Origin of the sequence: Alkalihalobacillus sp. CinArs1 (assembly GCF_947387515.1) — a bacterium.
Classification (GTDB): domain Bacteria; phylum Bacillota; class Bacilli; order Bacillales; family Guptibacillaceae; genus Guptibacillus.
On the sequence record NZ_CANDOB010000001.1, the window covers coordinates 228921 to 458814 of the forward strand.

At 40.6% G+C, this 229894-nt stretch carries 252 protein-coding genes, 8 tRNA genes, 1 other RNA gene, 1 pseudogene, 2 riboswitches and 3 other annotated features (2 of these 267 only partly in view); of the genes and pseudogenes, 43 read left to right on the forward strand and 219 right to left on the reverse strand.

The window, feature by feature from the left end:
• The 12 genes from spoIIIAE to PFZ69_RS01330 all read right to left on the reverse strand — a co-directional run.
• Nucleotides 1–651: the 5' portion of a stage III sporulation protein AE gene (gene spoIIIAE, locus PFZ69_RS01275; RefSeq protein WP_270179231.1), read on the reverse strand. It extends 534 nt beyond the left edge of the window; 651 of the gene's 1185 nt are visible here — the first part of the coding sequence; its start codon is at nucleotides 649–651; its stop codon lies beyond the left edge, outside the window.
• A gap of 19 nt (nucleotides 652–670) precedes the next feature.
• The gene (spoIIIAD, locus tag PFZ69_RS01280; RefSeq protein ID WP_270180586.1) at nucleotides 671–1060 is read right to left on the reverse strand and encodes a stage III sporulation protein AD; all 390 of its coding nucleotides are present in this window, start codon (nucleotides 1058–1060) and stop codon (nucleotides 671–673) included.
• A 12-nt stretch (nucleotides 1061–1072) separates the two neighbouring features.
• The gene (spoIIIAC, locus tag PFZ69_RS01285; protein ID WP_224878330.1) at nucleotides 1073–1279 is read right to left on the reverse strand and encodes a stage III sporulation protein AC; all 207 of its coding nucleotides are present in this window, start codon (nucleotides 1277–1279) and stop codon (nucleotides 1073–1075) included.
• A 19-nt stretch (nucleotides 1280–1298) separates the two neighbouring features.
• On the reverse strand, nucleotides 1299–1811 hold the full coding sequence (gene spoIIIAB, locus PFZ69_RS01290) for a stage III sporulation protein SpoIIIAB (RefSeq protein WP_270179232.1): 513 nt from the start codon (nucleotides 1809–1811) through the stop codon (nucleotides 1299–1301).
• Nucleotide 1812: 1 nt separating this feature from the next.
• Nucleotides 1813–2748 carry a stage III sporulation protein AA gene (gene spoIIIAA / locus PFZ69_RS01295; protein WP_270179233.1) on the reverse strand — a complete coding sequence of 312 codons (936 nt, stop codon included), beginning with the start codon at nucleotides 2746–2748 and terminating at the stop codon, nucleotides 1813–1815.
• Nucleotides 2749–2899: 151 nt separating this feature from the next.
• A complete protein-coding gene (locus tag PFZ69_RS01300; RefSeq protein WP_270179234.1) occupies nucleotides 2900–3562 on the reverse strand; it encodes a TetR/AcrR family transcriptional regulator in 663 nt (220 codons plus the stop codon).
• A 12-nt stretch (nucleotides 3563–3574) separates the two neighbouring features.
• A complete protein-coding gene (locus PFZ69_RS01305; RefSeq protein WP_270179235.1) occupies nucleotides 3575–4594 on the reverse strand; it encodes an ABC transporter permease in 1020 nt (339 codons plus the stop codon).
• A gap of 5 nt (nucleotides 4595–4599) precedes the next feature.
• On the reverse strand, nucleotides 4600–5313 hold the full coding sequence (locus tag PFZ69_RS01310) for an ABC transporter ATP-binding protein (protein ID WP_270179236.1): 714 nt from the start codon (nucleotides 5311–5313) through the stop codon (nucleotides 4600–4602).
• 117 nt (nucleotides 5314–5430) lie between these two features.
• The gene (gene efp, locus PFZ69_RS01315) at nucleotides 5431–5988 is read right to left on the reverse strand and encodes an elongation factor P (RefSeq protein ID WP_270179237.1); all 558 of its coding nucleotides are present in this window, start codon (nucleotides 5986–5988) and stop codon (nucleotides 5431–5433) included.
• Between the two features lie 21 nt (nucleotides 5989–6009).
• A complete protein-coding gene (locus tag PFZ69_RS01320; protein WP_270179238.1) occupies nucleotides 6010–7077 on the reverse strand; it encodes a M24 family metallopeptidase in 1068 nt (355 codons plus the stop codon).
• Nucleotides 7078–7099: 22 nt separating this feature from the next.
• Nucleotides 7100–7519, reverse strand: a complete 420-nt coding sequence (gene aroQ / locus PFZ69_RS01325) for a type II 3-dehydroquinate dehydratase (protein ID WP_270179239.1) — start codon at nucleotides 7517–7519, stop codon at nucleotides 7100–7102.
• A gap of 102 nt (nucleotides 7520–7621) precedes the next feature.
• The gene (locus PFZ69_RS01330) at nucleotides 7622–8143 is read right to left on the reverse strand and encodes a YqhR family membrane protein (RefSeq protein WP_270179240.1); all 522 of its coding nucleotides are present in this window, start codon (nucleotides 8141–8143) and stop codon (nucleotides 7622–7624) included.
• 222 nt (nucleotides 8144–8365) lie between these two features.
• Here PFZ69_RS01330 and PFZ69_RS01335 point away from each other — a divergent pair, with 222 nt between their 5' ends.
• Nucleotides 8366–9313 (forward strand): DUF1385 domain-containing protein, encoded by a 948-nt coding sequence (locus tag PFZ69_RS01335; protein WP_270179241.1) that lies wholly within the window; start codon nucleotides 8366–8368, stop codon nucleotides 9311–9313.
• A 22-nt stretch (nucleotides 9314–9335) separates the two neighbouring features.
• A complete protein-coding gene (locus tag PFZ69_RS01340) occupies nucleotides 9336–9725 on the forward strand; it encodes an SA1362 family protein (RefSeq protein ID WP_270179242.1) in 390 nt (129 codons plus the stop codon).
• Between the two features lie 44 nt (nucleotides 9726–9769).
• On the opposite strand, the gene PFZ69_RS01345 is transcribed toward PFZ69_RS01340, so the two are convergent.
• From PFZ69_RS01345 to PFZ69_RS01360, 4 genes are all read right to left on the reverse strand, one after another.
• Nucleotides 9770–10678, reverse strand: coding sequence for a patatin-like phospholipase family protein (locus PFZ69_RS01345; RefSeq protein ID WP_270179243.1), 909 nt, complete (start codon nucleotides 10676–10678; stop codon nucleotides 9770–9772).
• 75 nt (nucleotides 10679–10753) lie between these two features.
• Nucleotides 10754–11194, reverse strand: coding sequence for a transcriptional regulator MntR (gene mntR / locus PFZ69_RS01350; protein ID WP_270179244.1), 441 nt, complete (start codon nucleotides 11192–11194; stop codon nucleotides 10754–10756).
• Between the two features lie 186 nt (nucleotides 11195–11380).
• Nucleotides 11381–13879, reverse strand: a complete 2499-nt coding sequence (locus tag PFZ69_RS01355; RefSeq protein ID WP_442865118.1) for a vitamin B12-dependent ribonucleotide reductase — start codon at nucleotides 13877–13879, stop codon at nucleotides 11381–11383.
• Nucleotides 13880–14322: 443 nt separating this feature from the next.
• Nucleotides 14323–15153 carry a lipoate--protein ligase family protein gene (locus PFZ69_RS01360; protein WP_270179246.1) on the reverse strand — a complete coding sequence of 277 codons (831 nt, stop codon included), beginning with the start codon at nucleotides 15151–15153 and terminating at the stop codon, nucleotides 14323–14325.
• 171 nt (nucleotides 15154–15324) lie between these two features.
• Between PFZ69_RS01360 and PFZ69_RS01365 the strand changes: the two genes are divergently transcribed.
• Nucleotides 15325–15699: a rhodanese-like domain-containing protein gene (locus PFZ69_RS01365; RefSeq protein ID WP_270179247.1), complete on the forward strand. Its 375-nt coding sequence runs from the start codon at nucleotides 15325–15327 to the stop codon at nucleotides 15697–15699.
• A gap of 31 nt (nucleotides 15700–15730) precedes the next feature.
• On the opposite strand, the gene gcvPB is transcribed toward PFZ69_RS01365, so the two are convergent.
• From gcvPB to gcvT, 3 genes are read right to left on the reverse strand one after another with little or no spacing between them, the layout of a single operon-like run.
• Nucleotides 15731–17194: an aminomethyl-transferring glycine dehydrogenase subunit GcvPB gene (gene gcvPB / locus PFZ69_RS01370; protein WP_270179248.1), complete on the reverse strand. Its 1464-nt coding sequence runs from the start codon at nucleotides 17192–17194 to the stop codon at nucleotides 15731–15733.
• A complete protein-coding gene (gcvPA, locus tag PFZ69_RS01375) occupies nucleotides 17191–18534 on the reverse strand; it encodes an aminomethyl-transferring glycine dehydrogenase subunit GcvPA (protein ID WP_270179249.1) in 1344 nt (447 codons plus the stop codon). Before gcvPA ends, gcvPB begins: the two co-directional genes overlap by 4 nt.
• Nucleotides 18535–18560: 26 nt before the next feature.
• Entirely contained in the window at nucleotides 18561–19661 is a 1101-nt protein-coding gene (gene gcvT, locus PFZ69_RS01380; protein WP_270180587.1) for a glycine cleavage system aminomethyltransferase GcvT, read from the reverse strand.
• Between the two features lie 199 nt (nucleotides 19662–19860).
• Nucleotides 19861–19950, reverse strand: a riboswitch (glycine riboswitch).
• Nucleotides 19951–20159: 209 nt separating this feature from the next.
• Between gcvT and PFZ69_RS01385 the strand changes: the two genes are divergently transcribed.
• A complete protein-coding gene (locus PFZ69_RS01385) occupies nucleotides 20160–21830 on the forward strand; it encodes a DEAD/DEAH box helicase (protein ID WP_270179250.1) in 1671 nt (556 codons plus the stop codon).
• On the forward strand, nucleotides 21808–22584 hold the full coding sequence (locus tag PFZ69_RS01390; RefSeq protein ID WP_270179251.1) for a YqhG family protein: 777 nt from the start codon (nucleotides 21808–21810) through the stop codon (nucleotides 22582–22584). Before PFZ69_RS01385 ends, PFZ69_RS01390 begins: the two co-directional genes overlap by 23 nt.
• Nucleotides 22585–22614: 30 nt before the next feature.
• Here PFZ69_RS01390 and PFZ69_RS01395 read toward each other — a convergent pair whose 3' ends face one another.
• The 9 genes from PFZ69_RS01395 to PFZ69_RS01435 all read right to left on the reverse strand — a co-directional run bounded on the left by PFZ69_RS01395 (nucleotide 22615) and on the right by PFZ69_RS01435 (nucleotide 28225).
• Entirely contained in the window at nucleotides 22615–22794 is a 180-nt protein-coding gene (locus tag PFZ69_RS01395; protein WP_270179252.1) for a YqzE family protein, read from the reverse strand.
• A gap of 55 nt (nucleotides 22795–22849) precedes the next feature.
• Nucleotides 22850–23347, reverse strand: coding sequence for a shikimate kinase (locus PFZ69_RS01400; RefSeq protein WP_270179253.1), 498 nt, complete (start codon nucleotides 23345–23347; stop codon nucleotides 22850–22852).
• Nucleotides 23344–23706, reverse strand: a complete 363-nt coding sequence (gene comGG, locus PFZ69_RS01405) for a competence type IV pilus minor pilin ComGG (protein WP_270179254.1) — start codon at nucleotides 23704–23706, stop codon at nucleotides 23344–23346. Before comGG ends, PFZ69_RS01400 begins: the two co-directional genes overlap by 4 nt.
• Before the next feature lie 13 nt (nucleotides 23707–23719).
• A complete protein-coding gene (gene comGF, locus PFZ69_RS01410; RefSeq protein ID WP_270179255.1) occupies nucleotides 23720–24145 on the reverse strand; it encodes a competence type IV pilus minor pilin ComGF in 426 nt (141 codons plus the stop codon).
• Nucleotides 24146–24429: 284 nt separating this feature from the next.
• Nucleotides 24430–24882 (reverse strand): competence type IV pilus minor pilin ComGD, encoded by a 453-nt coding sequence (gene comGD, locus PFZ69_RS01415; RefSeq protein WP_270179256.1) that lies wholly within the window; start codon nucleotides 24880–24882, stop codon nucleotides 24430–24432.
• Nucleotides 24866–25189 (reverse strand): competence type IV pilus major pilin ComGC, encoded by a 324-nt coding sequence (gene comGC / locus PFZ69_RS01420; protein ID WP_270180588.1) that lies wholly within the window; start codon nucleotides 25187–25189, stop codon nucleotides 24866–24868. The genes comGD and comGC overlap by 17 nt, the downstream gene beginning before the upstream one ends.
• Before the next feature lie 17 nt (nucleotides 25190–25206).
• Nucleotides 25207–26235: a competence type IV pilus assembly protein ComGB gene (gene comGB, locus PFZ69_RS01425; RefSeq protein ID WP_270179257.1), complete on the reverse strand. Its 1029-nt coding sequence runs from the start codon at nucleotides 26233–26235 to the stop codon at nucleotides 25207–25209.
• Nucleotides 26210–27343 carry a competence type IV pilus ATPase ComGA gene (gene comGA / locus PFZ69_RS01430; RefSeq protein ID WP_270179258.1) on the reverse strand — a complete coding sequence of 378 codons (1134 nt, stop codon included), beginning with the start codon at nucleotides 27341–27343 and terminating at the stop codon, nucleotides 26210–26212. The genes comGB and comGA overlap by 26 nt, the downstream gene beginning before the upstream one ends.
• A 42-nt stretch (nucleotides 27344–27385) precedes the next feature.
• A complete protein-coding gene (locus tag PFZ69_RS01435; protein WP_270179259.1) occupies nucleotides 27386–28225 on the reverse strand; it encodes an alpha/beta fold hydrolase in 840 nt (279 codons plus the stop codon).
• Nucleotides 28226–28489: 264 nt separating this feature from the next.
• Here PFZ69_RS01435 and PFZ69_RS01440 point away from each other — a divergent pair.
• Nucleotides 28490–28564 (forward strand) — tRNA-Gln (locus PFZ69_RS01440).
• A gap of 3 nt (nucleotides 28565–28567) precedes the next feature.
• Here PFZ69_RS01440 and PFZ69_RS01445 read toward each other — a convergent pair.
• Entirely contained in the window at nucleotides 28568–28951 is a 384-nt protein-coding gene (locus tag PFZ69_RS01445) for a Spx/MgsR family RNA polymerase-binding regulatory protein (RefSeq protein ID WP_270179260.1), read from the reverse strand.
• 247 nt (nucleotides 28952–29198) lie between these two features.
• On the opposite strand from PFZ69_RS01445, the gene PFZ69_RS01450 reads away from it, so the two are divergent.
• A complete protein-coding gene (locus tag PFZ69_RS01450; RefSeq protein ID WP_270179261.1) occupies nucleotides 29199–29444 on the forward strand; it encodes a DUF2626 family protein in 246 nt (81 codons plus the stop codon).
• A gap of 47 nt (nucleotides 29445–29491) precedes the next feature.
• Here the strand turns inward: PFZ69_RS01450 and PFZ69_RS01455 are convergent, their stop codons facing one another.
• Both PFZ69_RS01455 and PFZ69_RS01460 read right to left on the reverse strand, forming a co-directional pair.
• Nucleotides 29492–30565, reverse strand: coding sequence for an SAM-dependent methyltransferase (locus tag PFZ69_RS01455; protein ID WP_270179262.1), 1074 nt, complete (start codon nucleotides 30563–30565; stop codon nucleotides 29492–29494).
• Nucleotides 30566–30568: 3 nt separating this feature from the next.
• Nucleotides 30569–31210 carry an MBL fold metallo-hydrolase gene (locus PFZ69_RS01460; protein ID WP_270179263.1) on the reverse strand — a complete coding sequence of 214 codons (642 nt, stop codon included), beginning with the start codon at nucleotides 31208–31210 and terminating at the stop codon, nucleotides 30569–30571.
• 76 nt (nucleotides 31211–31286) lie between these two features.
• On the opposite strand from PFZ69_RS01460, the gene PFZ69_RS01465 reads away from it, so the two are divergent.
• On the forward strand, nucleotides 31287–31763 hold the full coding sequence (locus PFZ69_RS01465; RefSeq protein WP_270179264.1) for a hypothetical protein: 477 nt from the start codon (nucleotides 31287–31289) through the stop codon (nucleotides 31761–31763).
• A gap of 151 nt (nucleotides 31764–31914) precedes the next feature.
• On the forward strand, nucleotides 31915–32100 hold the full coding sequence (locus PFZ69_RS01470) for a DUF2759 domain-containing protein (RefSeq protein ID WP_224878389.1): 186 nt from the start codon (nucleotides 31915–31917) through the stop codon (nucleotides 32098–32100).
• Nucleotides 32101–32125: 25 nt separating this feature from the next.
• On the opposite strand, the gene PFZ69_RS01475 is transcribed toward PFZ69_RS01470, so the two are convergent.
• From PFZ69_RS01475 to PFZ69_RS01545, 15 genes are all read right to left on the reverse strand, one after another.
• A complete protein-coding gene (locus tag PFZ69_RS01475; RefSeq protein ID WP_270179265.1) occupies nucleotides 32126–32431 on the reverse strand; it encodes an MTH1187 family thiamine-binding protein in 306 nt (101 codons plus the stop codon).
• Between the two features lies 1 nt (nucleotide 32432).
• Complete coding sequence (locus tag PFZ69_RS01480) at nucleotides 32433–33203, reverse strand: ABC transporter permease (RefSeq protein ID WP_270179266.1); 771 nt, start codon at nucleotides 33201–33203, stop codon at nucleotides 32433–32435.
• Between the two features lie 3 nt (nucleotides 33204–33206).
• Nucleotides 33207–33902 carry an ABC transporter ATP-binding protein gene (locus PFZ69_RS01485; protein ID WP_270179267.1) on the reverse strand — a complete coding sequence of 232 codons (696 nt, stop codon included), beginning with the start codon at nucleotides 33900–33902 and terminating at the stop codon, nucleotides 33207–33209.
• 93 nt (nucleotides 33903–33995) lie between these two features.
• Nucleotides 33996–34811, reverse strand: a complete 816-nt coding sequence (gene thiD, locus PFZ69_RS01490) for a bifunctional hydroxymethylpyrimidine kinase/phosphomethylpyrimidine kinase (protein WP_270179268.1) — start codon at nucleotides 34809–34811, stop codon at nucleotides 33996–33998.
• A 16-nt stretch (nucleotides 34812–34827) separates the two neighbouring features.
• Nucleotides 34828–35928, reverse strand: coding sequence for a glycine oxidase ThiO (gene thiO, locus PFZ69_RS01495; protein ID WP_270179269.1), 1101 nt, complete (start codon nucleotides 35926–35928; stop codon nucleotides 34828–34830).
• Nucleotides 35929–35943: 15 nt separating this feature from the next.
• A complete protein-coding gene (locus tag PFZ69_RS01500) occupies nucleotides 35944–36723 on the reverse strand; it encodes a thiazole synthase (RefSeq protein WP_442865073.1) in 780 nt (259 codons plus the stop codon).
• Nucleotides 36720–36917, reverse strand: a complete 198-nt coding sequence (thiS, locus tag PFZ69_RS01505; protein WP_270179271.1) for a sulfur carrier protein ThiS — start codon at nucleotides 36915–36917, stop codon at nucleotides 36720–36722. The genes PFZ69_RS01500 and thiS overlap by 4 nt, the downstream gene beginning before the upstream one ends.
• Nucleotides 36901–37551 carry a thiamine phosphate synthase gene (gene thiE, locus PFZ69_RS01510; protein ID WP_270179272.1) on the reverse strand — a complete coding sequence of 217 codons (651 nt, stop codon included), beginning with the start codon at nucleotides 37549–37551 and terminating at the stop codon, nucleotides 36901–36903. Before thiE ends, thiS begins: the two co-directional genes overlap by 17 nt.
• 73 nt (nucleotides 37552–37624) lie before the next feature.
• Nucleotides 37625–37741: riboswitch (TPP riboswitch) on the reverse strand.
• Between the two features lie 50 nt (nucleotides 37742–37791).
• A complete protein-coding gene (locus tag PFZ69_RS01515; protein WP_270179273.1) occupies nucleotides 37792–38979 on the reverse strand; it encodes a M14 family metallopeptidase in 1188 nt (395 codons plus the stop codon).
• Between the two features lie 111 nt (nucleotides 38980–39090).
• Nucleotides 39091–40974 (reverse strand): LTA synthase family protein, encoded by a 1884-nt coding sequence (locus PFZ69_RS01520; RefSeq protein ID WP_270179274.1) that lies wholly within the window; start codon nucleotides 40972–40974, stop codon nucleotides 39091–39093.
• 289 nt (nucleotides 40975–41263) lie between these two features.
• Nucleotides 41264–42238: an ROK family glucokinase gene (locus tag PFZ69_RS01525; protein ID WP_442865074.1), complete on the reverse strand. Its 975-nt coding sequence runs from the start codon at nucleotides 42236–42238 to the stop codon at nucleotides 41264–41266.
• A gap of 19 nt (nucleotides 42239–42257) precedes the next feature.
• Nucleotides 42258–43007, reverse strand: coding sequence for an oxygen-insensitive NADPH nitroreductase (gene nfsA, locus PFZ69_RS01530; RefSeq protein WP_270179275.1), 750 nt, complete (start codon nucleotides 43005–43007; stop codon nucleotides 42258–42260).
• On the reverse strand, nucleotides 42991–43206 hold the full coding sequence (locus PFZ69_RS01535) for a YqgQ family protein (RefSeq protein WP_270179276.1): 216 nt from the start codon (nucleotides 43204–43206) through the stop codon (nucleotides 42991–42993). Before PFZ69_RS01535 ends, nfsA begins: the two co-directional genes overlap by 17 nt.
• Nucleotides 43207–43300: 94 nt before the next feature.
• Nucleotides 43301–44764 (reverse strand): spore germination protein, encoded by a 1464-nt coding sequence (locus PFZ69_RS01540; RefSeq protein ID WP_270179277.1) that lies wholly within the window; start codon nucleotides 44762–44764, stop codon nucleotides 43301–43303.
• Nucleotides 44765–44870: 106 nt separating this feature from the next.
• Nucleotides 44871–45923, reverse strand: a complete 1053-nt coding sequence (locus PFZ69_RS01545) for a M42 family metallopeptidase (protein ID WP_270179278.1) — start codon at nucleotides 45921–45923, stop codon at nucleotides 44871–44873.
• A gap of 108 nt (nucleotides 45924–46031) precedes the next feature.
• Here PFZ69_RS01545 and PFZ69_RS01550 point away from each other — a divergent pair, with 108 nt between their 5' ends.
• The gene (locus PFZ69_RS01550; protein ID WP_270179279.1) at nucleotides 46032–46934 is read left to right on the forward strand and encodes a hypothetical protein; all 903 of its coding nucleotides are present in this window, start codon (nucleotides 46032–46034) and stop codon (nucleotides 46932–46934) included.
• Nucleotide 46935: 1 nt separating this feature from the next.
• Here the strand turns inward: PFZ69_RS01550 and PFZ69_RS01555 are convergent, their stop codons facing one another.
• The 16 genes from PFZ69_RS01555 to PFZ69_RS01630 all read right to left on the reverse strand — a co-directional run bounded on the left by PFZ69_RS01555 (nucleotide 46936) and on the right by PFZ69_RS01630 (nucleotide 63091).
• The gene (locus tag PFZ69_RS01555; RefSeq protein ID WP_270179280.1) at nucleotides 46936–47643 is read right to left on the reverse strand and encodes an HAD family hydrolase; all 708 of its coding nucleotides are present in this window, start codon (nucleotides 47641–47643) and stop codon (nucleotides 46936–46938) included.
• Between the two features lie 40 nt (nucleotides 47644–47683).
• Entirely contained in the window at nucleotides 47684–47857 is a 174-nt protein-coding gene (locus tag PFZ69_RS01560) for a hypothetical protein (RefSeq protein ID WP_270179281.1), read from the reverse strand.
• 56 nt (nucleotides 47858–47913) lie between these two features.
• A complete protein-coding gene (gene nhaC, locus PFZ69_RS01565) occupies nucleotides 47914–49299 on the reverse strand; it encodes a Na+/H+ antiporter NhaC (protein WP_270179282.1) in 1386 nt (461 codons plus the stop codon).
• 84 nt (nucleotides 49300–49383) lie between these two features.
• Nucleotides 49384–49587 (reverse strand) — a binding site (T-box leader).
• Nucleotides 49588–49688: 101 nt separating this feature from the next.
• Nucleotides 49689–50708, reverse strand: a complete 1020-nt coding sequence (locus PFZ69_RS01570) for a ThiF family adenylyltransferase (protein WP_270179283.1) — start codon at nucleotides 50706–50708, stop codon at nucleotides 49689–49691.
• Nucleotides 50705–51310 (reverse strand): molybdenum cofactor guanylyltransferase, encoded by a 606-nt coding sequence (locus tag PFZ69_RS01575; protein ID WP_270180590.1) that lies wholly within the window; start codon nucleotides 51308–51310, stop codon nucleotides 50705–50707. Before PFZ69_RS01575 ends, PFZ69_RS01570 begins: the two co-directional genes overlap by 4 nt.
• Entirely contained in the window at nucleotides 51298–52071 is a 774-nt protein-coding gene (locus PFZ69_RS01580) for a DUF92 domain-containing protein (protein ID WP_333489721.1), read from the reverse strand. Before PFZ69_RS01580 ends, PFZ69_RS01575 begins: the two co-directional genes overlap by 13 nt.
• Nucleotides 52068–52637, reverse strand: a complete 570-nt coding sequence (locus PFZ69_RS01585; protein ID WP_270179284.1) for a 5-formyltetrahydrofolate cyclo-ligase — start codon at nucleotides 52635–52637, stop codon at nucleotides 52068–52070. The genes PFZ69_RS01580 and PFZ69_RS01585 overlap by 4 nt, the downstream gene beginning before the upstream one ends.
• A gap of 78 nt (nucleotides 52638–52715) precedes the next feature.
• Nucleotides 52716–52865, reverse strand: coding sequence for a 50S ribosomal protein L33 (gene rpmG, locus PFZ69_RS01590; RefSeq protein ID WP_136947542.1), 150 nt, complete (start codon nucleotides 52863–52865; stop codon nucleotides 52716–52718).
• A gap of 76 nt (nucleotides 52866–52941) precedes the next feature.
• Nucleotides 52942–54924 (reverse strand): glycoside hydrolase family 15 protein, encoded by a 1983-nt coding sequence (locus PFZ69_RS01595; RefSeq protein ID WP_270179285.1) that lies wholly within the window; start codon nucleotides 54922–54924, stop codon nucleotides 52942–52944.
• Between the two features lie 117 nt (nucleotides 54925–55041).
• A complete protein-coding gene (phoU, locus tag PFZ69_RS01600) occupies nucleotides 55042–55701 on the reverse strand; it encodes a phosphate signaling complex protein PhoU (protein WP_270179286.1) in 660 nt (219 codons plus the stop codon).
• A gap of 21 nt (nucleotides 55702–55722) precedes the next feature.
• The gene (gene pstB, locus PFZ69_RS01605; RefSeq protein WP_442865119.1) at nucleotides 55723–56538 is read right to left on the reverse strand and encodes a phosphate ABC transporter ATP-binding protein PstB; all 816 of its coding nucleotides are present in this window, start codon (nucleotides 56536–56538) and stop codon (nucleotides 55723–55725) included.
• Nucleotides 56539–56592: 54 nt separating this feature from the next.
• Nucleotides 56593–57471: a phosphate ABC transporter permease PstA gene (gene pstA, locus PFZ69_RS01610; protein WP_270179287.1), complete on the reverse strand. Its 879-nt coding sequence runs from the start codon at nucleotides 57469–57471 to the stop codon at nucleotides 56593–56595.
• Nucleotides 57471–58403 carry a phosphate ABC transporter permease subunit PstC gene (gene pstC, locus PFZ69_RS01615; RefSeq protein WP_270179288.1) on the reverse strand — a complete coding sequence of 311 codons (933 nt, stop codon included), beginning with the start codon at nucleotides 58401–58403 and terminating at the stop codon, nucleotides 57471–57473. The genes pstA and pstC overlap by 1 nt, the downstream gene beginning before the upstream one ends.
• 83 nt (nucleotides 58404–58486) lie before the next feature.
• Nucleotides 58487–59443 (reverse strand): phosphate ABC transporter substrate-binding protein PstS family protein, encoded by a 957-nt coding sequence (locus PFZ69_RS01620; protein ID WP_270179289.1) that lies wholly within the window; start codon nucleotides 59441–59443, stop codon nucleotides 58487–58489.
• 261 nt (nucleotides 59444–59704) lie between these two features.
• Nucleotides 59705–61735, reverse strand: a complete 2031-nt coding sequence (locus PFZ69_RS01625; RefSeq protein ID WP_270179290.1) for a peptidoglycan D,D-transpeptidase FtsI family protein — start codon at nucleotides 61733–61735, stop codon at nucleotides 59705–59707.
• Between the two features lie 108 nt (nucleotides 61736–61843).
• Complete coding sequence (locus PFZ69_RS01630) at nucleotides 61844–63091, reverse strand: MFS transporter (RefSeq protein WP_270179291.1); 1248 nt, start codon at nucleotides 63089–63091, stop codon at nucleotides 61844–61846.
• 100 nt (nucleotides 63092–63191) lie between these two features.
• Between PFZ69_RS01630 and PFZ69_RS01635 the strand changes: the two genes are divergently transcribed.
• Nucleotides 63192–63470, forward strand: coding sequence for a hypothetical protein (locus PFZ69_RS01635; RefSeq protein WP_270179292.1), 279 nt, complete (start codon nucleotides 63192–63194; stop codon nucleotides 63468–63470).
• 34 nt (nucleotides 63471–63504) lie between these two features.
• On the opposite strand, the gene PFZ69_RS01640 is transcribed toward PFZ69_RS01635, so the two are convergent.
• The 10 genes from PFZ69_RS01640 to PFZ69_RS01685 all read right to left on the reverse strand — a co-directional run bounded on the left by PFZ69_RS01640 (nucleotide 63505) and on the right by PFZ69_RS01685 (nucleotide 67408).
• Nucleotides 63505–64116 (reverse strand): superoxide dismutase, encoded by a 612-nt coding sequence (locus PFZ69_RS01640; RefSeq protein WP_270179293.1) that lies wholly within the window; start codon nucleotides 64114–64116, stop codon nucleotides 63505–63507.
• A gap of 209 nt (nucleotides 64117–64325) precedes the next feature.
• Nucleotides 64326–64401 (reverse strand) — tRNA-Phe (locus tag PFZ69_RS01645).
• Nucleotides 64402–64566: 165 nt separating this feature from the next.
• Nucleotides 64567–64643: transfer RNA gene (locus PFZ69_RS01650), tRNA-Met, on the reverse strand.
• Between the two features lie 19 nt (nucleotides 64644–64662).
• Nucleotides 64663–64755 (reverse strand) — tRNA-Ser (locus PFZ69_RS01655).
• Between the two features lie 5 nt (nucleotides 64756–64760).
• A tRNA-Ile gene (locus PFZ69_RS01660) sits at nucleotides 64761–64837 on the reverse strand.
• An 8-nt stretch (nucleotides 64838–64845) separates the two neighbouring features.
• A tRNA-His gene (locus PFZ69_RS01665) sits at nucleotides 64846–64921 on the reverse strand.
• Between the two features lie 18 nt (nucleotides 64922–64939).
• Nucleotides 64940–65016 (reverse strand) — tRNA-Met (locus PFZ69_RS01670).
• A gap of 3 nt (nucleotides 65017–65019) precedes the next feature.
• Nucleotides 65020–65094: transfer RNA gene (locus PFZ69_RS01675), tRNA-Asn, on the reverse strand.
• A 134-nt stretch (nucleotides 65095–65228) separates the two neighbouring features.
• Nucleotides 65229–65711, reverse strand: a complete 483-nt coding sequence (locus tag PFZ69_RS01680) for a DUF456 domain-containing protein (protein WP_270179294.1) — start codon at nucleotides 65709–65711, stop codon at nucleotides 65229–65231.
• A gap of 68 nt (nucleotides 65712–65779) precedes the next feature.
• A complete protein-coding gene (locus tag PFZ69_RS01685; RefSeq protein WP_270180593.1) occupies nucleotides 65780–67408 on the reverse strand; it encodes a Na/Pi cotransporter family protein in 1629 nt (542 codons plus the stop codon).
• Between the two features lie 222 nt (nucleotides 67409–67630).
• Here PFZ69_RS01685 and PFZ69_RS01690 point away from each other — a divergent pair, with 222 nt between their 5' ends.
• Nucleotides 67631–68404, forward strand: coding sequence for a DUF1189 domain-containing protein (locus PFZ69_RS01690; RefSeq protein ID WP_270179295.1), 774 nt, complete (start codon nucleotides 67631–67633; stop codon nucleotides 68402–68404).
• Between the two features lie 46 nt (nucleotides 68405–68450).
• Here the strand turns inward: PFZ69_RS01690 and PFZ69_RS01695 are convergent, their stop codons facing one another.
• Both PFZ69_RS01695 and PFZ69_RS01700 read right to left on the reverse strand, forming a co-directional pair.
• On the reverse strand, nucleotides 68451–69104 hold the full coding sequence (locus PFZ69_RS01695) for an NfeD family protein (protein WP_270179296.1): 654 nt from the start codon (nucleotides 69102–69104) through the stop codon (nucleotides 68451–68453).
• 68 nt (nucleotides 69105–69172) lie between these two features.
• Complete coding sequence (locus PFZ69_RS01700; RefSeq protein WP_270179297.1) at nucleotides 69173–70051, reverse strand: DUF1002 domain-containing protein; 879 nt, start codon at nucleotides 70049–70051, stop codon at nucleotides 69173–69175.
• Nucleotides 70052–70084: 33 nt separating this feature from the next.
• On the opposite strand from PFZ69_RS01700, the gene PFZ69_RS01705 reads away from it, so the two are divergent.
• Both PFZ69_RS01705 and ispG read left to right on the forward strand, forming a co-directional pair.
• Complete coding sequence (locus PFZ69_RS01705; RefSeq protein ID WP_270179298.1) at nucleotides 70085–70543, forward strand: LysM peptidoglycan-binding domain-containing protein; 459 nt, start codon at nucleotides 70085–70087, stop codon at nucleotides 70541–70543.
• A gap of 139 nt (nucleotides 70544–70682) precedes the next feature.
• Nucleotides 70683–71801 carry a flavodoxin-dependent (E)-4-hydroxy-3-methylbut-2-enyl-diphosphate synthase gene (gene ispG, locus PFZ69_RS01710; protein WP_270179299.1) on the forward strand — a complete coding sequence of 373 codons (1119 nt, stop codon included), beginning with the start codon at nucleotides 70683–70685 and terminating at the stop codon, nucleotides 71799–71801.
• Nucleotides 71802–71846: 45 nt separating this feature from the next.
• On the opposite strand, the gene PFZ69_RS01715 is transcribed toward ispG, so the two are convergent.
• A complete protein-coding gene (locus PFZ69_RS01715; protein ID WP_270179300.1) occupies nucleotides 71847–72254 on the reverse strand; it encodes a hypothetical protein in 408 nt (135 codons plus the stop codon).
• Between the two features lie 158 nt (nucleotides 72255–72412).
• On the opposite strand from PFZ69_RS01715, the gene PFZ69_RS01720 reads away from it, so the two are divergent.
• On the forward strand, nucleotides 72413–72985 hold the full coding sequence (locus PFZ69_RS01720) for a 5' nucleotidase, NT5C type (RefSeq protein ID WP_270179301.1): 573 nt from the start codon (nucleotides 72413–72415) through the stop codon (nucleotides 72983–72985).
• 22 nt (nucleotides 72986–73007) lie between these two features.
• Here PFZ69_RS01720 and PFZ69_RS01725 read toward each other — a convergent pair whose 3' ends face one another.
• The 5 genes from PFZ69_RS01725 to PFZ69_RS01745 all read right to left on the reverse strand — a co-directional run bounded on the left by PFZ69_RS01725 (nucleotide 73008) and on the right by PFZ69_RS01745 (nucleotide 77049).
• On the reverse strand, nucleotides 73008–73418 hold the full coding sequence (locus PFZ69_RS01725; protein WP_270179302.1) for a Fur family transcriptional regulator: 411 nt from the start codon (nucleotides 73416–73418) through the stop codon (nucleotides 73008–73010).
• A gap of 17 nt (nucleotides 73419–73435) precedes the next feature.
• Entirely contained in the window at nucleotides 73436–74275 is an 840-nt protein-coding gene (locus tag PFZ69_RS01730; RefSeq protein ID WP_270179303.1) for a metal ABC transporter permease, read from the reverse strand.
• Nucleotides 74276–75049 carry a metal ABC transporter ATP-binding protein gene (locus PFZ69_RS01735; protein ID WP_270179304.1) on the reverse strand — a complete coding sequence of 258 codons (774 nt, stop codon included), beginning with the start codon at nucleotides 75047–75049 and terminating at the stop codon, nucleotides 74276–74278.
• A 255-nt stretch (nucleotides 75050–75304) separates the two neighbouring features.
• Entirely contained in the window at nucleotides 75305–75865 is a 561-nt protein-coding gene (locus PFZ69_RS01740) for a transglycosylase SLT domain-containing protein (protein WP_270179305.1), read from the reverse strand.
• 317 nt (nucleotides 75866–76182) lie between these two features.
• A complete protein-coding gene (locus PFZ69_RS01745; protein WP_270179306.1) occupies nucleotides 76183–77049 on the reverse strand; it encodes a YitT family protein in 867 nt (288 codons plus the stop codon).
• Nucleotides 77050–77197: 148 nt separating this feature from the next.
• On the opposite strand from PFZ69_RS01745, the gene PFZ69_RS01750 reads away from it, so the two are divergent.
• Nucleotides 77198–77458 carry a DUF2624 family protein gene (locus tag PFZ69_RS01750; protein ID WP_270179307.1) on the forward strand — a complete coding sequence of 87 codons (261 nt, stop codon included), beginning with the start codon at nucleotides 77198–77200 and terminating at the stop codon, nucleotides 77456–77458.
• Nucleotides 77459–77492: 34 nt separating this feature from the next.
• Here the strand turns inward: PFZ69_RS01750 and PFZ69_RS01755 are convergent, their stop codons facing one another.
• Both PFZ69_RS01755 and PFZ69_RS01760 read right to left on the reverse strand, forming a co-directional pair.
• Complete coding sequence (locus tag PFZ69_RS01755) at nucleotides 77493–78386, reverse strand: deoxyribonuclease IV (RefSeq protein WP_270179308.1); 894 nt, start codon at nucleotides 78384–78386, stop codon at nucleotides 77493–77495.
• Between the two features lie 99 nt (nucleotides 78387–78485).
• On the reverse strand, nucleotides 78486–79763 hold the full coding sequence (locus PFZ69_RS01760; RefSeq protein WP_270179309.1) for a DEAD/DEAH box helicase: 1278 nt from the start codon (nucleotides 79761–79763) through the stop codon (nucleotides 78486–78488).
• 199 nt (nucleotides 79764–79962) lie between these two features.
• Between PFZ69_RS01760 and vrrA the strand changes: the two genes are divergently transcribed.
• Complete coding sequence (gene vrrA, locus PFZ69_RS01765) at nucleotides 79963–80559, forward strand: VrrA/YqfQ family protein (protein WP_270179310.1); 597 nt, start codon at nucleotides 79963–79965, stop codon at nucleotides 80557–80559.
• 89 nt (nucleotides 80560–80648) lie between these two features.
• Nucleotides 80649–81593 carry a 4-hydroxy-3-methylbut-2-enyl diphosphate reductase gene (locus PFZ69_RS01770; RefSeq protein WP_270179311.1) on the forward strand — a complete coding sequence of 315 codons (945 nt, stop codon included), beginning with the start codon at nucleotides 80649–80651 and terminating at the stop codon, nucleotides 81591–81593.
• A gap of 34 nt (nucleotides 81594–81627) precedes the next feature.
• On the opposite strand, the gene PFZ69_RS01775 is transcribed toward PFZ69_RS01770, so the two are convergent.
• The 25 genes from PFZ69_RS01775 to rpsU form a co-directional block, all read right to left on the reverse strand.
• Nucleotides 81628–82749 (reverse strand): Nif3-like dinuclear metal center hexameric protein, encoded by a 1122-nt coding sequence (locus tag PFZ69_RS01775; RefSeq protein ID WP_270179312.1) that lies wholly within the window; start codon nucleotides 82747–82749, stop codon nucleotides 81628–81630.
• Complete coding sequence (locus tag PFZ69_RS01780; RefSeq protein WP_270179313.1) at nucleotides 82746–83456, reverse strand: tRNA (adenine(22)-N(1))-methyltransferase; 711 nt, start codon at nucleotides 83454–83456, stop codon at nucleotides 82746–82748. Before PFZ69_RS01780 ends, PFZ69_RS01775 begins: the two co-directional genes overlap by 4 nt.
• 131 nt (nucleotides 83457–83587) lie before the next feature.
• A complete protein-coding gene (gene cccA, locus PFZ69_RS01785) occupies nucleotides 83588–83947 on the reverse strand; it encodes a cytochrome c550 (protein WP_270179314.1) in 360 nt (119 codons plus the stop codon).
• A gap of 215 nt (nucleotides 83948–84162) precedes the next feature.
• Nucleotides 84163–85812, reverse strand: a complete 1650-nt coding sequence (locus PFZ69_RS01790) for an AMP-binding protein (RefSeq protein ID WP_270179315.1) — start codon at nucleotides 85810–85812, stop codon at nucleotides 84163–84165.
• 43 nt (nucleotides 85813–85855) lie between these two features.
• Entirely contained in the window at nucleotides 85856–86995 is a 1140-nt protein-coding gene (locus tag PFZ69_RS01795; RefSeq protein WP_270179316.1) for an acyl-CoA dehydrogenase family protein, read from the reverse strand.
• A gap of 303 nt (nucleotides 86996–87298) precedes the next feature.
• Nucleotides 87299–88414, reverse strand: a complete 1116-nt coding sequence (rpoD, locus tag PFZ69_RS01800; protein ID WP_270179317.1) for an RNA polymerase sigma factor RpoD — start codon at nucleotides 88412–88414, stop codon at nucleotides 87299–87301.
• Between the two features lie 47 nt (nucleotides 88415–88461).
• Nucleotides 88462–90282, reverse strand: a complete 1821-nt coding sequence (gene dnaG, locus PFZ69_RS01805; RefSeq protein ID WP_270179318.1) for a DNA primase — start codon at nucleotides 90280–90282, stop codon at nucleotides 88462–88464.
• Nucleotides 90283–90302: 20 nt separating this feature from the next.
• Nucleotides 90303–90794 (reverse strand): YaiI/YqxD family protein, encoded by a 492-nt coding sequence (locus PFZ69_RS01810; protein WP_270179319.1) that lies wholly within the window; start codon nucleotides 90792–90794, stop codon nucleotides 90303–90305.
• 236 nt (nucleotides 90795–91030) lie between these two features.
• A complete protein-coding gene (locus PFZ69_RS01815) occupies nucleotides 91031–91855 on the reverse strand; it encodes a pyruvate, water dikinase regulatory protein (protein WP_270179320.1) in 825 nt (274 codons plus the stop codon).
• Between the two features lie 14 nt (nucleotides 91856–91869).
• On the reverse strand, nucleotides 91870–92511 hold the full coding sequence (locus tag PFZ69_RS01820) for a helix-turn-helix transcriptional regulator (protein ID WP_270179321.1): 642 nt from the start codon (nucleotides 92509–92511) through the stop codon (nucleotides 91870–91872).
• A gap of 139 nt (nucleotides 92512–92650) precedes the next feature.
• Entirely contained in the window at nucleotides 92651–93400 is a 750-nt protein-coding gene (recO, locus tag PFZ69_RS01825; protein WP_270179322.1) for a DNA repair protein RecO, read from the reverse strand.
• Nucleotides 93401–93436: 36 nt separating this feature from the next.
• On the reverse strand, nucleotides 93437–93583 hold the full coding sequence (locus PFZ69_RS01830) for a YqzL family protein (protein WP_270179323.1): 147 nt from the start codon (nucleotides 93581–93583) through the stop codon (nucleotides 93437–93439).
• 101 nt (nucleotides 93584–93684) lie between these two features.
• A complete protein-coding gene (gene era, locus PFZ69_RS01835; RefSeq protein WP_270179324.1) occupies nucleotides 93685–94593 on the reverse strand; it encodes a GTPase Era in 909 nt (302 codons plus the stop codon).
• Complete coding sequence (locus tag PFZ69_RS01840; RefSeq protein WP_270179325.1) at nucleotides 94586–94984, reverse strand: cytidine deaminase; 399 nt, start codon at nucleotides 94982–94984, stop codon at nucleotides 94586–94588. Before PFZ69_RS01840 ends, era begins: the two co-directional genes overlap by 8 nt.
• Nucleotides 94985–94998: 14 nt before the next feature.
• A complete protein-coding gene (locus tag PFZ69_RS01845; RefSeq protein WP_270179326.1) occupies nucleotides 94999–95349 on the reverse strand; it encodes a diacylglycerol kinase family protein in 351 nt (116 codons plus the stop codon).
• Nucleotides 95350–95377: 28 nt separating this feature from the next.
• Complete coding sequence (ybeY, locus tag PFZ69_RS01850) at nucleotides 95378–95842, reverse strand: rRNA maturation RNase YbeY (protein ID WP_270179327.1); 465 nt, start codon at nucleotides 95840–95842, stop codon at nucleotides 95378–95380.
• Complete coding sequence (locus tag PFZ69_RS01855; RefSeq protein WP_270179328.1) at nucleotides 95839–97965, reverse strand: HD family phosphohydrolase; 2127 nt, start codon at nucleotides 97963–97965, stop codon at nucleotides 95839–95841. The genes ybeY and PFZ69_RS01855 overlap by 4 nt, the downstream gene beginning before the upstream one ends.
• Before the next feature lie 166 nt (nucleotides 97966–98131).
• Complete coding sequence (locus tag PFZ69_RS01860; protein ID WP_270179329.1) at nucleotides 98132–99094, reverse strand: PhoH family protein; 963 nt, start codon at nucleotides 99092–99094, stop codon at nucleotides 98132–98134.
• A 6-nt stretch (nucleotides 99095–99100) separates the two neighbouring features.
• Entirely contained in the window at nucleotides 99101–100291 is a 1191-nt protein-coding gene (gene yqfD, locus PFZ69_RS01865; RefSeq protein ID WP_333489722.1) for a sporulation protein YqfD, read from the reverse strand.
• Nucleotides 100292–100327: 36 nt separating this feature from the next.
• Nucleotides 100328–100621, reverse strand: a complete 294-nt coding sequence (gene yqfC / locus PFZ69_RS01870) for a sporulation protein YqfC (RefSeq protein WP_270179330.1) — start codon at nucleotides 100619–100621, stop codon at nucleotides 100328–100330.
• Nucleotides 100622–100763: 142 nt separating this feature from the next.
• Nucleotides 100764–101204 (reverse strand): hypothetical protein, encoded by a 441-nt coding sequence (locus PFZ69_RS01875; protein ID WP_270179331.1) that lies wholly within the window; start codon nucleotides 101202–101204, stop codon nucleotides 100764–100766.
• Nucleotides 101205–101231: 27 nt separating this feature from the next.
• Entirely contained in the window at nucleotides 101232–102221 is a 990-nt protein-coding gene (gene floA, locus PFZ69_RS01880) for a flotillin-like protein FloA (protein WP_270179332.1), read from the reverse strand.
• Between the two features lie 24 nt (nucleotides 102222–102245).
• Complete coding sequence (locus PFZ69_RS01885) at nucleotides 102246–103553, reverse strand: NfeD family protein (RefSeq protein WP_442865120.1); 1308 nt, start codon at nucleotides 103551–103553, stop codon at nucleotides 102246–102248.
• Between the two features lie 201 nt (nucleotides 103554–103754).
• Entirely contained in the window at nucleotides 103755–104198 is a 444-nt protein-coding gene (locus PFZ69_RS01890; RefSeq protein ID WP_270179334.1) for a GatB/YqeY domain-containing protein, read from the reverse strand.
• Nucleotides 104199–104215: 17 nt separating this feature from the next.
• Nucleotides 104216–104392 (reverse strand): 30S ribosomal protein S21, encoded by a 177-nt coding sequence (gene rpsU / locus PFZ69_RS01895; RefSeq protein WP_224593651.1) that lies wholly within the window; start codon nucleotides 104390–104392, stop codon nucleotides 104216–104218.
• A gap of 191 nt (nucleotides 104393–104583) precedes the next feature.
• Between rpsU and PFZ69_RS01900 the strand changes: the two genes are divergently transcribed.
• On the forward strand, nucleotides 104584–105516 hold the full coding sequence (locus PFZ69_RS01900) for a Na/Pi symporter (protein WP_270179335.1): 933 nt from the start codon (nucleotides 104584–104586) through the stop codon (nucleotides 105514–105516).
• A gap of 36 nt (nucleotides 105517–105552) precedes the next feature.
• Here PFZ69_RS01900 and deoC read toward each other — a convergent pair whose 3' ends face one another.
• The 12 genes from deoC to gpr all read right to left on the reverse strand — a co-directional run bounded on the left by deoC (nucleotide 105553) and on the right by gpr (nucleotide 119255).
• A complete protein-coding gene (gene deoC / locus PFZ69_RS01905; RefSeq protein ID WP_270179336.1) occupies nucleotides 105553–106224 on the reverse strand; it encodes a deoxyribose-phosphate aldolase in 672 nt (223 codons plus the stop codon).
• Between the two features lie 61 nt (nucleotides 106225–106285).
• Nucleotides 106286–107641, reverse strand: a complete 1356-nt coding sequence (gene mtaB / locus PFZ69_RS01910; RefSeq protein ID WP_270179337.1) for a tRNA (N(6)-L-threonylcarbamoyladenosine(37)-C(2))-methylthiotransferase MtaB — start codon at nucleotides 107639–107641, stop codon at nucleotides 106286–106288.
• Nucleotides 107642–107645: 4 nt separating this feature from the next.
• Nucleotides 107646–108398 (reverse strand): 16S rRNA (uracil(1498)-N(3))-methyltransferase, encoded by a 753-nt coding sequence (locus tag PFZ69_RS01915; protein ID WP_270179338.1) that lies wholly within the window; start codon nucleotides 108396–108398, stop codon nucleotides 107646–107648.
• An 8-nt stretch (nucleotides 108399–108406) separates the two neighbouring features.
• On the reverse strand, nucleotides 108407–109351 hold the full coding sequence (gene prmA / locus PFZ69_RS01920) for a 50S ribosomal protein L11 methyltransferase (RefSeq protein WP_270179339.1): 945 nt from the start codon (nucleotides 109349–109351) through the stop codon (nucleotides 108407–108409).
• 94 nt (nucleotides 109352–109445) lie between these two features.
• Entirely contained in the window at nucleotides 109446–110555 is a 1110-nt protein-coding gene (dnaJ, locus tag PFZ69_RS01925) for a molecular chaperone DnaJ (RefSeq protein WP_270179340.1), read from the reverse strand.
• A 210-nt stretch (nucleotides 110556–110765) separates the two neighbouring features.
• Nucleotides 110766–112607, reverse strand: a complete 1842-nt coding sequence (gene dnaK / locus PFZ69_RS01930) for a molecular chaperone DnaK (protein WP_270179341.1) — start codon at nucleotides 112605–112607, stop codon at nucleotides 110766–110768.
• A 30-nt stretch (nucleotides 112608–112637) separates the two neighbouring features.
• Nucleotides 112638–113243 (reverse strand): nucleotide exchange factor GrpE, encoded by a 606-nt coding sequence (gene grpE / locus PFZ69_RS01935; RefSeq protein WP_270180595.1) that lies wholly within the window; start codon nucleotides 113241–113243, stop codon nucleotides 112638–112640.
• A gap of 49 nt (nucleotides 113244–113292) precedes the next feature.
• Entirely contained in the window at nucleotides 113293–114333 is a 1041-nt protein-coding gene (hrcA, locus tag PFZ69_RS01940; protein ID WP_270179342.1) for a heat-inducible transcriptional repressor HrcA, read from the reverse strand.
• A 168-nt stretch (nucleotides 114334–114501) separates the two neighbouring features.
• A complete protein-coding gene (gene hemW, locus PFZ69_RS01945) occupies nucleotides 114502–115644 on the reverse strand; it encodes a radical SAM family heme chaperone HemW (RefSeq protein ID WP_270179343.1) in 1143 nt (380 codons plus the stop codon).
• Between the two features lie 103 nt (nucleotides 115645–115747).
• Nucleotides 115748–117580: a translation elongation factor 4 gene (lepA, locus tag PFZ69_RS01950; RefSeq protein ID WP_270179344.1), complete on the reverse strand. Its 1833-nt coding sequence runs from the start codon at nucleotides 117578–117580 to the stop codon at nucleotides 115748–115750.
• A gap of 123 nt (nucleotides 117581–117703) precedes the next feature.
• Nucleotides 117704–118051 (reverse strand): DUF3679 domain-containing protein, encoded by a 348-nt coding sequence (locus PFZ69_RS01955; protein WP_270179345.1) that lies wholly within the window; start codon nucleotides 118049–118051, stop codon nucleotides 117704–117706.
• Between the two features lie 70 nt (nucleotides 118052–118121).
• The gene (gene gpr / locus PFZ69_RS01960) at nucleotides 118122–119255 is read right to left on the reverse strand and encodes a GPR endopeptidase (protein WP_270179346.1); all 1134 of its coding nucleotides are present in this window, start codon (nucleotides 119253–119255) and stop codon (nucleotides 118122–118124) included.
• Between the two features lie 136 nt (nucleotides 119256–119391).
• Between gpr and rpsT the strand changes: the two genes are divergently transcribed.
• Complete coding sequence (gene rpsT / locus PFZ69_RS01965; protein ID WP_270179347.1) at nucleotides 119392–119658, forward strand: 30S ribosomal protein S20; 267 nt, start codon at nucleotides 119392–119394, stop codon at nucleotides 119656–119658.
• A gap of 46 nt (nucleotides 119659–119704) precedes the next feature.
• Here rpsT and holA read toward each other — a convergent pair whose 3' ends face one another.
• Nucleotides 119705–120727 (reverse strand): DNA polymerase III subunit delta, encoded by a 1023-nt coding sequence (gene holA, locus PFZ69_RS01970; RefSeq protein ID WP_270179348.1) that lies wholly within the window; start codon nucleotides 120725–120727, stop codon nucleotides 119705–119707.
• 403 nt (nucleotides 120728–121130) lie between these two features.
• On the opposite strand from holA, the gene PFZ69_RS01975 reads away from it, so the two are divergent.
• Nucleotides 121131–121262: a YqzM family protein gene (locus tag PFZ69_RS01975; RefSeq protein ID WP_224878506.1), complete on the forward strand. Its 132-nt coding sequence runs from the start codon at nucleotides 121131–121133 to the stop codon at nucleotides 121260–121262.
• 20 nt (nucleotides 121263–121282) lie between these two features.
• Here the strand turns inward: PFZ69_RS01975 and PFZ69_RS01980 are convergent, their stop codons facing one another.
• The 3 genes from PFZ69_RS01980 to PFZ69_RS01990 all read right to left on the reverse strand — a co-directional run bounded on the left by PFZ69_RS01980 (nucleotide 121283) and on the right by PFZ69_RS01990 (nucleotide 124790).
• Entirely contained in the window at nucleotides 121283–123535 is a 2253-nt protein-coding gene (locus tag PFZ69_RS01980) for a DNA internalization-related competence protein ComEC/Rec2 (RefSeq protein WP_270179349.1), read from the reverse strand.
• 32 nt (nucleotides 123536–123567) lie between these two features.
• Nucleotides 123568–124134 carry a ComE operon protein 2 gene (locus tag PFZ69_RS01985; RefSeq protein WP_270179350.1) on the reverse strand — a complete coding sequence of 189 codons (567 nt, stop codon included), beginning with the start codon at nucleotides 124132–124134 and terminating at the stop codon, nucleotides 123568–123570.
• Nucleotides 124135–124202: 68 nt separating this feature from the next.
• A complete protein-coding gene (locus PFZ69_RS01990; RefSeq protein ID WP_270180596.1) occupies nucleotides 124203–124790 on the reverse strand; it encodes a helix-hairpin-helix domain-containing protein in 588 nt (195 codons plus the stop codon).
• Nucleotides 124791–124898: 108 nt separating this feature from the next.
• Between PFZ69_RS01990 and comER the strand changes: the two genes are divergently transcribed.
• Nucleotides 124899–125735: a late competence protein ComER gene (comER, locus tag PFZ69_RS01995; protein ID WP_270179351.1), complete on the forward strand. Its 837-nt coding sequence runs from the start codon at nucleotides 124899–124901 to the stop codon at nucleotides 125733–125735.
• Nucleotides 125736–125812: 77 nt separating this feature from the next.
• On the opposite strand, the gene PFZ69_RS02000 is transcribed toward comER, so the two are convergent.
• From PFZ69_RS02000 to PFZ69_RS02035, 8 genes are read right to left on the reverse strand one after another with little or no spacing between them, the layout of a single operon-like run.
• Nucleotides 125813–126547, reverse strand: coding sequence for a class I SAM-dependent DNA methyltransferase (locus PFZ69_RS02000; protein ID WP_270179352.1), 735 nt, complete (start codon nucleotides 126545–126547; stop codon nucleotides 125813–125815).
• Nucleotides 126548–126901, reverse strand: a complete 354-nt coding sequence (rsfS, locus tag PFZ69_RS02005) for a ribosome silencing factor (RefSeq protein WP_270179353.1) — start codon at nucleotides 126899–126901, stop codon at nucleotides 126548–126550. It lies immediately after the preceding gene.
• On the reverse strand, nucleotides 126888–127475 hold the full coding sequence (gene yqeK, locus PFZ69_RS02010) for a bis(5'-nucleosyl)-tetraphosphatase (symmetrical) YqeK (RefSeq protein ID WP_270180597.1): 588 nt from the start codon (nucleotides 127473–127475) through the stop codon (nucleotides 126888–126890). The genes rsfS and yqeK overlap by 14 nt, the downstream gene beginning before the upstream one ends.
• The gene (locus PFZ69_RS02015) at nucleotides 127468–128034 is read right to left on the reverse strand and encodes a nicotinate-nucleotide adenylyltransferase (protein ID WP_270179354.1); all 567 of its coding nucleotides are present in this window, start codon (nucleotides 128032–128034) and stop codon (nucleotides 127468–127470) included. The genes yqeK and PFZ69_RS02015 overlap by 8 nt, the downstream gene beginning before the upstream one ends.
• A 14-nt stretch (nucleotides 128035–128048) precedes the next feature.
• Nucleotides 128049–128339 carry a ribosome assembly RNA-binding protein YhbY gene (gene yhbY / locus PFZ69_RS02020; RefSeq protein ID WP_270179355.1) on the reverse strand — a complete coding sequence of 97 codons (291 nt, stop codon included), beginning with the start codon at nucleotides 128337–128339 and terminating at the stop codon, nucleotides 128049–128051.
• Nucleotides 128339–129178 (reverse strand): shikimate dehydrogenase, encoded by an 840-nt coding sequence (aroE, locus tag PFZ69_RS02025; RefSeq protein WP_270179356.1) that lies wholly within the window; start codon nucleotides 129176–129178, stop codon nucleotides 128339–128341. Before aroE ends, yhbY begins: the two co-directional genes overlap by 1 nt.
• A 10-nt stretch (nucleotides 129179–129188) precedes the next feature.
• Nucleotides 129189–130298 carry a ribosome biogenesis GTPase YqeH gene (yqeH, locus tag PFZ69_RS02030; RefSeq protein ID WP_270179357.1) on the reverse strand — a complete coding sequence of 370 codons (1110 nt, stop codon included), beginning with the start codon at nucleotides 130296–130298 and terminating at the stop codon, nucleotides 129189–129191.
• A gap of 2 nt (nucleotides 130299–130300) precedes the next feature.
• A complete protein-coding gene (locus tag PFZ69_RS02035) occupies nucleotides 130301–130816 on the reverse strand; it encodes a YqeG family HAD IIIA-type phosphatase (protein ID WP_442865077.1) in 516 nt (171 codons plus the stop codon).
• Between the two features lie 348 nt (nucleotides 130817–131164).
• Between PFZ69_RS02035 and PFZ69_RS02040 the strand changes: the two genes are divergently transcribed.
• Nucleotides 131165–131308 (forward strand): sporulation histidine kinase inhibitor Sda, encoded by a 144-nt coding sequence (locus PFZ69_RS02040; RefSeq protein WP_270179359.1) that lies wholly within the window; start codon nucleotides 131165–131167, stop codon nucleotides 131306–131308.
• 39 nt (nucleotides 131309–131347) lie between these two features.
• Here PFZ69_RS02040 and PFZ69_RS02045 read toward each other — a convergent pair whose 3' ends face one another.
• Entirely contained in the window at nucleotides 131348–131800 is a 453-nt protein-coding gene (locus tag PFZ69_RS02045; RefSeq protein WP_270179360.1) for a hypothetical protein, read from the reverse strand.
• Nucleotides 131801–131977: 177 nt separating this feature from the next.
• On the opposite strand from PFZ69_RS02045, the gene PFZ69_RS02050 reads away from it, so the two are divergent.
• Genes PFZ69_RS02050 through mnhG form a run of 6 tightly spaced genes read left to right on the forward strand, consistent with a single transcriptional unit; the run spans nucleotide 131978 to nucleotide 137229 of the window.
• Nucleotides 131978–134320, forward strand: coding sequence for a Na+/H+ antiporter subunit A (locus PFZ69_RS02050; protein WP_270179361.1), 2343 nt, complete (start codon nucleotides 131978–131980; stop codon nucleotides 134318–134320).
• Nucleotides 134320–134658: a Na(+)/H(+) antiporter subunit C gene (locus PFZ69_RS02055; RefSeq protein ID WP_270179362.1), complete on the forward strand. Its 339-nt coding sequence runs from the start codon at nucleotides 134320–134322 to the stop codon at nucleotides 134656–134658. Before PFZ69_RS02050 ends, PFZ69_RS02055 begins: the two co-directional genes overlap by 1 nt.
• Nucleotides 134651–136129, forward strand: coding sequence for a Na+/H+ antiporter subunit D (locus tag PFZ69_RS02060; RefSeq protein ID WP_270179363.1), 1479 nt, complete (start codon nucleotides 134651–134653; stop codon nucleotides 136127–136129). The genes PFZ69_RS02055 and PFZ69_RS02060 overlap by 8 nt, the downstream gene beginning before the upstream one ends.
• Nucleotides 136130–136134: 5 nt before the next feature.
• Nucleotides 136135–136611, forward strand: coding sequence for a Na+/H+ antiporter subunit E (locus PFZ69_RS02065; RefSeq protein ID WP_270179364.1), 477 nt, complete (start codon nucleotides 136135–136137; stop codon nucleotides 136609–136611).
• Complete coding sequence (locus PFZ69_RS02070) at nucleotides 136608–136898, forward strand: Na(+)/H(+) antiporter subunit F1 (protein ID WP_270179365.1); 291 nt, start codon at nucleotides 136608–136610, stop codon at nucleotides 136896–136898. The genes PFZ69_RS02065 and PFZ69_RS02070 overlap by 4 nt, the downstream gene beginning before the upstream one ends.
• Entirely contained in the window at nucleotides 136879–137229 is a 351-nt protein-coding gene (mnhG, locus tag PFZ69_RS02075; protein WP_270179366.1) for a monovalent cation/H(+) antiporter subunit G, read from the forward strand. The genes PFZ69_RS02070 and mnhG overlap by 20 nt, the downstream gene beginning before the upstream one ends.
• 50 nt (nucleotides 137230–137279) lie before the next feature.
• Here mnhG and PFZ69_RS02080 read toward each other — a convergent pair whose 3' ends face one another.
• Nucleotides 137280–137456, reverse strand: coding sequence for a YjcZ family sporulation protein (locus tag PFZ69_RS02080; RefSeq protein WP_270179367.1), 177 nt, complete (start codon nucleotides 137454–137456; stop codon nucleotides 137280–137282).
• A 182-nt stretch (nucleotides 137457–137638) separates the two neighbouring features.
• On the opposite strand from PFZ69_RS02080, the gene yfkAB reads away from it, so the two are divergent.
• Both yfkAB and PFZ69_RS02090 read left to right on the forward strand, forming a co-directional pair.
• Nucleotides 137639–138748: a radical SAM/CxCxxxxC motif protein YfkAB gene (gene yfkAB / locus PFZ69_RS02085; protein WP_270179368.1), complete on the forward strand. Its 1110-nt coding sequence runs from the start codon at nucleotides 137639–137641 to the stop codon at nucleotides 138746–138748.
• 111 nt (nucleotides 138749–138859) lie between these two features.
• A complete protein-coding gene (locus PFZ69_RS02090) occupies nucleotides 138860–139609 on the forward strand; it encodes a GDSL-type esterase/lipase family protein (RefSeq protein WP_270179369.1) in 750 nt (249 codons plus the stop codon).
• A gap of 40 nt (nucleotides 139610–139649) precedes the next feature.
• On the opposite strand, the gene PFZ69_RS02095 is transcribed toward PFZ69_RS02090, so the two are convergent.
• From PFZ69_RS02095 to PFZ69_RS02135, 9 genes are all read right to left on the reverse strand, one after another.
• Complete coding sequence (locus PFZ69_RS02095) at nucleotides 139650–139895, reverse strand: WYL domain-containing protein (RefSeq protein ID WP_270179370.1); 246 nt, start codon at nucleotides 139893–139895, stop codon at nucleotides 139650–139652.
• Between the two features lie 111 nt (nucleotides 139896–140006).
• Nucleotides 140007–140720, reverse strand: coding sequence for an RNA polymerase sporulation sigma factor SigK (gene sigK, locus PFZ69_RS02100; protein ID WP_270179371.1), 714 nt, complete (start codon nucleotides 140718–140720; stop codon nucleotides 140007–140009).
• Nucleotides 140721–140844: 124 nt separating this feature from the next.
• Nucleotides 140845–141000: a hypothetical protein gene (locus tag PFZ69_RS02105; protein ID WP_270179372.1), complete on the reverse strand. Its 156-nt coding sequence runs from the start codon at nucleotides 140998–141000 to the stop codon at nucleotides 140845–140847.
• A 93-nt stretch (nucleotides 141001–141093) separates the two neighbouring features.
• Complete coding sequence (locus tag PFZ69_RS02110) at nucleotides 141094–141540, reverse strand: hypothetical protein (protein WP_270179373.1); 447 nt, start codon at nucleotides 141538–141540, stop codon at nucleotides 141094–141096.
• Nucleotides 141541–141634: 94 nt separating this feature from the next.
• Nucleotides 141635–142075, reverse strand: coding sequence for a hypothetical protein (locus PFZ69_RS02115; protein ID WP_270179374.1), 441 nt, complete (start codon nucleotides 142073–142075; stop codon nucleotides 141635–141637).
• 173 nt (nucleotides 142076–142248) lie between these two features.
• Nucleotides 142249–143100, reverse strand: a complete 852-nt coding sequence (nadE, locus tag PFZ69_RS02120) for an ammonia-dependent NAD(+) synthetase (RefSeq protein ID WP_270179375.1) — start codon at nucleotides 143098–143100, stop codon at nucleotides 142249–142251.
• A gap of 158 nt (nucleotides 143101–143258) precedes the next feature.
• Nucleotides 143259–143390, reverse strand: a complete 132-nt coding sequence (locus PFZ69_RS02125) for a hypothetical protein (RefSeq protein WP_270179376.1) — start codon at nucleotides 143388–143390, stop codon at nucleotides 143259–143261.
• A gap of 108 nt (nucleotides 143391–143498) precedes the next feature.
• Nucleotides 143499–143645, reverse strand: a complete 147-nt coding sequence (locus PFZ69_RS02130) for a hypothetical protein (RefSeq protein ID WP_270179377.1) — start codon at nucleotides 143643–143645, stop codon at nucleotides 143499–143501.
• A gap of 28 nt (nucleotides 143646–143673) precedes the next feature.
• Complete coding sequence (locus tag PFZ69_RS02135) at nucleotides 143674–143820, reverse strand: hypothetical protein (RefSeq protein WP_270179378.1); 147 nt, start codon at nucleotides 143818–143820, stop codon at nucleotides 143674–143676.
• Nucleotides 143821–144304: 484 nt separating this feature from the next.
• Between PFZ69_RS02135 and PFZ69_RS02140 the strand changes: the two genes are divergently transcribed.
• A complete protein-coding gene (locus PFZ69_RS02140) occupies nucleotides 144305–145846 on the forward strand; it encodes a hypothetical protein (RefSeq protein ID WP_270179379.1) in 1542 nt (513 codons plus the stop codon).
• On the forward strand, nucleotides 145843–146532 hold the full coding sequence (locus PFZ69_RS02145; RefSeq protein WP_270179380.1) for an OmpA/MotB family protein: 690 nt from the start codon (nucleotides 145843–145845) through the stop codon (nucleotides 146530–146532). Before PFZ69_RS02140 ends, PFZ69_RS02145 begins: the two co-directional genes overlap by 4 nt.
• 61 nt (nucleotides 146533–146593) lie before the next feature.
• On the opposite strand, the gene PFZ69_RS02150 is transcribed toward PFZ69_RS02145, so the two are convergent.
• The 6 genes from PFZ69_RS02150 to PFZ69_RS02175 all read right to left on the reverse strand — a co-directional run bounded on the left by PFZ69_RS02150 (nucleotide 146594) and on the right by PFZ69_RS02175 (nucleotide 150820).
• Entirely contained in the window at nucleotides 146594–146818 is a 225-nt protein-coding gene (locus PFZ69_RS02150) for a YrhC family protein (RefSeq protein WP_270179381.1), read from the reverse strand.
• A gap of 107 nt (nucleotides 146819–146925) precedes the next feature.
• Entirely contained in the window at nucleotides 146926–148059 is a 1134-nt protein-coding gene (locus tag PFZ69_RS02155; RefSeq protein ID WP_270179382.1) for a bifunctional cystathionine gamma-lyase/homocysteine desulfhydrase, read from the reverse strand.
• A gap of 2 nt (nucleotides 148060–148061) precedes the next feature.
• Complete coding sequence (locus tag PFZ69_RS02160; RefSeq protein WP_270179383.1) at nucleotides 148062–148985, reverse strand: PLP-dependent cysteine synthase family protein; 924 nt, start codon at nucleotides 148983–148985, stop codon at nucleotides 148062–148064.
• A 12-nt stretch (nucleotides 148986–148997) separates the two neighbouring features.
• Nucleotides 148998–149465 (reverse strand): S-ribosylhomocysteine lyase, encoded by a 468-nt coding sequence (locus PFZ69_RS02165; RefSeq protein WP_270179384.1) that lies wholly within the window; start codon nucleotides 149463–149465, stop codon nucleotides 148998–149000.
• Nucleotides 149458–150162, reverse strand: a complete 705-nt coding sequence (mtnN, locus tag PFZ69_RS02170; RefSeq protein WP_270179385.1) for a 5'-methylthioadenosine/S-adenosylhomocysteine nucleosidase — start codon at nucleotides 150160–150162, stop codon at nucleotides 149458–149460. The genes PFZ69_RS02165 and mtnN overlap by 8 nt, the downstream gene beginning before the upstream one ends.
• Nucleotides 150163–150181: 19 nt before the next feature.
• Nucleotides 150182–150820 (reverse strand): class I SAM-dependent DNA methyltransferase, encoded by a 639-nt coding sequence (locus PFZ69_RS02175; RefSeq protein WP_270179386.1) that lies wholly within the window; start codon nucleotides 150818–150820, stop codon nucleotides 150182–150184.
• Between the two features lie 170 nt (nucleotides 150821–150990).
• Between PFZ69_RS02175 and PFZ69_RS02180 the strand changes: the two genes are divergently transcribed.
• Nucleotides 150991–151197, forward strand: coding sequence for a YrzA family protein (locus tag PFZ69_RS02180; RefSeq protein WP_270179387.1), 207 nt, complete (start codon nucleotides 150991–150993; stop codon nucleotides 151195–151197).
• A 47-nt stretch (nucleotides 151198–151244) separates the two neighbouring features.
• Here PFZ69_RS02180 and PFZ69_RS02185 read toward each other — a convergent pair whose 3' ends face one another.
• From PFZ69_RS02185 to PFZ69_RS02270, 18 genes are all read right to left on the reverse strand, one after another.
• Nucleotides 151245–151901 (reverse strand): YrrS family protein, encoded by a 657-nt coding sequence (locus PFZ69_RS02185; RefSeq protein ID WP_270179388.1) that lies wholly within the window; start codon nucleotides 151899–151901, stop codon nucleotides 151245–151247.
• Nucleotides 151902–151996: 95 nt separating this feature from the next.
• On the reverse strand, nucleotides 151997–153712 hold the full coding sequence (locus PFZ69_RS02190; RefSeq protein WP_270179389.1) for a peptidoglycan D,D-transpeptidase FtsI family protein: 1716 nt from the start codon (nucleotides 153710–153712) through the stop codon (nucleotides 151997–151999).
• Between the two features lie 116 nt (nucleotides 153713–153828).
• On the reverse strand, nucleotides 153829–154305 hold the full coding sequence (gene greA / locus PFZ69_RS02195; protein ID WP_270179390.1) for a transcription elongation factor GreA: 477 nt from the start codon (nucleotides 154303–154305) through the stop codon (nucleotides 153829–153831).
• A gap of 84 nt (nucleotides 154306–154389) precedes the next feature.
• Nucleotides 154390–155025, reverse strand: a complete 636-nt coding sequence (gene udk, locus PFZ69_RS02200; protein ID WP_224878548.1) for a uridine kinase — start codon at nucleotides 155023–155025, stop codon at nucleotides 154390–154392.
• 61 nt (nucleotides 155026–155086) lie between these two features.
• The gene (locus PFZ69_RS02205; protein ID WP_270179391.1) at nucleotides 155087–155728 is read right to left on the reverse strand and encodes an O-methyltransferase; all 642 of its coding nucleotides are present in this window, start codon (nucleotides 155726–155728) and stop codon (nucleotides 155087–155089) included.
• An 82-nt stretch (nucleotides 155729–155810) separates the two neighbouring features.
• Nucleotides 155811–156968 (reverse strand): endolytic transglycosylase MltG, encoded by a 1158-nt coding sequence (gene mltG, locus PFZ69_RS02210; RefSeq protein WP_270179392.1) that lies wholly within the window; start codon nucleotides 156966–156968, stop codon nucleotides 155811–155813.
• A 189-nt stretch (nucleotides 156969–157157) separates the two neighbouring features.
• Nucleotides 157158–157442 (reverse strand): DUF1292 domain-containing protein, encoded by a 285-nt coding sequence (locus tag PFZ69_RS02215; protein WP_270179393.1) that lies wholly within the window; start codon nucleotides 157440–157442, stop codon nucleotides 157158–157160.
• Nucleotides 157443–157454: 12 nt separating this feature from the next.
• Nucleotides 157455–157874 carry a Holliday junction resolvase RuvX gene (ruvX, locus tag PFZ69_RS02220; RefSeq protein WP_270179394.1) on the reverse strand — a complete coding sequence of 140 codons (420 nt, stop codon included), beginning with the start codon at nucleotides 157872–157874 and terminating at the stop codon, nucleotides 157455–157457.
• A gap of 9 nt (nucleotides 157875–157883) precedes the next feature.
• A complete protein-coding gene (locus PFZ69_RS02225; RefSeq protein ID WP_270179395.1) occupies nucleotides 157884–158147 on the reverse strand; it encodes an IreB family regulatory phosphoprotein in 264 nt (87 codons plus the stop codon).
• Between the two features lie 77 nt (nucleotides 158148–158224).
• Complete coding sequence (alaS, locus tag PFZ69_RS02230) at nucleotides 158225–160858, reverse strand: alanine--tRNA ligase (protein WP_270180598.1); 2634 nt, start codon at nucleotides 160856–160858, stop codon at nucleotides 158225–158227.
• Nucleotides 160859–161219: 361 nt separating this feature from the next.
• Nucleotides 161220–162284, reverse strand: coding sequence for an AI-2E family transporter (locus PFZ69_RS02235; protein WP_270179396.1), 1065 nt, complete (start codon nucleotides 162282–162284; stop codon nucleotides 161220–161222).
• A gap of 22 nt (nucleotides 162285–162306) precedes the next feature.
• Entirely contained in the window at nucleotides 162307–162495 is a 189-nt protein-coding gene (locus tag PFZ69_RS02240; RefSeq protein WP_270179397.1) for a hypothetical protein, read from the reverse strand.
• Nucleotides 162496–162624: 129 nt separating this feature from the next.
• A complete protein-coding gene (gene recD2 / locus PFZ69_RS02245; protein ID WP_270179398.1) occupies nucleotides 162625–164898 on the reverse strand; it encodes an SF1B family DNA helicase RecD2 in 2274 nt (757 codons plus the stop codon).
• A gap of 26 nt (nucleotides 164899–164924) precedes the next feature.
• Entirely contained in the window at nucleotides 164925–165593 is a 669-nt protein-coding gene (locus tag PFZ69_RS02250) for a tetratricopeptide repeat protein (protein ID WP_270179399.1), read from the reverse strand.
• Nucleotides 165594–165698: 105 nt separating this feature from the next.
• Nucleotides 165699–166814, reverse strand: a complete 1116-nt coding sequence (gene mnmA, locus PFZ69_RS02255; RefSeq protein ID WP_270179400.1) for a tRNA 2-thiouridine(34) synthase MnmA — start codon at nucleotides 166812–166814, stop codon at nucleotides 165699–165701.
• Nucleotides 166815–166860: 46 nt separating this feature from the next.
• Nucleotides 166861–168003, reverse strand: coding sequence for a cysteine desulfurase family protein (locus PFZ69_RS02260; RefSeq protein WP_270179401.1), 1143 nt, complete (start codon nucleotides 168001–168003; stop codon nucleotides 166861–166863).
• Between the two features lie 43 nt (nucleotides 168004–168046).
• Nucleotides 168047–168466, reverse strand: a complete 420-nt coding sequence (gene cymR, locus PFZ69_RS02265) for a cysteine metabolism transcriptional regulator CymR (RefSeq protein ID WP_270179402.1) — start codon at nucleotides 168464–168466, stop codon at nucleotides 168047–168049.
• A complete protein-coding gene (locus tag PFZ69_RS02270) occupies nucleotides 168399–169106 on the reverse strand; it encodes a YczE/YyaS/YitT family protein (RefSeq protein ID WP_270179403.1) in 708 nt (235 codons plus the stop codon). Before PFZ69_RS02270 ends, cymR begins: the two co-directional genes overlap by 68 nt.
• A gap of 142 nt (nucleotides 169107–169248) precedes the next feature.
• Here PFZ69_RS02270 and PFZ69_RS02275 point away from each other — a divergent pair, with 142 nt between their 5' ends.
• Together PFZ69_RS02275 and PFZ69_RS02280 are read left to right on the forward strand one after the other, a co-directional pair.
• A complete protein-coding gene (locus PFZ69_RS02275; RefSeq protein ID WP_270179404.1) occupies nucleotides 169249–170592 on the forward strand; it encodes an AAA family ATPase in 1344 nt (447 codons plus the stop codon).
• A 153-nt stretch (nucleotides 170593–170745) separates the two neighbouring features.
• A complete protein-coding gene (locus tag PFZ69_RS02280; protein WP_270179405.1) occupies nucleotides 170746–171426 on the forward strand; it encodes an RsfA family transcriptional regulator in 681 nt (226 codons plus the stop codon).
• A gap of 61 nt (nucleotides 171427–171487) precedes the next feature.
• Here PFZ69_RS02280 and ssrS read toward each other — a convergent pair.
• The 4 genes from ssrS to PFZ69_RS02300 form a co-directional block, all read right to left on the reverse strand.
• Nucleotides 171488–171671: non-coding RNA, 6S RNA (ssrS, locus tag PFZ69_RS02285), on the reverse strand.
• A gap of 78 nt (nucleotides 171672–171749) precedes the next feature.
• On the reverse strand, nucleotides 171750–173537 hold the full coding sequence (gene aspS, locus PFZ69_RS02290) for an aspartate--tRNA ligase (protein ID WP_270179406.1): 1788 nt from the start codon (nucleotides 173535–173537) through the stop codon (nucleotides 171750–171752).
• Nucleotides 173534–174820 carry a histidine--tRNA ligase gene (gene hisS, locus PFZ69_RS02295; RefSeq protein ID WP_270179407.1) on the reverse strand — a complete coding sequence of 429 codons (1287 nt, stop codon included), beginning with the start codon at nucleotides 174818–174820 and terminating at the stop codon, nucleotides 173534–173536. Before hisS ends, aspS begins: the two co-directional genes overlap by 4 nt.
• A gap of 71 nt (nucleotides 174821–174891) precedes the next feature.
• Nucleotides 174892–175114, reverse strand: a binding site (T-box leader).
• Between the two features lie 119 nt (nucleotides 175115–175233).
• Nucleotides 175234–175407, reverse strand: coding sequence for an RNA polymerase subunit sigma-70 (locus PFZ69_RS02300; RefSeq protein WP_270179408.1), 174 nt, complete (start codon nucleotides 175405–175407; stop codon nucleotides 175234–175236).
• A gap of 143 nt (nucleotides 175408–175550) precedes the next feature.
• On the opposite strand from PFZ69_RS02300, the gene PFZ69_RS02305 reads away from it, so the two are divergent.
• Nucleotides 175551–176987 carry an N-acetylmuramoyl-L-alanine amidase gene (locus tag PFZ69_RS02305; protein WP_270179409.1) on the forward strand — a complete coding sequence of 479 codons (1437 nt, stop codon included), beginning with the start codon at nucleotides 175551–175553 and terminating at the stop codon, nucleotides 176985–176987.
• Nucleotides 176988–177025: 38 nt separating this feature from the next.
• Here the strand turns inward: PFZ69_RS02305 and dtd are convergent, their stop codons facing one another.
• From dtd to PFZ69_RS02355, 9 genes and pseudogenes are all read right to left on the reverse strand, one after another.
• Nucleotides 177026–177469, reverse strand: coding sequence for a D-aminoacyl-tRNA deacylase (gene dtd, locus PFZ69_RS02310; RefSeq protein WP_270179410.1), 444 nt, complete (start codon nucleotides 177467–177469; stop codon nucleotides 177026–177028).
• Nucleotides 177470–177489: 20 nt separating this feature from the next.
• Complete coding sequence (locus tag PFZ69_RS02315) at nucleotides 177490–179670, reverse strand: RelA/SpoT family protein (protein WP_270179411.1); 2181 nt, start codon at nucleotides 179668–179670, stop codon at nucleotides 177490–177492.
• A gap of 168 nt (nucleotides 179671–179838) precedes the next feature.
• Nucleotides 179839–180351 (reverse strand): adenine phosphoribosyltransferase, encoded by a 513-nt coding sequence (locus PFZ69_RS02320; protein WP_270179412.1) that lies wholly within the window; start codon nucleotides 180349–180351, stop codon nucleotides 179839–179841.
• Nucleotides 180352–182703: a single-stranded-DNA-specific exonuclease RecJ gene (gene recJ, locus PFZ69_RS02325; RefSeq protein ID WP_270179413.1), complete on the reverse strand. Its 2352-nt coding sequence runs from the start codon at nucleotides 182701–182703 to the stop codon at nucleotides 180352–180354. It abuts the gene before it with no gap.
• Nucleotides 182704–183244: 541 nt separating this feature from the next.
• A complete protein-coding gene (locus PFZ69_RS02330) occupies nucleotides 183245–183589 on the reverse strand; it encodes a LapA family protein (RefSeq protein ID WP_270179414.1) in 345 nt (114 codons plus the stop codon).
• A gap of 39 nt (nucleotides 183590–183628) precedes the next feature.
• Complete coding sequence (locus PFZ69_RS02335) at nucleotides 183629–184531, reverse strand: cation diffusion facilitator family transporter (protein ID WP_270179415.1); 903 nt, start codon at nucleotides 184529–184531, stop codon at nucleotides 183629–183631.
• Between the two features lie 100 nt (nucleotides 184532–184631).
• A pseudogene (gene secDF, locus PFZ69_RS20975) lies at nucleotides 184632–186846 on the reverse strand (protein translocase subunit SecDF).
• A 104-nt stretch (nucleotides 186847–186950) separates the two neighbouring features.
• Nucleotides 186951–187217 (reverse strand): post-transcriptional regulator, encoded by a 267-nt coding sequence (locus tag PFZ69_RS02350; RefSeq protein WP_270179418.1) that lies wholly within the window; start codon nucleotides 187215–187217, stop codon nucleotides 186951–186953.
• A gap of 19 nt (nucleotides 187218–187236) precedes the next feature.
• Nucleotides 187237–187722: a COG2426 family protein gene (locus PFZ69_RS02355; protein ID WP_270179419.1), complete on the reverse strand. Its 486-nt coding sequence runs from the start codon at nucleotides 187720–187722 to the stop codon at nucleotides 187237–187239.
• A 121-nt stretch (nucleotides 187723–187843) separates the two neighbouring features.
• Between PFZ69_RS02355 and spoVB the strand changes: the two genes are divergently transcribed.
• Nucleotides 187844–189397 carry a stage V sporulation protein B gene (gene spoVB / locus PFZ69_RS02360; RefSeq protein ID WP_270179420.1) on the forward strand — a complete coding sequence of 518 codons (1554 nt, stop codon included), beginning with the start codon at nucleotides 187844–187846 and terminating at the stop codon, nucleotides 189395–189397.
• A gap of 57 nt (nucleotides 189398–189454) precedes the next feature.
• Here the strand turns inward: spoVB and PFZ69_RS02365 are convergent, their stop codons facing one another.
• Together PFZ69_RS02365 and PFZ69_RS02370 are read right to left on the reverse strand one after the other, a co-directional pair.
• A complete protein-coding gene (locus tag PFZ69_RS02365) occupies nucleotides 189455–190126 on the reverse strand; it encodes a DUF421 domain-containing protein (RefSeq protein WP_270180599.1) in 672 nt (223 codons plus the stop codon).
• A 94-nt stretch (nucleotides 190127–190220) separates the two neighbouring features.
• Nucleotides 190221–191504 carry an ArsB/NhaD family transporter gene (locus tag PFZ69_RS02370; protein ID WP_333489723.1) on the reverse strand — a complete coding sequence of 428 codons (1284 nt, stop codon included), beginning with the start codon at nucleotides 191502–191504 and terminating at the stop codon, nucleotides 190221–190223.
• Between the two features lie 135 nt (nucleotides 191505–191639).
• Here PFZ69_RS02370 and PFZ69_RS02375 point away from each other — a divergent pair, with 135 nt between their 5' ends.
• Nucleotides 191640–192026, forward strand: coding sequence for a TIGR04086 family membrane protein (locus tag PFZ69_RS02375; protein WP_270179422.1), 387 nt, complete (start codon nucleotides 191640–191642; stop codon nucleotides 192024–192026).
• Between the two features lie 41 nt (nucleotides 192027–192067).
• Here PFZ69_RS02375 and yajC read toward each other — a convergent pair whose 3' ends face one another.
• The 11 genes from yajC to safA form a co-directional block, all read right to left on the reverse strand.
• A complete protein-coding gene (yajC, locus tag PFZ69_RS02380; RefSeq protein ID WP_270179423.1) occupies nucleotides 192068–192331 on the reverse strand; it encodes a preprotein translocase subunit YajC in 264 nt (87 codons plus the stop codon).
• A gap of 39 nt (nucleotides 192332–192370) precedes the next feature.
• A complete protein-coding gene (gene tgt, locus PFZ69_RS02385) occupies nucleotides 192371–193513 on the reverse strand; it encodes a tRNA guanosine(34) transglycosylase Tgt (RefSeq protein WP_270179424.1) in 1143 nt (380 codons plus the stop codon).
• On the reverse strand, nucleotides 193510–194556 hold the full coding sequence (gene queA / locus PFZ69_RS02390; RefSeq protein ID WP_270179425.1) for a tRNA preQ1(34) S-adenosylmethionine ribosyltransferase-isomerase QueA: 1047 nt from the start codon (nucleotides 194554–194556) through the stop codon (nucleotides 193510–193512). Before queA ends, tgt begins: the two co-directional genes overlap by 4 nt.
• A 64-nt stretch (nucleotides 194557–194620) precedes the next feature.
• Complete coding sequence (locus PFZ69_RS02395) at nucleotides 194621–194818, reverse strand: DUF2905 domain-containing protein (protein ID WP_270179426.1); 198 nt, start codon at nucleotides 194816–194818, stop codon at nucleotides 194621–194623.
• 1 nt (nucleotide 194819) lies between these two features.
• The gene (gene ruvB, locus PFZ69_RS02400; RefSeq protein WP_270179427.1) at nucleotides 194820–195818 is read right to left on the reverse strand and encodes a Holliday junction branch migration DNA helicase RuvB; all 999 of its coding nucleotides are present in this window, start codon (nucleotides 195816–195818) and stop codon (nucleotides 194820–194822) included.
• 12 nt (nucleotides 195819–195830) lie between these two features.
• Nucleotides 195831–196433 (reverse strand): Holliday junction branch migration protein RuvA, encoded by a 603-nt coding sequence (gene ruvA, locus PFZ69_RS02405; RefSeq protein WP_270179428.1) that lies wholly within the window; start codon nucleotides 196431–196433, stop codon nucleotides 195831–195833.
• 467 nt (nucleotides 196434–196900) lie between these two features.
• Complete coding sequence (locus PFZ69_RS02410; protein ID WP_270179429.1) at nucleotides 196901–197443, reverse strand: BofC C-terminal domain-containing protein; 543 nt, start codon at nucleotides 197441–197443, stop codon at nucleotides 196901–196903.
• A 91-nt stretch (nucleotides 197444–197534) separates the two neighbouring features.
• Complete coding sequence (locus PFZ69_RS02415) at nucleotides 197535–198284, reverse strand: YebC/PmpR family DNA-binding transcriptional regulator (RefSeq protein WP_270179430.1); 750 nt, start codon at nucleotides 198282–198284, stop codon at nucleotides 197535–197537.
• Nucleotides 198285–198397: 113 nt separating this feature from the next.
• On the reverse strand, nucleotides 198398–199024 hold the full coding sequence (locus tag PFZ69_RS02420) for a YhcN/YlaJ family sporulation lipoprotein (RefSeq protein ID WP_270179431.1): 627 nt from the start codon (nucleotides 199022–199024) through the stop codon (nucleotides 198398–198400).
• A gap of 76 nt (nucleotides 199025–199100) precedes the next feature.
• Complete coding sequence (locus PFZ69_RS02425; protein ID WP_270179432.1) at nucleotides 199101–199799, reverse strand: hypothetical protein; 699 nt, start codon at nucleotides 199797–199799, stop codon at nucleotides 199101–199103.
• Between the two features lie 181 nt (nucleotides 199800–199980).
• On the reverse strand, nucleotides 199981–201783 hold the full coding sequence (safA, locus tag PFZ69_RS02430; protein ID WP_270179433.1) for a SafA/ExsA family spore coat assembly protein: 1803 nt from the start codon (nucleotides 201781–201783) through the stop codon (nucleotides 199981–199983).
• A 262-nt stretch (nucleotides 201784–202045) separates the two neighbouring features.
• On the opposite strand from safA, the gene PFZ69_RS02435 reads away from it, so the two are divergent.
• Both PFZ69_RS02435 and PFZ69_RS02440 read left to right on the forward strand, forming a co-directional pair.
• A complete protein-coding gene (locus PFZ69_RS02435; protein WP_270179434.1) occupies nucleotides 202046–202585 on the forward strand; it encodes a transcription repressor NadR in 540 nt (179 codons plus the stop codon).
• Between the two features lie 200 nt (nucleotides 202586–202785).
• Complete coding sequence (locus PFZ69_RS02440) at nucleotides 202786–203301, forward strand: CBO0543 family protein (RefSeq protein ID WP_270179435.1); 516 nt, start codon at nucleotides 202786–202788, stop codon at nucleotides 203299–203301.
• Between the two features lie 3 nt (nucleotides 203302–203304).
• Here the strand turns inward: PFZ69_RS02440 and PFZ69_RS02445 are convergent, their stop codons facing one another.
• Nucleotides 203305–204537 carry a threonine synthase gene (locus tag PFZ69_RS02445; protein ID WP_270179436.1) on the reverse strand — a complete coding sequence of 411 codons (1233 nt, stop codon included), beginning with the start codon at nucleotides 204535–204537 and terminating at the stop codon, nucleotides 203305–203307.
• 336 nt (nucleotides 204538–204873) lie between these two features.
• On the opposite strand from PFZ69_RS02445, the gene PFZ69_RS02450 reads away from it, so the two are divergent.
• Nucleotides 204874–205692, forward strand: coding sequence for a pyruvate, water dikinase regulatory protein (locus PFZ69_RS02450; protein ID WP_270179437.1), 819 nt, complete (start codon nucleotides 204874–204876; stop codon nucleotides 205690–205692).
• Nucleotides 205692–208367: a pyruvate, phosphate dikinase gene (gene ppdK, locus PFZ69_RS02455; protein ID WP_270179438.1), complete on the forward strand. Its 2676-nt coding sequence runs from the start codon at nucleotides 205692–205694 to the stop codon at nucleotides 208365–208367. Before PFZ69_RS02450 ends, ppdK begins: the two co-directional genes overlap by 1 nt.
• 71 nt (nucleotides 208368–208438) lie before the next feature.
• Here ppdK and pheA read toward each other — a convergent pair whose 3' ends face one another.
• From pheA to PFZ69_RS02585, 26 genes are all read right to left on the reverse strand, one after another.
• Entirely contained in the window at nucleotides 208439–209302 is an 864-nt protein-coding gene (gene pheA, locus PFZ69_RS02460) for a prephenate dehydratase (RefSeq protein ID WP_270179439.1), read from the reverse strand.
• A 9-nt stretch (nucleotides 209303–209311) separates the two neighbouring features.
• Entirely contained in the window at nucleotides 209312–209761 is a 450-nt protein-coding gene (locus PFZ69_RS02465; RefSeq protein WP_270179440.1) for an ACT domain-containing protein, read from the reverse strand.
• A gap of 76 nt (nucleotides 209762–209837) precedes the next feature.
• Nucleotides 209838–211121 (reverse strand): GTPase ObgE, encoded by a 1284-nt coding sequence (obgE, locus tag PFZ69_RS02470; RefSeq protein WP_270179441.1) that lies wholly within the window; start codon nucleotides 211119–211121, stop codon nucleotides 209838–209840.
• Between the two features lie 9 nt (nucleotides 211122–211130).
• Nucleotides 211131–211664, reverse strand: coding sequence for a Spo0B C-terminal domain-containing protein (locus PFZ69_RS02475; protein ID WP_270179442.1), 534 nt, complete (start codon nucleotides 211662–211664; stop codon nucleotides 211131–211133).
• A 180-nt stretch (nucleotides 211665–211844) separates the two neighbouring features.
• Nucleotides 211845–212135, reverse strand: a complete 291-nt coding sequence (gene rpmA, locus PFZ69_RS02480; protein WP_224878597.1) for a 50S ribosomal protein L27 — start codon at nucleotides 212133–212135, stop codon at nucleotides 211845–211847.
• Nucleotides 212136–212148: 13 nt separating this feature from the next.
• The gene (locus tag PFZ69_RS02485; RefSeq protein ID WP_270179443.1) at nucleotides 212149–212481 is read right to left on the reverse strand and encodes a ribosomal-processing cysteine protease Prp; all 333 of its coding nucleotides are present in this window, start codon (nucleotides 212479–212481) and stop codon (nucleotides 212149–212151) included.
• A gap of 11 nt (nucleotides 212482–212492) precedes the next feature.
• Nucleotides 212493–212801, reverse strand: a complete 309-nt coding sequence (rplU, locus tag PFZ69_RS02490; RefSeq protein ID WP_224878599.1) for a 50S ribosomal protein L21 — start codon at nucleotides 212799–212801, stop codon at nucleotides 212493–212495.
• Nucleotides 212802–212813: 12 nt separating this feature from the next.
• Nucleotides 212814–212889: a sequence feature (ribosomal protein L21 leader region), on the reverse strand.
• Between the two features lie 73 nt (nucleotides 212890–212962).
• Nucleotides 212963–214111 (reverse strand): ribonuclease E/G, encoded by a 1149-nt coding sequence (locus PFZ69_RS02495; RefSeq protein ID WP_270179444.1) that lies wholly within the window; start codon nucleotides 214109–214111, stop codon nucleotides 212963–212965.
• A 33-nt stretch (nucleotides 214112–214144) separates the two neighbouring features.
• Nucleotides 214145–214972: a M50 family metallopeptidase gene (locus PFZ69_RS02500; RefSeq protein ID WP_270179445.1), complete on the reverse strand. Its 828-nt coding sequence runs from the start codon at nucleotides 214970–214972 to the stop codon at nucleotides 214145–214147.
• Entirely contained in the window at nucleotides 214972–215706 is a 735-nt protein-coding gene (locus PFZ69_RS02505; RefSeq protein WP_270179446.1) for a M23 family metallopeptidase, read from the reverse strand. Before PFZ69_RS02505 ends, PFZ69_RS02500 begins: the two co-directional genes overlap by 1 nt.
• Nucleotides 215707–215819: 113 nt before the next feature.
• Nucleotides 215820–216620: a septum site-determining protein MinD gene (gene minD, locus PFZ69_RS02510; protein ID WP_270179447.1), complete on the reverse strand. Its 801-nt coding sequence runs from the start codon at nucleotides 216618–216620 to the stop codon at nucleotides 215820–215822.
• A gap of 19 nt (nucleotides 216621–216639) precedes the next feature.
• Entirely contained in the window at nucleotides 216640–217326 is a 687-nt protein-coding gene (gene minC, locus PFZ69_RS02515; protein ID WP_333489724.1) for a septum site-determining protein MinC, read from the reverse strand.
• Nucleotides 217327–217379: 53 nt separating this feature from the next.
• Nucleotides 217380–217901 (reverse strand): rod shape-determining protein MreD, encoded by a 522-nt coding sequence (gene mreD, locus PFZ69_RS02520; protein ID WP_270179448.1) that lies wholly within the window; start codon nucleotides 217899–217901, stop codon nucleotides 217380–217382.
• Entirely contained in the window at nucleotides 217898–218776 is an 879-nt protein-coding gene (gene mreC, locus PFZ69_RS02525) for a rod shape-determining protein MreC (RefSeq protein WP_270179449.1), read from the reverse strand. The genes mreD and mreC overlap by 4 nt, the downstream gene beginning before the upstream one ends.
• A 19-nt stretch (nucleotides 218777–218795) precedes the next feature.
• Nucleotides 218796–219836 (reverse strand): rod shape-determining protein, encoded by a 1041-nt coding sequence (locus PFZ69_RS02530; protein WP_270179450.1) that lies wholly within the window; start codon nucleotides 219834–219836, stop codon nucleotides 218796–218798.
• A 101-nt stretch (nucleotides 219837–219937) separates the two neighbouring features.
• Entirely contained in the window at nucleotides 219938–220627 is a 690-nt protein-coding gene (radC, locus tag PFZ69_RS02535) for a RadC family protein (protein ID WP_270179451.1), read from the reverse strand.
• 22 nt (nucleotides 220628–220649) lie between these two features.
• Entirely contained in the window at nucleotides 220650–221240 is a 591-nt protein-coding gene (locus tag PFZ69_RS02540) for a Maf family protein (protein ID WP_270179452.1), read from the reverse strand.
• Nucleotides 221241–221469: 229 nt separating this feature from the next.
• A complete protein-coding gene (locus PFZ69_RS02545; RefSeq protein ID WP_270179453.1) occupies nucleotides 221470–222468 on the reverse strand; it encodes a hypothetical protein in 999 nt (332 codons plus the stop codon).
• 121 nt (nucleotides 222469–222589) lie between these two features.
• Nucleotides 222590–223339: a hypothetical protein gene (locus tag PFZ69_RS02550; protein WP_270179454.1), complete on the reverse strand. Its 750-nt coding sequence runs from the start codon at nucleotides 223337–223339 to the stop codon at nucleotides 222590–222592.
• Nucleotides 223332–223916, reverse strand: a complete 585-nt coding sequence (locus tag PFZ69_RS02555) for a hypothetical protein (protein ID WP_270179455.1) — start codon at nucleotides 223914–223916, stop codon at nucleotides 223332–223334. Before PFZ69_RS02555 ends, PFZ69_RS02550 begins: the two co-directional genes overlap by 8 nt.
• Nucleotides 223900–224907: a type IV pilus biogenesis protein PilM gene (gene pilM / locus PFZ69_RS02560; protein WP_270179456.1), complete on the reverse strand. Its 1008-nt coding sequence runs from the start codon at nucleotides 224905–224907 to the stop codon at nucleotides 223900–223902. The genes PFZ69_RS02555 and pilM overlap by 17 nt, the downstream gene beginning before the upstream one ends.
• An 18-nt stretch (nucleotides 224908–224925) precedes the next feature.
• Entirely contained in the window at nucleotides 224926–225678 is a 753-nt protein-coding gene (locus PFZ69_RS02565) for a prepilin peptidase (protein WP_270179457.1), read from the reverse strand.
• Nucleotides 225679–225784: 106 nt separating this feature from the next.
• The gene (locus tag PFZ69_RS02570) at nucleotides 225785–226237 is read right to left on the reverse strand and encodes a prepilin-type N-terminal cleavage/methylation domain-containing protein (RefSeq protein WP_270179458.1); all 453 of its coding nucleotides are present in this window, start codon (nucleotides 226235–226237) and stop codon (nucleotides 225785–225787) included.
• Nucleotides 226238–226312: 75 nt separating this feature from the next.
• On the reverse strand, nucleotides 226313–227521 hold the full coding sequence (locus PFZ69_RS02575) for a type II secretion system F family protein (protein ID WP_270179459.1): 1209 nt from the start codon (nucleotides 227519–227521) through the stop codon (nucleotides 226313–226315).
• A gap of 5 nt (nucleotides 227522–227526) precedes the next feature.
• Nucleotides 227527–228561, reverse strand: coding sequence for a type IV pilus twitching motility protein PilT (locus PFZ69_RS02580; protein ID WP_270179460.1), 1035 nt, complete (start codon nucleotides 228559–228561; stop codon nucleotides 227527–227529).
• Between the two features lie 8 nt (nucleotides 228562–228569).
• Nucleotides 228570–229894: the 3' portion of a GspE/PulE family protein gene (locus PFZ69_RS02585; protein ID WP_270179461.1), read on the reverse strand. Its footprint extends 334 nt past the window's final position; 1325 of the gene's 1659 nt are visible here — the last part of the coding sequence; the start codon falls outside the window, past its right edge; the stop codon is at nucleotides 228570–228572.

Sequence of the window (229894 nt, forward strand, 5' to 3'; positions counted from 1 at the left end):
TAGAAATAATAAAGGTAGAACAAACTTCTGAATTAACAAGCCTCCAGTGTTCACTAAAAACAAAACGATCGGATGGAAGAAAGCTACGGATGCTATTCCACCCACGGATGCCATGAGAGCTAGCAAGAGTGGAATCAGCGCAAGGAGAAAACTCATCATATTCGTAATCGCTGTCTCTGTATATTGAATCGCTACATGAAAACTGTTCAAAGCTAGAATGATCAACACCATATAGGTAATAGAGTAGGCAACTGTACTTACTGCCTTATGTTCAAATGCATTCTGCATGTTCTGGAGTAATATGCTAAAAATAGTAAGCAAAATTAAACTTCCTAGTAACTTTCCATGTACTAATAGTTCATGGAAAAGGAATTTCACAAATCCTATGAAATAAGCTTTCAAAGATAGCTGCTTTTCTCCTTTTACAAACTCCAAAAACGTACCTTTTTGACTTTCTGGTAAGAATCCCCCATACTCATCAAGCACTTGATTCCAATATGCTTGAATTTCTTGTAAGCCGAGCGAATTTAACTGCTTGTCTACAAATTGATCAGTCATCGTTTCCTTGCTTTCACCATCATCAGCTAAAGCCTCAGAAGGATAAAAGATAAAGAGGAAAAACAGCAAGAGCATCAGTTTCTTAAGAGGCATGTCCCATTCCTCCTCTCACTCATGTCGGTAACAATCTCAAAACTGTTTCAATGATTAATTTAAGGATAGGAATTGCCATTGCCATAATCAGTAACTTACCGGCAAGTTCAATCTTTGAAGCGATCGCGCCCTGACCGGCATCTCGCGTTATCTGTGCACCAAACTCAGCAATATAAGCAATCCCTATTATTTTCAACACAGTTTCTACGTAGATGATCTCTATATTTGCCTTTGAAGCTAGGCCTTCCAACATCTGAATAATATGCTGGATTTCCCCTATGAGATATAGAAAGATTATTGCTCCTGTGAACACGGTAATTGTAAATGCGAAGACCGGCTTTTGTTCTTTAACGACAATGGCTAGGAATGTTGCGATCAACCCTATTCCAACTATTTGTACAATATCAATCGCCGACACCCCCTAACCCTGGAAAAGAAAGACTCCCCGGATTTTCTGAAATAGGTCATCGATTATCGTGATCACCATATACAAAACGACGATAAAACCTATTAATGTGACCCACTGAGCGTATTCTTCCTTCCCCATCTGTTTTAAAATCGTGTGTAGCATCGCTACGATGATTCCGATCCCAGCAATCTGAAATATTTTGTTCACATCATGATTCATCCGCTTATCCTCCCAGTGACTAAATCAATAGAATGACGAGAAGAATACCTCCTAGGAACCCGAGACTTTTGAACATCTTTTCATATTTCATTTGATTATTTCTCGCTTCTTGCTCTTCTCTCTCTAAATGGATCAAAGCAAGCTGCAACTGCTTTTGCTCATGCTCACGATCCTGTTGGCCAATCGTTGCACCAAGCTGTTTCATAATTTCTTTCTCTTCCTGTCTGAAAGCAGTATACTTCCAAACTTCATCCATGCTTTTCATCCAGGCATCATATGCCGTCGTATGGCCTTCTTCTAGCTTCTTTCTGAAAGAGTCGAAAAACCATGAGACAGGATGACCTACTTGTCTACAAATATGACTACAAGCTACGCTTAAAGGCGTCATGCCATAAACGATTTCAGCTTCCAGAGACTGAAGGGCTGACTTTAGCATTCGGAGTTGTCTAGACCGCTCACTTACCGTCCTAGACCATTCGACACCTGCCCAGGTACTTGCTAATACAATTAAAATTGCACCGAGTAGCTTCATGCTAGATCACCTTCGAACGACGTATTTCATTTCCTTTATGGTCTTTCACCGATTTCACAGTACCTGGGCCTCTTGTTCTGGAAAGTTCAACGAAGCGCTTAAACATTCCGGATCTTATCAATTCTTGAATGCTCGGTCGCCTATATAAATCTTCTATCGTATTTCCATGCACCGTCACAACAAGTCTGATGCCTGCGTTAACGGCTTCGATAATGGCTTCACTCTCTTTAAGTCCACCTATTTCATCCACGATCAGAATGTCAGGACTCATCGAGCGAATCATCATCATCATTCCTTCAGCTTTTGGACACGCGTCAAGAATATCGACCCTTTTTCCTAATTGATGCTGAGGTATGCCTTTTACACACCCTGCAATTTCAGATCGTTCATCAATAATGCCCACTTTTGAAGAGGCGATCCGTCTTCCTTTATCTCCTTCAGCCATCAATCTTGTAAGATCACGCAACAATGTTGTCTTCCCTGAATTTGGAGGACCAAGGATAACTGTATTCATCCAACCATCTGAATATAGGTATGATAATAGCGGGGTAGCAATCCCGATCTTTTGCTTAGCAATTCTTACATTGAATGAGGCGATATCTCGAATCGCTTTAACACTCCCGTTGGATGTAATCACCTTCCCAGCGAGCCCCACCCTATGGCCACCCTGAATGGTGACAAAGCCTTTTTTCAACTCTTCCTCTAACGCATACAAAGAATATTGGCTTAATTTATTCGTCATTTGAGAAGCATCTTCTCTTGAAACGTAGTACTCTCTACCATTAAGACGAGGAAACTGTGGGCTGCCGTTAATAATCACTTCTAGAGGCCGGTTAATTCGTAATCTAATCTCTTCGATCCCACCTCTTTCCTGTTTTGAATACTGTTTGATAATCTCCTTTACTCCTTCGGGCAGGACACGTAGAACTTCTTCCATAAATGTCCCCCTTTCCTAGCATGTACTCCTTACACTAGTATTCCGGTGCTATATGAATTATGTCTTACCTGAAAGGTACTAATTTCACTAACAACCTTTGTTTTACTCAAGATAGATGGAATAGAAAAACACCTAGCATAAGCGCTAGGTGTTATCTTGCTTTCATTCCATTCATAATAAAATGGATCGTATGTTTTAGCTCTTCCTCGTCGTTCCAATCGTGCTCTGGAAGGAGGATGTACCTTGCAAAGAGGAAACCACCTATTGATGAGGCGGTTAATCTTATCGCTGTTTGAGTAGGCATTTCAACCAGCTCGCCTTTAGCTTGAAAATGCGACACGATTGCTTCTAATCGCGTATAAACTTCTTTTCCAATTCGGTCGATAAACTGGCTGCGAAGTTCATCATGAAAAGGGATCTCTTGAATTAAAATTTTCACTATAGATATATGCTTTTCAATAAATTCCTGCCGATTTTTCACGATTGCAATGAGAAAGTCTTCATAGCTTTTATAGTTTTTCTTAAGAACCTTATCTAAGTCTCTAATAATGAAGGGTGCTAGCAGATTACTCATAACAGGTGTCACAATTGCTAACAGTAGCTCTTTTTTAGTTTTATAATGCCTAAAAATCGTTCCCTCTGCTACTTCTGCTCGCTTCGCAATCTCACTCGTCGAAGAAGACGAGTACCCTTTCTCAGAAAACATTTGGATTGCCGCTTCAAGAATACGTTTCTGCTTCGGAGTTAACCCTTCACCATAGACATCACTTTCACTTGACTTAAATAATTCATTTATATCTTCTTGCTTACCCATTACACCCTCTCCTTATATGCTACGGTGTTTCTTCAGAGCAAATATATTCATTATGATAAAAACGATTGAAAAACCTCCTAGCACTACTAAGTTCGTCCAGATTTCAATCAATCCTTGTCCTCTAATCATCACGTCTCGAAGTGCATCTGCACCGTAATAGAGAGGTGTTAACGGACCAAGCCAACTCAGGTAATCCGAAATCGTTTCTAATTTAAACAACCCTGCAAAAAAGAATTGAGGCACGACTACTAGAGGAATGAATTGAATCATCTGTAGTTCATTCTTTGCGAACGCTGATAACAGTATTCCAAGCGTCAGCGCACTTAATGCAATCATGACAGTAATGATTAACACATAGAAAAAGCTACCTTCCATCATTAAGTCGATGACATAAATGCTATAAAGGGCGATAATGGACGATTGAATCGTTGTGAAGACTCCAAAGCCGATGACATATCCCATCACCAGTTCCCATCTTTTGATAGGACTAGCAAGTAATCTTTCCAACGTTCCTTGCGTTCTTTCTCTTAAAAAAGAAACTCCAGCAATTAAAAATACAAAAAAGAATATGAAGAACCCTACCAAAACCGGTCCAATGTTATCAAAGGTTGTTAGATCCTGAGAGCCATACAAATGCTCTACCGATAGTGAGACGGATGTTGTATTTGGGCTAATCTCACTCTTAATGTTATCTATGATCACATTATTTATAGATGGATCGCTACCCTCTAGTATTAGTTTACTTTCCCCTTGTTCAAAAGCTAAGATCGCATCATAATCCTCTTGCTCAAGCGTTTCATTAACATCTGTGTCAGAATCTAATTTAACAAATGCGACATTCTCTTGCTCCATATTAGTATAAACAGTGCTTGGGACATCGATTAAGCCAATCTTTAATTCCAACTCTTCTCCATTGAAGACGAGAGATAACATAGTTAGGACAAGGATGGGAGCTAGTATCATCAATGCCATCGTCCGCTTATCATGCAAAAATTGCTTTAGGATGCGATTTACGACTGCTAACACTCTCATGACACTCACCCTCCATATGATAAAAAAGCTTGTTCGATTGTTGATGCTTCGGTTTTGGTCTTTATTTCATCAGGAGTTCCAATCGCGATAAGCTGTCCATCCCGAACCATTCCAAGTCTAGAACAACGTTCAGCTTCGTCCATTACGTGAGTCGTTACGACGATTAACACACCGCTCTCTTTTAATATTTCAAAGGTATCCCAAATTTTATTTCGTAATGCAGGATCAATTCCGACAGTTGGTTCATCTAACACGAGAATGTCCGGCTCGTGCAACAAGGCAATTGCAAGTGACAGTCGCCTTTTCATTCCACCAGAAAAAGTCTCTACTTTAGTATTGAGGTCACTTTCTAAATCAACTAGCTTCATGACCTGTTGAATTCGCTCTGCCCTTTTATTACGTTTTACCCCGCTAATACTTGCAAAAAAAACCAAGTTCTCCTTTGCTGTCAATTCATGATATAACGCATCAGCCTGGGCCATATATCCAATTCGCTTAATCAATTCTAAATCAGGCATCTTTTTACCAAAAACGGATACATGTCCTTCAGTAGGCACATCAATACCGCATAGAATTTTAACTAGTGTCGTTTTCCCTGATCCAGATGGACCAAGAAGTCCGAAAATTTCATTGTTAGTGAGAGTTAACGTCACATCTTCAAGTACTTTCTTCTTCCCAAAACGCTTTGTCACATTCGCATCGATAATCGTAGTGGTCACGAAACTCCCTCCCTCAAAATGAGTGATTACTCACTTTTATTATACGATAACTAAAGTGAGTAATCACTCATTTTTTATCAACAAAAAAAACCGCTCCTTTCAAGAGCGGTTCATTTGTTACGCGCGAGATACGTATTCTGCTTTTCCTGTATCGATAACAAGCACATCTCCCTGGTTTACGAAGAAAGGTACTTGTACTGTAAGACCTGTTTCAACGGTTGCAGGCTTCGTGCCACCTGATGCTGTGTCACCTTTAATACCAGGCTCAGTTTCAGTTACTTCTAATTCAACGGTGTTTGGAAGCTCGATTCCAATCGTTTCATCACCATACATACGAATTGAGATCTCCATATTTTCTTTCAAGAACTTTAGTTCGTACTTGATTTGATCAGCAGGAAGCTCAACTTGTTCAAACGAGTTTGTATCCATGAACGTATGCATTTCGCCACTTGCATATAAGTACTGCATCTTACGGTTTTCGATGTGCGCTTTCGCTACTTTCTCACCAGCGCGAAACGTTTTTTCTTGAATTGCGCCACTACGTAAGTTTCTTAGCTTAGAGCGTACGAAGGCAGCTCCTTTACCTGGTTTAACATGTTGGAAATCTACAACTTGCCAGATTCCGTTATCTACTTCAATCGTAAGACCTGTTTTAAAATCGTTTACCGAAATCATGTCTTGTCCTCCTCAAGTTTATTATTCACCAAGAATTAATAGTTCTTTAGTAGAATGAGATAGCTTTTCGTTGCCTTTTTCAGTGATGACCGTATCATCCTCGATGCGTACGCCACCTTTGCCCGAGAGATAAATTCCTGGTTCAACCGTTACAACCATTCCCGGCTCTAGGACGGTATCGGATTTAAATGAAAGGCCAGGACCTTCATGAACTTCAAGGCCAATACCGTGACCAAGAGAATGTCCGAAGAATTCACCGTATCCCTTAGAAGCGATATAGTCACGAGAAATCGCATCTGCTTCTTTACCAGTTAGTCCTGGTTTAATTTGGTCCATGGCTTTCATCTGCGCTTCAAGGACTGTGTGGTAAACATTTTTCAATTCTTCACCAGGGTCCCCAATCGCAACTGTACGAGTTATATCTGAACAATACCCTTTGTAATATGCCCCGAAATCAAGAGTAATAAGTTCGTTCTTCTGGATCACCTTGTCAGATGCAACCCCATGAGGGAGCGCTGAACGCTTTCCTGACGCAACGATAATATCAAAAGAAGAAGATGTAGCACCATTTTTTCTCATGAAGAATTCTAACTCATTAGATACATCAAGTTCTGTTATACCTGTACGGATGTATCCTGTGATGTGTTGAAATGCTGCATCTGCAATCTCTGTAGCTTCTTTTAAGACTTGTAATTCATTCGCATCTTTGATCATGCGATGCTTCTCAAGAAGGCCACTGATCGGTACAAGAGTTCCCTCTACCTTTTGTTCATAAGCTTTAAATACGTTGTATGTAAGTTGTGTTTCTTCAAAGCCTAGCTTTTTAACGCCTAGCTCATTTGCCACTTTTGCAACTTCATCAATAATCGGACCTTTGTGTTGAACAATGTCATAACCTTTTGCTTGTTCGTTAGCTTGATCAACGTAACGAAAATCTGTAACAAACTTCGCATCTTTTTCCGTGATTAATACGACGCCAGAACTTCCAGTGAAATGAGAAAAATATCTTCGGTTGCTAGCTGAAGTAATCAACATTGCATCAATTTCATATTCTTTAAATGACTCTCTTAGTTTCGCTATACGTTCCATCTACTTAGTCCTCCTTATTTGTTTACAGAAATGACAATAAAGCTAGCTCATAGCCCTTCATTCCAAAACCTACAATTTGACCTTCTGAAACTGGTGAAACAACAGACTGGTGACGAAATGGTTCACGTTTATGTACATTTGACAGATGCACTTCGACCACCGGTACATCTACGCTAGCGATCGCGTCTCGAATCGCGTAGCTATAGTGTGTAAAAGCTCCTGGGTTTAGGATAATACCTGCAGCATTCTCTGCTTCATGAATCCAATCGATTAAATCCCCTTCGTGATTCGATTGCTTAAAAGTTAGAGAAACCCCATGCTGCCGAGCTAAGTCATTTAAGCGCACTTCAAGCGTCTCCAATGTCTCGTTACCATAAATCCCTGGTTCTCTTTTGCCTAATCGATTTAAGTTCGGCCCGTTTAGTACGTAGAAATGATTCATTTTAAGCCCCTTTACGATCTATGAGATTTAGAAGTCTCGGTATCCTTTGACGGAATTGAATGCAAAAAAAGAAGAATGTTCCATGAACATTCTACCATAGCTTCATTTGTTTGAATAGGACGCGCCGTTTTGCTGATTTTCGTGATACTCAAACGATATGGAATACCCGATAAATACACCATAAAGAACGTAGAGGCATATCGTAGTAACAATAGTATTCTTATCTAGCTTCATAACTGAGGGAAGGTCAGGAAACATTGGGTTAAGTAAATAGAACACGATGATCCAAAGCAGAATGCCGTATGCTAGTCCAGCAAGCATGTTATTTATTTTCACCATCGTAGCTCGATAAAGAAAAGCGACGCCTATTGATACGATTGCAATGGCGATGATTCCAATCCACTGTCCGAGCTGATCGTTTTTCCATTCTCCTAGCGCCCACGGGGAGAGGATAAGAGATGGAGGAACCTTTGTGAACTTGAATAAATATGTCACGTATCCGATCAATCCCCATATTAACCCTCCAGCTAGCCCTATATTAAGGACCTTTGCCGTAAAACTGAGAGGCTGTTCTTTCTTATCTTGTTCTAATTCTTTTTCATCGTTTTGGCTCTCTTTTTCCATGTCTACACCTCCGATAGTAGTCTATCCCAGAATAGAATGGATTATTTATCTATAATTCACCTATTGAGGCGATTAAAAAAAAGTTTGTTGGGGAAAATGAATATTAACATCGCTTACCTAGAGGTTTTTCCATGTTTCTTGTAGAATGTAAGAAAGACATTTACAAGGTAGTGAGATGATTAAATTCATTCCACTTAAACAAAATTAGGTTGGTGAGAGACATTGTCAGACACAAAAAAACCCGCATACGGTGGGCAAGCGGTTGTAGAAGGTGTGATGTTTCAAGGTAAACACACATCTGTAACTGCAATTCGACGGAAAGATGATTCGATCGATTATCTTGAGATACCTAAGAAACCAAAGCCACTTTTAACTAAATTGAAAAAGGTTCCTTTTATACGAGGAGTCGTAGCCATTATTGATGCAAGCGGAAACGGTACGAAGCATCTGAACTTTTCATCTGAGCGGTATGATGTTGATCCGGCTGATGATGAAGAAGCTCTAAAAAAAGAAGAACCTTCTAAAATGACGTTCTTGCTTGGAGCTGCAGCACTTGGTGTCATTTCATTTGCTTTCGTGAAAACGATTTTCACCATCTTACCTGCACTTGCAGCTGCTTCGCTAGAATTTATATTTCCAGGTCACGTTATCCAAAATATCATTGAAGGTATGATTAAACTCGTATTATTACTTGGATATATATATTTTATATCCTTAACACCTATCGTCAAACGAGTCTTTCAATACCACGGGGCTGAACATAAAGTGATCAATGCCTATGAAGCTGGACTTCCAATCACGATCGAGAATGTTCAGAAGCAGTCTAGACTACATTTTCGTTGTGGTAGTAGCTTCATACTCTTTACAGTTGTAATCGGGGTTTTCATCTACTTAATGGTTCCCTCTGATCCGCTCCTAGTAAGACTCATCTATCGTGTATTATTGATTCCAGTAGTACTTGGTGTTTCTTTTGAAGTACTACAATTAACGAATAAATTCCGAAATATCCCTGTTTTACGCGTGTTAGGTTATCCAGGATTATGGGTTCAACTCTTAACTACAAAGAACCCAGATGATAAGCAAGTTGAAGTTGCGATTTGTTCATTTAAGGAATTACTTGCCCGTGATAAAAAGCACGAAGAAGGCTTAACAAGCACTCAAGTTGTTTAATGACGAACAGGAGGTGAATCATTTGTCACACCGTGTTGTTCAACCTCTTATTTATACAATAATCGGTCTTGCCGCTCTCGGATTTATTTGGAGGCTATTTACTGATCCTATGGGTCTCTTAAAGTATCTTCTCATCACAGCTGCTATCGCTGCTCTAGTGATATTCATCGTCCGTAAGGTTATGGCTAAAAGGATGGGCAAAGTTAATTCTGCATACCAGAAAGCTGCCAAGCAATCTTCTAAGTTGCAGAAGAAACGAGGGGCAACTCGTAAAAGCGCATCTCACCTTCGGGTCATTCCATCCAAACGGTTAGTTCCGAAAAAACGTCCATTAAATGACGATAAAAAACCTAATCCATTTACTGTGATTGAAGGTAGAAAAGGTAAAAAGAAAAACCGCGCACTCTTTTAAAACATAGTAAAGCAGGCTGAGAACTTCTCAGCCTGCTTTTGTTATTAAGTCCTAAAAGATTCCGGTAGCTTTCTCCATCTTCTTAAAAACTGCTCAGTACGCTCCCTCCCGAATGAGATAAGCTTCTTTTGCTCTTGTCTCTCTAGTGAAAAGTCAGTCGCTATTCCTTGTTTCACCGGTATAAACACAATGTTTTGAGCTTTTTGCTTTTCGATATAACGTGCGTCATGTGCCTCTTTCATCGTTTCAAACAAAGCCTGATACAGCTCAATCGCATTTTTTATTTTATGACCAGGAATTTTGTCAAAGCTAGCACTCAACTGGAAACCTAACACAGGACGTAGTTGCTTATTCGATTCATCTGGCTTGAAGACCCATAACGGAAAGTTACTCAATATTCCTCCATCTACAACTAAATGTTTTTTTCCATCGATTGTATAAAGCGGATGAGGTTTAAAAAAGAATGGAAGGCCAGCACTCATTCGTACCGCTTTCGCAATTGAAAATTGCTCGGGTACGAACCCATACTGCTCCAAGTCATCAGGAATGACGATCAACCTGCCTCTTGTGATATCAGACGCGATTATCTTAAGCGACCCTTCTTCAATATCCCCGAACGTTTCGATCCCTTTATTTTTAAGTAGTCCCTGCACCCACTTTTCTAGATCTTTTCCAGAATACAGACCTAGTTTCCAATACAGCATCAACCATCTCATTAACGGAAAGGTAAAGCCCTGCTTCCGGTCGAGTAGTGCATTTAAGTTTGTATCGAGAAGGATTTTTTCTATTTCGTCACCTGTGTAACCTGCTATGATCAAAGCCGCAATCAGTGCACCTGCGCTTGTTCCTGCAGTGCGTTTAAACTGGAGCCCTTTATCTTCAACAGCTTGCAAAGCACCAACTAAAGCAATTCCCTTAACTCCACCACCAGAAAATACTCCATCGATATACACGCACTACCACCCCTTCTCCTTATTAAATCGTAATCTTATATGAGACGATTTAGTACAAAAAAAAGAACAATCCGATTATACTTCGGATTGCTCATCTTCTTCATTCTTACGTTGCACTTCACGCAAAGCTCCAACGCGGTCTTCTGTTTCTTCAAAATATTGAACAAGATCTCCAATTCTGTCGATTGCATCCCAGCTAAGATGATGTTCAATACCTTCTACATCTTCGTATATGTTTTCTTCATTCACGCCGATTACACTAAGGAATTGTTCTAATAACGCATGACGGTCCACTAGTCTCTTCCCTAGTTTTTTCCCTTTGGGAGTTAGCATAAAGCCACGATACTTCTCATAAACCACATATTTACCTTTATCTAATTTTTGAATCATTTTGGTTACCGAGGAGGGATGTACCTCTAAAGCTTCTGCAATATCAGAAACACGTGCATAACCTTTGTCGTCAATTAGTGAATAAATACGTTCTATATAATCTTCCATACTTGGAGTAGTGGCCATTGGATTCCCTCCATCTTTTATTCCATTTAAGCCAATCAATAAAAGCATACACCATAGTATGGGCTGAGACAAGGAAAGGTTCCTCTTCATGAGGAGCAATTTAACTGGTCTACACTTTCATCGATCTTGTTTTCATAAAAACAAGGAATAAGCATATCGCCTATTCCTTGTGTAACGAGATTTTTATTAAAGTCCACATTTAAGCTGAGCATTACAATTATCGCACGTGTTACATCCGCCAATTTCTTTAACTTGACCTTGTCTACATACGGGACACGTGTTCCCTACTTCTGAGCCTATCGTAACGTCAGTTGATCTTAAATCTGTAATGGTATCTACCAAAACAACCTGTTTCTTCTCTTCCATACCATCCTCAAATTGAAGCTGCTCAAATGAATTCTCTTCAGCCTTCAACGTTAAAACTTGTGAGTCACGGCTTCCATCTACGTATACTGTTCCGCCTTTCGCTCCACCATGATATAGGCGCTCGTACACTTCTTCTACCTGTTTTACTGTATAGCCTTTCGGCGCATTCACCGTTTTAGAGATTGAACTATCGACCCATCTCTGAATAACACACTGTGTATCAGCATGTTCTTCAGGAGCCAGTTCCATAGCTGATACAAACCATTCAGGTAACTTTTCAGGATCAGCTTCAGGATTTCGTGAGTAGTATTCTTCAACAATATCTGCTTTAACTTCGATAAACTTACCAAGACGTCCACTTCTGTAGTATGAGAAGGAGAAATACGGCTCAAGACCAGTAGAAACACCTACCATCGTTCCTGTGCTTCCCGTTGGTGCAACGGTAAGTAAATGAGAGTTCCTGATTCCATAATCAAGAATGCTATCTCTGATATCATTCGGCATCTGCTGCATGTAGCCAGTGTTCACAAACGCTTCACGAAGGCGATTCGTTTCACTTTCAGTTTTGCCTTCTAGGAAAGGAAAACTTCCTTTTTCTTTAGCAAGCTCAACGGATGCGCGATACGCAGTGGTTGCGATCGTCTCAAAGATTTGGTCTGTCAGTTTATTTCCTTCTTCAGATCCATATACAGTCTCACAATAAATGAGAAGATCATGTAATCCCATTACACCGAGACCAACACGTCTTTCACCTAAAGCCTGAGTTTCGTTTTCTTCTAAGAAATATGGTGTTGCATTAATTACGTTATCTTGCATACGAACGCCAACTTCAACCGTTTCTCTCAATTTATCAAAATCAACTGATTTTGAATCTTTGTCTGCCATTTCAGCAAGGTTGACTGCAGCTAGATTACATACGCTGTATGGAGCTAAAGGCTGTTCACCACATGGGTTTGTAGCTACAACTTTTTGTCCATAAGAAGTTGCATTTGTTTTTTCATTCGCATTATCGATAAAGAAAATACCAGGTTCTGCTGAATATGTTGCACAAATATTGATCAAATCCCAAAGTTCTTTCGCCTTCACTTTTCGATAAGTACGTATAGGAAATCCTTGCGCTTCCCAATCTCGTACATCTCCACTTTCATGCCACTTCTGGTTATAGATTTCCATCTGCTCTTTTGTGTAGTTTTCTACGTCAGGGAACTTGAGAGCGTAGTCGTCATCATTTTCAACCGCATCCATAAAGTCTTTTGTCAAACATACTGAAATGTTCGCGCCGGTAAGAAAATCTGGATTATGAACAGAATATGTCCCTCCGGTTTGGATCTTTTCGTGTGCATTCTGAATTACTTTTTCTTCGAAGCCTCCATAACCTTGAATACTTCGGTAGTTTAGAATGCTTTGATACATGGAACGTTCGGTTTCTGTCAGAGGAGTAAACTTCAACTTATCCTCTGCGAGTTTCTTAATCTGCTCATCTTTTGTATTTTCTACTAGGTATCGCAAAATTCTTGGGTTTTGCATTTTAGAGATGATGAATTCAATAATGTCAGGATGCCAATCTGCTAACATGATCATTTGCGCGCCGCGTCTTGATCCACCTTGCTCAACAAGATGTGTTAATTTTGCAATATCGTCTAACCAGGAAACAGATCCTGAAGATTTTCCATTCACACCTCTTGCAAGTGCATTTCGAGGGCGTAGACTCGAGCCGTTCGTGCCAACTCCTCCGCCTCTACTCATAATTTCCATCACCTGTTTTCGGTGCTCAGAAATCCCTTCACGTGAATCTTGAGGATAAGGCATTACGTAGCAGTTAAAGTAGGTAACCTCTGTTTCGGCACCAGCACCATAAAGAACTCGTCCAGCTGGTACAAAGTTCATCGAAGATAGCTCTTTATAAAACCGCTCTTCCCAATATTCTTTTTCACCACTCGTTGTTTCTACCTCAGCAAGACCACGTGCATTTCGTCGTGCGATCTGCTCATAATAAACTTCCAGCGGCTTCTCTATAACATCAAGAGACCTTACGATCATTCCTGTTTCTCGTTCTTCTTCAGAATCTAATACAGCTACATAATCTTCGTGAACCGCAACATGTGCTTTCTTTGTGGCGTGATCGACTTCTTCGATAAAGCCAAGTCCTCGTGCAGGAAACTTCGGGTCTTCCTTAATCGTTAGTACGACAAAGTCTCCTTTTTTCAGGGTTCTTTTCTCTGTATCTTTAAAAGCATATCGATCCAACATCACCAGTCGACTTACACCATCGTGACTTAAGTGCATGTCATCCGTAACGGGATGAACTTGGGAAAACATTTCGATATCTTTGTTTAACTGCTCAATGTTGATTGACCGTCTTCTTTCTCCAGTCTTAATGGTCAATTGAACCCCTCCGTTTCAAAATCTTTTATCTCTTACAACAGCGATGTAAAAACTCTTAAGTATCATCTGGATTAATAGTAGCACATGTCCATTCACGAGACAATCATTTTAAACTACATATAGTACTTTAATTTATTTATCAAACACTATATATAGTGATTCGCCATGATTCAACTAAATTTGTCAACTTTCAAATCGAGCGATTTTCATTGAAAACAATCGATTATGATAGCAGGACAGCTCATAACCCTATAAAAAGAGAAATTTCGTTAATTGCTTTTTTTACCATCGTGTTTTTAATAGTTATATGTACCTTCCTTTAGGATAGAACACTTGTTCTCATGAAGTCAATATGAAAAAGCATCCAGTTCGGATGCTCATTTTTTATAATTCCACTCATCGCTCATATAGCGCTCTTCAGCAAGGTTATTCACATAAGCTTCCTGCTCATCTGAGAGCTCATACGGCTCGAGTTCAATTCCAAGACCTTCTTCGAATCCATTATAGAATGCCTGGATCGCATCATTTGTTGACACTGGTTCACTTCTTAATGCATTTATCGCTACTGCTTTCTTTCTAAAGCCGCGTTGCATTCTTTCACGTATCCGCTCATTTTTAAATTTGAAACAATCGAATAGTTTGTCCTCATCAATATCTAGTAGGATAGAGCCGTGCTGAAGAATAACACCCTTTTGCCTGGTCTGTGCACTCCCTGCGACCTTCCTCCCTTCAACGACTAGTTCATAATAAGAAGGGGAATCGAAGCAAACGCCAGACCTTGGCGAGCGGAGTTCAGCTTTCTCCTCTTCAGATTGTGGAATGGCAAAGTACGCATCTAGTCCTAACTCAACAAAGCCCAACCTCAGTCCTTCAGAGATCACCCTATAGGCTTCAGTAACGGTTTTTGGCATGTTTGGATAATCTTCATTTACGATTACACTATATGTAACTTCTTTATCGTGCAGTACAGCACGTCCACCGGTAGGTCTTCTTACAAAACCCATATTGTATCTTTCAACTGCTGTAAGGTCAATATCTCGATCTACTTGCTGGAAATAGCCAACTGATAGAGTAGCTGGGTCCCATCCATAAAACCGGATAACGGGAGGGATCAACCCTTCGCTATGCCATTTTAATAATGCTTCATCAAGTGCCATATTATAGGCAGGAGAACGATCTCCTGAATTAATAAATGCCCATTGCCTCATACAAATACTCCTTTACCTTTCCATATTTCCACCATACTCGTTTAGTTTAGCAAAGCTATAACGAGATAACCAATAAACTTTCCTCCTAATTTGCTATTTTCTTTTTGCGGAAAAACGAAAAGACGTGTAAACTTAGTATTGTCGATTTTAGTTGAAAGGGTGTACGGAATAATGGAATGGATTATCGCGTTACTAGTTGCAATCATTGTATATGTAGTCATTTCGAGATTTCTACAAAAAAAGAACTTGAAAACGCTAACCGAGGAAGAGTTTAGGGCAGGTTATCGAAAAGCCCAGTTAATCGATATTCGGGAACCAAAAGATTTCGAAAATGGTCATATCCTCGGTGCAAGAAATATTCCAGTTAGTCAGCTTAAGATGAGAATGAAAGAAATCCGTAAAGATCAACCTGTTTATATGTATGATCATAATGGAATCATCACTGCGCGTGCTGCAAGCATGCTTAAGAAAAACGGTATTCGTGATCTTTATCAATTAAAAGGCGGCTTCAAAAAATGGGGCGGCAAAGTTAAGAAGAAAAAGTAAAAAGCAGCTGCTTGTGTGCAGCTGCTTTTTGTTATGCTTTTTGGTAGCGTAAGATTGGTTTTCTTGCTGCAGTCGTTTCATCGAGCCTTTTGATTACTGTTGTATGTGGAGCTTCCTGGACGATTTCTGGATTCTCTTCTGCTTCTTTTGCAATTTGGAGGAGGCGATCACAGAATTCATCTAACGTTTCTTTCGATTCCGTTTCTGTTGGCTCAATCATCATACATTCTTCAACGTTGATTGGGAAATAGATCGTCGGAGGATGATAGCCAAAGTCTAGCAGCCTCTTTGCCATATCTAAGGTTCTAACCCCGAGTTTCTTTTGCTTCTTGCCTGAAATGACAAACTCATGCTTACAATGCTGAGTATAAGGGAGCACGAATGCATCCTGTAAGCGTCTCATCATATAATTAGCATTCAAAACAGCATTTTCTGACACTTGTTTTAATCCTTCAGGACCCATCGTACGAATATACGTATATGCGCGAACATTAATTCCGAAATTGCCGTAGTACGGTTTTACGCGTCCGATCGAATCAGGACGATCATAATCGAATCTGTACGCATCTTCTTCTTTTACTAAAACTGGCTTTGGTAGATAAGGAACTAAGTCAGCTTTAACTCCAACAGGGCCTGAACCAGGACCTCCACCTCCGTGAGGGCCAGTAAACGTCTTATGAAGGTTTAAATGAACCACATCGAAGCCCATATCTCCTGGACGAGCAGCTCCCATGATGGCATTCATGTTCGCACCATCATAATATAACTTCCCGCCGGCTGAATGAATAATCTGAGCCATTTCGATGATATCCTCTTCAAACAATCCAAGAGTATTAGGGTTTGTAAGCATCAAAGCTGCAGTATCCTCATCGACTACTCGCTTAAGGTCTTCAAGGTCTACAATACCTTTTTCATTCGATTTCACTGTAACAGCTTCAAATCCAGCAACTGTTGCTGAAGCTGGGTTGGTTCCATGAGCGGAGTCAGGAACGATTACCTTCGTACGATTAAAATCTCCGTTTGCTTCATGATACGCACGGATCATCATCAGACCAGTCCATTCCCCATGAGCACCTGCAGCTGGCTGTAGAGTCACCTCATCCATTCCTGTAACAGCTACCAAGTTTTGCTGGAGATTGTACATCATCTCAAGCGCACCTTGGACTGTGTCCTCCTCTTGAAGTGGATGAATGAACGCAAATCCTGGGTATCTTGCTACGTCTTCATTAATTTTTGGGTTGTACTTCATCGTACATGAACCAAGCGGATAAAAACCAGAATCCACACCGTGATTGCGTTTTGATAGTGCAGTGTAATGACGAATCAATTGAAGTTCAGATACTTCAGGGAGCTCTGGTTCATTTTGACGGTTAAATTCTTCAGGTAGCCACTCGTTTAAATCTAATTCAGGGACATCAAGCTCCGGAAGACTATAAGAAATTCGCCCAGGTTCACTAAGTTCAAATATTAATGATTGGTCTTGGTTCGTATTCATTGCGCTCCCCCCACTTCTTTTACAAACGTATCTATTTCTTCTTTCGTACGGTTTTCTGTAACCGCTACAAGCATATGGTTCTCGTATTCAGGATAATCACGTCCTAAGTCGTATCCGCCAATGATGCCTTTAGTCAGCAATTTTTTGTTCAATTCCTTAACAGAACCGTTCAGTTTCACAACAAACTCATTGAAGTAAACACCATCAAATACAGTAGCAACTCCTGCTTTTTCTAACTGTGTTTTTGCATAATGAGCTTTTTTGATATTTTGTTCTGCCATTTTTCGAACACCCTCTTTACCGAGAGCACTCATTGCTACAGATGAAGCTAGCGCGTTCAAAGCTTGATTGGAACAAATATTAGAAGTAGCTTTATCTCTGCGGATATGCTGTTCGCGCGCTTGTAACGTTAGTACAAATCCTCGCTGACCTTCTTCATCCTTTGTTTCACCTACCAAGCGTCCCGGCACTTTTCTCATCAATTTTTTCGTTACTGCGAAATATCCGCAGTGCGGTCCCCCAAATTGTGCAGGAATTCCAAATGGCTGACAGTCACCTACTACGATATCGGCACCTAATTCTCCTGGAGGCGTCAAACGCCCGAGCGCCAATGGATTACTTGATACCACGAACATCGATTTGTACTCGTGAACGATCTTTTCAAGTTCTGGAAGAGGTTCCAACTGGCCAAAGAAATTAGGATATTGAACCATCACACATGCCGTTTCATCATCCATTTCTTCTTTCAACTTTTCAAGGTCCGTTACTCCATTAACCGAATCTACTTCGACTACATGTAGATGCTGCCCTTTTGAATAAGTGTCGATAACAGCTCTAGCTTCTGGATGAACGGATTTTGATACGATGATCTTTTTCTTCTTTGTTTGTCCTGCACTCAATAATCCAGCTTCAGCAAGCGCAGTTGGACCATCATACATAGAAGAGTTCGCTACATCCATTCCAGTTAGTTCACAGATCATCGTTTGGAATTCGAAGATGGCCTGAAGTTCACCCTGTGAAATCTCAGGTTGATATGGCGTATATGCAGTATAAAATTCAGATCTCCTGATCACGTGATCTACCACGGAAGGGATCGCATGATCATAGACGCCAGCTCCTAGAAACGAGGCATTTTCAATCGTGTTCACATTTTTTGAAGCGAGCTTAGACATATAGCGGATCAGTTCTGGCTCATAAAGCTGCTTTTCTACTTGTAGATCTCCTTTAAATCGAACAGATTCAGGAATATCTGCAAATAATTCTTCTATTGAATTCACACCGATTGTTTCGAGCATCTCTTTTTTGTCTTGTTCCGTTGTAGGCAGATAGCGATGTTTCATGTATTCTCCTCCTCGTTGTTTCCCATTTATTTCTGTCTTTTATAAAATGGTGTTGAAACTACCTTTGCTTTTAACCGCTTCTTTCTTACTTCAACTTCTACTACCGTACCAAGTTCTGTATATTCTTTCTTCAATAATGCTAGTCCAACGTTCTTCTGTAGCGTAGGCGATTGAGTACCTGTTGTTACCTCTCCAATAAGCTCCTCACCAATATAAACCTTGTAATGCGTACGAGGAATACCTCGATCGATCATTTCTATACCTACTAGCTTACGCTCAAGACCATTCTCACGCTGTGAAACAAGAGCTTCTTTACCAATAAAGTCCTCTTCTTTCTTCGTCTTAACAGCAAATCCGATTCCAGCTTCTAATGGAGAAATATCCTTCGTTAATTCTTGACCATACAGGGCGAGCTTCGCTTCGAAACGAAGCGTATCTCTTGCTCCAAGCCCACAAGGTAAGATCCCTTCTGATTCTCCTTCTTTTAGGATTAGGTTCCATAGCTTAGGAGCATCTGCAGAAGCACAATAGATTTCGAAACCATCTTCTCCTGTATAACCCGTTCTCGAAACTAAAGACTTTACACCTGATAGATCGACTTCATCCCTAAATTTAAAGAATCCAATTTCACTTAAATCAGCCTCAGTCAAACGCTGTAAAATTTTCTCCGCTTCTGGTCCTTGAATCGCAAGCTGAGCCATCTCTTCGGATTTGTTTTCAAGTGAAACGTTTCCATCGACATGCTTGTTCAACCAGTCATAATCTTTTTCAATATTCGCTGCGTTCACGACTAATAAGTAATGAGTATCAGAAAACTTGTATACAAGGAGATCATCGACTGTTCCACCATCTTCATAACACATCGCTGTGTATTGAGCACCGTTTACTTTAAGCTTACTCACATCGTTGGTCATCATTTTCTGAAGGTAGCTTAATGCACCTTCACCTCTTACTTCGATTTCACCCATGTGAGAAACATCGAATAGTCCTGCTTTATTTCTTACAGCATGGTGCTCTTCTTTTATACTCGAGAATTGAACTGGCAGAGCCCATCCTCCGAAGTCAATCGTCTTCGCTCCCATAGCTTTATAGGTATCATATAACGGTGTTTTCAATAACGTTTCCATCATTACCCTCCTTGATTTTTACCTCAGTGCTTTCTTTCTACAAAAGAGAGACTTCATAAAACCATCTTACCCAGCACAAAAAAAAGACAGAAAAACCCGCTGTTTGCAGCATAGTTTCTCTGTCCTGTTGACCTGAAAGTTTCTTCCCAAGATAAGGGAATTACATCTTTGGCGGCTAAAATAGCTCTCTCCAGAGGTGCGTCTAGCAAGAGTCTTTTTGCCTGAGAGATTCACATAATCGCTTGCTCCTTCGGCGCTGTCCTGCGACAGTCTCTCCTCTTGCTTTCATTCGCCAATTTTCAGTTTTAAGGTATTGGATGATACTGTTTGTTTCATACTAATAGTGCTTTCGATTTCAATCCTACCACTACCATTAATGCATTGGCAACAATATTTTTAAGAATAAGAGTATTATCACAAGTGGATAAATCACGAACAATAAGCAACCATTTCCTTTTAAGATTCGTGAATAACAATTATTAAGAGAGGGTTTTCATAATGAGGATGGAACTAGCCTTTAACGAGGAATGGAAATCTGATTTTCTAAAACACATAGAAGATGATGGCCCATGGACAAACTGGGAACTTTTTAAACTAGCGATAGAAGCAGAAAGACATACAACGATCCCCTCATTTACGGGATTACAGGCTCCAGCTCACCTTCCTCATTTGACGCCTCATCCATATCAACTTGAAGCCGCAAGAAGAGTAGTAGAAGACATGAACGGCAAAGCAATCCTTGCAGATGAGGTAGGGTTAGGAAAAACGATTGAAGCTGGACTCATCATCAAAGAATACATGATAAGAGGACTTGTAAAAAAAGTACTCATCCTTGTACCTGCGTCACTTGTCTCACAATGGGCGATGGAATTGAATCAAAAGTTTTACATACCTGCTGTCGTTCAAAGAAAAAGTTATGTTTGGGATCAATGCGATGTTGTTGTTTCATCAATCGATACGGCAAAACGAGAACCACACCGTTCGATCGTCTATGAACAAGACTACGATATGGTAATTATCGATGAGGCTCACCGACTGAAGAATAGCCGTACTAAAAACTATGAATTTGTCCAACACCTACAAAAGAAATTCTGTCTTCTCCTTACAGCAACACCTGTTCAAAATCGGTTGGAGGAAGTTTTTAACCTCGTATCATTATTAAAACCAGGGCACCTTGGAAGCTATGAACATTTTGAGAAGGATTATAAGGGGAAAGAAAAAAGCATCGAGGACGAAGAACGCTTACGTACGTTGATCCAAAAGGTTATGGTTCGTAATAGAAGACAAGATACTGAGATGGACTGGCCAGAACGCATTGTAAAAACTGTACCGATCCACTTAAGCGATGAAGAAGAATCCCTATATAGAGCTGTGGAAAGTTTAAAACAACATCCAGTTGCAACAAGAAGCCAGTTTTCTATCATTACGTTGCTTCGTGAAATATGTTCTAGCCGTGAAGCGGCTTACATGACGCTTAAGAAGATGCTTGAAAAAGAGACGATAGAAGACAACACAGAGTCCATCATTTTAGAACTTATGAAGAAGATCGAAACGATTCCTTCAAACTCGAAAGCCGAAAAAGCGCTTGAAATCATTCAATCAATCGATGGGAAAGTAATCATCTTTACAGAGTATCGTGCTACTCAGCTCTATCTGCAGTGGTTTCTTCAACAGCATGGTATTTCATCTGTTCCGTTTCGAGGAGGGTTCAAGCGCAGCAAAAAAGACTGGATGAAAGAACTTTTTAAAAATCACGCCAAAGTATTGATTGCGACAGAAGCAGGTGGTGAAGGAATAAACCTACAGTTCTGCCAGCACATCATTAACTATGACCTTCCTTGGAACCCAATGAGAATCGAACAACGTATTGGGCGAATTCACCGATTGGGACAAGAAGGAGACGTTCATATTTATAATTTTGCTACGAAAAATACCGTCGAAGAACACATCCTTTCACTTCTTTATGAAAAGATCCAGTTATTTGAAAGCGTCATCGGACAATTGGATGAAATCCTGACCCGTTTGGGTATGCGTGATATCGAAAAACATATTTCTGATATCTTACTTCATTCTGAAAGTGAGGGTGAAATCCGTATTAAAATGGACAACATAAAAGAATTGATCAATTATCACAAGGAGGAAAGTGATGCAACAAGAAAATATTCATAACTATTTACGCTCATACTTTCTTGCGAACGATTGTCCAATCATACAAGAAAAACAAGGAGTCCTTTCTGTTCAACTGACGGTCGATTTAGACAAAGAATTGATGAACCGCCCTTTTTATTGGCATTATCTAGAAAAGACAGGTGGAACACCTAATCCAATGTCATTAACGTTGATCACGAACCAGGATGAGGATGAGATTAAAGGAGAGTTCGTCCACTTCGGAGCACCAAGGCTTCATCAAATCTTTTCATCAACAAAAAAACTAGCATCGTTCATACGGCTTTATGAAAACATTCAATCGACGTCACAGCAGCACTCTCCTCTTCACCCATGGCTATGTTTGAACGTTAAAGTTTCTTATCGGTGTGATCGAAAAAAAGACCGTCTCCTGTCACTCGGTCTACACCTTGTTAGTGGAACAGTAGTAGATGATTTTCATGACAAACTTAATGAAAAGAACTTAACTCCAAAAATTCCTGACTACACGTTCACAATCAGTCCGATCATTAAACCAGCAAGCGGAATCGCACGGCTCGAGAAAGTTGTTGAAATGGTAATCGGCAAAGAAGATCATTCATGGTCTGAAGAGGCGAAAAAAAGGTGGGCTGCAGATCAAATTCTACTCGATCAATTTTATGAAGATAATGTTGATGCTGAAAGCTATGCTGTTGAAAAAGAAGCACTACGAAAACAATATGAGCCAGTCATTACAGCGGAGGTTATTAACGGAGGTATCTTTTATCTTTCCCCATAATAAAAAATGCTCGGACAATGGGTCCGAGCATTATTTCTTCCTTCTTATAAACATGCCGATCGCCAACGGAATAACGCCAAACCATCGAAATAGAAAAGGCTGCTTGGCCGCTTTTCGTTTCTCCCTCTGGTTTACTCTTTCTTCTTTTGGCTGATCTATATAAGAAACAACTTGCTGCGTCATAAATTTCACTAAATCATTCGAGGACATATCAGGATCACCCTTTACGTTATTCTAGCTTTAGGATGTCCACTTCTTGCTACATTTAACCGATTAAACGCTTTATTTGTTCAACGACTTCCTCTACTGTTAAGTTAGTTGTATCAATCGTTTCATGCGCATCTTCGTAAAATGAAATCCGCTCAGAAAAAATCTTTTCAATCTGCTCGCTTCGATTCTTAACATCGAGCAACGGTCTTGAAGAATCACCTTCAAGTCGTTTTACGATTTCGCGCGGTTCGCAGTGTAAATAGATCACCTTTCCATTTTGTTTCATAAGATTCCGATTTTCTTCTTTTAATATGATGCCACCACCCGTACTAACGATGACATTTTCTACTGGTAATTTTTTAAGGGTAGCTGTCTCATACTCCCTAAAGGCTTCCTCACCTTCATTTTCGAAGATCGAAGAAATCTCTTTCCCCGTTTCAGAAACGATCGTTTCATCTGTATCAACAAGAGGCATCGATAGTTCTTTTGCCAACTGATAAGCTACAGATGTTTTACCAGATCCCATGAACCCTGTTAAGTATACTGCTCTCATCCTAACTCGTCTCCCCACTTCAACACTTTGTTATTTAATCGATCATAGTAGAACGTTACAGATGTTTGCTGACCTGAAGCGGTTACGCCAGTCAAAATAATTTGTTGATCACTATCTGAGATCGAGGTAATTTTGGCCATCAACGTACCTTCTTTATAGGCAAAGCTTTTTTCTCCATAAATCGTTCCACTTTTTTGTATATATAAAATTGTATCTTTCATACCAAGAACTAGCAAGGCTACCTTGTTAAGGTGCAATTCCTTTTGTTCAACAAATGCTCGTTCACTTGCTGTAATAGTACTAAGGTGAAGCATGTATCCAATCAGTAGCGTGCTTACTAACATCATGGTTGCCGTCATGTATCCTCTCTCGTTAAGCCGCTCCTTCCATTTGATAATACATTTCCTCCTTTTTAGATCCGTTAGAAAATTCGATGGTAACGATAACTCGCTGACCCTGCACTAAAACTTTTATCGTCTTCACTTTTTGTAGTACAACTTCGTGACCTGCTCCATTCACACGCCGCCTTAATACATTTCCGTACTGTTCATATAAAATGGTGTCTCCCATTGCGCTAGTAAGGGTGAGCTGCTTCCCATTCGCTACCACAGCGGTTGCTCCTCTAACTTCTCTTGATAGCAACGAATGAAAGAGCTGTTCTTCTTCAAGCTGATAATCCAAACCTGTTGGTCTTACAGATGCTACCATCAAGGATGGAAGTAGCCCAATCAAAACAAGTACTACCATAAGCGTGATCAATACTTCGATCAAAGTAAACCCTTTCTCGCTACGGACCATGAGGTAAACTCCGACAGACACCCTTACCGTTTTGCGACTTAACGCACAACCGATTATGCTCCAAATCAACCATATAAATTTCTGTTTCTTTTTCAATCATAGTAGGGGGCGGTAAATGTAGTAGAACATAGTCAGTCCAGACTCCATCCAAAATCGTTAGACTCTCTACTCGTTGTGATGTAATGATGCGCTTCTCATATAGGAGGGTGTATAGAGGTAAGATACTTATGGAGAGTGTGGTCAGGATCGTCAAACCAACCAGCGCATCCATCAGTGTGTACCCATTATTTTTTCTCAATATAAAAACGACCCGCTCCAAGCTGAACGACAAGTTTATATTCCTCCTTGCCATCACTGATCAATAGTGTTCCTGCTTTTTGTATATTCCCACTTCCAACATAGATGATTTGATGTCCTAATGTGCCTTGATGAATTGTAATATTCTCTGGGAGTTTAACTGATTTCACTACGTTCGCTGCATTATTGATGATGGTATATGTGTGTGAGGATGGAGCGATAGACAAACGATGAGGTTTACCTGTGCTATACGCTAATTGCTGTGTATACCGTATATCAGATTGTAATTTTTCGAGGAATTGCCGTGTGGAAGAGGCTGTCTGAGTGGGTGTGATTTGCAAAATCACCATTCCAAGCAAAATAGAGAACACGGATAAAACGATCAAGATTTCGATTAATGTATAACCAGAACAAGACAGCTGATCACGATGTACTCTCAACAGATACAACCCCACTACCATCTATTGTAATCGCTTCTCCACTCGGACATACCGTTGCTCCTTCTTCTAAATAGCCCTCACTCGTTAGCGTACTGATCGAAGTAGGCAAACTGTCGTTGTCAGCTTTATAGGCTGCAACTTGAGCCTTAACCACTTTGACTGTTGCATCACAGCTTTTTTCACCAACCACTTCGTTATTCTTCGTTAAACTTGGCACAGCAATTAATAATAGCATCGAAATGATCATGATCACGATCATCATTTCGATCAGTGTAAAACCCGCTTCCTTTTTTATAAGTATTCTCATCGACACATGTTCCTCTCCTAGATAGATTGCAAATAATAAAACATCGGTAATAATATCGACATAAACATCAGCATAACTACTACACCTACTCCAACAAAACTAATAGGCTGCAATACCAAAAATCCTTTTCTTACAAGCTCTTCAAACCTTTCCCCCATCACCTCCCCATAAAGTATTAACTCCTTGCCCAAATTACCGCTCGCTTGTCCATGCATGAAAATTTCTTTTACTTCTTGAACATAGAGGCTTTTACATTCGAACAAACCTTCTAGCTTCTCCCCTTTCAAAAGTGAAATCGAAATCCGGTGTGCTTCTTCTTGTAAAAGGATGAAGTGAGATTGTCTTCGTAGTAGCTCGAACGCAGCTGAAATTGATAATCCACTATTCAATAACAAACCTAGATGAAGAGTAAGATGATGAGTGATGTATATTGGAAGGAAGGTTTTTACGAATGGGAGCTTACAATACATTTGGATTTTTGCAACAGCAGACGACTGTCTTTGTTTCATGACGAAAAAAAGATAGCCTACGATCATCGTGCAAACTAATAAAGTTAAAAATAGTGGGGTTAGTTGGATAAGATACATGAAGAGACGTGAAACGATAGGAAGAGGAACATCGAGGGACTGGTAGAGAACGTTGAACTTCGGTAATAAGTAGTGGCCTACAATGAACAGCATAACAGCTGTCATCCAGAATAAGATGATGGGATATGCAAGGGTACTTCTCAGTCGCTTCTGCCATTCACTCCTCTTCTTCATCAAATCTCCTGAAGCAACAATGCCATTAGCGAAATCACGCTGTTCAGACATACACAGATAAGAGAGGATATCATCTGGAAATTGAAACTCGGATAGTACATCGTGGAATGCGTTTCCCTCTTTTAGACGAATGATCATCGTTTGGATGTTCTTCTTAATATGATCTTTTTGATAAATCGAATAAACTTCGAGGGCATTCCCTAATGTGTACCCTTCTCTTAGCATCTTACCTGTGCGACAAAGAAAATCAGCTTTCTGCTCAAGCCTCCATTTGGATCGATTCACGGTTCCATAACCCCAATTCTCTTTCAACAGTTTCTTTATCGATAAATCCGAGGGCATACGCTCTGAGAACATAATCCTTAATCGTGGTTTGACCTTGTATTGAAAGGAGCGTCGGATCATGAAGTGCTTTTTGGAGATGTAAACCGGCAAGTATTTCAACGACCGCGAGTTTTCGGTGCTTTCTTCTCTTTAAGCATTCAAGTGAACAAACTTCACAAAAAGGGCATTTAATAGGGACGAGTCTTTGTGTCACTACTCCTCTAAGGGTTTGTGCGATATAGCTAAGGGGGATGCCAAACTCAAGAAGGCGGGGGATGCACTCAAGCGTACTGCCTGTATGGAGGGTAGATACAACTAAGTGCCCTGTCATGCTTGCTCTTATCGCAAGCTGCGCTGTCTTCTCATCTCTAATTTCACCAACGACTAGTATGTCTGGATCATGTCGTAGTCCTGCTTTAAACCCCTCATAGAAAGACAGCCCTGCTTTTTCATTCACTTCCATTTGTATAAAGTCAGGGTTTCGTTTCTCAATAGGATCCTCGATCGTTAATACACGACGCTGGCGTTTTACACTGAGGGTTTGCAGAAGAGAATAAAGCGTAGTGGTTTTTCCAGAGCCTGTTGGGCCCGTAATCATGAAAAGCCCACTATTGTAGCTGACAATTTGAAGGAGACGGTTTGCTATTGTAGGAAATAAGAAGAGTTCTTTAAAGGCATGTGTTTCATCTTGTGGGAGAATGCGGAGTACGAGACTTTCGTGATATGGCGTAGGGATTGTAGATAAACGAATGTGAAAACGATGGGGATAAAGAACAATGTCCATCGCTCCGTTTTGTGGACGACGTTTCTCTCCAATATCCATTCCACTAAGGAATTTAAAATGTGATAACACCTTTTGACTTATTGAAGATGAGAGCCACATTGCATCATAAAGCTTATTATCCACTCGAAATTGGATCAACGTTCCCTTTTCTTTAGGATGAAAATGAACGTCTGATGCTCCCACCTCCACTGCTTGTTTGATAATTTCTTGGCCTTTTGCTTCGATGTTCAGATAAAATACACCTTCTTCCGCTTCGATATGACGGCAGAAAACGACACTTTTCAAACCGTAAGAAGAAGTATTCGTTACCTGATTCTTTATTCCTTCTTACCTTTTAAGAAAATCTTGTATGACTTTTTGAAACTTTTTCCGCTCTTCAAGAAATGGATAATGATTACTTTCATGAAAAACAACGAACTCTGAGTTTTGAATACTGTCAGCCATTTCTTGTGAAAAAGGTAATGGACACTGCACATCATGCTTACCACATAGTATCATCGCAGGTGCGGTTATCTTCTTGAGCTGTCTCGTGACATCGAAGTGCATGATTTCTCTAGCAAAAAAATTCATCCTTACTGCCGAAAGCCCCTTATGTATTCCCTTAGAAAATAATTCTTCATACTGATCTGGGTTATAAAGAGAAAGTTTTGTACGATTCATTGAGATCGTTTGACGCTCATCTGGAGATAAGGCAGGATTTTTCAATTGTTCAATATAACGCTGCATGTCATCATATTCTGGATGTTCACGATGATAGATACAGTTTCTAGATGAAGAAGCATATTCACGTGCAGCTGCACCTGCAAGAATTAGTTTAGAAAGCCCTTCTGTAGAATAGATCCCATACACACAGCCTAGCATTCCTCCCGTTGAATGCCCTGCGAATGACCAGCTTTCGTAGCCTAGCTCTTTTCGGATCGATTCTAGATCAAATACTGTGTCGAGCATAAAATACTCATGAGGTTCATCCGCTGCACAAGATTTTCCGGCACCTTTTAAGTTAACGAGATAAACAGTGTGATGATCTGTAAATGTATCTGCAAAATAATCCCCTGACGCATTAAATTCTGAATAGAGGTGCGTCACACATATTGGAGAGCCACTCCCCTTTACAAACACTTCAAAATATCCTCTATCTGTCACAACGTTTTTAATTTCCCACTCCATTATGATTACCTCCCTCTACCGTATTAGCTTCATCGTGGAGGTAAATAACCCTTCTCAATTCACAATTATGTAACAAACCAATAAAAAGCGATACGCGGAAAAACTTCCTGCATATCGCTGTGACATAGATTATGTTTCATCGTATTCAAGAAACTGGTTGGACATTACCGTTTTTTCTATTTTTGGTCCAAGTAATTAAAATAACTCCAAAATAAATGTATAAGTTTTTACTATAGGCTCATACTAACATTTGTAAACAGGCATTGGGCTATAGCCAAGCGGTAAGGCAACGGACTTTGACTCCGTCATGCGTTGGTTCGAATCCAGCTAGCCCAGCCAATTTTATGATACGACTGCGAAACTTTTCTTTCGCTGGTTTAAATTCTGTAATTCAGATTTATTGTATCCAACAATAAGTTTTTTTCCATTTGTTACGATTGGTCTTCTTAGTAATTTTGGTTCATTATGCATCAATTCGAGCATCTCAGTCACAGTTAGGTCTTCGATATTCATATCGAGCTTTTTGAATGATGTGCTTCTTTTTGCTAGGATTTCTTCTATGCCTTCTGTTGACATCGTGATAATTTGCTTCAACTCGTCAATAGTAGGTGTATCCTTAAATAAATGTCTTTCTTCGAAATCAACGTGATTTTCCTTTAGCCAAGCTTTCGTTTTCCTACATGATGTACAGCTTGGATACGTATAAAATAATAATTTATCTTCCATTTTATTTCTCCCCTTTTCATTTTTTCGCGTTAAGTAACTCTACCCAAATTATACAACTATTAAACAAATATTGTACAAGAAAATGATTTGTAATTTTAATAACGATTTGGGATAATAAATTGGAACCCTTTACAAGGGTAGGATGTACTCGACACAAATTTGCCATGAGGCTAGCATTTACTTTTTATCAACAACTCATATATAATACGATATGTATGGGAATGAACGAGCAAGGGAGGAACTTCTTATGCCTAGAATGTACAAAGTATTGGCTTTCTGGACAGGTATCTTCTCACTGATGGGTTTTGTCGGTGGTATGCCTGTAGTCGGACTGCTTTTCCTTGGTCAGGCCGGCATGTTTTTTGCGTTAAGTCTTTTGAACTTAACTGAACGTACTTATCTTTATATTTTCGGTGTATACTTAACGTTATTTATGGTCGGTTTTTCCTACTGGTCAGTGTTTATGATGACACCAGGCTCTGGCGGTCATTAATTAAAGCAACGAAAAAGACGATGCATGTGCATCGTCTTTTTCGTTGCTTACTTTTGCTGCACGACAACCTGAAATTGATTCATTTGTGACAGCCAGTTTACAGCTCTATTTTTTTTGTGTACAGGGGAAAATGGATCATTCTCTCGGTTATCTTCAACGAAATCCAGCAGGCCATGATTAACGAGAAAGCGCCCCTGTACCTCACATTCAAGACATCTAAAATGATGTTCTTCACCGATCCTCCTCAAAGCATCTAACGGTATGTGAGTTGTTAAATCCATTTCACCTATATTTTCTAGAGGGTTTTGAACGAGCTGATGTTTATAATAACCTCTTAAACTCCCTGAGCTTCTTGCTGGATGATTCCACTCGTCATCTGTGTAGCCGTAATCGATCGTATAGATTCGCCCTTTCTTCATCCAATTAGCAATGGAGATAAACCAACTCATCATATAAAGAGGGACCTCTATTCTTTGCCCTTCGTTCATTAGGAAGCCATAGTTTTCTATCCAAATTAAGATAGCTGAATCTGTACAAGGTTTGTATACCTCGATTAACTTTCCATCAATCTCGGATAGCCCAATTAGAACTTCGTACAACATCCCGTTCTTTTTCTCAACTACTCTGACTGGAAAGGCATCTAGTAACTCATTTGAAAAGATGATGCCTTCGAATGATTTGAGTTCGCTCTTTAACTCTTCGATCGAGCTGTAAACCATAACTTTATCGAGGTTCTTCGTTTTATTCTCAATGATTTTCCTATGATATGGACTTGTCTCGACTACATAGTACGTAAGTCGTTTGTACAGTTCCTTATCGAACGATTGTATCTCATCAAGGCATGAGAGCAGAAATTCACCTTCTCCTGCTCCAATCTCAACGATTGAGGGATGAAGTACATCTGTTTCAATCGCTGTTGCAAGAGCTCTTCCCATAACACGACTAAATACCTCATGTACCCCAGGAGAAGTGTAGAAATCTCCTGCTTTACCAGTCTTTTTACGGTTAGTTCCATAATACCCTTCTTCGTCGTACAAACTTATTTCCATAAACCGTTCATAAGAGATTGCTTTTTCAGCAGAGTTAGCTATTTCTGACTTAATCTTAGTTAAAATCGACATATCTCATAGGGTAAAACCATTTAAAAACGGATTATTCATCATTTCGTCCTCGATTGTCGTAGCAGGACCATGACCTGACGCTACAATCGTACTCTCAGGCAACTTTAGAAGACGGCTATGTATACTCTCAATCAACTGCTCATGGTTTCCTAATGGAAGATCCGTACGGCCGATACTTCCCTGGAAAAGTGCGTCTCCTGAAAACACAACGCCAAGCTCTTTGAAATGAAAAGATACACTCCCTGGAGAATGTCCCGGTGTTTCATATATATCAGTACTAAACGATCCGACAGTTAACGTTTGTTCTTGCTGAATAAGATTGTCAGCTGGTTTCGCGACGGTATCTTCTACCATTGGGAACAGTGAAGAACCATTCAATTTCGGATCTTCAAGCCACTTCGCTTCCGCTTTGTGTAAATAGACCGGAATACGATATTGGTTGCGAATAAAATCAACTGCTCCGATATGATCGAAATGAGCATGCGTGAGTAACACTGCAATAGGCTCCAGTCCTAGAGATTCAATTTCTCCTGAAATCTTACGCCCTTCTGCTCCTGGGTCGATGATGAGAGCTTCTTTCTTTTCGTTCCATACTATTGCAGCATTAGCCTGTACAGGACCAACCGCTATCTGTTTCCAATTCATTCAAATCGCCTCCATTGAAAGTTTATGTTACTTATTCTACACTATAAAAAACTCGATTTAAAAGGAGATGTACGAGATGTCTATCGTTTATGGAGTTGAATTGATCCCTCCTTCTGGTGCTTTGCCAGGTCTCATTTCTCAGCTTGTAAAAAAAACAGGTGAACTCGTTCATGCGATCGACCGTGATGGAAAGCTCGTCATTGTATCTCATGAAGAAGAAGCTAGCTTGCTAGCAGAATTCTATGACTCAAAACATGCATTTGGTGAAACATATACGCTCATCAGGTTATCCGAATCATGTAGAACGACCCCTCAACTACCTGACTATGGATTTACTTCTCAAAACAACAGGCATTATTTATACGAAGATATGGTGACAGCATTTTCTATTGATAGAGGTGATGAAGAACAAATTGAAATGTCGCTTCTCCAAATTGAAGAACATCTCATTGCTTCTGACAACAATGTGTTCTATGTAGACGTTATGCAAAAAGAGTTGATGGAAGGCATCGCAAGGGCTTATCAAATCGAGCTAACATTTTTGAAGGAATGACGCCTCGACAAATCATAAGAAAACGGTTAAAATAATAAAGGACTTATGTACATATCCATTAAAGTTAAAATTTGTTCAGATTTAACCATGCCATATCATCCTAAATTAAGGGTATACTGATAATGATTGCATGGATAAGGAGGTATTCCGGATGGGTTTAGCAATTATTTTTGCATTCGTCACGTTATTTTCTGTTTGGGGCTTATTACGTTCCTTTCGTGAAAAAAACTTTATGGGCCTTGCCTTTGCAGGTTTAACTGTTCTAGTTTTTGGCGCATTTACCGTTGCTACAATGATCGATGTTCTCTTCGGATCTGGAGGCGGCGGAGGCCACTAAAAAAACAGCCATTTGGCTGTTTTTTTTAGTTTCTATGTCTATTTACTGACGCTAGTTTATCTTCCATCTTAACCTTCTTATCTCTTCGATCGTCTATTCGAATATTTGTTGCTACTCTTTCGATCCCTTGTTGAAATGGTGATTCATGGATCGCTTGAATGACCTCTAATAGATCTGACAACTCACCTTCGATCAGTGTACTCATAGGTGTCAAACGGTACGTAATACGATCTGTATAAGAATCCAGAATGTTTTGGACCTCAGCCACATATTTGCTAACACTTGGCTCTTTGGTTCCAATTGGAATAACTGTTACATCTACAATTGCCACATCAATCTCCTCCTCCAAGAGTTTGTAATTGCATATCATTGTTAAAGAAAAATCTATATGTAACAAGCGATATAATCATTGCACATATTGAAACACACGAAAAGATACTTATGGATACAACGATTTGATACCTAATCGCATCTATTGGAGAAGCTCCACCTAAAATAAGTCCAGTCATCATTCCGGGGAGCTGAACCAACCCGATTGTTTTCAGTGTATCTACGTTCGGAATCATTGATGCTCTGATTGTTTTTCGTATAATCATTTTGGACGCCTCTGCTGGCTTAGCTCCTAATGATAATGCTGCGAGGATTTTACCCCTGCCGTCATTGAATTCATTTTTCATTCTCTCAAATGCAAGCCCTGTAGCTACCATACTGTTCCCAATGATCATACCACTCATCGGAATAACCTGTTCTGATTTGAATGGGATAATATCAAATACTATCCAAACGGAAAGGACGAAAACCTCAATAATCAATAGAGAAACAAACGATAGCGTAAAGGCAAAAGGAACACCCTTACCTCGCTTAGCTGCCTGCAACGAGGCAATCACAAGCATGACGGTTACCCATAAGCCTACACCTTGCCAGTCTTCTAATGAGAACAATAAAGTAAGAACATAACCGATCAGAAATAATTGAACGACCCCTCGAAAAGATGACCATATCGCTGATTTACTTATTCCGAGCGAGAAATAATATGACATTGAGACAGGTATCATTACAAAAATAATCATGGTGAGAAGGGACAAATTTGATATCTCTGTCATACCTTATCCCTCAAGAAATCTCATAAGAGCTTCAGAAGTCGGATTATTAAATAACTCTTTAGAGTTCCCTTTTTCCTCAAGACTTCCCTCATTCATAAAGAGGGTGTACGTCCCAATTCTTTTCGCCTGTTTCAAATCATGCGTGATCATTACGATTGTCTTCCCTTCTTCAGTTACGAGGCAATCTAATAATTCTTCTATTAGTTCGACTGTTCTCATATCTAGCGCACTCGTTGCTTCATCGAGTAATAGCACATCAGGATCATTAGCAAGCGTCCTAGCTAACGCTACTCTTTGTTGTTCCCCACCAGAAAGATGTTCAACATCTTTCGTTAGCATGTCCTCAGGTAGATGGACTTTTTGTAATAGAGAAACGCCAAGTTTGGAATCCCAATCCTTTTTTAGGGAAGGACCGAACTTCAAATTATCCTCAACGGTACCATCGAATAAGTTAGCTTGCTGAAACACCATCCCCACTTTTCTTCTTAATTCGTCAATCGGATAGTCAGACATCGGCCTCCCTTTGTAGGAAATTTCACCTTCTTCAGGATCCGTTAGGCGATTCAATAGCATGAGTAAACTACTCTTCCCAGAACCTGAAGGTCCAATAACCGTAGTTAACGTTCCTTCCATCAGTTCAAAATCAACATTCTTCACACGTTCATTTCTCACATTCTTTGCAGCGATTATTGGTTTCATTACTTGACCTTTCTTCAATAGAGTTATCATTATCGTTTATAACATATCCAGTTTCTATTCACCAGTTATAAGGGTTCAATAAAAATACCCACTTCAATAGGAGTGGGTATCAACGCTTTGATTTATTCGATAAGCAGCATGATTAGTAGGACCGATTCCACTACCTAGAGGAAGGGAATGCTGTATCGCAGAAGTAATAAATTCTTTTGCAACGGATACAGATTCAGAAATGGACTTTCCTTTTGCAAGTTCCGCTGCGATACAAGCCGAAAAGGTACAGCCGGTACCATGAGTGTGTTTCGTGTCGATCCTTTTAGATTCGTAGTAATAGTATTTTTGATCTACGTAAAGAACATCAACAGAATCCTTCCCATTCATATGGCCACCTTTGACTAACACTCCTTGACATCCGTAGTTAGTCAGTTCCATTGCCGCTTTTTCCATGTCTTCGATCGTTTGAATTTCCATACCGTTCAGTAACACCGAAGCTTCAGGAATATTTGGAGTAATAACGGAGGCTAACGGCAATAGGTCTGTTTTTAATGACTCAACTGCTTCTTTTTCTAAAAGCGTCGAACCTCCTTTTGCAATCATGACAGGGTCGATCACGAGGTTCGTTACGTTGTACTCTTTCAATTTCAAAGCAGTTGTTTGGATGATTTCTGCAGAAAAGAGCATCCCTGTTTTGATCGCATCCGCTCCGATGTCAGATAATACTGCGTCGATTTGTTTCGATATCGCTTCTAAAGATTGTGGATAGATGCCATGAACACCTAGAGAGTTTTGGGCAGTTAGTGCAGTTATAACGCTCATACCGTAGACATCTCTCTCTTGAAACGTCTTTAAATCAGCCTGAATCCCAGCTCCCCCTCCGCTATCAGACCCTGCAATCGTAAGTACTTTATACATTTCCTTTCATTCCTTTCTAAACGAACTGAAACCGTTCCGGTCTAAAGCTCTCGATTGGAATTTCTTGAGGCATTTCTTCGATTTCATTTGCGATGATTTCCGCCGTTACTGGACTGAGTAATATTCCATTACGGTAATGTCCTGATGCTATGAGGATTGATGGTTTTTCAATAACCTTTCCTATGATTGGAAAACCGTCCTGTGAGGCTGGCCTTAACCCTGCCCATTTATGAAACGGTCGTTCTTCCCTTAGATCAGGTAACACTTTTTTACTCCAAGATTCTAAACGGTTTATCCCATGCTCCGTAACACTAGTGTTAAAACCGGCAATATCTTCAGAAGCACCTGCAATTAGCGTTCCGTTCTCTTTTCCAACAAAATAACCTTGACTGGTAAACACGATATGACTTAATGATGGGCCATCATATGCACAAATCTGTCCTCTGATCGGAAAAACAGGTAATGAGCAATTTAGTCCTTTTTCCCAGTTCTGTGACCATGCTCCGGTTGCAAGCACAATAAAGTCACCTTTTATCAAACCTTTATCTGTGCTAACGAGGTGAGGCTCACCATCTACTAACTCTGCCTCGCCAGCATGTTCTATGATGCTAACACCAGCATTTCTGCATGCTTGAATCAATGCTTTTACATATCCCGGTGCATAGATATGACTTTCAGCAGGGCACCAAAGCGCAGCGTATACATCGTCAGAGAGTAAAGGCTCCTTTTCTCTAGCTTCATCTCCTGATAACAAGTAGGATTGTATTCCATATTCACTTTGCCACCGTTTCTTTGCTTCTAGCGAAAGGAGATCGGCTTCATGAAAAATAGCATAAAGGCTTCCACAATTGCTAAATTCAAATGATTCATTCGATGATTGCATGATATGCTCGACCCAATCAGGGTATAGATTAAGGCTTCTTTGGCATAATTTAAAGAAATCATCAGGGTCTTCAGTTATCTCGGAATAAGGAGCAAGCATCCCAGCAGCAGCACCAGATGCTTGTCCACCACATACTCCCGATTCAATTACGGTAACTTCAAATCCTCGTTTCCTGCACTCATAAGCGATCGACAGGCCGATGACACCTCCACCAACTATTGAAACGCTAGCCATGCTTACAACACCCTTCTACTTCGAAATATAGTTGACCGTACTACTCGCAGTGGCATACTTTTTCTTAGGTATTCGACCTGATAAATAAGAAAGTCTTCCTGCCTTAATCGCGTGTTTTACTGCTTCAGCCATCTTGACCGGATTTCTTGCTTTTGCTATTGCCGTGTTTAACAGCACACCGTCGGCACCAAGCTCCATCGCCTTTGTTACATCTGCTGCGCTACCTAGTCCCGCATCAACGATGACAGGAACCGTCAACTCCTCTGTAATGAGTTCGATATTATATGGATTCAATATTCCTAGCCCAGTTCCGATGGGAGACCCGCCGGGCATGACTGCAGCTGCTCCAGCTTCCTGTAACCTGTAGCACAATGCTGGGTCATCCGATGTATATGGTAAGACTACAAATCCATCGTTCGCTAAGATCTCTGTCGCTTTTACTGTTTCGATTGGATCTGGCAATAGCGTCTTATCATTTCTGCTCACTTCAATCTTTATCCAGTTGCTCAACCCTGAAGATCTAGCTAATTTAGCGATTCTTACCGCTTCCTCAGCAGATGTAGCACCAGATGTATTGGGCAAGTATTGAAACGTTTTGTCACCCAAGTGCTGAAGAATCGCGTCCTCGTCAGGAGAGTTCAAATTGACTCTCCTGATTGCAAAGGTTAATACTTCAGCCTCTGAAGCTTCGATTGACTGATTTTGTACGAAGGGATTTGGATACCTCCCTGTTCCTAGGAACAATCTAGAGTCGAATTGTTTTCCACCGATTGTTAGTACATCGTTCATATTCATCCACCTCCCACAAATTGAACAAGTTCAATTTTCATGCCATCTCTTAGCTCCGTATCGTCCCAACGGTCACGGTCTATAATCGTTCCATCTAATTCAGTCGCTACCAAACCTTTTTGTAACTGGAAGTGATGAACCACATCCGCCATAGTCGCTACTTCAAGGTCATACGTTTCGCCATTAATATGCAGTCTCATGATTAACCTCCTTTGAACGAATAATCTTATCAATGAATGCTTCACTAGTACCTTGAACGTTAGAGCTACCTACAACCTCACTAATTACACATATTCGGGACGCACCAGCACTCAAAACTTCCTCCACGTTATGGAGCTTGATTCCACCTATTGCAACAAACGGTATGGTAATTTCTGATGCAACGGCTTTAATGTAAGCTGTAGTCACTGGATCGACCACATCGCTTTTACTATTCGTTTTATAAACAGGTCCAGCTCCTATATAATCCGCACCCTCTTTTTCTGCAAGGCGCGCTTCCTCTATCTTGTGGGTAGAGATTCCTATGATTTTATCCGTACCTATAATTTGTCTTGCTACGCTTATCGGTAGATCATCCTGTCCTAGATGAACACCATCTGCATCTACAGCCAGTGCAACATCAATATGATCATTAACGATAAACGTTACATTGTGCTTACTTGTCAATTCACGGAGTATCCTGGCTTTTTCCAAAATCACCTTCTTGCTACTGTGCTTATCACGAAGTTGGATAATCTCAGCTCCGCCTAACATTGCCTCCTCCATCACATCATATAAACTTCTATCAGGATGAAATTCTTCACCGGTTATAACATATAGGTTAAAATCTTTCATTTTTATCCTTCCTTTCTCAGAAAAATATAAAAAGCCCTCATTCCGCGTATGGAATGAGGGCAGTTATCATATTAAATACCTCTACCGACTTCCCTACGCTGGTATAAACCAGATCAGGTTCAAGGGTATAGAAAGTATTGGTTTCCTATTCTCAGCCTACCCGAATACGTAGGCACCCCTAGTCAACAACTATTCAGTTCTCTTTCATTATGGCAAACAATCATAATGATGACAAGTAAATTACATATATAGAGAGGATAGAAATATCCCTATCGTATCGTTATAAATCTTACCAAATTGACTTATAGGAAGCGGGTTTTCTCCCTTTCCTATCTCTACTGTAAAGCCTGGTCTTCTAAAATCTTGAATAAACCAATCTTTATAGCCTGCAAAACTATCAACATAGCGAATCGGGCGATAGCCACTCAACCTTGAATATTCAGTTACTAAAACTTCAGATTCAGGCGGCTCAAGACCTTCATATCCCCAAAAGATGACCTCTCCTTGAGAATGGAATGCAAGTGCTCGGTCAAAATTCCTACGTTGTGAGAGTTCTGCAATTGCAATTGCTTCAGGCTCACTTAAAGGTTCATAACCAGGAAAATTTCTCGGTGATGGTTTCTTCGGCTTCCGTTCTGCCTCTATTTCCCATTTAGCAGGATACTGATTATTTAAATCTACACCTCGTATGTTCGCTTTCCAGCGATTAAAGTCTCCACTTCCATTATTTAGATCGTTCGCTAACGTGCGATATGGCTCTTCTTCTGGCAAGCCATCAATGACCAAGTTTACTCCATCAGGGTTTACCATCGGAACAATTGAAAGGGACGTAGAATCGTAAAGAGGTGGCAAGTAAACACCACTTAGCACCTGAGTATTCGTAAGTGCCATTAAGTAATCGTTTAATAACTTCATCAATAGGGCTGTTGTCAGCCATTCATTTGCATGAAAGGCCCCATTCATATGGACTTTCTTGGAACCCACGCCTACTCGTAATTCCGGAATAGGCTTCCCCATAACAGACTCACCGATAACAGACCGTTTTATAAACGGATAAACAGCTAACAGCTTTTGTATATCTTTTACCATCGTTTCATAAGTATAATTTTGCTCTGGATTCACAAGAGGCCAAATCATTCGAATGGGGACGTTTACTTTCTCTCCAACTTGTAACGCGAAAGGATTGGCATCATTAATGAGTAAGATTCCATCCAGAGGCGCGTCATACCACAAAGCTATACTCCAGAGCGTATCTCCCTTTCGTATCGTATAGCTTTTCGTTACGTAGCCAGGTATATTGATCATATCTCCTATGACTAGCCGATTTGGATCAACGCTTTCATTGCTATCGATGATAAGCTGCATTGGTATTTGAAATACTCTGCTATACTTCCACATTGTATCTCCACTCTTCACTCTTACTCTCATATCCAATCCCTCCACCCTAGAAGCCTTCATACTATGCTATGTAGAGAGCTCATCGTAGTATGCTAATAAACCAAAACAAAAGAACCATGCCCTATGGGCATGGTTCTTTACTTACTGTTCTGTTTTTTCGCTTTCATCAGCGGGTTGTTCGTTGTTTTCACCAAAGAAACGAAGCAGATCGCCGTAGACGATTTTATCGGAATAGGCAAGATCCGTTTTAGCTTTCTCCATGTATGGTTCACAGGCAGCTTTATCCGTTTCCTCTCCAGTTTCTTTGTCATAACAAACGTTATTGGTATAAAGGTGGTCTTCGGTGATAAAGCTTCCGTCACGAAGAATTGTAAAGTTATCTTGCTTTTCTGCGAATAAATCGTTACCGAACTTAATCATATCTTTGGTTTCGATTCCGAGAAGGTGCATAATAGTTGGTTTCAGGTCAATTTGACCGCTTACCTGTTCCATCACTTCCCCTTCTTGACCAGGAATATGAACGACTAATGGTACTCGTTGTAATTGAGTGGTCTCAAATGGCGTGATTTCTTTACCAAGGAATTCTCCCATTGCCTTGTTGTGGTTCTGAGAAATTCCATAGTGGTCTCCATACAATACGAAGATTGAGTCTTCATATAGCCCTTCTTCTTTCATGCGTTCGAAAAACTTCTTAAGTGCTTCATCCTGATATCTGACAGTCGTGAAGAAACGATTCACTGTTCCATCATCAGAAGTCCACTCTGGAATGTACTCATCTTCTTTTTCAAGTGTAAAAGGAAAATGGTTTGTGAGCGTGATGTACTTTGCATAGTAAGGTTCAGGCATTGTCTTCAAATATTTAATCGACTGATCAAAGAAGTACTCATCTTTCAGTCCCCACCCAATCGAGTTTTCAGGAGTTACAGAAAAATCATTGATGTCATAGAACTTGTCATATTTAAGAGCATCATACATAACATCACGGTTCCAGAAACTCTTGTTGTTTGCGTGGAACACTGAACTGTAGTAACCTTCTTCACTTAAAACCTCAGGGCTAGCATTGTATTCATTTCCAGAATGTGTGAAGAAAACCGCTCCACTTGGAAGTCCGTACAAGGAGTTTTCAACAATAAATTCTGAATCAGAAGTTTTCCCCTGTGCTGTTTGATGATAAAAGTTAGGGAAATAATAGCTATCTTCAATTAGATCATTAAGGAAAGGTGTGATTTCCTTACCATCTACTTCTTCGTTAACAACGAAGGTTTGTGTAGATTCGAGTGAAACGAGGATAACGTTTTTACCTTCTGCTTTTCCAAACATTTCTGGGTTTGGTTCGACGTGATTGGCTTTGACATAGTTTTCAATATCCACAATCTCACTGCCATCTGCAAAAGCACGCTGCGCTTTTGCTTTAGACTGGAGAACAGCATCGTAAACATGGTAGTTAAATGTTCCGATATATTTAATAAGCATTTCACGGTCAAATGTACGTGTTAACAGCTGTGGACGTTCTGTCTCTGCAAGACCTACGTTGACTGCGAAAAGCGCAATTGCACTTGCGAAAACAATAGCGATTTCTTTCTTCTTCACTTCAAATGTTTTTGTCTTACGTACCATGAGGTAAACAGCTAACACAATGATATCAAGGAAGAGGAAGAAGTCATATCCACTTACGAGCTCCGTAATACTGTTTCCAAGTTCACCCATGTTATTTGTTTGGAATAACAATGGGATCGTGATGAAGTCTGTAAACTCACGATAATAAACGACGTTAGCGAATAATATGAAAGAACCAATGAAATCGATTATTAGTAGAACTCTGTTTCTATACTTAGGAGATGCGAATAAAGCAAAACCTAGGAACAATAGAATAGAGCTTAATGGATTCAGAAAGAGGATAATCCCTTCCATTTTATTCTCTGTTTCAATGTTAAAAGCAAATTCATATACAAAATACGTTTTAATCCAAAGCATAATTGCTACAATAAAGAAAAATGAATATTTGTTTTGTAGCTTTTTCATCATTTACTTAGTACCTCCTTAGTTGGCTATAAGGAAAGAGCTACCATCTGTTTCGTTATCAACCATACATAAACGATATGATAGTACGTTTTTGGAAATAATTCAACTACCTTTTCTCCTTATTTTCCTCCAAAATCTGCGTTTTCATTTAAAAACTTGTCTTTTCCCTACTAATAATAACGATTCATCCGAATAAAAAGTTTCAATTTGGGTTATTTTACATAAAAAAAAAGAGGTCTTATTGTTCAGACCTCATTAATTCCCGGTAATGTTAAGAATTAAACATGTTTTATCAGGACTTTTGCATAAGCTTCGTCTTGACTAACCAAGCGCCACCAATGACGCCAGCATCATTTCCTAACGTTGCGATTGCAAAATCAGCACCTTCTTTTACACGTGGAAGTGCAAATTTATCGAATTCTTCTTTTAAAGGTAAAAGCAATGTATCTCCTGCTTTAGACACGCCTCCGCCTATCACGATCTTCGACGGATTTAAAGCATTCGCAAGATTGGCGATCGCCAGTCCTAGATGAGATGTAGTGAAGTTTACGACTTCTGTTGCATGAGCATCACCTGCTCGATACGCGTCAAAAACGTCACGTGCCGTAATTTCTCCGCTTATTTTATGTAAGGATCCTTCAGGATGTTCATCCATCGTTTCGAGCGCTGTTCTGACAACACCAGTAGCAGATGCAATCGTTTCTAAGCACCCTTTCTTTCCACAGTTACACTGAACGCCACCATCAACGATCGATGTAATATGACCAATCTCTCCAGCCATACCATTCGTTCCATGAATAATTTCTCCACCAGAGATAATTCCTCCACCTACCCCAGTCCCAAGGGTTACACATAAGAGATCTCGTGCTCCATCTCCTGCTCCTCGCCACATTTCACCAAGAGCAGCTATGTTGGCGTCATTATCAATGATTACTGGTAGCCCCGTTTCCATCTCAAGCTTGTCTTTCAAAGGAAAATCTCTCCAGCCGATGTTCACCGCATGATAAATAAATCCAGTTTCCATTTCAATAAAGCCAGGGGCTCCCATACCGATTCCGATAAAATGACTATTCGGTAAGCCCAATTCTTCCATCTTATCATCCAAAGCTCTAGCGATATGTGTCGTTATATGACGCCCTTCTTCACTTTTATCAGTAGGAATCTCCCATTTATGCTGTATTTCCCCATAATAATTAATAAATGCTAATTTTATTGTTGTGCCTCCAAGGTCCACTCCGATAAACCATTTCTTTTCCACCATCATCATCCACCTTTTTCTCTCTGTCTTATTTTAACGGAAAACCTTTTTTCTGTAGAAACTCTTTCATATAAGTTCGAACGGGATTTGCTAACTTATTTGCCATGAGAGAAGTCCACCCAGCCTTACGCTGCCCCTGTGTTCTCTCTTCATAATAAGAAGAAATTGTTTCATCATATTCCTTCAATCCATTTATGAACGCTTGTTTGTTAGGTTCGTATTCGTCAACGTGATAAACATTTCGCATGGGCAATCGCGGCTTTTTAACTGGTGTTTGTTCTGGATAACCTACGCAAAGACCAAATAAAGGAATCACTTTGGAAGGAAGGTTTAGAAGCTTACTTACTTCACTTAGTGAATTTCGAAGTCCGCCGATATAGCATATGCCTAGACCCATAGATTCAGCAGCGATTGTGGCATTTTGAGCAGCCAATGACGCATCGATCAAGCCAACCATAAATTTCTCGGTTGATTCAGTTGTTTCTGTTACATCTATGTTATGAAGATTCGCTGCTTCATGGTGGCGATTGTAGTCAGCACAGAAGACAAAGAAATGACCATTCTTTTCAACATAACTCTGATTACCCGCTAATTCTGCTAGCTTTTTCTTCTTCATCTCATCTTTGACCCCAATGATTGAATACGCTTGAATATAGCTAGAAGTCGAGGCAGCTTGAGCCGATCGTACAATGGTGTAGATCTGTTCTTCTGTTAAAGGTTTGTTTTCAAATGCTCTAATAGAACGGTGTTCTAGTAGTGTTTCAATTGTTTGATTCATATTTGTCCCTCTCTTTAGTCATTTCAGCTTTAAGTATCATTCTTGCTTCGAGATACAAATCTTGATCAATCATTTTCATGTCATATAACTCGTGTAATTCTTCCTCCATCAGTTCAAGATCTCCTAGTCTGTTCCCAGTATAGACGAACATTCCGAACCTTTTTAGGAGCTGTTGTACTTCAAAGACTGTTTTTTTCATTTTACTCACCAGTTTTATTATAGCAATCCACACCCTCAAGTAAAATGATTCCGCACAAATAAAAGGCATTCTCTCTTAAGAGAATGCCTAATAATCACCGATCTGGGTCTTTCGGATGCAGTACGGTTGGTCTTCTGTTCTTAATCGGCATTGGAGAACGTAGGATAACATCTCGAAATGCACGGTAAGAAAACGGAATGAACGGCCATAGATAGGGAATATGGAATGATTTTGTACGGATGAGCAGCAGAATCCATAGCGTGATTCCAATCGAAAATCCAACCACTCCAAAAGCGGCAGTCAAAATCAACAATCCAATTCGGACGATACGGTTCGCAAGACTCAATTCATAAGAAGGTGTAGCGAATGTACCCATCGCAGCTAATGCTAAGTATAGAATGACTTCATTGATAAATAAACCAACTTCAACCGCAACCTGTCCGATAAGGATCGCAGCTACAAGACCAAGGGCTGTAGCAAGTGAAGAAGGGGTGTGAATCGTAGCCATCCTTAAAATATCGAGTCCGATCTCAATCATTAAGAATTGTAGGAAGATCGGTATGGTACCTGTATCTTCAGTTCCAATAAACTGCAAGTTTTCACCAAGTAATTCAGGGTTCGATGCAAACAAATACCATAACGGCAAGATAAAAATACCTAGCCAAACAGCAAAAAAGCGAATCAGTCTTAGGTACGCACCCACTAACGGCTTTTGTCTGTATTCCTCCGAGTGTTGAAGGTGATGCCAAAACGTAGTTGGTGTGATCAATACACTAGGAGAACCATCTACGAAAATCAAAACATGTCCTTCATAAAGATGTACAGCTGCAGTGTCTGGGCGTTCTGTATACCTTACGAGAGGGTACGGATTCAATGGACGACCACAGATAAACTCCTCAATGGTCTTCTCAGCCATCGGAATGCCATCTGTATCAATTTTTTCTAAAGAATCTTTAATTCGTTTCACAATTGAAGGATCCGCGATATCTTCTATATAACTGATACAGACATCCGTTTTAGAACGCCTTCCAACCTGCATATACTCCATCCTGAGCGTTTTGTCTCTCACTCTTCTTCTTGTTAGCGAAGTATTGAATACGATTGTTTCGACAAACCCATCTCTTGCGCCTCTTGTTACTCTTTCTAAGTCTGGTTCCTGAGGACCCCTTATTGGGTAAGTTCTAGCATCGATCATAATGATTTCATCAATCCCATCTACTACTAGAGCAGTAGGGCCTGATAACACCTGATCGATTACCGCATCAAGATCATTCTGTTTATCAATTTCTACGTAGGGTAAGTGAACCTGCATCAACTTTTCTAGTGGATCTGGCTCAAGCTGATCTGGATCTAACTGCGAAAGTAATTTCATCAAGTAATGTAGAATATCATCCTTCACAAAGCCATCTATTAAAAACATCGCCATGCTTCTACCTGCGTATTGTAAGTCAAGCTGAATAACATCAAAGCTTTTTCCGACACCGAGCTCTTTATGTAAATAGTTCACGTTATCTGCAAATGACTTCGTTACTGGGTTTTTAATTTTATCCTCAGACATACGTCCCCCTCCTCATATCCATATATCCATCATTAACCAATACCATATTGTGCATACATGAAGAATAATTGGGCACAAAAAAAATCAGCCGTAAGGGCTGATTTTCTTAATTGATCATCGAAGACTGGATGTATCGATATATTAATTCTGCTGTGTGAAGCATGGATGATTTGTGGGTGCGCTCATATGCGTGGGACGCATCGATTCCTGGACCGATAAGAGCATGTCGAATATCTGCTCCTGCACGTATAGCCGCGGATGCGTCTGATCCGTAATATGGATAGATATCTACTTTATAGTCAATATCGAAAGACTCTGCTAAATTCACTAATTGATTTCTAAGGCGATAATGATAGGGTCCGCTTGAATCTTTTGCGCAAATGGAAACCGTATATTCATCTGACGATTGTCCATCACCCAAAGCCCCCATATCCACTGCTATGTATTCAATCGTCTCATGAGGAATGTTTGAGTTTCCACCGTAGCCTATTTCTTCATTGTTAGAGATAAGAAAATGTGTCGTATAAGGTAGGGTTATCTCTTCTTCTTTAACCTTCTTAATCGTTGCTAGAAGCAAAGCAACGCTCGCTTTGTCATCTAGGTGCCTTGATTTAATGAATCCACTTTCTGTTATTTGAACGCGAGGGTCAAACGATGTGAAGTCTCCTACGCTGATTCCGAGATTCAATACATCCTCTTTAGAGTGTACTTGCTCATCCAATCTAACTTCCATGTTTTTCTCGTCTCTTTTAATTTCACCGTTATTTTTATACACATGGACAGATGTTTGATGAAGTAAGATCGTTCCAGTATACCTCTTACCAGAGGACGTAATGATTTCACAATATTCCCCTTCGATGGCATTCCAACGAAAACCTCCGATTAAAGATAATTGGAGTCGACCATCGCTCTTAATATCTTTTACCATCGCCCCTAAAGTATCAACATGAGCAGTTAGCATCCGATGTTTCGTCGTGTCTTTTCCTTCAATCGTTGCGATAAGGCCACCTTTATTATTTCTCCTGCATGACATCCCTAATTCTTGCAGTCTTCCTTCAACCCAGCTGATGACTTCATCTGTATATCCTGATGGACTAGGGATACTGACTAGTTCCTCTGTCGTTTTCAATAATTCATCTGCATTAAATTGATTACCCATTTCGAATACTCCCTTTCCTATCCCAATAATCGTCATGCTTTTTACTCTACTAAAAATCAACATTCCATCATAGTATGATGACAAGCTTATTAATTTTGGAGGTTCAGGATGATTAAGAAAATACATTATATCATCATGCTTAGTATGATAGGTTTTTTTGCACTCATCCTCGTAAACACAAACAGTAATCCGGTGAGGGAAACATTCACTTATTTTCCTCCTGATCCAAACACAACGTTTGAGTCATCACAAACCTCTCTTTCCATCTTAACGCAGGAAGATGAAGATGAATACACGCTAAGCTTGAAAACAGAATCAAATTTGAGTGAAACAGCATACCTCAGGCAGGACATCACATTACTGTATGAAGAAGGACGCTTATTAGAAACGATGTCCAAGTGGGAAGAAAATGCCAAAAAGCTTACCAATCGAAAAAAAGTTAAGAGTGAAGATAGTGGTCATTACGAAGCGATCTCGTACCATTATGGTGAGATTCATTACCCTAATGATGTTATTAAAAGCGCACAAGCGATGAGCTATGATCAACTCTACGTGATTGATTCTCCGATGACACCACTCGAATCCTTCACAGTTCCAACCAGCAGTGAGGAGGAAGAGTGGAAGAAACTCTTAGATCACGCCACTTCACAACAGGCACAGATCGTATTTAAATTATTACTCGATCAGTTTCAGGTGAATCCAAGTGATTATTATATAATTCCATTAACAAAATTGCACAACTATCAAGATTCTCCTCTACCTGGTCTAACAAAGGCACAGTCGGTAGATGCGATCGGAGGAATATGGGAGGGGTTATATAAATACTATTTTCTTGGGATTCAGCCAGAAGAAGGTGAATTTGAAACTCCTATAGGAAGTACGATTCCATATATCCTCCTTCACAAAGAATCACCATATTTATTAGTGCTTTATCAAACGAAAAGTGGTAAAAATGTTCAGCTCATACAATATCTTAATAAACCTATCATTAGAGAGCCTGATAAGAATTAGCTTAATATTTCTTTATCACAGTTGAAAGTTCTTGAAAGCTAATCACCTCAGGTACAGCTTTGTCTATTGATTTTGAAGCCGTTTGTCTTGAATTAAAGTAGATGACATCAAATCCAGCTTCTATAGCGGGATTGATGTCCTGACTCATGGAGTCTCCAATATATAAGTAGTTTCCTTTCGTTTCTTTAGCATAGTAGAAGAGTTGAAGATCTGGTTTTGCAATACCAACTTGTTCAGAAATATAAATATTTTCATCTTTGAACCATGTATCTAATCGTAACTCTTTGATTTTTGAACGCTGAACCTCATTAGAACCGTTCGTTATGATACCTAAGCGTACATGTTGATCTGAGAGTTCATTTAGAAGTCTTTCTGCACCTGGAAATAATTCTGCGAATGCTGCTACGTTGGCTTCATATTGATCTTGAAAGATGAGTGCTTCCTCATTAAATGTTGAGATATCGAATGTCTTATTAGCAGCTTGGAAGCGATTGATCTGATACGTTTCTCTCGTCCACTGTCCAGATTCATAGTACTCCCAATATTCATCACAGTAATGTTTAAAAACATCAAACCACTTATCAGGAGAAACAGATGCGTTTTTTCTAGTAAGCATTTCATCAGCACAATGCAGTATTGTTTTACGAAAAGCTTTCTCGTGATCATAGAGGGTATTATCTAAATCAAAATAAATATGTGTCCAATACATGTTTCCACCACCTAAAAAACCTCCGCCAGATGGCAGAGATTTAAGATAAAAACGAAGAGAACAGCTTTTTGCGAACACCTGGTATCTTCAAAGAGTTTCCTACTACGAAACGTCTTACCATCGCAATGCCAAGTAAGCTGTTTACTATTCTATAACGGTATTCATAAATAACGATTACAAACGATAGCAACAAGATCAATCTAGATAGTTTCATGGTATATCCTCCTGTAAACAGTATGTTACTAATACTGTTTACAGGAGGGTGTTGTTTTATCCATTTTGGAGCGTATTAGACTTTTGAAAGCGCATATCGTTTACGTATCCTAATACGATCGTAAATATCGGAGAGAGCCATAAGAAAATAGCGAACGGTAAATAGCTCAGTACAGAAACACCTAGTGTTTCTGCGAAGAATGCGCCAGAAACTCCCCAAGGAATGAGGGGGTTCACAAGTGTTCCAGCATCTTCTAGCGTTCTCGATAAGTACTTTCGATCGATACCAGCCTTATCAAAGAACGGCTCAAAGGTTTGGCCTGGTAACAAGATTGATAAATATTGTTCTCCCGTTAATAAGTTGACCCCGATAGAAGAACCAGCAGTTGCTGAGATCAAATGTCCTTTGCGATTCAATAATTTTGTAAGCCCCGTCATGAGCGCTTGAATAATTCCTAATACTTGCAGTACACCACCTAGTGCAAGAGCAAGTAAAATTAAGGAAACACTCCACATCATCGATTGTAAGCCACCTCTGTTAATAATTCCATTAACTAGCTCACTCGATGTTTCAAGTACAAATCCATTTTGCATCGTGTTCAAGATCGCTGTTGCAGAAAAGACTCCTTGTGCTCCAATCGCAACTAGAATCCCTGCGATCAAACCAGAAATTAACGTTAATAATACAGGAACACGTCTAAGAGCTAGAATGAGAACTACCAATGGAGGTAATAATGTCCAAAACGTAAGGTTAAACTCACTCGATAGCACGGAAAGAGATTTCGATAAATCTTCTGGATCAACAGAAGCGGAAAATTGATTGCTCATGATGAAGAAAAAGATAATCGTCACGATGATGGCAGGAATAGTCGTATTCATCATATGTCTTATATGCGTAAATAGATTGACACCAGACACAGCAGGAGCGAAGTTTGTCGTATCTGATAATGGAGACATCTTATCTCCAAAACAAGCACCAGATATAACGGCTCCTGCTGCTAGAGCTGGATTGACTCCCATTGCTGTTCCAATTCCCATCATAGCAATACCTATCGTACCGATCGTTGTAAATGAACTACCCGTGAAGCTCGAAACAATAATTGTAATTAATAAAGCACTAATTAAAAACCATTCAGGTTGTATAAACTTCAGTCCCCCATAGAGCAGTGCAGGAACTGTCCCGCTTTGCATCCAGATTGCAATCATCATTCCCACAATAAATAAGATCAAAACAGGTTTTAATCCAGTTGTAATACTTTCTAGCAGGCCTTTCTCAATGGATTCCCACTTGATTCCCCTTAAAAGACCAAAAAGACTAGTCCCTACAATTCCAACTAAAAGAGGCATGTGTGGTTCTACCTTCATAATGATAATACTGAAAAGCATCCAGCCCATAAGTAATGAAATGACGATGAGCGCAGATGAAAATGATAATTTTTTCACAGTTTAACTCTCCCTTTTTCTTAGATGACTATTAATAAGTTTGTCCTATCTCTATTTTTCCATAAAAAAATCCCTTCTCTATAAAGAAGGGACGAATTGTCTCGCGGTACCACCCTAATTAACAGCATATGCTGTCCTCTTAAGCTCCATAATATCGACTGGAATGCCGGGTATTACTACCTAGTTCCTCAGCTGTAAGTTCACTTTCTGACTGCCCCGATTCACACCTTCCACCGGGTCTCTGATGCTGCTATTTCACAAGCTACTCGACTGATTCATAACTTTTCCACTTTTATGCTTTTGTGCGTTTAAGTAATACCGTTATTTTATACCTAATTCTTTAGTCTGTCAAGACATATAAAAAAGCACCAGTGAGAACTGGTGCTGTGTTACATGCCGATATACCTAGAATAAAGAGCTTTAGCCCGCCCACTATCGCTTGTTCCTTGAACGAGCACTCGCCCATCAGGAAATATGACCAACCGCTCACCTTCTTCTAGCTCTGCTTTGAGTAAGAACGGCGTTTTCTTTACTTTAGCAACTTTTTCGAGTCTAAGAGACCACTCTTTCAGATCAAACGCCTTCTCAAGATTGATCTGTATCGTTTCTCTACCACATAAGGAAGCAACCTCACTGGCTGCACCATGTTGTAATGCTGGAAACTCTTTCTTTTGGCAAGCAGGGCAGTCTGTTTTCGGCGAAGAATACTTCATGGAATACGTGTGATTATTCCATATATCTACAGTCAGTAAACAACGATTTAATTTCTCATAAGCACCTACAATGTATTTCATCGCCTCTGTCACTTGATAAGAAGCGATAATATCTACAATTGGCGAGATAACACCAATCGTATCGCATGTTTCACCAGTAGTCCCTCCGGCGTCTTGAATAAAGCATCTCAAGCAAGGGGTTTCACCAGGTATGAAGAGAGCGGTCATTCCACGAGAACTAACAGCACCTCCATAAACATAAGGAATTCCTTGTTTGAATGCGGCATCATTGAGTAAGAAGCGCGTAGAGAAATTATCCGTTCCATCCATCACCATATCGATCTCTTCCATTAGTTCAAGAATATTTGACGCGTTTACATCAGCCGTAATGGCTTCGATCGTCACCTCAGAGTTCATTTTTTCAAGCTTTCGTTTCGCTGCAACAGCTTTTGGCAAAGTAGCTTCAACATCATCCTCGTCAAATAACATCTGACGTTGTAAGTTGCTCTTCTCTACATAATCACGGTCAACGATTCGAACTTTGCCTATGCCTGCTCTTACCATATGATTAGCTATAGCAGTTCCTAACGCGCCCATTCCAACTATGAGAATACTTGTGTCCCCAAATTTCTTCTGTCCTTCTTCTCCAATTTGTGAAAATAACATCTGACGTGAATAACGCTGGTACTGACTCATTGATTCGGCCCCTTTCGGATTAACATATATTCTTCTATGGTATTCACGTTCGTAAAGGATTCAAGGTCTTTATCTTCAATCATCACATGTCGTACTTTAAGCTGTTTAAGTGCAGCCATCACTCGTTTATCGCCTAGTAGTAATTCATTTTCGATGCTGTCCTTACAAGTGTATTTGTACAATGCACAAAGTGGCTGTATACGACCATTAGCAATAGGGATAATGGCATCAGCTTCCGGATGGTGTTTTGCCTCTTGTATAAGTTTAGAAAAAAGATCTGCAGTAACGAGTGGCATGTCACAAGCAACCACAACATAGTAGTCTGCATTTATTACACCCATCGCAGAAATAAGACCTGCTAGTGGGCCCATCCCTTTAAATCTCCGATCATCCACAATAATATCTGCATGCTCTTCCGATTCGAATCTCGCCATAAGCTCTGGCTTTGTAACGATGAGACATTTATGCACATGTTTCGTTAACTCATTGACGATTGTCTTATAGAAAGGTGAACCTTGGTATTGGACAAAAGCTTTATCGTGACCAAACCTTCGTGATTCTCCTCCTGCTAACAATACACCACATGCTTTCATAGGAACCACACTCCACAAGCTATGCCTCCACATAGAGAGGAAACCATGTTAACGACATCGTTATTTATTCCACTAATTCCTTTTATCTTTGTGGTGCCAACCCCACAGTGTACGGTGCGTTCAGTTTTGAGAGAACATGTCTCACAATAGAACTCTTCCTGAATGGTAGCACCGATTATGGTGTCGATCATACTACCCAGCACTCCAGCACCAGTGATCACAAGAAAAAGTGTGAATGGTAGATCAAAAAGAAAGAAGCCGACTCCCGCTACTAGTAGTGAAGCAAGAAATGATGCTAGTAAACCAGGCATACTCACTGCCCCAGAGGTGCCTCTAGGTACAGTACGTAACTTGAGGATATGGTATGGGTCTCTCTTTGCGAGTACGCCGAGCTCTGATGCCCACGTATCTGCATTTGATGCAGCAAGAGCTGAAATAAAAAAAGCAATCCACCATAGAGAAGGAAACATTGCCATCATAACACCTGCAAATGCTGCTGCTCCTCCGTTAGCTAACACTTGGTACTCATCTCTCGCTGAACCCTTTACAACGATTCGTTCTGTTTCTTGCTTTCGATCTTGTTTATACTTACTCCATAGTGTAGAAGTTCCAAAAAAAACCCCTAGTAACACTAACCCTTTCCACCCAAAACCATATGCGATGGCATTTCCGGTGAATATAGCGGCAACAGTACCTTTTCTAGACAATGCTCCCATCTTCAAGCCAACGACACCTGTCAAAAGAATAACGATGAAATAAAGGAGCATCATGTGAAGCGTAAAATCTTTTTATCTGTAATGAGTGTTTCAACTGGAAGATCGAAAGGCTCGACAGGTAATTTCTCGACTAATTGAATGCTATATGCTAATGACACGGTTTGATTTTCATATTGCTGCAAAAACCTGTCATAATAGCCTCCTCCGAATCCAATCCTGTAACCGTTCTCATCAAACAATAATCCCGGTATGACCAATAGCTGAATGTTCTTTGGCTCACAAGCTTTTGTAAGCTCGGGTTTAGGCTCTTTCAAACCAAAATACACTGTTTCTAATTCATCCCAACTGTTTAAGTAGCGGAATGTCATCGACTTATCCTCTGGATGGCATTTCGGTACAGCAACTTTCTTCCCAACTGACCACGAATGCTCAATAACTTTCTTCGTATTCACTTCATTTTTCATTGCAACTGTTAGTCCGATTGTCTCTGCTTCTTTATAGGGATCATATGTAAAAAGGTTTTCGAGGATCCGGTCATCAAGTTCTACTTTTTCCTTGTTTGTCATTTCCTTTAGACGGCTTTTCATATTGGTTCGCAACATTTGCTTTGTTTGCATCATTACCTCTCCTCTATATGATCGTTACTATCAGTGTAAGGGAAAGAAGACAAATAAAAAAGCAGTAGGATAACCTACTGCTTACTTTGTTTCGCGATGTAACGTGTGTTTCTTTAGTCTTGGGCTATATTTTTTAAGTTCAAGACGATCTGGGTTTGTACGTTTGTTCTTTGTTGTAATGTAGTTACGATCGCCAGTTTCAGTGCAAGCCAATGTAATTTGTACGCGCATGAATATCCCTCCAAATCCTATCAAACTGTTCATTTAACAACATACTTTATTATGATAACAAACAAATATGGTTCTATCAAGTTGTTTTTAGTGCTGAGAGAACTTTATATTTTTCTATATAATCCTTGACTACATCAACATACGTAGCGTGTGACCACGTAAGCGGAGCAACCGAGAGCGGCTTTCCTGTATAGGGATTGACTTGTTCAGGCAATATGCCACTTGATAAGGAGTGCTGGTGTGCCCATTCAAGGTGTACCTTTGCTTGGGCTAACTCCTCGATCGAATTTGCTTTTGCGATTTTCCACTTCGCCATCCATAATGTGCAAATGATCCAAGGGTTTCCCGGTACCTCTTCTACGTTTTGTGATTGTTGAAAGTAATAATCACTTACGTAGCGAGCTATTCCACCGACGGATGTTTTTACAGAAAGGCGCTCTTCTATTAATTCCATTGTTCTAACAATCCTCGGATCATCAGGCGGTAGTACTCCAAATGCAAATAATCCAAATACACTACTCTCGATCGTATAATCTTTCGTTATCTCCCCTGTTTCACTATTTGTATAAATCCCCCTAATAAAACACGAGCGGTCTTCATCGTAAAAATGTTTTTCGATTCCTTTTTTAATTTTCTCTGCACCTGCAAAATAACTCTCTGCACGATCGTCTTCACCAAATAGTGTCGCAAATGAATATGCGGCCATTAACCCACCATACGTTGCTGCTGCAGTGAAACTAAACACACCTAGACGCTCTTCCCATAGATCGTAGGAAGGGTGAGGTAAACTGAGCGATTCATCCATATAATCGAGCAGAAATCTAGCACCAGGCCGAATAAGGTATTTATAAAGTGATTGAGCAAACTCGATATCTCCCGTTGATTGATAATGCTCCCAAAAGGCCCACAGAACAAGAGCCGTCTCATCTTCTTGAATAGGAAGCTGCGGAGATCCTTTTCGATCGATATAAGGATGCCAGCTCGAACCAACCGATCCATCTGGATTATACTTATGATGAAGGTAGCCATCAACGGACAACAGCTCAGCACAACATCTATAAAAATTTGAGACCATGCCGTGATAACCTGCTTTAGATAATGAAGCGGCTATCAATGCCCCATCCCTCGGCCACATATAGCTGTAGTGATCGCGATTATAATGAAGGATATCAGAATCATTAGCAGCGATGATTGTTCCGTTCTGGTTAGTTTGAGTACGAACGATAAGAAGACTTCTCTTATATAGAGATAATAGATGAGGACTTAGATCAGATTCAGGAATAACTGATTTGTTTACCCATCTGTTCCAATACATTCGGATTTTCTCAACCGTTAAACGAGTTCCGATTTCACTCACATACGCATGTAGGTTGTTAACTTCTTCCTTCGTTCTGCCGACTGTCATCCAATAATAGGCAGTCGTTTCAGAGTTAGCAGCAATTTTCGTTTCAAGCGAAAATGTACTATCAACAGATCCTTGTGCGATCGGATTCACATGGAGGTGACCATCTTCTGCATCGCGCCACGTACCTTCTGCAGATTGAAATCGTTTGACCCCTGTTGTATATTGCTCGATACCTCCACCATCTACCTCTCCATTAAACAAGAAATATCGATACCGCTTGTAATGAATAATGGATTTAGTGTCTGGACAAAAGTAAGCCGTGTCTCCTACTTCAGTTTCATATATGTTTAAATCTTGATGAAAGAACAAACGGACTTCCTTTTCTTTTTCTTCTAAGTTTTGAATCGTGATCTTACGTATCATCAACATTTCCCTCTGATGGACACCTTCTTCAAATATTAATTTCAATCCAAGATGAGGATGGTATGCTGAACTGTAAGTAACAAGAGTATCTTCGTCATAATCAGGGTTTATTTCCCATTCGGATGAATGTAACCACGAAAAATTCCCATCTACCCATACTCCAATCCTGTTTGCATGTCCTTGAACATGATTTTGCTGACCTACATAAGGGTAATAGATATCTCTGATCTGCAAGAACTGATCCATATTGATCAAGAGTTGTCCGTTTCCAATCACTAAGTGTCTAGGCATCTTGTCCCTCCTCGTCCACATCTATTTTAGTGTATTTCACAAACCTTCGAGAGATTACTTGTACGAGAGATAAACATAAAAAAAGCCGCCTTCCTATATAGGAAGGCGGCTTACATATTAAGCGTTCAAATCGTATCGTTTACCTTTTACAACATAAATCACACTTTCAGAGATATTCGTGCAGTGATCACCAATTCTCTCAATGTAACGACAGATAAATGCGAGTTGCTGAATCTGACTAATACTATCAGGGTATTTTGTCATGAGTTCGAGTAGTTCTTTTACCAATCGACCATACATCGTATCGATTTCGTCATCAGCATCCGCAACAGCTTTCGCTTGATTCACATCTTCTTCATAGAAGGATGACAATACTTCTCTTAGCATGTTGTTTGCTTTTTCAGCAAGAGCAGGTATCTCTTCGATTGGCTTTACGAAAGGTTTATCACCGATTCGGATGATCGACTTCGCGATGTTAACAGCCAGATCGCCTACTCTTTCAACATCAGTAGAAATTTTAAGCGCTGAAATCAAACGACGTAAATCTGAAGCAAGTGGTTGTTCTTTTGCAATAAGCCAAATTACTTTTTCGTTGATCTCTTCTTCGAGTTCATTAATTTCGTGATCATTATCGATGATTTCAAGAGCTTTCTCTACATCCTGGTTTTTCAATGCTTTAATTGATTCGTCAACAGCGAGCTGAGCAAGAGAACCTAGCTCTAACAGTTGAGCTTTGATTTCATCTAATTGTTCTTGGAAATTTTCTCTAACTACCATAAACAGTCACCCCCGAAATTTTTAACCGAAACGGCCAGTAATATAGTCTTCTGTACGCTTATCTGATGGATTAGAAAACAGCTTGTTCGTATCAGAGAATTCAACCACTTCACCATTTAGGAAAAAGGCTGTTTTATCGGAGATTCGAGCTGCCTGCTGCATGTTATGCGTAACGATGATGATACTGAATTCTTTCTTCAATTCTTGAACGAGTTCCTCAACTTTAAGTGTAGAGATCGGATCAAGTGCGGATGTTGGCTCATCCATCAAGATAACGTCTGGTTCGATTGCAAGACAGCGCGCAATACAAAGACGCTGTTGCTGTCCACCCGAAAGACCGTATGCATTCTCATTCAATCGATCTTTCACTTCTTCCCATAGAGCTGCGCCTTTTAAGCTTTTCTCTACGATTTCATCGAGTACTTTTTTATTCTTGATTCCGTGGATTTTAGGGCCGTATACCACATTCTCATAAATAGATTTCGGGAATGGGTTTGGCTTCTGGAATACCATTCCTACTTTTGTACGAAGATCTTCCACTTTATATTTGCTATCGAAGATATTATTGTCACGGTATTTAATATCACCAGACATTTTTACGATCGGCACCATTTCAACCATTCTGTTTAGGGCTTTGATAAATGTAGACTTTCCGCAACCTGAAGGTCCGATAATTGCAGTGACCTTATGTTCAGGAATTTCAAAGTTAATATCCGTTAACGCTTGATCTTTCCCATACCATAAGTTGAAGTTCTCAATTTTGTATACTGATTGACCATCTGCTTTTTGTTCAGCTTCAGCACGTTGAGGTTTTTGGATCTTTTTTTCATCCATAATTGTTTTCATGATAACATTCCCCTTTTCATGTTGATGAGTAGAGCACGACTTTTCTTATAAACGTTTTGAAAATTTATTACGAATTAACACAGCGATAGAATTCATGATTAAAAGCATAGCGAGTAAAACAATAATTCCAGCTGCCGCTACGTCATGGAATTCTGTTTGTGGACGACTTGTCCAGTTAAAGATCTGAATCGGCATAACAGTAAAACCAGAAAGAAGGTTCTCAGGTAAATAGGCAACGAACGTAAGAGCTCCAATCATTAGGAGTGGTGCTGTTTCACCAATTGCTCTTGATAGTGCCAAAATTCCCCCAGTCAAGATTCCTGGAATTGCTGCTGGTAGTACGACTCTGCGAATGGTTTGCCACTTCGTCGCTCCCATTGCGTAAGATGCTTCCCTTAATTCTTTCGGCACAGAACGAACGGATTCCTGTGAAGCTACAACGATGATCGGCAAGATCAATAAGCTCATCGTTAAACCACCGGCAAGAACACTACGTCCCATCTCAAGCATACGAACGAATACTGTCAGACCGAGTAAACCAAATACAATAGATGGCACACCCGCAAGATTTGAAATGTTCAATTGAATGAACGTCGTAAATCGGTTTTTCTTTGCGTATTCTTCAAGGTAAATCGCTGTACCAACTCCTAGAATCAATGAAACAGGTGCAATGACTCCCATAACCCACAGGGACCCATAAAATGCAGCCTTTATTCCTGCTTTTTCAGGGAAACGTGATGCGAAGTTTTGAAAGAATTCTAAGTCTAAATACCCAATTCCTTGAGTGAATATCCGATAAAGGAGGATAACGAGAACAACAAGCGCGAACATAGTAGCCCCAAAAAAGACTCCTTTTAGTACGTTGTTCTTCATCAACCTCGTTTGCATTTTACTTTTAACTTTTGATTGATCGATTAATTGCATTAGTATTCCTCCCTGAATCTTCGAGAAATATATTGAGCGATGAGGTTCATGATCAGAGTGAATAAGAACAGCGTCATCCCTACTGCATAGATACTATAGTAGATCGTTGTACCAAATCCAGCATCTCCAAGACTCACCTGAACGATATACGAAGTCATTGTTTGAATCGACTCGGTTACGTCCATTGTTAGCTTAGGTGTAGCACCACCAGCTACCGTTACGATCATTGTTTCTCCGATCGCTCTTGAAATAGCTAGAACAAATGAAGCGATGATACCAGAGAGAGCTGCAGGTAGAACAACTTTCACCGCAACTTCAAATCGAGTTGCACCTAGTCCGAGAGCACCTTCTCTAATTGCATTTGGAACAGAACTCATAGCATCCTCAGATAGGGAAGCGACCATTGGTATGATCATAATCCCAACCACAATTCCTGGGCTCAAAGCATTAAATACAGGAAGATTTGGAATAACGTTCTGCAATACCGGAGTTACAAATGTTAGCGCGAAGAATCCGTAAACAATCGTTGGAATTCCTGCTAGTACTTCCAATATCGGTTTAATAAATCGTCTTACACGATCACTTGCATATTCACTCAAATAAATGGCAGCAGCTAATCCGAATGGGATTGCTACAAGCATAGCAATAACTGTAATCATAAGAGTTCCTGAAATAAGCGGCCAAATACCATAGTCAGGATCTCCTTCAAAGAAAGGATACCAATCTTTATTTGTAAAGAATTCAATTATTGAAACACGACTAAAGAACGTTATGGTTTCAACAATAAGCGTAAATACGATTCCTAACGTCGTTAGTACTGATAGAACAGCACACAAAAGCAACAAACCTGGGACTAATTTTTCCATAAAGTTTAATCGAGTTTTTTGCTTTTCTTTTTTATCTTTAATCATTTGACGTATAGATCTTTCCATAATATTACTCCCCCTCACACAAGAGCAAAACAGGTTAAAGTGAGGAGCGTATTTACTCCTCACCACAACCGTTTTTCAATCCGTTATTTTCCAGCTATCTCGTTTAACTTGTCCATAGCTTCCGTATACTTTTCATCAGGTAGTGCTACATAGCCAACAGCTTCAGCCATTTCGCCACCGTTTTCGATTATATACTTACTGAAGTCATATACTGCTTCATCGTCTTTAACAGCAGAATGCTTGATGTAAGTGTAAAGTGGACGAGAAAGTGGCTCATACGTTCCATCTTGAATTGTTTCAGCGTTAGGCTCGATTGCTTCACCATCACCATTTACAATTGGAACAACATTTAGATTATCTTTGTTTTCAAGGTAGTAAGCATATCCGAAGAACGCCATACCGTTTTTAGAACCAGTTACACCGTTAACAAGAACGTTGTCATCTTCTGAAAGTGTTGCTTCTTTATTCATTTGCTCTTCTTCTAGAACAACTTCGTTGAAATAGTCATACGTACCAGAGTCAGTACCCGGGCTGAATAGTTCGATCTTTTCTTCAGGCCATTCAGAGTTAATTTCGCTCCATGTTGAAACTTTTCCAGTCCAGATCTTGTTAAGTTCTTCGATTGTAAGCTGATCTACCCAATCATTCTCAGCGTTTACAACGATAGAAAGTCCGTCTTTTGCAACTTCGAATTCAGTAAATTCAATACCAGCTTCTTCTAGTGCAGCAACTTCCTCTTCTTTGATCGGACGAGATGCGTTACTCATGTCAGTCTCACCGTTAGAGAATTTTTCAAATCCACCGCCAGAACCGGAAACACCTACACTAACTTGAACTTTAGGTTGAGCAGCTGCATATTCTTCAGCTAGAGCTTCAAAGATCGGGAATACAGTAGAAGATCCGTCTACCATAACGTCGCCAGATAATTCTTCTCCGCCTCCAGACTCACCGCCTGAGTTTTCCGAGTTGTTTCCACAAGCTGCTGCGAAAACCAAAATCAATGACATTACTAGCGTTAATGCGATGCCTTTAAATTTCATGTGCTTTTTCCCCCTAAATGGATGTGTTTTTTGTATGGGTCATTAGGACTCCTACTGACCTCTCAACCACAATTACAAGAATACAGCTTGTTTATTAATTGCATATAAACCGATTGTAAAGATAGTGTAAATGCTTGTAGAAATCCTTATTTTCTTGCATATAATTGAAAGTTGTTGTCGAAAGCGCAGGACTTTAGACCTGATTAATCCTTACTCTTCCCAAACCAAAAAGAAAAAACCGCATTTCTGCGGTTTTTTATCTCATTCTTTATCCTTATTTTCAATTTCACTTCCACTAGGTACTTTCGCCTTGTTTTTGAGGTCGAAATAGGCATCTAATATTCTTCCGCCTATTTTCTTATTAACAAAGCCAGAGCTCGAATCGTTTACTTCCGGTATGACAACAGAAAAGGCAACCTCTGGATCGTTATAAGGAGCAAATCCTACAAGGGTCAAATTGTACTCCTCTCCGATCTGAGCCGTTCCTGTCTTTCCAGCTGCAACATAGTCATCACTCTGAAAGAAGTTATAATTCGTTCCTGCAGTTCCTTCTTTCGTATTCATAACCATCCACATTCCCCTTTGAATGTGTTCTACTTCATCTTTGCTCATTTTTACTTTATTCAATACTTCAGGAGTATGTTGAAAAAGGACAGTATTGGACAGTGTATCGCTTTCTGATGGTTCATGTACTTCTTTTAATAGATGAGGTTTAATGCGATAGCCTCCATTTGCAATCGTAGAAACGTATTGCGCCATTTGCATTGGCGTATACGTATCATACTGTCCGATCGACAAATCAAGTAAATTACCGAACACCCCAATTCCTCCATTAAGACCTGCACTTTCACCAGGGAGATCGATTCCAGTTGGAACACCTAATCCAAATTGAGAGAATGCTTCTCTCATTTGATTGTACGCTTCAGGGTTATAGCTACTCCTCTTATTAGGTTCGTAGTCATACCCTGCCATCATCATTGCGATTTTAAACATATAGACGTTTGAAGACTTTTGTATTGCCACTAAATCCGATATTCTGCCCATCGCTCTAGAGGTATAAGAAGATTTGGTTTGACCATTCGAAAATCGAAGCACCTCATCTACTAGCATATCGTTGGGATTAATGACATCATATTGATACCCAGTTAATACTGTAGCTCCCTTAATCGTAGAGCCCATCGCATATGAATCTCCGATCACACCAAAGGTTCTGCCCGTATACTTCCCATTATTATAAGCTTTACCTGCTATTGATAGAACTTCGCCAGTAGCAGGGTCCATCATCACAACATACCCTCTAGTCGCACCATATTTTCTGGCATCACGTAATTCTTCTTCTAAAATTTCCTCTACTTGTTGTTGTAGATCGATATCGATCGATAAAACAAGATCATTTCCGCGTTGTCCCTCTATTACTTCTGGCTCACCAATCGGCTCACCGGATTTATCCGTTACAAATTTTTGTTTTTCTTTTTGTCCTTTGAGATATTCTTCATATTGCTTCTCAAGATAGCTAATACCTACTTGGTCATTCCTATCATAATCTCTAATTCGGTAGTAAGTAAGGCTTTCACGAGGAATGTGTCCTACATTTCCAAAGATTGTTTGAAGCGTCTCACCATATGGATATTCCCTTGTCGCGTCAGCTTGAATATCAACTCCAGGTAATTCACCGAGGTTTTCACTAATGCGTGCGATCTCATCTTCCGTTAACCCCATCTTAATCGTTTGAGAAGAAAGAGCGTACCCATTATCCATCGCTCTCTTTATGGCTGCTACTTCTAGTTCAGTCTCATCAGCTTTTATTTCAGCTAAATCTTTATCATCGATGCGCTCTATTTGGAGCTTGTAAGCCTCTGTTGAATCTAAATTCTCCCACTCTTGTTCTGAGAGCTTCTGTTTCGCTTCTTCTGGGCGAGTCACGATCCAATAATCCTTTAAATCCCGATCTGTAACTTCTTCAGAATCTTTCTCGATTAGTTCGGCGAGTTTTCTTGCAAGATCTAATCGTTCTGATTGATTCGTATTTTGTGTTCTTATGTACGTAAGAGCGAACTCGGGATTATTATCTACAAGCACTCTTCCGTAACGGTCATACATCTTTCCTCTAGGGGCACTTGATTCTGCCGTTACATTTTCAGTCTGCTCTGATACCCGTTCATATTCTTCACCGTCCACAATTTGAATGACGCCAAGACGCAATACAAGAACTGAAAATAAAATAAAAACGGACAAGAATAATATATTTAACCTTATCGGCACGTGGTTCTTTTTCTTTCTATTAGGATTCACGTTATTCTTCCTTTCAACAAACAATTAGGCACCTGTAGAGTACAGGTGCCCTATCCCATATTTATTTACTATACTTAGTGATACACCAATTGTAAAGGGTATAATGAGCTATTGAACTGGCTCTACAGACTTTTCACTAAAAGCCCTAACAATCTTGAGTTTTCTATAGAAGAAGAAAATAATGGAATGACCAATTCCTAGGATCATCAATAGTGTAGGTACGATTTGAACATCGTTTGAAATCGAGATCGCTATTAGAAACACAGTGATCGATACAACCCTTCCAAAGTTTAAATACACCTCTCTTACTACAATGTACTCAATCCTCATTTCCGCAGCATTCCAAGCTTTTCCGATCACATCGTATGTTAGTGATACATATGGAACAAACAAAACGGGATAAGCGATTGAAATACAAATGCCGTAAAGCAACAAGCGCGGGAACGTTAATTCAAATAAAAGAATAACCACTGAGACATATAGCATAATTCCTGCATAAAGAATTGCTTTTATACGAAAACGTGGTTTTATTAATCTTGTCGCAAGGTAATAAACCAGGAATGAAACAGCGGAATTCACCAAACCAAATGTTCCTATCGCAAGCTCACTGCCAGTCGTAATAAATACGAGAACAGCAATGACAAAAATAAATGTTCCCTCTCTTAACCCTTGGAAGAAGTGAGCATGAAGAACATTTAGCCAATCGCTGTTAGATTTACGTTCGTTGAAAACTCGCATGAATGAAAAGTTGCCTTTCGCTGATCGCCTCTTTAAGAAAAAACTCAAGATAACCGCAGCTGAGAAAAGCAGCAGTGAGACTCCAAATATGATTTTGTACCCCGTGTATGATTCAAGACTTGAAATGACTACTCCTGCGAAAATAGGACCGATCATTCCAGCAAAAGAAGTTAGAAGTCCCAGAAAACCATTAAAAAAATCTCTCGTATCAGGCTCAGTTATTTCAAATGTTAATACATTAAACGCAAGCCAATAAAACCCAAACCCAATTCCAAGCAGTGCTCCCAATAAGACGAGCAACTGGCCAGCATTTTGCCCTAGTAGTAAAACCGTAATATAAAATAGCGCCAAAAAGATTACGCCGATTCTCAATACAATCACTCGATCCATCTTTTTAGCCCATCGTCCAGCTAAAATAAATGTAAGCGGTTGACTGATGACAACTGAAAGGTTGTAAATCGCAATATCTGCAAATTCACCTGTTTGTTTCCATAAATAAACGTTTACAAACGTATTTGAAAGAGCAATGCTCAAAGCATACAATCCGCCGATCGTTAATAATAAGAGTAGATCTTTTGTAACAGCTATATCACCCATTACGTGTTTAAGTACTTTCATGGCAAACTCCCCTTTTTTCCTCCTCCCTTATTTTGTATTAATTCTGTCTCCTTATGCGAAAGATTAGAAATGGGTAAGATGTTTTTGAAAGGAGAGTTCGATGTATTATTTTATCTATACAGGGGACGTCATTTCTCATCAAATTAAGAATACTCTTATATCACAACTGATTTCTTTTGCTAAAAAACTTGAGCAGCCACATACATATAATGAAGAAAAAAATTCATTAACGCTGCCTACATTCTTCATATCGATCAGGGAAAATCAAATTTTTTCCTATAGCAAGTACGATTTCAATGATGGTTGTGCGGTTACAGACCTTGTTATTGGCTATCTATTAGAACATCTGGGAAGCGTCTATACAAGGATAGAACCATAAAAAAACCCCGACAATACTGTCGGGGTTTTGGCGATTATTTTGCAGCTTCGTAACGCTTAGCTACTTCATCCCAGTTAACAACATTCCAGAATGCACTGATGTAATCTGGGCGCTTGTTTTGATACTTAAGATAGTAAGCATGCTCCCAAACGTCAAGGCCAAGAATTGGAGTAATGCCTTCCATTACAGGAGTATCTTGGTTTGGAGTACTAGTGATTTCTAGTTCTCCACCTTTAACGATAAGCCATGCCCAGCCAGAACCAAAACGTCCTGCAGCAGCACTAGCGAACTCGTCTTTGAAGCTTTCAAAGCTTCCAAATTTCTTTTTGATTGCTTCGCTCAAGTCACCTGATGGTTCGCCGCCACCGTTTGGACTAAGTACTTGCCAGAAAAGCGTGTGGTTAGCATGTCCGCCACCATTATTTCTTACTGCAGTACGAATTCCTTCAGGTACAGCATCCAGGTTGCCAAGAAGATCTTCAAGGCTTTTGTCAGCTAAGTTTTCATGACCCTCAAGTGCACCGTTTAGCTTTGTAACATAAGCATTGTGGTGTTTGCCGTGGTGAATCTTCATTGTTTCTTCGTCGATATGTGGCTCTAGAGCGTTAAAATCGTAAGGTAGTTGTGGTAGTTCAAATTTAGCCATTGTAAATCTCCTCCTTTAAAAGTATGTAACCCTTGTGACTATTGCGTCACAAGTCATGATCACAATGTATCACATTTTTACAGTAGCAGATTTATCCTTTGTTTTCAAATGTTTAACATCGTGATATCGTCACCACTTTTTATAATTCCACACATAAAGAATCGTAAACATAAAAAAACCACCTACAAGGTGGTGAATCGATGTTAATATGGTGGCTCCGGACGGAATCGAACCGCCGACACGTGGATTTTCAGTCCACTGCTCTACCGACTGAGCTACAGAGCCATGATTGTTAATTCAATTAATAATTCAATCTAAACGTGAATGGTTATGTAGAATGTCTTTACAATTTAAAGATGTAACTGTTTATTATGCGTTTAGGTTGCCCCTAAAGGGACTACGATTAACTTTTAACAACGATGTTTATTCGACGTAGTTAAAAGTTTATTTTGGTTGCGGGAGCAGGATTTGAACCTGCGACCTTCGGATTATGAGCCCGACGAGCTACCGAACTGCTCCATCCCGCGACGATATGAAAATTCAAGATGGCGGAGGAAGAGGGATTCGAACCCCCGCGGGCCGTTAAGCCCCTGTCGGTTTTCAAGACCGATCCCTTCAGCCAGACTTGGGTATTCCTCCGCGTATGGTGGACCCTGCAGGACTCGAACCTGCGACCGGACGGTTATGAGCCGTCAGCTCTAACCAGCTGAGCTAAGGGTCCAATGTAAATGGGGCGACTGATGGGAATCGAACCCACGAATGCCGGAACCACAATCCGGTGCGTTAACCACTTCGCCACAATCGCCATTGTGTTAAGTTAATATGGTAGCGGCGGAGGGGATCGAACCCCCGACCTCACGGGTATGAACCGTACGCTCTAGCCAGCTGAGCTACACCGCCATATGGCTCCACAGGTAGGATTCGAACCTACGACCGATCGGTTAACAGCCGATAGCTCTACCACTGAGCTACTGTGGAATATCTCTTAACGACAAGAATAACTATACCATATAGTTTAAAAAGAAGTCAATAACTTTTGTGATATAATTTTTATTGCAGAAAAATCAGCGATGAAATTACTATAGCATGGTTTTGTCCCTTCATCAAGATTACTAAAGAACATAAACAAGAAAGATAACAATCATTATTGCCTGAATAACACCTTTCATTAACGCTCCCCCAAGAAAACCAAGTAAAGATCCGACTCCTACATTAATCGACTCTCTTAATGGTTTTCGATGAAAGATTAACTCCGCTCCCACTGCCCCAATGAAAGGACCAAGAATAATTCCTAGAAAAGGGATAACGAAAGGTCCGACCAATAACCCTATAGTACTTCCCCATATGGCTGCTTTCGATCCTCCATATTTCTTGACTCCAAATAAGTTGCTAGCATAATCAGCAAGAAATAGTAGCGCGGTAAATAGAATTTGAATAATCCAAAAAGAAATTGTCATTGAACTAAATTCGAAAAATACACCGTACACAATATATCCTATGTAAATAAAAAGAACCGATGGAATGATTGGATAGATTAGTCCTACAAACGCCACTACAAACGATGCTATTATGAGTACCCAGTATAAGATATCCATGTTGCCCCCCTTTTTCTTCTATTATATAGAATAAAAAAAGTCAGGGCTAGCTAAGCCCCGACTTTTTATTACTCTTCTCCGATAACTGCTTCTGCAATATTAACAGCGTGATCACCTATACGTTCTAGGTTACTGATCATATCTACAAAGACGATTCCTGCACTTCCTGTACATTCGCCTTCATTTAACCTCATGATATGCTGCTTACGAAGAGATCTTTCCATTTTATCGATCTTATTCTCTAACTTCACAACTTCTCGAGCCTTCTCAACATCCCAATTATCCAATGCATCAAATGCCTGTTGGAGAGTCGTTAGCGTAAGATCAAACATTTGATCGAGATCTTTCATAGCTACATCAGTCATCTTCACTTTGTTGCTGATCTGATAATCAACGAGCTCGACGATATTTTCCATATGATCTCCAACTCGCTCAATATCACGAACTGAGTCCATCAACATACCATGTCGAGTTGACTCCTCAGCTGAAAGAGAGGTTGCAGATAGCTGAATTAAATAATCTGTGATCTTTGTGTCTAAGTTATTGATCGCGTCTTCATATTGAGCAGTTTTCTCTGCACTTTTTTGCTCTTTTGAAGTGACATATTTCGAAGCTTCTTTTACACCTTTATAAGCAAATTCGCTCATACGAATAACTTCTTCTTTTGCTTGTCCAAGCGCGACAGATGGAGAACGTTCGATAAATACCGGATCAAGGTGCTTTGGCTTATACTCGATCGCAGTATCATCACCAGGAATAATTTTTGTTACTAATACAGCAAGTAATGCAATGAATGGGAACTGAATGATTGTATTAGAAACATTAAAAATACCGTGTGCAAATGCAATAGTCATTTCTGCATTTAAATTAAGTGCATCTTGGATATATGCAATGAAAGGTGTGTACAGTGATAATATAATCAAGAACACTGTAGTACCAATTAAGTTAAATATAACATGTGTAAGTGCTGCCCTTCTTGCTGCAACTGAGGCACCAATCGATGCTAAAACAGCAGTTACTGTCGTTCCTATGTTATCTCCGAATAGAACTGGCATAGCAGCTTGTAGGGACATAGCATCCTGAGAGAATAAACTTTGCAGAACGCCAATCGTAGCACTTGAACTCTGTACGATGACAGTAAATACGGTACCAATGACTACTCCCAATATTGGGTTTTCACTCATACTAACCGTAAGATCTTGGAATACCTGAAGAGTTCTTAAAGGTTTCATACCGTTACTCATCAGTTCTAAACCATAGAATAAACCACCAAACCCAAAGATGATCTGTCCAAGATACGTTATCTTTTTGTTTTTAACAAAGAAGATCAATGCTGCACCAATAAATAGGATAGGTAGTGCGTAATCTTTGATAGGTATACCAATTATGAATGCTGTTACAGTTGTTCCTATATTTGCTCCCATTATAACTCCGATAGCCTGCTTAAGAGTCATAAATCCTGCATTTACTAGTCCTACTGTAAGAACTGTAGTGCCTGAACTGGTTTGTAACAAGATAGTAACGACTATACCTGCTAACACACCCATGAATGGGTTCGTTGTGAAGCGATCTAATATATCTCTTAACCGATCGCCCGCAGATCTTTGAAGGCCATCACCCATATACTTAAGTCCAAACAGGAAAATACCTAGACCTCCCACAAACTGAAAGATCATCTCCTGAACGTTGAGTTCCATCATTTCAACCCCTTGCACCATTTTATTTTTTTCGACAATACTCAACAAAGTCCCTTGTCTATTATCTACATCACCCTTTCTTTTGTAAAGACTAAATATAGATTTTGTAATGATTTATTCACAAAGGGAATGAAAAACTTTAACCGAGTTTATTGTTCCCTAAGTGGAATATAAGCTAAACTAGTTTATGGGTTTGTGTAATTAATGGAAGGAGATTTGAATTTGAACATATTTAAACAACTATTTTACAGCCTTTATTCTCCAAAGATGATGGCGCGCTTTCGTTTTCAAAAGCTTGGCAAACCGATCTTATATGTTTTTCTTTTAATGCTTCTTGCATCAGTACCAGTTGGAATTCTAACCACCGTTACATTTACGAATGCTTACGATGAATTGAAATCCCATATAAGTGACGTTCCTGAATTTAAACTTGTAGATGGAACGTTATCTGCTGATCAAGATGAGCCGTATATCACGAAGGAAGACGGAGAAACATTTATCTTTGACGCTACTGGTGAAACAAAACCTGATGATGTAGAAGGATATCAGACTGTCATTGCATTTTTAGGAGACAGAATAATGATTAAAGACTCTGGTACATTACAGGAATTTGATTATAGTAACTTCAGTACGATGAGTTTCACAAAAAGTGATGTGATTGAACTGTCACAAACACTCGATGATTTGCTTCCTATCTTTATACCCCTTGTCATTTTCGTCGTGTATCTTTTACAAACAGGTCTTAAATTTATAGGTGTGACGGTCCTTGCTACAATTGGTTTGACCTTGAAAAATATGACCAAGAGAAGAGTTTCCTATAAGCAGCTTTGGATACTTTCTGCCTATTCTGTAACGATACCGACGTTATTTTTCACTATTATGAGCCTGTTACGTACGCAAGTTCCATTTGGCTTTTTAGTATACTGGTTCGTAGCGATCTTGCTATTGTATATGGTACTGAAAGAAATTCCACTCCCCAAAAAGAGGCAAGAATAATCGTTAGAACAAAAAGAAGTCCTCCCGGTGTGCCGGGAGGACTTCTTTACACTTGCAGTGTTTCATCAGCTACTTTTTCTTCTATCAAGATTCTTGTTCCATCCACATCTGTTATCGTTACAGTAGTACCTTCATCGATCCATCTTCCAACTGAAATAGCGCTATACTTCTTATTATTCACTTCGATCGTTCCACTTGGCCTAAATGGTGTGATCGCTTTTGCTGTATGACCTACCAGGTCTTTGTATTCACTATTCATCGAGTTATAACCCATATCACCACTTAATCGATCTTTTAAGGTCATTTTCGTCCACATCTTCCTCGCAGTGAATACCTTCAAGAATAAGAATGATGCAGCTGCTCCTAATAGAAAACCACTAGATACGAGAAGTCCGTATATGAAAGAAGGTGAAGGTAACGCGACAGCAGTAACCATGATAAGGATACCGATTAATCCAAACGTACCATCGTTTAGTAACTTTCCGTCGAGCACCACTAAACCAAGACCTACTGCAAAGACCAATCCCATCCAGAGGATTGAAACTGTCGACGTAAGGTGGAAACTGAAATAAAGCGTTAAAATCAATATCCCAATCAGTCCAAAAATACCTTTTGTGCGCACTAGAATCTCCCCGAATAAGAATAAGACCCCTAATAAGACGACGATGAATCCAATCGCAGGTACAGCTAAAATATCCATCCAAAACCGCCTCCCTATTTATTCCTCTATCCTATATACGAATGAAGATCAAAAAAGTTTCTCGGTTTTTATGATTGAAACGCCCCAGCGATGCTATCGATGATCGATTTAATAAAATCAATAAACTTGCTAATAAAATTCTTTGTTTCTTCCTTGTTTAGAAATTCATTCAAGTTTTCTTTTGCATTCTCTAATTGGCTTCTAACTTGGTCCCAATCAATATTTAAATTCTTCATTCGTTCAAATAACGCAACAAGGCCGTCTAACTCCTCATTTGTTAATTCAATACCTGAGTCTTTTGCGATTTGTTGAATTAGACTTCTAAGCTCTTCTTCTGTTTCAGGTGGATTCGATGCTATCTCATCTTTTATCTTTGTCATTAATTCTGTAGCTTTTTCAGCTCCAATGCTTTCACTTAGCTTAGCTGTCTTTACAAGCTCTTCATTTGCGACTTGTTTTTGCTCTTCTGGTATCACTTTGTCCATGCTGACTTCATACGCTTTTATCAAACCAGTGAGTGCAGCCGTTCCAGACACTTCAATGGGTGCAGTGACATAAACGTCAGCATCCTTAACACCAGCCGTTATCAAAGCGTTTGTATACATCTCATCGGTTACCCAATTGATGTTGTTGGTTTCTACACTCAACCCTTCATCCTTTTTGCCTATCGTGATCGATGATGATGAAAGAGCACGTGTTCCGATCAAGCCTTTACTTATATAATCACCAAGGTATTTATGTTCTTCTTCATTCGATACCGTAACGGTTAATGCTTCTTCTGGAGCATTCATTTCTTTCAATAATTCCTGTTGTTGACTCTCTGATAAATCTTCACCAAGCGTAATGATGACGTCCCCTTCACTGGCATCAGCCAATGCATCTATAGGTAATACGAACACAAGCAAACTAACTGTTAATAAGTATGGTAAAAGTTTTTTGATCATCATTCATTCTCCTTTATTTTAGAAGTAAGGAAAGTAATGCACCTATATGCATGTTATTTTACTGCAGTCCTTCCTCAAAGAAAAGAAAATTCGAAAAACAGAGGAATAACCTCGTGGGACAAGCATAAGGTAAAAGTAAAAACAGTTAAGAAAGCGGGGTTTGCAATGCGTAAACTACTAACTGCTTTTATAATAATTCTCGTCCTTCACACCACCTATTACGATTTAACTACCGGGACTCTTGCAACGTATAATCCTCCTGCAGTACAAGTTGTTTCCGAATCTAACGAGCAGGGAGAAAAGCCTTATGTCCTCTACAAAGTAACTGCGGGAGATACAGTTCTTTCAATTGTTGAAAAGACGAACGGTTCGATTCCAGTTTCTATAGATACTGTGGTAGATGATTTTAAACAGTTAAACGGAATTCCCCCTACACACATCCAAATAGGAGAACAATATAAAGTTCCATCTTACATGGATGTGGAAACCCAGTGATTATTTCTTGTCAATCGTATTCATAAGTTGCTACAATGAGATAGTATTATTAATGAGTCTAAATCCTTATGCAGGAAAGAATAATCCAAGCTATCTAATCATGAGGTATGATCCTACATGTAAAAGGAGCGATTTTCGCATGAATGAAATTACTCACCGTACAAAGACAAGACCTGTAAAAGTTGGTCCTTTGACTATAGGTGGAAACAATGAAGTCGTCATTCAAAGTATGACAACGACTAAAACACACGACGTCGACGCCACTGTGGCTGAGATCGAGCGTTTAGAAGAAGCTGGATGTCAGGTTGTTCGTGTTGCTTGTCCAGATGAGCGCGCAGCAAATGCCATTCCAGAAATAAAGAAGCGAATCAACATTCCGCTTGTAGTAGATATCCATTTTGATTATAAGCTCGCTCTCAAAGCTATCGAAGGTGGAGCTGATAAGATCCGTATCAACCCAGGTAATATCGGACGAAGAGAGAAAGTCGAAGCAGTTGTTAAAGCAGCAAAAGCAAAAGGCATTCCTATTCGTATCGGAGTAAACGCTGGTTCACTTGAACGAAAGATCTTGGAAAAGTATGGTTATCCAACAGCACAAGGAATGTTAGAGAGTGCACTTCATCACATTAAGATTCTAGAAGACCTTGATTTCTATGACATCATTGTGTCTATGAAGGCTTCCGATGTAAACCTTGCAACAGAAGCATACGAACTTGCTGCGAAAGCTTTTGACTACCCGCTGCATCTAGGAATTACAGAATCAGGTACTCTTTTTGCAGGGACTGTAAAAAGCGCAGCAGGTCTCGGAGTCATTCTTTCAAAAGGGATCGGGAATACTGCACGTATCTCTCTAAGTGCTGACCCTGTAGAAGAGGTCAAAGTCGCAAGAGAACTTCTTAAATCGTTTGGACTTGCTTCTAATGCAGCAACGTTGATTTCTTGCCCAACTTGCGGAAGGATCGAGATCGATCTGATCAGTATCGCCAACGAAGTTGAAGAATACATCTCCACGATTAAGGCTCCAATCAAAGTTGCAGTGCTAGGTTGCGCAGTAAATGGACCAGGAGAAGCACGTGAAGCGGATATCGGTATCGCAGGTGCACGTGGTGAAGGGCTACTTTTCCGTCATGGTGAAATCATAAGAAAAGTCCCGGAAGAAATTATGGTTGACGAACTGAAAAAAGAAGTCGATAAGATTGCTGAAGAGCATTACAAGAAGATGGAAGAAGAAAAAGCAAAAGCTGAATCAAACGCATAAAGAAAGAGCCTGTTCAAATGAACAGGCTCTTTTTACATTTATCCACTAAAAGAACGGTGCGAAGAATAACGAAATGATCATTGAGGCTACCCCGACACCGATAGCCCAGCTACCTAGAGTCGTAAGTCCTCTCCTTCTCGCTATAAACCCTACTACGATACCCGCTGCTCCAAATATGACGGGTAAAATGAACAGGGAGATGACCGAAAGAGCTAGTGCGGCTATACCCACACCGACTCCAGTTTTCTCTTGCTCCTGTCTTTTAGCTTCAAAATGTTCTTCGCGCTCCTCAGCTCTTGGACGTTCATTTTCAGGCGACTGTAAATAAGGACGATCAAGAACTCCAGAAGGTGCTACTTCTGCAGCTGATTCTTCGAGATAATCTTCTTCCGATTGTAGATCAACTCTTTCTTCCTCCAGAAGTTCCAAATCCTCACGTCTGTCTTCTGTCATATACATCCCTCACCTTTAATCTGTAGTGGAGCATGTTTAGTATTCGCAAAGATACGGAAGGTTATTTGCTATTATTAAGTAAGTTACTACCAATTCCTCAATCGAGATCCACTGAATATGATATGATTGAAGGAGAGTGAATGAAAAGGAGTTTTTTTATGCCACTACAAAGACTAGGGCTTGATATCGACGGAACTATTACAAGCCCAAAAACCTTTTTACCTTATTTGAATTCGTCCTTCAACAAACAATTAGTACTTGAAGATATTACACAATATGATCTTGCAGGACTATTAAATGTTTCTAAAGATGATTTTATAAATTGGTTAAAAGCAAATGAAGAAAGAATTTATTCCAACGCGTTTATGGCAGAACACGCTCACCCCACTTTACACGGATGGAAAGATGATTATGAGCTTGTTTACATTAGCGCAAGAGGGAATCACCTGTTTGAAACGACGAAAGAATGGTTTACCACTAACGATGTACCGTATCATCATATTGAATTAATCGGTAAACACAACAAGATCGAATCCATAAAGCGTCATCAAGTTGACGTTTTCTTCGAAGATAAACACGATAATGCGTGTGCGATCGCTGAAGACTGCAACATTCCCGTCATCCTTTTTAATACACCGTATAACCAAGGTGCAGTTCCCTCGGGAGTGATTCGGATGAACAGTTGGATCGAAGCAAAAAAATGGCTCTATCATTACGAAAGCGGAAGGTAGCCCCTTCCGCTTCTTTCATACCTTATTGACATTCTCCGCATTTACCGTAAATCTCGAATTTATGCCCTACTACTTCAAAATCTGAATCGTAAACAGGAATATTGTCCATTGGACAAGCCTCGATTTGCCGTGTTCTTCCGCAATCAAGGCAGATGAGATGATGATGATGAGCATCAGTCGCACAGCTTAGGCGATAGCGTTTTTCACCATTCCATTCTGTTTCCTCAAGGATACCCAAATCTCTAAAAAGAGTAAGGTTTCGGTAAATTGTATCCACACTCATGCCAGGATATGTTTTCTGCATATACGTCAGTACTTCCCTTGCAGAAAGATATCTTTTTTCTTTGGCAAAAAATACCACAAGGTCCTCTCGTTTTTCAGTATATTTATATCCTTCGTTTTTTAGGATTTCTAGTGCACTAGATACATTCATCTTTCCACCTCTTCACATTAAGATTTCCCTTGTTGCCAGCGTTTTAAGATGAGAATTATGACTAATATGATTGCAGATAAAAGTACGATTGTTCCGCCAGGTGCTATATCGAGATAGTAGGCAAGAATCAATCCACCGATCACTGAAGCTTCTCCGATGAGGATGGAGAGGAAGATCGTTTGTTTAAATCCTTTCGCAATACGAATACTTGCAGCGACAGGAAGGGTCATCAGTGCTGAAACCAATAGGACTCCAACAATCTGCATCGATACAGCTATCACAAATGCTACGATCAGTATAAAGACGATATGAATCCATTTCCCTCTTATTCCTGAAACCACAGCATGCTCCTCATCGAACGATAGGAAGAAAAGCTCTTTATATAATAAGATCACAACAGCTAAGACAATGATCGTAATAACAGTAACTGCTAACAAATCACTTCTACTTATTGCAATTACACTTCCAAACAAATAATTAAAAAGATCCGAATTAAATCCATCCGCTAAGGATATGAAAACAACGCCTAATCCAATTCCACCTGAGAGCGTAATCGGAATAGCAAGCTCTTCGAAATGCTTATAAACTTTTCGAAGTTGTTCGATAAACAAAGAGCCTACTGCAGAAAAGCCCATCCCCATATAAACAGGGTTAACGAACTGCCAACTTGTTACATATTTCCCCATAAGAAGACTAGCGGCAATACCTGCTAAGGTGATATGAGAAAGTGCATCAGCAATCAACGCCTGTCTTCTAACGACAAGAAACACTCCTAGAAGCGGAGCGATCACACCGATTAATATTCCCGCTAAGAATGCATTCTGTAAAAATTCAAATTTCAATAATGCTTGAATCATCTAGACTCCTCCATGACCATGGTCGTGATTTAAAACATGTACATGGTGTCCATAAAAGTCAGAGAGGTCACTTTCGTTAAACTGTTCAAATTCTTCCGTTTCACCATGAAAATGCAAGGTTCGATTTAAGCAAGCCACATGCGTGACCTTATCGGTGATCGTCCCGATATCATGCGTAACGAGCAGCAGTGTGATGCCATTCTCTTTGTTTAATCTTCCGAGCAAATTATAAAATTCACTTGTAGAACCAGCATCAACGCCCACAGTAGGTTCATCTAGTATGAGAAAGTCTGGGTCACTCACTAATGCTCTAGCGATAAAGACTCTTTGTTGCTGTCCACCTGATAGTTCCCCTATATTACGGTCGGAATAGGCTTCCATTCCAACAAGTGCGAGTGCGTCATATACCGCTTTTTTATGCTTAGCGTTCATGAACTTAAACAAGCCAAGTTTGCTAGTAAGCCCCATGGATACGACTTCAAATACTGAAGCAGGAAAGCCTGAGTTAAAACTGTTTGCTTTTTGAGAAACGTACCCTACCTTGCTCCACTGTTGAAATTTATTAACCTGATTTCCAAGCAAATGTACTTGACCCTTTTGTGGCTTTAATAAACCAAGTATAATCTTAATTAGTGTTGATTTACCTGATCCGTTCGGCCCTACTAATCCTACGAAGGCACCTTTTGGAACAGTAAAGGACACATCTTCTAGAACATAACGATCTCCATAATGAAACGAAACGTTCGTTGCATCCACCATATTTGTATTTGTCATTATTTAAAACCTGCCATTTTATTTTTATAAGAATGATTACGATTTACATTAGTAGTATACCTTTATTAAGTGGTTTTGTAAATTTCATTTGCTTAATCTCTCGTTTTACTTAACTCCTTATAAAAAAACCCTTCCGCTGCAAATGAAATTGTAGCATGCAAAGCCAATGAACGCCACTACATAAAAAAGGACCCAAACCGGGTCCCTTTTCACGTTTCACGCCTATGAAACGCAGGTGCTATTCCAATATCGGTATTAACTTTCATGGAGACTTGCTTTTTCTTGTATTTCTTCAGAATAACCGCTCTTCGGCGTTCCTTTTTCTAATACGTAAGTCTCCAAACCAGCTATGCCACGGTTATAAGCCGTCAGGGCTTCATCCCAATTATCATATTTTTGATAAAGGTACTCTAAATACGTGACCGATAACGTCATGGAATAATAGGGATCAAATAGCTTTTCTTCAGAATAATCGATACCGGCCATATCTGCTATCCATGGGGCAGTGTTTTTCATGAACTGTGCCATTCCATATGCTCGTCCATACTTTGTTTGTGGACCTGTGAGTTCAGGATCGAACTTATCACCAGTTTCCACTTTCAATAACTCATAAACAATGGCTGGATCGATGTCAGACTTCATCGCTTGAAAAGCTAGGAACAATCCCCATTTCTCTTTAAATTTTCCATCGCTGTCTGCATAAAAATTCTTTGAGTATTCTTTTGCTTGTTTCCATTCTTCGATACTAATTGAGCTAGCATCCAAAGAATAACCTGTTTCTTTTTCCAGTTTCAAAAGCTCCGTTTGAGCTTTCATTGAATCGTTCTGGGATGTTGATTTCTTATCTAGAACCCCGACTGTTGTTTCAGCGTCAGCAACTTGTTCTTTTAGTAGATGAGAATTAATGAGAACTAGTACTAGTACGATTGTAAGAACAACTGCAGTGATAACTGATACTTTCGTTCTGGAATTTCGTTGAGAAAAATTGATAGTCTTGCACTCCTTTACAACTGGTATTTAATTCTGGAGAGCACCAGTTAAGGTTATACCCTATCACGTTAATCTCAAACATTTCTACTATAGTGCTTCTGAACGTCCCTTCACATAACAAAAAAGACTTCCACATAGGAAGTCTAATGAATAGGAGATTTGAACTTTGCTCCTCGTGTTTCTTGAGTATTCATAATCGTGATGAATGCATGGTCATCGATATCGTATATGACACCTTTTAACTTCGTTACTTCGAGCCTCGTAATAACAACGTAAATGACCTCTTTTTCTTCATCCGTATATCCGCCTTTACCAACAAGCTTAGTTGTCCCTCTACCTAATCGGTCAAGAATAGCATTTGAGATTTCTTCATATGCATCCGATACGATAAGGACAGCTTTCGTCTCATCTAACCCCTGAATTACGGTATCGATCGTTTTAAACGCAATATAATAGGCCATTACTGAATACATCGCGTTTTCCCAGCTGAAGACAAATCCTGCCCAGGTGAAGATGAAAATATTGACGAACATGACAAATTCACCTATAGAAAACGGAACTTTTTTCGTAAGTAAGATACCCAAGATTTCAGTGCCGTCCATCGATCCACCGTGACGGATGACAAGTCCCACGCCTACTCCTAGTGTGAGTCCTCCAAAAACTGTTCCTAATATGGGTTCAGTTGTGAAAGGTTCTGTATGATGGAGGAGTGTCTCAAATGCTGCGAGTCCAATAATACCGAACAAAGTGGAAAAAGCAAACGTCTTTCCTATCTGTTTGTACCCATAATACATGAACGGAATATTTAAGATGATGACCAACACGGCAAAATTGAACGGAGTGATGTGATCTAGAATCAGCGAAACACCGATGATTCCACCATCAATCAATTGGTTAGGAACTAGAAATAATTCAATTGCTGCTGCGGCAAGAAAAGCGCCTATCGAAATCATCAACAACCGATAGACAAGGTGCGTTTTACTTTCTTTTCGATGTTGTTTTTTTTGCATTTTGCCCTCCTAGGCATAGTAAATATGTAGATACTATTATATAAAACATTTCACAAATTAGTATACCATTCCATGGATCATCCTTGCATTTTGTTAACACCTCGAACGACTACATGCATAGTATGTGATAGTCAAAGGAGGAATCGTGATGAATCCAATTCAGCTTCAACTTGTTAACTTCAAACTTAACAGGATCACCACTGATGAGTTACTTCAGCTCTCTTCGCAATATAATCTAACGCTTTCGAGAAAAGATGCTGAGAAAATCGTTCAGATACTAAAACAAGAAAACATCGATATATCAAACAAAGCTCAGAGAAAAAGAATTTTGATGAAAATTAGTCGTGAAGTGAATCCTGGAGTAGCATCACAAGTTAATAAGCTGATAAAATCCTTCCTCAACGAGTAATAAAAAACCGCTTTTTCAGCGGTTTTTTTAATTGTTACTTCGTCATTAGCTTCTCTTTTAGATGATCATCGAACTTCTGTGCTCGAAGCATTTCGATTTCTAGCTTATATGGAGCTTTTTTGTTTTTCTTATCTTCCCCTACATAAGGTGTCTCTAATATCTTTGGCACGTCTTTAAGCTGCTCGTGATGAATGATTTTATTTAAAGCATCGAAGCCAATATGGCCGAAGCCGATGTTTTCATGTCGATCTTTGTGAGAACCACGCTCATTCTTACTATCATTAACGTGCAGTACTTTTAGACGGTCAATTCCCACAATCTTATCAAATTCATCTAGAACATCATCGAAATTATTAACGATATCATACCCAGCATCATGGGTGTGGCACGTATCGAAACATACTGAAAGCTTTTCGTTATGTGTGACACCATCGATGATTTTTGCAAGTTCATCAAACGTTCTTCCACACTCTGATCCTTTTCCTGCCATCGTCTCAAGAGCAATTTGTACTTCTTGATCCGCAGTAAGAACTTCGTTTAACCCTTCAATAATTTTGTCGATGCCTTTTTCTGCTCCCGCTCCTACATGTGCACCAGGATGTAGAACGATTTGACGAGCTCCAAGTGCATGAGTACGTTCGATTTCCGATCTAAGAAAATCTACGCCTAGTTGAAACGTTTCAGGCTTGGTCGTATTTCCTATATTAATAATGTATGGGGCATGTACAACGATGTTTCCGATGCCGTGCTCCTTCATATGTGCTGTTCCTTTTTCGATGTTAAGTTTTTCAATTGCTTTTCTTCTTGTATTCTGTGGAGCTCCCGTATAGATCATAAACGTAGTAGCTCCATACGATGCTGCTTCTTCACTTGCAGCTAAGAGCATCTTGTCACCACTCATAGAGACATGGGATCCAATCTTAAGCATATATCTTCATCCTTTCTTAACACAACTTTTATGATAGCACAGCTGCTTTTACCAGGTAAAGTAAACAAAAGCCCTCTCATGTTAAGAGGGCTTTTGTGGTTATTTTCTGCGCTTATGTTGAAGACGCTCGCGTTCGCGCTCCATCTTCTTCTTATAACCCGGCTTGACCTTTTTAGGCTTTGGTACGAATACATCTGGCTTAGAAGAGGTAGGTTTTTTCCTTGGTGTTAATGGTTTTGTTTCAACCCATTCCCCATTCTTCACTTCTTTATAGATAACGTCTATTCCTTTATCGATCAATTTTTGAATCGCCTGCTGATCAGAAGGTTCTGCTAGCGTATACGCGATACCATCTAGTCCTGCTCTTGCAGTTCGACCAACTCGGTGAATATAGAAATCCAAATCTTTCGGTAGCTCGTAGTTAATAACATGAGAGACACCCTTGATATCGATTCCTCGTGATGCCAGATCAGTAGCCACAACGTACTGACATTCAGCACGTTGAATTTTCTTCATGATCTGTTTACGTTGACGAGGTTGTACATCACCATGAAGCCTCTCAACATCGTAACCACTTTCAATAAGGAAATCAGCTACTTCATCCGCTGTTTGTTTCGTATTTGTAAATACTAGCGCAAGATAAGGGTTGATTGCTTTCGTTACATTTAGAAGAACATCATTCTTTTCTCGATATTTTGCAGGTACAAAAATATTCTCTACCTTGTCGGCAGTCACCTTTTCAGCATTTACCTGAACAAACTTCGGGTTGTTCATATATTTCTTCAAGAAAGGCTGTAAGCTTTGTGGCACTGTAGCTGAGAATACTAGCATCTGTAGCTTCTGGGCCATCCTAGCAGCGATGTAGTCGACATCTTCGATAAAGCCCATATCGAGCATTTGATCTGCTTCGTCTACAACGAGCATCGAGGCCGTATACACATTCAATGCCTGCTCTTCTACGAGGTCCTTAATTCTTCCTGGCGTTCCGATCACGATATGAGGTGTGTTTTTCATCTTTGAGATCATTCGTTTACGATCTGTTCCACCAACTGCTTGTTTGATTGAAATCGCTTCTTCTTCAGGAAGTGTCGCCACAAGCTTTACTGCTTCATCATAAATTTGATTAGCAAGCTCGCGTGTGGGTGCCGTAATAACCGCCTGACACTCATTATTTGTTTGATCGATCCTATGAATTAAAGGCAATAAGAAAGCAAGAGTCTTTCCAGATCCTGTTTGGGATTGTCCTATAGCACTCTCTCCGTTACGAATCGCAGGGATAAGACGCTCTTGAATTTCTGTTGGCCTTGTGAAATTTTGTTGTTCGAGTGATTTGATTAAAAACGGTTTAAGTTCTAATCTATTAAAAAGTTGTTTCATTATCTTTCCTCCATCCATTAATCCACCTTGTATTATAGACCAGATTAGACAAATACGCCATACATACTACTGGTGTATACAAACCTTCTTACTTCTGTCATGCCCATTATCTCAAGTTCCCACACCTTCAAATTTTATCAGCATATCTTATTATTAATCAGAATATACAATGGTCACCTTATGGAAAGGAGGACAACATATGAATCAATTCCCTCCCTCCCCTCCAGGTGGTTTAGGTTCGGGGATGGGTTTTCCATTCTCCGGTGGATTTGGAGGAGCACCAGGTCCTACCGTTCCTCAACCTACTCAATCCGGAGTGGGCGGGCTCCTATCTAGACTGTTAGGCGGAGGCGGAGGTTCAACTCAATCACTTCCAATGCCTCCTGGATCTTTTCAAGGTATGCAAGCCGGCGGTTTTGGAGGAGCAGAACGAGCTGGTGGTATGCTTACGAACTTATTACAGGGAAGCTCGCAGGGCGGAATGGACATGATGGGTATGGTACAAAATGTCCAAAAGGTCATGCAAGCTGCAGATACGATCAAACCGATGGTCCAACAATATGGTCCGATGGTAAAACAACTGCCCGAAATGATTGCTTTATTTAAAGAATATAAAAACTCTTCTAGTACAGAAGATGAAGAAACCGACGTTAGTGAAGAAACAGAATCGAATGAAGAAGTTAGCAATGTAACTAAGAAGGCACCACCCCCAAAAGCTAAGAAAAAGAGTACGAAAAGCAGTTCAAAAGCGAATATAAATCATACAAGCAAATCCAAGCCAAAACTATACGTTTAACGTCAATTCATTGAGATATGCCTCAATCTGCTTTATAATTAACCAAAGATAGGTTATACGACAATCCATCTGGATTGAGGAGGTACTCGATGAACGTAAAGAAAATTTCACCTAGAGGATACTGCTATGGTGTAGTCGATGCTATGGTCATCGCTCGCAACGCAGCAATGGATAAAACATTACCAAGGCCAATTTTCATTCTCGGCATGATTGTTCATAATAAACACGTTACAGATGCGTTTGAAGATGAAGGAATCATCACGCTCGATGGTCCTAACCGCATGGAGATTCTTAAACAGGTCGATAAAGGAACTGTTATTTTCACTGCGCACGGTGTGTCTCCACAAGTAAGAGAGCTTGCTGAAGAAAAGGGGCTTACCGTACTTGATGCTACATGCCCTGACGTCACAGTAACTCATGATTTAATCCGTGAGAAAAAAGAAGAAGGCTATCATGTCATTTATATAGGTAAAAAAGGACACCCTGAGCCTGAAGGTGCTATGGGAATCGCTCCTGATATCGTTCACCTGGTCGAGAAACCAGAAGAAGTGGATGATCTTAACATCGACTCAGAACGCATCATCATTACAAACCAAACGACAATGAGTCAATGGGATGTTCAAGAAATCATGGAAAGATCCATGGAAAAATATCCTCATGCTGTTATTCATAATGAGATATGCAACGCAACACAGGTTCGACAGGAAGCGGTAGCTGAACAAGCTGGTGACACAGACCTATTGCTTGTAGTCGGAGATCCAAAGAGTAACAACTCTAATCGATTAGCACAGGTTTCTATCGAAGTTGCCGGCACACCAGCATACAGAATTGCTGATGTAACTGAAATACAGTTAGAGTGGCTCGATGGCGTTGAAACAGTAGGAGTTACTGCTGGTGCATCTACTCCGACACCTATTACAAAAGAAGTCATTCGTTTCTTAGATCAATACGATGCAGAGAACCCAGAAACTTGGGGAAGAGAACGAAATGTTCCGTCTTCAAAGATTCTTCCAAAAGTAAAAGTAAAGAAATAAACAAAAAAGATTCCGTCATGGACGGAATCTTTTTTTATCTAAATTTGAATGGGTCCGTATCTACTGCTGATCCTATTACTTCAGTCGAATACTTTTTATCATCCATTAACGATTGAAGCTTCTTCCTAACTCCTTCGATCATAATTTTCTCGATATTATGACCTGCATCGACGATCTGCAATCCTTCCATCATCGCATCATGTGCGACATGGTAATAAATATCTCCAGAAACAAACACATCCGCTCCACTAAATCGTGCTGCACTGATAAACTTATTGCCATCACCGCCGAGCACGGCAACTTTTTTCACCGTTGAAGAAAGGTCGCCTACTATCCTCACACCTTTAGAACCTAACTGGTCTTTGGTCATTTGAGCAAAGGCTTCAAGAGTCATTTCATCTTCCAAATAACCAACACGCCCTAGGCCATATGATTTTGCTTCATTCTCGATTGGGTAAATATCATACGCTACTTCTTCATAAGGGTGTGCCTTTAAAACTGCTCTCAAAACCTTTGTCTGTTCACCAGCAGGAAAGATGCTTTCTACCTTCACTTCATTTACAGACTCGATCTTGCCCTGTTCACCTATATATGGGTTCGTACCTTCCGTTGGTTTGAACCTGCCAGTCCCTTCAGAACTGAATGTGCAGTTGCTATACCCACCGATAAACCCTGCACCCGCTTGACCAAGGGCTTCTCGAACTTCTGCTTCATGTGTTGCCGGCACAAAAACTGCGATTTTCTTATAAGGCTCTTTGAACGTGTTTACAAGTACTTGTGTATTTATTAGCCCTAGCGCTTCCGCTAGCATATCGTTCACTCCACCTGGTGCAACATCTAAGTTTGTATGAGCTGCATAAACGGTAATATCATGTTTGATAAGCTGTTCAATCATCTTTCCTTGTTCAGTATCCAAGTTGATTTTCTTAAGCGGTTTATAGAGGATAGGATGATGGGCGATGATTAAGTCTACCTCTTCACGAATCGCTTCTTCAACTACTGTCGGCAGTACATCAAGCGTCGTCATAACCTTATTAATCTTTTTATTAAGACCGCCAACCTGCAGGCCTATCGGATCACCGTCTTCCGCATATTTCTTTTTTGACCAAGATTCGAATTCTTGGATGATCGCTTGTCCTGAAGCTTGTTTACTCATGAAATGACCTCCTTAATTAATTGGATTTCATCTTTCACTTGCACTTCTTTTTCAGATGTAGCATCAGAGTTTTCCATAGAACGTAGAATTCGTTCTCTTTTATCTAGTTCATGGCTCCATTTTTTTACGAACGCCTGATTCCTCTCTAGAGTAAGCATCGGTCCGAATAGCAGTGCTTTGGCACGTTCACGCTCACTTAAATCTTGATATGGTTTGTTACCGTCACCGCGGTCAAAAACGAGAACTTCATAGATCTTCTTATCTTCTTCGAGAATACGTTCGTCTACTAATTCCCATCCCAAATCTGCAAGTCGTTCTCTTAAAAGGTGAGCAGCAACATTTGGCTGCAAAATAAGTCGAGAAACACCCTCTAACTTTTCTATTCCCTCAAGAAGAATATTTCGAATCAGTTGCCCTCCCATACCTGCAATCGTAATAACATCTACTTCACGCGGTTCTAAAACTTCTAGCCCATTTCCTTTTCTTACTGATATCGTTCCTGTAAAGCCACTTCGTTTCACTTGATTAACAGCAGATTGAAAAGGACCTTCATTCACTTCCCCAGCTATCGCATGGGAAATTCTTCGTTGATTCATTAAATAACAAGGCAAGTATGCATGATCTGAGCCTATATCTGCAACTGAACTAGCCTCTGGTACAAAACTCGCTACCATTTTCAAACGCTCTGATAATAGTTTATCGTTCATTATGTCACCACTACTTATTAGATTTTCACTATATGTTTCCCTTAAGAGTCATCAGTTTACACCTTCATACCAATTTCGCTCTTAACAAATAGAAAAGCCTTCTGTTTGCACAGAAAGCTTCAATACACATCTTATTTCTTCTCAGAAAGCCACTGGGCTACAGCTTCTGCTTGTTCTCCTTGAATTAGACCGGCAGGCATACCAGAGCCTTTACCATTGTTGATAATATCAAGGATTTCATCCTTGGATAATTTACTACCCACTGCATTTAATGCTGGGCCAACTTGTCCTCCAAGGTCTCCACCATGACAGGATGCACAGTTCTGAGAATAGATCTCTTCAGGAGCGGCTGCTTCAGCTTTCTGTCCTTCTTTTCCTCCAGAAGCTTCTTCTTCGCCTCCCTGTTGCATTGCCCAAAAAGAAACGCCAATAATGAGAATAAATCCGATGACTGCTGTCCATGCAAATGGAATAAGCGGATTCTTTTTCATTTTTTTTCCTCCTTGTACCGATTCGCTGATGTAGTTTTCCCCAAATATGTAAGAGTAAACAAATCATTATATATTTTACTTGAAAACGCTATGAAAGAAAAGGGGAACGGTGGCAAATCACATATTTGTCAATCTTTGTTTAACCTTGTTCTATCATAGCAAATATTCTTCATAAAACAAAATACACCAGCAATTGAGCTGGTGCATCAAGTGGGTTATACTCCAGTGTTTTGCTCTACCCATTTCACTGCCGTCTCACGAAGGCGATATTTTTGAATTTTCCCAGATGCCGTCATCGGATAGTGATCGATAAAGAAAACATGTGCTGGCGTTTTATATCTCGCTATCTTATTCTGACAATACTCCAGAATATCGGCTTCTGTTAGGTCGTGCCCTTCTTTTTTCTGAATACATGCAACGACCTTCTCGCCATACTTCTCATCAGGTATCCCGATTACTTGAACATCCAGAACGGCTGGATGTGTGTATAAAAACTCTTCGATTTCACGAGGATAAACATTTTCTCCACCGCGGATAATCATGTCTTTTAAACGGCCTGTGATTTTCACATATCCTTCCTCGTCCATTTCAGCTAGGTCTCCTGTATGTAACCAACCTTCATTATCAACGGCTTCTCGAGTTTCATCAGGCATTTTGTAATAGCCTTTCATGACGTGATACCCTCTTGTACACAGTTCGCCCGTTACATTTGTTCCTACGTCATTTCCTGTAACCGGATCAACAATCTTAACTTCCACTTCCGGTAGAGCTTTACCAACTGAATTCACTCGATAATCCACTGGATCGTTCGTTCTAGTTTGAGTAATAACAGGAGATGCTTCTGTCTGCCCATATGCAATCGTAATTTCAGCCATATTCATTTCATCCATGACCTTCTTCATGACTTCGATCGGACATGGACTACCTGCCATTATTCCCGTTCTTAACGTTTTCAGATCATATTTACTAAACGATGGAAGGTTCAATTCAGATATAAACATCGTAGGTACTCCATGAAGGGCAGTGCATTTTTCTTTCTCCACCGTTTCAAGTACTTGTTCAGGGTCAAATTCTACTATTGGGAAAATTGATGCTCCTGAAGAGAATGCTGCTAAGGTGCCTAGTACGCAGCCGAAACAATGAAAGAAAGGAACAGGAATGCACAAGCGATCTTTTTCTGAAAGCTCCATGCATTGTCCTATATGATAGCCATTGTTCAGGATGTTGGCGTGCGTGAGCATAACACCTTTCGGAAACCCAGTCGTACCAGATGTATATTGCATATTGATCACTTCATCAGGAGTAAGGCTCTCTTTTCGTTCTTGCAGCTGATTTTCCGGAATGTTCTTATATCCGTCCACAAAAGCATGCCAAGATTTGAATTGCTCATAACGGTCAGATCCAATGTATACCACATCTGTTAGATGGGGCAGTGCTCCTATTGCACAACTACCATTCACTATCTTATCGTCACGTTTCAAAAGACTAAGGAATGCTTCAGGGTAGGACGTGCCTTTAAACCCGTTTATCAAGAATAGCCTTGTAGCATCGGACTGCTTTAACACATACTCCAATTCGGTACTCTGGTAGTTTGTATTGACTGTTACAAGGACTGCACCAACCTTTGCCGTCGCGAATTGAAGTAGAAGCCATTCCGGAACATTTGTCGCCCATACTGCCACATGCTCACCTTTCTCAACGCCAAGGTTCATGAGAGCCTTGGCAGTGCGGTCAACTTCCTCATTAAATTCTTTAAACGTATAGCGTAATCCCTCTTTTGAATAAACCACAGCTTCCCTGCTGTGATAACGTTCAACTTGGCGTTCAAGCATTTCACCAATCGTTTCATGAAGCAGTTCCGACATACACTCACTCCTATCGTTTATTCTAACCGAGCGCTCGTTCAGTTTAACAGCCAATTTCTCGAGCAATAATCGTACGTTGAATCTCGGAAGTTCCCTCACCAATTTCTAGCAGCTTAGCATCTCTAAAGTACCTTTCAACATGATAATCTCTCATGTATCCATTACCACCGTGTATTTGAACAGCTTGATCGCAGACCTCCATACAAATTTCGGATGCGTAAAGCTTACATATCGATGCCTCTTTTGTAAATCGTTTTCCTTGGTCTTTTAACCATGCAGCTTTGTGCACCATGTTTCTGGCAAGTTCAATCTTCATCGCCATATCAGCTAGCTTAAATTGAATCGCTTGAAACTTAGAGATTGGACGTCCAAATTGTTTTCTCTCGTTCGCATACTGCAACGCCTTCTCGTATGCCGCCTGAGCTATCCCTACGGCCATCGCGCCGATGCCGATACGTCCACCATCTAATGTAATTAAAAACTGCTTAAAACCGTCCCCACGCTTTCCTAAAAGGTTTTCTTCAGGCACTCTCACATCTTCCATAACTAATTCTGTTGTGTTAGAAGAATGAAGACCGAGCTTTTCATAATTATCGATTACTCTGAACCCTTTAGCATCAGTTGGCGAGATTATTGCACTAATCTCCTTCTGTCCATCTTTACGATCTGTGATTGCTGTTAAAGCGAGATGCTTCGCATATGATGCGTTGGTGATATAACATTTGCTGCCGTTGATCACCCATTCACCATTTTCGAGATAGGCCTCTGTCTCTGTTCCCCCAGCATCAGACCCTGCGTTAGGTTCTGTTAAACCGAAAGCTCCTAAAGATTCACCTGAACAGATCGGCGCAAGATACTTCTGTTTTTGTTCCTCAGTTCCAAAAAGGTTTAATGGAGCGCCACCTAGAGACACATGAGCTGAATAAGTGATACCCGTTGATCCGCAAGCACGGCTTAATTCTTCTACAACGATCGCAAAGCTAATCGTATCTGCTCCTCCACCGCCATACTCTTCAGGGAACGGTAAGCCCATGATTCCAAGGTCACCCAGTTGCTTAAAAATTTCTAAAGGAAACTTTTTCTCTTTGTCACGCTTTTCTGCATCTGGAGCAACCACTTCATCTGCAAATTCACGAATCATTTTTTGAATCATCTTCTGTTCTTCTGTTAAGTCAAAATGCATGCTAAAGAACCTCCTGTTAAAACACTATTTGAATACGCTTACATTTTATTATCTCGTTTATGTTTTGTTTTTTCAACATTTAAAAAAATAAAATAATTATGCAATGTTAATTTTTCGTTAATTCCTTAGGTTTTTGGTTGCTACAGAAGGTTCCATAATTTTTTAACCGAAATGTGGATTTGCAAATCGAATGAAAAATCAGTAAAATAAATGACAAGAAATGTATCTTTAGCTAGGAGAATTTAGCTAGAATAAAAAAACTCCCTGCTGTAGTTAAACAGCCAGAGAGTTTTACTGATTATTCTATTCTAAGAAATCCTTTAGGCGCTTACTTCTGCTAGGATGGCGAAGCTTACGTAGCGCTTTTGCTTCAATTTGACGAATTCTTTCACGTGTAACGCCGAAAACGCGTCCTACTTCTTCTAACGTTCTTGTTCGGCCATCGTCTAGTCCAAAGCGAAGTCGAAGTACGTTTTCTTCACGATCAGTAAGAGTATCTAATACGTCTTCAAGCTGCTCTTTTAATAGTTCATAAGCAGCGGCATCTGATGGCGCTAAAGCATCCTGGTCTTCGATAAAGTCACCGAGATGAGAGTCGTCCTCTTCTCCGATCGGTGTCTCAAGAGATACTGGCTCTTGAGCAATCTTTAAGATTTCGCGAACTTTGTCAGGTGAAAGCTCCATTTCTTTACCGATCTCTTCAGGTGATGGTTCTCTACCGAGATCCTGTAGAAGTTGACGTTGTACTCGAATCAGTTTGTTGATCGTTTCAACCATGTGAACCGGGATACGTATCGTTCTAGCCTGATCGGCAATCGCACGAGTGATGGCTTGACGGATCCACCAAGTTGCATACGTACTAAATTTATAACCCTTACGATAGTCAAACTTTTCAACGGCTTTGATTAGTCCCATGTTTCCTTCTTGAATTAAATCAAGGAACAGCATACCTCTTCCGACATATCGCTTTGCGATACTTACCACAAGTCGAAGGTTTGCTTCAGCTAGACGACGTTTCGCTTCCTCATCGCCTTCTTCAATACGTTGAGCAAGGTTGATCTCCTCATCTGCTGATAGCAAGTCTACACGACCGATTTCCTTAAGGTACATACGTACTGGGTCATTTATCTTAACACCCGGTGGTACACTCAGGTCGTTTAAATCGAACTCTTCTTCTTTTTGAACTTCTTGCGGAGAAGGGTTATCTGTATTGTCTTCAATAACTTCAATACCCTGTTCCTCCAAGTACTCAAAAAATTCATCCATTTGGTCTGAATCTTGCTCAAACGGCGATAACCGTTCAACGATCGTAGAGTAAGTAATCAAGCTTGTCTTCTTTCCAAGCTCTACTAACTGCTCTTTTACTTGATCGATGGTTAATTCACCTTCCGCCGGCTGGCGTGTAGGTTTCTCAGCCATTCGATCCCCTCCTTCCATACATCTCAACACATCAATTATTCGTAAGCTTAAGATGAATTTTTAAGGTTCTTTTTCATCTCAAGAATTTCCATAGCGATTTTTGCTGCCTGTACAAAATCTTGTTTGGATTCAGCTTCTTTTTTCTCTTTTTCTTTCTCTTCTATCTTTATCCATTCTGGATAAATTAACACCTGTCGAATGTAATCTTGTAACTCTTTATCCGACACGTCGTCATTTAAATCCATCATAGCAAGCTCAGAAGCAATCTTTACAAGGTTTGAATCAGTGAGCTGTTCCATAAAGTGACTGATATCTGCCTCATGGCCTGCAGCATAGAAGCTATATAAATACGCTGCAATCGCACTATGCTCGTCAATATTGAACGAACCGCCAACTTCTTCCTGAACTTTTTCAGCTACATCCAGATCACGCATCATGTAAGCAAGTAAGATACGTTCTGCATTATGAAACGCGGGCAGAAGTTTTTTCTTCACATAGAAATTTTTCCTAGCATTATTATCCCTTTTAGGAGGGGCATTATCCTTCTTATTCTTCCTCTCCTTATAAAATTGGGCCGCTTGCTGTTTTAAAGCATCAAGCGAAAGCGAGAACTCTTGTGATAGCTGTCTAAGATAGTGATCCCGTTCAACAGCTTTTGTCAGTCCGCTTATTTCTCTGAGTACTTCTTCGATATAGCGGATTCGTTCTCCTTCATCCGATAGGTTTTTTCCAGTTCTGAAAAACTCCATTTTAAAAGCCATTACAGTTGGCGCTGCCCCTATTACATCCTTTTCAAAACGATCTCCACCGTATTTCTGGATATAGTCATCGGGATCAAGACCATCAGGCATTTTGGCAATCCTTACGTAACAGCCAGCTTCTTGAAGCTCTTCGGCTGCTCTTAACGCTGCACTTATACCCGCTTTATCTGAATCGTAGCAGATGATTGCTGAATCAGTTTGCCTACGAATCAAACGTGCTTGTTCTTTTGTTAAAGCAGTACCAAGACTCGCTACAACATTTTCTACCCCATTCCCGTAAGCACTAATCACGTCAACATAACCTTCGAGAAGGATTGCTTGATCTTTCATACGAATTGAAGAACGTGACAGATGGAAACCATAAAGCATCTTTCCCTTTTGAAAAATAGGAGTCTCTGGGCTATTAAGATACTTTGGCTCACCACTTCCAACGATTCTCCCTCCGAATGCGACCGTTCTACCTTTCGCATCCCAAATTGGAAACATGATTCGATTTCGAAAACGGTCAAAGTATTTTCCATCAAACTCCCTTCTTGAGAGAAGACCTGCATCCGCGACCTTCGAAAGAGGGTAATTTCTTTTGGTTAAATAATTCGTAGCGTAGTCCCACGATTCAGGTGCAAACCCTAGTTGAAATTTCTCAATCATTTCTTTTGTAAAACCACGCTTCTCAAGGTACTCTTTAGCCTGATTCCCTTCCGAAGTGTTAAGCATGCAATAATTATACAGTTTACCTAGAAAATCATGTGCTTTTAACATGACATCTTTATCGGATGAAGCCTTGGAGCTCGATTGATGATCACTATTGATTTCAGGTAGCTCGATACCAGCTCTTTGTCCTAAAATTTGAACAGCTTCTATGAAATTGTATCCTTCGATCTCCATTAGGAATGAGAAGGCATTTCCACCTGTTCCACATCCAAAGCAATGATAGATTTGTTTATCAGGAGCTACCGAAAAAGAAGGTGTACTTTCTCCATGAAATGGACAAAGTCCAAAAAAGCTTCTGCCTTGCTTCTTCAGTTGGACATAATCACTTACTACATCCACAATATCTGTGGAACGGCGAATCGCTTCAATTTTTTCTTCTGGGATTCTGCCACTCATCATTTATCACCAACAGGCTTTTATAGTTTCGATAAACAGAAATAATCTCCTTCATATTTCGACAAAATTTTAATAAATTCTTTACGAAAGTTTTCACGATCCTCGTTCGTAAACTTCCTTGGTCCTTTCGTATGTTTGCCAGCACGTCTACTTTTTGAAGCTAGATACCGCGTATGTAGAAGAGTGGAAATGTTCTCTTCTGTGTACGTTTTCCCTCTTGGGGACAGAATAAAAACGCCTTTTGGTAAAAGAAGACTTGCCAGTCCATAATCCTGTGTAATGGCGATATCTCCCTTTGTAACATGGCGATGAATGTAAAGATCTGCTTCTTCTTTTTCTGAGTCTACCATAACCCACCTTGCACTTTGGAACGTTGTGCTCATATGAGCATATGAAGCTACAAAAACAATTTCAGCATTCATAAGTGCTGGTTGAAAAGATACGATCTCTTCTTTAATTGGGACAGGACATGCGTCTGCATCGACAAAAAGCGTCAGTTTCTTTTTCGTCATAATTCTCTATTCTACATCTCCCTGAGTTATCCTTCTTTTAGCATTTATGTTTTAACTTTCAGAATTTTAACCGCTTCTGTAATGATGTAGCGGTCGGTAAAGTTATTATTATGATTATAGACAAATTTTATTGACAATATTTGATTATATACTAAATTATTTAAATTGAACAGATATTTATCGCAAAAAAACATACTACCAGAACATTTTCTTGGTAGTATGCTTTTCATATAGAATTAAGACGAATGCTTCCCTCTGTACAAGCTTAGAATTAAATTAGCTGTTTCCTCAACTGCACGATTGGAAACATCAATTACCTGACAATTCATTTTATGGATAACTTTATCGAAATATTCTAGTTCCTCTTTAATACGAGACATGTTTGCATAACTTGCTTCTGCATTTAGACCTAATGCTTTCAAACGTTCTTTTCGTATATCATTTAATTTTTCTGGACTTATTTTTAACGCATAACACTTGCCTTCAGATACTTTAAACAATTCTTCTGGAGGCTCCACTTCAGGGACGATAGGAACATTCGCAACTTTAAGCCGCTTGTGCGCTAAATATTGAGAAAGGGGCGTTTTAGACGTTCTAGACACTCCGACGAGGACGATGTCCGCTAGCCCAATTCCCCTAGGATCTCTTCCGTCATCATATTTTACTGCAAACTCGATTGCCTCAACTCTTCTAAAATAATCTTCATCAAGTTTATGTACTAGCCCTGGCTCGTTTCGGGGCTCTTTACCAATCGCCTCTTGGATGTGGTCGATCATTGGTCCGATGATATCAACCACTTGAACTCGTTCTTTTGCTGCAACATCTAATAGAAACTCTCGCAGCTGTGGTACAACAAGAGTAAAAGCAACGATCGCGTTCATTTCTTTTGCTAGTGTCATTACTTCTTGTATCGTCGCAGTATCTTCAACATATGGCACCCTTCTGACATCAAAGTCAGTAGGATCAAATTGGCTTGTAGCAGCTTTTACGACTAACTCAGCAGTTTCACCCACGGAGTCAGAAATAACATATACGACCGCACGATTTGTTGTATTTGTCATATGTACCTCCTATACTAAATAATTTCATTCTTTGCTAAGTCGACCATCGCTTTTGTGATATTGGTTTTCGTTATCCTTCCGATTACCTCCATACCCTCAGACACTTCCTTGACGATGGGTAGTGCATCAATTTGCTTTTCAATCAATCGATTCGCTACGTCAATAAGCATATCATCTTGAAAGCAAACTGTAATATTAGGCATTCTTGTCATAATAATCGTTACCGGGATACTCTGTAAATCCTGTTTACCGAGAGCAGCTCTTAGCAAATCTTTTCTTGATAGGACCCCAACGAGGTGAGCTTGTTTGTTAACCACGAATAATGTTCCTACATCTTCCAAAAACATCGAGCAAATCGCGTCATACACACTCGTGTTTTCCTGCACAACAACCGGAATCGACTTATAATCGTCTACCTTAATCTTCTTAACTTTTTCGGTAAGTAACTGAGAACCAGTTTTACCAGTATAAAAATACCCTACTCTTGGCCTCGCATCAAGATAACCAGCCATCGTTAAAATGGCAAGATCTGGCCGAAGCGTAGCCCGTGTTAGACTAAGTTTCTCAGCAATATGTTCACCCGTTATTGGACCTTCATTCTTTACGATCTGAAGGATTGTTTCTTGACGGTTATTCAGTTCGATTTGGCTCACCACCTTACTAAAATGTTATACTTTATTTTCATTATTATATACTATTAATGACTTTTCGTAAAAGTGTTCGATTTATCCTTAAGCTTTCTGCATAAAATTAACATTAAATAGCAAAAACCCTGGAAACGTGCCAGGGTTTTTGCTATTCAAGCTTAAAACGATCCAACTGCTCAAGAAATCTCTTCGATTTTAAAAAAAGGCCTGAATATGCATCAAAGTACTGGTTTAATACTTCTCTGATTTCTTTCTTTGTTTCTGTCTTTAGAGAAATATTGCCGAGTCGTCCAAGATCCATGTGTGAAAACAGGTGTAGAAGTTCAGCCGTCTTTTTCTTGAGTGGAATATGGTAAGGGTCAATAGACAAACAACGATGGCATAGAAAACCGCCTTCTCGTATAGAGAATTCAAACTTCCCATTGTCTAACCCGCAATTTACGCAAGAACTTAGCTGAGGATTGATTCCTGCAACACGCAACATTTTAAGTTCGAAAATAAACAGTACGACTTCTGGATCCTTCTCTTCATCTAGCGCATGCATGACCTGATAAAGCATTTCAAACAAGTACGGATTTGGTTTGTTATCTTCCGTTAACTTATCAACGAGCTCGACAGCGTAAGCTGCATAGGATGTTAAAAACAAATCATTACGTATTGAACGGAAGGAGTCGATCGGTTCACCTTGATTTAACCCACCAAGTCCTGATGTGTGGTGATATAAGTAATGTCCGTATACAAATAGTTGAGAAACGGAAGAAAGACGGCTTTTTGGTTTTTTTGCGCCTCTTGCCATGACGCCAACCTTACCCGTCTCTCTTGTATAAAGAGTAATTATTTTGTTGGTTTCTCCATAATCAACCGTTCTTATCACAATACCTTCTACTTTTTTCAACAAGGAGCTTCACCAACCCATTCCTTGTCTCTAATTCCATCACAATGTCAAGTGTGTACGAGGCACCTCTTCATGTTCTATCAGTGGCTCAGCATCTTCTGTATCCAGGCATTCCATTTCCTTTAAAAGAAGATAAGTATCGATGTTTCCTGTTTCACAAAACACTTTCCAGGTAAATTCCAACATCTCAGATCCCACCTTTCAATTTGTAAAAAGTTTTCCTCTTACTAAGTAGCTTGACCTTTGTTATGTTGGTTTATGTGATGGAATATTTGACAAATTTTATCTTAATAATCGTCTTCTTTATAGCCGTAGTCTCTGAGTGAAGTCATTTTGTTTCTCCAATCCTTCACTACTTTTACCCAGATTTCCATGTAAACCCTTGATCCTAACAACGATTCGATATCTTTTCTTGCTCTCTTTCCAATCTCTTTAAGCATCTTTCCTTGTTTTCCAATGATGATACCTTTTTGAGAAGACCGCTCTACAACGACGGTTACGTGGATATCGATCACATCTGATCCTTCTCGCTGTTTCATTTGTTCGGTTACAACAGTTACGGAATGAGGAATTTCTTCTCTCGTTAAATGAAGGACTTTCTCCCTAACAAGTTCAGAAACAATAAACCGTTCTGGATGGTCTGTAACATGGTCACTAGGGTAGTATTGAGGACCTTCTTCCATATAACTAATAACCTGTTCGAGTAAGGTATTCACATTGTTTCCTTGCAAAGCAGAAATAGGAACGACTTCTGCAAATGAATATTTATCTTTATAAAAATCGATCAATGGAAATAGTTCATCTGGATGAACTTGGTCAATTTTATTAATGACTAGGAAAACAGGACTATCGACGTTTTGTAAACGTTCGATGATGTATTGATCTCCTGCTCCATATCCTTCTTCAGCGTTGATCACAAATAGGATAAGATCAACTTCATTCAGCGAGCTCTGGGCCATTTTTATCATAAAATCGCCTAATTTATGCTTAGGTTTATGGATTCCTGGAGTATCGATGAAGACAACTTGTGCATCGTTCGATGTATAAACTCCTTGTACTTTGTTTCGTGTTGTTTGTGCTTTATCACTCATAATGGCGATTTTTTGGCCAATCACGTGGTTCAATAACGTCGATTTACCAACATTTGGCCTGCCGATTATGGAAACAAAGCCCGATTTAAACGCTTCTTTACTCATTTAAGTCCTCCGGTGAAAATGCGCCAGGAAGCAATTCACTGACTGTTAATTCTTGAATTTGTCCATCTAGATTAGTAAGGATCACTTGCATAGCTGGGTCACATAGTTCAGAGATAACCTGTCGACACGCTCCACACGGAGGTACTGGTCGGTTCGTATCTGCAACGACTGCAATCGCGCTATATTTCGTGTGACCTTCTGAATATGCTTTAAATAGAGCGGTTCGTTCAGCACAATTACACATACTGTACGCAGCATTCTCAATGTTACACCCGCCAAATACAGTACCATCTTCTGATAGTAATGCTGCTCCTACTTTGAATTTCGAATATGGCACATATGCCATTTCTCTTGCTTTTCTTGCCTCTTCTATCAACATTTTTTTATCCATATTTTGTAGCCTCCTTATGACTGTAACAAACGTGTGATTGGTTCAAAAAATAGAAGGAATCCGATTATAACCGAAATAATCGCAAAAAGAAAGACTGCTGCTGCTGATACATCTTTTGCTACCTTAGCTATAGGATGCTCTTCTTCCGTAACCAAATCAACCACTCTTTCGATGCCTGTATTTAGGGCTTCAATACTTAACATGATTCCGATCACACATAGTAGGATACTCATTTTCACTAATGATAAGTTTAGAATGAGTCCCATGATTAGTACGATCATCCCTACGATGAGGTGAAATAGAAAGTTTTGCTCATTTCGAATTAAATAGTTGAACCCTTGTGACGCGTACTTGAAGCTATTCAAAAATCGTGTAAGCCTGGATTTTGAGTTCCTATCGTGTAAGTCCATATTGCTCCAGAATGTCCTTCTGTTTATCAAACATTTCCTTTTCGTCTTCTTCAGTCATATGGTCGTAACCTAGTAGATGAAGAAACCCATGAACAGTAAGGAAACCTAGCTCTCTTTCGAAACTATGGTTATATTCATTTGCTTGTTCTGAAATTTTCTCTACACAAATCACAATTTCACCGAGTAAGTGAGGGAAATCTTCACCGAAAATAACCGGATCTTCTTCACCATCATCCAGTGCAAATGAGATAACATCTGTAGCATAATCCTTGCCGCGGTATTCTCGGTTGATCTCAGTAATTCTATCTGCATCAACGAATGTAATGGACAGTTCACTACCCTCTACTTCTTCTTTTTCTGCTGCATAACTAAGTAAATCATTGATCAGCTTAAAATGTTCCTCTGTTATCTTCTCTGTTTCATCAAGAAATTCTATTTCTATGCTCATGATGTCACCTTCTTTTTTATTTCTGTTGGATACTCGATTCTACTATGAAAGATGCCGTTTAAGGTTTCGAGTATCGTTTTGGCTACAATATCGAGCTCCCTCAGTGATAGATCACACTCATCGAATTGTCCATCTTCGAGCCTTTCTGTGATGATCTTCTTAACGAGCGTCTCAATTTTGTCAGGACTCGGCTTCGGCATAGACCTTACAGCAGCCTCAATACAATCTGCGATTCCTACAACAGCAGCTTCCTTTGTTTGTGCTTTAGGACCTGGGTAACGGAAATCTGATTCTGGAATTCCATGGTCTGTATGCTCGAGTGCTTTGTAATAAAAATATTTCAACAAACTTGTACCATGATGTTGTTCAGCAATATCCACGATTTCCTTCGGAAGGCGATGTTTCCTTAACATATCTGCTCCATCCGTAGCATGAGAGATTATGATCGTTTTACTCAACTGCGGAGCAATCTTATCATGTGGATTTTCCATGTTCATTTGGTTTTCAATAAAAAAGTGAGGTCTCTTCGTTTTCCCAATATCGTGATAATACGCTCCAACTCTAGCTAAAAGTCCGTTCGCTCCAATCGCCTCACAAGCAGCTTCAGATAAATTTGCGACCATGACACTATGATGATACGTTCCTGGCGTTTCAACGAGTATTTTTCTTAAAAGAGGATGATTCGGACTTGATAGCTCGATTAACCTGGTAGTGGATACAATTCGAAACCCAGCTTCAAAAAATGGCATCAACCCTAATGTAAGAACAGATGATAGAAACCCGGATAGGAAAGCGAATATCATATGGTATCCGATTTCAACACCACCATATTGACCATTCTTCAACATTAATAATATTGCCACAGATAGAATGTTTATCAATGAAACGAGCAAACCAGCCTTAAGAATATTCGAGCGGAGGTTTCTTCTACCAAGAAAAAACACACCGGACAACGAACTCATGAGTACATAAAAGGAAAGTGAAGCGTTCATAGGTCCAGTGATTTCTCCATTAAAAAACACACCTGCACATACAGCGAACAATAGACTGGAAGCGATTGCAATCTGCTCATTAAACAACATCTTTATAAGCATAGATCCTACAGCCGCTGGTACGATGTATGTAATACCAGGAAACTCGACCGTACCGAGTAGACTAGAAAGTTTCAATACGAGCAAGGTACTAAAAAACACTAGTACAATAATTAAAAGATTCGTGTTTTTCGTACGCACCCGATCTTCAATATCTTGAACGAAATAATATAAATAACCTGTTAGCAACAGGACGAGTAATGCTAAACCGATATATGGGATGGGATCGAAGCCGTCATCTAACAGCCCTGCTAGTCTAAGATTGTCCATCACTTCTCTATTGATGATCATACCTTCTTGAACGATGATCTGACCCTCTCGAATCATAACAGGTTGAACGGATTCAATCGCTTCCTGCCGACTTTGCTCAGTTAATTCAGGGTCTAAAAAATAGTTAGGAACGATTGCCTGTTGAGCAACTGTTATCATAGCTTGTTTTTGATTCTTTGGCAAAGAAGTTAACGATAAGCTCGTTTCAACATCGCTTTGTGCTTGTTCTAGGTTGTCGATCGAAACTTTATCTGTCATTACTTCCATCACTTCAGAAAGCGTAAGTTCCTTAATTAAGCTGATCTGAGTACGTTCTGCTTCTAATAATGGTTTCAGCGTATCATTGCTAATATCTTCTGCCATAGAAGATGATAAAAGTGTTCTTAATTCTGTTAGTTGTTCTGTGACCGTTTTATCGCCTTCTTCAGTCATCTTTACTTTCTCGATTCCTGAGAACAAGTCATTGAGATTGTCTACTTGACCTTGCAGCACTTCATCTCTATAAACATATTTGCCTTCGATTTGAGCGGCTTTGGAACGTGCTTCTTCAGTTGCTTTTCTATTTTCGATCGTAATCGGTGAAGCAATATCATGATTGGCTCTTGAATACAAAGAAATATTTAAAGACTCTGGTATTACATTTGAAAGCATGGTTACGTACATAACGATTGCAGCTACAGCATATAACGACCACTTGGTTATTTGACCACCTTCAAGATGACGGAGATTATGCTGGATAAAGCTCTTAATCCTCGTAAACATCAATTGCTTCACCTCACAGATTTAACCCTTAACACGAATACCCTTCTAATATTTTATCAGAATTCTCTTCAAAAAGGATGAGAATAGACAAAATAAGCACATCAAACAGCTTTTCAAAACAAAAACTACCCAAGCTCTATTTGTGTAGAACTCAGGTAGTTTATGATTACTTATCGGTATGTTCGTACGCGTCAATAATCCTTTGAACGAGAGGATGACGTACAACATCCGTTTGCTGAAGATAGATGAACGAAACATCTTTCACTCGATTCAATATTTTTTCGGCTGCAGCGAGTCCAGACTCTTTGCCTTTTGGTAAGTCGATCTGTGTGATATCACCAGTGATAACCATCTTAGAACCGAACCCTAATCTTGTTAAGAACATTTTCATTTGTTGAGATGTGGTATTCTGAGCTTCGTCTAGAATAACGTAGCTATCATCAAGTGTTCTACCTCTCATATATGCTAACGGGGCAATTTCAATCGTCCCACGCTCAATTAAGCGTGAGGTTTGTTCAACTCCTAACACATCGTGCAAAGCGTCATATAAAGGGCGTAAATAAGGATCGACCTTCTCTTTTAAATCACCCGGCAGGAAACCTAAGCTCTCCCCAGCTTCCACAGCAGGACGAGTTAACACGATCTTCTTTACTTGATTATATTTTAATGCTGCTACCGCCATTACGACAGCTAGATAGGTTTTCCCTGTACCTGCGGGCCCTATTCCAAATACTAAGTCGTTTTTCTTCATAGCAGACACATAGTGACGTTGCCCTAAAGTTTTGACTTTAATAGGTTTACCTTTTGCGTTCGTAGTGATTTCTTCTTGATAGAGCTCAAGGAGCTGCTCGATCATGCCTTGTTGAACAAGTTGACATGCATATACAACATCTCTGCCAGAGATGCTAGCTCCTCGTTTAATAAGTGACTGAAGGGTGGACATAACGTCCTTCACCATATCAACAGCCTCTTCGCTGCCTTTTACAGTTATCCCTTCACCACGCGTAACCAGTGAAACCTCTAGTGCTTCTTCGATTATTTTGAGATGCTCATCTCCTGGACCAAATAGAGTCTGAGCTTCGTTAGAATTTTCTAATTGTAATGATAAGTCAACAACTCGTTCTGTCAATAGACCTCAATCTCCTTGAACAATAGGTATATTTTTTCCAATTTCCTCTATCACTTCAAAGTGTATCTTTACGTTTACTTTACCATTCTCTACCTTCTCGTGCAAAATCTTTTCTGTTTTAATTTCAGCATCTTCCGCTGTTTTATCCTTAATGTCTTCACGAGCAACAGTCAGTGCTGCATCAACCGCTTCTTTATTTGTATATGTTCGCTCGACCTCTTTCGTTTCTAACATATGCTTGAATGAAATCGAAATTGGCAATTGCCATTTAAGAAAGCGGAAATTTGTTTCGCGCTCGTTCACTTCGTAATGCTTAAAATCGGGTGCTTTAAATCCCCAAATAGGAATATTGAACCCATAAACACGGAAAGAATAATTCGTTTTGCTCTCACCCGTGTGCGTCACAAATGAAGAGTTTAGTGGAATATCAACAGATGAGACGTACCATGTTCTACCGTAAACTTTTCCTCTAGCAGGAACGAGTTGGCTTTTTTCTTCTTTCCCAATAAACCCTGATATTAATAACTGACCTGGTTTTACATATGCATTTTCCTTCACTTTAGCTTGACCCTCTTCAACGTACATTTTCGTAATCACAGCTTTCTTTTTTGCAACGATATGTCTAGGATCTGCGGCAGGCTCTTTTTCAGGAAGTTGTTTCTGAACAACCTGAAAATGATAAGAGGTTCCATTTCGTTTAACACCGATCCATGTCACTTCTTTCAAACTTTCTGAGAGCTCCTGCTGGATTTCCTGGTTGGTAGGAAGCTGGAAAATGAACTTCCCTTTTTTGATACCAAGTTCATACGCAGCTTTTCTAAGCTTGTGCTCTACTTCAGGTGAGGCACCATTAACGGAGATTGCCCAGACCATATTGGATAAAATCAAGATCAATAAAATAGAACCGATTACTCCAGCAAGAAACCCTCTAGATGTAACAATTCTTTGAACCATAAACGGAAATCCTTTTCGCTCATGGATTCTAACCTTACATCTCGTCCTTTTTAAATGTGGTCTTATCCTCCTAATATCAGAAATATATAAGGATAATACGATTGTTTGTTCATCTATGCGTTTGATATTCCAGATGGGAATGCCGTATTCGATACAGCGGTTAATAAACAATTCAGTATAACTTCCCACGACTTTAATCCGAACGTATCCTGAAAAGAGTTCTCGAATATATTCTTTCATCATTGACCCCCTGTATTCAGTTCGGGTCTTGAAAGCCCCCTACAAGTCTTCAGGTCTCTCAAGGTAGGAAACGTGTTCGATTTTTCCCTCGAGCAAAATTTCCTCTGGCAGTATCGTTTTTAGCATGAAGTCTTTTCCTTTTATCAACAACTGACCCTGTTTTAGGAGGAGTCGTACTTCTTCATTAGAAAATTTTAATACACCCTGGTGGTTTTCTATGTAAATATGAAGCTGTCCCACCATTGTGATACGCGGTAAGTCCATGACTGCATCTGCAGGAAGCTTTAATCTACTCGTTAACCATCCCTTTAGGCCATGCCTCCATTTTGCCATGGATACTCCCCCTTTCATCTCATCTTTATGATATTCAAAGCCAAACTATCACTTTTTCATAAAAGTACTCTAAACCATTTTCCATACAAAAAAGCCGCCGAGTTTTTCTCGACGGCTTAATAAGATGAATGAGACCTCTATATTACCTTCTGGAATTCTTCATCTTCATCATTGAAGGATGCGGGTTTTTTGACCGTGGAGGTCCGAGGATCTCTGACCAGATAACCCCTTTCTTAACATCCTTCTTCTTTATAGAAATTCCACCAAACTCACGGTGCTTTGAAGAATTTGGCTTATACACCTTAAGTTCTTCAGACGCATTATCTCTAGATGAGATACGTTCTAAAGCCTCTTCGTAAGCATCATACTGCTCCGGTTTTAAATCAAAGCTCTGCTCTGAAGAGTTGTCCTCGTATGAATAGGGATTCTCCTGATTTGGCCCTATGCTTCGTCTAGGACCAGAAGGAGGCTTTGTTTCCTCTTCCTCCGAGCCCATTCGCTTGAAGAAACTTAAGATCCCTCCGATTGCAATAATTACGAAAACGATGTTATTTAACAGTAATTCAATAATACCCTCCAACATCGTCACCTCCATCTGCTGAGAGGATTATTAACGATCATCCTCATCTTCTTCTTGATCTGATTTTCCAATCATATCGCGCATATCAGTATCGGCTTCAATGTTTTTTAGGTTCATATAATCCATTACACCAATATTCCCTGAACGCAGTGCCTCTGCCATAGCCATTGGTACTTCGGCTTCAGCTTCCACAACTTTCGCTCTCATTTCTTCAACTCTTGCTCTCATCTCTTGCTCTTGAGCAACAGCCATCGCACGGCGCTCTTCTGCCTTCGCTTGTGCAATATTCTTGTCTGCTTCTGCCTGATCAGTTTGAAGTACAGCTCCAATGTTTTTACCGATATCGATATCTGCAATATCGATCGACAAAATTTCAAATGCTGTTCCTGCATCCAAACCTTTTGATAGAACGGTTTGAGAAATCATATCTGGATTTTCCAGTACCTTCTTATGATCGTGAGAAGAACCGATTGTACTTACGATCCCTTCTCCAACCCTAGCAATAACAGTCTCTTCACCAGCACCACCCACAAGGCGGTCGATGTTTGCACGTACTGTAATTCTTGCTTTCGCTTTTACTTCGATCCCATCCATCGCAACACCAGCGATAAACGGAGTTTCGATAACTTTTGGATTAACACTCATTTGAACAGCATCAAGCACATCACGACCTGCAAGGTCAATTGCTGCACAACGCTCGAAGCTAAGTTCGATGTTAGCACGGTGGGCAGCGATCAACGCGTTTACAACTCGGTCAACGTTACCACCCGCTAAGTAATGACTCTCTAATTGGTTCGTACTCAGATCAAGACCTGCTTTAACAGCCTTGATAAGAGGGTTAATAACACGTGATGGAATAACACGTCTTAATCTCATTCCTACAAGATTAAAAATACTTACCCTTACACCAGCTGCGAGAGCTGAAATCCATAGCATTACCGGTACAAATGTGAATAAGATCGCAAGACCAATAATCACAAGACCGACTATAATGATCAAACCTAATGAACCTGTATCCATTGTTTTCCTCCCTATAATTCCTTTTTATTTGTTAACGGTTCGAACAACAATGCGCGATCCGTTGACTTTCGTAATCGTAATAGTGGTACCTACTGGTATATAATCACCTTCTGTAACAACGTCCAATCGTTCATCACCGAAATCTGCTATTCCAGCAGGCCGTAATGGCGTCACCGTAGTACCTTCATTTCCAATCAGCTCATTTCGAGAGACGTTCGATACATACCCTTGCTCTGACTTGGTAGAATCAGATAGAACGATCTTTTTGAAAAAACCTCGATAGCCAAATAATTTGATAAAGAGGTAAGAGCCGCCGATTGTTATTGCCACTGCTAACAGAACTGCAATCAATACATACTGTAATGACTGACCTGAGCCAAGCACGATGCTCCCCACAATTCCTAATGCTCCCAATACACCGAATATACCGAAGCCCGGCATAAAGATTTCCACAAGAATTAGGACGATACCAGTTATTAACAACAAGATAGATTCCCACCCTGCAAAACCGGCTATCATATGTCCAAAAAAGAATAGCAATAGTGCACCTGCACCCATGAATCCAGGGATCCCAAAACCTGGAGAATAGAGCTCCAATACGAGACCTAAACTCCCAATAGAAAGTAAGATGGGTATGATGATTGGATTTGTAACGAACCTAGCTATCTTTTCAGCTATGGTGACTTCAGCATCCATCATTTTTGCATCAGAAAGATTAAGTATTTGCACTAACTCTGTCCTGTCCTCAGCAGTACCTTCGGAGTACCCCACTTCACTAGCTTCCACATCATTAAGGGTCAATAATTCCCCTTTTGGTGCGTTGTACTTAGGTAGATCAACGTCTGGATCAGCCATTGCAAGCGCGATTTCTGGGTCACGATCGTTCAATTCAGCTGCTGATTTCATCGCTGCATGCCAAAACGACTCAGCTTTCTTACCAGCAGTATTACCTGATTGATCGATTATAGCCGCTGATCCCATCAATGCACCTGGCTCCATTATGATTTGATCTGTATTGAGAGCTATATAAGCACCGGCAGATAAAGCTCTATCAGCGATATACGCAGTGATCGGTACGTCTGTTGCTTTGATTATTTCACCAATATTATCCGCAGCGTTTACTGCACCACCAGGCGTATCTATTTCTAGAACAATATGGTCTGCACCAGCTTCTTCAGCATCCTCGATCGATCGCTTCAAAAATGCCTCTAGACCACGTTCAACTTCCTGCTCAACAGGTATAAAATAAACGACCTGTCCTTCTCCTTGCCCGTTTGCACTTTGTCCAAAGAACGAGAATCCAATAGCCATTAAGACCGCGATGATTCCCATTAGCTTGATGGCGTCATTTCTGATGTCAATCCCTCCTTTCAAGCTTTCTATATATACGGATCAACTCACAAACAGGTTTCAAAAATGTATGTAATTTACTATAAGTATGACAAATTGAATAAGGAAAAGCTAGCAAGAATTGTGACACAATACATAAAAACACGCCCTGCTTACACAGGGCGTGATTTAGCTTGATCATATTTATGATAAGTTCTTTTGTACAAGGCGATTTACAAGTCCGCCGTCCGCTTTGCCTTTTACTTTAGGCATAAGCGCACCCATTACCTTACCCATTTCCTGTTTGGAAGTAGCACCAGTTTCTGCAATCACTTGCTGAACTAGTGTTTCGACTTCCTCTTCAGACAATTGTTTCGGCAGGTAGGCAGTTAAAATCGACAGCTCTTCATCGAGATTCTGCACAAGATCACTTCGACCAGCTTTGTCAAATTCTTGGAGGGAGTCTTTGCGTTGCTTAACTTCGCGAGTGAGAACGGTAAGTTCTTCCTCTTCCGTCAGGTCATGACCCAATTTAATGGACTCATTCTGAAGTGAAGATTTCACCATACGAATAACAGATAGTTTCTGCTTTTCCTTGTTCTTCATCGCTACTTTCATATCTGCTGTTAAACGGTCATTTAGACTCACTGACCTAACACCCTCTCTTAGAACTTACGCTTTTTCCTTGCTGCCTCAGATTTCTTTTTACGCTTTACACTTGGCTTTTCATAGTGCTTGCGCTTCTTAACTTCAGCCAAAGTGCCTTCTTTAGAAACCGTTCTCTTGAAGCGACGCAGAGCATCATCGATCGACTCGTTCTTACGCACGCGAGTTTCCGCCATCTCTATCCCTCCCTCCAAAACATACACAATCATAACACATGACTTTCTAACAAAGACATGTCACCTGCAATTATAATACATGCCGAACGGTTTATCAACATTTCTTTATTTGATTTTTTTATGTTAATAAAAAACAAGCATGTGTTTCCGGTCCTGTCCATACACTTTTTATGGAGAGGAGATGGCGAGATATGAGTCCCTACGTGGCATCGTTTATCGTTTTTATCAGTATCTTTCTATTTGGTATGGCGATTCTTCGCATCGGCCTCCAAACGTTTTCTCAAGCTAAGGTTGAGAGACTGTTAACCTCGATGACAGCAACTCCTTTTCGAGGTCTCATCATGGGGATGCTCGTGACCGCCCTCATCCAGAGCAGTTCAGCTGTCATGGTTATAACTGTAGGGCTGATCGCCACAAAGCTGTTAACATTTAGACAATCAATCGGTATTATACTCGGTGCTAACATCGGTACTACGATTACAGCAGAACTAATGACATTGAATCCTGATCAGTTTACGATACCTTTATTGATTGTAGGCTTCATCTTCTTACAGATTAGAAAACAAATCCTTTTTAGTATCGGAACAGTTTTGTTTGGACTAGGATGTATCTTTGTCTCGATGCACGGGCTTGAAGCAATGTCCATTCCGCTATCATCTTTATCTTTTTTCGATCACATTATTAACGAAACGAACACGAGTTTACTCTACGGGATAGGAATTGGAACGATCCTTACTGCGCTTATTCAATCGAGCTCAGCTACGACTGGAATTACAATGAGTTTCATCAATCAAGATTTGCTCACACTTCCTTCTGCAATTGCGATTTTATATGGAGCTAACATCGGCACTTGTGTAACTGCATGGCTCGCAAGTATCGGAAGTTCGAGAGAAGCAAAATTATCAGCTTATGCACACATTTGGATCAATGTTCTTGGTGTATTGTTGTTTTATCCTTTAATCGACGTGTTCAGTAGAATGGTGGAATACGTTACCACATTACCAGATGTGCAACTCGCTCACGTCTCAATCATATTCAATGTGTTTTCATCCCTGCTTTTCTTACCTTTAGCCGGCATCCTTGCTACTATGATCGAACGCCTACATGGCGGCAAGGCAATATAAAAAACCAATCCCTAGGGATTGGTTTTTTAGTTACTCTTAATAATCTGTGTCAGCAGTTTCGCCTTGTACGATTTTTACTCCTGCGCTTGCACCGATACGAGTAGCACCAGCATCGATCATTGCTTGAGCTCCTGCAAGGTCACGTACGCCACCTGAAGCTTTAACGCCGATTTCAGGTCCAACAGTTTCTCTCATAAGCTTAATATCTTCAGGAGTTGCACCACCAGTAGAGAATCCAGTAGAAGTTTTCACGTAATCTGTTCCAGCTTTAACAGCTAGTTCACAAGCACGCTTCTTCTCTTCGTCAGTTAGAAGGCACGTTTCGATGATAACTTTTACAAGTGCTTTGCCTTTTGCTGCTTCTACAACTGCGTTGATGTCGTTAACGATATAGTCATCGTTACCCGCTTTTAACTCAGCGATATTGATTACCATATCCACTTCAGTTGCACCTTTTTCGATCGCATCTTTCGTTTCAAATGCTTTTGTTTCTGTAGTCGTAGCTCCAAGAGGGAAACCGATTACTGTACATACTTTCGCTTCTGCACCCTTAAGCATGTCAGCTGCTAATGTAATCCATGTAGGGTTTACACATACAGATGCAAAATTAAACTCTCTTGCTTCTTGACAAAGCTTTTCTACTTGCTCACGAGTAGTATCAGGTTTAAGTGCAGTGTGATCGATCATGTTTGCTAGTTCTTGGTTCATTTCATATCATCCTTCCAAATCTTATGTATGCCGAAACTTAAGGAGTTCGGCAGTCCTTAATTTATAATGATGCAACAGCTGAAGCTGGTTCCTCTTCGTTCATCACTCTAACAAACTGTCCTTCGTTATAAGGATATCCAGCTTTCGTGATCTTTACTTTAACGATCTTACCAATCATTTCTTCAGAAGCTTCAACAATTACCTTCATATAGTTAGCAGTATACCCTACATATAAGTTAGATTCAGGTGAATCTTTGAATTTTTCTTCGGGAATTACTTCCAGTACTTCACCTTCATATTGAGAAGCATATTCTTTTGCAAGCTGATTCGAAAGCTCAATTAATTGATGAACGCGTTTATTCTTCACTTCTTCATCAACCTGATCATCCATTCTTGCAGCAGGTGTTCCTGTACGTTTAGAAAATGGGAAAACGTGCAGTTCTGAGAATTTGTGTTTCGAAATAAAATCATATGTTTCCTTAAACTCTTCGTCAGTTTCACCAGGGAAGCCAACGATCACATCAGACGTAATCGCGAGTCCAGGTAGAGCCTTTTTCAAACGTTCAAGACGTTCTCCGAACATTTCCATCGTATATTTTCTTCTCATTCTTTGAAGAACCGTATTCGATCCAGACTGAAGTGGAATATGGAGGTGTGGCACAACTTTGTCCGAAGCATTCAATACTTCTATAACTTCGTCAGTAACTTGGCTAGCTTCGATTGAAGAGATCCTTATACGCTTCAATCCATCCACTTTTGCGTCCAAATCACGTAAAAGTTGAGCAAAGTTGTAATCTTTAAGGTCTTCACCATATCCTGCTGTATGGATGCCTGTAAGAACGATCTCCTTGTATCCAGCTTGAACAAGCTGTTGCGCCTGTTCGATAACTGCTTCTGGTTCTCTAGAGCGTAAGAGGCCTCTAGCCCATGGAATGATACAGAACGTACAGAAATTATTACAACCTTCTTGAATCTTCAAGGATGCACGAGTCCTGTCAGTAAAGGCAGGTACCTCTAGTTCTTCATATACTCGAGCCTTCATAATATTGCTTACGCCGTTTACAGGCTCTCTTTCTCGTTTATATTGTTCGATATAATCGAGCATTTTAACTCTGTCTTGTGTACCAACTACAACGTCTACCCCTGGTATAGCCATTATTTCTGCAGGGGACGTTTGTGCGTAGCAGCCCGTAACACAGATGACTGCATCTGGGTTCTTTCTGATCGCACGCCTAATAACCTGGCGACTCTTCTTGTCACCAGTATTCGTAACCGTACACGTATTGATTACATATACGTCCGAAGCATGATCGAACTCGACTCTTTCATAGTCTTGTTCTTTAAATAACTGCCATATCGCTTCCGTTTCATAATGATTAACTTTACAACCTAATGTATGGAAAGCAACTGAAGGCATAGGATCACCTCATTAATTCAAAATGATATGAGATTGCTGCAAGTACATATAAAGCAGCCGTCTCAGTTCGCAAAATTCGTGGACCCAGACCACAGGAAGTAAAACCTGACTCTTCAAGTTTTCTTACTTCATTGTCTGAGAGACCACCCTCAGGACCAAATACAACTAGGAAACGGTCATTCTCATTCGCTTGTTGAAGCGTTTGAGCAAGTTTTGAAGATTCTCCAGCTTTTGCTTCTTCTTCAAAAGCAATGATCTTATGGTCATAAGACTCGCTTAATGCGATAAGCTGTGAGAGCGTACAAGGCTCATCGATTGCGGGAATCGTCGTTCGGTGAGATTGTTCAGCGGCTTCTTTTGCAATCTTATTTAACCTTTGTAGCTTTTTGTCGCTTTTTTGCTTATCCCATTTTACAATAGAACGCTCTGCTTTAAAAGGAACAAACTGATCTGCTCCAAGCTCTGTGCCTTTTTGGATGACCAACTCCAGTTTATCCCCTTTTGGTAAACCTTGAACGATGGTCACACATAGAGGCAGTTGCTTGTCTTCATCTAACCATCGAACAGGCTTTGCTAACACCTGACCCTGTTCCACACTTGTTAATTCGCATACAGCTGATTGTCCAGAAGAAGAACAAACGATGATTTCATCGCCCGCCTCCATCCTCATGACTTTAGCTATATGCTTGACATCTTCACCGTCTATCTTAATCGTCTCATCATTAATGGTAGCATCTCGAATGAAATATCTTTGCATCGAATTCCCTACTCGACGGGCTTTCTAGCTATGAAAGCAACCCAGTCTTCCATTTGGAGAGTTTCCTCTATTACAAGACCTTGTTCCATAATCGACTGCTTAACTTCTTGCTTTTTCGCAGTAATAATACCTGAAGTAATGAAGGCTCCACCAGGCTTAAGTACTCTCGCTACATCATCAGTAAAACGCACTATGATTTCCGATAGAAGGTTTGCAACGACCACGTCATACGTGTCCTCTACATTATCAAGTAAGTTGTTCTGTCTGACATCTATCTTATTATGAATCTTATTAAGTTTTGCGTTTAAGTACGCACTCTTAACAGCGATATCATCAAGATCTAACGCCTCAACAGTCTCAGCTCCGAGGCTTGCAGCGGCAATACTTAATACTCCAGAGCCAGTTCCAACATCAATCACCTTTTGACCAGGTTCGATAATTCTTTCAAGCGCTTGAACGCACATGACAGTAGTCGGATGAGTTCCTGTACCAAACGCCATTCCTGGATCAAGTTCAATAATGATCTCATCTGTATTAACCGGCGTGTACTCTTCCCAAGTTGGAGTGATGGTTATTCGCTCAGATATTTTGACTGGCTTATAGTATTTCTTCCAAGCTGTTGCCCACTCTTCTTCGTTTACTTCACTAATCTGAACTGTGTTTCGTCCAAGGTCGATATCATACACAAGCAACCCATTGATCGCTTCCTTTATTTGTTCAACGGTTTCACCAAGAAAACTATTCACAGGTAAGTATGCTTTAAGAACAACCCCTTCTTCAGGGTAATCATCTGGATTAAGCTGGTAGACTTCTCCGAACGAGGTATCCCAAACTTTAACAAGGTCCATAGGGTCTTCTATAACCACCCCACTTGCACCGGCTTCATGCAATATATTCGATATTGCTTCTATCGCTTCATTTGTTGTATGAATGCTAATCTCAGACCATTTCATTCATTTCCACTCCTCTTTGGATCCTTTTTTCTCGGAAAGGAAACAGGCAGGTCTAATCACTAGACCTGCTTCCTGTTACCAGCTTTCTCCTTTGTTATTCCCCTTTAAACGCTTTTTTCACTTTAGCGAAAAAATTTTCATGCTGTTCCTCAGGTACTTGCCCAGATATCTCACCAAATTCACGTAAAAGTTCTTTCTGGCGATCAGTTAAATGTTTCGGTGTTACAACTTGGATCTTCACGTGTTGATCACCTTGACCGTATCCACGTACATTTTGTATACCCTTGCCCTTCAACCTAAAGTTCGTGCCACTTTGCGTTCCAGCAGGAACTTTCAGCATTACTTTGCCGTGTAGGGTTGGCACTTCAATTTCATCCCCAAGACCAGCTTGAGCAAATGTAATCGGCATTTCACAATGCACGTCGTCTCCATTTCTCTCATAAAACTCATGGGGCTTAACATAGACGACAACGAATAGATCTCCTGGAGGTCCTCCGTTTACGCCCTCTTCACCTTTTCCAGTGATTCGAATCTGTTGCCCTTCATCGATACCAGCAGGCATCTTAACATGAATCTTCTTCTTAACTTCAACTTTACCTTTTCCGCGGCACGTTTTACATTTGTCTTTAATTAACTTTCCTGTACCTTCACAGTGATGACATACTCTTCGGTTTACAACACGACCAAACGGTGTGTTCTGCTCAACGTTAAGCTGTCCATTTCCACCACAATGGTGGCACGTTTCCGGTGTTGTTCCAGGCTTCGCTCCAGAACCGTCACATGTCGAACAATCTTCTTCTTTCGGAATATAAATATCTGTTTCTTTTCCGAAAGCCGCTTCTTCAAAAGTAAGTGTCATCGCGTATTGAAGATCAGCACCTTGTCTAGGCGCGTTTGGATTCCTTCGACCTCCACCGCCAAAGAACATATCGAAAATATCACCAAAGCCACCAAAGTCGCCACCTGCGCCTCCAAATCCTTGGTTAGGATCAGTATGACCAAACTGATCGTATTGCGCCTTTTTCTGTGGATCCTTCAGTACTTCGTACGCTTCAGTTATTTCCTTAAACTTTTCATCTGCCCCCGGTTCCTGGTTGATATCCGGGTGGTATTGTTTAGCAAGCTTTCGATAAGCTTTTTTCATCTCAGCTTCTGAGGCATCTTTGCTTACGCCAAGTACCTCATAATAGTCTCGTTTACTCATCGTATCCACTCCCGATTCTCTTCACATAACCTTTATCTTACCATTGATTTATTACGAACTGCAATACTATATTGCAAGACCCGCAGGCCGGCATCGTCATATTAAAACGAAAGATAGAATGGCCGCGCCACCTTTTATTAAGAACGTGCTTACACTAAGAAAAAAGTCAAAGCCGAGATACGCTTGACTTTGACTTTTTCTTTATCTTATTTAATACTTTTTGTCGTCTTCATTAACTTCTTCGTATTCAGCATCAACGACGTTGTCATCTTGCTTCGCTTCAGAACCAGCGCCTTCAGCTTGCTGAGCCTGTTGAGCTTGAGCTGCTTGCTCATACATCTTAGTCGTTAGAGCTTGAACAACTTCTTGAAGTTCATCTTTTGCTGAACGAATCGCTTCAATGTCATCATTCTCTAGAGCAGCTTTAACTTTGTCTTTCGCTTCATTAGCTTTGTTCACTTCTTCTTCCTCTACTTGACCTTCGAGGTCTTTAAGAGTTTTCTCAGTAGTGAAGACAAGCTGATCTGCTTCGTTACGAGTTTCTACGTCTTCACGACGCTTCTTATCTTCTTCTGCGTTCGCTTCAGCATCCTTCACCATGTTCTCAATTTCTTCATCAGAAAGACCGCTTGATGATTTGATTGTGATAGATTGCTCTTTGTTTGTACCAAGATCCTTCGCACGAACGTTCACGATACCGTTTTTGTCGATATCAAATGATACTTCGATTTGAGGAGTTCCTCTTGGAGCTGGAGGAATATCAGTCAACTGGAAGCGACCGAGTGTCTTGTTGTACTGAGCCATCTCACGCTCACCTTGAAGCACATGGATATCTACTGAAGGCTGGTTATCAGCTGCAGTCGAGAATGTTTGTGATTTACTTGTTGGGATCGTTGTATTACGCTCGATAAGCTTTGTAAATACGCCGCCCATTGTTTCGATACCAAGTGAAAGTGGTGTTACGTCTAGAAGAACAACGTCCTTCACATCACCAGCGATAACACCAGCCTGGATTGCTGCACCAAGTGCAACTACTTCATCAGGGTTAACGCCTTTATGTGGATCTTGACCAGTTTCTTTCTTGATCGCATCTTGTACTGCAGGAATACGAGTAGAACCACCTACAAGGATAACCTTGTCAATTTCAGAAGGTGACATGCCAGCATCTTTAAGAGCCTGACGAGTAGGTCCCATTGTACGTTCTACAAGGTTTGCAGAAAGTTCTTCGAATTTAGCACGAGTCAAGTTAAGCTCAAGGTGTTTAGGACCAGAAGCATCAGCCGTAATAAATGGAAGTGAAATCTGAGTTTGAGCTACTCCAGAAAGGTCTTTCTTCGCTTTCTCAGCAGCATCTTTCAAACGCTGAAGTGCCATCTTATCTTGAGAAAGGTCTACACCGTTCTCCTTCTTGAATTCAGCAACAAGGTGATCGATGATCACTTGGTCAAAGTCATCTCCACCTAGACGGTTGTCACCAGCTGTTGATTTAACTTCGAATACGCCTCCGCCTAATTCTAGGATAGATACGTCGAATGTACCACCACCAAGGTCAAAGACAAGGATAGTTTGATCTTCGTCTTCTTTATCTAGACCATAAGCAAGCGCCGCAGCCGTTGGCTCGTTTACAATACGCTCAACTTCTAGACCAGCAACTTTACCAGCATCTTTTGTTGCTTGACGCTCAGCATCGTTAAAGTATGCAGGTACTGTGATAACAGCTTTTTCTACGCCTTCACCAAGATAGTCTTCTGCGTAAGACTTAAGTTTTTGAAGGATAATCGCTGAGATTTCCTGTGGAGAATAAGACTTACCTTCTACATCGACTTTGTAGTCTGTACCCATATGACGCTTGATTGACTGAATCGTGTTTGGGTTCGTGATCGCTTGACGCTTTGCAACCTCACCCACTAGTCTTTCATCATCTTTGAATGCTACTACTGAAGGTGTCGTACGGTTACCTTCTGGGTTAGGAATTACCGTCGCTTCGCCGCCTTCCATAACAGCAATACAAGAGTTTGTTGTACCAAGATCAATACCAATAATCTTACTCATTGTTTCTACCTCCTATATCTTCATATGTAATTATGAACTTACTTTTACCATTGCAGGTCTAAGGACACGTTCGTTCAACTTGTACCCTTTTTGCAACACTTCTACAATGACATCTGAATCATACTCATCTGATTCGACTTGCATAACTGCCTGATGCAGGTGAGGGTTAAATTCTTCCCCTTGTGCTCCTACTTCTTCAATACCTTCTTTTGCAAGAGCATCTTTTAGCTGACGATAGACCATCTCCATGCCAGTTAGTAGAGAATTCACTTCTTCATGATCGCTTTGAACAGCAAGCGCTCGCTCAAAATTATCGATTGCCGGTAGAAGTTCTTCAGCAAGTTTTTGAGAACGATATTTCGCATCAGCACTGCGCTCTTCACGCGTTCTACGACGGAAGTTATCATACTCCGCCTGTGTACGCAAATATTTATTTTCAAGCTCATCAACTTGCTTCTGCAAGCTTTCAAGCTCTGATTCCTCATTCATTTCAGGTTCGATAACCTCAGATTCCTGATTTTCTTCAACTTCTTGTTCAAGATTTTCAGCTTCTTCAGTTACGATCTCTTCCTCATGATGACTGTTCTGCTTTTCCACGAATTTCACCTCCCCAACGTAATCTACATGTATATTCATAGAAATAGATGGAAGATATCGATCTCCCACCCTTTTCACTATTACCAAATTACCAGTGTTTGAAACTTCGATATCGCTCAGTTAATGTACTCGTAAGGTCATTCGCCAGAAAGCCTAAAAGACTCATCGAACGGTGATATTCCATTCTCGTTGGTCCAAGTAAAGCGAGAGACCCCATACGTTTCCCTTCGATAAAGTAGTCTGCTGTCACGATACTACATTCCTGCATCGCCTCAAGATCATTCTCCTGACCGATTCTAACTTCGATCCCTTTCTTCTCAGGACGAAGGATGTTGTACATCAAATCATCCTGCTCAAAGGTGTTTAATAATAGTCTTACTTTCTCAACATCTTTGAATTCGGGCTGAGCTAGAATGTTCGTCTTACCGCCGTAGTACACTTTTTCTGCATTGGTATAGAGAAAAAGATTATCAAGCATCGTATTCACTTGATTATAGTTTTCTATGTGTTTTTTCAAAACTGTAGCCATCTCTTGCATCATGGTCGATTTAAGTGATACTAATGGAACATCTTTAAGACGTTCGTTCATAATGTTAACGACCTTTTCGATATCAGACATGCTTACAGATGGTGGAATCTTAATGGTTTGATTCTCCACGTGGCCACTGTCAGCTACCAGAATTACGACGGCCGTCTCTTTCGAGAGTGGTATGATTTGCACCTGGCGAAGCTTTGTTTCGAAAACCTCAGGACCAAGAATAATCGATGTATACTGTGTTAGTTCAGAAAGGATCTTAGCAGATTGCTGGATAACTTTCTCAACCTCGACCATTTTTTCTGCAAAAAGCGAGTGAATATCTTTCACATCACTGTTAGATAAGACTGGCGGTGATAGAAGATTGTCTACATAGAAGCGATAGCCTTTTTCTGAAGGAACACGACCTGAAGAACTGTGAGTTTTCTCAATAAACCCCATATCTTCTAAATCTGCAAGCTCATTACGAATTGTAGCTGAACTAAACGTTACTTCTTTTCGCTTTGAGAGCGTGCGTGATCCTACAGCTTCAGCAGTTCGAATGTAATCCTCGATCAAAATCTGTAAAATAAACAGTTGACGTTCAGTTAACATCCTCTCATCACCTCTGTTAGCACTCTGTTTCCTCGAGTGCTAAATCTAATAATAAGGTAACAGAAAATTATTTTAGTTGTCAATGATTACGTTACGTGTTGTGGTCGTTGCTTTTAGACCCGCTTCTGAAACGCTGAACGGGCGATACTTTTGACCGATACGAAACGGTTACACTGCAAGAAATTCCTGAAATACTTCATTTCCTAGGAAAAACCCTCGTTCTGTTAAAGCGATATGACTTCCTGTATCCTTAAGCAGTTCCTTATCGATTAGATTTGTTAGCTGCTTACCGAAAACGGATTCGATTGACTGATTGTATTTTATCTCAAACGTTTGTTTTGATACGCCTTCTCTCATGCGAAGACCCATGAACATCTCTTCTTCCATCATCTCGCCCTTTGTAAGTTCATTTTCATCCATATAAGGGAAACCATGTTCATCGATCTTAGTCATATATTGTTTTAGAGGACCTGCGTTCGCACGTCTCACCCCATCAACATAACTATGCGCTCCAGCACCGATTCCGTAATATTCATTGTTCTTCCAATACGTGATGTTATGTTGACTCTCATAACCAGGTAACGCGAAGTTGCTAATTTCATATTGATTGAACCCTTTTTCTTCCAAACGTCTAATCAGCTCAGCATACATCTCAGCTTCAGTTTCTTCAGTCGGTAGAGGTAGCTCACCTTTCCTCCATTGATTATAAAACACGGTTTTCTTTTCAACTTGAAGCGAATAAGAAGAAATATGAGTGATACCAAGTTTGACCGCTTCATCAATGGAACTTGAAAGCTGCTCTACCGTTTGTTCTGGCAGTCCAAACATTAGATCTAGAGAGAGATTGTCAAACCCTGCATGCTTGGCCATCGTTACGATCTCCCCGATCTCATCTACATTATGACCTCTTCCAAGACGTTTTAATAAAGAATCTTGAAACGCCTGCGCCCCAATACTAAGCCTGTTCACACCGTACTTTTTCATGATTTCTAGTTTACTTGGTGTAACACTACCTGGATTCGCTTCCATCGTGAACTCTAACCCATCTTCTACGTATGGCTGGAATCTGCTAGTCACTGAGTGCAGAAATTGTTCTAGCTGCTGATCGTTTAGAGCGGTAGGGGTACCTCCCCCAACGAAAATAGTATTGATGGAAGATGTAGGAAAGCGATTGAGCGTCTTTTCCATCTCGATATCCATGTGGTCTAGATACTCCACCACAGGCTGCCCCTGCATAAACACTTTATTAAAATCACAATAATGACATATATAATCACAAAATGGAATGTGTAAATAAACAGCGTTGACCATTTTAATCACTGCTTTCTAATCATAATCTAAAGACCGCAGAAAATTCTGCGGTCTCCTTAACCTAATACTATAAAAATAACATGTCTTCTTCAAATAGAACGGGTTAGTTCTTCTTAGTATTATCTTGACGAAGAACTGCCATGAAGGCTTCTTGTGGAACTTCGACTTTACCGACCGTCTTCATTCGTTTTTTACCTTCTTTTTGTTTCTCAAGCAATTTACGCTTTCGAGAGATGTCTCCCCCGTAACATTTTGCCAACACGTTCTTTCTAATTGCTTTAATGGTTGAGCGAGCAATAACTTTCTGTCCGATCGTCGCTTGAACCGGCACTTCAAACTGCTGCCTAGGTATCAATTCTTTTAGCGTTTCAGTAATATCTTTACCACGTTCGTAAGCGAAATCTCTGTGGACGATGATGGAAAGTGCATCGATCGTTTCTCCATTAAGCAGAATATCCATCTTAACGAGGTTGGATGGCTTATAACCCATCATCTCATAATCGAACGAGGCGTACCCTTTTGTACTTGATTTTAGCTGATCAAAGAAATCATATACGATTTCAGAAAGTGGAATGTGATAAACGATGTTTACCCGCGTCTCGTCAAGGTACTGCATGTCGATGAATTCTCCACGTTTTCCCTGACATAGTTCCATAATTGCACCAACGTAATCGTTAGGCGCCATGATCGTAGCCTTTACAAACGGCTCTTGAACTTCAGTAATCGATTGGGCGTCAGGCATCAAGGCTGGATTATCGATAATCTTCTCTTCACCATCAGTCAACTTAACTTGATAAATAACACTTGGTGCTGTAGTGATGAGGTCGATGTTAAATTCACGCTCTATACGTTCCTGGATGATCTCCATATGCAATAGACCTAAGAATCCGCAACGGAAGCCAAATCCTAAAGCTTGAGATGTTTCTGCTTCATATTGAAGAGAAGAATCGTTTAACTCTAGACGTTCGAGTGCCTCTCTTAAATCGTTATATTCAGCAGAATCTACTGGATAAAGCCCACAGTATACCATTGGATTCATACGGCGATAACCTGGTAGTGGTTTATCAGCAGGATTCTTTACGGATGTAATCGTATCACCCACACGGGAGTCTCCAACATTTTTAATCGCTGCAGTAAGGAAACCTACATCTCCAACTGTTAGCTCATCCTTTGACTGAGGCTTTGGCGTAAATACACCTAGCTCAGTAACTTCAAACTCTTTTCCAGTAGCCATCATGCGAATTTTCTCGCCGACCTTAACGGAACCTTCTGTAATTCGTATGTAAGCAACTACACCACGATATGGATCATAGAGCGAATCAAAGATCAGTGCTTGAAGAGGGCCTTCCGGATCACCTTGAGGTGCAGGAACCTTCTCAACAACTTGCTCTAAGATTTCTTCGATTCCAATGCCGTTTTTAGCCGAAGCTAATACAGCGTCTGAAGTATCGAGACCGATTACATCTTCAACTTCTTGAGCAACACGTTCAGGCTCTGCACTCGGTAAATCGATCTTATTGATAACAGGTAAGATTTCAAGATCATTGTCTAGAGCAAGGTACACATTCGCTAGTGTTTGAGCTTCAATGCCTTGCGCTGCGTCAATAATCAACAACGCACCTTCACAAGCTGCAAGACTTCTTGAAACTTCATATGTGAAGTCTACGTGTCCAGGTGTGTCTATGAGATGAAAGATGTACTCTTCGCCATCTTTCGCTGTATAAGTTAGCTGAACGGAATTCAGTTTGATTGTAATTCCTCTTTCACGTTCCAGATCCATTGCATCGAGCGTCTGGTCTTTCATTTCTCGTGCAGTGAGGGCGCCGGTTTTTTCTAATATCCGATCGGCTAACGTAGATTTTCCATGGTCAATATGTGCAATGATGGAAAAGTTACGAATCCTCGACTGTCTTTCTAATTTCTGTTCACGGTTCATCTATAATCACTCCTAAAGGCGAAACTGCGCTAGTATAGATTATAGCAATACCGCTGTCCATAATCAATTAGCAATCCTGCTGAACTCTTCATCAAAAAAAACAAGCCACTTCTGTGACTTATTTTATTTAAAAAGAGAAAGAACTTCAGTAACAAGTGTCAGTATAAAAGTGAGCAATGTTTGAATCATAGAGGAAATTACTCCACTGATCTTCGTCCCCAAATCACCCAATACATTAAATTCATTGGCATTCTCAAGGATCTTTTGCTTTTCTTCTATATCTTCATTGGTGATGGAAGTCCCAAGAATCTCAGCTTCCACTCCTTCTGATGCTTTCGTCAGCTGAAACGCGCCTGTCTCATCGCTTCCTTGCATTGTATTCATATTTTTTGAAGCTTGTTCCATTCCAAGTAAAACACCGAACAACAATAAAGAGATCAGCAGAAAGCACTTTAGAAAAAAGGCTACCATAGCCATACCCCTTCCGTATTAAATGCCTGTCCTATTCATTATGCGTATGCAAATTGTTACTCTTTATGACTTAATGCGTGTACATGCCACTATTATTTTGATCGACTTCACTATGAAGAGCACTATTTAGTCCTCCAGAAATAACATTCGCCATATCTTCAATAAAAACATCGACTTCCTTTGGAGTAACCATAAGATTGTGCCCCATAGGAGCTAGCACTTCTTTGATTAAATTTCGCTTTTCATGGTCTTCTAACGTGCCGACCATACCTAAGAACGTCTGACGCTTTTCTGCATCAGGAAGATCTTCTTCTGTATATGTCTTTTTCTCTCCAAAGGTCATCCCAGCAGGAGCAAGAGATTTAGATGGCTTATCTTTTTCCTTAAGTTCACGTCCAAAATGTTTCAAGATATAATCGATCGTATCACTCGTAATCGATACAGCATCGACTACGGTTGGAATTCCGATCGCAATGACTGGAATACCGAGTGTTTTAAAGCTTAGCTCTTTCCTTTTGTTACCTACACCTGACCCCGGGTGGATTCCAGTATCGGAAACTTGAATAGTCGTATTTACACGCTCGATCGAACGAGAAGCTAATGCATCTACTGCAATAACAAAATCAGGCTTCGTTTTTTCAATAACGCCGTGAATGATGTCACTCGTTTCAATTCCTGTGATCCCCATCACTCCAGGAGTAATAGCACTCACAGGTCTAAAGCCTTCTGAAACTGTCTCTGGCTGTAATTCAAATAGATGCTTTGTGATCAATAAGTTCGAAACAACATTGGGTCCGAGTGCATCAGGCGTTACTTGTCTATTCCCAAGCCCAACAATTAAACAACTCGCGTCTTTTTTTATGCCCTGTTGATCAATAAATGCAGCGAATTCTTTTGCAAATACTTTCTGAACCGTTTCCTGAAGAGCTGAATCTTTTCTACGGATTCCTTGCACTTCAAACGTGATATAATGGCCAGCTTTTTTCCCTATTTCTTTCTCCCCTGCTTCTGTCACTTCAACCGTGGTGATCTTTACCCCTTCTTGGTCTCTTTCCTTTACGATTACACCTTGTAGCTCATCTGGTTTTTCAGATTTCATTTCCTTTGCTTTTTTCTCTTTCACCATTTCCTGAGCTTCAACCGCTAAATCTGTTCTCACTTGGTACATATCTAAATCAACCATAGGCTCACCTCTAATTTCCATCTTTTAAATGTTAGCCTTTCCTTTGTATTAGCTTTTCATTCTCTATTGCATTTAGCCGATCTATTTGATAGAATGTTTTTTGTTCTATGCACGGATATGACATGGAATTGTGAAGCCTTGCAAGGAGGTGAAAGGTATGCCAAATATTAAATCTGCGGTTAAACGCGTTAAGACTTCTTCAGATCGTCGCGCTCATAACATTGCGATCAAATCTGCAATGCGTTCTGCTATCAAAGACTTTGAAAACAAAGCTGAAGCAAAAGACGTTGATGCTGCTCAAACAGCTCTACGTGAAGCTTCTAAGCGCATTGATAAAGCTGCTGATAAAGGAATCATCCATAAGAATTCAGTAGCACGTAAAAAATCTCGTCTTGCTAAAATGTATAACGAGATCTCCGCTTAATTTCTAAAAATGTTAAAAGCTGTTGGGGGCAACCCCAACAGCTTTTTTAAATACTTTTTATTTTCGTTAGAAGCAGCTCTAACAGTAATTTTTTCTCCATCTTTCCTGTTTTCATCTCATAGTCAGTCTCTGCAATTTGATCCAAAATAAATAAAAGCTGAGCTTCATTGAACGCTTTACTTTGCTGATGTGCAATCTTTACCGCATAAGGATGCAGCTTCAGCTGTGAAGCCATCTGTTTTTGACCATACCCTCGTTTAGCAAGCTCACTGACTTGATAGATGATACGAAATTGCCGTCCTATTAAAGATAAGATTTTAATCGGTTCTTCATTAATCTTCAGCAAATCATAAAGAATACGAAAGGCTGTATTTAGATCCTTTCTCACGATACGATCGATTAGCGCAAAAATATCGTTCTCTAACGTCCTAGCGACTAATAGGTCGACGATGTCCTCGCTTACGGTTCCACCTTCGCCAACGTAAAGAGCCATCTTGTCAATTTCCTGTTGTAACAACATCAGGTGGCTACCGATGAGCTGTACGAGACGCTCTTCCCCTTCTTTATCCAAAGTTACGTTGAGCTCCTTCGCTCTTAGTTGAAGCCAATCTCCCAGGTGATGATCTTGTAGAGCTTCGGCTTTTACAAAAGCTCCTGACTTTTTTAAGGATTTGACTAATTTTTTTCGCTCGTCCAATTTTTCATAAGGAGCTTCTATAATGAGAATAGTAAACGGTGAAGGATTCTCTGCATACTTTACAAGCACATCGATGTTATGTTCGACTTTGCTTTTATCTTTTACCGCAGTTAAGAAAGTAGGGTTTTTCAAAATGACAATTCTCTTTTCTCCTAAAAACGGCATCGTTTCTGCTTCTTCGATCGCTTCTTGAACTGGCGTCTCGTTCAAATCATATGTAGCTAAGCTAAATTCTCTTTCTTCCTCAGGAAGTCCTTTCTCAATAATTAACTTCACTAAATCATGAATTAAGAATGCTTCTGTACCCGTCAAAAGATAAACGGGGTCAAGATTGCCTTGTTTTATCTTCTTTTTAATTTCCGAAACGGACATAATCCTACACCTCAATTTTCGTTTGTCCATTTCTATCCTAATTGGAGACATCGTTATTGGCAAGCATAAAAGGGAAGCCGGCTACAGACACCAGCCTCCCATTTATAGTAAACGCTGATGAGAGGGGCCTAGGACTCCCGCCCACCAACGATATTCTGTTGTAGTAGATAGGATATCCTATGCAAAGATAAAGTATAGGTGACAACTCTTTACAGGAAAGGGAGCGAATTCATTGTTAATCCAATATTCTTCAAAATGACAAATCTCCCACACCACAATAAAGACAACTCATATAAAACATGTTACAATATGGAATGAAATGCACCTGTATGATACCTTCTTACATAATGACTACGAAGGTAGTTGATTGTTCATACTAACAGGGAAGCAGGAGGGAAGACTAATGAACGAGTTCGAAAAAGATGTTCAGCATAAGTCCAATGATGCAGTTGAATCAGCTGTTGGATTTGTTGTACCATTTCTATTCTTTTCCATCATTTTTTTCACAGCTGTGGCAATTAAAGCAATCAGCTAAATAGACTGCCTTGAGGCAGTCTATTTTTCGTTTCTTTGACCGTGCCATGTCCCCCGTTTACCTAAGAGAAATTTGTAAGTGATCGTACCACTCTCATCCGTTCTCATCATCTTCACACCTAGTTCTTTAAAGCGTGCAATCACATCGGGATGTGGATGTCCATAGCGATTATCTTTTCCTGCTGAGACTACCGCGATCTTTGGATCGACTCCACGAATCAATTCTTCCGAACTCGATGAATCACTTCCATGATGCCCAACCTTAAGGATGTCAGCTTTTATGTTGTCATTCGAACTAAGCAACTCTTTTTCACCCACTTCTTCTATATCGCCTAAAAATAGCCAGCGATACTTTCCTAGCTCCGCATAAAGAACGATACTACCATCGTTTTCTTCTTTAACCTGTAAAGCTTGAACAATCGAAAAGAACGCTCCACCAGAATTCCATTTTAATTCTTCACTTGCTTTTAACATTTTACTCCCCTTCTTATTCGCTAGTTGCATGATCTCTTTTTCAGTATTCGTCTGTTCATCACTTCGATCCAACATTATATGCTTAACACTAATCTCATTCAAAATTGCTATCGTCCCACCCACATGATCAAAATCACCGTGAGTTAAAAGCAAAAGATCGATAGAACGTATGCCTTTTGATTTTAAATACGGTACGACTATGTCAGCGCCTACATCAAATTGGCTTTGTGGTTGCTCCCACCTTTCCTTCTCACCAAATACTGGTGTTCCACCAGTATCGATGACAATGGTTTGCCTTTGAAAAGGCAGTGTGATGATGATGCAATCACCTTGTCCAACATCTAAAAACGCAACTGTACCATAGGGGTTCATATACGGCAGCATATAGATTACGAAAATAACAGAAACCCACGCGATCATTCCCTTAATCACAGTCTTCTTTTCCCATATCAAGAGAACCAGATAGGTACTGATAAACACTAAGATGAGCACAATCATGGGAGGACTTCCAAAGATCAATGAGAAGTTGAACTGATTCAACCATACGAATACACGATGAATGATCTCCACAAAGAAAGATAGGACGGCAGAACAAACTTGAAAGATTGAAGTAAGATGGAACAACCTTAAAATAGCCAATCCAAATACAGCAGGAAGGATTACGACTGAGATTACGGGTACGTATAATATATTTAAAGGTAAGCTGAGGAGGGATATCTCATAAAAATGAAATAAAATAAGGGGAAGGGAAACAACTTGAGCCAACAGTGAAACGATAAACAATTGAGTGAATGGCGTTTGATACCTGTGGAAAATACTTTTTGAAGAGATGATCAAAGCAAATGTTATGAGAAAAGAAAGTTGAAACCCGATATGGTAAACAACAAAGGGATCGTAGATCAAAAGGAGTACACAAGCACTAGAAATGGCATCAAGCGGGTTAGGGGATCGTTTCATTCTTAAAATCATGGAGATAAACATCATCATGATCGAAGCTCTAACTACAGAAGGAGCAGCACCGGCAATAACCATGTAAATAGGACACAAAAAGAACAGTAGCTCATATACACGCTCTCTTGTAAAACCTATACGAATAAGCACCCAAAACACCAGACCACACACGATTCCAACGTGCAAACCCGACACGGCTAATACATGGCTTAATCCTAGTTCTCGATACGCTTTTTCTACATCAGGGTCCATTAAACCTCTTTCCCCAATCAGCAGGGAAGCTGATATGCCTTTTAATTCATCAGGATAGTGTTTCTCAATATCTACAAGTATTTCCTGTCTTATATTCTGAAAAAGGGTCCCTAGGGATTTAGGCGAGGGGTTACATTGAGGAAATTGATCAAGCTCATAAATCCAATGAATATGCTGATGTTGGAGATGTTTTTTATAATTAAATTGTGATGAAACACCCGGTGCCAGAGGGGCTTCTAATGCTCCTGAAAGTGTACAGGATGAACCTACCTTAAGACTTTTTAGGTTTTCCTTTTCGCGTTTTGAACTTATATAGTACACCACCATTAACTTCTCGTTAGATATCGTTTTATATTCAAAAGAAAGCTTGGATCCATCGATAGTTGGGATCGAATGAACGTTTCCCATTATGCTCGATTCTTTTCCAGATAGATGCGTATTATTTCGAGCATCACTAACACCGGCATAAGTATAAAAAGAGATAAAGGTAAGTAATACAAAAATGGATAAGCGAGGAGCTTTCCTCGCACACCATATAAGAAGGAAGGATAAGAACAAGATCGGATAAAGTGATTCGTTACTTGTGATGCCAGTCATTGCTGAGGCTGGTATTAACCATAGGTTACCTCTCACATCTTACTATAGAGATTTGACGCTTTTTCGTATAAAGGCCTTACCTCTTCAGAACTTAAACCTGCGTCCGTTAATTTCCCTAGTAGTTCAGCCGTTAGATCTAACTTTTCTTGACTATTCTGCTCTAAAATCATCTCTTCAAGTTCAACCTGTCGAACTTGTACGTTAGCTTCTTTAAACAATTCAATCGCATAAGGGTGGTTCTTATAGTCTGTAGCGTAAACGACAGATTTTATACCAGCTTGAATGATTGCTTTGCAACAGTGTATACAAGGAAAATGGGTAACATAGATTTCTGCCCCGGTTGTTGGAACACCGAATTTAGCACATTGAATGATTGCATTCATTTCTGCATGAATGGTTCTCACGCAATGGTTATCTATCACATAACAGCCCTCATCGATACAATGAACCCCACCTGATACAGATCCATTGTAGCCGCCTGCGATCATCCGCTTATCTCGAACGATCGTAGCCCCTACTGTCAATCGAGTACACGTACTCCGTAATGCAAGCAAATGACTTTGGGCCATGAAATACTGGTCCCACGAAATTCGATTCATGTTATACCCCCTAAGTTCTTTATTCTACCGTTTAGTTTGAGCGATTTGTGCTCTATCGTCAATCACACTTATTTTACAGTTATTAAATCCTTTAATTTCTCAAAGGTCTTCTCACCAATACCACTGATTTGTTTGAGGTCTTCTATTACAGTAAAGCTTTGTTCTTCTCTAAATGCAATAATAGCTTCCGCTTTTGCTGGACCTATTCCAGGTAGTTCCTGCAGTTCTTCTAAACTAGCAGAATTAATCGATATTAACTTGTTCTCATCATTTTGGGATGGTATTTGCGCACTTACCTCTCCCTTTACTGGTACATAAATCATCATTTCATCTACCACTTTTCCAGCTAAATTTAACTGATTTTGATCTGCATCCTTCAAAAACCCCCCTGCATGAGTGATGATATCTTTGATCCTCGCATCATTCTTAACCTCGTATACACCTGGTTTAACGACCGCTCCTTTCACATCTACCATTATGTAGGGAAGTTCCTCAACTTGAGGTTCCGCTTCGACCTTCTCTTCTTTGATCTCTGTCTCTTCAAAATAGGATTCATTCTCTGTAGACGTTGACCTATAGATAAGAAACAGGCTGATAAGTACCACAACGATCGCTATCCCGATTATACCTTTTTCACGATGAGAAAGACTTTTCACAAATTCCAACGAATGCTCATTCCTTTCTAATTAATGTTCAACAAACATAAAATGCGTGGAGCCATCATATCTATTTAGGAGAAATGCGTGTGGAAGGAGGGGAAGTAATTGAAAATCGGGGTGATTGGTACCGGGAATATGGGCACGATCCTAATATCTTCCTTTATTGACTCATGCGCAGTAAAGCCTTCACAACTTATGATCATCAACCGCACAAGTAAAAAAGCGCATTCTTTAAAGAAACAGTACAAAGGAATCCACGTAGCTCAAAACAATGAAGAGATCATTCGAAATTCAGAAATTATCTTTATTTGTGTTAAACCGCATGAATATTTCCCATTACTAAAAAGTATCCGAAATGAGTTGAAAGAAGATCAGCTTGTCGTCTCCATAACGAGCCCCATCCAAGTGAGGGAATTAGAAACCTTTGTTTCATGTGATGTTGCAAGAGCGATTCCAAGCATTACAAATAGAGCTCTTAGCGGAGCTTCACTTGTTACGTTTAGTAATCGATGCTCTGAGGCGAACAAAGAAAAGCTCATGTATCTTATGTCACAAATCTCGACCCCTATCGAGACCGAAGAGGAAGTCACAAGAGTATCTTCAGATCTCGCAAGCTGTGGCCCGGCATTCTTAAGTTACTTACTTAAAAAATTCATTGATGGTGCTGTCTCAGAAACAGAAATATCCAGAGAACAGGCTACGATTTTAACGACTGAAATGCTGATTGGAATGGGAAAGCTTCTCGAAAAGGACTATTACTCATTGGAAACACTGCAGAAGAAGGTGACTGTTAAAGGAGGAGTTACTGGGGAAGGGTTAAAAGTGCTTGAAAATGAAACCGGTGAAATGTTCAATCATGTGATTCAAAGTACGCATAAAAAGTTCGATGAAGATCGCAAAGTGATTAAAACGCAGTTTAAAGAGGAGACGAGGCAAAACTAAGTACAGCAACCATTTATATTCGACTTCTATAAATGAAGTCCTTCTACAAGTACAAAAAAGGTTGATTTCATTTGAAATCAACCTTTTTTACATGCTTTAAAAAATATTCTCTCAGAGGTATCTGTAGGAGTGTGATTTAAAAAATCAGCGGTGACCTTTATATCACTAAATCCAGACTCTTCTAGCCATCTAGTGTATTCCTCAAGATGAAACGTTCGTTGTACGTGCAATTCATCAAAACGCTCGTATAAACCTTCATCGGTTTCCAAAAAGAAACTAAGATCGTGCTCGACTGAGCCTGTTTCCCCTCCAGAAAAACTATTCCATATAAATGAGATGTCCTCGTCATTGCTTGCGAACGTCTGACCCACAAAAAGATCGTTGATCTTATGCAACGAGTGTACATCAAACAATAAGATTCCATCTTGTTTTAAATGATTATAGATTCTCTGGAAAGTGGATTTCACCCCGTCTTCTTCAACAACATAGTTTAATGAGTCACAAAAGATCGTGATCACATCGTACTGTTCATTTGTCTCTAGTTCCCGCATATCTTGTTGAATCAGATGAACGTTCACATTGTTCCTCATGGCTTTATCATGAGCAACAGATAGCATTTGTTCTGAGAGGTCTACAGCTGTAACATCATACCCTTTTTCTGCAAGCCGTATTGAGCATTCACCTGTCCCACAACCAAGGTCCAAGACTTTTCCTCTAGACCGCTCGTTCATAACTAATTCAAGCCACTTGTCATAAGGAGCGTCTTCCATTAGTCGATCATAAACATATGAAAATTGTTCGTACGAAACCATTTACGCTAAAATTTCATTTAAAGGTAGATGTGGTGCATCTCCCCAGAGTTTTTCTAGATTGTAATAATTTCGCTCATCTTTATGGAAGATATGGACGATAACGGATCCTAGGTCGACAAGCACCCAGCGTGCTTGCTCATATCCTTCAAGTCGCTTCACTTCCAGTCCCTGTTCAAGAGCTTGATCCTTCACTTCTTTTGCGATTGCTTGTACTTGCTTTTCAGAATTTCCGTGGCAGATTAAGAAATAATCTGCAATCAATGAAATACCGTTCATATTTAAAGCGATAATATCTTCTGCACGTTTGTCATCTACTGCTTTTGCAGCCAACGTAATCATGTTATTTTCTTCCATTTGTTTCTCCCTTCTCTCTTGGCCTGACAAGATCATTATACGTCTCGAACGTCGCAGGATAAACTGGTTGATTTTTCTTCATCAAAAAGTTTACCGTGTTTTTAATGGATTGTACGATCGCTTGATCAAGATCAACTGTTGCTAACTCTCTCACTTCTTCCACCCCAGGAAATTTCCGCCCCGGTTCTATATAATCGGCTAGAAAAACGCACTTCTCAATCAACGTCATGTTTGGACGTCCTGAAGTGTGATAGTGAATGGCATCTAGGATTTCTCCATCTTTAATCCCTATTTCCTTTTTCACTAAGATAGCACCAACTGGGGCATGTAAGAGTTCAGTCGAGTAATCAAGAAGATCTTTAGGCAAGCCAAAATCTACCACCATCTGCCTCATTTCATCTTTTGGACGAAACTTGGCATAGTCATGGAATATTGCAGCGGTTTCTGTTTTTCTTACATCTGCACCATACTTCTCTGCTAGCTCGACCGCTGTATTCGTAACACCTATCGTATGTTCATACCGATGTTCAGTTAGGTGAGGTTTTACAAGCTTATATGCTTCTTCTCTATTCATCATATAATCCCATCCTAACGATATAATTCCGTACTGATTCAGTCAGCATATACCGTCCACTTCTACCAGATATGATTGCACTTCTAATCAAACTAGAGGAAACGTCAATCTGAGGAACATCGATCAACCTTACGTTCTTCATCTCGTTACCAGGCTCATAACCAGGACGGTTGACACCAATAAAAGAAATCATTTGAGATAGATCATCAATCCGGTGCCAATTCGGCAAATCTTCTATCATATCGCCACCGACGATAAAGTGAAAGTCGATGTCAGGGTAGCTGTCTTTTAAAATCTCGATTGTATCGACTGTGTACGAACGGCCGCTTCTTTCAAACTCGACCAACGAGATTTTAAAAGAAGGATTACCTTCGATTGCTCTCTGCACCATTTCAGCTCTATGGTGATTATCACTCACTTTTCCATCCTTATGAGGTGGGAGGTGTGTAGGCATGAACCACACTTCATCTAACTGACATTCTTCAAGAACTCCTTGAGCAAGTGTCAAATGCCCAATATGTGGCGGATCGAACGTTCCTCCGAAGAGACCAACTCTCATTTTCTTGTCCTCCATTATGGAAGAATGATTTCTTTGTTCTCTGATGATTCTTTATAAAGTACGATCGTATTTCCGATGATCTGAACAAGCTCAGCATCAGTTTGACGAGAAAGTTCATGACCTACATTATCACGATCTTCATCGCAATTCTGAAGGATGCTTACTTTAATAAGTTCTCTAGCCTCAAGGGCTTCCTCTATTTGCTGCACCATATTCTCGTTCACTCCACTTTTACCAACTTGAAAAATTGGATTTAAATGATGCGCTTTTGAACGTAAAAATCGTTTTTGCTTTCCTGTTAACATTATAGTCCTCCTAACTTTCTTAAAACGGTTTCCTGCATTCTGTATCGATCTGGTTTGATTCCTAACCATTTTTCAAATGCTAGTGCACCTTGCTCAACAAACATCGAAATGCCATTTGCAGTAATAGCACCTTGTTCTCTTCCTTGAGTGAGCCAGAGCGTTTCGAGTGGATTATAGATTAGATCACTCATAACGGTCTCATCTTTAATACCTTTAACAGGCAACGGAACGCGATCCGTTTCTGGACTCATGCCAATCGACGTCGTGTTGATGATGATATCGTAAGTTTCTAAAGATGAGCTCGCAGTGTCGAGCGGTATGGCGTTCACATCTGCATAGGTACTACAAACCCTACATAACTCTTCAGCCTTTTCTAACGTCCTATTAGCGATCGTTAACGATCCTACACCGGATCTTGAAATGGATACTGCAACCGCTCTAGCAGCTCCACCCGCGCCAACCACTAATATTTTTTTATCTATGAGACTATCTTCTCCTATAAGCTTTAGCAAGGATTGAAGGTAGCCCTGACCATCTGTGTTTGCTCCAATCAGAAGGTCGTCTTTCCGATAAACCGTGTTGACCGCTCCAATTTCCATCGCTTCTTGTTCGACTTCATCTAACAAAGGAATGATCGACACTTTATGAGGGATTGTTACATTAAATCCCTCGATTCCAAGTAACCTCAATGCTTTAATACCTTCTTCAAGCTCTTCCTTTTTCAGATCAAACGGTTGATAGTGATGCGGCAACCCGAGCTCTTTAAATTCAGTATTATGCATGAGAGGAGACATAGAATGGCCAAGAGGATGGCCGACTAGTCCAAATAGTTTCCCCATAGCGATCCTCCTATATTAGTGAATTTCGAATCGAGATCCCTACTCCTTCAGGCGCATATGCTTTTACAGTCGATCCTTTTCCTGAAACGGTAACCCATCCAAGACCTGAAAAGACGATATCCATCTTATCTTCTTTGATCTTTAATTCATGACCAACAAGTGCAGGGAGCTCATGCTTCGTTTTTTCACCAGGGGGATACAATAACTCTCCAAGGTGGTCGCGATACAATTCATCTGCTTTCTCTGTCTTAGTGCGGTGGATATAAAGATCGTTCGAGACATGACAAATAAAGGACTGACGTCCGCCTTCAACGAAATCTAGTCGGGAAAGCCCACCAAAGAATAATGTTTGTCCTTCGTTTAACTGAAACACCTTTGGCTTGATTTCTTTTTTCGGACTGATCAGCTTTAATTCCTCAGCATCGACAAAATGGGCCATCTGATGATGATTGATGATTCCAGGAGTATCGTATAACGTATTTCCATCATCAAGAGGAATATCGATAAGATCAAGTGTTGTACCAGGGAACTGGCTCGTCGTAATCATTTGTTCAGTGTCGCCGCCAAATTCCTGAATCAGTTTATTCACAAATGTTGATTTACCTACGTTCGTACACCCTATGATATAGACGTCTCTACCTTCACGTAAACGGTCTATTTCAGTAGCAACATCCATTACCCCTTCACCTTTAGCAGCACTCATCAACTTCACTTCGGAAGGCTTTAAACCATTTTCTTTCGCACTGCCCTGCATCCATTTAATCAACTTCGTCTTGTTTGTTGATTTTGGTAATAGATCTACTTTGTTCCCTACGAGCAATACCGGGTTGTTACCCGCAAAGCGCTGGATACCTGGTAACCAACTTCCATTAAAGTCAAAGATGTCTACGATTTTTACAATCAATGCATCGGTTTGACTAATTTCGTTCAGTATCTTCAAGAAATCATCATCTGTAAGGGATACATCTTGAATTTCATTATAGTGTTTCAGACGAAAACAACGCTGACATATCACAACGTCACGTTGTAAAGCTGATGGAGGTGCATATCCCAATGCCTCTTTATCTTCAGTTTGTATAGTAACACCGCATCCGGCACAAATAATTCCTTCGTTTTCCAACCTTATTCCTCCCACTTTATCTTCCCTTTGCGTTTCATCCAAGAAAGGAATGCACTTTCCATTTTTCTGTTGAACCTTGTTAAAACTCCATCAGTTTTAGCTACTGGAACAACAAGTATAGTATGAAGTCCCATCCTATTACCACCAAGTACATCAGTAAATATTTGGTCTCCTACGACCACAGCATCATCAGGGGCAATCTTCATATCCTTTAAGGCTTTTCGGAAAGCCTTCGTCATTGGTTTCTTCGCTTCATAAATAAATGGAATCTCAGTTGGAGAAGCAAACTTCTCTACACGACTCTTGTTATTATTTGAAACGATTGTAACCATGATGCCTTCATCACTCATCTGTCTGAACCACTTTAATAACTCTGGAGTAGCATCGGGCCTGTCCCATTCCACAAGCGTGTTATCCAGATCAGTAATGATCCCCTTAACCCCTCGTTTTTTAAGAGCCTCAGGTTTGATTTGGTATATATCTTCTACATGTTCATCAGGTAACAAAGAATTAAACAATTGCAACACTCCTAGTATTTATGACATTCCTATTGTATCAATAATTTCAAGAGGTACAACAACCTTCTATTCCGGCTATACTAAATCTTGAATGATCACTAAAACTTTTCGACAAATTTTGTAAAAATGGCAGCCTGTGGATAACCTTATACACATAATCCACCATCATTTTATTGAATATTTGAAGTATATAAACAATATACCCACAATTTATCCACGATTAACTGTGGATAACGGAACGGTTGTTCTGATTGTGCATACGTGGTAAGCTAACTGCAAATAAAAGATCCACATACACTATATGCGGAATGAACGGTTAAAATAACCAGATTATTAGGAGGTGCCTTGTTGGAAAAATTATCTGATGATCTGTTGATCGAATCCTATGTAAAAGCTAGAGAGCTTAAACTAAGCAGTGACTTCATTAAATTAATCCAAAAAGAGATCGAGAGAAGAAGTCTTAATGAAAAGGTCACATTATTAAGAGTTTAACTGTTCCAGCCTTGAGCTTATAAGGTTGGTTTTTTGTTTTTAACGAAAGAATTCTCCCCACTCAGATTCCCAGATCTCGCTATCGATCTCTTCTGACCTCATCATTTGCTTTGCTTTACGATAGTGGTTCGGAGCTGTAAGTAACGCAACATTCATCCCCTGATCCTTAAACACCCCGTCATACTTAGAAAGCAAATCTCCTATCTTGCCCCTATCATACGCATAAGGTTTAAGCGCTACAACGACCTGTTCATTATGCGTCAAAACAACGACATCTTTAACTGTTGTTTCGTTTTTTATCTGATGTTTGATCGATGCTAATGCATTAGATAGATTCATTTCCTCCCAAATTGCTGCACCGATTGGCTCAATGTCAACAACTCGATAATATTCTCTCGAACCATAGGGAGTCGGATCACTACTTTCATATATTGATTCACAACCTACTACGCCGATAAAAATGAGTGTAAGAATAAATATGGATTTTATCATTAGATGTCTCCTTTCGCAAATAGAATCGGCGAAGTTTGGAAAACTTATACGGTAAAGTTATTTTTCGAGCATGAAAAGTTGAAAAATGAGTCGATTTTTGATTACAATTGAGGTATTGCAAAATAAGTTCATTTGAACTTTTTCATAGTGAGCTTTAATTAGGGAGGGTTTTATAGAATGCTTCATGCAGCTGTCTTGCTTCCTTTTTTGGCAGCGTTTTTCATCCCGTTTATTTATCGGGGCGTTAAACAAGTCCACTTAGGATGGTTTGTTTTAGCAGTGCCGATTTTACTATTCGGGTATTTTTTAACTTTTATCAAAAATGTATTACAAGGTGTACATACTCTAAAAACGTTTGAGTGGATTCCTTCACTAGGTGTAAACGTCACACTTTATATCGACGGTCTTGGCCTATTTTTCGCGCTTCTGATTACCGGAATCGGATCGCTCGTTGTTCTGTATTCCATCTATTACTTAAATAAAGCGGAAAAACTTGGCCATTTTTATGTTTACCTTCTATTATTTATGGGAGCAATGCTTGGCGTCGTTCTATCAGATAATCTGTTCGTACTTTACACGTTCTGGGAACTAACTAGTATTTCATCTTTCTTATTGATCGGCTATTGGTACCAGCGTGAAAAGTCAACTGCTGGTGCATTGAAATCAATGGTTATTACGGTCTTTGGTGGTCTTGCAATGCTCGGTGGGTTCTTGCTCATGTCTGATCTTACAGGGACAACTAGCATTAGAGGAATCATTGAAAATGCTGATCTCATCGTTGAGTCACCATTATTCTCATTCATCTTAATATTAGTTCTGTTAGGAGCTTTTACGAAGTCAGCGCAATTCCCATTTCATACCTGGCTACCAGATGCGATGGAAGCTCCAACACCGGTAAGTGCTTTCCTACACTCCGCCACGATGGTAAAAGCAGGGATCTATCTTGTAGCAAGGTTGAGCCTTGTCTTTGCGGGTACTGACCTTTTCTTTCTAATCGTTAGTGGCTTTGGACTTCTGACTTTATGTTGGGGTTCCTATATGGCTGTTAGAAAAACAGACCTTAAAGCCATTCTTGCTTACTCAACCATCAGTCAGTTAGGAATGATCATGGCTATGCTTGGGTTTGGGACAAAAGCAGCCATCTTAGCAGCGGTGTTCCATATCCTTAACCATGCAACGTTCAAAGGAAGTCTCTTTATGGTTGCAGGAATCGTTGATCATGAAACAGGGACAAGAGATATACGTAGGCTAGGTGGGCTATTTACGTTTATGCCGATCACAGCTACTCTTGCATTCTTTGGAGCTTTTTCAATGGCTGGATTCCCTTTACCAATATTCAATGGTTTTCTAAGTAAGGAAATGTTTTTCGAAGCATCTCTCTTTAAACATTCTTCTCCAATCGTAGAATCGGTTGCACCGTTCTTCCCTTATCTTGCAGTTGGAGGAAGTATATTTACGTTTATCTATTCTGTAATGCTGTTCTTCCGTACATTCACTGGAAAACAGAGAGATACACTTGAAAAGCAGCCTCATGAAGCTCCAATAGGCATGCTGATCTCTCCGATGATATTAGTAGCACTTGTCGTTATCATCGCAATCGTACCAGATGTTTTTGGTAAATCATTACTAGCACCTATGGTTGACTCGATCACAGGGAAAGCGGTCGACCCCCACATTAAATTTTGGCATGGAATTAATAACACTGCATTGTATATGAGTTTAGCTGTTCTTGTTTTTGGAACAATATTGTACTTAACACGAACAAAATGGGAAAAAGTATACGATATTCTCCCTGGTAAAATGTCTGCAGCAAAAGTGTTTGACGCATTTATGAATGGATTAGAGACGGGTTCTAAGAAGGTAACGAATCGATATATGACCGGATCGCTAAGACATTACCTTGTTTATATTCTTACTTTCTCAGTAGTATTGTTAGCAGTCTCAATGAGCGTAACAGGTGGTTTTAACTTATCAACTGATGACCTCGCACCTATTGCCGTGCCTGAAGTAATGATTGCCGTCGTAATGGCGGTTGCAGCTTTTGGAACAATCTTTATGAATAACAGAATAGCAGCAATTCTAGTTCTAGGTATCGTAGGTTATGGGTTATCGTTACTGTTTGTGTTCTTCAGAGCACCCGATCTAGCTTTAACTCAGCTTATCGTAGAAACCGTAACAGTAGCACTATTCTTACTTTGTTTCTATCACCTTCCTGATCTTAATAAGGAGAAAACTCCGTCAAGAACGAAGGTTGTAAACTGGGTGATCTCTATTTCAGTTGGTGTGATCGTAACATTGATCGGAATTGCTTCTCATAGCACGAAAATGTTTGAACCGATCTCTGAATACTTCATCAAAAATTCTTACAAACTCGGTGGAGGAGACAACATTGTAAACGTCATTCTTGTTGATTTCCGTGGTCTCGATACATTGCTTGAAATTCTTGTACTAGGTCTCGCTGCGATCGGTATCTTCACGATGATCAAACTACGTCCGAACAAGAAGGGGGGAAATGAATAATGGAAATTATTATGTCCGTGCTGGCTGGATTACTTTTTACAGCAGGGGTCTATATGATGCTTCAAAAGCAAATATTAAAGATCGTTATTGGAACTGCTTTATTGTCGCACGGTGCTCACCTTTTCATTATTACGATGGGGAAACTTAACCGTGGAAATCCCCCCATATTAACTGAAGACGTAACGAAATATGCCGACCCGCTACCACAGGCGTTGATCTTAACTTCTATCGTAATCAGTTTCGGCGTAACTTCATTTCTTCTCGTGCTAGCGTATCGTGCGTATCAAACTAACGGAACGGATAATATGGAGAAATTAAGGGGAAACGAACATGAGTAACTTAGTCATACTGCCAATATTACTTCCACTTTTGACCGGAATTTTTCTTGTGTTTTTCAACAGTAAACTTGCTATCGTAAGAATGATTACGAAGGTCATGGTAATCGTAAACTTGATTGCTGTTTCAGCGGTCGCCTACGAAGTTGTGCAAAATGGCACACTCGTATTAAAAGCAGGAGATTGGACTGTACCTTATGGAATCGTCCTTGTAGCAGATCCACTTGCAATGGTACTTGTCGTAACTGCTAATATCGTTGCGACAGCCTGCGCCTTCTATGCGTTTCATTCACTTGATGAGCAAAGAGAAAGGTTTTATTTCTATCCACTCTTTCAGCTTTTGATCGCTGGTGTGAGTGGTGCCTTTCTTACAGGGGATTTGTTTAACCTGTTCGTATTCTTTGAAGTTCTGCTGATTGCATCATACGGATTGATTGTTCTTGGGGGAACGAAAGAGCAGTTTAGAGAGTCATTTAAATACATCATTGTCAATTTGTTATCATCGATTTTGTTTGTAACGACAGTATCCTTCATCTATGCAGTTGCAGGTACCGTAAACATGGCTCAGTTAGCAGAACGTGTTGGGGAAGTTGAGCAAGGTGGCATTCTTACGACCATTGCTATTCTGCTGTTTCTTGTGTTTGCCACTAAAGGGGCATTATTTCCTTTATATTTCTGGCTACCAAAATCATATACCGTCCCTCCAACTGTGATCTCAGCTCTATTTGGAGCTTTGTTAACAAAAGTAGGGGTATATTCAATACTAAGAGTGTTTTCACTGATCTTCGTTTACGAGCTTACGTTTACCCATCAGCTATTCATCATTTTAGCTGCATTCACATTGGTATTCGGTGTGATCGGTGCGTTGTCAACAAACAATATTCAATTGATCGTAGCCTATAACATCATACCGGCAGTAGGATATATGATTCTTGGTATTGGCGTGTTTTCCACTACTGCCTTAGCGGGATCTATTTACTACCTTGTCCACGACATGATTATTAAAGCAGCATTATTTTTACTGGTAGGTGCCATGGCTGCATACAGCGGCACATCCGACTTACGAAAAATGGGCGGGTTGATCAGACACCAACCTGTGCTCGGCTGGTTGTTCTTCATCGCAGCACTTGCGCTAGCAGGACTACCTCCTTTTAGTGGATTCGTAGGAAAGCTACTGATTCTAAGAGGTGCTTTTGAAGAAGGACATTATGTTGTTGCAGTCATCGGTCTCTTGACTAGCCTGCTCATCCTTATTTCAATCATCAAAATCTTTATCAAAGGATTTTGGGGAGAAGACAAACTTGAAAGCGTTCCGAGCATATCGATTCGCAAAAAAGTAGCACCCGCTGCATTTCTATTGTTCTTTACTGTACTGCTTGGGATTGGTGCAGAATTCTTTTACCCAACCGTTCAAACGATTGGAGATCAATTGATAGATCCAATCAACTACATTGATTCGGTGATGAAGGAGTAGATGGCATGCCAATTCAAATTATTATTAACTTGATCATCGCTGTTTTATGGATGTTTTTGTTTGAAAGTTATTCATTCAGCACATTCTTTATTGGGTATTTATCAGGAATCGTTCTACTGCTACTCATGGAGCGCTTCATTCCCGATCGTTTCTATTTCTACAGACTATGGTCAATCGTCAAGCTGTTGTTCTTATTTATCAAAGAGCTTATTATGGCTAACATACAAGTTGTGAAGCTTGTATATAGTCCTAAGCTAAAGATGGAACCTGGAATTATCGCTGTCCCGATCGAAGTAAGAACAAATTGGGAGATCACGATGCTAGCGAATTTAATTACGTTAACACCTGGAACGCTTTCTGTTTCAGTTTCACCTGACAACATGTTTATCTATGTACATGCAATGGACGCGCCTGATGCTGACGAAGTGATTAAAGAAATTAAAGGAACCTTCGAAAAAGCAATCATGGAGGTGACAAGATGACCTCACTTTTATCAACAGTATCAACGCTATGTATAGTGGTTATCGCAATCTCAACACTCTTTCTTTTATATAGAGCGATCAAAGGGCCTTCAAATCCAGATCGTGCTGTAGCACTTGATACGATCGGCATTAACCTTATGGCGATCGCAGGTATTCTTGCTATTAAGCTTGAGACCCAGTATTTTAATGACATTATCCTTCTAATAGGGATACTTGCTTTCATAGGTACTGTAGCGATTGCTAAATTCTTAGAAAAGGGTGTTATCATTGAAAGAAATCGTGATTAGTATCATCTTGATCATCGGAACGTTTTTTCTTTTCTCTGGAGCCCTAGGTGTCTTTCGTTTACCTGACGTATACACGCGCCTTCATGCAGCTTCAAAAAGTGCTACCTTAGGCGTCGCCGGAATTTTGATCGCTGCCTTTCTATTTTTCTGGATTGAACAAAATATGGTCAGTGGGAAACTGGTTCTTGGGATTATCTTTATCCTCATGACAGCTCCTGTTTCTGGTCATATGATTTCTAGAGCAGCTTACCAAAAAGGGGTCCCTCTTTGGGAAAAGACAACGAGAGATGATTTAAAATCATCCTCCAACAAAACAAACACAAGAGGGTAACCTCGAGTGTTTGTTTTTTTTTATAAAAAAAATAGATAGGTGGTCACCTATCAATACTTTCTTCCGTAAAAATTCGCATAGTAGTAATATCCTCCACCAATAACCAGTAGCAATACTAGAAGAACAACAATTAATGCAAAGTAACCGCCGTAGCCTGGATAAGGATACGGTGGATATGGGTAACCGTACCCTGGGTATCCGCAACCATAACCGTAACCGTAACTCATGCTCCCCCTCCTTCACTTTTTAATACCTACTCCACCCTAGATATGATAGCTTATGTAGAGTTTGTCATTATTGTATAGGGATTAGCGGAGTTTTCTGAATTCCTTGAAGTGGCTATTTTTATATTGCATATTGTTCTACAATGAAGGAAACAGCAATTTAATGAAAAAAGGGGTCGAATCCAATGAGAACAACCATAACCCCCACAAATGACCCGTGGGAAGCTTATATGGACGTAGAAGAACACGGGACGCAGGTCCTTTCTAACATTGAATTAACAACAACCACACTTTGCAATATGAGGTGTGAACATTGTGCAGTAGGTTATACATTGCAACCGAAAGATCCAGATCCACTCCCACTACAGCTCTTAACAGATCGTTTGGATGAAGTGGAACAACTTCGGGCGCTAAGTATTACCGGTGGAGAACCTATGCTATCGATGAAGTCCGTAAAGAATTATGTGGTCCCTCTTCTGAAGTATGCACATGACAGAGGAGCGAAGACGCAAATCAACTCAAACTTAACGCTAGATCGTAAACGATATGATAAAATTTTACCGTATCTTGATGTCTTACATATCTCTCATAACTATGGAAGCATAGATGATTTTACAGACATAGGCTTTGCAGTTATGGATAAGAAGCCGACCATAGCACAACGTGAAGCGTATTTTCATCGGATGGTTGAGAACGCCAAAGATTTAACGTCAAATGGCGTGTTGGTTTCTGCTGAAACGATGATCAATCGTAGAACCTTACCTAATATTGAAGCGATTCACAAGCAAATTGCTGATATGGGTTGTCAAAGGCATGAGGTTCATCCTATGTACCCATCAGATTTCGCTTCAGACCTTGATATTGCCTCCTTAGAAGAAATTCGAGAAGGCATTCACAGACTACTGGATCATAGAGATCCAAATGTATGGTTATTGTTCGGTACACTGCCATTTTATCCATGTAGTTCCAATCCAGAGGATTTAAAGCTTTTGGAGCGCTTATACGCTGAACCTAATGTTACGGTCCGAAATGATCCTGATGGTCGGTCACGCCTTAACATGAATATATTCGATGGAGATATAATCGTAACAGACTTTGGAGACACGCCTCCTTTAGGGAATATTAAACATACAAACTTAAATGATGCTTATCAGAAATGGCAAGATAGTAAGATTGCTAAGTCCGTTAGCTGTCATTGCCCTGCAGTAAAGTGTCTCGGTCCTAACCTACTCGTGAAGGATTCCTATTACAAAGACGTCGACTTTCTAACAAGAGAGTCACACATTGCATTATAACCCCCTATCCAGGGGGGTTTTTTTACTATTTTCATAAAAAAAGTCTTCTTTTTCCTTTCAGTTGGATGAAGAAAGGGTATAATGGCTATCGTACTCTATAGGAGCGTGATTATGTTGAAGAAAAGATTATTCATCCTTACATTTATTACTTGTGCATTAGCTCTTCTGCTTTTGATTGCTGAGAATCAATCAAATTTCATTCGTACGAATGCGAATGAGATGCCTGAAAATGATTCTGAATCTAAAAAGAAAAATATTACTTATTACACAAAATATTATCAAACGAAGAAAAGCATCTATGATTCGTATAAGCATGAAGAAAGTGAAACGATTTTTCTAGGAGATAGCCTGACGGATTATTATGAATGGGGGGAGGCGCTAAGTGACCATCAGGTATTAAACAGAGGCATAGCAGGTGATACGACGACAGGAGTGATCAACCGAATCGATGAGATCACAAAAGCTAACCCTGAACGATTGTATATCATGATCGGAATCAATGATATGATCGCTGGGCAATCGATAGAAAAAATTGAAGCCAATTATAAATACATTCTAGATCTATTAAAAAAACAATCTCCAAACACTACTGTATACGTGCAAAGTATTCTTCCTATCAATAGGAACCTAACGAAGCACAACGTTCGAAACAAAGATATAACGACGTTGAACGAGCAAATAAAGAACCTTACACGTTTGTATGACTATCACTATCTAGACTTACACCCTGATTTTCTAAAGTATGGTCAACTAAACAAAGAGTACACCTTTGATGGACTACACCTTAACGGTGAGGGTTATAAGGTTTGGACTAGGAAAATATTGAGCACATACAATACGAATGAGAAAGCAGTCGAGTAAAAGTAAACGAGTTAGTATGATTTGACAAGTCTCAGGTACTTTACCTGAGACTTGTCTTTTGTATGCCGTACTTTTTTGTGATCCATGCCATAGTTGGATATACAGCTAGAACGCGATCCACTTTGAAAGTGCGAATGCTTCGCCTTAAGTGACAGTACCCTTTAATTTCATTTTGGGATAGTTTATATAGTGTAACCGTGCGCTTTGTGATCATTTGTTCTGAAGTCATATAGATCATGTCGACTGAGAGGTGACGTTGAAGACAGTTCTGTAATACCTTGAACATGACACTTCCCCCTTCTTTTCCTATGTTCATATTATATGCAGAACACTTGTTCTTATCAACAGTTTTCACTTTCCAATTTTTACTTCATAAAAAAACCTGCCAAATGGCAGGCTATGCACCGTTTCCTTTTTCTTTTCGGTTGCGATAAAATTCATGAAACAGTTTCATCAACGCACGCTTTTCTATTCTAGATACATAGCTTCTTGATATCCCTAACTTCTTTGCGATCTCTCTTTGGGTCAACTCTTTTTCTAGATTTAAACCAAACCTACCTACGATTACTTCTTTCTCTCTTTCATCCAATATATGAATGTAATCATATATTTTTTGCTTTTCCATATTTAGCTGTATGAGGTCAACGATATCTTCTGTTTCTGCCTTTAAAACATCGATTAACGAAATTTCATTTCCTTCTTTATCCTGACCAATCGGATCATGAAGGGAGACATCTTTTTTTGTTTTCTTAAGAGCGCGTAGATGCATTAGGATTTCATTCTCAATACATCTAGCTGCATAGGTAGCAAGCTTCGTTCCTTTATCGGTCGAATAACTCTCGATTGCTTTGATCAAACCGATCGTTCCGATGGAGATGAGATCTTCCGGATCTTCTCCGGTATTCTCGAACTTTTTTACAATATGGGCTACAAGACGTAAATTGTGCTCGATCAATCGATTTCTAGCATCTTCATCTCCTTGGGCCATTAATTCTAAATACTTTCTTTCATCCTTTTTTGACAAGGGTTGTGGGAAAGCGTTGTTTTTAACAAATGAGACGAAGAAAAGGACTTCCTTACACAAGTAAGCAAGTGCTGCCAGTAACGACACATACTCACCTCCCATATGGTGGGCTTACACCTTATCTTAAGCTTATGTATAGGTCGAGGCTGCTGTGTCTGTCCATTTTCAATTCCTTAAAAAGTAAAAAGCTCACCGGATTAGCATACTTTCACTAATCTCGATGAGCTTTTCTTTCTCTTGACCATTTTTCCGACATATACTCCTCCCTTAAATAGCGGTAATGCCTTGAATTACGACCATATTTTAAACGAATAAACGTTAAACCTGTCACAACAGAAGCAACACCAACAATCTCAAACCATTCCACCAGTGCCCCACCTCGCTTATGGCAGTCTATTCTTTAAGGTAAGAACATGTTACCGAATGTCGAGATTATAACAAAAAACGCCCATATGGACGTTTAGATAGCAATGATCGCTTTCTTATTCTTCTGTTTGATATAAGAGACGATTTCATCCCAATCTTGTTCAAATGGAATATACGGGACGTAAGTGGTTTTCCTATCAAAATGTTTCTCGATTGCTATGACAAGTGAGCCATTCACTTTTCCAAACGTCACTCTTTTCACAGAAGAAAAGGCGACTACCCTTCGATTTAAACCGAGTAATTTGTGGTGCATTCCGTTCTCTGTGAGTTCAATTCGCTGCGTACGGATACAGACGCTCAACAATACACAGAATGCGATATAAATAAATCCAATCATGATAAACGTTTGCCATCTTTCAACAGATAAATCACCTTTGACCCACAGGAGTGCAGTGCCAAATAAAACAACGATCACATAAACAAGGAACATAAACACTTCGATTGTCTTAACTCTAGGGTAGTATGTCTTGATTACTTTCATGCCCTTCACACCTTTACGCACTAGGCTATGGCAACGGTATGTTGTTTTATTTTATCAGCTTCTCAACGCTTTGTACACAGAATTTTCTGTCAAATTAACTGGATTTCTTGTAGATTGACATGGAGTGATCCATGATTATCTCTATAAGAGGTAAAAGCTCTGGAAACACCTTTTTCGCAAAGTTCCATGCATTGTCTTCAATTTTTATCGCTAACTGGTGCTTTTCATAATTACTTTTGGCTACTTGCTTACGTTTGGCGAGTTGTTCTAAGTCTTTATCTTCCGAATGACCGATTTCATGAGCCAAGATAATTTTAAAATAATCGACCATCCTCTCATCCGTTCCTAGCACACGAATACATTGAAGTTTGATTTCTTCAAGGTATAGCGTGATCGCTCCTGATTTCAACGAAAACTTACCACCTATATTTCTGTTCCCTGGGAAATGTTCTTCAATCGTAACGGTAGTTGTTAAAGAAAGCATCTGTAGAATACTCTTTACAAGATTGTTATAGTACTCTTTTGAATGAGCCAATTTCATTGCCCCTTTATATAATCTTTGCGCTCAAGCACTAATGTGGTCAACCTTATTTGAAACCTATGTAGCAGAAAGATTTTTATGAACATGCTTTCCAATCAAATTAAGCTTTATGCCCCCAATTTAAATTACACAAAAAAAAGAGACCCTATTCGGGTCATCTTTACTGATTACTTCCACCAGTTATCAAAAATGGTTGGAGGTAAATTTCGCTTATGTTTCGTCTTTAAGTAATGGCTTTCTAACGTTTTCGCAGCATCCTCCGGAATCTCTTTTCCTTCTAAGTATTCATCGATATGGTTATAGCTAATTCCTAGGGCCTCTTCATCAGGAAGAGCGGGACGATCATCTTCTAAATCTGCCGTTGGTACTTTATCGACGAGGTGCTCTGGCATTCCAAGATGTTCAAGAATGGCTCGTCCTTGTCGTTTGTTAAGACCAAACAGTGGCGCGATATCGCAAGCACCATCCCCAAACTTCGTATAAAAGCCAGTAACTGCTTCAGCTGCATGATCCGTTCCAATGACCAGCTTGTTTTCATCACCTGCGATGTTATACTGAGAAATCATCCGTTCACGGGCCTTGTTATTACCCTTTGTAAAATCAGTTAGCTCATTTCTAGTAGCTTCAAGATAAGCGGATACTGAAGCATCGACAGCAGGTTTGATATTGATCGTCACCGTTTGATCAGGCTGTATAAACTTAAGAGCCGCTTGTGCATCGTCTTCATCTTTCTGCTCACCATATGGGAGACGAACTGCGATGAAAGACGCGTCAGTCCCCTCTTCTCTCAACTGTTCAACGGCCATTTGTGCGAGACGCCCCGCTAGAGACGAATCTTGTCCCCCGGATATACCAAGAACAAAACCTGTCGTACCACTTTTCTTAACGTAATCTTTCAAAAAGGTAATTCGTTTTTCCATTTCTTCTTTAACATCGATGGAAGGCTGTACACCTAATTCATCTACAATCTGTTTCTGAAGTTCTCTCAAGTTCCTCACTCCTAATGTTGATAAATTCATTGGCGAAAAAGATCATGTTTTTCATCCAGTAATACTATTCTTATACAATGTCTTATTGTTATCAATACCCACAACCTTATTTTCAAAACGAAGTTGCTCTATATTCCTTAATATACTCAAAAAGGCAGAACTGAACCGTTCTGCCTTTTGACCAGTGTTTAGATGTAAAAACTCTTCTTATATTCAATACTCTCGATGAGTTCACGTTTTCTTCTCTCATCTAACTCTTGACTTAATGTTCTATGATTCTTTGTTATCTTAACGGTTATGAATAATAATTGTAAGGTCATGATAAATCCTCCTCGAACTGTTAGGTTAAGCCTTTCTCTACTGCCATCCATTTTAAAATTGTCTGTCCTAAACCATTCACCACATTCATTCAGTCCTTTCTCAACGTATTAGAATAGCCATGGCTGCTTTCCCAAGACATGGGTTTCACGATTATTTCTGTCTTCTTTTAGTTGTTGATAATGAATCTCTTCTTGGATCGTTTTCTCTTGAATTGTAATTCCAACTTTTATAAACAATAAATTTATCGTTAACATGATCATTTCTCCTTAATGTGTTTTTTAATTACAGCCATATTGAACCAGTTCGACTTGCTTTCATCTCATTTTCAGTTACTTGGCGTTGAATATCACGCTTATGAAGTTCTGAACTGAGACTTGGTTCAATGAAATTCTTTACTCTAGTAATGATCAATAAATGGAATGGTACCATGCTAACGACCTCCTTTCACATAAAAATTCAGGGGACCCACTTTTTCCTTTTCTTTGCTGCTAAACACTTCATCATCGCTTTTCCTCCTCTCAAATTTTGGACACAAAAAGGCCGCAGGCTTTTACCTGCGGCACATATACTCATACCACAGGAGATCGACCTGCGGCTTTATATCCAATTCATAAAAAGGATGCCTACTTGATAGGCGCCGGTCGAACCATTTTGAAAGATGCATATTTAGTTCCTGCGATTGCTTTTGTCATTTCCATCATTTTGTTCGACCTCCTTTTTTTGTAATGATTTCAAGGGTTAGTATATCGATGTCTTATGGTTTTGTAAACCTTTTTTACTAAATTACCTGATTATTTCGCAAAAATATTATTTTACGACAATATATACTTATTTTCGACAATGAATCTGAAAGAAGAAACCATGAAAGTTCTATTAACACGGACATACACTTATACAAAGCGGAGGTGAGTACATGCTTAACGTGACAACTGTTGTCCTCGCTATTATCGGTTTCTTGGCTGTTCTTGGCGTGACAGCAACCGTTCAAATCGCCATTCAGATGAAAAAATGGTTACGAGATATTGAAAATTCTGAGATGCAGATCGATTCGAATACGTATGCAGCACCGTGGATTCAAAAGGTGATCGAAGAGTATAAAGCATACCACCTTGCAGGAATATCCCCCATCAATACACAGGCTTTAATTGAAAAGCATTTTTACAAGGAATCTGTTGCAATTTTTGGCTTAGTCAGAGTACCTGCAGGTGGAATGATGAGATTCATGCAGCAGCTGCCCCCAACTTCTATTATCATTGGAATTCTAGGAACATTTATTGGATTAACGATCGCGATCGCTTCCATGCAAGAAACACTTCTCTTCTTATCACAGAAACCTGAAGATGCGAACTTAGACCTCGCATCTGTTATCGCTGCGATTTCAAGTCCGTTCCAAGGTATGAGCGTAGCTTTTGTAACGAGTATCGCAGGAATTGGGAATGCGCTGTTTCTTACCCTGATTCAAAATGGCGTTCTTACTGGTGGAAGAACGACTGCTTATTACCTTGATAAAATTATTTCAGACTGTGAAGCTCTCCTCGACCATAACTTACATGCTAGCTTAAGCAAGGAAAAGCCTCATGATGAAATGGAACGTATCCTAGATAGGCTTGCAGGGCGAATTGAGGATAGTTTCCAAGAAACGCTAGGAGACTTCTCCTCTAGCATGATTCACTTTACAGCTGGATTAGAAAAAGCGATGCAGGATGTTCATGCTATCCTTACCTCACAGCGAAAATACACAGATCAATTTGCAGAAAGTACATCTACTTTAGAATCGTTTTCTGATAAATTACAAGGGTCATTCACCCAGCTAGATGGTGTACAGGAAAAAGCAAACAAGGGGATTTTAGAATTATCTAGTCAGCTGAAAACGCTAGACTCTCAGCTTCAATCTCTTTCAAGACATCATGAAAACGGTCAGAGAAAGTTTGAACAGCTCGTTCAGCGATCTGATCATTTAATAAAAGAAACGCAGAAAAAATCTGAAGAAACTGGACAGCATTTTTTACGTGGATTAGATGAACAGATGCAACGTTACCAATCTTCACAGGAAGATTTAGAGCGAAGGGTCCACCAGGCACAAGACGAGTGGTATTATCGCTATCAAGAAAAACAAAACCAGTATGGCAGAGCATCTCAAGACTTTGCGGAATCTGTCTCCCAGCTTGAAAAAGCTTGGTATACAGCAATCGATAAAATCAAGCGTGAAGCGCTCGAACCGATTATGTATAAGATGGAGAGAGATCAAAAAGATCAGCCGCTACAACATGAACTAAGATCTCTTTCAAACAGTATGGATTCTCTCTACCAAGGACTTGCAAGAGAATTAAAAGATATTCAACATCACCTATCTGAATCGTATCAGCTCCAGCTTCGGGCCTATGAAGATCAACTTCGAAGGCAATCAGCAGCTCAACAACAAATTCACTCTCGAATGATCGGTGATAACCGATGAAAGGTAGAAAGAGGCGGTTTCAATCTGAAAACGGAGAAGAGCATTATTGGCCCAGTTTCGCTGATATGATGGCGATGATTGTGCTTGTCATGCTATTCGTTGCGATCATAGCGTTCGTTCAAATGATTTATGATGCTTATGACCAAACCGTTATGAAGCAGGAACTTGCGAAAGTAGCTGACGTTAAAAAGCATATCAGCGACCTTATTGAGCAGCAGTTAGAAGAGAACGTTGGGAAAGATAAGATCGTAAGGGGCCCTAACAATACGATTTCCGTTGAAGGGGACATTCTTTTTGATACGGGGAGTGCAGAAGTTAGTCCAGAAGGTAAAGTAGTATTAAACGAACTCGCAGATGTTTTCGCAAGTTTAATAGAAGAGGAAGACATCAGTCAGTACCTGTACATCATCTTAATCGAAGGTCATACGGATAAAGTTCCTTATGATAATTGGACGCTATCAGCAGATCGATCGGTTGCAGTCGTGAAAGAGCTCATGAAGGCTAATCCGAAGCTTGCGAGGACGGATTATGCAAAATATCTAGGTGCAACTGGCTATTCTGAATTTAAACCGATCGTAGAAGGAACAACTGCTGATGCATTTCAAAAGAACAGGCGAATATCCTTTCAAATCATCCTTGATGACGAGAAATGGCAAGGACGCTTAAAAGATATTATGACCTATTGATAAACTATAAGAAATAAAAAAAGGCCAGTTTAAATAAACTTGGCCTTTTTGACGTTTCGTTTCAAGTATCTAGATCGTTTATTTTTTTCTGTATGGCAATCGCACGCGAATAGAAAAACAGCGCGATACCTACTAGTAGAAATCCTCCACCAGTCAAGATCAAGACTTTTTCATCTGTTTTCCCTTCCATAGGAAGAAAAGAACCGATATACAGAAACACACTTAAACTCAATAAAATAAATGCATAACGTTTGTAGTCTGTCATCTTATTTTGAAGTTCTTTCATGATGCGATCACCTCTCACACTATTAGTCTAGCATAGAAGTGTGCACTACGAGGTATGTAACTATTTCCAAATAAAAGGAAATCCCCTTTGTTAAGGGGATTTCAACGTTAACTTAGTGCATTCTTAAGATCTTCAATCAAGTCTTCTGCATCTTCAAGACCTACAGAAATACGGACGAGTCCTTCTGTAATGCCTAGTTCATCACGACGGTCTTTAGGAATGGATGCATGCGTCATTCGCGCTGGAACTGATATTAAACTTTCGACAGCACCTAAACTTTCTGCGAGCGTAAAGTACTTTACTTTACTAAGAAGTTCATCAGCTTTTTCCGCACTTCCAATGTCAAAGGAAACCATACCACCGAAACCTCTTGATTGGTTAACAGCAATGTTGTTTCCAGGGTGTGTGCTCAATCCTGGGTAGTAGATTTTCTCTACATCTGGATGCTCGCTAAGGAATTGAACGATCTTCGCAGTATTTTTCTCGTGCTCTTCCATCCGTACGCCAAGTGTTTTCAAACCTCTGATCAATAACCATGAATCTTGAGGTCCAAGAATTCCACCCGCAGAGTTTTGAACAAAGTGGAGCTCTTCAGCAAGGCTTTGTGAATTTACAACGACCAATCCAGCAACGACGTCGCTGTGTCCACCTAAATACTTAGTAGCAGAATGAAGCACAATGTCAGCACCATGGTCGATTGGATTCTGCCAGTACGGTGTATTAAACGTATTATCTACAATCGTAAGGAGATTGTGTTCCTTAGCCTTATTTGACACTTTACGAATATCTGTTACTTTCAACAACGGATTCGTAGGAGTTTCAATGAAAACGGCTTTCGTGTTTGGTTTGATCGCCTCTTCAACAGCAGAAAGATCTGTTGTATCTACAAACGTGGAGTCGATGCCTAGACGATTTAATACTTTCGTCATCACACGGTATGTTCCACCGTAAACATCGTCTGTCATTACAACATGATCGCCTGAGTTAAACAGCATCATGACTGATGTAATAGCCGCCATACCTGAGCCGAATGCAAAGCCAGCATGACCGTTCTCAAGGTCTTTGATGAGCTCTTCTAGAGCGTGACGAGTTGGGTTTCCTGTACGAGAATACTCGTAGCCATTGAATTTACCAACGGCTTCTTGCTTATACGTACTTACTTGATAAATTGGTACAGACACTGCACCAGTTTGGGGATCACCTGTAATCCCACCATGTATTAGTTTCGTTTTCGGCTTCATACCTAAATGCCTCCCTGGTAAATCTTTTTACTTAAGTATCGTTCACTACTATCCGGAAAAATTGTTGCAATGTTTGTTCCAGGTTCTGCTTTACTCGCCTCGATAAGGGCTGCTTCTAGAGCTGCTCCAGAAGAGCTACCTACGAGCAATCCTTCTTTCTCTGCAAGTTCTTTAACTCGTCGAAATGCAACTTCGTCTGTAATTGTATGAATGCTATCAAAGTAGGAATCATCCATATATCCAGGAAGAAATTCCATTCCGATCCCCTCTGTTTTATGAGGCCCTGATTCTCCGCCATTAAGAATCGATCCTTCAGGTTCTACGATCACAGTCTTAACGTGTGGATTCTTTTCTTTTAAATAGCGCGCCGTACCCATGAATGTACCGCCGGTTCCTGCTCCCGCTACAAATACGTCAAGCTCACAGTCAAGCTGTTTCCAAAGCTCAGGACCAAGGGTTTTGTAATACGTTTCAGGATTAGCAGGGTTGCCGAACTGCTGCGGCATATATGAGTTTGGTATTTCTTCATGCAACTCTTTCGCCTTTGCAATTGCCCCCTTCATCCCTAACTCAGTCGGTGTATGAACGATCTGAGCACCAAGAGCACTCATTAAATCTTGTTTCTCGATACTAAACTTTTCAGGTACGACGAACATCACTGTATACCCTCTGTTCACAGCTGCTAGCGCAAGTCCGATTCCTGTGTTTCCAGCTGTAGGTTCAATAAATGTTCCACCTGGCTGAATTCTATTGTTTTCAACTGCATCTTGTAAGAGTTCCTGTCCGAGGCGGTCTTTAATGCTTCCTCCTGGATTATAGAACTCTAGCTTTGCAAATAATCGAACACCTTTTGGAATATCAAAATGATGGAGCTCGATGACCGGGGTACGGCCTACGAGCTCATGAACATTATTATAAATATCCATCAAAAAATCTCACTATTCTGCGAAAACGACATGCCATTCATCACGATGTGAAAGCATTTCGTTTGCAATTTCTTTAGCACCTTCAAGGCTATGGTTTGCAGCCCATCCACACTGTACCTCATTACAAGCTGGGACTTCTTCCGCTGCTAAAACGTCATTCAACGTTTTATCAAGTACACTAAGAATCTCATCATAGTCAGAGTGATTTAGAACAGCAAGGTAGAAGCCTGTTTGGCATCCCATCGGTCCTATATCAACAACGTTATCTAAGTGATTACGAATGTTTTCTGCCATCAAGTGCTCGATCGAGTGAAGACCCGCCATCTCCATGTGAGCTTTATTCGGTTGTTTGAATCGAATATCGTATTTATAGATCTCATCACCTTTAGGACCTTTTGTGACGCCTACTAGTCTCACATATGGTGCTGCCACTTTCGTATGATCAAGGTTGAAACTTTCTACGTTCATTTTGTTAGCCAATATTCTTCAACTCCTCTACAAGATTTAATACCAAGTTAGCTGAGTTAATCGATGCTGTCTCAAGGAACTGTTCGAAGGAAATATTCGATTCTTTTCCAGCGATATCTGAGAGAGAACGGATCACAACAAATGGCGTGTTAAACTGATAGCAAACTTGAGCGATTGCACCCGCCTCCATCTCAGCTGCATCGAGATTCTTAAGACGTGATCTTACGTAATCAACTCTTACTGCATCGTTCATGAAGGAATCGCCGGTTGCGATTAATCCTTTCACGACTTGATGCTCTGTGACTTTTTCTGCGCTTCTCTCTGCTGCTTCAACAAGCACTTTTTCTGGTTCATAAAGAGCCGGCATTTGCGGAACTTGCCCATATTCATAACCAAATATGGTCGCATCCACATCATGGTAGCGAACTTCACTTGAAATTACGATATCGCCAACCTTTAAATCAGGATTAAAGCCCCCAGCTGACCCTGTGTTTATGATGTAATCTGGTTCGAATAGCTGGTTCAATAACGTTGTACCGATCGCTGCGTTCACTTTACCAATTCCTGATTTCAATAGAACAACTTCTTGCCCATCGATTTCACCAGTTGTGAATTCAGATTTTGCAATGGTATGTTCCTTCCTGTTCTCAAGGCGATCTCGTAAAATTCTAACTTCCTCTTCCATAGCTCCAATAATACCGATCTTCATGACGTACTCCTTTACAGTTTCATTTTTTGACCGCTTCTATCAGCCAAACAAAATCGTTCAACTGAGTAAAAGCTACCTCAAATCCATTTTTCTTAAATAATTCTTCTAGCACCGGAATAGTCGTATAATATTCCGTCTGTAAGTCTTGAAGTAAATTCAAATACCCCTGTGACTTTACTTTTTCATGCATTTTTGTCCTAGCATCCTCATTTTGGAATGCCGTGTCTGCAAATACAATTTTATCATTCTCACTCAGTAGTTGGCTATATTTGTGAATAGCTTCTTCCTTTTCAGTGTCGGTCAAATGATGGAACGCGTACGTACTCACAATCGTTTGAACCGAATGTTCAAGCTCTGGATAATCTAGAAAATCCCCATCTAAAAGCGTTAACTTCGGGAACCTTTCCTTAGCTTTGTCTCTCATCGCTTTGGACGGCTCCACGCCAGTCACACTTAACCCTTTATCCAATAGAATAGCAGTGAGATTACCTGTTCCTACCCCAAACTCAAGCACATTACCCACAGATGCGTGAGCTACAGAAGCGAGTATTTGAGTGTATCCTTTGAATACATCACGATACTCTTCGTCCTGACCTGATACGGTCGTATCATAAGAGTCAGCCCACCGCTCAAACAAATCAATGAATTCTCTCCCCATTATATCTTCACATCACTTTCATAATTTAATTCATAGTATTAAGGTATGAATAATATGCTTTTATGGTTCTAATTTAACACAAACCTTTTTACATATCAATTTGTCAGTTTTCTTCTTAAGGTGTAAAATTATAAATTGCGAAGGATGGATTAAGAAAAGGAGAGACAAAGATGGAATTTTCTCTTGAACGAATTGATGACAAAGTGGAATTTTTCGAGTCGTTTTCCCTTGAAGATCTCGAGAAGAAAATCCAAGTTCAAATCGATAACAACCGGGCTTTGATGCTACACGTTCACCATGTTCAGCACCAGGTGTTAACAAACGAAAAAACAGGCAGACCCTATTATTCAGCCGTTGTACATTTTAAAGCAAAATAAAAAAGGGAGCGGACCTCAATCATGAGATCTGCTCCCTTTCTTCATATTCATTTTACTTTAGCGCTGACAGGTTTCCAGCCTTTTTCATCGACCCACTCTAGTTCAACGACATACTGCGTCCCATCGCCGCCTTTTTGACTAACAGTTGCTTCAGACTTTTGAGGTCCTCCGTTTCCACCAAGCCAATGTACGACCATTTCTTCTTTAGGAAAGCCGACTACTGTCTCAACAGCATCTAGCTTTTCGTTCCAGTCAACGCTACCTTTGTCATAGCTTGATACGTGATTACTACTGTCTTGAGATGTTCCTACAGGTTGCCATGGTCCTTCTAGATTGACCTCACCGGACTCGTTAGAAGCTTCCTCTTCTTCAGAAGCGTTTTCGTCATTTTGTTCTTTGTCATCTTGAGACTCTTCTTCGTTCTTAGTTTCTTCATTACTAGCGTCATCGTTAGTTTCTTCATCTGTTGCTGAATCGCTTGCCTCATCAGAAGTAACTGCATCTTCCGTATTGCTATTGTTTGATTCGGATTGAGTTGCTTCAGTAGAGGCTGTTTCCTCCCCAGCAGTTGGTTCGGTATTATCGCCATTAAAAAAGATATTTACAATAAGAATCAGGATGACTACTCCTACTATTCCAATAAGACTGTTTAAAATGATATTTTGTTTTCTTTTTGAATGACGAGCATTATATCGTGATTTCACGTTCATCCACTCCTCTATTTAACTGTTGCTCATATTCTACCATCTCTAGAGGATTCGTTTAAGGCTTGACTTTTCCTTCTATAACCAAAAATTTTCTAGTATAAGGTGTTTACAATCTTTCCAAACGCTTCATATGCCTTGTACTCCTTATCTTTTCTTTCAAAATCTACGACTGCTAATGCGTACCGTGGTTCATCATATGGGAAATAACCAACAAACCATTGATAATCATAGTCCGCATTTCCGCCTGGTTCTGCAGTACCTGATTTACCAGCAACCTCTACTGGAAGGTCAGCGAGAAATGATCTTCCTGTTCCGCTCACAACTACTTCTCTTAAAGCATTTTGAAGATCACCAACGACGTCAGATGAAAGGGTTTTGCTGGTAAGCTTCTTTTCCTGAAAGCTTAAAAAAGTAGTGTTATTTTGATAGAGAATATCCGAAACAGCTCTAACCTGCTTTGCATCGCCGCCCCTGGCAATTGTAGCCATCATGTTTGCTAATGATAAAGGGCTTACTTTTACGTTTAACTGTCCGATCGCCGTTTGATCTATTGCCTTTCTGATGCGCTTATCCTTTTCATTCGCAAAGAAAACGGGCTTTGATTCATCAGGAAACTGCTGAAAACCCTCATAGTGATAGAGTGTATTGGTCCACCCTACAGTTGTTGAAATACCGAGTTTTTCAGCGGTTTTCTCGATGACGTCAGGATCTTTATCAAGTAATTCTTCAGCGAGTATGGCAAACGTTGCATTGCAGCTAGCTGCGAAACTACTTTTGAGATCTAGTACGCCAAGTTCACGTTTTTCAGGACCATCTCGATAAACATTTCGATCACAATCGAACGTCCTTTCATTAGAAATACCATTTTCATAGGCTGCAGCGAGAATGACTGTTTTAAAGACGGATCCAGGGAAGAAGCCTTTCACCATTTTGTTTGTAGCACCATCCCCTAAAGGATCATCTTCGTTAAAGTTTGGTCTACTCACCATGCTAAGGACATTACTATTCTTGATATCGAGTAATACAGCTCCCCCATTCGTAATTTTTGTTTGATCTAGAGCATTTTCTACCTTCTGTTGAAGATCTGTATCTACCGTTGTTTTCACTTGTAGAGGATAGAAAGAGTCAGCATTTGTAAACATTTTTACATCTAGGCCAAGCAATGGATTACCTTTACGGTCTGCGTGATACAAGAGCTTGGACTCCCCTTCAGAGATTAGAAAAGGATCAAAAGCTAACTGCAAACCAGAAATTCCGAGCCTTGTATGCTGATCAACTAACCCTTCGTTCCATTTTTCAGGGTATTTAGACTTCATTAATTCTGGATTCGTCCGGACACTTCCGATTAAATGACTAGCTAATCGATCCTTCGATTCTGGTTGATAGACTGCGTAAACCCCTGGTATTCTAAGATCATTTATGCTCACCATTTCACTCTTCGTGAGTGTTTTATCTAATCTAAAAGGCTGTGTTTTACCTTGCAAAGCTTTGTTTAGTTCACTTGGAGGAACATCAATTATTTCTGAAACTTTATCGATCGGCCATTCTCTTTCACTTAAGAAAGGAAAAAGAATCAATGATGGAATTGAACCTCTCATAGGCTCACCATTACGGTCGAGTAGAGTCCCTCTCCCATCACTTAAAATAAACGACTGCGTACGTTGATTTATACTTGCTTCTACAAGATTAACTTCATGATTTGAAAAAGAATTCGTATCGATAAGTTGAATCTGAACTAAGCGTCCTATAAGTAATCCAAAACATAAAAGGAAAAGAATTGCGACAATCGTTATTCTTCGAACCCCCATACACTTCACCTCAGTAAGAGTCTCGCCTCTTCTAAGGCATTTCAAACCCAAGGAGCTTTGAACTAAGCAGAACCAAAAAGAAAAGGACGACCGGTCGGCCGTCCTTTTCAGGTTCCTTATTTCACTTCTAAAATTTCAACGCGGATTTCTCCACCTGGTGTTTGTACGTTAACCTTTTCACCGATCTGACGGCCAAGAAGGCTCTTAGCCATAGGAGAATCATTTGAGATCTTACCTTCGAACGGATCCGCTTCAGCACTTCCTACGATGACATATTCCTCTTCATCTCCATCAGGAATTTCTGCGAATTTCACTCGCTTACCGATCGTTACAACATTGGAAGCACTTTGATCTTCCTCAATAATTTCAGCGTTACGAATCATATTTTCTACAGTAGTGATTCGCGCTTCAACGAATGCTTGTTCATCTTTTGCTGCGTCGTACTCAGAGTTCTCAGAAAGATCTCCAAAACTACGAGCAACTTTGATACGCTCTACTACTTCTTTTCTTTTCTCTGTCTTTAGATGCTCAAGTTCTTGCTCGAGCTTTTCTTTACCATCTTTGGTCATATAATACTTTTTGTCGTCTGCCATTTTGTTCACTCCTTCATCAATTAAGGGCAATCAGTCGTAATAAACTGTATGAAAAAAAGAGGTATTTATTACCTCATTAATTCGTTATAGCATTGCTTTGTCCTCTAAAATGGTATGAATCTTGGTCGTCATAAGATCGATCGCGACACGATTCTGACCACCTTCTGGGATTATAATATCTGCATAGCGTTTAGTAGGCTCGATAAATTGTAAATGCATCGGTCGTACAACAGAAGTGTACTGTTCAACAACCGAATCAAGGGTACGACCTCGGTCCCTTATATCTCGAACCATTCTTCTTAAAATACGGATATCTGCATCTGTATCAACGAACAGCTTGATATCCATCAAGTCTCTAAGACGCTCATCTTCTAAAATCAAAATACCTTCTAAAATAATGACATCTTTTGGTTCAACAGGAATAATTTTATCAGATCTTGTGTGAACTGTATAGTCATAGACAGGTTTTTCAATGGAATTATAAGACATTAGTTCCTTTACATGTTGAATAAGTAAATCATTGTCAAAAGCGAGTGGGTGATCATAGTTGGTATCTAGTCGTTCATCCATAGATTTCTCACTTTGATCTTTATAATAAGAATCTTGTTCGATTACTAATACCGATTGATCAGCAAACTGCTTAAAAATTTCTCTCGTTACGGTAGTTTTGCCTGAACCTGAACCCCCGGCAACACCAATTACAACAGGTCTATTAACCATAATCCTTCCCTTTCTATTATAGAAAAACCGTTCGTACAGCCGTACGCCGGTTTCTCCTTCATCATGAGTTTTTCTTACTTACTGCTAATCCATCACCGATTGGATAAATCGTCGTATCCAAAGATGGATGCGACATTAGAAATTCGTTATATTCACGAAGCTTTTTAACCATAGAACGAAATCGTTTTTCTTCAATTTCTTCTTCAGCGACCATTCCTCTGAACAGAATATTATCTGAGAAAATGACTCCTTGAGGCTGCAAGCTACCATAGAACTCATCAAAGAAACGTTTGTACTGTCCTTTTGCAGCATCTATGAAAAGTGATTGATATGGCCCATGCGATTTTAACTCTTGCGAAAGCTCAAACGCATCTCCAAACAAAATCTTAATTCTATGAGCGTAACCTGCTTTTTCAACGTTGGAAACTGCTTCATGGTAGCGGGCTTCATCGCGCTCCACCGTTACAATTTCCGTCTCTGGCATCATTTCAGCCATACGGATTGCAGAATAACCTATCGCAGTACCAATTTCAAGAATGCGGTCAGGGTTTAGAAAAGACATCACCTGAAGCATAACAGCAAGACTCGTCTGTTCCATGATCGGAATGTGATGATCTCGTGCATATCGCTCCATCTCTTCTATCAATTCTGCCCTTTTTGGTCGTAAAGATTCCAAATATTGTTCAACATGATCGGATATCATCCACGTTCCTCCTTCATGTAGCCCGAACTATTTTATCACAAAATAAAGGGGAATGGTAGTCGTACTTACCATTCCCTGAAACTTATTCTGAATTAGCTTCCTCTTCTTCTTTCTTTCTGTAATACTCATCCCATTCCTCGTCATATTTCGCTCGAACTTTATTGTGCTCAGCATTCGTCTCAGAAAAGATGGTTTCCCCATTAGGGCGAGCATAGAAATAGAGATCATCAGTCTGATCAGGTTCAATTGCTGCAATAATCGAAGATTGACCTGGATTTGCGATCGGACCTACTGGAAGTCCTTTCTTTTGATACGTATTATATGGCGAATTCGCATCAAGTTCACTCTGTGTGATTTCACCGGACTGTTCTCCTCTAGCATAAATGACGGTAGGGTCTGTTTGGAGTAGCATGCCTTGCTCCATACGATTTCTAAACACAGCAGAAATCTTCTCTCTGTCGGCTTTCGCTGATGCTTCTTCCTCTATCAGTGATGCCATCGTCATAAATTCATGAATTGAAAGTTCGCCACTTTCGACATCGCTTCGATAGGATGCTAACACGGCTTCTGTTTTCTCTAGCATCTTCTTAACAGCAAGTTCTACGGTTGGTTCTTCTTCAAAATCATAGGTAGCCGGGAATAAATAACCTTCTAGCGGATGTCTGATGTCTTCATTTAAGATTTCATCAGTCAGGAACCAATATTCATTGATCAGGGCCTTTAAATACTCTTCGTCATCTAGTTTTTTGATAACTTCTTCAGGCTTCATATCAAGCTCTTTACCGATACGAGCGGCAATATCCTCAATCCAAATTCCTTCAGGTAGAGTGATTTTAGCAACTGATTCTTTCATCACTTTTCCACTTTTTAGCTTTGAAATAACCTCATCCATCGTCATAGATGGGGAAAGCTCATAATCACCAGCTTGAAACCCGCTTTCGTTCTTATATTTCACATAATAGCGAAATGCTGTTCCATCTTTGATGATCCCTTTTTCCTCAAGAATTTCACCAATCGATGAAGTTGATGAGCCAATTGGAATCGAGACAGCTTTTTGCTTTTCGCTATCGGGATCAACTGGCTGTAATGTATTCTTTATGTAGAAATAACCACCTGTAATAACAGCTGCCATCGTAATCGTAAGTAGTAACAAAATGATAAATACAACTTTTCTTACAGTTCTATTCTCATTTTGGCGTTTTAATAAATTCTCTTTGTATTGTTCTTTATAATCTGACAACGCCTCTGCCCCCTTCACTCGTTCCCATTATACTATAGATCGACTCGCTCTACCGCTCCTCAAAAAAATTTCCAATTTGTATTATACTAGGTAACCGTTACACTTTGTAGCCTTTTGTCTATTTATGCTATAAAAACTTCCCAATAATGTAAAAGGCCGCCGATTCATTCATCGGCGGCCTTTAATATGTTACTCGTTGTCCTCTTCTTCAGAGAACGTGTTCAACATTTCTTCAACCATTTCCCATTCTTTATCAGACTCGATTGGGAATAATTTGTAGTCACGATCTTCATTGTCTTCTTCTTCATAACGGAACGCGTAAACTTCAACTTCATCTTCGCTATCAGCTTGATCAGCTGGAACGACTGTTAAGTAAGAGTTTCCGTTCTCTTCCACATCAAATGTGAATAGTACCTGGAATAAATGCTCGTCTCCGTTTTCATCTGGAATGATAATTCTTTCTTTTTCCTCCATGTTTTCACCTCATTAAATTTGCTTGCTGTCTAAATATCCTTGAAGGATCATAACAGCAGCCATTTTGTCGATAACTTTTTTTCGCTTTTTACGGCTCACATCGGCACTGATCAACATTCGCTCAGCAGCAACTGTCGTTAACCTCTCATCCCACATTTCTACAGGAAGATCTGTGCTTTCTTTTAAACGATCAGCAAACTCCATACAAGCTTCACCGCTAGGGCCAATCGAACCATTCATATTTTTGGGAAGGCCAACAATAATTTTGCTAACCTCATTCCCGTTTATGATATCCATTAACCGTTCAGGTATTACATCTGGCTGATCCGGATCACGCTTTACCGTTTCTAGACCCTGCGCAGTCCACCCCATCAGATCGCTTACTGCAACGCCAATCGTTTTCGTGCCAACATCTAAACCAAGTGTTTTCATGCTGTCTCCTTATCTCTGGTTGTGTGTAAGATACGACTTGACGAGCTCTTCGATCAACTCATCGCGCTCAAGCTTACGAATTAAGCTTCTCGCATCATTATGTCTAGGAATGTAAGCCGGATCCCCAGAAAGGAGGTACCCCACGATCTGGTTGATCGGATTGTAACCTTTTTCTTGAAGAGCGCCGTAAACGGTGAGTAAAACTTCCTGGACATCATGATTATCTGCATCATCTGGAAAGTTGAATTTCATTGTTTTGTCCATTGAACTCATTCCTTACACCTCTTTCCACGATCCCACTAGAATCGTAACTGTTCCTCTAAATCTCATTGTACACTACTGAAACCTAATTAGGAAATGGATTTCACCCATTCTGTTGTGTAAGCCAACGCTTCATCGAGCTTTTCCGGATCTTTTCCTCCAGCTTGTGCCATGTCAGGGCGTCCACCGCCGCCACCACCGCAACGAGTCGCTAGTTCCTTGATTAGTTTTCCTGCATGATATCCTTCTTTTACAAGATCATCTGTGATCCCTGCAGCTAGTTGAACTTTTCCATCAGCACCACTACCAAGTACTACGATAACACTACCAAGCTGAGATTTCATATCATCTACAATCGTTCTCAAGTTATTCATGTCAGTATCAATACGTTTAGCTACCACTTTTACTCCATCGACTTCCTGTACTTCAGTAGACATCTGTTTTGCTTCTACATTAGCTAGCTTCGAAGTGAGTGATTCGTTTTGACGCTGAAGATCTCGAATTTGGGATAGTAACGACTCGGTACGAGACGGTACATCTTTCAAGTTTGACTTTAACAGATTAGCTGTTTCTTTAAGGATGCCAACTTGTGAATTGAGGGCTTGGTATGCACCTTCACCTGTAACTGCTTCGATACGACGCGTACCTGCACCGATTCCCGCTTCAGAAACGATTTTAAACAGGCCGATTTCAGCAGTGTTCTGAACATGTGTACCACCACATAGTTCTAAGCTGTAGTCTCCTACACGTACAACTCGGACAGTATCACCATACTTCTCTCCAAACAACGCAGTTGCACCCATTGCTTTTGCTTCGTCTATCGGTTTCACCATCGTTTGTACTGGGATGTTTGCCCAGATCTGATCGTTTACTCTCTTTTCGATTTCCTCTAATTCACTAGCTGAAATTTGTCCAAAGTGAGAGAAGTCAAAGCGCAGTCGCTCGTATCCAACAAGAGATCCTGCCTGATTAACGTGTTCACCAAGTACATCTTTTAAAGCCTGGTGAAGAAGATGGGTAGCTGTATGGTTCTTAACGATCGAAGCTCTGCTCGTTGGATTTATTTCAGCAGTTACTTTAGAACCTGTCTTGATTGAACCTGACTCAACAACAGCTGTATGAACGTGTTGTCCGTTAGGAGCTTTTTGCACGTCTTTAACACGTAAGAGTACTCCCTCTCCGCGGATGACACCTGGATCTGCAACCTGACCACCGCTCTCAGCGTAGAATGGTGTCTTGCTGAGGATGAGTTGAATTTCGTCTCCTTCTGTTGCTTCCTCCGTTACTTCTTTGTCTTTGATCAACGTTGCAACTTCTGTTTCAGCTGTTCGTTCATCATATCCCACAAAGTCACTTGCTACTGAAAGATCACCAAGTGCTCCACCTTGAACTTGCATAGAGCCAACATCTTGACGCGCTTCACGTGCACGTTTTCGCTGCATCTCCATTTCCTTCTCAAACCCAGTACGGTCGATTTCCATTCCTTCTTCTTCTGCATACTCTTCCGTAAGTTCAACAGGGAAGCCGTACGTATCATACAGACGGAATACATCACTTCCAGAAATAACGGTAGTTCCACTCTCTTTCCCTTTTTTAATAATTTGAGAAAGAATCGCAAGTCCTTCATTCAACGTTTCGTAGAATCTTTCTTCTTCATTTTTAATGACCTTTTGAATGAAGTCTTGCTTTTCATTAACTTCTGGATAAAACTCAACCATGATATCCCCAACCACAGGGACAAGCTCATACATGAAAGGACGGTTGATGCCGATTTGCTTCGCAAAACGAACCGCACGACGAAGAAGTCGTCTTAACACATACCCTCTTCCTTCGTTTGAAGGGAGCGCTCCGTCTCCAATTGCGAATGTTACAGTACGAATGTGATCTGCGATGACTTTAAATGCTGTGTCAGACTCTTTAGCTTCACCATAGCTGACATCTGCCATTCGTTCAGTTTCACGAATCGTTGGAATGAAAAGATCGGTATCATAGTTCGTCTTTGCGTCCTGAATAACGGACACCATTCTTTCAAGCCCCATCCCTGTATCGATGTTTTTCTTAGGAAGAGGTGTATATGTTCCGTCAGGATTGTGATTGAACTGTGAAAATACAAGGTTCCAAATTTCTAAGTAACGTTCGTTTTCGCCCCCAGGATATAGCTCTTCCTCTGGATCGTCTTCACCATAACTTTCTCCACGATCATAAAAGATTTCAGTGTTTGGACCACTCGGACCTTCACCGATATCCCAGAAGTTCCCTTCGATTCGTATGATGCGTTCTTCTGGTAAACCAATCTTCTCTTTCCAAATCGTGAATGCCTCATCATCTTCTGGATGAATGGTTACGGATAGCTTTTCTGGATCAAAACCGATCCAATCTTTACTCGTTAAGAATTCCCAACCCCATTCGATTGCCTCTTCTTTAAAATACTCTCCAATCGAAAAGTTACCGAGCATTTCAAAGAATGTATGGTGACGAGCAGTTTTCCCTACGTTTTCGATATCATTCGTACGGATCGACTTTTGTGCGTTGACGATCCTTGGATTATCAGGAGTAACGCGACCATCAAAATATTTCTTTAGTGTTGCTACTCCACTGTTAATCCAAAGCAGCGTTGGATCTTCGTGCGGAACGAGGGAAGCGCTTGGCTCGACGGAATGACTCTTTTCTTTGAAAAAGTCTATGAACATTTGTCTTACATCAGCTGAAGTTAAATTCTTCATCATGAAATCCTCCTTTTTTCTTAAGCAACTGTTCGTGATCGTTAATCATTTGGGCAGAACCATACAAAAAGCTCCCGCCCCTGATATAAATCAGGGACGAGAGCTATCATATACTCACGCGGTACCACCCTGGTTATAGGCTATGCCTATCACCTCAAGCAACCGTAACGTGGTTGAGACGGCGGAGATTAAACCGCACTCAGGATTAGCGTTCTGCTGTCTCACTTTGAAGCTCTTCCAGCCTTGGAGCTTCTCTCTGATGGATATCTTCATACCCGTAAAGCGATAATCAGCATACTCGGTCCGTCATTGTGTTTGCATCATGTTCTGCGGTTATTATAGTCAAAGAAAGAATCGTTTGTCAATGCTTTGCTTCGCGTTCATTTTTATATAGGATTAAAGCTTTTAATACAGCCAGTACAGGTACTGCTAGAATCAGCCCTATTATGCCTGCGATTTCACCACCAGCGAGCAGTCCGAAGATAATAATGACCGGATGAATATGAAGGCTTCTACCTACGATATATGGAGATAGAATATTGCTTTCGATAAATTGCAGGACAAGAATAACGACTAGCGTAATGATCGCCATTTTCATCGACACTGTAGATGCGATGAGAAGAGCCGGTGCTGCTCCAAGAAACGGACCGAAGTATGGAATGATATCTGTGATACCAACGATGATTCCGAGCAAGATCGCGTATGGTAACTTGATTAGCCAGAAACCAATAACGGCAAGCACACCAAGTACAGTGATAACGAAAAATTGTCCTCGAATATAGTTACCAAGCGATTCGTCGATTCGAATTACTAGCTCTTTACCCGGCTCCCTCCATTTCAAAGGCATGATTTTCCACATCGTTTTTTTTAATGTTTCGAAGTCTTTTAGCAAGTAAAATACGATGAAAGGAATGATCATGATCACAAAAAAGGAACTCAAAAGCTTCTTCGCTAGTTTAATTCCAAGTGAGAGTGTTTGGTTTACCGCTTCTTCAGCATCCCTGAAAGCTTGGTCCACTTTATCTTGAAGTGCGGGTGGTAGGGATGAGGTGTAGTCATAGATGCGATGCACCGCCTCACGATACATCTCCATGAAAACCGGCACGTTTTCCATCAGCTCCTGTGACTGCTTCACAATATGAGGTAGACCTTTGAAGATTGCGAAACCAGTCCCTCCAAAGAACAAAAGATAGATTAAGAGGACCGCTAGTGACCTAGGAAGACCTTCTTTATGGATCTTTTCAATGATTGGATGCAGCAGATAGGTGATGAGTGATGCAATGAGAAACGGCACTAAAAGGACCGCGATCACATCAAGAATCGGCTTCCAAATAGGCGCAAGTTTTAAAAACACATAAATGCACAAAAAAGCGAGCAGGAGAGTAGTTAAATAGATGACCCAATTAAAGTTCCATTCTTTCTTCATATCCACTCCCTCCTGCTTTTACTTACATTTCTATTCGCATATCATAGTCTTCGAACAGATCATCTAATGACGTTAAAGACCCATCTTCCTCAACCTGATGAAGAGAAAGCATTCCTTTCACGACCGACATTTCAACAAAACAATTCCAACAGTAAAACTGGTTTGCACCGATCTTACCTATGTTTTTACTTTTACAATTCGGACATTCCAAAGGTTTCAACCTCCTGTATAACAATTCATAGAGATACCTACCATATTGTCCACTTCAACATGGTTCTATACAGGCAGTAGGAATTTCGAAAAACAAAAAAAGCCAGATGGCGATCACCATCGGCTTCTCTTATGTTTCATTCATCTCCATCGGAGGAATAAGCGTCTCTTGTAGTTTTTCAGTCAGTCGTGTGTTCCTTATTTGATCATCTTCTGTTTGAATCGCGAGCTTGATCGCCTGCTCTTCACCACAAACGATCAAGTAATCTTTGCTTCGCGTTACAGCAGTATAGATGAGGTTCTTTCTGAGCATACGGTAATACCCTTTAACGACAGGCAATACGACAATCGGAAATTCACTCCCCTGTGACTTATGAATGGAACAACAGTAAGCATGTGTGAGTTGATTAAAATCTCCGCGTTCATATACAACTTCTTGTCCATCAAAAGCAACGACGAGTTGATCTTGCTTTTCTGTATTTTCTCTTGCAAAGAACACCGATACAATTTCACCCATATCGCCGTTATAAACATGCTCTTCTGGATTATTGACAAGTTGAAGCACTTTATCACCAACACGATAAACAAGATCTCCATGTGGAAGCTCTCGGCGTTGATCTGACGGCGGATTGAACAACTTCTGAAGCTCTTTGTTCAACCGATCTACCCCGGCTGTGCCACGGTACATCGGCGCTAGAACTTGAATATCTTTAGGAGAATATCCTTTTTTCAGAGCATTCCCACACACTTGTGATACAACCTCGATAATCTGCTGTTGATTACAAGGGAAGAACCTCCTGTCGGGTGTAGGCGTACTAAACTTCTCTGGTAGAACGCCATCTTTTATAGAATGAGCAAGTTGAATGATAGAAGAACCTTCTGCTTGACGATAAATATCCGTAAGCTTACAGACTGGTACCGCTTCAGAATGAATCAAATCCTTCAATACTTGCCCTGGGCCGACGGAAGGAAGCTGATCCTCATCACCTACTATAACGACTTGAATGTGTTCAGGCAGCGATTTAAAAAGTTGGTTAGCAAGCCATACGTCGACCATCGATACTTCATCGACTATTAAGAGCCGGCCTTCAACCGGATTCGTTTCGTCATGTTCGAACCCCGCTTCACCTTTCCAACCTAAAAGTCTATGGATTGTGAAAGCAGGGAGACCTGTCGCTTCACTCATTCGTTTCGCCGCCCTTCCGGTTGGAGCGACTAACAATACAGGAAATGGTTTTTCTTTCGAGTAATCTTTAAGCTCCAACGAAAGCCCATTAAGTTCTGCGTAGATTTCAACAATTCCTTTAATAACAGTCGTTTTCCCTGTACCAGGACCTCCGGTTAGGATCATAAAAGGGGAAGAAATTGCTCTTTGAACAGCCTCTCTTTGAGAAGGTGCGTACTGTATACCGAGACGCTCTTCAAAATCGCCAAGCGCTCGATAGAATTCGGATTCAGGAAAAGCATCTTCGTACTCCGTTTGAGTCATTAGTTTATTAATTCCGGAAACCAAACCTTTTTCTGCATAGTAGAGGGAATGGAGATAGATTCTCTCACGATCTAGGATTAGCTTATCCTCCTCATAAAGTGAAATAAGCTCTCTAGAGACATCCGCTTCGTCTATCTTTTCACCTAAAAGCATATCTACAGACTTGATTAAAGCATCGTATTCAAGGTACACGTGTCCTTCCTGAAGTGTTTGCTCATTGAGCGTATGAAGGCAAGCTGCTCGAATTCGTTCCGGATGCTTTCCTTCGATTCCAATCGACCGACCTAGTTCATCCGCTCTTCTAAAACCGATTCCTTCCACATCCTGTATCAGCTGATAGGGGTTTTTCTCAACGATTTCAAGGGTTTCCTGCTTATATTCTTTGAAGATCTTCATAGAAAGTTTTGCACCAAAACCAAGCTCAGTAAGCCTGATCATAATTTGATCGAGTCCCTGATGCTCCATGAGAGATTCATAGAGGGTTTTTGCTTTCTCCTCTGACAGCTTCGGAACTTGACTTAGGATGGATGAATCTCTCATTATTTTTGAGATCGCCTGATCGCCAAGCGTATCGACAATAGCCTCAGCCGTTTTTTCCCCTATCCCGTTGAATAAATCGCTCGATAAATATTGTACGAGCCCCGACCTCGACTCTGGAAGCTTACGTTCAAAAGAATCGATCGCGTACTGCTTGCCATAGCGTGGGTGGTCAGTAAAACGACCATAAAAGACATAGGTTTCGTCTTCTAATAGCCTAGGAATCATGCCGTTGACAACGACTTCTCTTTCGTCGTAATTTTCGTTCGTAGCATCGATCCGGAGTCTCGCAACTCCATACAAACTATCTTCATTAAAAAAGATCATCTGTATGAGTCTACCTTTTATGAATCCTTTCTCTTCCTGCACCTGAACCATGTAAACTTCTCCCCAATAACCTGAATTTATTCGTTATTGTTTAGCACTGCTTCCATCTGCTTCTTACCGTTTCCTGCCAAAAGGTGATCCGGCTGAATTTCTAGAGCACGGTCAAAGCATTTCAAAGCTTCATTCGCATCATCCTGATAGGCATGGCTAACACCTAGGTTGAACCACGCATCTGCATGTTCTGGTTCTTCCTTCACAACCTTTTCAAACTGAGGTAGCGCCGTTTCAACCGCTCCTTCTTGTGCTAAGCACATTGCATATTGAAATCGAGCTTCCGTATCAGCTTCATTTAGCTCTGTCGCTCGTTGGAAAAATGGAAGTGCAAGGCGCATGGCATCCTGCATCATAAAGCACTGACCGATCATAAAATGCACATCGCTTTGATCGAGACCCTTTTGAATTGCACTTTGGTACATATCTGCAGCATCTTTATATTGTTCGAGTTGGAAAAAAGCATTTCCTGCTCCGTAGTAAGCTGTCGCTTGGGTATCATCTAGTTCGATCGCTTTTTCAAAGAACTTAACGGATTGTTCAAGCTCACCAGCTTGTGCCAACAGATTTCCTACATTTGTATAAGCTACTGGATCATTTGGACTTTCTTCGATCGCTTCATAAAGAAGTGTTACAGCTTTCTCTAGTTCACCATCATTCATTGCTTTGATCGCTTGTTCATTTTTATTACTCATGACAAAAACTCCTTATCGTTAACCTTAATTTCTAGTGTAGCATATCTATGCGCATCTATCGCACCTATAAAACAGCCTCATTTCACAATGGAAATGAGGCTGTGATTACACGTATGTGAGTTCAGTTTCGTTCTTGAACACTTGGTCAATCGTTGCTCCACCTAGACATTCATCACCATCATAGAAAACGACGGCTTGTCCTGGCGTTATCGCACGAACTGGCTCATCAAACGTTACCTTCAATCGATCATCGTCCAACATTGTGACGGTGACGCCTGAATCCTGTTGACGATACCTGAATTTAGCTGTGCATTTCAGAGGTTCATCGATCTTGTGGTTTGATACCCAGCTCGAATTTACAGCGATTAAAGAATCGGAATAAAGCTTCTCATTATGGAAACCTTGATCAACATACAACACGTTGTCTTCTAGGTTTTTACCTACAACAAACCATGGCTCGCCTTCACCACCGATTCCAAGACCATGCCTTTGACCAATCGTGTAGTACATGAGACCATCATGCTTCCCTTTGACCTCGCCTTGCAGAGTCTCCATCTTACCTGGTTGAGCAGGTAAGTATTGGCTCAAGAATTCTTTGAAGTTTCTCTCACCAATAAAACAAATTCCTGTGCTGTCTTTTTTCTTGGCTGTTGCAAGACCTGCGCGCTCAGCAATTTCGCGAACTTCTTTCTTTTCGATTCCACCTAGTGGAAACATCACTTTAGAAAGCTGTTCTTGTGTTAACTGATTTAAGAAGTACGTTTGGTCCTTATTGTTATCGATGCCTCGAAGCATCTTCACTTCGCCATCGCGTTCTACTACCTGAGCATAATGACCTGTTGCAAGGTAGTCTGCACCTAACGTCATCGCATGTTCAAGGAACGCTTTGAACTTGATTTCTTTATTACACATCACATCAGGATTTGGTGTACGGCCACCTTTATATTCATCTAGGAAATAAGTAAATACTTTATCCCAGTACTGCTTCTCAAAATTTACTGCGTAGTAAGGAATGCCAATCTGGTTGCATACACGGATAACATCGTTATAATCTTCCGTAGCTGTGCAAACTCCGTTCTCGTCGGTGTCGTCCCAGTTCTTCATGAAAATGCCGATTACATCGTAGCCCTGTTCTTTTAATAGAAGCGCTGCAACAGATGAATCAACACCTCCGGACATCCCAACCACGACTCGCGTATCTTCTGGCTTTTTTGCTGTCATGGTTGCACCTCCTTTTTACTAACACAAACGTTGTGTCGAAACTATTTTATAACTTCTTTAATCGATTGACAATCTTTACGACTTCTTCCGCCGCTCTTACTGCATCTTCAACCGTATTACCATACCCAAAGCTAAAGCGAATTGCCGTTTGAGCACGTTCTTCATCATGAAACATCGCTTTTAAAACATGAGATGGTTCATGGGAGCCTGCTGTACATGCAGAACCACTTGAGACTGCGATTCCAGCTAAATCAAGATTCATCAACATCGGCTCCACACTAGCACCCTTAAAGCTGATATTTACAACATGAGGAAGTTTATGCACTTGATCACCATTGAGCTCGTATTCGATCGAGTTTTCTTCAAAAATAGCAATCATCGTTTCTTTCATCTTATGGTAAAGAGCGATTCTTTCTTCACGATCGGAACGTATTAAATCAGCTGCTTTTTGCAAACCTACGATTCCTGGAACATTCTCTGTTCCTGCCCGCCTTTTGCGCTCTTGTTCTCCTCCATGTGAGTACGGAGCGATGGAAATACCTTCTTTAATGTAAAGAAATCCGACACCTTTAGGCCCGTTAATTTTGTGAGAAGAAACCGAAAGCATATCGATTCCAATCTCTTTGACGTCGAGGTCGATCAGACCATAAGCTTGTACAGCGTCTGTATGGAATGGGATGCTGTGGTCTTTTGATACTTGTACGATCTCCTTTATTGGTTGGATCGTACCCGTTTCATTATTTCCATACATAATCGTGATTAAAATCGTTTCATCTCGAATAGCATTTTTTAACTCTTCGATCGAGATACGTCCATCTTCACCGACTGATAAGTATGTGACGTCGAACCCTTCTTTTTCAAGAGACTCACATGCGTGAAGTGCAGCATGATGTTCGATAGCTGATGTAATAATATGATTTCCTTTGTTGGCATTCGCTTTTGCAGTACCGATGATCGCTAAGTTATCTGCCTCGGTCCCACCACTTGTAAACACAATTTCATTCGGATGTGCATTGATACTTTTTGCAATACTACTTCTTGCTTCATCAAGAGCATGTCTCGTCTTCCGCCCAAACTGATGAATACTAGAAGGATTCCCGAATTCGTTGTGAAGAGAAGCCGTCATGACTTCAATCACATCAGGGTGAACCGGCGATGTTGCAGCGTGATCCATATAAATTGCTTTCATGTAACCTTCACCTCTATAAACGGTAGTTAACCCGTATTCTTCATTAGATGTAGAACATGTAACTGTCCTGCTCTCCCTCACCTTCATATGTCGCAAGATCTTGGAGTGTTGTGGAGTCTAATACATCTTTAACGGCATCTCGAATCTTAAGCCAAAGATCTCTTTTCGCTGGTTCTTCATCATCCATGACTTCTACAGGACTGATTGGACCTTCAAGAACGCGAATGATATCTCCAGCTGTAATCGTTGAAGCATCTTTCGATAAAATATAGCCTCCGTATGCACCGCGCACACTTTTCACAAGTCCTGCGTTACGTAACGGTGCAATAAGCTGCTCAAGATAATGTTCTGAAAGATTGTTGCTTCTAGCGATTGATTTCAATGAAGTTGGCCCTTCACCGTGCTTTTTTGCCAACTCCATCATAATAGTCAACCCGTACCTTCCCTTTGTTGAAATCTTCATTTCTAATCCCTCTTTCCGTCAATCGAGCTACTAGGTACTTGCATTGTGGTAGTGAATAACCCACGATTGGACCAATCGAGATACAAAAGAGAAGTGTCCCTATCGAAACTGGTCCTTTCATTAACCATCCGAGCGCAAGTACGATAATTTCCATTGATAGTCTAATATGTTGTACCTTCCAGCCAGTCCTTTTTGTTAATACGAGCATTAAACTGTCTCTTGGACCCGCACCTTTGTCTGCTGCTATATAGAGACCGATGCCATATCCCATCACTACGATTCCAAATGCTAACATAATGAGCTGACCTAGAAGATGGTCTGGTGTTTTTAATATAGGAAGCCATAAGTAAAAATCAAGAAAGATTCCGACTAAGAGCATATTAAGAAATGCGCCTGCTTTTGGCCACTCTTTTTCCATAAAAGCAGTTGTTGCTATGATTAAGAATCCTACGATGATCGACCATGTTCCGATAGAAAGACCGACCTGGTGGTACAATCCAATGTGAAATACATCCCATGGAGCACTCCCAGCTTCCGCTTTAATCATGAGTGCGATACCAAAAGTCATAACGAGCAAGCCGGCTACGAAAACGCTCCAACTCATCCAGAATTCAGCCAACACTTGTTTATACGTCTTCATTTTATCCCTCTTAACCTGCTTTTTAGTCATTAATGGCCGATTCTGTTAGTAAACCTTCGCTATTATAGCACGAAAGGGTTTTTCTTGCATTTCCAAAAACCATGTAGTATGTTTCAACTATCTATGAAAGGGCGGATGTACGATGGATTTATTCGATTATTCTTCTAAACAGAAAAACACGCTATCAGGTCCTCTAGCTAGCAGAATGCGCCCACGGACGATTGAGGAATTTATTGGTCAAGATCATATAATCGGTGAAGGAAAACTCTTGAGAAGAGCCATTCAAGCTGATCAGCTAACCCCGATGATTTTCTTTGGTCCTCCTGGAACTGGGAAAACGACTCTTGCTCGCATTATCGCGAACACGACTGCTGCACACTTCGAGCAATTGAACGCCGTTACTTCTGGGGTTTCCGATATTAGAAGACTATCAACCGAGGCGAAAGAGCGCGTTAAGCTCGATGACAAACGAACGGTCCTGTTCATCGATGAAATTCACAGATTCAATAAATCACAACAAGACGCACTCCTTCCATATGTTGAGGATGGAACTGTCGTTCTAATTGGCGCGACGACTGAGAGTCCGATGTTTGAAATCAATCCAGCTTTGCTGTCTAGATCAAGACTTTTCCGTTTTGAACACCTAACGGATGAAACGATAAAACGTGTTCTTCTTCAGGCGATCAACGATGACGTCAGAGGATATGGCAAGTATTCGCTTCATATAGAAGATGAAGCACTCGAACATATCGTGGATGTAGCGAACGGGGATGCAAGAACTGCATTAAATGCATTAGAACTCGCCGTATTGACAACTTCGCCTAACGAAGATGGAAAACTTGTTATCACGCTTGCAATCGCGGAAGAATCGATTCAACAAAGAGTTCTTCAATATGACAAAGATAGTGATAACCACTACGACACGATTTCGGCATTTATTAAAAGTATACGAGGTTCAGATCCAGATGCTACTCTATACTGGCTAGCAAAAATGATTTATGCCGGTGAAGATCCCCGCTTCATTGCTCGCAGGCTCTATGTTCATGCAGCAGAAGATATCGGATTAGCAGATCCTAACGCACTTCTCGTTGCACATGCAGCCAGCTATTCCGTTGAGTTCTTAGGGATGCCAGAAGCCAGAATTCCGTTAGCTGAAGCTGCCCTTTACCTAGCAACCGCTCCAAAAAGCAATGCGGTCATCAAAGGTATCGACTCTGCTTTAGAAGCTGTAAAGAAAGAAAAGACAGGGACAGTTCCTGTGCATTTAAGAGATTCCCATTATAAAGGCGCGAAAGAACTCGGCCATGGAATCGACTACAAATATCCTCATGATTTCCCTGGCGGATATGTTCCACAACAGTATCTTCCGGATCACATGAGAAGAAAAACGTTCTATAAACCTACCGAGCGCGGCCACGAAAGAACCGTCCAGAAAAGGTTAGACTATTTTAATGAACGTATCAAATCAGAGAGTAAGAAACCGTAACAGCAGTGCACCGCACTGCTGTTTTCTTTCTACCTTTTATCAATCTACCTTAAATTTACAAGTCTTCTGTATAAATTCTTTCATACTGGCAAAGCTATGATTACTTTCAAAAAATGCTATGAAGTTTACAGAATATAAAGGGGTTGAGCCAATATGAAAGTTAGACAAGATGCCTGGTCACATGAAGACGATTTAATGCTAGCTGAAACAGTACTACGTCATGTTCGGGAAGGAAGCACACAGTTAAACGCATTCGAAGAAGTAGGAGATCGCCTAAGTCGTACCTCAGCAGCAGTCGGCTTTAGATGGAACGCGATCGTTCGTCAACGCTATGAGCAAGCATTAAAGCTTGCGAAAAAGCAAAGGAAAGAAATGAAGCGCGCTGAGCGTAGACAGCCAGCTGAATACAAAGCCGACTATACTGTAAGAGAGAAAACAACTCAGGTTCCACAATACAGTGAAGTCATCCAACCTACTAAGGTTCAAAACGAAAGACCTAGTGCAACAGAAAAACCTACTGAGCTTACGATGCGTGACATTATTACTTACCTTACAAATATGGAGCATTCTCAGTATTCGACTAGCAGACTTCAATCTGAAATGCAAAAACTAGAATTAGAAAATAAGGATCTCGTAGAAGAAAACGCTCTTCTTCACCAAAAGGTAAAAAGGCTAGAGAATGAGCAGCAGGTAATGAAGGAAGATTATCAGTCTCTGATTCAAATTATGGATCGAGCAAGAAGAATGGTAGTTCTCAATGAATCCGAAGAGCTTGCAGCAGGTCCTGCATTCAAGATGGATAAAAACGGAAACCTTGAAAAACTTGCTAGATAAATGAATTAAAAAAGCAGCAGTTCATGATGAACTGCTGCTTTGTTTTTTGGCATAAAAAATGAAGAGCCCCAACTGTGCCGTCCTTTCCATAAATTTTGAACCTGCATTGGCAGGTGGGTGCCTTATTCTATTCTTTGTAAGTCCTCAGCTTACGAGGCATTTACTCGGAATAGAAAGAATCAGGCTCCCGTTGTAAAAGTGTTGGCTCAAATTATTATGGAAGTAAACGTACACTTCAGGACTCTTCGTTAACTTGTAATTGAATTATAGCAAACCTTATAACTGATTTCAATAAAGGACTACTAGGTAATTATTAGTGTTTCTTAATCCTTTTCAACCGTTACTGGTTTTTTCTTAAGTTCAAGGTTCAGTTCGTTTAGCTGTTCTTCACTAACTGGTGATGGCGCTTCAGTTAAGAGACAGCTCGCACTTGCCGTTTTAGGAAATGCAATGGTATCTCTAAGGTTGTTTCTTCCAGCTAGAAGCATCACGAGACGATCTAATCCAAATGCAATTCCACCGTGTGGAGGTGTACCGTATTCAAACGCTTCAAGTAAGAAACCAAATTCTTTCTTAGCTTCTTCTTTCGTAAAGCCAAGAGCACGGAACATCTTCTCTTGAATATCTCTTTGGTAAATACGCTGAGATCCACCACCAAGTTCATAACCATTCAATACAAGGTCATAAGCATCAGCACGAACGTTACCAGGCTCCTCTTCTAGAAGGTGCAGATCCTCTTGAAGTGGCATTGTGAACGGGTGATGCTCTGCAAAGTAACGATCTAATTCTTCGTCATAACTCATTAGAGGGAAATCCATGACCCAAAGGAAGTTGAATTTAGATTCATCGATCAATCCAAGCTCTCTTCCTAACTTTAATCGTAATGAACCAAGGGAGTCTGCAACGACAGTTTTACTGTCAGCTACAAATAGTAAGAGGTCTCCCTCTTCAGCTTCAAAAGCTTCAATCAGTTTACTAGACATATCTTCATCAAAGAATTTTGAAATAGGTCCTTTCAAACCTTCTTCTTCAACCTTCAACCATGCAAGTCCTTTGGCTTTGTATGTTTTTACATATTCAGTCAATGCATCGATGTCTTTACGTGAATAATTACTTGCAGCACCCTTAGCATTGATTCCTTTCACTGCACCACCGGAAGCTACAGCTCCAGAGAACACCTTAAATGACGAGTCTTTGACAAGTTCTGAAACATCCACGAATTCCATTCCAAAGCGCGTGTCCGGTTTATCTGAACCGTATCGGCGCATTGCTTCAGCATGAGTCATTCGAGGGAACGGAGTAGGAAGCTCTACACCCTTCGTTTCTTTAAGCACAAGAGCCATCATCTCTTCCATCATAGAAATCAAATCTTCTTTTGGTAGGAACGACGTCTCAATATCCACCTGTGTGAATTCCGGTTGACGGTCAGCACGAAGGTCTTCATCACGGAAGCAACGAACGATTTGATAATAACGTTCAAAACCTGAAACCATCAAAAGCTGTTTGAACAACTGTGGTGACTGTGGAAGGGCGTAGAATTCCCCGTCATGAACACGGCTCGGTACAAGATAATCACGTGCACCCTCAGGTGTGCTCTTCGTAAGCATCGGTGTCTCTATTTCTAAGAACTCATTGTGATCGAGAAAATCTCTGATTGCTTTTGTTGTACGATGACGAAGCTTAAACGTTTCTTGCATTACTGGACGTCTGAGATCAAGATAACGATACTTTAATCGAATATCTTCTCCAACTTCAACATCATCTGAAACAGCGATCGGTGGGTTCTTTGCAGCATTTAATATTTCTAGCTTTTCAGCATGAACCTCAACTGCACCAGTCGGAATATTCGGGTTTACTGTTTCTTTTGCACGCTCTACGACTGTACCTGTAATGGCAAGAACATATTCACTTCTCACCTTTTCAGCTAACTCAAGTGCTTCTTTCGAAACTTCAGGATTAAAAACAACCTGGACGATTCCGGAACGATCTCTGAAATCGATGAAGATTAACCCACCGAGGTCACGACGTTTTTGCACCCATCCTTTTATCTCAACTTTCTCGCCTACATGGCTCTCACGGACTTTGCCGCAATCATGGCTTCTTCCAATCATTCTCCCGTTTCCTCCTTCAATTTCTTTGTTAGGTAAGAAGTTACCTCAGATAAGCGCACTGCTTCCTGATCTCCCGTTTCCATTTCTTTAATGTTGATTTCATCTTTCTGAATCTCTTCATCACCAAGGATCGCCACATACTTTGCATTCGATCGGTTAGCTGCTTTGAACTGACCTTTCATTTTCCGGTTGAGGTAGTCGCGTTCAGCAGATAGTCCAGCACCTCGTAATTCATGAAGAAGACCATTTGAAATTGCCTGTGCTTCTTCTCCCATCGTGACAACATAGCAATCGATCGTTTTTTCGACAGGGAGTTCTACTCCTTCTGCTTCTAGTGCCATCAGAAGACGTTCGATACTCATCGCAAACCCAATCCCTGGCGTCGTAGGTCCTCCTACTTCTTCAACGAGACCGTTATAACGTCCACCGCCGCTAAGTGTCGTGATCGCACCGAAGCCCTCTGCCTCGCTCATGATTTCAAATGCAGTATGGTTATAGTAGTCGAGCCCTCTAACAAGACGCTCATCGATAACGTAATCGATCTTCATGTGATCGAGCGCTTTTTTCACATTGTTGAAATATTGTTCTGATTCTTCGTTTAAGTAGTCAAGAATAGAAGGCGCAGTCGCCATCAGTTCATGATCACGGTCTTTTTTACAATCAAGAATACGAAGAGGGTTATTTTCTAGACGATTTTGACAATCGCTACAAAATTCACCGATGCGAGGTTCAAAGTGAGCCATCAAAGCTTTACGGTGTGCCTCACGACTTTCTGTGTCACCAAGACTATTCACGTATAGCTTGAGATTTTTTAATCCTAGCTCTTTATAAAAATCGATCGCTAATGCAATCACTTCAGCATCGATTGAAGGATCGTTACTCCCCATCGCCTCTATTCCGAACTGAACAAACTGTCTCATTCTTCCTGACTGAGGACGCTCATAGCGAAACATCGGTCCGATGTAATAAAGCTTGACTGGCTGTTCTGCTATCCCGAACATCTTATTGTTCACAAACGCTCGAACAGCTGATGCAGTACCTTCAGGACGAAGGGTAAGACTTCTTCCTCCTCGATCTTCAAACGTGTACATTTCTTTTTGAACGATATCTGTTGAATCTCCTACACCACGCTGAAACAATTCAGTGTGCTCAAAGATAGGTGTACGTAATTCGTGGTAATTATATCTACGACAAATATCTCTCGCCTTTTCTTCTATATATTGCCAAAGCTCAGATGTACCAGGTAGTATGTCCTGAGTACCTCTTGGATTGTGAAAGCCCATATTTTCTCCTCCTTAAATCGTAACTAGCCCAAAATTTGGGACTAAAAAAAACCCCCATCCCTGAATATACATTCAGGGACGAGAGTTACCCGCGGTGCCACCCTAATAGAAGGAGTTAATTCCTTCCGCTTTAACAGTTAACGCCTGTAAACGTTGTTCCCTACTAAGCAGTCTGTTCGGAAACAATCCCAGGAAGTGTCTTTCAAAAATGTGGAATCAAGAATGTTCTCAGCCTACGACATTCTTTCTCTGAAGATCCTATCATTTTTTACTTTTCTCCCTCATTGGAGCAACGTATCTAATTACTGAATTGTTTTCTATCATACGAGTCCATGATTTTTTTGTCAAGCCTATTTTTTAGTGTTAAAAATCTACACCATCGTTATACTGTACTGACTTTAGTAAAATCATGTCTATCGCTTCATTTTTTGTTTCATGATTTTGATGCTTTTTAGGGATAGCCCGAATTCTTCTGCTAATTCCATATTTGATAGACATTGCTCTTTCTGTAAAAAATCATGAAAATCGACGCCAAATTCTGGTTGAGGATTCGTAACGTTCATCATTTCTTTATTCGTTGATCTCAACTGTTATCATCCTTTTTTTATGAAGTGTTATACTAGTTTCACCAAAAAATATGATATTTACAACTTCACGAAGGATTCTTTTTGACCGATAAAGAAATATCGCAATATGTGAAAATTGTAGAGGCAAGGAAAGGAGTTGCAAGTTGAAATATTTCGTTTATGTATTTTTGTTAGCACTGCTAGTATTCCAACTCCCTGCTCACGTATCAGCTGAAAAGAAAGCTGAAATAACAAAAACAATCAATGTTCGTTCTGGTCCATCGCTTTCTTCTCCCGTTCTTAAACAGGTACATAGCGGTGATGCGCTACCGATAACAGGGAGTTCAGGTGAATGGTTACAAGTAGAGTTAGATACTGGTGAAGGTTGGATTGCTGGATGGTTGATCGATACCGCTCAGCTTAATGAATCTATAGCGATGATTGAGTCTACTGTATCTGATCTACAAATAAGATCAGGTCCAGGTGAAGACCACAGTGTGATCGGTAGTACAAAACCGGGGGAAAAATGGCGTGTATCAGAAACAGAAGGTAATTGGACAGCCATTCACTTCGGTGACCGAATCGGGTGGGTGGCAACGTGGCTAATCGAAAGCTCTTCTGATACAGAAGCATCTTCCACACCTTTAAAAAAAGAAGTAGCTGCTTCAATCTTAAATGTACGTGATCAACCAGGTTTAGAAAATAGCATTCTGACTCAGCTACCAGAGGGTACCGTCGTTTCTGAGCTGAAACGATCAGGAGACTGGAGCTTGATTCAATACAGCAACGGTGAGTCTGGTTGGGTCGATTCTACGTATTTAATCAACACGTCTAAAAGCATTGCATCTAGCTATCTTACGTTACTTTATCATTCTACAAACATTAGAAGTGGTCCCGGAATCGACTTTCCCGTTGTTTTACAAGGTTCTAAAGATGAGAGATACAAAATTGTAGGAAAAGAAAAGGAATGGTATGAAATCTCATTACAGGACGGGACCACTGCCTTTGTCGCCGATTGGATCGTCTCAACAGGGTCCTCCCTCGGTCTGCGTACGAACCATTCACGTGGAAAAACTGTCGTATTAGATGCGGGCCACGGCGGCCATGATAGTGGAGCACTAGGACTTTTCACATATGAAAAATTAATAACGCTTCGAACGACTAAAACGATTGCTGAAAAGCTTAAAGATGCTGGCATTCGCGTTATCTTAACAAGAGATGGCGATCGTTATGTGCCGCTTTCTGAACGTACTGAGCTTTCTGAACGCTACCAGGCAGATGCATTCGTTAGCGTCCATTACGACAGCACTGTGGATCCTACAGCAAGTGGTGTTACGACGTATTACTATCATGAGCATCATCAGTCACTCGCTACAAGTATTCATGAGGAAATCGCTGATACAAACAGCCTTAGAGACAGAGGCGTGCGATTTGGAAATTACTATGTACTACGTAATAATTCGTCACCTTCTGTTCTACTAGAACTAGGCTTCTTGTCAAATCCATTTGAAGAACAGCAGATCAACAAAAACGATTATCAAGCAACGATGACCTCTAACGTTGCGAACGGTATCATCACTTATCTTAATAAAAACCGATAATACAAAAATAAGCAGCAGGGACTAGCCCTGCTGCTTTATTATTCCTTACTATCGATGATAAGAGTAACCGGTCCATCGTTCGTTAACTGAACGTCCATCATCGCTCCAAACACACCGGATTGTACCTCTACTCCCTTTTCAACGACAAGCTCATTAAACTTCTCGTATAGAACGTTTGCTTCATCAGGTTTTGCAGCCTTCATGAAGTTAGGTCTTCTTCCTTTTCTGCAATCCCCATAAAGCGTGAATTGAGAAATCGATAGAAGTGAACCACTAGTGTCTTTAAGAGAGAGGTTCATCTTGTCATTTTCATCTTCAAATATACGAAGATTAACTATTTTGTCAGCCAAGTAAGCAGCGTCTTTTTCCGTATCTTCTTGCGTCACACCGAGCAGAACAACAAGTCCTGATTCGATTTCACCAACAACTTCTTCATTCACTGTAACCGACGCATACTTTGACCTTTGTACGACAGCTTTCATTATGAACTCCCTTTCTTACGCTATTGCATGATTCTTCTAACAGCATAAATATCCGGAATACGCTTCACACGTTCAACAACCTTTTGAAGGTGTGCGGTATTTCGAATCGATACCGTCATGCTGATCGTAGCCATCTTATTGTTATCAGAACGTCCTGAAACAGACGTCATATCTGTCTTTGTTTCTGCAACAGCTTGTAGAACTTCATTCAGCAACCCTCTTCGGTCATACCCACTGATCTCGATATCTACATTGTAACTTTTTGGTGAATGACTTTCCCATTCAACTTCTAAAAGTCGCTCCTTCGCGTTATCTTCGTTCACGTTGGGACAATCTTTTCTATGAATGGATACACCTCTCCCCTTCGTGATATATCCTACGATATCGTCTCCAGGGACGGGATTACAGCATCGAGATAGACGAATCAATAAGTTATCGATCCCTTTAACCCTTACGCCAGACTCCGCACGCTTTGGTGCTTGAGAAGGAGAGTGCGTTTTCCCTTCGATAATGGAACGCGCAAGCTCTTCTTCTTGCTCTTTCGTCTTTTCTTTTCTCGCTTTTTCCGTAAGTCTTGTAGCGATTTGAGCTGCAGTGATGCCACCATAGCCTACAGCTGCATACATATCTTCTTCACTTGTAAAATTAAATTTATTTGAGACATTGGCAATGTTTTCTGAAGTTAATACTTCTTTAAGTTCAAAACCGTGCCCCTTGATTTCCTTTTCTACAAGCTCTCGGCCTTTATCAACATTTTCTTCACGTTTTTCTTTCTTAAACCATTGCTTAATCTTGTTTTTAGCATGCGAACTCTGACTGATCTTCAACCAATCTTTACTAGGTCCGTACGAATGCTTAGACGTGAGAACTTCTACGATATCTCCAGTCTTTAGTTTGTAATCGAGCGGAACCATCTTTCCATTCACTTTAGCACCGATACACTGGTTTCCTATCTCAGTGTGAATGCGATAAGCAAAATCAAGTGGGACGGAACCTGTTGGAAGCTCGATCACATCACCCTTTGGTGTGAATACGAACACCATATCACTAAAAAGATCGATCTTAAGAGACTCCATAAATTCTTCAGCATTCGAAACATCATTTTGCCATTCAAGAATTTGTCTGAACCAAGATAGCTTCTTCTCAAAAGAACTATTTACTGCACTATCGTTATCCTCTTTGTATGCCCAGTGTGCAGCGATACCGTACTCCGCCACCTTGTGCATATCTGATGTTCTGATCTGTACCTCAAGAGGATCACCTTTCGGACCGATAACCGTTGTGTGAAGAGACTGGTACATGTTCGCTTTAGGCATTGCGATATAATCTTTGAATCGACCAGGCATAGGTTTCCAACACGTGTGGATGATTCCAAGTACCGCATAACAGTCTTTAATACTATTTACGATGATTCGAACAGCTAGTAGATCATAGATCTCGTTGAATTGCTTATGCTGTTTCGTCATTTTTCGGTAGATGCTGTAAATATGCTTTGGACGTCCAGAAATCTCAGCATCGATTGAAACTTCTTGAACACGATCTTGTATTTCCCCAACTACCTCATGAACGAAGCCTTCTCGTTCTTCTCGTTTCTTTTGCATGAGATTGACAATACGATAATACTGTTGAGGATTTAAATAACGTAAAGCCGTATCTTCAAGCTCCCATTTGATCGTCGAAATACCCAATCGATGGGCTAGAGGAGCAAAAATTTCAAGCGTCTCGTTTGCTTTTTGTAATTGCTTTTCTTTCGGCATATGCTTAAGCGTTCGCATATTATGAAGACGGTCAGCAAGCTTGATCAAAATACACCTGATATCTTGAGCCATCGCGATCATCATCTTACGGTGATTTTCAGCCTGCTGCTCTCGTTTTGATTTATATTTAATTTTCTTAAGTTTTGTTACTCCGTCAACGAGCATAGCAAGTTCTGGACTGAACTCGTTCGAAATTTCTTCAAGGGTTACATCTGTATCTTCAACCACATCATGAAGAAACCCGCCAGCTACTGTTACGGGGTCAACCTCAAGATTCACAAGAATGCCAGCCACCTCGACCGGGTGAATGATATAAGGTTCACCTGATTTACGGTATTGGCCTTCATGTGAGTCACGTGCGTATTCGTAAGCTCTTTGTACAAAGGACAAATCTTCCTCCGACAAATACTGCTTCGCTCTTTGCATTACCTCTTCTATGGTCATGAAATCACCTTAATTACTGTTGGTATATAGCTTCTATTATCGTTAAAAATAGCCTGCATGTAAAGTAATAAAGAAAAATATGTCGCTTTTCATTGATGGAAACAAGTGGACACACATGTTTTTAAAGAGAAAGAGTGCCCGAAAGATGTTTCGGACACTCTATGGTGATCAATAAGTCATTAGTGTAAAGATGTCATGGCGATCTAGGTTCTTACGTCCTTCTAGGTAAGAAAGTTCAATCATAAACGCAAGTCCAACAACAACTCCACCTAGCTTTTCAACAAGTTCAATCGTAGCGTTGATCGTACCGCCAGTAGCGAGTAGATCGTCAGTGATTAGAACTCTCTGACCAGGTTTGATCGCATCTTTATGAATCGTTAGTACGTCTTTTCCGTATTCTAGTCCATAGTCCACTTTAACAACTTCTCGAGGAAGCTTACCTTCTTTACGTACAGGAACAAATCCAATACCTAGAATATAAGCAACAGGACATCCGACGATGAACCCACGTGCTTCTGGTCCAACGATAACGTCTACGTTCTTATCCTTTGCAAAATCAGCGATGTCGTTAACTACGCCTCTGTACGCCTCACCATTTTGCATGAGCGGGGTAATATCTTTAAAGCGGATCCCTTCTTTAGGGTAATCTTCAACTACTGCAATATAGTCTTTGTAATTCATTTATTTAATGGCCTCCTCAGTGCTACTGAAACAATTTACTGATCGATCGAACCAACTTTTCAAAGCGTGATAAGATGAATAGCAAAAATCGTTTTCGAGCTTTGCTTGTTCAAGTTTGCTCTTATACGTTTTAGAAGAAGTAAGTTCGCTTTTTACAGATTGTGGATTTATTGAAATAAGTCCGTCTTCCATTCTAACAAAGTTCAACTCAAAAAACACCTGTGACATAAAGTTGACCGTTTCCTTTGACCACCCTTTATGCTTTGCAAGCTTTTCGGCATCTTTCAAATGGAAGCTTCCCCGTTTCATTAAAAATCCATAATACCATTTAAAATCATCTCGTGATGGAAGTGTTGAAAAGAAATGATCTTCCTCATGCTCAAATACAGCATACGTTCTCTCTGGAATACCACCTTTACGAAAAAGCTCGATAAGATCTTCTTCAACATAAGGTAGGTCTAGCAACATCACATAGTTATTCTCGAAGGATAACTCTTCTTCAAGAGGGTTCTGCACCACATAATCTTCCCATTGTTGAATTCCTAGTTTACTAACGGTGGACTCTCTAAAAGCAATCATCGTAAGTTTCTCAAGCGGGAGGTTTTCTAACCTTTTACTGAGATCTCGTATCCCTCGATAATCAAAAAGCTGCCATTCGTCTACAGCTAAATCATGAACGAAAATTTGAGGCTTCTTTAATCCGTTCCATTCATTTATAGAGAGCTGACCAATAACGGAAAGTGCTGCACGTGAAGCGATCTCTTCAAATACATAACCAAAGTTGAAACCAACCCCATCAAGTGTCGATTCTCCTTCTTTCAAGGAAACCTTCAAATGATTTTCTTGACTACCGATTCTTCTGATCTGAGCCAAGTTCACGTCTTTTAGCATAACGACTGGTTTCGGATTACTTACTCCGAACGGAGCTAATAAATTCATCTCCTCAATCGTCTCAAGGGAAATATCATCGATCGCGCAATGCAGATCGATTTTCGTGAGTGGTGTTAAGTCAGCCTCTGTTAGGCTATCGTTTGCTTGTATGTTCAGTCTGCTTCTTAACTCGTTTAGATATTCTAAGTCGATGGTCATGCCTGCAGCCATCGGATGTCCGCCGAAATGTGGAAGAATATCTCGACATTCGGATAGATTCATGAACATATCGAACCCTTCGATACTTCGGGCAGAGCCTTTCGCTACTCCTTTTTCACGATCGATACTCATCACGATGGTAGGACGATAATATTTCTCGACTAGACGGGAAGCGACAATTCCGATAACGCCAGGGTTCCACCCTTCACGAGCAATAATCAGCACGCGATTGTCATCTAGTGGGTAATTCATCTCCACTTCTTCTATCGCTTCTTTTGTCATTGTATTCACAAGTTCTTGACGTGCTTTATTTAATGAATCGATCTCTTCAGCAAGCTGCTTAGCATATTCATAGTCTTCGGTCGTTAATAATTCAACCGCCGGACCAGCATGCTCGAGTCTACCCACCGCATTTAATCTAGGACCGATTCCAAAGCCAAGGTGTTCTTCATTAAGCTCCTGACCCTTCAAACCGCATACTTCTAATAAAGCTTTTATTCCCGCTTTATCAGAATGCTGAAGGGCACGGATTCCTTCGCTCGCTATCAATCGGTTCTCATCTTGTAGGGGAACCAAATCGGCAATCGTACCCATCGCCGCAATTTCGAGCAAGTGACCTGGTATTCGACCAAGAAGCGCCTGTGCTAACTTGAACGCAACACCAACACCAGCAAGGCCTTTAAACGGATAACTGCACTCAGGTTTCTTCGGATTGATAATCGCTAGGGCATCTGGAAGAACGGGGGGTGGTTCATGGTGATCTGTGATGAGCAGATCGATTCCGATTTCTTTAGCAACCTCAGCTTCATGTACACCTGAAATGCCTGTATCAACCGTTACGATTAAATCATAACCCTCTTCTTTTGCTCTTCGGAATGCAGCTTCGTTAGGACCATATCCTTCTGTGAACCGATTCGGAATATAGTAGTCGAAGTCCGCTCCAAGTTCTTTGAAGGTATAGATAAGAACAGAAGTACTACTTACTCCATCAGCGTCATAGTCGCCGAAGATGAGGATCTTTTCTTGATTTGTAATTGCTTCTCTAATTCGTTGAACCGATTCCTTCATTCCATCCATCAAAAAAGGATCATGGTATGATAGATTTTCTTTATATAAAAATTTCCGGGCTTTCTCAACACTTTGGATCCCTCTATTCACTAATAGAGAGGCAGCAAGTCGTGATATCCCTAACTCACTCTGGAGCTGATCGATGCTAGATTCATCCGATTCAGCTAGCTTCCAGCGTGTTTTAGACTTTAACATCGAATCACCTCTTAACCAGTCTATTATATATAGTTATCGTAAATTTGACCATAGGTTTAGGGAATGAATCTTTTATATCAACAAAAAACCTCTGCATATGCAGAGGTTCAAGCCTTTATAGAAATTCATGTCATGATTCAGTGCTCCCTATGCCGTAGTCGATGACGATCGCATGCTTTCCGCGGACGAACGTCCAAGCCCGAGGTGAAACCCACACCCCGGTCTCGGCCGTCCGTACGACCGCAGGAGTCCGCGATCGTCTCTCCTACTTGAGTAGAATAAGTCCAAAATGAACTTTCCGTCCATTTGCTTAACAAACGAATGTGGGAATTCTACCCAACCTTTTTACAACACGAAATAAAGCTAAAGGATAATGGACTCCAGGTCTCTTGCCCAACATGCGACATGTACGGAACATCGTGCGAAGAGAAAGCTACCACTCTGTGAAAAACAAGCAGCCACATATCACCACTACTTCGTTAACAGATTCCTTGAGAGTTTTCAACATTCTGCAAAACCCCTGCATATTTAGGAGTCCTTACTATTTGCTCTCAGATTCAGTCTTAGAATGAGTGTCTACAGGCTCCACTTCTTCAGCAGGAGGCGTCTCCTCTGGCTGAGGTGTTTGTTTAGGTTGCTCTGAATAAGCAAGATTTTCTTTACGAAGCCTTTTCACTTCTCTACTGAGTTTGTAGTACTTCACCATTCCAAACCCCAGTACAAGAATTGCTCCCATTAAAACGGAACCAAGAATGACAAGCACGAGCGGCCATTCAGACGTACCGAAAACATAATTTACTTGAACCGGATCAACGTTTACCACCGAAAATACAGCTATAATCAATGCGAAAATAAGAGCAACAACCAGTCCCCATTGTCCCTTCATCGTTTCAACCTCCCCATATTAAAAGTCTATTCTTTTCAATTAACTTTTTTCCTTTGGTTCATATGGATTTATATGAACCAGCACATCATGGACTTCTTCTTGTTCTAACAGATGATCTTTGACAGCTTTTCCTATATCATGACCTTCTTTTACAGTGATGTTAGGATCTACTCCGAGCTTGATATCAATAATGACATAGTGACCGTGCTCTCTAGCATAAAACTCATCAAGGTTAAGAACCCCCGGCATCTCTTTGATCGCTTTTATATAGTGAGTCGTATCTTCATCATGTAAGACGTGGTCGAGAGTCGTATGGATCGACTCAAAACCTAGCTTAACTGCCATTTTTCCAATCAGTATGGAGACGAATATACCCGCTACAGGATCCGCATAAACAAGCCAAGGCATATTGAAAAAACTGCCAAGAAGTGCCCCTGTTATCCCTATCAGAACGGCGATCGAAGAATAGACATCCGAACGGTGCTCGTATGCATTCACAATAAGCGCATCACTGTTTATCTTCTTGCCTAACCTGTATTTATAGCGAAAAAGGACTTCTTTTGTGACGATTGAAATGATTGCAGCATAAAGCGCTAGTTGACCTGGGGCTTCGATAGGTGCAAATAAAGCTCTCCCTGAGCTTATACCGATTTCAACTCCAACTAGGAGAAGCAATACTGCGACGATAATTGCGGCAATAGATTCAGCTTTACCGTGACCATAAGGATGATCTCGGTCAGGAGGAAGTTTTGCAGCCCTTAATCCGATTAAAACAGCGAACGAACCCGCAACATCAGAAGCAGAGTGGGCAGCATCGGCAATTAACGCTCGACTATTCGATATGTATCCGATCACTCCCTTTAGAACAGCTAGAATTATATTTGCCACTATTCCAATAAGAGCTGCTACCTCGGCTTTTTGAAAACGTTCTTCTTTATTCATATCTTCACCCCTATTATGCCTATTCACTATAGCCTTTCCATAGAATTCAATCCAAAACAAACGATTGTAAAAGCCATGGCTATGCCATGGCTTTTACTCTCTAAGCTTCATTTGTAGCCGTTGAGAACTTCTTCTTCTTCAATTGTTTCCCTTTCCAAACTGCCCAAAGTTGAGAGGCGATGAATAGAGAGGAATACGTTCCAGCAACAAGTCCGATCAGCAATGCGATCGCAAACGGACGGATCGCTTCTCCTCCAAAAATCGTTAGTGCTGCTGCTGCAAAGATGACGGTCAATACTGTATTGATCGAGCGAGCTAGTGTTTGAACGAGACTTTTGTTTACTACCCTAGCGACATCTTCAAACGTTTTTACTTTCTTCTCTAACTTCATATTCTCTCTAATCCGATCGAACGTGACGATCGTATCGTTGATCGAATAACCCACTATGGTTAGAACAGCTGCAATAAATGTAATGTTAACCTCGATCTGTAGCAAGCTGAAGATCGCGATAATAAAGAACGCATCGTGAAAAAGTGCTACGATCGCCGCAACACCTTGCAGCCATTCAAATCGGATCGCAACATAAATAATGATCCCTACAGAAGCAATCGCAACTGCGATGAATGCGTTCTTCGCTAGATCGACCGCCACATCAGGAGAAACGGTGCTTACGTTTGGTTCCGCACCGTACAATTCAGTAAAGTGATTTTTCAACTCACCGATTTCTTCCTTCTCTAGTTCATCTTTGAAAGCCGCAACAGCCATATCTCCTCCACCAGCAAGCGTTACGGACTCAGGATCAAACCCTAGACTATCCAACTCAGAGGTGACTTCTTCAGTAGTTAGCGTCTCGTTGGACATGATGTCGACACGAGAGCCACTGGAAAAATCAATACCAAGATTCAGACCAAAAATCGCAAGCACGAGACCTCCAAGTACAATGAGGGCAAGTGAAATCATAAAGAATTTATTACGGTGTTTCACAAAATCAAAATCAATATTTCTTATTTTAGAGCTCATCGATCTCACTCTCCTTCACGCCAAAAAGTCCGGGCTTCTTATTCAACGCCCTGCTCTTGACCCACAGTCCGAGTAGGATTCGTGAACCCCAAACAGCAGTCAAAAAGCTTACGATAATACTTGTTATCAACATAACAGCAAACCCTTTTACAGAGCTAGTACCGTACGCGAACAATACGCCAGCAGCGATCAATGTCGTGATATTCGCATCGAATATCGTAGTGAACGATCGTCTTCCACCAGCTTTAAATGCAGACATCATTGATTTACCTGCGCGAATTTCTTCTTTTATTCGTTCATACGTGATGATATTTGCATCAACGGCCATCCCCACTCCAAGAATTAATGCAGCGATTCCAGGAAGTGTTAAAACAGCTCCCATCCAGTTGAACACGACAAGGATTAGATAAATGTAGACACTCAGCGTGATCACCGCGATCATGCCTGGGAAACGGTAATAGAAAAGCATGAATAAGAAGATTAAACCGACTCCAATGAAACCAGCAATTACGGTTTTATCGAGTGACTGTTCTCCAAACTGTGCTCCTACTGAAGTTGAATAAATCTCATCAAGCTTTACAGGAAGCGATCCAGCATTCAATAGTTCCTTTAAATTCTCAGCTTCTTCAATTGTAAAAGGTGGTCCAGAAATAATCACTGTACTCTGAGACAGCACTTCATTTACGGAAGGATCGGAAATAAACTTTTGCTCATCAGAAGGCTTTTGCGCTTCTTCTTTGTATGAGTCACCTTCTTGGTAATCCAACCAGATGACTAATCTGTTATCCGGAAAAGGCTTCTGCATGATTTCTCGTGTAATCTCTGCGAATTGTTGTGGATCCTTTAAAGCCACCTGAACGACAGGCTGATTTTCTTGAAAGACTACTTTCGCAGCTCCTTCTTTAAGATCCGCTCCGCCCATTTTCTCCTCATCTTCTACAGTTCTGAACGTTAGCTCAGCTTGTGTAGATAGAAGCTCACGCGCCTGGTTTTGATCTTTTACACCAGCTAACTGAACTCGTATGCGATCTTCACCTTCAATTGTGATTCGAGGCTCTGATACACCAAGAACGTTAATCCTTTTATAAAGTGCGCTTACAGTACTATTCAACAAGTCTTTATCAAGCTCTTGTCCATCGTCAGCAGGCTCTACCTTATATAGAACTTCAAAGCCCCCTTGAAGATCAAGACCAAGCTTAATGTCTTTAGTCACTCCTAGGACCGTCGTTCCAATCAGTCCTCCTAGCAGAAGGACAATTAAAAAGAACGTAACTATCCGGCCTTTTTTTACCATGGAATAAAAACTCCTCTCTAAGCCACCAGCAATAACGTATGTAGGTTAAAATGCCATAATACTACATATTATACCGAAATATAGATTTTTCTGTCAATTTTCGATTAATTATGCGCTTCTTCTTCACCAATCCAGCCTGTCCCTTTGTAGGCGTGAATAGTCAACCAGTTCATATACTCGTTGGGAGACAGCCTCATTATGTCATTGACTAATTGGTGAACCTTAATTTCTTCATTGTCATTGTTACGTTCTAATCGTGCAAGGAGACAACTCCAGATCTCATCAATCGTGGCCCTATCATAGCCTAATAGGTGAAACTCGTCTCTCTTACTTTCAAGTGCAGGATATACTTCGTTCTTCCACTCTTCCATCCTTCAGTCTCCTCTCCTATTAAAAAATTGAATAAATCGCTGCACCTACACCGAGGCCAGCAATGATTACACCAGTTAAGATTGAAATAAAAGCATATTTAAACCGTATCGCAAATAAAGAAGCCGCCACACAAGCACTATAAGCACCTGTAGTAGGCAAAGGTACGGCAGTAAATAAAATAAGTCCTATCGCTCCATATTTCTCAACATTTTTACTCTTATTTAACGTACGTTGATATAACCACTCATAAAATCGCTTGTACCATCCAAACCTCATCAACCAATTACTGAGCGGCTTGAATAAAAGTAGTAGCGGAATGATTGGCAATGCATTCCCGAATAAGCTGAGAAAAAACGCTTCCCAGAACGGGATATCAAATGTATACGCCAGTGGTATTCCGCCTCTAAGTTCAAGGATTGGAAGGGCAGAAACCACTACCACGATCGCTTCTTGAGGAAGGAAATCGAGGTTCTCTACTACAAATTGTTTAATTTCGTCTTTCATTAAAACACTCCCATATGCCTGTCATGCTTTGTCCCCTACTAAGCATATACATAGTGATAAAAAATATCTAGGCTTTTCTATAATTTCGCAAGGATACTAAGCATGGAAAGTAGGTTTACTTATGTCGAAGCAAACCTTTTTACGAGGCACACTTTTACTCATATTCGCCGGGTTGATCACCAAGATTCTCGGGTTCATCAATCGTATTGTTATGTATAGAGTCATGGGGGATGAAGGAGTAGGATTATACATGATGGCGGTTCCTACCCTCATCCTCACGATTACTCTAACAAGACTTGGACTCCCTGTAGCCATTTCGAAAATGGTAGCAGAAGCAGATGCGGAAGGTGACAGGCAAAAGATCAAGCGCATCTTAATCGTATCTTTATCTGTAACTGCCGTATTAAGTATCGTGTTCACCACGATTATGGTACTAGCCGCACCTGTTCTATCAAAGGTATTCTTCACAGATGAACGTACATTCTATCCACTGATTGCGATCGCACCAGTCGTTTCGATCGTTGCGATGTCATCTGTGCTTCGTGGCTATTTCCAGGGCTTACAAAACATGCGTCCTTCAGCATACTCGCAAGTGATCGAACAAATCGTTCGAATCTGTTTAGTCGCCATACTTACCGGGGCATTCTTGCCTTATGGTGTTGAGTTTGCTGCTGCAGGTGCGATGATCTCAGTCGTTTTAGGGGAACTAGCGTCACTTCTCTATATGTTCTCCATGTTTAAGATGAAGAAGAGGATCAAAATAAGAAATAATTTCTTTTCCTACTTGAAAGGTGGAAGAAAAACATTCAAGGACCTCATGGCCATTTCTCTTCCGACAACAGGCAGTCAGCTCATAGGATCTCTCTCATATTTCTTTGAACCGATCATCGTAGTGCGCAGTCTTGCAATAGCCGGTTTAGCAACAACAATCGCTACAAGACAATACGGAAACTTAGCAGGGCTCGCCATTCCACTCCTCTTTCTTCCGACTTTTATAACGTTCTCTCTACAAGTCTCCCTAGTCCCTGCCATCAGTGAAGCCTACGCTCAGAAACAATATAAGCAAATTCAGCACCGCTTAAGTCAGGCGATACGGCTCTCGATGGTCGCAGGAGGGCTATCAGTCGTTATTATGTATATCTTTGCGAAACCACTACTTGAAATTATGTACGATGCCCCACACGTTGCGATCTATGTACAAGTGATGGCGCCATTCTTCTTCTTTTTCTATTTTCAAGGACCACTCGCTGCCGCATTACAAGCACTTGATTTAGCCAAGGCTGCTATGATTAACAGTTTTATCGGTGCTGCGGTGAAATTAGCTGCTATCTTCTTCTTAGCAAGCAGACCGGAACTAGGAATAATGGGTGCTGCACTTGGGATTGTAATCGGAATTTTACTCGTAACGCTTCTTCATTTTGCAACACTTGTAAAAGCAATCGGGTTTTCAATTGTTGTCAGTGATGTTTTGAAAGGCGTCGCGAGCATCATTCTTGCAAGTTATGCAGGTCACCTCTTCTACAAAGTGTTGATCGATGCCCCTTCAGATATACCTGGATCGATCTTTGCGATCATTTCTACAACGATTGTTTACGCCCTGTTATTATTACTACTAGGTCTTATCAACAGAAATGACCTTAGACGTCTGCCAATCATAGGAAAATACGTTCATTAACACCCCTGCCACTTACAAATGATATCAAACCTCCAAATAAAAAAGTAACCTCTGTGGTTACTTTTTCTCGTTTTTCATATCGATAAAAAAATTTCCGTTCTTATGAAGAGAACAAAACGAAATTTCTTTTAGATTCCTCTGACCTACTTTCCTCAACTCCTGACGAAGCCATAATTCCGTCTTCCCTAAACGCTCTAGATGCTCGCCCTGAATCTTTCCATCAAGTATTAAAGGGAGTGGCAGAAGCGAACTGAATGAGTCCTCATCACCAGTGTCCTGTTGGTCTTTTTTGATAACTGAGAGTTTTCCAGTCGGTTCTAAAATGGCAAATTCAACATCTGATACGGAACTAATATTATTTTCTCTAAGCTGGACGAGGAGATCGTCAAAATTATAGCGCTGCTTCTTCATTTCATGCTCATCGATCTTCCCCTTTTCGATTAGAACCGTAGGCTTTCCATCTACAATCTCTCGTATCTTTTCACTCTTTAAAGAAACAAGTGCCATAATCAATTGAATAATAACTAACACACTGATTGGAATGAAAGTACTGATCATAGGCGTACTCGGATCCTCTATCGACATCACAGCAAGCTCAGCGATCATGATGGAGATCACAAAATCTAGAACACTCAGTTGGCCGATTTCTCGCTTACCCATTATCCTAAAAACGAGTATGATAACAAAATACAAAACCAGTGTTCTAAGGATCATCGTTGAATACTCCATCATAGATCGCCTCCTTTCACTTTCTTATACTTAGTGTGACCAGTGGATCCACACGACATAAAGGAAGGTAATGGAAACAAAAAAAAACTCCCCTTTAGTAAAAGGGAAGTAAGTATCTGAAATAAATGTAAACAGTTGAAATGAGTAGTGACACAACCACAACTGGAAGGCCTATCAATAAAAAGTGTACAAACTTGATCTCATGGTTTTCTTTCATTGCAAGTCCCGCAACCACAACATTCGCTGAAGCACCAATCAACGTACCATTCCCGCCAAGACAAGAACCAAGTGCAAGCGACCACCAGAGCGGATCTAGATTCGTCATCCCATATCCAGAGAACTCTGTTATGACGGGAATCATCGCTGCTACAAATGGGATATTATCGAGAAATGCAGATAAGATTCCCGATCCCCATAAAATGATGATCGATGTCTTCGGCATGTCACCTTCTGTATAAAGCAAGATGGCTCTCGCAATTTCATCAATGATACCTACTTCTTCTAACCCACCGATGAGAATGAACAACCCAATAAAAAAAAACAGAGTGACCCATTCGATCGATGAAAATACTTCTTCTACCTTATGGTCATTTTGAGTAATGAGAAGGAGTAGTACTGCTCCAGCCATTGCAATGTTCGTAAGGTCTGTGTGAAGGATCGGATGAAGCAAAAATCCCACAATGGTCATGATTAGTACGACACAAGATTTTACAAGCAGTGGTCCTTTTTTCAAGTAATCCTCAGGGTTCACCTTCATTAATGCTTTACGGTGAGCCTCATCAACGACAAGCCGCTTTTTGTAGAAAAGCAAAAGACCAGAAATAATGACTACGTAGATGACTCCTACGATAGGAGCGAGGTTAAAGAGAAAATCATTGAAATCTAGATGTTTTACAGCCTGACCGATCATGATGTTCGGCGGATCACCGATCAATGTAGCAGTTCCTCCTATGTTTGAGGAAAGTATGACTGTGATCAAAAATGGCATAGAGGTTACTTTCAATATTCGTGTAAGCGTTAAAATAATTGGAACGAGCAGAAGAACTGTTGTTACGTTATCGAGAAGCGCTGAACCAACTGCAGTTAAAATCCCTACAACTGCTAATAGTGGGAGAGGATGACCCTTTACCTTTTGAGCCATTTGAATCGCAATGTATTCGAAAATTCCATTTTGGCTTGTGATCGAAACGAGAATCATCATCGAGAATAAAAGCGCGATCGTATTCCAATCTATATGCTTCATAAATGCTTCATCAGCCGTTGATATCCCTGCTAGGAGCATCAACAATCCGCCTCCGCAGGCAACCAGGGCTCTGTTTATTTTCTCAGTGATGATCCCTATATAAGCAAGAACAAAAATAATCAGTGCTACACTCATATCCAATCCCTGCTGCCCCTTTCCTAGCTACTTTCTATAATCGTATGACGGGCTGTCCTAAATCATGATTGACTTCTAAATGAAGAACGTGTGAATAGAATGTACAAACCATTCATATAAAAAAGGGGGATTATCATGAGGTCAAAACACGCATTCAGCGCGATGGGATCAGGGATGATCACAATTGTAACGATGGTTCTCGCAACAAGCGTACTGCTTTCTCTTATTCTTCGTTTTACTTCAGTATCCGAACAAGGCATCGCTCCTATCGTGATTACAGCAACAGTCATTGCATTCTTTATCGGAGGTTTTATTTCAGGAGGAAAAGGCGGAGAGCGTGGGTGGATGCTTGGTCTAGGAACCGCACTTATGTATATGGTGCTATTATTTCTTGTTCAGTATCTAGGATATCGATCGACAATGGACACAGAACAACTCGTCTTTCATGCAGGCTATCTCGGTGTATGTACCCTCGGTGGGATCATTGGAGTAAACGTGCGGGGCAGCCGGGCACAATCGTAAAAAAAATAGCGTCCACAATGGGACGCTATTTTTTGATGCTATTATTCAGTAATGGCCTCACGTACGGCTGCACGATCAAAGACTACCTTTGTTCCATCAGTAGTGCGGATTGTAATCGTACCTTCATCCATTGCATCGATGATTCCATGCATACCACCGATCGTAATAACCTTTTGCCCTCTTTCAAGGCTCGCTTGCATTTCTCTAGTCTTCTTCTGTCTCTTCTGTTGAGGACGAATTAATAGGAAATAGAAAATTGCAAACATCAAAATTAGCGGAATTAAATTCGTTAAAGTTGATCCCAAAACATTTCACCCCTTTCTAGCAATGATGCAATCTATGGATTAAAAGTTTTTTGCACCAGGCAAGTTAAATCCGTACTGTTCAAAAAACTCATCCTTAAAGTCTAGGAGACGGTCATCCATAATCGCCTGCCTAACTTGCTTCATCAAGTTTAACAGAAAATAAAGATTATGGTAAGTCGTTAATCGGAAGCCAAACGTTTCATTCGCCTTTATGAGATGGCGAATATACGCTCTAGAGTAGTTCCTGCAAACATTACAGTCGCAATTCTCATCTAGAGGACGGAAATCTCTAGCATACTTAGCATTTCGGACTACGAGACGACCGTTGCTCGTCATCAATGTACCATTCCTCGCAATACGAGTTGGCAGCACACAGTCAAACATATCGATTCCTCTGATCGCTCCATCAATCAAGGAGTCGGGAGAACCAACACCCATTAAGTATCTTGGCTTATTGTTTGGCAAATGAGGCGTCGTAAAATCAAGCACTCTATTCATGACATCCTTCGGTTCACCAACAGATAAACCTCCGACCGCATAGCCTGGGAAGTCGAGTGACACAAGGTCTTCTGCACTTTGCTTTCGAAGATCCTCGTATTCTCCACCTTGAACGATACCGAATAAGCCCTGAACATCTTTTCTTTGATGAGCAGCGATACATCTTTCTGCCCAACGGCTTGTCCGTTCTACAGAGCTCTTCATATAGTCATATTCAGCAGGATATGGAGGGCATTCATCAAAAGCCATCATGATATCAGATCCTAGCGCGTTTTGAATCTCCATCGCTCCTTCTGGGGAAAGGAAAAGCTTTTCACCGCTAAGATGATTTCTAAAATGAACGCCTTTTTCTTCAATCTGTCTTAGATCGCTTAAACTGAACACTTGGAAGCCACCTGAATCGGTAAGAATCGGTCCGTCCCAATTCATAAACTTATGCAGACCACCAGCTTCTTTCACAATATCATGTCCTGGGCGTAGCCAAAGGTGATATGTATTGCTCAAAATAACCCCAGCGCCCATTTCTTTTAATTCTTCAGGACTCATTGTTTTAACAGTCGCAAGTGTGCCGACTGGCATAAACATCGGTGTTTCAAACGTTCCATGAGGTGTGTGGAGCTTCCCTAAGCGGGCACCACTTTGTTTACATGTTTTTATTAATTCGTAGCGGATTGGTTCCGTCATTCTTTCAAACTCCCTTCCAAAATCAGCATGGCGTCACCGAAACTAAAGAAACGGTACTGTTCTTCGACCGCTTCTTTATAAGCAGACAAAACAAACTGTCTTCCTGCAAGTGCGCTGACGAGCATGATCAACGTGGATTGCGGCAGATGAAAGTTTGTGATCAATCCATCGATGGCTTTGAATTCATACCCTGGATAAATGAAGATATCCGTCCATCCAGAAGATTCCTCAAATACACCGTTATGATTAGAAGCAACTGTTTCAAGCGTTCTAGTCGAAGTTGTTCCAACAGAAATGATACGACCGCCTTGCTCTTTCACTCGGTTCAATAGATCGGCCGTTCCTTTTGTTAGTTGATAAAACTCACCGTGCATTTCATGCTCATAAATATTATCAACAGAGACCGGTCGGAACGTACCTAACCCAACATGAAGCGTTAGAAAGGCAATGTGAACACCCTTCTCTTCAAGCATCGATAACATCTCTTCAGTAAAATGAAGGCCGGCAGTAGGAGCTGCGGCGGAACCACGATGCTTGGCAAAAACAGTTTGGTAGCGATCCTGGTCATCCAATGTTTCTGTAATATACGGCGGAAGCGGCATTTCGCCAAGCTGGTCTAACACTTCATAGAAAACACCATCATAATCGAATTCGAATACACGTCCTCCGTGCTCCAATGTTTCCACGCACTCAGCCGTTAACCTGCCATCACCAAACGTAAGCTTTGTTCCAAGCTTCACCCTCTTTGCAGGCTTTACAAGTGTTTCCCATCGGTCTCCTTCAATTTGCTTTAGAAGAAGAACTTCCATCTTAGCTCCTGTCTCTTCCTTCATACCATATAACCTTGCAGGCATAACTCTCGTATCGTTTAATACTAGACAGTCACCTGGCTTAATATATTCTTCTAGATTTAAAAACTCACGGTGGGCCATCTTTTCAGCTGCAGGATCAAGCACCATCAAACGTGATTTAGCACGCTCTTTCAATGGAGTCTGAGCGATAAGATGTTCAGGGAGTTCAAAATCAAAATCTTTAACGTCCATTTATTTCACCACTGTTCTTCAAAAATATCTATTCCACCAATCGATCTTACCATAGCTTCATCCATTATCGAAATCTGCCGATTATAAAAAAGAGAAGCGAAAGCAAGACACTCACGACAATCGACGTGACGATCGGAAAGAAAAACGTTGTATTTCCTTTCTTAATCACGATATCGCCTGGCATCTTTCCAATGAATGACCATAGCACTCCAATAACAAGAAAGACGATTCCTAGCGTAATAAAAAGCTTTGAAATCTCCATGTTATTCAGGCTCCTTCAACCCAAAATGGTCATATACGCGATGCGTGACCATGCGTCCCCTTGGCGTACGCTGCAAGAAACCGATCTGCATTAGATACGGCTCGTAAACGTCTTCGATCGTATGACTTTCTTCTCCGATCGTAGCAGCGATCGTATCGACACCAACAGGTCCACCCCGGAATTTTTCAATGATAGCCAGTAGAAGCTTATGATCGATATGATCAAGTCCTAGAGGATCGACCTGCATCATCTCTAATGCTTGAGTAGAAAGGGAAAGCGAGATAACTCCATCTCCTTTTACTTGGGCAAAGTCTCTTACCCGCTTCAAAAGACGATTGGCGATACGAGGAGTACCGCGTGATCTTCTAGCGAGCTCTACAGCTGCTTCCTCATCCATCTCAACTTCAAAGATATCAGCAGTACGCATGAGTATTGTTTGCAATTCATCCTCTTGATAGTACTCCAATCTACTGAGTACTCCAAATCTGTCACGAAGAGGGGCAGTTAAGAGTCCAGCTCTCGTCGTTGCCCCAACTAATGTGAAAGGCGGGAGATCAAGACGCACCGATCTTGCAGTCTCACCCTTTCCTATAACAATATCAAGACAATAATCCTCCATAGCAGGGTACAGTACTTCTTCAACACTTCGCGGCAAGCGATGAATCTCATCGATAAAAAGAACGTCTCCAGGTTCAAGTGCCGTTAAAATGGCAGCAAGATCTCCTGGTCGCTCAATCGCTGGACCAGACGTCGTCCGGAGATTCACTTCCATTTCAGTTGCTATGATTGCAGAAAGAGTCGTCTTCCCAAGTCCTGGTGGACCATATAACAATACGTGATCTAGTGGCTCCTCGCGCATTTTCGCCGCTTCAATAAACACCTCTAGATTACGCTTCACCTTCTCCTGACCTATGTACTGACTTAATCGCTGCGGACGGAGGCTATATTCTACGGATGAGTCATCACCGACCTGCTCACCTGATAGAATGCGTTCTTCCACTATGACCCCTCCTTAACGATTCAGCATAAGCTGAAGCGCTTTTTTAATATATTGATCTGTCGAAAGCACTTCTTCCTGAAGCCCAGGCTTTATTTTCTTAATTTCTCGTTCAGCATAGCCAAGTGCCTTCAAAGCTTCGATGGCTTCTTCAAGTTCATGCGTACCATCTTCTTCTGTCTCTTCCACAGCGAAAAGACCTTCCTGCGGCTCACCGAATCCTTTTAATTTTCCTTTCAGATCAAGTATGATCTGACGAGCTGTTTTCTTCCCGACACCTGGAAACTTCGTCAAGAACTTCTCATCCTCTAACTCGATCGCACTAACTACTTTATCAGGCTCACCTGTAGCTAAAATCGCAAGCGCTCCCTTAGGACCGATACCTGAAACATTCAAAAGCTTCTCAAACAAAAGACGCTCTTCTCTCGTCGGAAAACCATAAAGCGCAATCAGATCCTCCCTCACATAATGATGCGTGAAAATCTGAATAGACTGCCCCCTATACCTCTGAAACGTAAAAGGATTTCCACAAAAAACTTTATACCCAATCGAATTCGATTCGATAACAATATACTCAGTATCTATATATTCAACATTACCTTTAATATACTCAATCAAAAAACTCTCTCCCCATCGCATACGAACATGCATTTCTATATCTTTTTATTTTATCATATTATAAGAAAAGCGGAAGAGGCCGTTTAAATACGCAGGAGTTGGAGGAATGTAGAATGAGACGCTTTTTGTCTCAATCTACATTTCGAAACTACCGGAGTATTTGGCCTCTGCAGCTGGATCATACGAAAAGCGGAAGAGGGCGATTAGGCTCGACAAGCGCTGGAGCCTTATCAAATGAACACGCCCTTTGTGTTCAATTGATAAGGTGAAGCGATCGAGAGCCTGCCCTCTGCAGCTGGATCACACGAAAAGCGGAAGAGGGCGTTTAGGCATGAAAAGTGTAGGTGAGCGTTTAGAAACGGAGATATTGGAACTCTTGAAATAGAACACTTGCGTTCTGTTGAAAGAGAGAATTATCGGAGTTTCTGCGAGTCTCACATTTTACTCTAAAAATCAAACAACCCATCCTAACGGACAGGTTGTGACTTCTTTATTTTATAAAACGTATGGAGCATGTCTTCAAAGTTATACCAGGACTCTATCGGAATACCTTCAGCAAGCTCTTTAAGTCTGGAGCTTTCTACTTTACCAACGTCGATTTGAAAGAACGTTTGTATGACTTTCTGTTCATCTGGCTTTCCTTCAAAAATCGTGAGAACGCCATCATCTGTAAGTCCGAAATGACCATTCTCCTTCATAGCCGGGGAAATATCTTCAATTTTGCGTTCAAAGACCATTTTACCGTGATCTTGGTTAACAAGCTGCCATCCCGCATACTCACTCCAGAAATCTTCCATAGACCAGACGGTTTTTTGAATGGATTGCTCCGTGGAAACTCCATCTGCATAGTTAGTTCTTAGGATTACTTCAATAACCATAGGTCCATCCATATGATAATGCTTTTCATCAAATTCACGCTCACTCTGGGCATTTTCAACCGCCAGTACATGTGCTGGCAAAGAACCCATAATCAGAATAAGCACTACTAAAAAGCCGAATAGGTTTTTCACAATTTTTAGCACCTTTCTTTTAGATTCTGTTAGCGTGCCCAGCAGTGAAGATAATATGTACAAAAAAAGAACTACATCACCATGTAGCTCTTCAAAACTTCTCATATACCTCGTCACTTATCTCAGCATTATGATATACCTCTTGAACATCGTCATTATCCTCGAGCATGTCGATCAGTTTTAACATATCGACTCCATCTTCTTCCCCAAGAGGAGCGTATGTTTGAGGAATCATCGTAATTTCTGCAGACGAAAAGATAATATTTCTCTTCTCAAGCTCTTCCTTTACTGCTTGATATTCCTGTGCATCCGTATAGATTTCGAATGAATCTTCATGGGTCTCCATTTCCTCTGCTCCTGCATCGATTACTTCTAACATCAACTCATCAGCATCTGCATCATTTTCAGCTCGATCGATAACAAACAGTCCTTTACGATCGAATAAAAAAGCTACGCATCCGTTCTCGCCCATGTTGCCTTTGTTCTTACTAAACGCATGACGAATTTCTGCAGCTGTTCGATTTTTATTGTCTGTTAAGAGTTCGACCATTACAGCAGCACCGCCAGGACCGTACCCTTCATAGACGATCTCTTCATAATTAACACCATCTAAATCGCCAGTAGCCTTTTTTATCGCACGATCGATATTGTCATTTGGCATGTTCGAGGATTTTGCTTTATCAACAGCTAATCGAAGGGCTGGGTTTGTCTCAGGGTCCCCACCACCTTGTTTGGCTGCAACAAAAATCTCTTTCGCAAGCTTCATAAATACTTTACCACGTTTTGCATCCTGAGCATTTTTTCTTCGTTGTATATTTTTCCACTTCGAATGTCCTGCCATCGTCAATATCCCCTTCCACCTGATTTCGTCCATATACTATAACACATGAAATCAGGTGGATAAACTAAACGGAACCATACAAAAAGAACAGGGAGAACCCTGTTCTTCTTATATTATCTATTGTTTTGAAACGGACGTTGAACTGCACTCGAAATGTCATTTAAAATGCCATTCACATCTGCTTGAACTTCTTCGAACCCATCGCCATTTTCGAGGCGATCATCAACACGGCCCATTCTGTTTACAACGTCTTTATCAGTCGAGATCGAAACATTTTTTTGTTTCGCGAGCTTTGCTACTTCACTACGAACTTGATCTTTAACAGCTTCTCGGTCGTCTCTGTTCGTTTCAACACCGATCATGATTTGATCTCCATACACGATGACACGTGCATCTTCAACAGTCTTAAGCTTTTCGATGCGATCTGAGAGTCTCTGCGAAAGATTGTTATCATATCCAGAATAATCCTCGCCGTTACGCATATACCCAGGACCATTCATACCATGACGCTTATCGATCTGCTTCTCATCGGGAGCTTTTACACCATTGGCATAATCTCTGTCAATCATATCTGTAAATGCGCCTTCTCGATAATCGTTATTATTATCTTCACTCGTATAATAACCGATTGGTCGACCCGAATCGTTATAGCGCGTGTCCATAGCTTCGTTATCTGCTGTACACCCTATTAGACCTCCAGCAAGCATCAATGTGGAGAGTGTCACTACTGTTTTTTTCATATGAAATACCTCCTTTCATTATTAGCATGGCAGGAGGTGTTCCAAATTAATCTGTTATGTCTTGGCAAGAAAGGGACTAACTCAAAAGGCGTAGCATAGCTGGATATCTCTTATCATGTTCAACGAGTGTTTTTCGTAGAAGTTCATCTCTTCCTTCAGGATCGATAAGCCACTCACGATAAAAATCTGCAGGAAAAGCGAGCAGTTTTGTATAAGTTGGGTTGTTCAAGATATTTTCGATACTAGGGATGTTAAAAGAAAACCACTCATCAAGAGACCACTCGCTAAATGGAAGCATTCTAATCATCAATTGCAAATAATCGTATTCTCTAGGTGCGTATGATACGAGGTCACCGTCGATCAGCATCAATTTCGTTCGATTATAGATAAAATTATGATGTGCAGGATCTCCATGAACGATGCAGCCCTCTTCAAACGCCTTATGCTCTAAGTTAGTCAATTCGTCATCCATTTCTTCAAGAACGTGATGTCCAATGTTCGTATAGAGCTTAATCAGTTTATTTTCACCTTGTACACTTTCTTCAAACTTCATCAATCTGTTCATCCATTTTCTCTTCAAAGAAACGAGAAATAAACCGTCTCCCCTTAAACCATATGATTCTGTGTGAAAGTGATTGAGCTTTTCAACAGCAAGCTTTCTTTCCTCAACTCTTGAATAATCAAGGCTGTTTCCATCTTCAGCTAACGTACAAATCCAATACAGACCCTCGCTAGCTTTTATCCATTCACCATCCTCAAAAGGAACAATTTTCATAAACGAAAATGGACACTTTTGTGAAAGCAAAACCTGCTTCAATACAGTTTGATATCTTTTAGCTCCTTTTATGAAGACATTCTTTCCATTATGAGTTATACCACGGCAAACATTTGATTTAACACAGGTTATCGAATGAAAAAAAGGACGTATCCCTTGCAGGATACGCTCCTCGTGATGATTATCGTGACTCAGCATAGCTACTTTCCATATCCATATAATCCATCATGGGTGCTTTGTTTGCTCCTTGCACCATGTTCGCGTTCCCATAGTAAGGGTTTGCGTAAGGCATTTGCTGGTATGGAGAAACCTGGGATCCGCACCCACAGTCATGCTGTTGATAAGGGGAAACCATCGGTTGATTTGGATAAGGGGACATCATTCCAGCTACGTTTTGATTAGGATATCCTCCTTGTGCGCCCATAACTGCTTCTGGATATTCTTCATTCGCTTTATTAGCATATGGAGATTGCGCCCCAGCTACTGCTCCTGGATATTGGTGATTGCCAGAGTTATACGCCCCTGCAACAGATCCTGGATAGCCCTGGTTCCCCATCTGTGCTCCCGCTACGGAAGGATAACCAGGCATATTCGCATTCGGACCTTGGTGTGCACCAGCTACCGCTCCTGGATAACCGTTGTTTCCGTAAGCACCTCCTACTGAGCCTGGATAGCCATTGTTTCCATAAGCTCCTGCTCCTGCTACATCCATTCCGTTACTACTTTCCATGTCTCCGGAGTAATTTTCTTTATTGCTACCCATATGCGCACCAGCTACAGAACCAGGGTAACCGTTGTTTCCATAAGCTCCTGCCAATTGCTGATTAGGTGAATGCGCTCCAGCTACAGAGCCTGGATAGCCATTATTGCCCATGTGCGCTCCGGCTACTGGATACCCATTATTCCCTTGATATGCGCCAGCCACTGAGCCTGGGTAACCGTTATTGCCCTCATATGCCCCTGCGACGTCTGAACCATCACTTTCCATGTCGTCATAATAGTTCCCTTTTTGAGCTCCAGCTACGGACCCTGGATAGCCTTGATTCCCGTGATTCATATGCGCTCCTGCCACTGATCCTGGATAACCCTGGTTTCCATGACCCATCTGTGCTCCAGCTACATTTCCCGGATAGCCTTGATTCCCGTGATTCATATACGCTCCTGCCACAGATCCCGGATAACCTTCGTTTCCATGACCCATTTGTGCTCCGGCTACGGATCCCGGATAACCTTGATTTCCGTGATTCATATATGCGCCAGCCACTGAATTCGGATAGCCCTGGTTCCCTTGCCCCATTTGTGCTCCAGCTACGGATCCCGGATAACCTTGATTTCCATGATTCATATACGCTCCTGCCACTGAATTCGGATAGCCCTGGTTCCCTTGCCCCATTTGTGCTCCGGCTACGGATCCTGGATAGCCTCCATTACCCTTTTGAGCACCTGCTACATTTCCGAGGTTGGCATTTGGAGGTGCAGGCATCCCCATTCCTGAGGAAGATTCAAATTCACTCAACACTTCTTCGTCACTCATTGGATAAAATAAGTTCTCAGCTTTTCCCTTTGCTGCCTTTTCATTTGCTTTTTTCTCAGGCTTTGCTGCAGGCTTTTTCGCTTCTGGTTTTTTCGCTTCCGGTTTCTTCATTTCAGGCTTTACTTGTTTAGGTTTTTCTTTCTCAGGCATGATATTCATATTAAGACCCATATTTAATTCATTATTGATCGGCATATTAATAGATGGTTTTTCTTTTGGTTTCACCTGTTTAGGTGCTTCTTTCTTCTTGAACATCTCTTTTTTCTTCATTTGCATTTCTTTCTTTTTAACAGGAACTGTTCCTGAAGGTATTTTAATTTTCATACCTGGCATAATCATATCAGGATTGTTCAGCTGCGTATTTACAGCTTTTAGCTCTTCAAAATTTACGCCGTATTTCTTAGCGATCTTCCATAACGTATCGCCTTTTTGAACGACATGTATTTTCAAAATGAAAACTCCCTCCTGTACAAAGTCAGTACATTGAAATTCAGTACAGTGTATGCACTACTAGGCAGATTGCTACCTTTTTTTTAGGCATAGGTCATGACATAAATATGCCGTGAGGGCTTTTCATATGTATCGTGTATAAAAAAATAAGCACTTTCCTCTTCGAAATAAGTTATCTATAATAGTATCATCAATTTTTTATTCAAGTTAATGATGGTGGAAGCTATAATAAAGGTGAACTAGATAGAAAGGGGTATTCGTTTTGCCAAAAGATGGAGAAAAGATATTAGGAGAAGATAGGCGCTCACTGATTAAAAAGTGGTTACAAGAGGCTGATCGACCGCTTACTGGGAGCGATTTATCACAAAAGACAAATGTGAGTCGTCAAGTAATCGTTCAGGATATATCCCTTTTAAAAGCTAGAAATGAACCGATCATAGCAACATCACAAGGCTATGTGATGTTTGAAAACAATAAACAAAACGAACGAACAAAACGTATTGTAGCATGCAAACATTCTCATGAAGAAACGAAAGAAGAACTCTATACAATCGTAGATAATGGCGGTACGGTTAAGGACGTAACGGTTGAACACCCTTTATATGGGGATTTACAGGCTTCACTGTTTGTAAGCAATCGACTTGAGGCTGATCAATTCATCGCAAGATTATCTGCTACAAATGCTTCTTTACTTTCTGAACTAACTTCAGGTATCCACCTTCACACGATCGAAGCAAATTCCGAAGCACAAATTGAAGCTGTTTGTAACGCATTGCGTAAAAAGGGTTTCCTTTTGGAGTAAGAGCAAAAATATTTTTATGAGGGGCACCCTGTTGTAGAAGGGTGCCCCGAGCTATTTCAATACAAATCGTAATACTCCAAATCCTTAAATACCTATCCGATGATCAGCCAGTTTTGCACGAAGCTTATTTGTAAATAATTTACTATCGATTCTATTTTCGAGCATACTAAAAGCAACGACGAGTTTAAGAGGCGAAGATCATGATATCAATTTTTGTTTCAGCACTCTTTCTTCTAGCTTCCATCCGCTACGGAGACTGGAAGAACTGGCAGCGGTACTACCCAACAATGCTTTATATGGTCATCAATGCGGTGCTTTATAACGTCATTACATACGAGTACCCGACATGGGAGTGGGAAGATGTGACGGGTGTTTTTCCTAATCACACACTTCTTGATTTCTGGATCATTTTCACTCAGTTTCCTGTTGTCGTCCTAATTTATTTAACAAACTACCCAACTTCCTTCAAAAAGCGATTGATCCGTTTTCTCGTGTGGGTGGGCATCTTCTCAGGTCTTGAAGCGATCGTTCTACAGGTAGATTATATTGTATACAATAACGATTGGTCATTATGGTGGTCGATTTTGTTTAACGTGACGACGTTTACCTTTATCCCGCTGCACCAGCGTCACCCGATTTTCACTTGGGTGCTTTCCTTCGTTTTTATCGCAATGTTATGTATGATTTTTGAAGTGCCGCTTGTAAAAATGAGATAGCTTTTAACGAGATACATCCTTGTCCATTACTAAGGCCTCTTCTGGATGCAACACATTACTATCTCCTTGAATCGTATTAGGATATTTAATTCCAGCTCCTGTATTCAGTATAACAACCTTTTCATTCTCCTTAATCCAATTTTGCTCACGAAGGGCTCTCGCTGCTGCGAACGCCGCCGCACCTTCAGGACATACGAATGCGCCCTCAAAAGATGAAACCGTCCTCAACTCACTCATGATAGAATCTTCACTAACCGATATCGCACACCCTTCCGTCTGTCTAATCGCATCAAGAATTAGAAAATCTCCTAGCGCTTTCGCAACGTTAATTCCAAATGCTATCGTTGAGGCATCCTGCCACGGTTCTGCATAAGATTGTCCTTCCTCCCAGGCTTTCACGATTGGAGCACACCCTTCGCTTTGAACAGCGACGAGTCTCGGCATTTTCATTTCATCGATCCACCCTAGCTCTTGCAACTCCCTAAGCGCCTTGTATATACCGATCAACCCCACACCGCCACCTGTAGGATAAAGAATGACATCCGGCACTTCCCAATGAAACTGCTCAGCAATCTCGAGCCCCATCGTTTTTTTCCCTTCTATCCGATACGGCTCCTTAAGGGTTGAAGCATCGAACATTCCATACTCTTTCACAGCGTTCGCAACGATTTTCCCAGCATCACCGATCAGTCCATCGACAAGAAAAAGGTTCGCACCCGCCGCAAGGCACTCCTTTTTTGTTACTTCCGGCGCATCAACTGGCATGACGATCGTAGATGATATACCTGCTCTTGCACAGTAAAGCGACCAGGCTGCCCCAGCGTTTCCGTTCGTTGGCATCGCAAGCTCCGTCACACCCACTTCTTTTGCTTTTGAGACACCCACCGCTGCCCCCCTTGCCTTGAACGAACCGGTTGGCACAAGGCCTTCATCTTTCATATAAAGATTTGGAATGTTCATGTCTTTTCCTACCACATCCATCTTAATGATAGGACTCATGCCTTCACCTAGTGATACGACGTTCTCCTCCCTTTTGACAGGAAGTAGCTCATGATAACGCCATAAATCAGGGCGACGTTCATTAAGGTGCTCAGGACGCAACACTTTCTTAAGCTCTTCCATGTAATACGCAACAAGTAACGGCGATCCGCATTTACATAGCTGATTTTGATCCTCTGTGTCATAGTTCTTACCACACTTTGGACAGTACAAATGAGAAACAAAACTGTATTTCATCGATTATCCTCCAGTAATTTTATTTGAATTTTCTGAACATAAGTAGTATAACCAAGTATAACAGAACGATTTTTACAGTTCTATTGAACAAATTTTTTTATAAGGAAATATATTACCCCTACATTTATTACGCATAAATGATTGAACATTAAATTTTATTGAAAACCAATTGACTTTTAGGATACACAAAACTATTAATAGTGTTATACTATATAATAATTGTTACACTATATTTAAATCTTTTATAATTATATAGTGACACATTAGTTTGTTATTTTCTATACATAGAACTCTAGTCCATACGAATTTAAATTCTAAGAGATAAGGAGATTGATAGTGACGAATAAGGAAACGGTCTATGTTGTATCTGATTCCGTAGGTGAAACCGCCGAAATAATGGTGAAAGCTGTAGCTAGTCAATTTTTCGGCCGAGAAGTCAATATTAAACACTTTTCTTATGTAGAGAACACACAGGACATTAACAATGTTATTACTGCGTCCAAGTACAGTAATTCCATCATCGCTTACACGATCGTTTTAGAGGGTTTAAAGCACCATCTAGACGCAAAAGCACATCAAGAAGAAGTGGTCGTTGTTGATTTGATGCAACCTTTGTTAGACGCCTTCACAAAGAAATTTAATATAGAGCCACGTCGTCAACCTGGACAAATGCGGAAGCTAGACGAGGACTATTTTAAGCGAGTGGAAGCGATTGAGTTTGCTGTAAAATACGATGATGGTCAGGAAGTTTGGGGACTAAAGCATGCAGACATCGTGTTAGTAGGGGTGTCTAGAACATCGAAGACCCCACTTTCAATGTACTTAGCCAACAAGCAATATAAGGTAGCGAATATACCGCTCATTCCAGAAGTTCCTCCTCCTCAAGAATTATTTAATGTACCAAGAAAGAAATGCATCGGGTTGATGATTTCACCTGAGAAACTATATGAGATCAGAAAAGAACGATTAAAAAGTCTTGGTTTAACAAACTCAGCCAACTATGCATCACTCGATCGAATCTTCGATGAAATGACAAGCGCTGAAAACATTATGAAACGAATAGGATGTCCAGTGATCGATGTTTCTAATAAAGCGATTGAAGAGACAGCTGATATTATCTTATCCATCATTAATAAAAGGGAGAGCTTTAAATAATGGACAACAAATTTGTATTCTTATTTGATCATTCCAAAAATGGCGGCAAGGAACTACTCGGCGGTAAGGGAGCAAATTTAGCAGAGATGACGCGTATCGGATTGCCCGTACCGTACGGTTTTACAATATCTACTGCCGCTTGCAGAGCCTACTATGATGCCGGACAAACGATTTCTCCTGAAGTCAAATCACAAGTATTAGAAGCATTAAAAACACTTGAAAACAAGACTGATAAACAATTTGGTAATCCGATCAATCCACTCCTCGTATCGGTACGATCAGGAGCTGTTCATTCGATGCCAGGGATGATGGACACTGTACTCAATCTTGGAATGAACGATGATACAGTAAGAGGTATGGCAGAACTTACAAATAATCCTCGTTTCGCATATGATTCTTACCGTCGCTTTATTCAAATGTTCAGCAACGTCGTGCTAGATATTGATCACTACCATTTTGAACATCTGCTAGAAGACTTTCGAGAAAAACATGGATACCAATCTGATACAGAACTATCAGCCGAAGATTGGAAAGTAGTGATCGAAGAATTCAAAACAATCGTACGTCAACAAGCGAACAGAAGCTTTCCTGAAGATCCTAAGGACCAACTTTTTCTTACGATCGATGCCGTGTTTGATTCATGGAACAATCAGCGTGCAGTCCTTTATCGCCGCCTCCACGACATTCCGGGTCATCTTGGGACAGCTGTTAATATTCAAAGCATGGTATTTGGAAATATGGGAGAAGATTCTGGAACTGGCGTTGCTTTTACCCGCAACCCATCCACTGGAGAGTCAAAGCTTTATGGAGAATATTTAATCAATGCGCAAGGCGAGGATGTCGTTGCAGGGATCCGTACTCCACGCCCGATTTCCACCCTAAAAGATGAAATGCCAGATGTGTTTAAGCAATTGGTAGATACGTGCAACCTATTAGAAGATCACTACAAAGATATGCAGGACATTGAGTTTACTGTTGAACGCGGAAAACTATTTATCCTTCAAACGCGAACAGGAAAAAGAACTGCTCAAGCAGCGATTCGAATTGCTGTAGAAATGGTAAAGGAAAAGATTATGGATCAACGGACAGCGCTGCTACGCGTCGATCCTGATCAGCTAAGTCAGCTTCTGCACCACCGCCTCGATCCTAACAATAAGAGTAGCCAGTTAACGACCGGCTTGCCTGCTTCCCCAGGCGCAGCCACAGGAATCGTCGTTTTTGATGCGGATGAAGCTGAGGTACGATCAAAGAATAAAGAAAGAGTGATCCTCGTTCGTCCTGAAACGACACCTGATGATATTCATGGAATCGTGGCTGCTCAAGCTACTGTTACGAGCAGAGGTGGCATGACGAGCCATGCAGCTGTCGTAGCTCGAGGGATGGGAAAAGCCTGTATATGCGGATGTGATTCATTAAAAATAAATCTTGAGGCGAAGCAATTTATGGTAGGCTCCACAACCGTTCATGAAGGAGATACCATTACGATCGATGGCTCAACAGGTCACATCTTTCTCGGTGAAATTCCGATGATCGAACCTGAGCTATCTGACGATTTCCTATTACTGCTTCGTTGGGCCGATGAAGAAGCAAATATGGAAGTACGAGCGAATGCAGATAATCCAATCGATGCAAAGAAAGCACTCGATTTTGGAGCGAAAGGCATTGGACTTTGCCGTACAGAGCACATGTTCATGGATGCTTCACGCATTCCTACAGTACGAAGTATGATTCTCTCTGAAACAACTGAGGAACGGAAGGAAGCACTTGAAAAGCTCCTCCCTATGCAGCAAGAGGATTTCGAAGGAATTTTTGAAACGATGCAGGGCCATCCCATTACAGTACGGTTATTAGACCCACCGCTGCATGAGTTTTTACCAGACAAAGAAGAGCTTCTTGTTGCGGTGACTAAGCTACAACTTACGGATCCAGACTCAAACGAGTTACGAGAGAAACAAAATCTCCTCCGAAAAGTGAAAGTATTGGAGGAATCTAACCCGATGTTAGGACATCGTGGTTGTCGTTTAGGAATGATCCACCCTGAAATCTATGAAATGCAAGTTATCGCTATTTTTAACGCGATGGCAAACGTGATAAAAAAGGGAATAAGTGTGAAACCTGAAATCATGATTCCACTAGTGAGCCATGTGAACGAACTAAAAGAGATGCGTCAGCTCGTGGTCACGATCGGAAATAAGCTGCAGGAAGAAACAGGTCAAGAATTTAACTATCTTGTTGGCACGATGATCGAAACCCCTCGTGCTGCACTAACAGCCGACCAGGTTGCAGAAGAAGCAGACTTTTTCTCTTTCGGAACGAATGACCTCACGCAAACAACCTATGGTTTTAGTCGAGATGATGCAGAAGGCAAGTTTCTCCAACATTATGTGGAGAGCGACATCCTCCCAAAAAATCCGTTCGTTTCACTAGACAAGGACGGCGTTGGAAAATTAGTAGAAAACGGTGTCAAACTAGGAAGGAAAACAAAACCTACTTTAAAAACGGGAATTTGCGGAGAACACGGCGGAGAAAAGGAGTCGATCGATTTCTGTTTCCAAAAGGGATTGGATTATGTAAGCTGCTCACCTTTCCGCGTTCCATCCGCAAGGCTCGCGGCCGCACAGGCTACCATCCGCAAGGAGAATAATAAGAGTCTTCATCAACCACAGTACAATTAATCGTTCTGAACAGAAAACTTCACCGAAATCTTAAGAAAAACAAAAGGCAAGAGGGCTCCCCTCTTGCCTTTTTATTTCCCATTGACTACAAAACAAGGATATTCACCTAGCACTGAGATTCCGATTCCTAATGCCTTAATCTCTTCCATTACGCCTTTTAACAAGATTTCTTTGTTCGGTCTTTCGACATCGATAATGAAGAAGTAGTTCCCAAGGCCCGTTTTCATCGGACGGGACTCAATTTTCGTTAAGTTGAGGTTTCTCCATGCGAATGCAGAAAGCACTTGATGTAGAGCACCTGGATAATCGGACGGCAGAATAATCTTATACGTGACCCGATCTTCTCTAAAAAGGGACGTCCTCGGTAATGGTTCAGGTGTTTTATGTACGACTAAAAAACGAGTATCATTATCTTCTGTATCGTGAATGTTCGACCTTGCTATCTTTAATCCGTATTTTTCGGCAGCAAGATCATTTCCGATGGCAGCTTCACGAGTATCACCTGAATCCCTTACAAACTCAGCCGCTGCACTCGTGGAAGCAACATTCTTCAATTCAACTTCAGGAAGTTCGTGTTGAAGAAAATGATGACATTGAGCAATGGCGTGAGGATGGGATTGAACCGTCTTGATATCACTCAAATTCTCTAGTTCTGGTAAGACGAGTAAATGCTGACGAATCGGTAGTACAAGCTCTCCTACTATAGGAAGTGAAACTTGTTGAGACAGTAGATCGAGGGTCATATTGACGGAGCCTTCAATCGTGTTTTCTAATGGCACGACTCCATAATCGATACGACCTTCTTCAACCGCTTCAAGACAAGTCTTGATCGTAGGAAACGGTATTCTATCTTCTTTTTCGAACAAAGTTTTAGCAGCGATTTCAGTAAAGGTCCCCTCAGGACCTAAAAAACCAATTTTCGATTGACTTTTCATGTCTTCCCCCTATGCTCCTGAGCCAATAATTTCTGCATTGTTCACAGCTTCAATCTGTTTGATTCTATCGATTAAGCTATTCAATTGCAAGTCTGATTCTCCTATTTCCATCGTTAAGATAACTGTCGCGTATCCTTGAAGAGGTATCGTCTGGTTGATTGTAAGGATATTGCACCCAAGTGATGCAACGGTGCTCAAAACGTTAGATAGAGCTCCTGAGCGATCTTCTAGGTGAATCGAGAGCGTGAAGATCTGTTCGATGATCATCGTATGGAATGGAAGGATCGTATCCCGATATTTATAAAAAGCACTTCGGCTCACCCCTACTTGATCGATTGCTTCTCTTACAGAATCTGCAGCGCCACTTTCGAGCAGCAGCTTAGCCTTAAGTGTTTTTAGCATGGAATCGGATAAGACGTCTTCACGTACTAAGAAAAAGTTTTTCTCGCCATTACTCATTACTTCTTTCACCTCTCTCCTAATCACAAGTAGATTTGCAAAAAAGACCGCCCACTTGGACAGTCTTCTGCTTAGATCAATCTACAAACTCAAATTCAAACTCAAGGATCCGAACAGCGTCTCCATCTTCCGCTCCTCGTTCACGCAATGCCTCATCAATGCCCAAGCTACGCATTTGTTGAGCAAATCTGCGAACGTTGTCTTCACGATCAAAGTCTGTCATCTTGAAGAGTCGTTCAATACGAGGACCGTTCACAATAAATGTACCGTCGTCATCACGCGTTATATAGAAATCAGGCGCTTCTTTCTCATGACGGTAAACGACTCTGCTTTCTTCTTCCTTCTCCTCGTCGAGCGGGAATTCAGGCGTCGTTTCTAACTTATCTGCAATTTCAAATAGGAGTTCTTGTAACCCCTGTCTTGTAACTGCTGAGATCGGATAGATCGGATAGTCTTCTTGAAGCTTCTCTTTAAAGATCTTCAGATTCTCTTCAGAATCAGGCAAGTCCATTTTGTTCGCAACGATAATCTGAGGACGTTCCATAAGACGCATCTTATACTGTTTTAGTTCCTCGTTAATTTTTTCATAATCTTCGAATGGATCTCTGCCTTCCATCCCTGACATATCGATGACATGAACGATAACGCGCGTACGCTCGATGTGTCTTAGGAACTGATGTCCTAAGCCAACACCTTCATGTGCACCTTCAATAAGTCCAGGAAGATCAGCCATTACAAAACTACGTCCATCTTTCGTATCGACAACACCTAGGTTCGGTGCGATCGTTGTAAAATGATACGCAGCGATTTTCGGTTTTGCTGCGGAAACAACTGATAATAACGTCGATTTCCCTACACTTGGGAATCCGACTAAACCAACGTCTGCGAGGACCTTCAATTCAAGAGTAACTTCTCTCTCTTCTCCCGGCTCTCCATTCTCTGATAGCTCTGGAGCAGGATTTGATGGAGAAGCGAACCTTGTATTTCCTCTGCCTCCACGACCACCTCTTGCAATTGTAGCGCGTTGACCGTGCTCAGTTAAGTCAGCAATTCGTTCACCAGTATCTGCATAGGAAACGACCGTTCCAGGTGGAACTTTAACGACCATATCTTCAGCACCACGGCCATGCTGGTTCTTCGAACGACCATGTTCACCAGTCTTTGCCTTAAAGTGACGGTTATAACGGAAGTCCATCAGAGTACGGAGACCTTCCTCAACTTCGAAGATGACGCTTGCGCCTTTTCCTCCATCTCCTCCGGCAGGTCCACCGTCTGGTACATATTTCTCTCTACGAAAAGCTACCATGCCGTTTCCGCCATCGCCAGCTTTTACAAATATTTTGACCTGATCTACAAACATTCTTTCACCTCATTTAATCAAAAACGTGCTTACAAGCTCATTTTCTGAGTGTTCAAATCGAGTCAGATGAGCACTTTTGATTTCAAAATTCTCGAATTCATCTTTGAGCTTTTGTGAATTAGCATACTCACCTTGAAAATCAAAAACTAGATGAATTTCTTCATGATACAGCTGAAGCGTCAACAGTAAGTGATGATCTGCAGGATAGGTCACCTGTCCTTCGATCGCTTCTGTACACCGAGCAACTAATTCAATCAGTTCTGTTTCATAGCTAGATATATCGTATTCATCCCCGATGACTTCAAAATCCAACTGAAATAAATGGTTACACCAGTTAAACGTCAGTATATATTCTGTAAGTTTTGGGGCATTTAAATTCGATAATTTTGCTTCTTGTCTTGACTGGATAATAATCTCTTCGATAATTTCCTTAGCTCGGTCTATGTGATCGAGGGCCAGGTTCCCTTTGATTAACTGCAGACGATTCAACCAATCATGTCGAGAATGGCGCAGTACTTCAAAGGTATTCCAATTTTTAGACATATTTGCACTCCCAATACTCTATCCATTTCCTTCATTATAACAATAATTGCATTTCATATTGTTTTCAAAAGAAATCGATCCCTAGTTGTTTTTCATCGTGCATCGTCACTCGACTGTTAGTTATTAAAGTCTATCGTATCAAAAAACTCTAACCGAACGGTTAGAGTTTTTCTTAGCTGCTTACGCTTCTTTCGCAACTGGATATACACTTACTTGTTTACGGTCACGTCCAAGGCGCTCAAACTTAACAACGCCATCGATTTTCGCGTATAGAGTGTCGTCTCCACCGCGGCCAACGTTTGTACCAGGATAAATCTTAGTTCCACGCTGACGGAAAAGGATAGAGCCACCGGATACGATTTGGCCATCTGCGCTCTTAGCTCCAAGACGCTTGGAGATTGAGTCACGACCGTTCTTCGTACTACCTACACCTTTTTTGGATGCGAAAAACTGAAGGTTCATTTTCAACATAATGTCCCACCTCCTATGTGTGAGTGATTTGAATATGATTACCGTATTCTTCGGCAATTGAGGAAATAGAAACTTCCATTCCTCGAAGAAGAAGTTGAACATTCTCATCTGTACGCTGCTCTAAACGAGCAGGAACTGTACAACTAAGATAGCCCCCTTCATCTTCCATGTCAATTATGAGTTCTACATCACAAAGGGATTCAATTGCATTAACCGCCCCGAACGTTACAGCAGATACGCCAGCACACACAATATCATAACCATGTGGTCCAGCATCTGCATGTCCAGAGAGAGAAAATGAAATGATTCTGTCATGAGAATCGCGTTTCACTTTGAAACGAATCATGTCAGTAACCCTTATGCGTTGATTTTGTCAATGACTACTTTTGTGTAAGGCTGACGATGGCCTTGCTTACGACGGTAATTTTTCTTTGGCTTATATTTATAAACCGTGATTTTCTTACCTTTACCATGCTTGTCAACTTTACCAGTTACAGTAGCGCCTTCTACGATAGGAGAACCAACTTTAACGTCATCTCCACCTACCATTAGCACACGGTCAAAAGTAACAGTTTCACCTGCTTCTGTGTTAAGAAGCTCGATGTAAACTTCCTGACCTTCAGTAACTTTGATTTGTTTACCACCAGTTTCAATAATTGCGTACATACGTGCACCTCCTCTAATACTCAGACTCGCCATTACAGGTGCTAGAACACTAGCTTAGAAACCTGATTTTGAGCGGTTGTAGCTCTTTGGGTGCTTCCAAACGAACTAACCACTAAATCATACCATAGCTGAAAATACCGTGTCAATGCGATTATTTCGAGTTAATCAAGCTCTAACAAAAGCTTATGAAACGGCAAACCATCCTTCTTTCTCTGAAGCTCGATCAATCCAAATTTCGTAAAGCCTCCTACCACCATTCTCGAGTCCGTTTTGGCGGCTTCTTTTAGAAGTTGTAACAGCTCATTCTTGTCACTTTCTACCATGGGGAGCGGATCGATCAGGATCGTACCAGAGATATTCCTTAATCTAATTTGTTCCAAGATCTTAAGGATAGCAGCTTCGTTTACACTTTTATGCGTTTCTTCAATAGATTGAAAAGCCGCTCCCCCGCTGTCGATGTCGATTGCAGTAAGGGCGCAAGTCGACTCGATATGAACGAACGCTTTTCCTACCTTCACGGTTGATCGTGAAAGTTCAGCTACCTTTTCCTTCAGTAGTCTTATGTTAGTGTGACTTTCATCAACCTCAATAAGACTTGGATTGAACCCAAGTTGTTTGAACTCATCAGCAGCGTTTGAGGAATTTGTCACCACTTGATCTATCCGATCGAGCGGGTACAGCTTTTCAAGTCTGTCATTCGATTTCACAATTCTTGCTGGCGGATTCCTACTAGATGCTTTCTCTAAAATTGTTTTCCATTCATTCCTTTTATATGTAAGCTCTTCGACCAATTGATCAGCACTCAACTCTTTTGCTTTCGTACGGAAGATGACGCCTTCCTCACCAACGCAATGGTCTGTTGCGATCGATAACAATTCATCTCTATCTTTGATAGACTTTGCCACAGCAGAGTAGCCTGCATAAGGCATATAAACCAATGTATCACTCGCTAAATGAATGAGCTCGGTGACGAGAGGACCTTTCCGATCATACCCTTCATGCTTTACTTGAACTAAAAGAGCCTGTCCGACTTCTAAAAAATCAGAAACAGCCGGAGGTGTCTCGCCGACTGTCTTGTTCCTCTGCGCTTTTATCGTTTCACTTCCGTTCAATAAGCCTGGCTTTCCTCCTCCAAGCGAAACAAAAGCTGCGTTCTTTCCCTTTACCACATTATTGACGACACCAAGAATAATATCGCCCTGCGATGGTTTGAAACGATTACGCTTCTCAATCCATAGGTCGATGATGTCGCCTTCCTTTTGAATAGCGACTACTCTCGAATCGTCTTTCTCAAGAACAAGTAACTGCATTCCTTTTTACACCCTTTGATCGTTTTCTTTAGTTTATCTGAAAAGTGTACCGACTGCACATCTTAGCTGATTTTTTTGGAAATAGGCTTCCAGCAGCATTTTTTCATCCGCACACACATCGAGTCCTTTTATTGTGATCGTGTACCGTCTCCCTCTGTAAAGTTTCGAGAGAACTTCACTCAACCTCATATTCGGCATCACAGAAAGCGTTGCTTCTTTTCCCTCATACACCCTAGTATACCGATCGAGTAAAAACCGGAAATAAATATAAGGGTGGTGCTTCCACTCTTTTATATGTGCAGCGATTAGAAAGCTCATCACGATCCACAAACTCAGCTGCTCAGGAAACCAGAGACTTGTAATAAGGATAAGAACGAGTAAAAACAATGCAGATGAGTAGATCATCGATCGATGAGCAACCTTAAACGGATAGAGGATCGTGTAGAGTAAAAACAATAATTTTCCACCGTCCAGTGGCCATATAGGCAGCAGGTTAAATAATAAAACGATCAGATTGTGAAACAAAAAAAGGTCGAACAGAGATTCGGTGATTAATCCAGCCTCAAAGATGAGAAATCCAGCACCAATCATCCATACATGCTGCAATGGTCCTGCAAGGATCACGAGAAACTCTTCATAGATGGGTCGATTACCGTGCTCATCTACAACAGCTACACCACCGAACGGGAGGAGGACAATCTTGTTTATTCGCCAACGAAAATAATTCGCAGTCACTGCATGACCCATTTCGTGTATGAATACGATGCTAAAGAGTAAAATGACCTCCCTGAATCTGCCCGTTATGATCGCTAATCCTATTGTGACCCAAAACAACGGATGAATAGTCAGCTTTCGAAGCATTATTCGATTGGGACAACTTGAAGAGGGTCAACGAAAGCCTCGTTCTGTTTTATTGCAAAATAGAACGTACCTGTTTTACCATCTTCCGAGTTCGTCACATTTCCTAATTTATCTTTTGTTTTCACAAAATCATATAATGAGACATCGACTGACTCTAACATGCCATACCAAGATTCACTTCCATCAGCATGTTGGATGACAACCGTATTGCCGATTCCTTCTTTTTCACCAGCATAGGTGATCACACCCGCATTGATGGCTTCTACTTCTGTACTTAAGACCGTTTCTACCATGATGCCTTTACCAGTGGACTGGAAATCTTCAAGAACCTTCCCATTTGCAGGTAATGCAAAAACAGGTGTTTCGCCCGCCGTCGTCGTATCCTTCCCGTCTGGGATCAAAGCAACAGGATTACCGAACTTCCCTTCATACCAATCTCTCACCATTGCAAACTGAAATTCAGTCTCCATCATATTCGTTACATATCCCTTAACTGGTAGAAGCTTTTCACTTTCGGATTTAAATAATATGCCTGCACCTAAAAACAAACAAGCAGCAATCATAGCTCGTATGAGAAACGCCTGCTTATTAAATAACGGATGAAAGGTCACCTCTGTTTGATGGAAATGCGGTTGCTCCCCTTTTCTTTCGCTATGCGATGTCGACCTCACCGGATGACGATGTTTCTTCCTTGCATTTAGTCGCTTTCTGACCTCATTTATATCCCTTCCCATCGCTCACCCCTCCCTCCTAGCCGTAGTATTCAGTCTATGACTTGTCCGGAGGGGTTATGTCATTGGATTTATACAGAGACACCAACAAAAAAACCGGCACGATGGCCGGTTTCTTATGAACGCATTCCGAAGAATTTCTTTACTTTTGTAAGCACACCCTTCTCTTCTTGAAGAGAAAGAAGGGGCACAGATTCACCAAGAATTCTTCGAGCGATATTACGATATGCGATAGAAGCTTTCGAACTTGGGTCGAGTGCGATGGGCTCACCTTTGTTGGAGGCACGGATAACGGTATCATCATCACCGACAATTCCTAAAAGATCGATTGCGAGGATCGAAACGATCTCATCCACATCGAGCATCTCACCACTCTGCATCATATGGTTTCGAATGCGGTTAACAACAAGCTTTGGTGCTTCGATGCCTTCCTCTTTCTCAAGAAGTCCGATAATACGGTCAGCATCGCGAACCGCAGATGTTTCAGGTGTTGTTACTACAACAGACTTATCTGCTCCAGCAATCGCATTTTGAAATCCTTGTTCGATTCCCGCAGGACAATCGATAAGAACGTAATCGTAATCTTGCTTCAACTCTTCGATGATCTTCTTCATTTCCTTCGGCTGCACGGCCGACTTATCCTTCGTCTGAGCGGCAGGCAGCATATACAGCGCTTCAAAACGCTTGTCTTTGATCAAAGCTTGGTGAAGTCGGCATCTGCCCTCAGCGACGTCGACGAGATCATAGATAATTCTATTTTCAAGCCCCATCACTACATCTAAATTTCGAAGGCCGATATCCGTATCAACTAGACATACCTTTTTGCCCATTAGTGCAAGAGCTGTTCCGATGTTTGCTGTAGTCGTGGTTTTCCCCACGCCTCCTTTTCCGGAAGTGATTACTATAGCGTCTCCCACACAACATTCCCCTTTCTGTCTACAACCTTGTCAAATTCGGTCTAATTTTAGTTAGTATTTGAACGCGATCTACGCTTATTTCAGTACCCTCTTTAATGTATGCGCATTCTGCTTCTGCATCTGTAATGCCTGATTGATCAGGTGGTCTGCTAATTAAATCTGCTATTCGTAGTTGGGAAGGTTTTAATAAAGACGCCGTGATAACTGCATCCGTATTACCGTATGCTCCAGCATGAGCGATTCCTCGAAGTGTTCCCATCACGAAGATATTCCCCCCAGCCATCACAGTACCGCCCGGATTAACATCTCCTATTAAAAGTAAATCTCCTTCTACTTCTAAAATTTGACCCGAACGTACAGTTCTTGCAACGGACTTAACAGTCGTCCGCTTCCTTTCTTCTTCTGCCTCGTCACGAGAAATAACATTGGAATCGATTCGATCAACTTTAAGATTTTGTTTTGACTGAATAAGATCTCGTAGCGTTTCTTCCTGTTCAATCGTCAAGTAACGATTTCCTACTTTGATTGTAACAGTAATCGTATGACCTTCCGTTTGTTGTATATGACGAGCGGAAAGTTTGTCATCAAGATCATTTATGACATCACGAAAAGCGCAAGAATCATCTAATATTAAATTCAAGCCATCTTTCGTACCTTTTATCGTGACATACTGCTGTGATTGTTTTTGTGCCATAGCCAATTTCATTCACCTCAACATAGAATATTTCAACGTAGCTAGAGGAAAATCCTCTTTTCGGCCTAATTTTCTTGTCTACGGCTTTCTGACAATTCTTCCAGCAAACGCTTCACAGGAAAGTAAACAATAAGCATGAAAATACCATTCAAGATCAAAGAGGGCAAATAACGGTCATGGATGAAAGAGTTAAATGAAAGGTTCGTGATGTTAATCAACGAAAACAGTTCATAAACATAGAACTCCAACATAGTAAAGCCAAGTAAAACAAGTACAAGTGAAGTAAACCAATTCAGTTGGAACACCTTCGCAAGATATCCAATTATGTATGCGCTCACTGCGATTCCAAACATATACACACCGACAAGATCAGTGTAAATCAAATCATGTAGTAACCCGAAGATCACCCCAAAGATTACTCCGAACATAGGAGATAAATACATACCTACCAAAAGCACAACAACTGCTACAAATCTCGGTATCAGCTGAAACTCTAAATCATACTGCTCTGGTGCAAAGACTTGAAATACGGTTCCCTCGATGAGGAAAAGAACGAAGAGCGTTCCAGATAGAAGAAGCTGCTTCATTCTTCATCACCTTCTTCAGATGAAGGTGTAACCGTTTGTGCTCCTCTGTCGATGACCATCACGTTGTTGATATCGTACAAATCAGCTGCAGGTTTAACGTAAGCAGTCTGAGTTGTTCCTACGTTATCCGTTTCTACATCCATGATCTCACCGATCACGATTCCTCTTGGGAAGATCCCACCATTTCCTGCAGTGATCACCGTTTGGCCCTTTTTCACTTTTGTATCGACCGGAATCTTAGCAAAGATCAACATGTCTTTTTCGGAGTCATACCCTTCGATCGTACCAAATACATTCTTATCTTCCTGCGTCATCGCAGCGATTCGGTTTGTTCGGTCGACATCACTTACAAGCTGAACAGTGGAAGAAAACGGCTGAACGTTTTTGATCTTGCCGATCAAGCCCTTTGGTGTCGTCACAGCCATATTCGCTTCTACACCATCTTGCTTACCCTTATCGATCGTCAATAAATCATTCCACCGATCTGGTGAACGCGCAATCATGTTTGCATGGAATGTCTGATAGTTAGATATCCCTGTTGAGGGATCGATATTCAACTCATTTTTGAGCTCAGCATTTTCCTGCTTTACTTCTTTCAGCTCTTCAGAAAGTGCAACAAATTCATTCAATCTAGATTTCAAGAGTTTGTTTTCTTCATACATATCTTTCATTTCTCCAACACTCTCAAATAAACCCGCTACTGAATTAGCGGGTTTATAGAAGACGGATTGAAGCCAACCAACTGAATCTTTGAAGAATTGTTCTGGTATCGTCAAAGCATCTCTTTCTTTCATTGAGGTACCGATAAGTGCCACAAGAACGATAATACTGACAAGTAGAACAATTAGTCTTTTATTCGAAAAAAATTGCGGCATGCCTTACAACACCTTCTAACTACTTCTGTTTTGATGATCGGGACGTAATCCCAGCTCTTGATTTGAACAGATGAATATTTTCAAGTGCACGACCCGTTCCAATCGCTACACACTCTAGTGGGTTTTCAGCTACGATGACTGGCATCTTCGTTTCATCACTGATCACCTGATCAAGGTTTCGAAGCAATGCGCCTCCACCTGTCAGAACGATGCCACGATCCATAATGTCAGCTGCAAGCTCTGGTGGTGTTTTTTCAAGGGTTACTTTTACAGCTTCGATGATGCTGTTGACCGTATCGTTAAGTGCTCCAGACACCTCTTCTGCTGAAACGCTGATCGTTTTAGGTAAACCTGTCACAAGGTCACGTCCACGGATATCCATCGCTTCGATTCCCTCTGTTGAACCAGCAGATCCGATTTCAAGTTTCAATTGCTCTGCAGTTCTCTCACCGATCATAAGGTTATACGTCTTTTTGATGTATTGAATGATGGACTCGTCCATCTCATCTCCAGCGATGCGGATCGATTCGCTCGTAACGATTCCACCAAGAGAAATAATCGCAACTTCTGTTGTTCCTCCACCAATATCTACGACCATGCTTCCTGTAGGTTCCCACACAGGAAGATCAGCACCGATCGCGGCTGCGAATGGTTCTTCGATCGTGTACGGCTCGCGTGCTCCCGCTTGACGAGTCGCATCTTCAACTGCACGTTTTTCAACCGCAGTGATTCCAGAAGGTACGCATACCATCACATTCGGTTTACGTGCAAACACAGAACGATTCTTCTGAGCTTGTTTAATAAAATATTTAAGCATCGTCGCTGTTGTTTCGAAATCTGCGATAACGCCATCCTTCATCGGTCTTAGGGCTACGATATTTCCAGGCGTACGTCCGATCATATTCTTTGCATCATTACCGACAGCTTCGATTGAACCTGTATCCGTACGAAGCGCTACTACAGACGGCTCACGTACAACTACTCCCTTGCCTTTCACATAAGCCAGCGTATTCGCTGTACCTAAATCTATACCCATATCTCTTGAAAATCCACCAAACATTTATGTTAAATCTCCCTTCAGTTCAAGCAAAACTCATAAATATGATTATACTGCATCAGTATTGAAAACGGTAGTGGGAAAACGTGTCATAATGAGATGTTTTACACATACCCTTTTTCTTTTAAACTAATAAACTTTTGATCCCCAATAATAATATGATCGAGCACATCGATGCCGATCATCTTTCCACATTCAGCTAGCCTTTTCGTGACTTCGATATCTTCACGACTAGGTGTCGGATCACCGCTCGGATGATTGTGAAAACAGATGAGCGATGCAGCTGATCGACGAAACGCTTCTCTAAACACTTCCCTCGGATGAACGATCGAAGCATTCAAGCTGCCAACGAAGACTGTTTTTCTATGTAAAACTTGGTTCTTCGTATTTAAATAAAGGCAAACAAAATGCTCCTGTGATAAGAATCGCATATCTTCCATCACGTAGTTCGCACCATCTTCAGGTGAGCGCACTGTGTAGCGTTCCTCTTGCTGTAGACGACTTACACGCCTTCCAAGTTCGATTGCAGCCATAAGTTGAACTGCTTTTGCTGGTCCTACACCGTTTAAAGAAGTCAATTCCTCAATGCTCGCATCCTTCAAAAGGCGCAACCCCTCGAAATGTTGAATGATGCGATGAGATAATTCAAGGACGGACTCCTGCTTCGTTCCTGTTCTAAGAACAATAGCAAGGAGTTCCTGATTTGATAATACCTCTGAACCACCCTTAATCAGACGCTCTCTCGGGCGTTCGTCTTCTGGGTAGTCACGAATTAATAGTGGTGTTTTTAACAACACGCTTCCTCCCTGGATTCATCTATCTGTCTGACTTATGCTGAATCTCTTGAACAATTCCAAAAGCCGCGAGTTCACGCAGCGTTCTAGAAATAGGAAGCCCAACCACGCTATAGTAGTCTCCTTGAATGCATTTAACAAAGGCGGCACCGAAGCCCTGAATCCCATAAGCTCCCGCTTTATCGTAAGGCTCGTCTGTATCAAGATACTGAGAGATTTCACTATCAGTTAATTCCCAGAATGTAACGTCAGTCGCAACAGAAAAGCTGGACTGCTGACCTTCTGATAAGATTGACACACCTGAATAAACCGTGTGTGTACGGCCTGAAAGAGCCGTAAGCATCTGCCTCGCATGCTCGCGGTTATCCGGCTTTACCAACACGTCACCATCTAGCGTGACGACTGTATCAGATCCTAATACCACTGCATCCTGGGTTCTGTTAAACACTTCACTCGCTTTACCATAAGCAAGTTGTTCTACGAGTTCAGCCGGTGTAACAGAAAGTGAGATGTGCTCTTCAAAACGACTTACGATTATATCAAAAGTGAGGTTCATTTGCTCAAGAAGTTCTTTTCTTCGCGGAGAGCCTGAGGCTAAAACGAGGTGCTTCATATATACCACCCTTTTTTGTAAATGATTCACAAGTGGGAAAAGGGCTTGATAACAGCTTATCAAATCCCTTTTCTTTCCACAATTTAAAATTTGACGTTCCTTTACAATTTTCGTGTGTTTCCGTCATTGTATGTGCATAAGAAAGCATTTTATTTCCAATACCGTTAACTTTATATGACTAGCTACCCCTTTATCCTACATTTAAATCCTTTACTCCGCAAACACGTGCTTATTTAAGGCTATCAACCAATTCCTGATAAGACACAAGTGCATCTAGTAAATGCTGTTGGGCTAACCAAAGAGATGAGATCGTTTCATTAGAGGTGTACGCTTTCATCTCATTAAGAGCACCGTTCAATGAGGTGACTAGCTCCTCTCCTCCTCCTTTTGTCCACCCGTCTATGTCTGGGGTCTTCTCACTCCATTCGGTTAACCTGCCTTCTGCGTTCTTTATCATCTCATCCGTTAACTCTTCATCAGTTAACCCATTTAGATCCATCGCCACCAACTGTTCAATAAATTCTTTTCCTTCTTTTAAATGAGAAGCACCTTCCTCTGATACATTTACGGCTTCCGCATTGATGTTCCATTCTTTTGCGTAAACGTCTTCCCCTTTATTCTCAAAATAACCAGCGAGAGCGTTCTGACCTTCCGTCGTTTGAGATACGCCAATCAGTAAATAATAGTTATCACTATTAATAATTGCAGCCGGAAACCCATTATCCTTAAGTCTCTGCTGGAATTCTAGCGCAGATTCTTCTGTACTGTAAACGCCTGACTGAACAACTTTAAGATTTAGTGACAGCTCTTCTGTATTTACATTTGTCGCTTTGGGAGGAACCTCTGTCGTACTCCCACTTACCGGTGCAGCATTCTCATTTCCTGAGAACACCATCAATAAGATGAACCCGAACATCACACCTAAAAATACTGCTGAGGCAACTGAAATCATGATATTCTTGTGTATGACCATTGGTTTTGAGACTATTCTTTGCTTCTTCTTTTTCCTTCGTAGTGGCAGCATATGCTTTTGTTTTTTCCCGCTAGGTTTCTTCTTTTGAAGCTGAAGCTTCTTTAAGTCGACCACCTTCTTCGAATCTCTTCGCTCAGGAAGAATCCACTCAAATTCCTTCTCCTCAGCAGCTGCGCTTTCTTCTTTATGCAGTTCAGGATTGCAATCCTTGTTCTCACCATTAAAACGAATCGAAATGGTTCTACCATCTTTCATATCGTTACCCCCTCATTAGCGGCTTGTACTATAGTCTATGAAATGGGGAGATTTGCTAGAACAGGACTTACTAGATTTGTTTCAAAGCATAAAAAAGAGCCGCCAGTTCGGCAGCTTCCTTTTATTCTGAAGCAGATTCTTGCTCATCTTCTTCCTCTTCAACCGTTTCATACAATGGATTATCTTTATCGGAAGGCTCTGGATAATCGATGGACGGGGTTTGTTCAGCAAGATCCGTTAATGTAGGGATGTAAAAAGTTGCGACATTCGCGATATAGGCAACATCTAAGTTCTCTTCATCTGCAGGAAGGATCGACTCAGATCTTCCAGAAAACGTTAATCCGCTAATAAGAGCCATACGAGGCAATTCTTCGATCGAGAGAAGAAACTTTCTTAAAGAAGGGTAGTTGTCAGAAGTCATCTCCATACTTACGTCAACCGCTTGAATACCTTCTGGAAGAGCTACAGCTGGTTCCTCTGGAATATCATTTTCTTCTGTGCTTTCTTCAGCAGCTTCTTCTTCATCTTCCTCCGAAAATTCTTCAGTGTTCAGTACATCATCAACGAAGTCCAATTGATGGATGCTGCTTTTCGATACGAGCTCAGCGCGATTCAAGTCGAGAATAAATTGATCGACCAACGGTTTAACGGGAACTTTACGCTGTAATAGCGTCGTGTCGAACGCATCGACCTTTTGTTCTTCTTTCGCCTGAAGAAGTTCTATAAGTTCCTCGTTCTGTTCAACCTGCCTTTCCAACCTATTCACTTCCTGCTTTTTAGGGGCCACACTATAGAAGTAAAACATTGTTACACCGAGGACAAGGATCAGTAGACCGACTAATGTTAAGAGATTACGTGTGCGATTATCCATCGGTCTCCTCCTCTTCTGCTCTTAGGTTTTCTTTGTTAATAACGATTTCATAATCCGTTACGTACCTCGGTAAAATTCTGCTGTCTTCTTCCGTTTCTTCGGTTAGCTGAGCCGTTTGCACGGTAAGAACACTAGCTGACGTAACATTCACAGATTCGTTCAAAGCATTTAGGTATTGAGAAACTTCCTTCATCTGATCGAATTGAACGGTCACTGTCACCGTTTCATCACCATCAAAAGCATATTCCATGAAAAATCCACGTTCAGGAAGTCTAGCTACTAGATCATCTAAGAGTTTCACCGTAGAAAACTCAATCGAATCTAGCCAAGTAACATACTGTTGTAACGTATCCGCAGAGCTAACGATTTCAGAATCGTTCCCTTGCATGACAGATAATAGCTCGTTCGAACGTTCAAGCTTTTGTTCCAGCTCAGCTTGCTCATTGTTAAGTTGATTCGCGTTGACTAAAAAAATAATAAAGGTAATTAGTAACACCATTGCAACAGATATAGGAATATAAATGAAAGAAAAAGATCGTCTTGTTTTCTTAGGGAGTAAATTAATCTCGATCAGCATCACTGCACCCCTTCAAAGCAAGACCCATCGCGGTATAATATTTCAACGGCAACACGAGTCCATCTTCATCTTTGATTTCACTTTTCGTTTCGCCCTTAACTGGAATCGCTAACGTTTCTTCTAACCGTAAGTTAAGAAGATCGATTTCAGGAAAATCGCCTGATAAGAAAACCGATTGTATCGTTTTTCCGCTCCGATTCATCGAATAGTAGTAGAAGTTGATGACCCGCTCGATCTCTGCAATGCTTTCTTCTATTTTTTCCTGTAAGTCATCTCGTTCTCCAGACCATTTTAAACTTTCAGATCTTCTTGAAGTCGAATGAACCTCCCACATCGAGTATGGAGTATCCATTAAGATTTGTCGGATGAATGCAGGTTGATGATTATAGAAAACGCTAACATTCATCGCCTGAATACCTGCATGGATAACGAGGGTAGGTTCATACTGATCGATGAGTCCATGGTGATAATAGAGTCGATATAAAGATAAAGCCGTCACATCTGCAGCCTCTGGACGTAGGGATATTGATTCTAATAGAGTTGATATGTCAGTTACGATACTCTCTGGAGCGGCAAACAATAAAATCTCTTTATGTTCATCTGTTGTTCGTACGAGCTCATAATCAAAAACCGCTTCGCTAAATGGAAGTTTGATACTCGAACCCATTTCTAAATAAAGGTGTCCCTTTATTTCATCATCTGAGACCGTAAGCGGAATCTTTTCATTTCGAAGCACCATATAGGTATCAGGAACGAGGAACTGTACTTTTTTCTTTTTTATCCCCCACTCTTCCACACATTCTATGAGGATATCTTTTAGCGTATCTCTTTCGATGATCTTCCCGTTTTTAATAATGTCTTCAGGTAAGAACCGTTCATGATATGTACGAAGTGACATGTCCCCTTTATTGACCTCAACCATACGGATCACGTGATCATTCAGGGCAAGGCTAATTTGTTTTGTTTGAGGCTTCAATCCCAAAAAGTTCATTTATCTTTCCCCCTGTCACTACAGAAAACTAATATACCAATCTATGATTTTTTCTGAGTAAAAATATGTGAGTAGAGCACCGAGCGCGATCGACGGACCGAACGGAATCGGCTGCTTTCGCTTCGCTTTACCCGTAGCGATAGCTCCAATTCCTAAAATCGTCCCAAATAAGGTAGAGAAAAAGAAAACGATCAACAGATCTTGATAACCAAAAACGAGTCCAAGTACGGCGAAAAGCTTAATGTCTCCACCTCCCATCCCACCTTTACTCACGATGGCGATGAGGAGCAATAGACAGAAACCAAGCGCAGCGCCTACAAACGGACTGTACCATGGCGTCATCGGTACAAAAATTCGTGTCAGAATAAAGTAAGCGCCAAAGAAAAGCAGCACTTTATCTGGTATCAGCATGTATGTGAGATCCGAAACAAAGATGATGATTAAAAGTGAAATGAGTCCATATGAGATAAGCAACTCTTTTGACCATCCCACCAGAAGCGGTGCGATCGTAAAAAGACATGCCGTTGTGAGTTCAACACCGGCATATAGTGGAGAAACCTTAGCTGAACAGCCTCTGCATCTCCCTTTTTGTATAAGATAAGAAAAAACCGGTATTAACTCGATTGGTGTGAGCACGCGCTGACAAGATGGACATGACGAGCGAGGAGTAACGATCGAACGCTTCTCAGGTATCCTTAGTCCCACAACATTAAAAAATGACCCCAGTACAAGGCCAACTATGAATAAATAACTATGTAATACAACCCCCATACGTTCCATCCTCTATCGAAATAGTTTATTAATTGTTAATGAATCGGTTCTAATAAGGAGATAACCCTCCGAGGGAGGGTTATCAAGATAAATTTATTAACCTCATTTATGGTGTACTTGTTGTGCTCTCAAGCGTAACACTATCTCTATCTAAATCGGAAACTGCTTCACTATCAATGTATGTCCCTGTTTCTCCAACTAATGTAACGGTATAAACTTGGGCATTTGAAGTTGAATCTACAGAATAAACTACTTTAGAGTCACTTTGTTTGTAAGCCCCCATATTTCCAGGAGACTCAGGAACTCCTTCTAGATATCCTTTAGTAATTAAAGTTTCCATAGTAAATGTCTTCGTTCCATCTCCATCTTGAGCAATTGCCATTCTTGCCGCACTTGCCATTTGCTCAGCATTCGCAATATGAGCATCTGTCTTAGAGTTATCGATCAAAGAACCAATCGCTGGAATTGCAATCGCAGCAATAATACCAAGAATAACAATAACAACTAAAAGCTCGATCAACGTTAAACCTTTTTCATTTTTTAAAAAGCGTTTTAACATCCAATTTCCCCCTAAAAATAAAAATAATAATAATTATGTATAAGAACAATGATGTCTAAAACTAGTAAACTTCTTCTACCCCACATTGTTGTAGATCTCAAACATCGGAACGATGATAGACAGTACGATCACACCTACGATCGCTGCTAGAAACACAATCATCAGAGGTTCGATCAATGCTTTCAACCGATCTGTCGCGTTTTCTACCTCATCTTCATAAAAGTCTGCTACTTTGGCAAGCATCGCGTCTAGTGAACCTGATTCTTCTCCGATCGCAATCATTTGCGTTACGAGAGGCGGGAAGATCCAGTGCTGCTTAAACGGCTCTGTTAAGCGCTTCCCTTGTTCAAGCGATGTTCTAGATTCACGCAATACTCTGACCACCACCTCATTCCCTACAACTTTTTCCACAATCGAGATCGACTGCAGAATGGGGACCGAGCTCGAGAATAGCGAGCTTAATGTTCGCGTCATCTGCGCCATCGTCGCTTTCTGTAAAATCTTCCCGAATATCGGTGTTTTAAGTATAGCATAATCAAAATAATACTTACTAGATGGTTTGTTACGAATTATAGAAATAAATCCTAATATTAACAATATAACCAAAATTATCAACCACCAGAAAACTTGAACAAATTCACTGGCGCCGAGTACTACTTTAGTAATGGCAGGCAATTCTCCTCCTAGATCGTTCAACATAGACGCAAATGAAGGAACGACTGAAGCTAACAAGAAAATGACTACTCCGACTGCTATCAAACCAACAATCACTGGATATGTCATTGCAGAAATAACCTTCTGCCTCGTCTTATGCTGCTTCTCATAATACACCGCAAGACGATCCAGCACGTTATCCAGACTCCCACTTACTTCTCCTGCATAGATCATGTTAATGAACATCGGAGGAAAAACTTTTTTGTGTTTTGCTGCAGATTGAGAGAATGGGTTTCCTCCCCTGAGCTCGATCTCCACGTCTTGAAGCGCGTGTTTTAACGCTTTACTCTCCGTTTGCTGAGCTAGTATACTTGTTGAGTCTACGATTGAAACCCCGGCTCGTAGCAAAGTTGCGAACTGACGCAGATAAACGACAAAATCCCTAAGCTTTACAGGATTGCCTATCGTGATGTCTTTCGCTAGAAGAGACGGCTCAACTTCTTGAATCTCCATCACAGCAATACCTTTATCTTTTAGCTGCAGAATGACGTCCCGTTTCGATGCTCCTGTTAAATTGCCTTTCTTTACTCTGCCGTTCATTGTTTTACCAACATATTGAAATTGGCTCATTGCCATTATTCCCCCTGTAAATAAGGATCAGCAGCTTCTTTTGATATCACACCGTTTTTGATCAGGGTTCTGATCGAACTCGATAACTCTACCATTCCTGTCGATTTGCTAGTTTGTAATACATTCGGAATTTGATAGACTTTGCTATCACGAATCAAGTTCGCGATCGCTGGATTGTTTACAAGCACTTCAAAAGCAGGCCTTCGTGATTTTTTATCAACTGTAGGAAACAACCGTTGAGAGATAATCCCGACGAGCACCGAAGCGAGCTGAATGCGAATCTGCGGCTGCTGGCTAGGAGGAAAGACGTCGATGATTCGATCCACCGTTGCGCCAGCGTTACTTGTATGAAGCGTACCAAACACAAGGTGACCCGTTTCTGCAGCTGTTACTGCTGTTTGAATTGTTTCAAGATCACGAAGCTCTCCTACAAGAACAACGTCAGGGTCCTGACGGAGCGCTGCCCGTAGGCCGCTTGCAAAACTTTTAACATCAGCCCCGATCTCCCGTTGATCAATGACACAGTTGCGATGCTTATGAAGGTATTCGATCGGATCTTCCAGAGTGATAACATGCTTTTGAACAGTGTGATTCAAAAAGTTAATCGCTGAAGCAAGGGTCGTTGACTTCCCTGACCCTGTAGGTCCAGTTACTAAGATCAACCCTTGAGGTTTAAGCGAGAGCTTCTTAATAATTTCTGGAGCATGGATGCTCTCTAGAGAAGGAATGACTGATGGAACGACACGAATGGCGAGACTGATGCTTGTCCTTTGATGGAAAGCATTGATCCTGAACCTCGAAACGCCTTTTAAACTATAAGAAAAATCTAAATCACCATTTTCTTTAAACGTTGCCCATTGATCTTTTGGTATCAAGAGCCTCGCCATCTCTTCAGTTGTGCTAGGCTCAAGCGGTTCACTTCCATAACGCTTCAAATCACCATGAATCCTTAGGATAGGAGGAACTCCGATCGTTAAGTGGACATCGGAGGCCCCTAACTTACATGCTGCCCGTAATAGCTTATCCATTTGCTCTTTCATACCATCACCTACTCTTTAAAAGCAACGCGTAGTATTTCTTCAGTTGTTGTTAACCCTTGCTTCACTTTTAATAATCCATCGTCGATCAAAAATATTGTTCCTTTCTTAATCGCATATTGACGAATACTGCTCATGTCTTCATTGTTCATGATTTTCTTACGGATGACATCATCCATCACGAGCACCTCTTGAAGAGCGATCCTTCCTTTGTAGCCGGTCATATTACAGTTTCCGCAGCCCTGTCCACGGGATATTTCTGAGATTGTGATGCCTCTTTTTCTGAATATCTCTTTCTCTCGCTCAGTTGCTGCTTCACGTTCAAGACAGTCTTTACATACACGTCGAACGAGACGCTGTGAAACGATTCCAGAGAGAGAAGCAGCTACAAGGAACGGCTCGACACCCATATCGATCAATCTTGCAATCGTTGCGATCGAATCGTTCGTATGAAGCGTGCTCAAGACGAGGTGACCAGTAAGCGATGCTCGAACGGAGATTTCAGCCGTTTCAGCATCTCTAATTTCCCCCACCATCACGATGTCAGGGTCTTGCCTCAAGATCGACCTCAGTCCTTTAGCAAACGTCAGCCCAATGGCACCGTTCACTTGAACCTGATTAATTCCTTCTAACCGATATTCGACCGGATCTTCCACAGTGATGATGTTCGTCTCTTCCTGATTCAAATGGTTTAACGTTGCATATAGTGTCGATGATTTACCTGAACCAGTAGGGCCTGTGATTAAGATAATGCCATTTGGTTGCTCGATCATCTTTCGAAACCGCTTTTCGTTAATCGGATGAAAATCTAGCTTCCCCAATTGATTTAACGTACTACTCATATCAAGAACACGTAGAACGATCTTTTCTCCATAAACGGTTGGCAATGTGGATACACGGAGGTCGATTGGTTTATGGTTGATGTTGATTTTGATACGACCGTCCTGTGGCACTCTTGATTCCGTAATGTTGAGGTTTGCAATAATCTTTACCCTGGCAGTAAGAACATTTTGCATATGCTTTGGAAGGCTTCTTTCGGTTCGGAGGTGACCATCCACTCGATAGCGAATGAGCAATTTTGTTTCCTGTGGATCGAAGTGAATATCGCTTGCTCTATTTTGTACTGCGAACTGGATGATTTGATTTACTAGACGTACGACTGGAGAATCTTCGTCAGTTATTTGATCTTCTTCTCGTTCAGCTCGAGGCAAATCACTCAACAATTCATCCATCGAGTCATCGATCTCATAATATTTGCTTATCGCTCGGTTGATATCGTCTTTTGTTGCGATCGTTCGCTCGATCAAAAAGCCTGTAGAAAGTCTAAGATCGTCTA

Bases quoted from the DNA above. Each gene is read 5' to 3' on its own strand.
- spoIIIAC (WP_224878330.1), bottom strand. From the start codon at position 1,279: ATGAATCATGATGTGAACAAAATATTTCAGATTGCTGGGATCGGAATC.
- spoIIIAB (WP_270179232.1), bottom strand. From the start codon at position 1,811: ATGAAGCTACTCGGTGCAATTTTAATTGTATTAGCAAGTACCTGGGCA.
- spoIIIAA (WP_270179233.1), bottom strand. From the start codon at position 2,748: ATGGAAGAAGTTCTACGTGTCCTGCCCGAAGGAGTAAAGGAGATTATC.
- PFZ69_RS01300 (WP_270179234.1), bottom strand. From the start codon at position 3,562: ATGGGTAAGCAAGAAGATATAAATGAATTATTTAAGTCAAGTGAAAGT.
- PFZ69_RS01305 (WP_270179235.1), bottom strand. From the start codon at position 4,594: ATGAGAGTGTTAGCAGTCGTAAATCGCATCCTAAAGCAATTTTTGCAT.
- efp (WP_270179237.1), bottom strand. From the start codon at position 5,988: ATGATTTCGGTAAACGATTTTAAAACAGGTCTTACGATTGAAGTAGAT.
- PFZ69_RS01320 (WP_270179238.1), bottom strand. From the start codon at position 7,077: ATGGAACGTATAGCGAAACTAAGAGAGTCATTTAAAGAATATGAAATT.
- aroQ (WP_270179239.1), bottom strand. From the start codon at position 7,519: ATGAATCATTTCTACGTACTAAACGGGCCGAACTTAAATCGATTAGGC.
- PFZ69_RS01330 (WP_270179240.1), bottom strand. From the start codon at position 8,143: ATGGAAAAAGAGAGCCAAAACGATGAAAAAGAATTAGAACAAGATAAG.
- mntR (WP_270179244.1), bottom strand. From the start codon at position 11,194: ATGGCCACTACTCCAAGTATGGAAGATTATATAGAACGTATTTATTCA.
- PFZ69_RS01355 (WP_442865118.1), bottom strand. From the start codon at position 13,879: ATGTTTTCCCAAGTTCATCCCGTTACGGATGACATGCACTTAAGTCAC.
- PFZ69_RS01360 (WP_270179246.1), bottom strand. From the start codon at position 15,153: ATGAGGCAATGGGCATTTATTAATTCAGGAGATCGTTCTCCTGCCTAT.
- PFZ69_RS01365 (WP_270179247.1), top strand. From the start codon at position 15,325: ATGGAATGGATTATCGCGTTACTAGTTGCAATCATTGTATATGTAGTC.
- gcvPB (WP_270179248.1), bottom strand. From the start codon at position 17,194: ATGAATACGAACCAAGACCAATCATTAATATTTGAACTTAGTGAACCT.
- gcvPA (WP_270179249.1), bottom strand. From the start codon at position 18,534: ATGAAACATCGCTATCTGCCTACAACGGAACAAGACAAAAAAGAGATG.
- gcvT (WP_270180587.1), bottom strand. From the start codon at position 19,661: ATGGAAACGTTATTGAAAACACCGTTATATGATACCTATAAAGCTATG.
- PFZ69_RS01385 (WP_270179250.1), top strand. From the start codon at position 20,160: ATGAGGATGGAACTAGCCTTTAACGAGGAATGGAAATCTGATTTTCTA.
- PFZ69_RS01390 (WP_270179251.1), top strand. From the start codon at position 21,808: ATGCAACAAGAAAATATTCATAACTATTTACGCTCATACTTTCTTGCG.
- PFZ69_RS01395 (WP_270179252.1), bottom strand. From the start codon at position 22,794: ATGTCCTCGAATGATTTAGTGAAATTTATGACGCAGCAAGTTGTTTCT.
- PFZ69_RS01400 (WP_270179253.1), bottom strand. From the start codon at position 23,347: ATGAGAGCAGTATACTTAACAGGGTTCATGGGATCTGGTAAAACATCT.
- comGG (WP_270179254.1), bottom strand. From the start codon at position 23,706: ATGACGGCAACCATGATGTTAGTAAGCACGCTACTGATTGGATACATG.
- comGF (WP_270179255.1), bottom strand. From the start codon at position 24,145: ATGGTCCGTAGCGAGAAAGGGTTTACTTTGATCGAAGTATTGATCACG.
- comGC (WP_270180588.1), bottom strand. From the start codon at position 25,189: ATGAGAATACTTATAAAAAAGGAAGCGGGTTTTACACTGATCGAAATG.
- PFZ69_RS01435 (WP_270179259.1), bottom strand. From the start codon at position 28,225: ATGGAGTGGGAAATTAAAAACGTTGTGACAGATAGAGGATATTTTGAA.
- PFZ69_RS01445 (WP_270179260.1), bottom strand. From the start codon at position 28,951: ATGGAAGATAAATTATTATTTTATACGTATCCAAGCTGTACATCATGT.
- PFZ69_RS01450 (WP_270179261.1), top strand. From the start codon at position 29,199: ATGCCTAGAATGTACAAAGTATTGGCTTTCTGGACAGGTATCTTCTCA.
- PFZ69_RS01455 (WP_270179262.1), bottom strand. From the start codon at position 30,565: ATGTCGATTTTAACTAAGATTAAGTCAGAAATAGCTAACTCTGCTGAA.
- PFZ69_RS01460 (WP_270179263.1), bottom strand. From the start codon at position 31,210: ATGAATTGGAAACAGATAGCGGTTGGTCCTGTACAGGCTAATGCTGCA.
- PFZ69_RS01465 (WP_270179264.1), top strand. From the start codon at position 31,287: ATGTCTATCGTTTATGGAGTTGAATTGATCCCTCCTTCTGGTGCTTTG.
- PFZ69_RS01470 (WP_224878389.1), top strand. From the start codon at position 31,915: ATGGGTTTAGCAATTATTTTTGCATTCGTCACGTTATTTTCTGTTTGG.
- PFZ69_RS01480 (WP_270179266.1), bottom strand. From the start codon at position 33,203: ATGACAGAGATATCAAATTTGTCCCTTCTCACCATGATTATTTTTGTA.
- PFZ69_RS01485 (WP_270179267.1), bottom strand. From the start codon at position 33,902: ATGAAACCAATAATCGCTGCAAAGAATGTGAGAAATGAACGTGTGAAG.
- thiD (WP_270179268.1), bottom strand. From the start codon at position 34,811: ATGTATAAAGTACTTACGATTGCAGGGTCTGATAGCGGAGGGGGAGCT.
- thiO (WP_270179269.1), bottom strand. From the start codon at position 35,928: ATGGCTAGCGTTTCAATAGTTGGTGGAGGTGTCATCGGCCTGTCGATC.
- PFZ69_RS01500 (WP_442865073.1), bottom strand. From the start codon at position 36,723: ATGAATATGAACGATGTACTAACAATCGGTGGAAAACAATTCGACTCT.
- thiS (WP_270179271.1), bottom strand. From the start codon at position 36,917: ATGAGACTGCATATTAATGGCGAAACGTATGACCTTGAAGTAGCGACT.
- thiE (WP_270179272.1), bottom strand. From the start codon at position 37,551: ATGAAAGATTTTAACCTATATGTTATAACCGGTGAAGAATTTCATCCT.
- PFZ69_RS01515 (WP_270179273.1), bottom strand. From the start codon at position 38,979: ATGAGAGTAAGAGTGAAGAGTGGAGATACAATGTGGAAGTATAGCAGA.
- PFZ69_RS01520 (WP_270179274.1), bottom strand. From the start codon at position 40,974: ATGATGAAAAAGCTACAAAACAAATATTCATTTTTCTTTATTGTAGCA.
- PFZ69_RS01525 (WP_442865074.1), bottom strand. From the start codon at position 42,238: ATGATGATGGTGGAAAAGAAATGGTTTATCGGAGTGGACCTTGGAGGC.
- nfsA (WP_270179275.1), bottom strand. From the start codon at position 43,007: ATGAATCAAACAATTGAAACACTACTAGAACACCGTTCTATTAGAGCA.
- PFZ69_RS01535 (WP_270179276.1), bottom strand. From the start codon at position 43,206: ATGAAAAAAACAGTCTTTGAAGTACAACAGCTCCTAAAAAGGTTCGGA.
- PFZ69_RS01540 (WP_270179277.1), bottom strand. From the start codon at position 44,764: ATGTCTGAGGATAAAATTAAAAACCCAGTAACGAAGTCATTTGCAGAT.
- PFZ69_RS01545 (WP_270179278.1), bottom strand. From the start codon at position 45,923: ATGGGTAATCAATTTAATGCAGATGAATTATTGAAAACGACAGAGGAA.
- PFZ69_RS01550 (WP_270179279.1), top strand. From the start codon at position 46,032: ATGATTAAGAAAATACATTATATCATCATGCTTAGTATGATAGGTTTT.
- PFZ69_RS01555 (WP_270179280.1), bottom strand. From the start codon at position 47,643: ATGTATTGGACACATATTTATTTTGATTTAGATAATACCCTCTATGAT.
- PFZ69_RS01560 (WP_270179281.1), bottom strand. From the start codon at position 47,857: ATGAAACTATCTAGATTGATCTTGTTGCTATCGTTTGTAATCGTTATT.
- PFZ69_RS01570 (WP_270179283.1), bottom strand. From the start codon at position 50,708: ATGAGTCAGTACCAGCGTTATTCACGTCAGATGTTATTTTCACAAATT.
- PFZ69_RS01580 (WP_333489721.1), bottom strand. From the start codon at position 52,071: ATGATGCTCCTTTATTTCATCGTTATTCTTTTGACAGGTGTCGTTGGC.
- PFZ69_RS01585 (WP_270179284.1), bottom strand. From the start codon at position 52,637: ATGATGCAAACAAAGCAAATGTTGCGAACCAATATGAAAAGCCGTCTA.
- rpmG (WP_136947542.1), bottom strand. From the start codon at position 52,865: ATGCGCGTACAAATTACATTGGCTTGCACTGAAACTGGCGATCGTAAC.
- PFZ69_RS01595 (WP_270179285.1), bottom strand. From the start codon at position 54,924: ATGCCTAGACACTTAGTGATTGGAAACGGACAACTCTTGATCAATATG.
- phoU (WP_270179286.1), bottom strand. From the start codon at position 55,701: ATGGTAGTTAGAGAAAATTTCCAAGAACAATTAGATGAAATCAAAGCT.
- pstA (WP_270179287.1), bottom strand. From the start codon at position 57,471: ATGCAATTAATCGATCAATCAAAAGTTAAAAGTAAAATGCAAACGAGG.
- pstC (WP_270179288.1), bottom strand. From the start codon at position 58,403: ATGGAAAGATCTATACGTCAAATGATTAAAGATAAAAAAGAAAAGCAA.
- PFZ69_RS01620 (WP_270179289.1), bottom strand. From the start codon at position 59,443: ATGAAATTTAAAGGCATCGCATTAACGCTAGTAATGTCATTGATTTTG.
- PFZ69_RS01630 (WP_270179291.1), bottom strand. From the start codon at position 63,091: ATGAAAGTACTTAAACACGTAATGGGTGATATAGCTGTTACAAAAGAT.
- PFZ69_RS01635 (WP_270179292.1), top strand. From the start codon at position 63,192: ATGTATTATTTTATCTATACAGGGGACGTCATTTCTCATCAAATTAAG.
- PFZ69_RS01640 (WP_270179293.1), bottom strand. From the start codon at position 64,116: ATGGCTAAATTTGAACTACCACAACTACCTTACGATTTTAACGCTCTA.
- PFZ69_RS01680 (WP_270179294.1), bottom strand. From the start codon at position 65,711: ATGGATATCTTATACTGGGTACTCATAATAGCATCGTTTGTAGTGGCG.
- PFZ69_RS01685 (WP_270180593.1), bottom strand. From the start codon at position 67,408: ATGGAACTCAACGTTCAGGAGATGATCTTTCAGTTTGTGGGAGGTCTA.
- PFZ69_RS01695 (WP_270179296.1), bottom strand. From the start codon at position 69,104: ATGGATATTTTAGCTGTACCTGCGATTGGATTCATCGTCGTCTTATTA.
- PFZ69_RS01700 (WP_270179297.1), bottom strand. From the start codon at position 70,051: ATGATGATCAAAAAACTTTTACCATACTTATTAACAGTTAGTTTGCTT.
- PFZ69_RS01705 (WP_270179298.1), top strand. From the start codon at position 70,085: ATGCACCTATATGCATGTTATTTTACTGCAGTCCTTCCTCAAAGAAAA.
- ispG (WP_270179299.1), top strand. From the start codon at position 70,683: ATGAATGAAATTACTCACCGTACAAAGACAAGACCTGTAAAAGTTGGT.
- PFZ69_RS01715 (WP_270179300.1), bottom strand. From the start codon at position 72,254: ATGACAGAAGACAGACGTGAGGATTTGGAACTTCTGGAGGAAGAAAGA.
- PFZ69_RS01720 (WP_270179301.1), top strand. From the start codon at position 72,413: ATGCCACTACAAAGACTAGGGCTTGATATCGACGGAACTATTACAAGC.
- PFZ69_RS01725 (WP_270179302.1), bottom strand. From the start codon at position 73,418: ATGAATGTATCTAGTGCACTAGAAATCCTAAAAAACGAAGGATATAAA.
- PFZ69_RS01730 (WP_270179303.1), bottom strand. From the start codon at position 74,275: ATGATTCAAGCATTATTGAAATTTGAATTTTTACAGAATGCATTCTTA.
- PFZ69_RS01735 (WP_270179304.1), bottom strand. From the start codon at position 75,049: ATGACAAATACAAATATGGTGGATGCAACGAACGTTTCGTTTCATTAT.
- PFZ69_RS01740 (WP_270179305.1), bottom strand. From the start codon at position 75,865: ATGAAAGCTCAAACGGAGCTTTTGAAACTGGAAAAAGAAACAGGTTAT.
- PFZ69_RS01745 (WP_270179306.1), bottom strand. From the start codon at position 77,049: ATGCAAAAAAAACAACATCGAAAAGAAAGTAAAACGCACCTTGTCTAT.
- PFZ69_RS01750 (WP_270179307.1), top strand. From the start codon at position 77,198: ATGAATCCAATTCAGCTTCAACTTGTTAACTTCAAACTTAACAGGATC.
- PFZ69_RS01755 (WP_270179308.1), bottom strand. From the start codon at position 78,386: ATGCTTAAGATTGGATCCCATGTCTCTATGAGTGGTGACAAGATGCTC.
- PFZ69_RS01760 (WP_270179309.1), bottom strand. From the start codon at position 79,763: ATGAAACAACTTTTTAATAGATTAGAACTTAAACCGTTTTTAATCAAA.
- vrrA (WP_270179310.1), top strand. From the start codon at position 79,963: ATGAATCAATTCCCTCCCTCCCCTCCAGGTGGTTTAGGTTCGGGGATG.
- PFZ69_RS01770 (WP_270179311.1), top strand. From the start codon at position 80,649: ATGAACGTAAAGAAAATTTCACCTAGAGGATACTGCTATGGTGTAGTC.
- PFZ69_RS01775 (WP_270179312.1), bottom strand. From the start codon at position 82,749: ATGAGTAAACAAGCTTCAGGACAAGCGATCATCCAAGAATTCGAATCT.
- PFZ69_RS01780 (WP_270179313.1), bottom strand. From the start codon at position 83,456: ATGAACGATAAACTATTATCAGAGCGTTTGAAAATGGTAGCGAGTTTT.
- cccA (WP_270179314.1), bottom strand. From the start codon at position 83,947: ATGAAAAAGAATCCGCTTATTCCATTTGCATGGACAGCAGTCATCGGA.
- PFZ69_RS01790 (WP_270179315.1), bottom strand. From the start codon at position 85,812: ATGTCGGAACTGCTTCATGAAACGATTGGTGAAATGCTTGAACGCCAA.
- PFZ69_RS01795 (WP_270179316.1), bottom strand. From the start codon at position 86,995: ATGCATTTTGACTTAACAGAAGAACAGAAGATGATTCAAAAAATGATT.
- rpoD (WP_270179317.1), bottom strand. From the start codon at position 88,414: ATGGCTGAGAAACCTACACGCCAGCCGGCGGAAGGTGAATTAACCATC.
- dnaG (WP_270179318.1), bottom strand. From the start codon at position 90,282: ATGAGTGGCAGAATCCCAGAAGAAAAAATTGAAGCGATTCGCCGTTCC.
- PFZ69_RS01810 (WP_270179319.1), bottom strand. From the start codon at position 90,794: ATGACGAAAAAGAAACTGACGCTTTTTGTCGATGCAGACGCATGTCCT.
- PFZ69_RS01815 (WP_270179320.1), bottom strand. From the start codon at position 91,855: ATGACAAATACAACAAATCGTGCGGTCGTATATGTTATTTCTGACTCC.
- PFZ69_RS01830 (WP_270179323.1), bottom strand. From the start codon at position 93,583: ATGTTGGAATTTACCTGGAAAGTGTTTTGTGAAACAGGAAACATCGAT.
- era (WP_270179324.1), bottom strand. From the start codon at position 94,593: ATGAGTAAAGAAGCGTTTAAATCGGGCTTTGTTTCCATAATCGGCAGG.
- PFZ69_RS01840 (WP_270179325.1), bottom strand. From the start codon at position 94,984: ATGGATAAAAAAATGTTGATAGAAGAGGCAAGAAAAGCAAGAGAAATG.
- ybeY (WP_270179327.1), bottom strand. From the start codon at position 95,842: ATGAGCATAGAAATAGAATTTCTTGATGAAACAGAGAAGATAACAGAG.
- PFZ69_RS01855 (WP_270179328.1), bottom strand. From the start codon at position 97,965: ATGTTTACGAGGATTAAGAGCTTTATCCAGCATAATCTCCGTCATCTT.
- yqfD (WP_333489722.1), bottom strand. From the start codon at position 100,291: ATGATGAAAGAATATATTCGAGAACTCTTTTCAGGATACGTTCGGATT.
- yqfC (WP_270179330.1), bottom strand. From the start codon at position 100,621: ATGGCAAAATGGAGGCATGGCCTAAAGGGATGGTTAACGAGTAGATTA.
- PFZ69_RS01875 (WP_270179331.1), bottom strand. From the start codon at position 101,204: ATGTTGGAGGGTATTATTGAATTACTGTTAAATAACATCGTTTTCGTA.
- floA (WP_270179332.1), bottom strand. From the start codon at position 102,221: ATGGATACAGGTTCATTAGGTTTGATCATTATAGTCGGTCTTGTGATT.
- PFZ69_RS01885 (WP_442865120.1), bottom strand. From the start codon at position 103,553: ATGGGAATCATCGCGGTCTTAATGGCTATTGGATTCTCGTTCTTTGGA.
- rpsU (WP_224593651.1), bottom strand. From the start codon at position 104,392: ATGGCGGAAACTCGCGTGCGTAAGAACGAGTCGATCGATGATGCTCTG.
- PFZ69_RS01900 (WP_270179335.1), top strand. From the start codon at position 104,584: ATGAGTCCCTACGTGGCATCGTTTATCGTTTTTATCAGTATCTTTCTA.
- deoC (WP_270179336.1), bottom strand. From the start codon at position 106,224: ATGAACCAAGAACTAGCAAACATGATCGATCACACTGCACTTAAACCT.
- mtaB (WP_270179337.1), bottom strand. From the start codon at position 107,641: ATGCCTTCAGTTGCTTTCCATACATTAGGTTGTAAAGTTAATCATTAT.
- PFZ69_RS01915 (WP_270179338.1), bottom strand. From the start codon at position 108,398: ATGCAAAGATATTTCATTCGAGATGCTACCATTAATGATGAGACGATT.
- prmA (WP_270179339.1), bottom strand. From the start codon at position 109,351: ATGAAATGGTCTGAGATTAGCATTCATACAACAAATGAAGCGATAGAA.
- dnaJ (WP_270179340.1), bottom strand. From the start codon at position 110,555: ATGAGTAAACGAGACTATTATGAGGTACTTGGCGTAAGCAAAGATGCC.
- dnaK (WP_270179341.1), bottom strand. From the start codon at position 112,607: ATGAGTAAGATTATTGGTATTGATCTTGGTACAACAAACTCTTGTATT.
- grpE (WP_270180595.1), bottom strand. From the start codon at position 113,243: ATGAATATACATGTAGATTACGTTGGGGAGGTGAAATTCGTGGAAAAG.
- hrcA (WP_270179342.1), bottom strand. From the start codon at position 114,333: ATGTTAACTGAACGTCAACTGTTTATTTTACAGATTTTGATCGAGGAT.
- hemW (WP_270179343.1), bottom strand. From the start codon at position 115,644: ATGGTCAACGCTGTTTATTTACACATTCCATTTTGTGATTATATATGT.
- lepA (WP_270179344.1), bottom strand. From the start codon at position 117,580: ATGAACCGTGAACAGAAATTAGAAAGACAGTCGAGGATTCGTAACTTT.
- PFZ69_RS01955 (WP_270179345.1), bottom strand. From the start codon at position 118,051: ATGGTAGCCTTTTTTCTAAAGTGCTTTCTGCTGATCTCTTTATTGTTG.
- gpr (WP_270179346.1), bottom strand. From the start codon at position 119,255: ATGGAAATTAGAGGTGAGCCTATGGTTGATTTAGATATGTACCAAGTG.
- rpsT (WP_270179347.1), top strand. From the start codon at position 119,392: ATGCCAAATATTAAATCTGCGGTTAAACGCGTTAAGACTTCTTCAGAT.
- holA (WP_270179348.1), bottom strand. From the start codon at position 120,727: ATGTCCGTTTCGGAAATTAAAAAGAAGATAAAACAAGGCAATCTTGAC.
- PFZ69_RS01975 (WP_224878506.1), top strand. From the start codon at position 121,131: ATGAACGAGTTCGAAAAAGATGTTCAGCATAAGTCCAATGATGCAGTT.
- PFZ69_RS01980 (WP_270179349.1), bottom strand. From the start codon at position 123,535: ATGACTGGCATCACAAGTAACGAATCACTTTATCCGATCTTGTTCTTA.
- PFZ69_RS01985 (WP_270179350.1), bottom strand. From the start codon at position 124,134: ATGAATCGAATTTCGTGGGACCAGTATTTCATGGCCCAAAGTCATTTG.
- PFZ69_RS02000 (WP_270179352.1), bottom strand. From the start codon at position 126,547: ATGGTTTCGTACGAACAATTTTCATATGTTTATGATCGACTAATGGAA.
- rsfS (WP_270179353.1), bottom strand. From the start codon at position 126,901: ATGGAAGAAAATAACATGATTACGTTGGCTGCAAAAGCAGTAGATGAC.
- yqeK (WP_270180597.1), bottom strand. From the start codon at position 127,475: ATGAATAGAGAAGAAGCATATAAGCTTGTAAAACCTCACCTAACTGAA.
- PFZ69_RS02015 (WP_270179354.1), bottom strand. From the start codon at position 128,034: ATGAGAGTTGGTCTCTTCGGAGGAACGTTCGATCCGCCACATATTGGG.
- yhbY (WP_270179355.1), bottom strand. From the start codon at position 128,339: ATGTTAACAGGAAAGCAAAAACGATTTTTACGTTCAAAAGCGCATCAT.
- aroE (WP_270179356.1), bottom strand. From the start codon at position 129,178: ATGGGGAAACTATTTGGACTAGTCGGCCATCCTCTTGGCCATTCTATG.
- PFZ69_RS02045 (WP_270179360.1), bottom strand. From the start codon at position 131,800: ATGATAAAATCCATATTTATTCTTACACTCATTTTTATCGGCGTAGTA.
- PFZ69_RS02050 (WP_270179361.1), top strand. From the start codon at position 131,978: ATGCTTCATGCAGCTGTCTTGCTTCCTTTTTTGGCAGCGTTTTTCATC.
- PFZ69_RS02055 (WP_270179362.1), top strand. From the start codon at position 134,320: ATGGAAATTATTATGTCCGTGCTGGCTGGATTACTTTTTACAGCAGGG.
- PFZ69_RS02060 (WP_270179363.1), top strand. From the start codon at position 134,651: ATGAGTAACTTAGTCATACTGCCAATATTACTTCCACTTTTGACCGGA.
- PFZ69_RS02065 (WP_270179364.1), top strand. From the start codon at position 136,135: ATGCCAATTCAAATTATTATTAACTTGATCATCGCTGTTTTATGGATG.
- PFZ69_RS02070 (WP_270179365.1), top strand. From the start codon at position 136,608: ATGACCTCACTTTTATCAACAGTATCAACGCTATGTATAGTGGTTATC.
- PFZ69_RS02080 (WP_270179367.1), bottom strand. From the start codon at position 137,456: ATGAGTTACGGTTACGGTTATGGTTGCGGATACCCAGGGTACGGTTAC.
- yfkAB (WP_270179368.1), top strand. From the start codon at position 137,639: ATGAGAACAACCATAACCCCCACAAATGACCCGTGGGAAGCTTATATG.
- PFZ69_RS02090 (WP_270179369.1), top strand. From the start codon at position 138,860: ATGTTGAAGAAAAGATTATTCATCCTTACATTTATTACTTGTGCATTA.
- PFZ69_RS02095 (WP_270179370.1), bottom strand. From the start codon at position 139,895: ATGTTCAAGGTATTACAGAACTGTCTTCAACGTCACCTCTCAGTCGAC.
- PFZ69_RS02110 (WP_270179373.1), bottom strand. From the start codon at position 141,540: ATGAAAGTAATCAAGACATACTACCCTAGAGTTAAGACAATCGAAGTG.
- nadE (WP_270179375.1), bottom strand. From the start codon at position 143,100: ATGAATTTATCAACATTAGGAGTGAGGAACTTGAGAGAACTTCAGAAA.
- PFZ69_RS02125 (WP_270179376.1), bottom strand. From the start codon at position 143,390: ATGACCTTACAATTATTATTCATAACCGTTAAGATAACAAAGAATCAT.
- PFZ69_RS02130 (WP_270179377.1), bottom strand. From the start codon at position 143,645: ATGTTAACGATAAATTTATTGTTTATAAAAGTTGGAATTACAATTCAA.
- PFZ69_RS02135 (WP_270179378.1), bottom strand. From the start codon at position 143,820: ATGGTACCATTCCATTTATTGATCATTACTAGAGTAAAGAATTTCATT.
- PFZ69_RS02140 (WP_270179379.1), top strand. From the start codon at position 144,305: ATGCTTAACGTGACAACTGTTGTCCTCGCTATTATCGGTTTCTTGGCT.
- PFZ69_RS02145 (WP_270179380.1), top strand. From the start codon at position 145,843: ATGAAAGGTAGAAAGAGGCGGTTTCAATCTGAAAACGGAGAAGAGCAT.
- PFZ69_RS02150 (WP_270179381.1), bottom strand. From the start codon at position 146,818: ATGAAAGAACTTCAAAATAAGATGACAGACTACAAACGTTATGCATTT.
- PFZ69_RS02155 (WP_270179382.1), bottom strand. From the start codon at position 148,059: ATGAAGCCGAAAACGAAACTAATACATGGTGGGATTACAGGTGATCCC.
- PFZ69_RS02160 (WP_270179383.1), bottom strand. From the start codon at position 148,985: ATGGATATTTATAATAATGTTCATGAGCTCGTAGGCCGTACCCCGGTC.
- mtnN (WP_270179385.1), bottom strand. From the start codon at position 150,162: ATGAAGATCGGTATTATTGGAGCTATGGAAGAGGAAGTTAGAATTTTA.
- PFZ69_RS02175 (WP_270179386.1), bottom strand. From the start codon at position 150,820: ATGGGGAGAGAATTCATTGATTTGTTTGAGCGGTGGGCTGACTCTTAT.
- PFZ69_RS02180 (WP_270179387.1), top strand. From the start codon at position 150,991: ATGGAATTTTCTCTTGAACGAATTGATGACAAAGTGGAATTTTTCGAG.
- PFZ69_RS02190 (WP_270179389.1), bottom strand. From the start codon at position 153,712: ATGGGGGTTCGAAGAATAACGATTGTCGCAATTCTTTTCCTTTTATGT.
- greA (WP_270179390.1), bottom strand. From the start codon at position 154,305: ATGGCAGACGACAAAAAGTATTATATGACCAAAGATGGTAAAGAAAAG.
- udk (WP_224878548.1), bottom strand. From the start codon at position 155,025: ATGGTTAATAGACCTGTTGTAATTGGTGTTGCCGGGGGTTCAGGTTCA.
- PFZ69_RS02205 (WP_270179391.1), bottom strand. From the start codon at position 155,728: ATGATATCCGATCATGTTGAACAATATTTGGAATCTTTACGACCAAAA.
- PFZ69_RS02215 (WP_270179393.1), bottom strand. From the start codon at position 157,442: ATGGAGGAAAAAGAAAGAATTATCATTCCAGATGAAAACGGAGACGAG.
- ruvX (WP_270179394.1), bottom strand. From the start codon at position 157,874: ATGAAAACACTTGGTTTAGATGTTGGCACGAAAACGATTGGCGTTGCA.
- PFZ69_RS02225 (WP_270179395.1), bottom strand. From the start codon at position 158,147: ATGAGTTCAATGGACAAAACAATGAAATTCAACTTTCCAGATGATGCA.
- alaS (WP_270180598.1), bottom strand. From the start codon at position 160,858: ATGAAGAATTTAACTTCAGCTGATGTAAGACAAATGTTCATAGACTTT.
- PFZ69_RS02235 (WP_270179396.1), bottom strand. From the start codon at position 162,284: ATGAAGAAAGAATGGAACTTTAATTGGGTCATCTATTTAACTACTCTC.
- recD2 (WP_270179398.1), bottom strand. From the start codon at position 164,898: ATGGTTCAGGTGCAGGAAGAGAAAGGATTCATAAAAGGTAGACTCATA.
- PFZ69_RS02250 (WP_270179399.1), bottom strand. From the start codon at position 165,593: ATGAGTAATAAAAATGAACAAGCGATCAAAGCAATGAATGATGGTGAA.
- mnmA (WP_270179400.1), bottom strand. From the start codon at position 166,814: ATGACAGCAAAAAAGCCAGAAGATACGCGAGTCGTGGTTGGGATGTCC.
- PFZ69_RS02260 (WP_270179401.1), bottom strand. From the start codon at position 168,003: ATGAAAGCAATTTATATGGATCACGCTGCAACATCGCCGGTTCACCCT.
- cymR (WP_270179402.1), bottom strand. From the start codon at position 168,466: ATGAAGATTTCAACAAAGGGAAGGTACGGGTTGACTATTATGATGGAG.
- PFZ69_RS02270 (WP_270179403.1), bottom strand. From the start codon at position 169,106: ATGAAGACGTATAAACAAGTGTTGGCTGAATTCTGGATGAGTTGGAGC.
- PFZ69_RS02275 (WP_270179404.1), top strand. From the start codon at position 169,249: ATGGATTTATTCGATTATTCTTCTAAACAGAAAAACACGCTATCAGGT.
- PFZ69_RS02280 (WP_270179405.1), top strand. From the start codon at position 170,746: ATGAAAGTTAGACAAGATGCCTGGTCACATGAAGACGATTTAATGCTA.
- aspS (WP_270179406.1), bottom strand. From the start codon at position 173,537: ATGATTGGAAGAAGCCATGATTGCGGCAAAGTCCGTGAGAGCCATGTA.
- hisS (WP_270179407.1), bottom strand. From the start codon at position 174,820: ATGGGCTTTCACAATCCAAGAGGTACTCAGGACATACTACCTGGTACA.
- dtd (WP_270179410.1), bottom strand. From the start codon at position 177,469: ATGAAAGCTGTCGTACAAAGGTCAAAGTATGCGTCGGTTACAGTGAAT.
- PFZ69_RS02315 (WP_270179411.1), bottom strand. From the start codon at position 179,670: ATGACCATAGAAGAGGTAATGCAAAGAGCGAAGCAGTATTTGTCGGAG.
- PFZ69_RS02320 (WP_270179412.1), bottom strand. From the start codon at position 180,351: ATGAATTACAAAGACTATATTGCAGTAGTTGAAGATTACCCTAAAGAA.
- recJ (WP_270179413.1), bottom strand. From the start codon at position 182,703: ATGTTAAAGTCTAAAACACGCTGGAAGCTAGCTGAATCGGATGAATCT.
- PFZ69_RS02330 (WP_270179414.1), bottom strand. From the start codon at position 183,589: ATGAAGGGACAATGGGGACTGGTTGTTGCTCTTATTTTCGCATTGATT.
- PFZ69_RS02335 (WP_270179415.1), bottom strand. From the start codon at position 184,531: ATGAATAAAGAAGAACGTTTTCAAAAAGCCGAGGTAGCAGCTCTTATT.
- PFZ69_RS02350 (WP_270179418.1), bottom strand. From the start codon at position 187,217: ATGGAAGAGTGGAAGAACGAAGTATATCCTGCACTTGAAAGTAAGAGA.
- PFZ69_RS02355 (WP_270179419.1), bottom strand. From the start codon at position 187,722: ATGAAAGACGAAATTAAACAATTTGTAGTAGAGAACCTCGATTTCCTT.
- spoVB (WP_270179420.1), top strand. From the start codon at position 187,844: ATGTCGAAGCAAACCTTTTTACGAGGCACACTTTTACTCATATTCGCC.
- PFZ69_RS02365 (WP_270180599.1), bottom strand. From the start codon at position 190,126: ATGGAGTATTCAACGATGATCCTTAGAACACTGGTTTTGTATTTTGTT.
- PFZ69_RS02370 (WP_333489723.1), bottom strand. From the start codon at position 191,504: ATGAGTGTAGCACTGATTATTTTTGTTCTTGCTTATATAGGGATCATC.
- PFZ69_RS02375 (WP_270179422.1), top strand. From the start codon at position 191,640: ATGAGGTCAAAACACGCATTCAGCGCGATGGGATCAGGGATGATCACA.
- tgt (WP_270179424.1), bottom strand. From the start codon at position 193,513: ATGACGGAACCAATCCGCTACGAATTAATAAAAACATGTAAACAAAGT.
- queA (WP_270179425.1), bottom strand. From the start codon at position 194,556: ATGGACGTTAAAGATTTTGATTTTGAACTCCCTGAACATCTTATCGCT.
- PFZ69_RS02395 (WP_270179426.1), bottom strand. From the start codon at position 194,818: ATGGAGATTTCAAAGCTTTTTATTACGCTAGGAATCGTCTTTCTTGTT.
- PFZ69_RS02415 (WP_270179430.1), bottom strand. From the start codon at position 198,284: ATGGCAGGACATTCGAAGTGGAAAAATATACAACGAAGAAAAAATGCT.
- PFZ69_RS02420 (WP_270179431.1), bottom strand. From the start codon at position 199,024: ATGAAAAAAACAGTAGTGACACTCTCCACATTGATGCTTGCTGGAGGT.
- PFZ69_RS02425 (WP_270179432.1), bottom strand. From the start codon at position 199,799: ATGAAAATTGTTCCTTTTGAGGATGGTGAATGGATAAAAGCTAGCGAG.
- PFZ69_RS02440 (WP_270179435.1), top strand. From the start codon at position 202,786: ATGATATCAATTTTTGTTTCAGCACTCTTTCTTCTAGCTTCCATCCGC.
- PFZ69_RS02445 (WP_270179436.1), bottom strand. From the start codon at position 204,537: ATGAAATACAGTTTTGTTTCTCATTTGTACTGTCCAAAGTGTGGTAAG.
- ppdK (WP_270179438.1), top strand. From the start codon at position 205,692: ATGGACAACAAATTTGTATTCTTATTTGATCATTCCAAAAATGGCGGC.
- pheA (WP_270179439.1), bottom strand. From the start codon at position 209,302: ATGAAAAGTCAATCGAAAATTGGTTTTTTAGGTCCTGAGGGGACCTTT.
- PFZ69_RS02465 (WP_270179440.1), bottom strand. From the start codon at position 209,761: ATGAGTAATGGCGAGAAAAACTTTTTCTTAGTACGTGAAGACGTCTTA.
- obgE (WP_270179441.1), bottom strand. From the start codon at position 211,121: ATGTTTGTAGATCAGGTCAAAATATTTGTAAAAGCTGGCGATGGCGGA.
- PFZ69_RS02475 (WP_270179442.1), bottom strand. From the start codon at position 211,664: ATGTCTAAAAATTGGAATACCTTTGAAGTACTGCGCCATTCTCGACAT.
- rpmA (WP_224878597.1), bottom strand. From the start codon at position 212,135: ATGTTGAAAATGAACCTTCAGTTTTTCGCATCCAAAAAAGGTGTAGGT.
- PFZ69_RS02485 (WP_270179443.1), bottom strand. From the start codon at position 212,481: ATGATTCGTTTCAAAGTGAAACGCGATTCTCATGACAGAATCATTTCA.
- rplU (WP_224878599.1), bottom strand. From the start codon at position 212,801: ATGTACGCAATTATTGAAACTGGTGGTAAACAAATCAAAGTTACTGAA.
- PFZ69_RS02495 (WP_270179444.1), bottom strand. From the start codon at position 214,111: ATGCAGTTACTTGTTCTTGAGAAAGACGATTCGAGAGTAGTCGCTATT.
- PFZ69_RS02500 (WP_270179445.1), bottom strand. From the start codon at position 214,972: ATGCTTCGAAAGCTGACTATTCATCCGTTGTTTTGGGTCACAATAGGA.
- PFZ69_RS02505 (WP_270179446.1), bottom strand. From the start codon at position 215,706: ATGGGAAGGGATATAAATGAGGTCAGAAAGCGACTAAATGCAAGGAAG.
- minC (WP_333489724.1), bottom strand. From the start codon at position 217,326: ATGAAATTGGCTATGGCACAAAAACAATCACAGCAGTATGTCACGATA.
- mreD (WP_270179448.1), bottom strand. From the start codon at position 217,901: ATGAAGCAGCTTCTTCTATCTGGAACGCTCTTCGTTCTTTTCCTCATC.
- mreC (WP_270179449.1), bottom strand. From the start codon at position 218,776: ATGCCGCAATTTTTTTCGAATAAAAGACTAATTGTTCTACTTGTCAGT.
- PFZ69_RS02530 (WP_270179450.1), bottom strand. From the start codon at position 219,836: ATGTTTGGTGGATTTTCAAGAGATATGGGTATAGATTTAGGTACAGCG.
- PFZ69_RS02540 (WP_270179452.1), bottom strand. From the start codon at position 221,240: ATGAAGCACCTCGTTTTAGCCTCAGGCTCTCCGCGAAGAAAAGAACTT.
- PFZ69_RS02545 (WP_270179453.1), bottom strand. From the start codon at position 222,468: ATGAAAGATGGTAGAACCATTTCGATTCGTTTTAATGGTGAGAACAAG.
- PFZ69_RS02550 (WP_270179454.1), bottom strand. From the start codon at position 223,339: ATGGATAATCGCACACGTAATCTCTTAACATTAGTCGGTCTACTGATC.
- PFZ69_RS02555 (WP_270179455.1), bottom strand. From the start codon at position 223,916: ATGCTGATCGAGATTAATTTACTCCCTAAGAAAACAAGACGATCTTTT.
- pilM (WP_270179456.1), bottom strand. From the start codon at position 224,907: ATGAACTTTTTGGGATTGAAGCCTCAAACAAAACAAATTAGCCTTGCC.
- PFZ69_RS02565 (WP_270179457.1), bottom strand. From the start codon at position 225,678: ATGGGGGTTGTATTACATAGTTATTTATTCATAGTTGGCCTTGTACTG.
- PFZ69_RS02570 (WP_270179458.1), bottom strand. From the start codon at position 226,237: ATGTTAAAACGCTTTTTAAAAAATGAAAAAGGTTTAACGTTGATCGAG.
- PFZ69_RS02575 (WP_270179459.1), bottom strand. From the start codon at position 227,521: ATGAGCCAATTTCAATATGTTGGTAAAACAATGAACGGCAGAGTAAAG.
- PFZ69_RS02580 (WP_270179460.1), bottom strand. From the start codon at position 228,561: ATGAAAGAGCAAATGGATAAGCTATTACGGGCAGCATGTAAGTTAGGG.